Source organism: Romboutsia sp. 1001285H_161024_C4 (assembly GCF_015550185.1).
Lineage (GTDB): Bacteria > Bacillota > Clostridia > Peptostreptococcales > Peptostreptococcaceae > Romboutsia_C > Romboutsia_C hominis.
This window is the reverse complement of the sequence record NZ_JADNAJ010000005.1, coordinates 57,672-250,836: the sequence shown is the minus strand read 5'-3', so window position 1 is coordinate 250,836 and position 193,165 is coordinate 57,672. Positions and strand designations below refer to the sequence as shown.

Sequence of the window (193,165 nt, the reverse complement as noted above, 5' to 3'; positions counted from 1 at the left end):
AAAGATATAGATGAAGAAAAGTTATGGGAAAATCTTGAATACTTTATAAAAGAAATAATACCAGTAGCTGAAGAAAGCAACGTAAAAATGGCTATACATCCAGATGATCCACCATGGGGTATATTTGGACTTCCAAGAATAATAACAAATTTTGAAAATCTAGAAAGATTTGTAAATCTTTATGATAGTGAATATAATGGTATAACTTTATGTACAGGATCACTTGGATGCACAAGTACTAATGATGTAGTAAAAATGGTTGAATACTTTGGAAAAGAAAAAAATAGAATAAACTTTGCACACTTAAGAAACGTATTAATAACAGGAGAGAGTAGCTTTAATGAAGTAGCTCACTTATCTGAGTGTGGATCGCTTGATTTTTATGAAATAGTAAAAGCATATTGTGATTATGACTTTAAAGGACCATATAGACCAGACCATGGAAGAATGATATGGGGAGAAACAGGAAGACCAGGATATGGACTATATGATAGAGCTTTAGGAGCAGTTTATATAAATGGATTAATAGAGGCTATAAATAAAAATAAATAATTTGAATAAATTAGTCTAAAAAAAGAAAATTAATTCAAATATTGTTAAAAAAATTTTATGATAAAATATTTAGTATAAGTTAAATAAAGTCAAAATTTTAATTAAGTGAAATATATGGGGGTAAATATGAAAACGTTTATGGATAAAGACTTCCTATTAAATAGCGACACGGCAAAAACATTATATTATAACCACGCAGCAAAAATGCCTATATTTGACTATCACTGCCATTTACCAGCAGTAGAAATAGCAGAAGATAAAACATATGAAAATATAACTCAAATGTGGTTATACCACGATCACTATAAGTGGAGAGCTATGAGAAGCTTTGGTATAGATGAAAAGTACATCACAGGAGATGCTAGTGATTTTGAAAAGTTTAATGAATTTGCTAAGATGATGCCTTATTTAATAGGAAACCCTATATATCATTGGTCTCATTTAGAGCTTAGAAGATACTTTAACATAGAAGAAACTCTAAGTGAAAAAACTGCCGAGATTATATGGGAAAAAGCAAATCTTAGTATCAAAGAAAACAATTTAAGTGCAAGAAAGCTAATAGAAATGTCAAATGTAGTATACATAGGAACTACAGATGATCCAGCTGATGATTTAATATATCATAAAAAAATAAGAGAAGATGAAAGTTTTGAGTGTAAAGTAAGACCTACATTTAGACCAGATAAAGCACTTAAGATAAAAAACGAAGGTTTTATAGATTATATAAAAGCTTTAGGAAAATTAGAAAATGTAGAAATAAAAACATACAGTGAACTTTTAAAAGTACTTAAAAATAGATTAGACTTCTTTGTAGAAAATGGATGTAATATAACAGATCATAGTTTAGAAAGAGTTTATTTTGAAAATTCAACAATAGAGGAAGTTGAAGAAATTTTTGTTAAAGTTTTATCTGGAGAAGCTATAAGTGATAAAGAAGCTTATAAGTATATAACTTTTACATTAATAAGTTTAGGAAAGATGTATAGCGAGAAAAATCTAGTTATGCAACTTCATATAGGTGCTCTTAGAAATAATAATACAAGAATGTTTAACAAAGTAGGGGTAGATGCAGGATTTGATAGTATTGATGATGGGGAAATCGCTTATTCATTATCAAGAATATTAGATAGTCTAGATGTAGAAGATAAACTACCTAAAACTATACTATACTGTTTAAATCCAAAGGATAACGAAGTACTAGGTACTATGATAGGTAACTTCCAAGGTGGAGGCATAGCTGGGAAAATACAATTTGGTTCTGGATGGTGGTTTAATGACCAAAAAGACGGAATGGAAAGACAGTTAATGGCACTTTCACAACTTGGATTAGTTAGTAAATTTGTAGGAATGCTTACAGACTCTAGAAGTTTCTTATCTTTTACAAGACATGAATATTTTAGAAGAATACTTTGCAACTACATAGGTAACTTAGTTGAGAATGGAGAATATCCAAACGACTTAGACATACTAGGTCAAATAATTGAAGATATATGTTTTAACAACTCAAACAAATACTTCTTAGGATAAAACATTTTATATGGGGGCGCGTATGTTAGAAAATATAAAGATATCGGGATTTTCAGATGAAATAAGCAGTGATTTTGATACACAACTTCAAACAGTAACAGAACTTGGTATGGAGTATATATCAATAAGAGGGGTAAATGAAAAAAATTTTAGTGAATATAGTATAGATGAACTAAAAACTTATATAAAGCCAAAATTAGAAGAATATAAAGTAAAAGTATCTTCTATAGGATCACCTATAGGTAAAGTATTTATAGATGATGAAGAAGGTTTTAATAAGCAAGTAGATTTATTAGAAAAATTATGTGAAATGGCAAGTATACTAGAGTGTAAGTATATAAGAATGTTTAGTTTCTATATGCCAAAAGGTAAAAATCCTGATGACTATAGAGATGAAGTTATAAAAAAATTAAATATATTTACAGAAATAGCTAAAAAGCACAACATAATACTACTTCATGAAAATGAAAAAGACATATACGGAGATATATCTTCTAGATGCTTAGATATATTAAAAAGTGTAAATTCAGATAACTTTAAAGCTATATTTGACTTTGCAAACTTTGTTCAGTGTATGGAAAACACTAAAGAATGCTATGAACTATTAAAAGAATATATAGTATATTACCACATAAAAGATGCAAATAAACGTGATAATCAAAATGTAGTATGCGCAACTGGTGAAGGTAAGATAGAAGAAATACTAACAGATGCTATAAAAAATGGATATAAAGGCTTTGTAACTATGGAGCCACACTTAGTTATATTTGATTCATTAAAAGATTTAGAATTAGAAGATGTTAATGAAATAATAAAAGAAGACAAAGGTCTAGACGGAAAGAGTGCTTATGCACTTCAATATAAATCTTTAGTAAACATATTAGGAAAAATTGAGTTTAGATTAAACAAATTTGGAGGGGACGATATGAAACAAGTAAGATTTGGGATAGTTGGAATAGGTCAAATGGGTGGATCTCATGCTAGTTGGTTAGCAGAAGGAAAAGTAGCAGGAGCTAAGTTAACAGCAGTTTGTGATATAAACCCAGCTAAAAAGGAATGGGCTAATGAAAAGTTACCTAAAGATGTAAAATTCTTTGATAACTACATAGACATGTTAGATAGTAAAGAAATAGATGCTGTATTAATAGCTACACCACACTACGATCATCCAGTAATAGCTATAGAAGCATTAAACAGAGATTTACATACATTAGTTGAAAAGCCAGCAGGCGTTTATACTAAGAAAATAAGAGAAATGAATGAATTAGCAGAGTCTAAGCCACACTTAGTATTTGGTATGATGTTTAATCAAAGAACAAACCCATTATATCAAAGAATAAAAGAAATAGTAGATAACGGTGAAATAGGGGAAATAAGAAGAACTAACTGGATAATAACTACTTGGTGGAGACCACAAGCATACTATGATATGAGTGACTGGAGAGCAACTTGGTCAGGAGAAGGTGGAGGAGTATTAGCTAACCAAGCGCCTCACCAATTAGATTTATGGCAATGGATATGTGGAATGCCAACTAAAGTAAGAGCTAACTTACAATTTGGTTCTCACAGAAATATAGCTGTTGAAGATGATGTAACTGCTTTTGTTGAATACGAAAACGGAGCTACTGGAACATTTATAACTTGTACACATGACATATTAGGAACTGATAGATTTGAAATACACGGGGATAAAGGTAAGATAGTAGTTGAAGGAAGTAAGAAAGTAACAGTTAAGAGAATGAAAGAAAGCGAAAATGAATTAAACAAGAGATTAACTTTTGCTGATGTTGCAAATCTTTTCAGAGGAGAAGGTATGGGAGATTTATTCGAAGTTGAAGAATTTGAAATACCAGATCAATGGGGAGTTCAACATATAAATGTTATGATAAACTTCACTGAAGCTATATTAGAAGGTAAAAAATTATTAGCACCAGGAACAGATGGTATAAATGGAGTTATATTATCAAATGCAATGCACTTATCAAGCTGGACAGGAAAAGATATAGAATTACCATTTGATGAAGATTTATACCTAGAAGAATTAAACAAGAGAAGAGAAGCTGAAAAAGCTAACGCATAAATAAAAATAGGAGAAAGAAGGGAAAATATATGGCACTAAGAATAGGGATTATAGGTCTAGGAGATGTTTCTATGGTTCATCTTCATGCAATTAAATCAAATAAAAATGCAAAGCTAGTTGCAGTATGTGATATAGATGAAAATAAAAAAGATTTAGTAAAAGATGCTAAATTTTATACAGACTATAATGAGATGATTAAAAATGAAAACTTAGATTGTGTTCATATATGTTTACCACACTACCTTCACTATCCTGTAACTAAAGAAGTGGCTAATCTAGGAGTTAACATACTCCTAGAAAAACCACTTTGTTTAAACGCGAAAGAAGCTAATAAATTTAAAAAATTACATGACAATACAGATTCTAATATTTGTATATGTCTACAAAATAGATACAACAAAACAACAAAGCACTTATTAAATATAGTAAATTCTAAAGAATATGGAAAAGTAATTGGTATAAAGGGGATAGTTACTTGGAGTAGACCAAAAGAGTATTATGACATAAAGCCATGGAGAGGTAGTATGAAGTTAGCTGGTGGTGGAGTTATGATAAATCAGTCTATACATACATTAGATTTAATGCAATTATTAGGTGGAAAAATAGATTCTATAAAAGGTCAGGTTAGTAACTTATTAGATTATGATATAGAAGTTGAAGATACAGCTAGTGCTAGTATAAATTTCTCAAATGGGGCTAAAGGGTTATTCTTTTCAACAATAGCATATTGTGACAGCTCTAGTGTTGAGATACAGGTAATACTTGAAAAGGGTAAATTTACTATAAAAGATAGTAAATTATATAAATCAGTAGGTGGAGAAAAAGTTTTAATAGTAGAAGATGATAAACTTAGTGGAAGTAAGCATTATTATGGAGCTAGCCATAAAGAAATTATAAATGATTATTATAATTGCTTAATAAATAACACTAAAGATTATATAACTATAAATGACGCCATACCTTCTATAAAAATTATAGATAGTATAAGAACTTCATCTAAGGATAATAAACAAATATTATGGGGGTAAATAATATGACAAAACCAACAATAGGCGTTCAAATGATGATGCTTAGAGAAAAAGTACAAGAAATGGGTATAACTGAAACTTTCAAAAGAGTTAAAGAAATAGGATTTTCAACAGTAGAATTATCTCAAATACCTATGACTGAAGAAAATGTATCTGAAATAAAAAAATGTTTAGATGAGCTAGATATGAAAGTATGCGCAACTAGTGCAGCTATAAAGTCTTTAATGCCTTCTATTAAAATGGAAAACTTAAGAGATGACTTTGACAAAATAGTATCAGATACTAAAGCATTAAATTGCAAATATATAAGAGTAGGAATGATATCATTTGATTGTTTAGGATCAAAAGAAAAGATAATTGAGTATACTAAAGAATTAAATGAATTTGGTAAAAGATTAAAAGAAGAAGGTCTAGAACTTTATTATCATAATCACCATGTTGAATTTGCTAAATATGATGGTGAGTATATAATGGATATAATGGCTAAAGAAAGTGACCCAGAGTATTTAGGATTTGAGCTTGATGTTCATTGGTTACAAAGGGGAGGAGTAAATCCATTAGAGTGGATAAAGAAACTAGAAGGAAGAATAAAGATAATACATATAAAAGATTATAGAATAGCCCAAACTATAGACTTATCAGGTGGAATGGAACAAATAATGACAAATATGGCATTAATGGTTCAATTTGCTGAAATAGGAGAAGGAAACTTAGACATAAAAGCTATAATAGATTTAGCTGGAGAAACAGGGGTTGAACATATATTTATAGAGCAAGATGATACATATGGAAAAGATCCATTTGAAAGCTTAGAAATAAGTGCAAGAAATTTAAAAGCATTAGGATACGAAGATAGATTTTAATTAGTAATTTTTTTTAAAGATTGGGAAAACAATTTCAAAGATTTAATAATCGAAAGGGGAATAAAAAGTGTCTAACGTATCAAAACAACAATATAATAGTGCTAAATTATGGCAAATAGGACTTTTCGCTTTAAATAATACTGCCACAAATGTAATAATGTCTATAATGACTTACTTGGCAATATTTAGTCAAAATATACTAGGTATAGCTGCGGTAACTATAGGGGTAGTTATAACATCTATGAGAATATTTGACGGTATAACAGATCCAATAATAGGATATATGATAGACAAGACTGAAACTAAGTTTGGTAAATATAGACCATTTATGCTAGTTGGAAATATTATATTATTAATAACTGTGTATTTAATATTCGGAGTAGTACCAAACCTTAGTAAATCAATGAGATTTCCGGTACTTTTAGGAATATATGTAATATACATAATAGGATACACATTCCAAACAGCTTGTACAAAAGCAGCACAAGCGTCATTAACTAATGACCCTAAGCAAAGACCATTATTTACAATATTTGATTCAATATATAATAGTATATTATTTTCAGTATCAGCATTAGTAATAACTTCTATATTACCTCCAATGTTTGCTGATGGATATGAAAATGGTTTATTAAATCCTGAAATGTGGAAGATGGCAGCAATAATATTTGGTGGAACTTCATTTGTAATGACAATACTTGCAATTATAGGTATATCAGGGAGAGATAAAAAAGAATTTTACGGTGTCGGAAGTGCAGCAAATCAAGTTAAGTTTAAAGATTACTGGCCAATAATAAAGTCAAATAGAGCTATACAAATGCTAGTTATAGCAGCTTCAACTGATAAGTTAGCAAGCACTCTTGCTAATGCAACTAAGATGTATTTATTTGGTAACGTATTGATGAATATTAGTTTACAAGGTGAGATGAGTGTTATAACAACTCCAGTAACAATAATTATAACAATAATTGGAGTTAGATATGCATCAAAACTTGGGCAAAAGAAAGCTTTTGTTGCAGGTACTTGGTTAAGTATGGCAATGTTATTTGCAATGATTATAATACAACCATTTGATAATGTATCTATGACTAATATAAATTTAAATACTATACTATTCTTATCTATAACAATACTTCAAGGTGCATTTGCAGGGATATCAGGAAATATAGTTATACCAATGATAGCAGACTGTGCAGACTATGAAACATATAGAACTGGAAAGTTTGTTCCAGGTATGATGGGTACATTATTCTCATTTATAGATAAGTTAATATCATCATTTAGTTCAACATTACTTGGAGTAGGGCTTGCTATAATAGGTATGGCAAATGCAGTAATAGTTCCAAATACTCCAGCAGATACTAAGTTTTTCTGGTTAATAATGACGTGTATGTACATAGTACCAATATTTGGACATATAGCATCTATAATAGCTATGAAATTCTATCCATTAGATGCAGCTAAAATGGCTGAAGTTCAAAGTGGATTAAACAGTATAAAAGAGAAACAAGGTGCTTAAGGTTAAATTTTATTTGAGTGTTTTGTAAACATATTAATTTAAGTTTAAAGTAACGTATTTTAATCATAAAGAATCTCATGTAGTGATATATGAGATTCTTTGTGATTTTATTTATAATAAAAAAGAAGGTTTAGTAATAGAATTTGAAAAGTCGTTAAGTTAACCTGTAAAATAAAATTAATACTAGTATACCAATAAACCAAAATATATGATATACTAGTATTAATCTTAGGAAAATGTTTTACAAAGGGGAGATATTATGAGAAATATTATTAACATCAATGACAATTGGAAATTTGTAAAAGAAGATATTAAAGAAGCTTATATAAAAGACATTAATTTAAGCACTTGGGAAAATATAAGCATCCCCCATACTTGGAATGCTATAGATGGAATAGATGGAGGCAATGATTTTTATAAGGGAGCTTGCTGGTATAGAAAAGAGATATTTATAAATAAAGAATATGAAAATAAGAAAATATATATAGAATTAAATGGATCAAACAGTATAACAAATGTATACTTAAATGAAAAACATTTAGGAGAGCATAAAGGAGGATATTCTACTTTTAGATTTGATATAAGTGATGTAGTAGAATATGGAAAAGTCAATACAATAGCAATTAAAGTAGATAACTCTATAGTTGATGATGTATATCCTATATGGGCAGATTTTACATTCTATGGTGGTATATACAGAGATGTTAATCTAGTTGTTACAGATAAAACTCATTTTGAATTAATGAATGAAGGTTCTTTAGGAGTATATGTGTCACAAGATAATATAACTAAAGAAAGTGCAAGCATAACTGTAAAATCAATAATAAAAAATGATTGTGAAAAAGAAGAAGCTATAAAATTATGGATAGATGTATTAGATAAAGAAGGAAATATTGTAAAATACAATGCAAAAGATATATTATTAAACCCAAATGAATCTAGGGAAATATCACTACCAATAAATATAGAAAACCCTATACTATGGCATGGGGTAAAAAATCCATATTTATATAATGTAAAAGCATACATAATGAAAGATAATGATGTATTAGATGAATTAATAATACCAACAGGGTTTAGATACTATAGATTTGATGCTAAAGAAGGATTCTTCTTAAATGGAGAACATATGAAGTTAAATGGTGTTTCTAGACATCAAGATAGAAAAGATAAAGGTTGGGCACTAAGCAAAAAGGATCATGAAGAAGACATGAAACTTATAAAAGAAGTAGGTGCTAACTCAATACGTTTGGCTCATTATCAACACGATCAATACTTCTATGATTTATGTGATAGAGAAGGTATGATAATATGGGCGGAAATACCATTTATATCAGTTATGTCAAAGACTGATTTAAAAGGTGAAAATGCTAAGAGCCAATTAGTTGAATTAATACGTCAAAACTATAACCATTCAAGTATAGTTATGTGGGGAGTACAAAATGAAATACAAATAGGTGGTATAACTGACGAGCTTAGAACTCTAGTTAAAGAACTTCACCAACTAGCTAAAAAAGAAGATAGTACTCGTTTAACTACTCAAGCACAAGTTATGATGGTTGAAAATGAAGATGAGTTTCATAATTATACAGACATAATGGCTTATAACAAATATTATGGATGGTATCAAGGTGAAGTTGAAGAATTTGCTCAATGGTTAGATGATTTTAATAAGGTAAATCCAGATACTTGTATAGGTATATCAGAATATGGTGCAGAAGGAATAATTAAGTATCATACAGATAATCCACAAGTAAAGGATTATACAGAAGAGTACCATGCACTATATCATGAAAAAGTAATGAAGATATTTAATGAAAGAAAATTTGTATGGGGTACATACGTATGGAATTTCTTTGACTTTGGTTCTGATTTTAGAGATGAAGGTGGAGTTAAAGGAAGAAATAATAAAGGTTTAATAACATTTGATAGAAAAGTTAAAAAAGACGCATTTTATATGTACAAATCACTTTGGTCAGATGAAAAATTTATTCATATAAATAGTAAAAGATATATTGATAGAGAAAATAAATTTATAAATGTCAAAGTATACTCTAACTTAAATGAATTAACTTTATTTGTAAATAACGAAGAAGTAGCTACATTAAATTCAAATCATATATTTAACTTTGAAAATATAGAGTTAGTAGATGGACAAAATGAAGTAAAAGTAGTGGCAAAGAGTGAAGGCAAAGTTTACACGGATTTTGCTATATTTAATAAAGTAGATGAAAGAAATTCTATTTATGACTGTCCAGAAGATAAAGGTGGAGTAGTTACAAATTGGTTTAATGATGATAAAAACAAGTTTGATGATGTTGAAATTAAAGAACTTAATATTACAGATGATGTATATTCAACAAAATGTAAATTTAAAGAATTAATGGCCAATGAAGAAACTAAATCTATAATTGAAAAATATTTTGGACAAATGCTAGAGGGCCCAACTGCAGGTATGTTAGAAGGTATGACAATTGATCAATTAGCAGAATTAGCAGGTGGTCAGATAAGTGATAAATTTATATACGTATTAAATTCAGAATTAGTTAATATTAAAAAATAGTAATCAAATAAGGTATATAAATTTTATATACCTTATGATTATAAATCTAAAAAGACATTTATCAAAAGGGGGATTAAAATGAAAATAGATTTAAAAGCAAAACCATTTTACTTAGAAGATGAGGATATCAAGTGGGTAGAAGATACATTAGCGGGATTATCTTTAGATGAAAAGATAGGACAAGTATTTGTAGATATGCTTTGGAATAACAATGAAGAAGAGATAAAAGAGCGTATTAATAAATATGGCATGGGAGGATTTAGATATTCTAATATGTCAGCTGATAAGTTATATGAACAAAATATGACTATACAAAATACTAGTAAAATACCAGCACTAATAGCAGCTAATATAGAAGCTGGAGGAGATGGTGGTATTGGTGGTGGAACACATATAGGATACCATGTAACAATAGGGGCTACACAAGATAAAGAAAATGCATACAAATTAGGATATTATGGATGTAAGGAAGCAGCTGCTATAGGATGCAACTGGACTTATGCACCTATAGTTGATATAAATAAAAACTGGAGAAACTGTGTTGTATCTAGCCGTTGTTTCTCAAGTGATGCAGATGTTGTACTTGAAATGTCAAAAGAATATTTAAGAGGTGCAAATGATGCAGGTCTTGCTTGTTGTATGAAACATTTCCCAGGAGATGGATTAGATGAGCGTGATCAACACATAGTTACAACTAATAATATGATGAGTTGTGAAGAGTGGGATAATGAATTTGGTAAAGTATATAAGGGAATGATAGATGCAGGTGTTGAATCTGTAATGATAGGACATATAAGACTTCCAGAATACTCAAGAAAGTTAAAGCCAGGCATAAAAGATAATGAGATAATGCCAGCTACTATAGCACCTGAATTATTACAAGGATTACTTCGTGAACAATTAGGATTTAACGGATTAATACTTACTGATGCAACTCATATGGTAGGACTTACTTCTATGATAAGAAGAGAAGATATGATACCTACAACAATAGCATCAGGATGCGATATGATACTTTATTATAGAGATAAAGATGAAGATGTTGAAGCTATGAAAAAAGGACTTGAAAATGGAATATTAACTCATGAGCGTTTAGATGAAGCTGTTACTCGTGTACTTGCATTTAAAGCTATGTTAAAATTACATAAGAAAAAAGAATCAAATACATTAATGCCACCAAAAGAAAATTTATCTGTTATAGGATGTGAAAAACACTTAGAAGTAGCAAAAGATGTAGCAGATAAAGCTATAACTTTAGTTAAAAACACTAAAAATCAACTACCAATAACGCCAGAAACTCACAAAAGAATAATGCTATATACTGTAGACTCAACAGGGTTTGCATCTAAAGTATCAATGGCAGGAACAGGTAGCTTACAAGATAAAGTGAAAAATGAGTTAGAAGCACAAGGATTTGAGGTAGAAGTATTCGATCCAAATACATCTTTAAATGGAAAGCAATTATTAGCTATGACTCCAATAAAAGATTTTGTTGATAAGTTTGATGCAGTAATGCTGTTTGTAAATGTACAAGGATTCTCTCAAAGTAATGTACGTCGTATAACATGGGCTATGCCAATGGGTCCAGATATTCCTTGGTATGTTACAGAACTACCTACAGTATGTGTATCTGTAAATAATCCATTCCACTTAATAGATGTACCAATGGTACCAACATATATAAATGCATATACAGATAATGAAAATACTATACATCAAGTAATACAAAAGATAATGGGAAAATCTGAATTTAAAGGCGTAAGCTCAGTTGATGCATTCTGTGATTCTTGGGATACTCGTTTATAATTTTAATATAAATACTAAAATAAGAAATAAGCTATTTAATTAGCATAAAATATAAAAAAGCTATAAACTATAGGAATTAAAAACCAGAGTTTATAGCTTTTTTATGTATGTATTTCTTATATATAAATTAAATTAATATAAATTATAATAGATTATAAAATACATGAATAAAGTATATATAGGAAGATTTTAAAATTTTAAATATATATATAAAATCAGTTGATATAAACATCTATTATTGTTATTATAAATAACATAAAATGTAATATATTGACTAAATGAGTAAAAAGTTATAAAATATTCGATAATGATATTTATTATCAATTAAAAATGGTATAGATTAAATAAATAATATTTTGGATATAATTATAAAGATTTACATATGGAAGGAGAAATATATGAAAAAAATATTACTAGCATTATTATCAGTAATAACAATGATAAGTGCTGTAGCTTGTTCTAGTGGTAATAATACAGCTAAAGACAATGGGAAAATAAATGTTTACACAACAGTATTTCCTATATACGATTTTACAAGAAATATAGGAAAAGATAAGATAAATATAAATTATGTAGTTCCACCAGGAGTAGAACCTCATGACTATGAAATAACGCCAAAGCTTATGAAAGATATTCAAAATGCTGATTTACTTATAAAAAATGGATTAGGATTAGATAGCTTTGCAGATAAAATAAAAAGTGAAAATAAACTACAGATAGTAGATGCAAGTGAAGGTATAAAACCACTTACTTATGATGAAGAACAAAATCACGAAAAAGAGAATCATGAATCTCATAATCACGGGCAGTATGATCCTCATGTATGGTTAAATGTAGATTTAGCTATGAAAGAATGTGAAAACATAAAAAATGCTTTAATCAAAGCAGACGAAAAAAACAAAGACTATTATGAAAAAAATTATAATGAATATATAGAAAAGTTAAAAAAGCTAAAAAGTAATTATGATGAAAATTTAAAAGACAAAAAAAATAAGAGTATAATAGTATCTCATGGCGCTTATGGATATTTATGTGATGAATATAAAATAAATCAAATATCTATAACAGGAATTAGTCCAAATCAAGAACCATCTCTTAGCAAAATAAGTGAAATAGCTAACTATGCAAAAAAGAATAATATAAAATACATACTATTTGATGGTCTTGTAAATCCAAATGTAGCAAAAACTATAGCAGATGAGGCTAATATAAAAACAACAGTGCTATATTCAATAGACAATATAAGTAAAAAGGATTTTGACAATAATAAAGATTACATATCTTTAATGAATAAAAACTTAGAAACACTAAATTTAGTTTTAAAGTAGGGATAAATATGGATAAAGTAATTAAATTTAACGATGTAAGCTTTGGATATGAAGATAAAGTTATATTAGATAATATAAACTTAAATATAAATAAAGGTGATTACATAGGTATTATAGGGCAAAATGGTGTTGGTAAAAGTACTTTGCTTAAGCTTATGATAAATAAATTAAAACCAGTTAAAGGAAGTATTGACTTACTTAATAAAAATATAAATAACTTTGATGAATGGAATAAAATTGGTTATGTAGACCAAAAATCAAATTCATTTTCTAGTTCATTTCCTATAACAGTAGAAGAAGTAGTATCATTAAGTTTAGTATCTAAGGTAGGTTTGTTTAAAAGAGTAAGTAAAAAATACAAAAAAGAAGTTGATGAAGTTTTAAAATTAGTAGGAATGTATGAGTATAAAGATAGACTAATAGGAAGTTTATCCGGAGGTCAACAACAAAAAGTATTTATAGCTAGAGAACTTGTAAAATCACCTGAAATACTATTTTTAGATGAACCAACAGTTGGAATAGATGTAAACGGACAAAAAGAATTTTATAAAATACTAAAAGAGTTAAATGAAAAATTAAATTTAACTATAATAATAGTATCTCATGATTTATTTATAGTAAAAGAAGAAGTTAAAAAATTAGCATTAATAAAAAATAAAAAAATAGAATTAATAGAAAATAGCAAAAAAGATATAGATGAATCTATAATGCTTAATTTATTTAGTAGTTAAAGTGGGGAGGCAATATTTTGGAAATTTTTCAATATGATTTTATGGTAAGGGCACTTACAGCTTCCTTAATAGTTGGGCTTATATGTCCATTAATGGGAATGTTTATAGTATTTAAAAAATTATCGTTAATAGGAGATAGTCTGTCACATATAGCACTATCAGGTATAGCATCAGCTACTATAGTAGGTGTAAATCCTTTAATAGGATCTCTAGTAGCATCAAGTATAGCAGCTATAATAATAGATAGATTAAGAACTTATTTAAAGGAATATGCTGATTTGTCAATAGCTATAATAATGGCTTTAGGAGTTGGAATATCAGGTATACTTATAAGTATATCAAATACAAACTTTGATTTATTCTCATTTATGTATGGAAGTATAGCTACAGTAAGTAGTGAAGATATAAAAATAATCATTATGGTAGCAATTATAATTATTTTATTTGTAAGTTTATTATTTAAAGAATTATTATATATAACATTTGATGAGGAAAATGCAAAATTTTCTAAAATACCTGTAAAACTTATTAACACAATATTTATGATATTAGTTGCAGCAAGCATAACAATAACACTTAGAATAGTTGGGGTATTATTAGTATCATCCCTTATTTCAATACCAGTAGCTACAAGCTTAAAAGTAGCAAAAAGTTTTAAACAATCAATATTTTATTCAGTATTATTTGGTGAGATAGCTATAATAAGTGGGGTATTAATATCTTTTTATTTAGACATAGCACCAGGAGGAACTATTGTTATAATAAGTGTATTAGAGCTTTTAGGAGTAACTGTATTTTCAAAGTTAATAAATTCTAAACATAAAAAAATAGTATTAAACAAATAATAAAAGAGTAGGTTACTACTCTTTTTAATTTTTAAATTTAAAATAATTCTAAAAAAGTAGAAAAATCAACAGATATAGAAAAAAATAAAATATAATTTGAAAAAATATACAAAAAGTGTTGACGAAACAAAAAAAAACGAATATAATAATATTTGTGGTTGAGAGAAGTAAACAAAACAAATGACCCATTAGCTCAGTCGGTAGAGCACCTGACTTTTAATCAGGGTGTCCCGCGTTCGAGTCGCGGATGGGTCACCACTTTGGGATTATAGCTCAGCTGGGAGAGCACCTGCCTTACAAGCAGGGGGTCACAGGTTCGAGCCCTGTTAATCCCACCAAAACTTATAGTTATTTAGATAGTAGAGCAGATAACTTGCAATGAGTAAGTTGCTGTAAGCTTATGTTATTAAATTATATAAGACCCATTAGCTCAGTCGGTAGAGCACCTGACTTTTAATCAGGGTGTCCCGCGTTCGAGTCGCGGATGGGTCACCAGTTTTGAAACCTCATAGATATCTATGAGGTTTTTTTGTAAAAAAAATTATATTATATATATAAAATATAATTTTTGGGGTAAGAATATCTTAAGGCTATAAAAAATAATAAAACATTGAAGGGTGAATCATATGGAGAATGAACAAGACTTTATAAAACAAAAATTTAGTTATATAGAAAGAAAATTAAATAGAGAGCTTATAGGGCAAAAAAAATTTATCAAGGAAATATGTGAGTATTTTGAAGAAAAATTTATAAACAAAGAAAAAGGAATATTATTTTTAATAGGGGATAAAGAAACTGCTAAAAAAACTAGTGTAAGAAGGATATTTGAATACCTAAATAATTCAGATTTTATAGATAATACACATATACAAGAAATAGATTTAGCATCATATAATTTTAATTTAGGATATAGCGCATTTTTAACAGATTTATATGAAAAACTAAGTAGTGATTCTTCTTGTATACTATTTAAAAATAGTGAAAAAGCTAGTGAAGATATGCTAAATGTATTATCAAATGTATATCCAAATACTTGCTTAAACTTAGACAATAATTACATAATAAAAAATAAATTTTTAATACAAGCAAATGATGAAGATGAGGATACTATAAACAATATAGTTTGTCATAATAAGTTCTTAGTATATACAACTAATGATGAGAAGTTTAATATAGAAGAACACTTTACTAAGTCATTTAGCAATAACATAGATAAAGTATTATATACTAAGCCTCTTAATAAGGAGGAAAGAAATAAAATAGTAAAAAGAGAAGTTCTAGAAACTATAAAAATAAAAGAAGAAAATCACAACGTAAAAATAGTATTAGATATTAAAGAAGATGATCAAAGCGATGAATACTTTGGAATTTGCAAATACTTACAAGAAACATATAAAAAAGATTCAAATTTTGGAATTAGTGAATATGTATCTTACAAGCTATGTAAACCCTTAACAAACTTGATTTTAAAAGAAAATATTAAAGAAAATAGTACAATATTAATATATGTAGATAATGACGAAATATATTGCAACATAAAAAATGAAATATTCTCACTTAGTGATTATTCAACACCTACATTAGAAGAAGTTGAATACAAATTAAATTCTATTATAGGAATGAAAGATTTAAAAGAATTTTTAACAAGCGTTAAAAACAACTACAAAGTACAAAAAATTAGGGAAAGACTTGGACTAAAAACATCTAATATATCATTAAATATGATATTTGCAGGTAATGCAGGAACAGGTAAAACTAATGCAGCTAGAGTAACTTTTGAATATTTAAATGCACTAAATATATTATCTAAAGGTATATATAGGGAAGTTAGTAAAGCTGATTTTGTAACAGAAAACCCAGCAGAAACAGCTAAAAGAACTATAGATATAATAAATTCTGCTATGGGAGGAGTATTATTTATAGATGAAGCATACTCACTATGTGAAAGTGATGATGATAAAGTAGGAAAAGAAATAATAGATGCATTATTAAAAGGTATAGAAGATAATAGAGATGATTTAGTTGTAATACTTGCAGGATATGAAAAAGATATGGATGAATTTTTAGCATTTAATCCAGGTCTTAAATCAAGATTTTTAAACACTATACATTTTGAAGATTATACTCCGTATGAAATGTATGAGATAGCTTTAAATATTGCAAAATCAAAAGGATATAGAATAGCAAAAAACGTTAAAAATGAATTAATAGACTTATTTGCGAAAAATCAAATAAGTGGTAAAAATGATTTAGGTAATGCTAGATTTGTAAGAAATATAGTTGAAAATGCTATATTAGATGCATCTAAAAAGTATATAAATGATAAAAGTAAGGAAATAGATTTGCTAGAAAGAGACAATTTCAACTTTAAAGCAAAAGCAAAATTTAATTTAGAAGAAAGACTAAGCCAAATAGTAGGTTTAAATGAAGTTAAAAGCTTACTTAGAAACCAATATAAGCTTATAGTTGCACAAGAGAAGAGAAAAGCAGCGGGAATAGATACTAAAATAGAGCAAAACTTAAATATGGTGTTTGTAGGTAATCCAGGAACAGGTAAAACTAGTATAGCAAGATTAGTATCAGAAATGCTAAATAGCATGGGTCTTTTAAAGGTAGGTCAGATGATAGAAACGGATAGATCAAGTTTTATATCAGAGGTACCAGGTGAAACTAGTAAAAAGACTGAAGAAAAGTTTAAAGAGGCTATAGGAGGAGTTTTATTTATAGATGAGGCCTATACATTAGCTAATGATTCATTAGGTAGAGAGGCTACAGAAACACTTCTTAAGCTTATAGAAGACTATTCTAAAGAGGTTGTAGTAATACTTGCAGGATATGAAGAAGAGATGGAAGATTTCTTTGATGTTAATATAGGATTAAAATCAAGATTCCCAATTTGGACAACTTTTGAAGATTACAACCCAAATGAACTATTAGAAATGGCTATTAATTTAATAGATTCAACAGGATTCAAATTATCTAAAAATGCATATGTATCTCTTAAAAAAAGCTTTGAAGATATATATGAAGAATCAGATTCTACATCAGGAAATGGTAGAATGGTTAGAAATTATGTAGAAAATCTAATAAGAAATCAAAGCATAAGAATAGCAGAAGAAAACATAAGCACCTATGAAATGAATCTAATTACAACTAAAGATATAGAAAAAATTAAAGTATCAGAGTATGAGTTTGATTTAGAAGAAAAACTTAAATCTCTTAAAGGAAATGAAAAAGCAAAAGAATTTTTAAGAAATGAATATAAACTTATTAAAATACAAGAAAAGAGAGTAAAACTAGGCAAAAAAAATAATAGAAATAAGTATAGTAACATAGTATTTACAGGAAATGTAGGAACAGGTAAAAAATCTATTTTAAACATATTAGCAGAAATGTATTACTCAAGGGATATGATAAAGTCTAAGAATATAGTAGAAATTGATATAAGAGAAATAATAGGTGAAATAAATAGTGGCTTAAAATTAGAAGATATACTAAATAAATCTTTAGGTAAAATAGTATTAATAGATAAGGCTCACTTATTATTAGATATTAATAATTACAAAGAAATAATTTCTATACTTTTAAAATTTATAGATAACAATAAAAATAAAATAAAAATAGTTTTATCTGGCCAAAAAGATAAAATGAAAGAATTAGTTTTATTAAATGAGTCTTTAAATTATAGATTCCCTATATGGTTAGACTTTGAGGACTATACAAATATTGAATTATATGAAATATGCCTAGACATATTAACTAATAAAGGATTTATATTAAGTAAAGAATCAAAAGACAGCTTAAAAGAAGTGATCTATAGTCTTTACGAAAATGATAATTTAAAGCTTAGAAATAGTCTTATGATAAAAAATTATATAGAAAAATTAGTAAGAGTTCAAAGTGTAAGGGTATATGACAACAATATATTACAAAGAGATATAAATAATATAGAAGTAGAAGACATAATAAGTAGCAAAGAAATATTTGTAAATGAAAATACATTTATAAGTAATAATGTAGAGCCAATTGCTGATAATAATTTAAAAGAGAATTATAAAATTAATAACTCTAATGAAAATTTATCCTATGATGTAGGAAATGAATTATTAAAGATAAAAAATTTATACGACTTAGGTGTAATAGATGAAGTAGAATTTAAAATACTTAAGGGAAAAATAATAAATAATATATAATGTATGCTAAAAATGAGTATTTACTAAATTTATTTAAAATACTCATTTTGGTATAAGTATACAGTAAAATTTAAAAAGGACATTTGATAAATGTCCCTTTTTTGTGTAAAATTTAAGTACTAAAAAGAAATAGGAGAATATTATGAGCCTTAAAGAATTTGAATTTATAGACGAGTCAATTGATTTATTAAACTCCTTAGCACCTACATTAAATATGCTATCAAAAGAACTAGAGAACTATTTTGAAAATATACTTGAATCTAGTGACCAAGAATATTTAAATGTTAATTCAAGAGTAAAAACAGAATATAGTTTAAGAGAAAAAATAATAAGAAATAGATATTTAAAAAGATATGAGACACCACAAGAGCTTATACATAATCTATCAGACTTAATAGGTGTAAGACTAGAGTGTAGATTTATAGAAGAAGAGAAATTAATATATAAAGTATTAAAGTCTTATTTTGATACTACAGATGATAATATATATTTTTATAATAAAAGTAATGACAAGGTTAAGATAAGGCTAGATAAAGAGCAGCCACGAAAACAAAAAAATGGATTTGAAATATATAGAATAAATGGTTTATTTACATATGGAAAAAACAAAATAAATTTTGAAATACAGATAAAATCCATGGTAAATATATTTTGGAGTGATATAGAACATCAAGTTATATATAAAAATAATACTTATGTAATGGTAGATAAATTTTTAAGTGATGTTATGGCATCAATAAAAAATAATCTAGCAATGATAGACAACCAGCTTTTATCTGTTTATAAATCTTTTAATGAAAACACTTCAAAAGATAAAACATTAAAGCAAAAGTCTATGGAAAAGTTTTTAGCTAAAATTGCATATGATACTTTTGCTGAAAAAATGGAAAAAGATATAGGATTTATAGTAGATTTTAAAAAGCCTTGTGAAACTATTATAAACTATTCATTTAATAAGAATAAAGATGGCTTAGATATAAGTGAAGATACAACAATACAAGGTCTTATGAGGCTAAATGAGATAGCCAAGAAAGATATAGACTTTAACTCTAAAATAAAATTTGGTAAAAGCCCTGAATTTGAAGATGAATTTTGTGAAAAACTAGGTAATTTTATAATGAGTAAGCTAAACTGTGAATTTATATGGAACTTATTCTTTAGGATATTATTTGAAGTAGAACCTCTTAATAATAAAAAGGATTTTGAAAACTTTATATTATTTATAAAAGAAAAAATAGTTCCTATAAAACATCAAGGTAAGCTAGAGCTTAATTTTAAATCAGATAGTAAATATATATTACATGATATATATATGGAGGTAGCAAGTACATTAATACAAATAGATTCTATAGAGATATTATATGAACAAAGTTTAGATAGTATAAATAATGTAGTTAGAAATGAAATAAATAGCATATGTAGAAATATAGACTCTTATAATGAATACAAAATAAAACGAGATAAGTATATGGATAACATAAATAGAAAAATTAAAGATGCTATAATTGGATAAAAATAAAGAGTTGCTTTATAAGGCAGCTCTTTATTTTTATAATATAAATTAGAAATTATGTAGAAAAAAGTAATATTGTATGATATTTTATATATGGAAAGGATGATTTAAGTGAAAGCTAAGAGTAAGGATAATGTAGTTATTTCATCTTTATTATTTTCTATATTAGCTCTAGTTGCATATAAATTGTTTTATGATGTAAATATGCCACTATTTTGGGTAGCTTTTGTATGTGAAAGACTTTATAGCTTAGGAGCTAAAGAAGATTTTGACAGATGCTTAGACGATTTAGACTATGATGAAGACAATAAAAAGATTTTAATAAAAATTATAGGATTAATAGTCATTATAATAGGTATATTTATTTATATAACTTTTACAGAACCAAAAATATTAATTTACATAGCAATAGGCGAAGTTGTAGATATAATTATACAAAAACCATATAAAAAATTAATTAATAAAGATAATTAACATATAGAAAAAGAGTAAGTTAATCCTTACTCTTTTTCTATAGTTATAGTATATAAACTATTAAATGACTCTAAAGGTTTAAGTTTATTTATATAAGCTTTGTTAGTATATATTTTATCCGAATTTACACTGTCAGCTAGTCCAAACCATGGTTCAATACATACAAATGGAGCAGTAGAGTTTGTATCTTTGTAGTAAGGAGTCCATATTCCAACTAGTGGAAAATCTTTAAAATTAATGTTTATGTAATCTTTAGATTTATTAGATTTTAAGTTAATACTATCTATATTAGTATATATTAATGCATCCTTTTCAAAAATCTTAGGTTCTAATCTTAAATTATTTAAATTATAAACTTCTTTTACACTATTAAAATAAGGACCCTCTAAGTTTATTCTTTTTACTATATCTCTAGATTTAAACTCTAGGTAGTAATTGCACAAATCATCATATATATTAAATGCCGGGTGTGCTCCTATTGAAAAATACATATCTTTTGTATCTTTGTTTAAAACAATCCAATTAGTATTTATGCTATTATTAATAATAGTATATTTTATTAAAAGTTCAAAAGAATAAGGATATAGTTTTTTAGTTTCATCACTAGATATTAATCTATAAGTTATTGAGGTATTATCATTATAAATAATTTCAAAATCCATATCTCTAGCAAATCCATGTTGACTCATATTATAGAACTTATCTTCTATATAAGTTTTGTTGTCTTTTAATCTACCGACTATAGGAAATAATATAGGAGAGTGTCTTGACCAATGAGTGCTATCTCCATTCCATAGTATTTCCTTTTTTAGATCTTTAGAGTATATTCTAGTTAGTTCAGCACCACTATTTTTAGATTCTATTATAAGTTTATCATTTTCTAATATATTCATATTATCACCTCTTAGATAAGCATATTATATATAATATAATTTCGCAATATATGTAAATGTTAAATAAACTTATATTAGAGAAAATAACTTTATAAATATTGTTATGCTGTATATTTAAATGATATAATTATGAATTAACAAATACTATGTAAGTATATAATATATAGTAGTTTAACTAGAAAGGAAGTTTAACATGGAAGAAATATACAGATTAATAGAAGAGAAAATAAAAAATTCTGGATACCAAAGAAGTGTAAGTGGTGAAGAAATATATGAAGAAATATGTGATGAAATAGAAGATAAAGATAATGGTAGCTACATATTTATGTCTAAGAAAGAAGATGATGTTTTATTTGAATATAAAATAGACGTAATGGATGAAAATTTTAATTTATCTTATTTAGATATAAATTCACCAGAAGGAAAGTTTCATATAGATTTTGATGCAGAGTAATAAAAAATGTAAGTTTTTATTAAATAGAGTAAAAGAAATAGGGGATAAATAGTGATATGGCTAATTATCCCCTATTTCTTTTCAATTATTAAAATTATTAAGGGTATAAAGCTTAATTTATATAAAAAACATTTAAAAAGTAACAAAAAAATTTCAAAACGGTAACAAAAAAATTTCAATATATTAAATTTCATATAATTTAGATGTAAAGTATGCTAATATAAAATAAGCTTAAAGACGACTATTTTCGACATATAAATAAAAATAGTAGGTGGTGTGAAAATGAAAGACAAAAAAGATAAAAAAATAATGGGGATAATAATAGTTGTGTTAGTAATATTTGGTGTACATACAGCATACTCTCAGTATAATAATGGCAATATTAAAAGATTTAAAGATCATGTGGTATTTTACCCACAACATCAAGATGATGAGGTTTTATGGGGAGGAACTGCTATAGTAGATGCTATTAAAGAATGTGGAACGGACAATGTATATGTAACTTTAGTATCAGATGGGTCGGGAGTTAATGTGTTTAAAAATAACCCAAAATTTAAGGGTATAGATAGAAAAGAAAAAGAAAGACTAAGAAACAATGAGTTTAAAGCATGTCTAAATAAACTAGGAGTAAAAAAAGATAATGTAATAATACTAGCAGATGAAGCTAAAAAACCAGGAACTCATTATGATCTAATGGAAAAGACTATACTAAACTTTGAAAAAAAGTTAGGAAGCGTTACACATATAGCACATCACTATAAATATGATGATCATATAATGCACAGAAAAAATGGTCAAGTATTAAAAAAGCTTAGTGATGAACATAAAGTAGATGATGCAAGATATTTTATGAAGCCTAACTATGTATCAAATATACCTAACGATAAAAGAGATATATACAAAGTTAATAATATGAAGGACTATAATACAGTAAAGAGTGCTTTAGAAGAATATAAAAATGTAGATAATAAAAATGAAAAGTATGGAATTGGATATACTTCAGCCCATAGTTACTTTGATTATTTATTAAATGATCCTAGTTTAACATCAATTTTAAGTATATATTAAGTAAAAAATAAGTGTAGGACACGTCCTACACTTATTTTTTACAAAAAGGGTAGCTTTTAATTTTTTATAGTGATAAATTAGATTTACAAAAAATTAAACAAGGTGGATAAAATGAATATAAATATAGAAGAAATATTAAAAACATATACAGATAGAAGTAAATACAATTCTGGACATTACATATACAAAAATGGAGTAATTTTAAATAATTATGCTAAACAAAATGGCAGTAAATGTATATTTTATGGAACTGTGTTAGATGAACAAAGAAGAAGAGATTATACATCAATGATAAGTATAAATACTAAAACTAGAGAAATATCAAATGTAAGTTGTGATTGTTTTTCAGAGTCACAAAGTATAAAATCTAATAATTTATGCTCTCACATAGTAGCGATAGTACTAAAGGGTATAGAAGATTTAAATAATGATAAAGAATATGAAAGTAAAGAAGGCACAAAGTTAAATCCAAATATAACATTTAATATATTATCATCAAAAGATGGTTATATGAATGCAAGACTAGAAATAGATGGAATAAGTGAAGGTGAATATAAAAATATATATAATGCATATAAAGAAAACAATAAATTATATAGATTTAAAAGTGGAAATTACTTGGATTTAAGTGAGAAGAATTTAAAAGAATCATTAGAACTAATAGATACTTTGGGGATGTATGAAAATCTTACTTCTATGAAAATAGACAATAATAAATCACTATATCTAAAAAAATATATAGAAGATAATGATAGTTCTATTATAAAAGGAAGTCATCATATAGACAATATAGTCGAGAACTTTAAAAAAGTAGAAAATTTAAAAATTGATCAGCCTAATATAAATGCAAAACTTAGAGAGTATCAGATTAAAGGATATGAATTTTTAAAAACTTTGTCTAGATATGAGTTTGGAGGAATTTTAGCAGATGAGATGGGGTTAGGTAAAACAATACAAACAATAGCTTTTTTACAATCTAATGAAAATAAAAAAGCTATTGTATTAACACCAACATCACTTATTTATAATTGGCTTGAAGAATTTAAAAGATTTTCTCCTAATCTAAAAATAGGTCTAGCTTATAAGTCTAAAAGAGAGGATGTTATAAATCATATAGATAATTATGATGTAATACTTACAACTTATACAACCTACAAAAACGATACAGAAAAATATAAAAATATAAAATTTGATTACTGTATAATAGATGAAGCCCAGAATATAAAAAATCCAGATTCTATAATAGCTAAGTCTGTAAAAAAAATTAATGCAAAAGTTAAGTTTGCGCTAACTGGAACTCCAATAGAAAATAACTTAATAGAGTTATGGTCTATATTTGACTTTGTAATGCCAGGATATTTATATGATAAATCAAAGTTTAAAAAAATATTTTTAGACAAAGGTAATATAGACGATTTAAAAAAGCTTATAAAACCATTTTTATTAAGAAGAACAAAAAAAGAAGTTATAAATGAATTACCAGAAAAAATTGAGCAAAAGTATTATGTAGAGCTTAACAAAGAACATAAAAAGGCATACTTAGGTTTACTTAGTTTAGCTAAAAATAAAATTCAAATAAATGATAATATGTCTGTATTATCTTATTTAACTAAGCTTAGACAGTTAGCGATAGCCCCTGAATTAATGGTTAAAAACTATGAGATAAAAAACTCTAAATTAGAGGTGCTTGTAAAATTGTTAAAAGAAAATAAAGACAAAAAAATATTAGTATTTTCACAGTTTACAAAAGTATTAGAGAAAATAAAAGATAGATTAGACTATGAAAATATAAGCTATAGCTATTTAGATGGAAAAACTAACCCAAAAGATAGAGTTAATTTAGTTAAAGATTTCAATAAAAATAATGATAATGTGTTTTTAATATCGTTAAAAGCAGGAGGTACAGGTTTAAATTTAACTAGTGCATCTATAGTTATACACTTTGACCCATGGTTTAATCCTGCAGTAGAGAATCAAGCAAGTGATAGAGCTCATAGAATAGGGCAAAAAAATGTTGTTAATGTTATAAAACTAATATCTAAAGATACAGTAGAAGAAAAAATTATAAGATTACAAGAAATGAAAAAAGAATTAGTAAAAGAGCTTATAGATAGTAATACAGATAGTGGAAATTTTCTTAGTAAAATGTCAGTAGATGATATAATAGATATAATGTTTGACTAAAAAATTAGAATATAAAATCAAAAATACGAAAAACTACATATAGATGTGATTAATCATAAAAAGGCTAGGATTAAATCTTAGTCTTTTTTATATACATAAATAGTAAATAAGTACATGTATTAACTTTTAAATAATACAAAAGATATATATGTACTTGTGAAAGGAATGAATATAAGTGTATATGACAAAAGATAAATCGTTTTATAAAAGTATAATAGATATATCAATACCAATAGCTATACAAAATTTAATAACAGTATCTGTTAATATGGCAGACACTGTTATGTTAGGTAGACTAGGCGAAGTAGAGTTATCATCAGCAGCTATAGCTAATCATCTTTTTTTTTATATTGATGATATTAATGTTTGGGATTTCTGGAGGCTCTAACGTTATGTGCTCTCAATACTATGGGAAAAAAGATATAAAATCAATACACAAGGTAATTACTATTACATACTGGCTAAGTATAGCACTATCAATATTATTTGTATTAGTGGCTATGGTTATGCCAGGTGCATTTATGAAGCTATTTACAGATGATATATCAGTTATATCAATGGGGGAGAAGTATATAAGGATAGTTAGTATAAGTTATGTATTCTATTCATTAACAGTTTCTACTGTCGGTGTACTTAGGTCCATTAAAACTGTTAAAATACCTATGATCATACATAGTATATCTTTATTTATAAATATATTTTTAAATTATATATTAATATTTGGAAGGTTTGGGATAAGTCCATTAGGAATTAAAGGAGCAGCTATTGCAACTGTTATATCTAGGATAATAGAATTTTTTATAATATTTGCATATATAATTTTTAAAGAAAGTAAAATAAAATATAGGTTAAATTATATTTTGAAAATAGATAAAATAATATTTAATGATTATGTAAAAGTAACATATCCCATATTTTTTAATGAACTATGTTGGTCAGTAGGATCGTCTATGATATCTATAATAGTTGGTAGGATGGGGACTAGTGTAGTTGCAGCAAATAGCATAAATAATGTAGTAAATCAATTTGCAACTTTATTTATACAAGGATTATCTAGTGCTTCATCAGTTATAATAGGTAATGCTATAGGTAAAGGAAACTATGAAAAAGTAAAAGAATATGCAAACACTATAATCATACTAAGCATAATAGTTGGAGTTATATCAGCTTTAATGATTTATTTATGTAAAGATGTGATATTAGGATTTTATAATATATCACAAGAAACGAAATTAATATCAAAAGAAATAATGACAGCAACAGCTATAGTAGCATTGTTTAGGTCTTTATCTTCAAATCTTATGATGGGTGTTTTAAGAGGAGGAGATAATAAGTATGTATTTAAATATGAAATGATATTTATGTGGGGATTATCTATACCACTTGGATTTATAGGTGCATTTATATTTAATTTACCAATACCTATTGTATTTTTTCTATTAAAAAGTGATGAAATATTAAAAGGTATAGTTGGATTTATAAGAGTTAAAAGTGGCAATTGGATAAATGATGTAACTCGAGATAAAAAAGATATGTAAATTATATACTATAAAACATTGTATCTATAAATACTTTTGTATTTCTAAAAATGTCTATGTAAAAAATAACATAGACATTTTTAATTGTTGCTATATTCAGAAAATTTATGATTATTAAAATTAATAAATAAAAAAGACTCAAATAAATTTGAGTCTTTAAAACGTATCTATATGATTATAATATAGTTATGTTTTCAGCTTGAGGACCTCTAGCACCTTCAACTATATTAAAGCTTACTTTTTGACCTTCTTCTAAAGTTTTGAATCCATCAACTTGTATAGCTGAGAAATGAGCGAATACATCATCTCCACCTTCTACAGATATAAATCCAAATCCTTTTTCACTATTGAACCATTTTACTATTCCTTGAATCATTTTCAATTCTCCTATAAACCTACATCAAGATTATTTCTTGATTTACTGTAATTTAAGTGTAACACTTATTTAAGCAAATGTACACACTTTTTTTATTTATTTAAATAATTACCTTAAATACTAATAAATATACCTAAATTTTCTAAAAAATATAAAAAAAATGATTGTACAAAAACTAACAATATTATGGTATATTCTTATAAGAGGAGGAATATTATGTCTAAATTTTATATAAAATACTTATGTATGTTTATAGGATTGGGGTCATTTATGACTTATTTACCTGTATACTTAGAAAAAACATTAAATTTTAGTCCATCGCAAATAGGGATTATAGTATCAATACCATCTATAATTGGTATAGCACTTGTACCTATATGGGGGATTATAAGTGATATTATAAAAAAACAAAAGCTTATATTATGGATAAATGTATTAGTAGCATTTTTACTGGGATATTTATATTCAAAAACAACGTCTTTTATACCGATATTTATAGTAGCGATATTTTTTGAAATGTTTAGAAATTCATTATTGCCACTTGCAGATACTATAACAACTTCATATTGTAAAGAACAAAATAAAAATTATGGAAAAGTAAGGGTATTAGGTTCTATAGGATATGCACTATCTGCTTTTATTTGTGGTCATATAATGAATTTAACAGGAAATGATTTGGCATTTTTCTACATGTTTATGTTTAGTATGCTACTATGTTTATTTATAACTCCATATTTAAATACACCTAAAGAAATGGAGTCTAAAGAAAAGTTAAATTTAAAAGTAGATATAAAAAAATTATTTACTAATAAACAATATGTGTTAATACTTTTAGCAAGTATAAGTATTGTTGCCTTAAGTGATGGGGTAAGCGCCTACCAAGGTATACATTTATTAAACTTAGGAGCAGGCAAGGAACTTGTAGGAATGTTGACTGTGTTTATGGTAGCTCCAGAACTTTATTTTATGGTTAAGACCAAAGATCTTTTAAAAAAATATGGAAATACAAAAATGATTACTGTAAGTGCAATTGCACTTTTTATTAGATGGATAATATATACATTTACAAATAATATAGCATTATTTATATTAGCATCAGCTTCTCATGGTGTAGCAATAGCTATAATGACTATAACTGTTTTTGACTTTATAGGAAACGTAGTAGAAAAAAAATTATACACTACAGCCATGACTATATACACTTTTTGTATAGGAATTGGGTCATCAGTTATAAAACTTATATATGGAAATATAATAGACTTATATGGAATGAAAGCCATATTTATATGCTCAATAATAATTTCTATCATAAGTTTTGGAATTATATTTGCAATAAATAAATTAGAATATAAGAATATAAATAATACAAATATTATAAGCGAATAAAAAGGAAGAACATAATTATGTTCTTCCTTTTTTAGATTACCTAACTATAGTATATATCATATATACTATATATAAAGCTATTAATATAAAACCTTGTTTTTTTACAAGACAATTATCTTTTTTCATAAAGATATAAAGTAAAACTGTTATAAATGTCATAAATATTATATCTATAAGAGCAAATGTACTTATAGATATCGGACTTATAGTTGTAGCTAAACCTAAAACTAAAAGTATATTAAATACGTTTGAGCCTATTACATTACCTATAGCTATTTCAGTTTCACCCTTTTTTATAGCCATAATAGAAGTAACAAATTCAGGAAGTGAAGTACCAACTGCAACTATTGTAAGTCCAACTAAGTTTGCACTCATACCAAATGATGTTGCAATAGTCGTGGCAGAATCAACAACCATATCTCCACCAACAATAATTCCTGCTATACCAATTAAACTTAATATAATTGTTTTAAACATAGGAACATCTTCACTTACTTCAGCTTCTATAGCTATAGCACTTTCACCACCAGATAAGTCTTCTTCATTATTAGAGTTTTTAGCACTTTTTACAGTATTTATTAAGAAGTAGGCAAATACTAATAAGAAAAAAATACCTTCAAATCTATTTATATGTAAATCAAGTGAAAATAGTAACAACATAAAGCTTATACCTATTAAAAATGGAGTATCTTTTTTTATAGTATCTTTTTGAACTGGTAACTTTGCAATTATTGCAGACACACCTAACACTACAAGTATGTTAAAAAAGTTAGAGCCTACGATGTTAGCAACACTCATATCATTTTGTCCTGCTAATGAAGATGTAATACTTACTGCGGCTTCAGGTGCAGATGTACCCATAGCTACTATAGTAAGACCTATAACCATAGCTGGAACATTAAATTTTCTAGCAATTGAAGCAGCACCATCGACAAATATGTCAGCACCCTTTATAAGGAAAATAAAACCTAATATTAATATTATAAATGCCATTAATATTCCTCCAAAAATATATATTTATAAAGGACAGTATACCACTTTATGTATTCTTTTGTAAATCATTAAAATATGATGAAACTTAGTTATGCAAAGAATATAATAGATATTTATAATATTAAATTAAGTATGTAACTAATTATCTGCTCTTAATAAATTTAAGTCTTTACCACTCATTATTTTATTCATATTTCTCATAGAACACATCTTACCGCACATTGTACAGCTATCATCATGTTTAGGAGTTGACTCTTTTCTATATCTTCTAGCTTTTTGTGGGTCAATAGCAAGTTCAAACATTTTTTCCCAATCAAGTTCTTGTCTAGCTTTACTCATTTGATTATCTATATCTCTAGATTTAGGAATTTTCTTTGCGATATCTGCAGCATGAGCAGCTATTTTAGTAGCTATAATACCTTCTTTAACATCATCTAAGTTAGGTAGTCTTAAATGTTCTGCTGGGGTTACATAACATAAAAAGTCAGCTCCATAACTAGCAGCTAAGGCACCTCCAATAGCACTTGTTATATGATCATATCCAGGAGCTATATCTGTAACTATAGGACCTAGCACATAAAATGGTGCACCATGACAAAGTTTCTTTTCAAGTAACATATTAGACTCAATTTCATCTAATGACATATGTCCAGGACCTTCTATTATTACTTGAACATTTCGTTTCCACGCTCTTAGAGTAAGTTCACCTAATATCATTAATTCTTTTATTTGACAAGCATCTGAAGAGTCATTTATAGACCCAGGTCTTAGAGCATCTCCAAGGCTTAATGTTAAGTCATATTCTTCGCATATATCAAGTAATTCATCAAAGTATTCATAAAAAGGGTTCTCACGTTGGTTAAGCTCCATCCAAGCATACATTAAAGAACCGCCTCTAGATACTATATTAGTAAGTCTTTTGTTTCTTTTAAAAACAGATGCAGTTTCTTTGTTTATACCAGCATGTACAGTAACGAAGTCTACACCATCATTTGCATGATTTCTTACTACATCTAAAAATTCTTTAGCAGTTATATCTTTTAATTCTTTATCGTAAAAACCAACAGCATCGTATATAGGAACAGTTCCTATCATAGCATTAGAAGATGATATAAGTTTTTTTCTAAATTCTTTGGTTTTACCAAAAGAACTTAAATCCATTATAGCTTCGGCTTTCATATCTAATGCCAAATTAACCTTTTTCATCTCTTCATCAATATCACAACAATCTTTTGATATACCTAAATTTACATTTATTTTGGTTCTTAGATTTTCGCCTACACCTTCAGGATTTAAAGATTTATGATTTTTATTAGCAGGTATTGCTACTTTACCTTTAGATATTAGCTCTCTCAAAATATTAACATCCATATTTTCTTTTTTTGCTACTATTTCCATTTCTTTAGTAATTATCCCCTTTTTAGCAGCATCCATTTGAGTAGTATACATCATATTAAAATCCCCCTTATTATATTTTAATAAATAAAAAAAGCCTTACCATAAGGCAAAGCTTCTCAAAATATGTATTAATAAATAGACTATATTTGTTTTATAGCTATTAATAAACACAAAAGTAACTTTCCTACGGTAGTATAAACTACATCAGGTTCGAAGGGTTAATGAATTTATCATTTCTCAGCCTAAAAGGCACCCCTAGTTAGATATCTTTTCAAAAACATTGTAGTTCTTTATTTATGTATTGTAAAGAAATTTTTTTGTACTTATAAAAACGGAAAGGCACCTATCAAAAGATAAGTGCCTTTATTTGGGCTAGCGTAATACTTATATAAAATATAAGTTCCCACTTAACTTAAGAATATCATAATGAATATTATTTGTAAATAAAAAAAGCAATTATAAAAAATTATCAATGCCTTATGTGTTGAAAAAACTATATATTAAAAAGAATAAAAAAAATAAAATATAATAATAGATTAAGAATACTTTTATTGGTGTATATACAATATATAGTATTTGGTTTAAATATTATATCTATAAATGGTAGATAATGATTAGTAAAACATTAAATAAAAGGTGGGAAAAATGAACTGGATAGAACTAAATAATCAAGTCATAATAAAAAATAAAGAAGGAAAATATCAATTAGAAAAAGATAAAGAAGCATTATACAGTTATATAAATGAATATATAAAACCTAGAACAAAGGTATTTAATAGTCTTGAAGAAAGGCTATCATATTTAATAGATAATAATTACTATTCTAAAGAAGTAATAGAAAGATATGATATAGACTTTATAAAAGAAATAGAAAGAATCATAAAAAATTATGGATTTAAATTTAATTCATATATGAGTGCAAATAAGTTTTATCAAAACTATGCACTTAAGACTAATGACAATAAAGAAATATTAGAAAGCTATAATGATAAAGTTCTCATAGTATCTTTAGCACTTGGAAATGGTGATAAAGACTTAGTAAAAAAATTGGCAGAGAAACTAGTAAAACAAGAATTTCAACCAGCAACACCTACATTTTTAAATGCAGGTAGAGCTAGAGCAGGAGAAATGGTATCGTGCTTTTTGATATCTATAGAAGATAGTACAGAAGGTATATCATATGCAATTTCATCAGCAAATCATCTATCAAAAATAGGTGGCGGAGTAGCGCTTAATTTATCAAGATTAAGAGCTTCAGGAGATCCTATTAAGGATATAGAAGGTGCAGCTGGTGGTGTGGTAGGAGTTGCCAAAATGCTAGAACAGTCATTTACCTACTTTAACCAAATGGGTGCAAGACAAGGTGCAGGGGCTGTATATTTAAGTGTATTTCATCCAGATTTTGAATTACTTATGGATACCAAAAAGATAAATGCAGATGAAAAAATAAGATTAGCATCATTATCTTTAGGGGCATTAATACCAGATAAATTTATGGAATTGGCAGAGAAAAATGAGGTGGCTTATGCATTTTATCCTCATTCTGTTTATAAAAAATATAATATAAATCTTGATGAGATGGATATGGAAAAATGGTATGATATTTTAAAAAATGATGAAGATATACGAAAAAAAGAAATAAATCCTAGAAAAATGCTAACAAAGATAGCACAGATGCAACAAGAAAGTGGATACCCATATGTTGTATTTTTAGATACTGCAAATAGAGAACATATACTAAAAGACGTTGGTAAAATCAAAATGTCTAATTTATGTTGTGAAATATTTCAATACCAAACACCATCAAATATAAAAGGATATGCTGGAGAAAATATATGGGGACAAGATATAAGTTGCAATTTAGGTTCTTTAAACATTGCTAATGTAATGGATAATAAAGATATAGAAAATACGATTGATACTGCAATAAGAGCATTAACTTTTGTTTCTGATAACACTAGTATAAATGAAGTGCCAACAATCAAAAATGGAAATGATTCGTCACATGCAGTAGGTCTTGGAGCTATGAATTTACATGGATACTTAGTAAGAGAAAATATACTATATACATCAGAAGAAGCAATAGACTTTTGTAATGTATTTTTTGCAATGGTTAGACATTTTGCTATAAAGTCATCTATGAATATAGCTAAAGAGAGAAATAAAACATTTGTTGGGTTTGAAAAATCAGAATATGCAAAAGGAAAAGATAGTAATGTATTAAAAAAATATTATAAAAATTCATACTTACCTAAGACAGATAAAGTAAAAAAATTGTTTGAAGGTATACATATACCTACAACTAAAGAATGGGAAGCTTTATTAGATGAAGTAAAAGTACATGGATTATATAATGCATACTTAACAGCAATAGCACCAACTCAAAGTATTAGTTATGTTCAAAATGCAACATCAAGTATAATGCCAATTACAGAGCCGGTTGAAGTTAGAACATATGGTGATTCTACAACTATATATCCTATGCCATTTTTAACTAATGAAAACATGCTTTATTACCAATCTGCATATAGAATGGATATGAGAAAAGTTATAGATATAGTTTCAACAGTCCAAAATCATGTTGACCAAGGTATATCAACAACATTATTTGTAACAGATGATAAAACAACTAGAGATATAGCTAGATTATATATATATGCTTACAAAAAAGGACTAAAAAGTCTTTACTACACAAGAACTAAAATGACTAGAGACAACAATGAGTGTCTTATGTGTTCAGTATAAGGGGGAGTACTATGACATTTAAATTAGAAAAAATACACAAAGCAGTAAACTGGAATAAAGAAGATGATGGATTTACTCAAGCCTTTTGGGAACAAAATGTAAAACAATTTTGGTTACCAGAGGAAATATCAGTTTCAAAAGATTTAAAAGTATTTAATGAATTAAATGAAAAAGAAAAAGAATTATATAAAAAAGTATTAGGTGGACTTACATTACTAGACACTAAGCAAGGAAATGATGGGGTACCATCTATGATGAGCCTTACAGATAACCTTCAAAGAAAAGCAGTATTATCATTTATGGGAACTATGGAAGAAATACATGCTAAAAGTTACTCATCTATATTTATGACACTGCTTTCTAATGATGAAATTGAAGAATTATTTAAATGGATAGAAAGTGAAGAAACACTTCAGAAAAAGGCGGACTTAGTACTAGCCCAATATAAAAATACAAAAGATGAAGAAAGTTTATATTTATCTATGGTAACAAGTGTATTCTTAGAAAGCTTTTTATTCTACTCAGGTTTTTTCTATCCACTATATCTAGCAGGCCAAGGTAAAATGGTTGCAAGTGGAGAAATAATATCTCTTATACTTAGAGATGAATCACTACATGGAAAGTATATAGGACTTCTTTCTCAAGAAATATATGAAAAGTTTGAAGAAGCTAAAAAAGAAGAATTAAAAGATAGAATGTACAAAATACTTGAAGATTTAATGGAAAATGAAATAAACTATACAAACACTATATACAAAGATAGCGGTCTTGAAAGTGAAGTTATAAATTTCTTAAAATACAATGCTAATAGGGCATTAGAGAATTTAGGGTTTAATGAATACTATAAAGTAAGTAAAATAAACCCAATAGTACTAAATGGGCTAAGTACAGAAACCAAAAATCACGACTTTTTCTCGACTAAAGGTAATGGATATCAAAAAGGTGTATATGAAGAATTAAAAGATGAAGATTTCTTAATATAAAAAAATCACTTGGATAAAACCAAGTGATTTTTTAGTTTAATGTTTTATATTAGGTAAAAGCATTTTAATAATCTTATAAATCAAAAATACATAATAATATCATTTAAATTTGATAAAAATATATAAGAAAGTTTAAGGAGGTATTAAAATGTCTAAAAAACCAGCAATAAGTAATGCTAAACAAGCTCTAAATCAAATGAAACTAGAAATAGCAAATGAACTAGGAATATCAAATAGTCATATAGATGGATCTAATGATACATCATATAAAAATGGACATATAGGTGGAAACTTAGGTGGTGTGATGAGTAGAAGATTAGTAGAAATGGGTGAAGAACAGCTACTAAGAGAATATAATAAAAAAATAAATAATTAACAGGCATTGAGTTGAAAGTCAGTAAACAACTCAATGCTTTTTTTAGTAATTAAAACCATTTTAGTGTAAAAAGTTGACGAATTAAGTAGATGAAATTATAATGAAAGTACAAAGTATAACCACGATTAATAGGTAGGCTATATAAAGGAGATTAAGGATGAGTTCAGAGTTAGCAAGACTAAAAGAATTGTATGAAATATTTTTAGATATGGAAAAATATTCAGTATTATTACCAACAGAAAAGAGGCTTTCAGATTTCGTAAAGGTTACGTTAGACAAAGAACATGAAGTAGTGTATTTAAAAGAAGAAAAACAAGAAAGAAAGTTAAATTCAGATGGGTTTAAGATAAATTTAATTTGTATATTAGAAAGTGTAGAAGATTTTTTAGATAATTCTAATATTATTGATAGATTTAGTGAAGTTGAAGAAGGAAAACTTAGTGAAGAAGAATATATAAAGTATGCAGGTGGTATTTGCTTGGCTAGAGGTAAATATGATAAGATAATTTCAAAACTTTATGTTATATAAATATATATTATGCCTTTAAGTAGATGCTTAAGGGCTATTATTAAAAAAGACAGAATTTATTTCTGTCTTTTTTTAATAATAAACTGAAAAATAAAGCTATATAAAATTAATGACTAAGGAGCATGATTAAAGGGATAGTAATATTATTACTAAAAAAATATATTATATACATTTATGTTAAATAAGTAGTTAAATATTACAAATTTATAATAACTCTTGAAAAAATAATGACGTGTGAGTTAAGATGATTTTAAGAAAATAAAAAATAAGATTATAGATGCGGGTATAATGATTAGATTTAACTAAGGTTATAGGGATTTTGACATATAAAGATATTTATAAATAATAAATGAACAGAAGGAGCATATCATATGAGAAAATTATTTACAGAGTGGGCGATGGATATAGCCGAAGATAGTAAAGTTAGAAGTACGTGTGTTTCAAGACAAGTAGGAGCTGTAATTATAAAAGGAAAGCAAATTATAGCTACAGGTTATAATGGAAGTCCTGCTGGAACTATTCATTGTTCAGATATTGGCTATTGCGAGAGAAAAAAAAGAGGTATACCTTCAGGACAAGGTTTAGAACTATGTCGAGCTGGGCATGCTGAAGCAAATGCTATAATACAATGTGCTAAACATGGAATAAGCTGTGAAGGAGCTACATTGTATGCTACTACTCAACCTTGTGTATTTTGCTCAATATCTATTATTCAAGCAGGAATAAAAAAAGTAATATTTAAAGGAGAGTATCCTACAGGCTTAGGGCAGCAGCTATTTGAAGAAGCTGGAATAGAATACATTAAATATGAAGATGCATTAAAACAAGAGCAAGAAGAACAAGAAGCTAAACGTGAGAAAGAGAAGAAACGTGTTCAAGAATTCTTAAGTAAGCCAAGGAGCTATTAAAAGGCTAGGCTAAACAATTTAGCTTTTATAGAAAAATATATAATAATTCATTGTTTATTTATATTCAACAATGATTACTGTAAAAAGATATATTAAATATAAACAAAGCTACTTAACATATGTTAAGTAGCTTTGTTTATATTTAATAGTGTTGAGTTTAATATAATATTTTACCTTAAATACTTTCTATAGTAATATACAATCATAAAAAAAGCACCACATGAAGCATCTATTAAATCTATCATGGTATCTTTTAAACCGCCAGATTGCGTATTCATCTTAAATAAGACATCTAGTAAATATTCACATATTTCACAAATTGCTGATATGCCCATTGCAAAGAAGAAAAGAATCATACATATTAAAAGTTTATTATTTTTACTACTAATATTTTTTAGTATATTAAATCCAATTTTAACAGATATAAATCCAGACCAAAAATGAAGAAAATCATCATAAAATGGGATTATATCGTAAAGTCCATAACATGAACCTAGTAAAAAAGAAGATAATATAAAAATGTTTCCAATTATGTACAATGGGTAGTCAAGTATAGCTAAGTTTTTTAAATAAGCTTTAGTAAGCACAAAAGTAATTATAAGCGAAATTAAGCTAATTACGCTTTTTCCAAATTCTTTGTTAAATAGAAAAAATATTATAGATAAAATATAAATAATGTAAAGTAATATACTAAATTTCTTAATATCTTTATGTTTCATAGCAATTCCTACCTTCCATAATTATTATATTATTATGTGCATACGTATAAATAAAATGTAAGTTTAATTTATATAATTTAATTTAGCTGAAATATAAAAAAATAAATAGAAAAATAAATTATTTTGTTTTAAAACTTACTAATTTGGGTATATATGTATTAGAAATATTAGAAAAATAGTAAAAAATGGTATAATACAAATTAACAATAGGAGTGATGAGCATGAGTTTAGCAAAAAAAATAGAACAAAAGAAAAAAGCTAAAAAAGCAAAAGAAAGAAATAAAAAGATAAAAATAGCTACACTAGGTGTTGCAACAGGTGCTATAACAGGAATACTAGGTGGGGTTTTATTAGCTCCTAAGTCAGGAAAAGAAACTAGAGAAGATATAAAAAATACAGCTAAAGATATAAACACAAATGTAAGTGAAAAGGCTGCCAAAACAAAAGAAAAATTAACTACAAATGTAAATGAATCTAAGAGAAGAATAAAAGAGTATTTAGATAGTAAAAAGAAAGAAAATGAAGACGTAGTAGATACTAATGTTGTAGAATTATTACAAGCTCCACAAGAAGCTAAGGATAAAGAATAATTGCTATGGAGAATAACATTATGTACATAGATTTAAATGTAATATATATAATACTAGCATTATTAGGTATAGGTGCATTAATATTTTTAATAATAACTTTAAAAAATATTAATGAATTTATTAAAAATATCAATACAGTGGTATCAACAAATTCTGATGACATACATACAGTAGTAGGTAAATTACCTAATTTAGTTGATAATATCAGCGATATTAGTGAAAATGTAAAAGACGTTGCGGAAGTTGCAACAGATGTAACAGCAGATATAGTAGTGGCTAAAGAAAATGTAAAATCTAATGTTGAGATATTTACTGAAATATTAAATATATTAAAATCTGTATTTATTAATAAATAGTCATAAAAGTCATAATTAAATCATAATTTAATTATGACTTTTTTTATTTGCTAATATATCATAATAAATTAAGATGTATAAAAAATTAATATATATAATTTATAAGTAGATTTATTAGAATAATTAAAAAATAATATTGACAAAATTGTGAAAATTAACTATTATATAAATAATTAAATAATTCTTATCAAGAGTGGCGGAGGGACTGGCCCGACGAAGCCCAGCAACCAGTATTATTATACGGGTGCTAAATCCTGCAGCATAAGCTGAAAGATGAGAGTATAATTTTTGCTGTCAAAGCCTGAGTTATCTCAGGTTTTTTTTATTAAAAAATATCAGGTATATTTAAATAAATTAAAATTATACTCTTTAGAAGTTTTAATATAAAGGGAGGTATATTATGAAAGAAGAAGCAAAAAAAGGTAGTATATTAGGATTATTACCACTGGGTGTATTTTTAATAGTATTTTTAGGTAGCGGGGTAATAACTGGGGATTTTTATAAAATGCCAGCAATAGTAGCATTTATAATCGCAACTATAGTAGGATTTTCTCTTAATAGAAAAGTTAGTTTAGGAGAAAAGATAGAAGTATTTTGTAAAGGTGCAGGTAATATAGATATAATATCTATGATTATGATATTTATACTTGCAGGTTCTTTTTCAAGTGTAGCTAAGGCAATGGGAGGTGTTGACTCAACTGTTAATTTAAGTTTATCAATTCTTCCTCCTAATCTTTTAGTATCAGGGTTATTTGTAATAGGATGTTTTATATCTATATCTATGGGAACATCAATGGGAACAATAGCAGCACTTGGGCCAATAGGCATAGGAATTGCAGCTAAAACAGGAATACCAGCACCATTAGTAATAGGAGCTGTTGTAGGTGGAGCTATGTTTGGAGATAATTTATCTATGATATCAGACACTACAATAGCAGCAACCAAAACTCAAGGATGTGAATTAAAAGATAAATTTAGAGTAAATTTCTTAATAGTTTTACCAGCAGCTATTATAACTGCTATATTATTAGCTACTATAACATCAGGGTATAGTTTAGGTGGTAGCACAAGCTATAGATATGATTTTATAAAAGTTTTACCATATTTAGGAGTGTTATTAGGAGCTTTATGTGGAGTAAATGTATTTGTTTTACTTAGTTTTGGAGTAGTATTTGCAGGTGCAATAGGACTATTTACAAATTCATTTGGGTTATTTGGATTTATAGAAGCTATATCAGGTGGTATATCAGGAATGTATGAATTATGTCTACTTGTTATAATAATCGGAGGACTTGTAGAACTTATAAAATTAAATGGTGGAATAGACTTTATACTTAATTTTATAAGTAGTAAAATAAAAACTAAAAAAGGTGCAGAGTTTGGTATAGCAGCATTAGTAAGTATAGTAGATTTATGTACAGCAAACAACACTATAGCAATAGTAACAGCAGGGCCACTTGCAAAAGATATAGCTACAAAATTTGATATAGATAATAGAAAAACTGCAAGTATATTAGATATATTCTCATCTTGTTGGCAAGGCATAGTTCCATATGGTGCACAAGTATTAACAGCTGCAGGGATGGTAGGAATATCTCCTGTTGAATTAATTAAATATCTACATTATCCTTGGTTAATGTTAGCTTGTGGAATAATAGCTATAACATTTGGTATTCCAAACTTAAATAAAGTTAATAAAAGGAAAAAAGAAGTAGCTTAATGTAACTATAAAATTTTAGTTTCATATAATATAATAAAAGCAATACTGGAGGAGATTATGGCATTAGGTGACTATGATTTCTTAGTAGGAGTAGTATCGACTTTTATAATAACATCATCCTATGAAATATCAATATATACTATAAATCAAGCTCGATGTATAGTTAAATCATATAAGTATATGAAACATAATAATACTTAAAAAGTGAAGTTTTAAAACTTCACTTTTTTTACGCTTAAGGAAATTATGATATTTCAAAAATTAGTAGATAATTATTACAGTTAAGTAATACCAATCAGTTTAGCGAGTGTAAAAAATAAACTTAATATTTTTACATTCGTACAATAATAGTTAAATTAACTGAAATATCACATAAAGTTTATAATTAGCATAATTATAATAAATATTATTATGAGAAGGTGAAATATTATTTATGAATAGATACTATAGACAGATAGATTACAGCAAATTTGATAAAAATATGGAAGAGTTTGTAAATGAGAATCATATAAAAAGTGATACAGGCTATATTATAATTACATCTACTAAAGATAAACTTACCTATATATTAAAAAAAGTAGATGATAGATTTAAGGTACTGCACGTTTGGAGTAGCACTGTAGGAAAAAGCTCAACTCCTACAATAAAGGGTATATTTAAGTCAGGTATAAAGTATCCTGCTATAGGGGGAGAAAAAAGTTCAGCAAAATATGCAATGAATATAGTAGATGATTACTATTACCACTCAATACTATATGATCCTAAGGGACTTTATGTAATAGATGATAGACTTGGAGTAGCTATAAGTATGGGATGTATAAGATTAGCTACAGAAAATGCTAGATGGATGTATGATAATATACCTATTAATACTACTATAATAATAAAATAGTTATATAAAAATATAAATATCAAATAATAGTTATAAGAAATAAAAAGGAGATAATTTTATGATTAGCTTTGACCCTATTGAATGGATTGGATATTCAGCATCCTTATTTATAGTTATATCATTAACGATGACATCTATAGTAAAGCTTAGAATTATAAATTCTATAGGATGTTTTTTATTTGTAGTTTACGGATTATATGTAAAAGCATATCCTGTTGCCATATCTAATGCGCTTATAATTATTATAAATATATATAATTTATATAATATTTATAAATATAAAGAAAAAAATTAAATTACAAAATATTATTTAATAGCGTAGATATTTTATCTATGCTATTTTTTGTTAAAAGTAAATATTTTCTATATTAATAGATTAGATAAACTAAAATATTAAAAAGGTATAATATTTTAAATAACAATAGTGAGATAAAATATGTTTATTAACTAAGTAAATTGATATATTATATATAATAATAAAAATTATAATTAAAATAGAAAAGAGGACTAAATGTGAATAAAACAATAAGAGAGATTGATAAGGATATAAATAGATGTAAAAACTTAATTGAAGAAAATAACTATTTAGAAATAGTTATAGGATTAGAAGAACTAATAGATAAATATAATTCATGTATAGAAAATATAAAAAAATATGATGGTAGAGTATGGAATTACTCAAAATCTGATTTAGAAAAATTAATGAAAGAATTATTAGGATACAAAAAAGAATTAAGTATAAGAGAATATAAAAAGGAATTAACTAAATTAGTAGATTCTTCAATAGATTATATTAAAAATCATGATACACTAAATAAAAGTAAAAAAATAAATCTTATAGAAGTAATAAGAGATCTTCATAATATAAGCAATGAAGATCTAGGTAAAGAAAAGCTTTGGGAAGAGTTAAGAATATATATAAGGTTAGCAAGTGATGAAGATATAGAAGTAGGGAGTAAGTTGATATCTATTATTAACTATGTATTAGATTTTGACAAAGCTAAAAACTTAGTTCAATAATTACAAATAAATTAAACTAAGATAATATATTAAAATAAATTTATACTTTAGAATTATCTGTATATGATACATTATACAAATCATTTCTACGATGCTTTAATAAAGGTAGTTGATTTCTTATTTTTTCAACATATGAAAAGTCGATATCTGCTATAAAGTAGCCCTCTTTTTCATCTAATCTATTTAATACTTCCCCAAATGGAGAAACTAAAATAGAGTTTCCATAAGATATATAAGAAGAATTATTGTTTCGGGAAGAAGAACATCCTATTGTATAAACTTGATTATCAACAGCTCTAGATTTAAATAGTAGCTCCCAATGAATAGGTCCTGTAGTCATGTTGAATGATGCAGGAACTATTATAGCCTTAGCGCCTTTATCAACCATTATTTTGCATATCTCAAAAAATCTAAAATCATAGCAAATACAAAGACCAATTTTTCCAAATTCAGTATCAAATACTGTAACATCATTTCCAGATGATAATGTATCAGATTCTAAAAATTTTTGGCCATCTATAGAAATATCAAATAGATGTATTTTTCTATGTTTTGCTATCTTATTTCCACATCGATCAAAAACATAAGAAGTATTATATATTTTACTATTATCTTTTTCAGGAATGGATCCAGCTACCAAATATATATTATATTTTTTAGCTATATCAGATAAAATATTATAAAGATTTCCTCCTTCTACCTCACAATAAACAGGAAAATTCTTATTATCATAAGGGCAGCAAAACATTTCTGGAAGTATAACTAAATCTATTTTAGATTTATTAATGGCTAAATTTATATATCTCTCTATAGTGGATATATTCTTTAATTTATTAGAATTAACATCTATTTGTATAACTAAAGTTTTTATAAAAATCACCTCAATTTAATTAAATCTAGTATAAGATATTTATATTTTAATAGTAGTTTATCTATACAAACATTGCATTAAAAAAATGAAAATATATGAAATCAACTTATAAAGTAACAAATAAAATAATGGACACATATTATATAAAGAATGAACATTGTCATCAAGGGGGATTTAAAATGGATTGTTTACAAATAAAAGAAGGAAAATCTTTAGTTAGAGTATTTCAGGCCGCTCCACAAATCGGTAAAGTAGACATTTATATTGATGGGGCACTTGTATTTAGCGGATTAGATTTTATGGAATTTACAGAGTATTTAGAGTTAGAAGAAGGAGAACATACAGTAGGTATATACTTATCTGGAACTACTGAAAATCCAGTTATAAATCAAATGCTTGAAGTAGATGAAGGGCAAATGTATACCGTAGCAGTGACAGGGAATATAGGGGATTTATCTTTATTAGTTATAAAAGACTATTCAGAAAAACAACCATCAAGCGAATATTCTACATTTAGAGTTATACATTTATCACCAAATGCACCAGCAGTAGATATACTAGTAAATGGAGAGACATTCTTTGAAGATATCGGATTTAGAGAGGGAACTAGTTATGTAGATGTAAACCCAGGAACGTATAATGTAAAATTAGTAGTAAGTGAAAGTAAAGATGTAGTTTTTCCGTTAAGGGTTAAATTAAATCCAGATAGAATATATACTATATATGCAATTGGTCAATTAGGTAGTTTAGGTGTTATACAATCAGTTGATGGGAATACTTATTTATGTAAAGAAGCTTAATTTATATTAAACACTAAAATATAAGAGAAGCATACCTTTGAACATATTAACAGTTTAATGGTATGCTTAATTTATAATTGATAGAATAAATTTAGTAATAAAAAATATAATAAATAATATCAAAATAAAAATATAATCTACAAAAAAATAATAAATAACAATAAATTTTGACATCATATTGTAGTTAATGTAATATATTGAGAGATAATAATATAGATAAAAATTATTATGGAATAATATACAGGGGTGAAGTAAATGAAAATAATGACAGTATTTGGGACTAGGCCTGAAGCCATAAAAATGGCACCTTTAGTTAAAGAGTTGGAGTCTAGAGATAATATAGAGTCTATAGTTTGTGTAACAGCACAACATAGAGAAATGTTAGATCAAGTACTAGACGTATTTAACATAAAGGTTAATTATGATTTAAATATTATGAAGTCAAATCAATCTTTGTCTCAAATAAGCACGAATATAATGAATGGGTTAGATAAAGTTATAAAAGAAGTAAAGCCAGATATAATACTTGTACATGGAGATACAACTACAACGTTTATATCATCCTTAGTTGCTTTTTATAATCAAGTTAAAGTAGGTCATGTAGAGGCAGGTTTAAGAACCTATAATAAATATTCTCCTTTTCCAGAAGAGTTAAATAGACAGTTAACATCTGTTATAGCTGATATACACTTTGCACCAACAGAAAAATCAAAGGATAATTTGATAAAAGAAGGAAAAAATCCTGAAAAAATATATATAACTGGAAATACTGCAATAGATGCATTAAAAACCACTATAGATAAGGAATACAAAAGTGAAATAACTGACAAAATAGGAAAAAACAGAATGATACTTTTAACATGCCACAGAAGAGAAAATCTAGGTAGCAATATGAAGAATATATTTAAAGCAGTAAATAAAATATCTATGGAATTTGATGATGTAGAAATAGTGTATCCAATACATTTTAATCCTCAAATAAGAGATTTAGTTAAAGAAGAATTCAAAGGTAATAAAAAGGTACATGTAATAGAACCTTTAAGTGTAGTTGAATTTCATAATTTATTAAATAAGTCATATCTAATACTAACAGATAGTGGAGGCATACAAGAAGAAGCTCCATTTCTTGGGAAGCCAGTTCTTGTATTGAGAGAAACTACCGAAAGACCAGAAGGGATTAAGGCTAAAACTTTAAAATTAGTAGGTACAAATGAAGATAACATATATAAATACACAAAGGAATTACTAACTAACAAAAAATTATATAATGAGATGTCAAAGGCTTCAAATCCTTATGGAGATGGGCTTGCAAGCAAATACATTGTCGATATTATTGAAAAAATATATCAAAATTAAATTTAATCAGAAGAATGAATAAAAGAAAGTAGTGAAAATATGAATAGAATTTCCAAAAAGATAGATGGATATTTTTTAGGACTAATATTAGAGTTATTTATAATCACCATGTTATTTGTATTTGATATTAAATTTCAAACACAAAATTTAAGTTTTATAATGTTTTGTATAACATTTTTTACTATAATTATGACTTACACAGGGGGAATAATTATAGGGCTTATAGCAACATCAGTTTCTATATTTATATATGCAGCATATATATTTTATATAAATCTAACGAAAAATGTAGAAATAACATATATGTCTTATATATGGATGATATTTATGCCAATAATATCTTATACAACAGGAAAGTTTACAAATAGTATAAATAATCTTCAACAATCAAATCTTAAGCTAGAAAATGAATATAAAAATTTGGTTACTATACATGAGGATACAGGATTATTTAATATAAAAGCATTTTATATGAATCTAGAAAGAGAGATGAGTAAGGCTAAAAGGCATGAAACTCAATTATCTTTAATGCTTATAAACTTACCATACTATAAAGAAATAAAGAACATACTTGGGGAAGTTAAAACTAACAAACTAATGAAAGATATAAGCAATATAGTTGTAAAGTCTACAAGAATAGAAGATGAAAGATACACAATAGAAAATGATACTATAGCTATAATAATGCCAAATACAGATGAATTTGGTGCTAATATAGTAAAAGAAAGAATAAAAACAGGTATAGATGAACTTAGTCTAAGCTTGAAAAATAATAAAAATTACATAAATATAGACACAAAAATAGCAGCAGTAGAGTATAAAAAAAATATAAAGTCTCCTATTGAATATAAAACATATGTACAAGAGGAATTACAATATGATGTTTAAAAAAAAATTTATAATAGAAATAACTATTATAATTAGTATAATTTTAGCAAGTTCAAGTGGAATTTATAGTGAAAATAATAGCAATAAAAAATCTCTTATAGTTTATGAAACTAAAACTAAATTTAAGTCTAATGTTAATACAGTAAATCACCTTAATGAGCTACTATACGTATTTAATAATAAAGTGGACAATATTAATATAAATGATTATAAAAAAGGATGTTTAAACAATTATGACTATGTCTTTGTTATAAATATAAACAATAATATAGAGAATAAAATATTTTTAGAAGATATTAATAATTACAATAAACGTATATACTGGATAGGGGATAAAATTGCAAATTTACTAGAGTATAATAATAAATATTCAATAAAGTACATATATAAAAATAATAATATAACAAGATTAAACTATAAAGGAGACGATATAGTATTAGAAAATGAAAGTGATTACAACATAATACAACCAAGTAGTAAAAGTAATATTATTGCTACTATGAGTGATGGATATAACACATACCCATATATATTGCAAGATAAAAATTTGTATTATATATCTGATTGGAACATGTATGAATCTTATATATTTGAAGATACGTTAAATGATTTCTTTGAACGAACTTCTTTTGAAGAAAGTAAAATATTTGTAAAAATAGAAGATGTAAATCCTCTTAGTGACACAAAAAAATTAGAGGATTTAGCTAATTATTTATATGAAGAAAATATACCATTCATAATATCTTTAACACCTACTTATCGAGATAAGAGTATTAAAGAATTAATCACTCTAGATGAAAATTTTATAAATACTATAAAATATATGCAAGATAAAGGTGGTAGTGTTATATTAAATGGATACTATCATAATAGAAAAGAAAAATCAGATGAAGATGAGTATGAATTTTTTAATAAAGAGATATTAAATAGTAAAAGTGAAGATATAAATATATATATTAAAAATAGGTTATTAAGTGGACTAAGATTATGTATAGAAAATGATATATACCCATTGGGATTTGAAGCACAAAAATATGCTATGATTCAAGATGGGTATAAAGAAATCAAAAAATACATATCTACATATATGGGGAGATACCAAAATAATAGTGAAATTTTTAATATGAGTACATTTCCATATATAATAAAAGATAGTAAAAATTTTAATACACTAATACCGGAAAATTTAGGATATATAGCTAAAGATGACAAATTAGCGGTAGATAAAATAAAATATAATTATTATAAACTATCTATGGTAAGAGGTCATACTGGAGGATTTTTTTTCCATACTGATGTAGACACAAACTATTTAAAAGAGTGTATAGAATATCTTAAATCTAAAAATGTAAGCTTTTTAGATTTAAAAAAAGAAAACAACTATATAAATATAGATGATATAAAAATAGAATCAAATAACAAGAATATAATAACAAGTTATGATAAGTATAAATCTATAAGAAAACACAATGATTTAGTGTTTAATAAGTCTATAAATAAGTTAAATGATATAGTTGTAAAGTTTGTTGTTGTAGTATTGCTAATATTTATATTAATCTTTATAGTATTTAAGATTATAAATAGACGAAAGTTTACAAGGAGATAATTATGATAGGTTTAGTAGATTATATATTTTTAATTTCCTTATCATCTATATGGGCTATACTCTTAACAAATATAATACTAGCTATAAGTGGATATATATATTATTTAAAGAGTCTTAAATTTAAAGATGAAAAATTAAAAGAGTTCCCTTTTGTATCAATACTAATACCAGCACATAATGAAGGCAAGGTAATTGGTAAAACTGTAGAATCTTTATTACTACTAGATTATCCTATAGATAAAATGGAACTTATCGTTATAAATGATAATTCTAGTGATAATTCCAAGGAAATATTAGAAAATATAAAAAATAGATATAGAAATTATAATTTTACCATCATAAATACGGATAATATAACAGGTGGTAAAGGAAAATCAAATGCACTAAATATAGGATATCAAATATCTAAGGGAGAATATATTGCAATATATGATGCTGACAATACACCAGAAAAAACTGCACTAAGATATTTGATACAGACCATAGTTAAAGATGAAAAACTAGGGGCTGTTATAGGAAAATTTAGAACTAGAAACAAGCATAAAAACATATTAACTAAGTTTATAAATATAGAAACTCTAAGTTTTCAATGGATAGCTCAAGCAGGTAGAAAACAATTATTAGGTCTTTGTACTATACCAGGCACTAATTTTGTACTTAGAAGAAGTACTATAGAAAAATTAGGAGGATGGGACACAAAGGCAATAGCAGAGGATACAGAAATAAGTTTTAGGATTTATAAAATGGGACAAAGAATAACATATGTCCCTCAATCAGTAACCTGGGAGCAAGAACCAGAAACTGTAAATGTATGGATAAAGCAACGAACAAGATGGGTAAAGGGAAATATATATGTATTAGTTAAGTATATTACTAATTTATTTAAGGGCAAACAAAATAGAGTGCTGTTTGATATACTATACTTCTTTTCAGTATATTTTCTATTTTTAACATCTGTTGTATTATCAGATATAATATTTATTTTAGGAATATTTAAAATAGTAACTATAAATATCCCATTTGATTTTTTTACTATATGGATACTATCATATATACTATTTGTAATACAGGTATCTATAACACTTAGTATGGAAAAGGGAGAGAGTAATTTAAGCAATATATTTTTAGTTGGGCTTATGTATTTTACATATTCTCAAATGTGGCTATTTGTTGCTATAAAAGGAATGGTTGGGTATTTTTCTGACGCTATACACAAAAGAGAAGTTAAGTGGTATAAAACCGAACGATTTTAGGAGAAAATAAAATGAGATTAATAGCAATAATGATATCATTAATTATTAGTTTTACAAGCTGTGATATAGTTTTTGCACAGCAAAATGTAAAAAATTACAAATTTAAAAATGACATAACTATGAATGGGGTTATAAGTAGTACTAATAAATATTTTGAAGTTCCTAAAAATGCTTTAGTTGAAAAAACTAAGATTAACTTAGTATTTACAAAAAGTGAACTATTAGATGTGAATTATTCTACAATAACAATAATTGTAAATGATGTGCCAATCCATTCAGAACGATTAGATGGAAATAAGGAATATAAAAAAGAAATAAATATAGATATACCAAAAGATTTAATAAAGGCAGGTTATAATAAAGTAGAGATAAAAGCTTATAAAACTATTTCTGATAAGGTTTGTAGAGATGACTCAAATACAGCTAACTGGTTAGTAGTACATAAGGAATCAAATATAAGTGTATCCTATAATTATAAGCCAACATCTAATTTGATAAGCGAGTACAAAGATACTTATATAAATGAAAATGGAAGAAATGAATTAGAAACTAGTATATTAATACCAGATAATTATTCAAGTGAAGAATTAACTTCGGCTATGATACTTAGTAGTGGTTTTGGAGAAAAAATAATAAATGATAATGTTAATTTTGATATAAATCTATACTCTCAATTTAAAAACAAGGATAAAAATGTTATATATATAGGCAATAAAAGTAATACTTCAAGTGAAATACTTAATTTATTAACTGCAAAAGAAAAAGAAGATTTGGATAAAAATTGTATTATAAAAAATACAAATTCAATATTTGATAAAAATAAAAAAATGCTTATCATAATATCCAATAATGAAGAACTACTTAAAAAAGCTAGCAAACTTATAAATAGTAAAGATTTAATAAATGAATTAAACAAAGATAGCATAATTATAAATGAAGGTACGGATGTAGATGACATATATAATTATAAAAATAAAAATAGATTGAATTTTAAAGATTTAGGTTATGATAATATTACATTGAAAGGACCATTTACACAAGAATCAATAATAGATATAAGTATACCTAAAAGCAAAGAAGTTAAAGAAGGTAGTAAAATAAATTTAAATATTAGATATGGTGAGAATTTAGATTTTGAAAGATCTTTAGTAACTATATATGTAAATAATATACCTATAGGAAGCAAGAAACTAACAAAGGAAAATGCCAATAATGATACCGTAGAGCTTAACCTTCCAAAAGAAACTTTAAATCAAAATTATTATCAAATCAAAATTGTATTTAATTTAGAACTATTAGATTTAGCTTGTGTAACTAGAGATACTGATAATCCATTTGCATATATATCAAATGAATCATATATAGAATTTGATTACAATGATACCAATAATTTAACTATGAAAAATTATCCGTATCCATTTGTTAAGGATGATAAAGTTAATGATACAGTAGTTGTAGTACCCGATAAATTAGACTCAACAGCATTAACGCAAATAGGTAGTATAATATCCTATATAGGTCATAGTATTAAATATAACAATGGAGATATAAGATTTATAAAATCAAGTGATTTAAAATCAGATGATAAAAAAAGTAATTTAATAATAATAGGAACTCCAACTAATAATTTAACTATAAAAGATGTTAATAAATATCTAAATTTAAAATTTAATAAAGATTATTTAGGATTTGAAAGCAACGAAAAGATAAAATTCATAGGAGATTATTCAAAACAACTATCATCTATACAACTTACAAAATCGCCATATAATAAAGATAAGGGTATGATGGTTATTGCATCAACAGAAATGAAGGATTTAGCATTAAGTACTAGATATTTAAATGATTTAGATCTCACAAAGTCATTAAAAGGCGATACTATAGTAATTGATAGAGAAGGAAATATAAAAGATTTAAATTATAAGTTAGATGATGTAGATGAAAATAAAGAGACTAAAGAAGTAAATAAACTAGATAATAAAAGTAAACAGTTTATAATAGTTGCATCAGTATTACTTTTAATGGTTATATCAGCAACAGTTTTATTAGCTTTAAAATATAAAAAATAATATATAAATATAAAATACTAAGCTTTATAACTAATGCTTAGTATTTTATATTTAAAAAAGATAGGAGAGCTATGAGAAAAAAAATATTAATAATAATTACTTCATTAGTAATACTAAGCGTTATTTTTGCTATTAAAAGTACTAACAAAAATAATACTATAACAGAAAAGATAAAATCTGTTAACTTATCAACTGATTATGAAATAGAACAAGCTTTAAAGGATATAGATGATTTGAAAGTGAATACTGTTAATGTACCTATAGTTATAGAAATACCAGATTTAGACTCAAATAATATGAAAATAAATTCTTATAGTAAAGAAAAAGCCATAAGATTAATAAAAATACTGAAATCAAAAGGTATAAATATTATATTAGAAGCATATCCGTGGATAGCTAATGGAAGTAAATATGAAACTGATTATAACCCCGTAAATAAGGAAAAATTCTTTGAAGATTGGAAAAATATATTAAATATTTTAATTAAGGATATAGCAAATAAGTACGATGTAGATATAATGATTATAGCATCAAATTTCTCAAAGTTAGAGATGTATGAAGATAACTGGTGTGATATAGTTAATTTTGTTAAAGGGCGATTTAAGGGAGAAGTAACATATAAGACTACATGGTGGTATACAGCTAGTTGGGATAGAAAGAGTAATGAGGATTATTACAAAAAATTAAATAATAAAATATTTTCTAAAGTAGATTTTATATCTATAGCAGCTTATTTTGAACTTAGTGATAAAAAAGAAAATACAGTAAAAGAATTAGTAAATGCTTTAAACTCTACTACTATATATAATAGAAATCAAAATGTGGTCGAAGAAATATATAGATTCTATGAAAAATATAATAAGCCTATCTACTTTGCTGAATTAGGATTTCCTAAAAAAGATAATGCAGCAACACATCCATGGAATAGTGAAGTGTCCAATGTAGAAAATGGAAAAGAACAAGCTAGATGTTTTAACGCTTATAAAATTGTATTTGAAGATAAAGACTACATAAAAGGATTTTCTATATTTGCAGTAGGAAAAAAGGGAAAAGATAAAAATTTTTATCCATCAAAGGAAAGTATAGAAATTATATCTAAATGGTATTACTAATCTGAATAGAGTTTCAATAAAAAATATATTTAGATAGGAAATGAAATAAATGACAGAAAAAGAATATGAAAAATTATTAAATATAGATACTTTAGGAGAAGAATTATGGAGTGAAAAAGTAAGGCATTATCATCCATATCAAGCTACATCATATGAATGTTTAGACGAATTATTTAAAATATACAGCTTAAATGAAGATGATTTTATAGTTGATTTTGGATGTGGGAAAGGTAGGCTAAACTTTTATATAAATTATAGATTTAATTCTAATGTAGTTGGAATAGAAATGGAGGAAAAGTATTATAAAGAATGTATTAAAAATAAAGAAGCGTATGTAAGTGAACATAAGAAAGGTAAAGAAAAAATAGAATTTAAATGTTGCTATGCACAAGATTATGAAATAAAAAGTAAAGATAATAGATTTTATTTTTTTAATCCATTTTCAGTACAGATATTTAGGAAGATAGTAGAAAATATATTAGATTCAGTATATAAAAGTGAAAGGTATATTGAGTTAATATTGTATTATCCTAGTGATGATTATATATATTATATAGAAAATGAGACACCATTTATGCTAAAAGAAGAAATACAGTTAGAAAAGTTATATAAGAAAGATGTTAATGAAAGATTCTTAGTTTATAATATACCATATTATGCATAATATAATGAGATTAAAAGATACTATATAAAATAGAAATAAGTATTTGAAATGCTCATTTCTATTTTATATAGTTTTTGAAATAAAAGGAAAAAATATAAAAATTATTGAAAAATGTAAAAATTTATGATATATTAATAAATATAAGAGATAAAAATCATTGGAGAGGTGTCCGAGTGGTTTAAGGAGCTGGTCTTGAAAACCAGTGATGCTTAACGGCACCGTGGGTTCGAATCCCACCCTCTCCGCCAAATGCCCAGATAGCTCAGTCGGTAGAGCAGGGGACTGAAAATCCCCGTGTCGGTGGTTCGATTCCGCCTCTGGGCACCAGTAAGGCATCTAGAATATAGATGCTTTTTTTATAAATTTTAAATTAATTATAAATCTACTGATAGATACTTAAATTAAAAATAATGACTATGTACTTTAGATATTATATATGAAATTTTTATTGGAAATTAAAACGCATAAATCCATTAATTTGGATTTATGCGTTTTTTAATACATTTATTACTAAGCCACAATTGGTTTAAAGTATGCATTAAAAAAAACATAGGTGGAAATCTAATAAAAAGAAAAGAAAGGGATGTTTATATGAGAAAAGTAAATAACAGTAAAAGAATATTAGATGAAAATCCACAGTTAACTGATTTAGTTAATCATGCACAAACATATACAGATATAAGAAATGCTATAGAAAATGAAAATGAATCAGTTAGTAAGAAAATACATTATAAACAAAAGCCTAAAGCTTTGACATATGATGAAATGCAACCATATAATACAAAATATAAATAAAATTAAAATAAAAATAGAAAGGAGATATACTTAATAAAGTTAAGTATAAATTAGTATGGAAGAATTCGTAAAAATAATAAATGACGAAGAGTTTAACTCTAAAATAGAAAATGGATCAGGGATAGCTGTAGTAGATTTTTTTGCTACTTGGTGTGGCCCATGTAAGATGTTGGCACCAGTTTTTGAGGAAGCTGCAAAGGATGTAGGAAATAAAGCTAGCTTTAGTAAAGTAGATATAGACCAATGTTTAGAATTAGCTAGAAAATATGGTGTAAGTACTGTACCTACAGTTATGATATTTAAAGATGGAAAGCCAGTTGATAAGATGGTAGGTTTTATGCCAAAACAACAAATAATAGAAAAGATAAATTCTAATTTTTAATATTTAAATATATAAAGTAGAAGAAGTGAATAATATAGGGTTGTAACAATGTGCCAATATAAGTCATAAAATATATTAAGGGAATTCCCTTAATATATTTTATGGAGTTGAGAAGATTGGCAAATAAATTAGACAAGACTGTAAAGAAAGTAACAAAGCCAGTTGGAGATATAGGTAAAGAAGTTATAAATGGCGTAGGAAATGTTGCTAAAGAAGCTGTTGGCGGAACTTTAAATGTAGGAAAAGAAGCTATTAAAACAGGATATAATGTAGGAAAAGAAACATTAAATACTGGAAAGAATGTAGGTAAAGCATTAAAGGATAGTATAAAAAAATAGGTAGTATTTTATAATAATAAAATTTATAAATTACTAAATTAAAGTTTTAAAAATAAGTATGAATAAGAAAAGCTATAAAATATAGACTTAAATATATATTTTATAGCTTTTCTTATTATATTTAATTAAATAGTTATTATATAGTTTATGTAAAAATAAATATACAAATGATAAATGAAAATAAATATCAATAAGTATTGACTATCAATAATCAAAGTACTATTATTTAAGTATAGAAGTATGAGAGGTGAAATATTGTGAACTTAGTAATAGTTGGAGGTAATGAAAAGTTAAAAAAAGATTACATAAATTTAGCAAAAGAAAAAGGTCATAAAACTAAAGTTTACTTGAACATGTCAAGTAAGTTAAATAAATCAATCGGAAGTCCAGATGCTCTTGTAATATTCACATCAGTAGTATCTCATAAAATGATAGATGTAGTACAAAAGCATGCAAAAAAGAAAAATATACCGATAATTAGACATAAAAACAGTAGCAAATGTGCATTTTTAGAATGTTTAGAGATGGTGGATGAGTGTTTAGGAAACTGTAATGAATGTAAGTGTAATAAGCTACTAAAACAAAATAAAAGTTAGATAATTTTAATTATATATTATCAGTTAATAACTTTAAGTAATGAATAATATTAATTAAATGATAATAAATATTAAAATCAACAAAATGGGGAAAATTATGATTAGTGTGGCATTATTAGGAAATCCTAATGTTGGTAAGACTACTTTATTTAATGGATTAACAGGTCTTAAACAACGTGTAGGCAACTGGCCAGGTGTAACTATAGAAAAAAATAGGGGAATATAAATGATAATATAAAAATTGTTGACTTGCCTGGAATTTATGCAATGGATACTTTTTCTAATGAAGAGAAAATTTCAAAAGAATACTTAGAAAATGATAATGCAGGTGTAATAGTAAATATAGTACATGCATCAAATTTATCTAGAAATCTTTATTTAACAACTCAACTTATGAAATATAAAAAGCCTATAATATTAATAGTTAACATGATTGACATGGCTAAAAATATAGGAATAGAGATAGATTTATGAAAAATAGATAATATAAAGGTCGTATAAAGTATTTTATACGACCTTTTGCCGTAATAAAAGAAGCACTATAGTCTATACTAGATAATAGTATATAGTAAGGACAATAATCTATTATTGTGGTATAATACAGAAAAGTTAAAAAGTGGTTGAGGTGGAATGTATATTAAATTAGAAGATATAAAAGATGAGGTAACAATAGATGTACGATCAAAAGAAGAATTTGAAAAAATGCCATTGTTTAAATATAATGTACCTGTTATAGATGAAAAAGATCATAAACTATTAAAAAAATATATTATGATAGCTTTTCCTATAATACTAATAGGGCTTATAAAAAATAGAAAAAATATTAAAAGAGATTTACTTAGGTTATCTAATAACAAAGAAAAAACAATAGTTTTAGGATGTTCTCAGGGAAGACTTAGAAGTCCAATAGTAGCTTTTTATTCAAGGTGTTTAGGTATAGACACTAAGATATTAGAAGGGGGGATAAAACAATATTTTAAGCCAGTTAAAAAAGGAATAAAAAAATGGTTTAGCATATGATTGTATTTGACATTTATCAATTTAAATACTACTATTTAATTAAATATAAATTCTCCGATTTTGTTAACCTAAGGCTATGCTATGGTTAATAAAACGGTAGGGTATAAATAGAAATGTTTATGCCTCCTGTTGGAAAGGAGAAAAGTGTAGTAACCTTTCCTTTTTATGCGGATTTTTAGCCTATCTAAAAGTATGGTTACTTTTAGATAGGCTTTTTTGGTTACTATAAATAAAAATAGGAGGAGAAATTTATGTATGGATATAATGGAAAAGTATTAAGAGTAAATTTAAGTGAAAAGACTATTGAGGTAGAAAATTTAGATTTAAAATTAGCTAAAAAATATATAGGGGCTAGAGGTCTTGGTGTAAAAACTTTTATTGATGAAGTAGATCCTATGGTAGAACCATTAAGTTCTGAAAATAAGCTTATAATAGCTACAGGCCCATTAACAGCATCACCTATGCCTACAAGTGGAAGATATATGGTAGTAACAAAATCTCCACTTACAGGAACAATAGCTATATCAAACTCAGGTGGAAAGTGGGGAACTAAGCTTAAAAATGCAGGGTATGATATGTTAATAATAGAAGGTAAATCTGATGATAAAGTATACTTATATATAGAAGATGATAAAGTAGAGATAAAAGATGCTAGTGATTATTGGGGAATGGTATCTAGTGAAATAACTGAAAAATTATCTAAAAAGCATAATAAAGCTAATGTACTTTGCATAGGACCAGCAGGAGAAAATTTATCTCTTATATCAGCAATTATGAATGATGTAGATAGAGCTGCAGGTAGAGGTGGAGTAGGAGCTGTAATGGGTTTTAAAAATTTAAAAGCTATTGTTGTAAAAGGTAGCAAAAAGGTAAATGTAGCTAATGAAGAATTAGTTAAGAGGGTAAATGCTGAAAAGGTAAATATACTTAGAAATAATCCGGTTGCTGGAGGGGGGCTTCCAACTTATGGTACTGCAATTTTAGTTAATATAATAAATGAGAATGGAGTTCATCCAGTTAAAAACTTTCAAGAATCATACACTGATAAGGCGGATTTAATTAGTGGAGAGATAATGACTGAAAATACATTAGTTAAAAAACACGCTTGCTATAGATGTCCTATAGCTTGTGGTAGAGTAGTTAAACTTAAAAATGGTAAAGAGGTAGGAGGACCAGAGTATGAAACCCTTTGGTCTTATGGGTCAGATTGTGATGTATATGATTTACATGCTATAAATGAAGCAAATATGCTTTGTAATGAATATGGATTAGATACTATATCAGCAGGAGCAACTATCGCAACGGCTATGGAGCTTTATCAAAGAGGATATATAAAAGACGAAGAAATCAAAGATGACAAACTATCCCTTAACTGGGGTGATGTTGAAGCTGTAGTTAAGTGGACTGAAAAAATGGCTAAAAGAGAAGGATTTGGAGATTTATTAGCAGATGGTGCATATAGATTGTGTGAAAAGTATGATGCAACTCAGTATTCTATGACTGTCAAAAAACAAGAATTGCCAGCATATGACCCAAGAGGAATACAAGGTCATGGTATAACTTATGCAGTTAATAACAGAGGAGGGTGTCATATAAAAGGATATATGATAAATCCAGAGATACTAGGAGTACCTGAAAAATTAAATAAACTAGAAGTAGAAGGCAAACCAGCTTATGCAAAGGTATTTCATGATTTGACTGCTGTTATAGACTCGTTAGGACTTTGTGTATTTACTACCTTTGGACTAGGACTTGATGATTATGTAGATATGTATAATGCAGTATGTGGAGAAATATATACACCTGAAACATTACTTCAAGCAGGCGATAGAATATGGACTTTAGAAAAAATATTTAATTTAAAAGCAGGAATAGATAGTAGTCAAGATACTTTACCAGATAGGCTAATATATGATCCAATTCCAAATGGACCAACTAAAGGTCATGTTCATAGGTTAGATGAACTACTTCCTAAATATTATGAAGTTAGGGGTTGGGATGAAAATGGGATACCATTAGATGAAACATTAAAAGCACTAGGTCTTGAAGAGTATATAGGAAATATATTTGCAAAAAATTAATATATAAATTTATTAAGGGGATAGCATGAAAATAGAGATAAGGTTATTTGCAACATTTAGAGAAGGAAGAGAGAAAAAACAAGTATTAGAAATTGCAGAGGATATGAATATAATTGATATACTAAAAATTTTAAATATAGACAAAGAAGAAGTATCCATACTTTTACTAAATGGTATGGATGGAGGATTTGATAGAAAACTTAAGGACGGGGATATTTTATCTATATTCCCGCCAGTTGGTGGTGGTTGATGAATAAAAGATATGAAAGAAATATAGGAACTTTAACTAAGGTTGAAAATGATAAATTAAAAAATTTTAAAATTTGTATAGTAGGATGCGGTGGCTTAGGTGGATATGTAATAGAAATGCTATCAAGGATAGGTATAGGTTATTTAAAATTAGTAGATGAAGATTCATTTGATATAAGCAATTTAAATAGGCAAATCTTGTGTAATGAAAATAATATTGGGAAAAATAAGGCTATAGAGGCTAAAGAAAGAATAAAATTAATTAATAATAATGTAAACATAGATATAGTTAGTGAGCATTTAGATAGTAATAACTGTGAAAAGATTATAAATAATTGTCATGTAGTTATAGATGCATTAGATAATATAAGCACTAGATTTATACTTCAAAGATATTGTGAAGCCTTAAATATACCACTAATTCATGGTGCTATAAGTGGATGGTATGGTCAAGTTAGTACTATATATCCAGGAGATAATAATCTAGATTATATATATAAATATAAAAAAGAAACAGATAATAAATTAAGCAATCCTTCTTTTACCCTAGGTCTAGTGGCATCTATACAAGTTAGTGAAGCTATAAAGGTGTTACTTAATAAAGGTGAAATATTAAGAAACAAAGTACTTTTTATAGACTTATTATATGGCGAATATAATATTATAGAGATAGATAAAACATATTAGATTAAATATTTGTAAATATAAATATTAAAATTAAATAATGAAAAAGAAAATATCCTGTAAATTGAATTAAAAAATTTCATTTTATAGGATATTTTTATATAAAATATAAAAAAGTTTGACATAAAACTATTTTTTAGTATACAATTAGTTTGATGACAAACTATTTATAAATAATAAGCAATTATATTTAAATTAGTGATAATACTATAACATATGTATATAGTATAATTATATAAAACATCAAAAGGAGAAGTAAAATGGCAAATTTAGACCTTATATACAATCGTAAGAGTGTAAGAAAATTTAAAGATGAAGAAGTACCAAAAGAAGACATATTAAAAATGCTAGAAGCAGCAACAGAAGCCCCATCTCCAAAGCATCAACAAAACTGGCACTTTGTAGTACTTACTAACCGTGAAGTAATAAATGAAATGGCTGATATAGTAACTAAAAGCCATGAAAAAATAGGTGAATTAGCAAAAACTGAAAAAGATAGAAAAATACATATGAGTGTAATTAAATATTATACATGCTTTAAAAATGCTCCAGTAGTAATAATGGTATATGGATCAGAATATAAAATGATAGAATATAAAATATTAAAAGAAAATAACGCACCTCAAGAAGTGTTAGATGTTTTAGTATCTCCTCAATCAGCAGCTCAAGGAATAGGTGCAGCAGTTGAAAACTTCCTATTAGCAGCAACAGAAATGGGATATGGAACTTGCTATATGACAGGACCTACTCATGCAAAAACTGAAATAGAAAAGTTAATAGGATTTGATAAACCAGGATTTGAATTAATGTCTATGATATCTTTAGGTGTAGCTGAAGAAAATACACCTCCTAAGCCACCTCGTAAACCACTTGAAGAAGTAGTTACATTTATAGACTAATTAAAAAAGTGTCTCTTATAGAGGCACTTTTTATATATACTTATCATTTTCAATTTTAAAATTAGAACTAAGTTTTCTAAGTAATCTAAGAAATTCTTCTTTTTCTTCTTTTGTAAAGTCTTTATAAGCAGTTTCTTTAACTTGAGATGATATAAAGTTAAATTTATCTTCAATATTTTTTGCTTTTTGAGTCAAACTTATATAAGTAACGCGCTTATCCTTAGTACATTTTTCTTTTTTTACATATCCTAAATCTATAAGTTTATTTACTAAAGAAGTAACTGTTGACTTATCTTTACCAATTTTTTTTGAAATTTCTTTCATAGTGAGCTTTTTATCACTTTCATAAAGCGCAGTTAGTATATTGCCATGAGTTGGTATTAAGTCAGTTAAGTCATTTTCTTTTAATTTATTTTCTATGAATTTTATCATATTAGCTTTTGTTCTACTAATAAAATAAATAATGTATTTATCTTTCATTTTAGTTCTCCAATCTAGAGGAAATTATAATAATCTCTATTTATATATAATATCATATTTACCCATATTTTTTTATAAAACATAGAATTTTACAATATATAGTCTAAAAAATGACATAATATTTAATTCTACAGTGATATAATTAACATTAGGGGAGGGGGTAACTGATGAGAAAAATTCTATACATAAACTTAAAAAACGAAAAGGTAAAGTCAGTGCATCAGTATGACGAACACAAAATAAATTTAAGTAATAATAATTTAGTATTTGAAGCTCCATCTTTAGCAGGTTATGGTGTAGTTGGACTCAACAAACTTAAGGTATATGATAAAAATTCTTTATCTCAAACTGGAGGTCATTTTGCACATTTTATGAAATGTAATGGGTATGATTTTTTAGTGTTTGAAGGAGAAAGTGATACACCTATATATTTATATATAGATAAGGAAAGTGTAAAAATAAAAGAAGCAAGTCACCTAATAGATAAAGATTATGATAAAGTTGTTGAGTCTATAAAAGAAGAATTAAGTACTAATGAATTAGAAATCGCATCAATAGGATTGGCATCAGTTAAAAAAATAGATTTCTCTAAAATAATATTTAGAAATAATAAATCTTGTGGAAAAAATGGATTAGGAAAATTAATGGCAGATAAAAATATAAAAGCTATAGTACTAAAGAAACAAGAAAATTTAATACCATACGATATATCAACATTAAAAAAATATAATGATTCTATAGCTAGAAAAATAACTAATAAGTCAAATATTAATTGGTATGATGAGAATAATACTTGTTATGGATGTTGTCTAAATTGTAAAAATACATCTTTGAGCAAAATAAAAGGATACGGATTTAGCGAAAAAGAAGCAAGCGATATAAATAATATATCAAACTTTTATGGATTAGACAGTATAACATTAGCTAGAGGAATAGACACATACAAAAAGACTTTTGATACAGAAATAGTAGATTTAGAAAATTTTATTGAAGATATTATAAATAACTATTCGTATTATAAACCATTATTTATAAATGAAGGTAAATTTTTTAAGAAAAATAAAACATTACAAGAATGTGAAAAGCTAGGTTTTTGCAAACTTTTAATGGAAAAAGATATTTTAAATGATAAAGATAAAAAAATACTAGCAAAATCAATACTTGGAGTTAGTATTGCTATTTAATGTTATTAAAAGGGGATAGTTATGAAATTATTTGATGTAACAACAGTAGATAAAGTATTAGAAATAATGAAAAATAAATTTAAAAAAGATATAATTTCTGAGAAAGTAAGTTTAATAGATGGCTTAAATAGATATATATCAGATGATATTAAATCAAATATAAATGTACCTCACTTTAGAAAATCATTAGTAGATGGATATTCAGTATTATTTAATGATGTATTTTTAGCTAGTGAATCAAATCCTGTATGCTTAAAAAAAATAGACGAAAGTTATATGGGAAAAATTTGTAATACTTTATTAGAAGAAGAAACTTGTGTGTATACTCCAACAGGTGCTATGGTACCAAAAAATTCACAGGGAGTTGTAATGATAGAATATTGTGAAGTGTTAAATGAAAAAGATATACTCATACAAAATTCTATATCATTTAATGAAAATATAGTAGAGGTCGGAGAAGACATAAAAGAAAATGAAGTATTATATGAAAAAGGACATCTTATAAATGAAAGAGATATTGGAGTATTAGCAGGAGCTAATATAAAAGAAGTAGATGTTTATGAAAAACTTACTGTTGGTATAATATCAACGGGAGATGAAATATTAGATATAAGTGAAGATATAAAAGAAGCTAAGATAAAAGATATAAATGCATACATACTATATGGTCAATTAAAAAACATAAATTTAAATCCTATCATATACCCATCAGCAAAAGATAATCTTAATGACATAATAAATTTAATCCAAAAAGCTCTCAATGAATGTGACATAATTTTAATATCGGGAGGAAGCTCTGTAGGTAAAAAAGACGAAACATTAAAAGCAATAGAAAGCTTTGAAAATAGTGAAGTCTTAGTAGAAGGTATAGCTATAAAACCAGGAAAGCCAACTATAATAGCAAGTATATGTAATAAATTGGTAATGGGACTTCCAGGTCATCCTTTATCTTGTGCCTTTGTAATAGAGGCAATATTTAAGAAATATATAAAAAGTTTATATAATATAGATAAGGAAGAATATACACTTTGTGAATTTACATACAACTATCATAAGGCTAAAGGACGAGAAGAATATTTAGGTGTAAATATAGAGAAAAAAGACAATAGGCTAGTATGTGTACCTATATTTTCAAAATCAAGTACTATAAAGCAGTTTGCAAAGTGTGATGGATATGTAAAAATCGATAGAGAATTAGAAGGTATAAAAAATGGAGATATAGTTAAAGTATATACTTTTTAAAGATTTAATCATAGTAAATATAGGGGGAAGGATATGAAGGGATATCTATCTAATATTTCATTAGAAGAAGGATTAAAAAAATATATTAATGAAATATTAAGTCTAAAAAAAATAGATACTAAATTTATAGATGTAGATAAATGTTTAAACAAAGTTACAAGTGATGCTGTTTTTGCAAAGTTATCATCTCCATTTTATAACTGTTCTGCAATGGATGGAGTAGCAGTAAAATCAAAACTTACATTTATGGCTAATGAACAAAATATAATAACTTTAAAAGAGGATAAAGAATATATAGAAGTAGATACAGGAGATCCTATACCTAAGGAATTTGATGCAGTTATAATGGTAGAGGATTTATTAGAGAAAAAGGATGGACAAATAAAAATTTATAAACCGGCAATTCCTTGGCAGCATATAAGATGCTTAGGGGAAGATATAGTTGAAACAGAGATGATAGTTCCAAGCTTTCATAAAATAAGACCTCAAGATATAGCATCTATGATAAGTGCAAAGGTAGATAAAGTAAAAGTATTTAAAGATTTTAAGGTAGGAATTATACCAACAGGAACAGAATTAATAGATAGATATAAAACACCTGAAATCGGAGATATTATAGAATTTAACTCTAAATTATTTGAAGGGCTTATACTAGAGTATGGAGCAACACCTGTTGTTTATCCAATAGTAGAAGATAATTATTATAAAATAAAGCAAAGTGTGCTATTAGCACTAAGTGAGTGCGATATGGTACTTATAAACGCAGGCTCATCACAAGGTAGAGAAGATTATACATATGACATAATAGAAGAATTAGGAAAAGTAGTGATACATGGAATAGCTATAAAACCTGGAAAACCTGCAATACTTGGATATGGTCAAAATAAACCTATAATAGGAATACCGGGATATCCTGTATCTGGATGGGTTGTAATGGAAAACATAGTAAAAGAAGTAATATCAAAACTTACACATAAAGAGATAGAAAAAAGGAATGTTATAAGGGCAAGACTTACAAAGAGAATAATGAGTTCATTAAAGTATAAAGAATTTGTAAGAGTTAAAGTAGGAAATATAAATAATGAATATGTCGCTACGCCTATAAAAAGAGGAGCGGGAACTGTAACTAGCTTAGTACATGCTGATGGAGTTATAACAATACCTCAAAATATAGAAGGAATAGAAGAAGGTAGCTATGTAGATGTACAACTATTGAATGATATAAGCAAAATAGAAAAAACAATAGTATCTATAGGAAGTCATGATATAGTTATGGATCTAATAAATAATGAGTTGACTAAAAAAACTGAAGGAAAATTTAAGCTTAGTTCAACTCATGTTGGTAGTTTTCAAGGAATATTGTCTATAAAAAAGGATGAGTGCCATATAGCTCCAATACATTTATTTGATGTAGACTGTGAAACTTATAATAAATCTTATGTAAAGAAATATATAGATGAAGATGTATCTATAATAAAACTTGTAAATAGAACACAAGGTTTAATAGTTAAGAAAGGGAATCCACTTAATATAAAAGGAATTAAAGATTTGGTTAATATACGATATATAAATAGACAAAAAGGTTCTGGAACTAGAGTGTTATTTGATTATTTACTAAAAAAAGAAAACATAAAAAAGAGTGATATAAAAGGATATGAAAGGGAAGAATTAACTCATATGTCACTAGCCAAAGCAATACAAAATGATGATTGTGATTGTGGATTAGGTGTATATTCAGCAGCTAAAGTATTTGATTTAGATTTTATACCTATATGTGAAGAAGAATATGATTTACTTATTAAAACTGAATACCTAGAACTTGAGTTTATAAAAAATCTACTCGAAGTAATAAAAGACAATAAATTTTTAAAAAATGTTAAAAGTTTAGGCGGATATAATACTAATAATACAGGTGAAATAATAAGTTTATAAAAAATAGGTAAAAAGCAATTAATTGCTTTTTACCTATTTTTTTACTTTAAAGATTATATATTTATATTTTACTTTACATATTCATCTCCATTTATAACAATCGAGCTAGTATTGCTATTATCGAGTATTGCATCAAAAGGTTGGCTATTTTTGCCGTTTATGTGTATATCACCTTGAACATACACTCTATCTCCATTTTTATGCATAGAATTAGGGGATATATTATACTTGCTGTTTATAGATAATACACTAACTATATCTTTTTCTAGAATTTCAGAATAAGTTTTGAATTCTTTATCAGAAACAGCAATATTAGTTTGTTTATTAATTGATAAAGGTCTTCCAGTTGGACCGATCTTACCTTTTAAAAGAGTTGTATCTATAAAAAATATCAAACTAAAGAATAATACTATAGAAAGTATAATGAAAAATATTTTATTATTCTTGATAAAATTAACACTTTTTTCTTTTTTCTTTTTAAACCTAGGATAAGGAATGACTTTACCATAGACATTAGACTTATTATCAGGCTTTATATTATTGTTTTTATCATTATCTCTTTGCTTAAATGGAATGGTCTTATTAACTGTAGTTTTCACATTCATCCCCCTTTTTTTATATCCCCTCAATATAATAGTAGTACTTGGAGAAGAAATAAACAATAAAATAAAGGCAAGATAATATTACAAACATGAATAGTTTTCCTCAAATTGCAACAATGATAATCCTTAAAATTCAAATATTTTTAAAAAATACATAAAGATTAGACAAAATATAGTATTTAAATAAATTATAAAAAACAGAACAAAATATACATAGAAAAATAAAAAATAATATTAATATCAAAAAATGTATATTTGCTATTGCTAAGAACGGTTGTTTGGTATATAATCTAAAATGTAAGAAAAGTAAAGGAACGATTGTTTTAAAATTAAAATATATAAATAATTTAAAAAATAGTAATATTTAAAAAAGTTTAAAAATATAATGAGATATAAAGATTTTAAAAAGGAGTGTTACTAAGGATGATAACTACTAGAAATATAAAGGAGATAACATTATCTAATTTAAAAAATGGGGAAGTAAGTTTAAGTGAGTTAAATGAATTGTATAATAGAACAGGATTTATATTTATAGGTAGTAAGGGAAGGTTTACAAAAATTCAAAAGGAAATTAAGCATTAAAAAATAACCTAGCTTAGCTGATAACATGTCTAAGCTAGGTTTTAATATTTTATAAATAAGTGTAATTAAGGAGGCTTTGGTATGAAAATGGTAACATATAATATACATAAGGCTAGTGATTTAAATAATAAAAACACTTTAAATAAGATAACTAAATACTTAAAGAGCAAAGAATTTGATGTTATTTGCCTACAAGAAGTTTTGTATCCACAGTTTGCGAAGTTAAAACAAAACTTAAATATGGATGGAGTATTTTGTGCAAATATTATAAATCAAAATATGATGTATGGTATATGCACTTTTTCAAAATATGAAATAGACGTACACGAACACGTGTTGCTAACTAGTAAAAAAGAACAAAGAGGATTTTTATATACAAACGTATTTTCTAAAAATGGAAAGTTTAATATTATAAATACCCACTTAGGATTAGATAAAAACGAAAGGTATATTCAGATAAATGAGATATTAAATTACTCAAATAAACTACCGAATAAGATTATAATATGCGGAGATTTAAATGAGAAAAATTTAAGTATAAATACGTATAATGATGTAGCTATTTATACAGGAAATTTCCAAAAAGGAACATTTATAAAAAATGATGCTAGAATAGATTATATATTCTCAGACAAACTAATAACTATAGATGATTATTATATAGATAAGATAGACTATTCAGATCATTATCCAATAATCTGTAAATTCAGATAAAATGTAACAATAAAGTTACACATTTTATTCTAATCTTGTTTGAAAAAATTTAATCAAATATAATTTAATTACAATTTAAAATGAGGTGGAGTAATGAGTAAAGAAAAAAAGTCATCTAGGTCTTATAGACTTAAAGAGAATAAAAGAAAGACATCTATTATATCTAGTATAGGGTTAATATTTATACTTGGAATTATGATTAATTATTTTAATAAAAATTGTATTTATAATGATAAAATAGCAAAAAACATATATATAGAAAATGTAGATGTATCTAATATGACAAAAGAAGAAGCTATTAAAGTTGTAGATGAAAATATATCACCACGTGACATAAATCTTTTGTATGAAGATAAATCATATAAGATATCTCCAAATGATATAGATCTAACTTATGATACAAAAAATGTAATTGATAAAGCTTATAACTATACTAAAACTGATAGTTACATAGAAAACATAAAACGATATTTATCACTTAGAAAGGATAAAAAAGAGTTCAATATAAATTCTAATTACAATGAGGCTAAGCTTAGTGAAAAAATACAAAATATATCAAAAGATATAAATGTTGATATGATTAATGCGAAAGTTTATATATCAAATTATGGAGGAATTAGTACATCACCATCAACAATTGGTAAAGAATTAGACATAGCAAACACTAAAGATGTAATATTAAATAATATAAAGAATAAAAACTATAGTGATATAAATTTAAAGGTAAATATAAAAAAACCTCATGTTAAAACTGAAGATGCTAAAAGTGTAAATACTTTATTAGGAGAATTTACAACTAAGTTTTCTACATCTTTAACTGGGAGAGTACAAAATATAAGAGTAGCGGGAAATAAAAGTAGTGATGTACTTTTAATGCCTGGTGAAGAATACTCATATAATGAATATACAGGGGTGAGAAATAAGGCTAATGGATATAAGGATGCACCTGTTATTATAAATGGAAAGCTAGAAGATGGATTAGGTGGAGGCGTATGTCAAGTTTCTACTACTTTATATAATGCAGTTTTAGAATCTGGGCTTAAGCTAATTTCAATAACTAATCATTCCTTATTATCAACTTATGTTCCAATAGGTAGAGATGCTATGGTAAATGACGGTGGAACTGATTTTAGATTTAAAAATCAATATAACCATCCTGTATATGTGAAAACCGTAGTAGGAAATGGTACTTTAACTTGTAGGATATATGGAAATGATAGTGATAAAAAAAATATAGAAATATATGTAGAGGCATTTAAACAAAATGGTTTAGATGCATCAAAAACTTATAGAAAATATAAAGATTCAAATGGAAATGTAATAGATACAGAGTACATTCATAAAAGTGTATATAAAAAACCTAATAAATAAAAAAAGCCTATGTATTTTCATAGGCTTTTTTTTCATAAGTTAATATAAAATATCATATTATAGAAGGAATAGAAGTATATATGGTTGAAAATATTAAAACAGTTAAATTTTAATAGGGGGTAATACTTTGGTAAATATAATTATAAATGATACTAAAGTTAGTGTTAAAAAAGGAACCACAATTTTTAATGCTTGTAAAAGTATAGGAATAGAATTGCCTAACTTTTGTAATGATGAAAGATTAAATCCAAGCGGACTATGTAGAATGTGTGTAGTAGAGATTAAAGGAAGTAAAAATTTAGAAGTAGCTTGTGGAAAAATAGTAAAAGAAGGAATGGAAATATTAACAAATAGCAAGAAAGTACAAAGCGCAAGAAAAGAAATATTAGAACTTATGATATCAGACCATCCATTAGAGTGCACAACATGTGCAAGATCAGGTTCATGTAAATTACAAGACTATTCAAGTATATATCTAAATAATTTCAAACCTAAATATGACAACCAGCCTAAGAAATTGCCTATTGATGACAGTAATCCATTTTTTTATTATGACCCAAATAAATGTATTCTTTGTAAAAAATGCGTAAGAGTATGTGAAGAATTACAAGAAGTGAGTGCTATAAGTTCAGTTGATAGAGGTTATGAAACTGAAATTACTCCATTCTTTAGAGAAAATTTAAATGAATCAAGTTGTGTATCTTGTGGTAATTGTGTATCAATTTGTCCAGTAGGAGCACTAGTTCCTAAAAATGCAGATTTTTACAACACTAAAAAAGTGAAGACTACTTGTTCTTATTGTGGAGTGGGATGTCAATTAGAGTTACAAGTTAAAGATGATAAGGTAGTAGGATCTCAACCAGTATTTGGTGAAGTAAATGATGGACTACTGTGTGTTAAAGGTAAATTTGGATACAAATTTATAAATCATGAAGATAGACTTAAAAATCCACTAATAAAAGTTGGTGAAAAATTTGAAGAAGTTACTTGGGAGAAAGCATATGACTACATATTAGAAAACTTTAATAAAACGAAGAAAGTTTATGGTAGTGATGCTTTTGCAGGGCTATCTTCAGCAAGATGTAGTAATGAAGAAAACTATTTATTCCAAAAAATGATAAGAGGAGTAATGGGAACTAATAATGTAGACCATTGTGCTCGACTCTGACATTCCTCAACAGTTGCAGGTCTTGCAACTACATTAGGTAGTGGTGCTATGACAAATAGCATTGAAGAGGTAAGTAATTTAGAATCTATATTTGTAATAGGCTCTAATACAACAGAAAATCATCCTGTTATAGGAGCGAAAATAAAACAAGCAGTAAGTAAAGGAGCGAAATTAATCGTAGCAGACCCAAGAAAAATAGAGCTAGCTAAAAGAGCTGATGTATTTTTACAGATAAATCCTGGAACAAATGTAGCCTTATTAAACACTATGATGAATGTTATAATATCTGAAAATTTACAAGATGATGAATATATAAAAGAAAGAACTGAAAACTATGAAGCTTTAAAAGAATTAGTTAAAGATTATACACCTGAGGAAGGTGCTAGAATATGTGGAGTAGATAAAGATGATATTATAAAAGCTGCTAGAATATATGCAACTAATGACAGTGCAACATTTTACTCTATGGGTATAACTCAACATTCAACAGGAACCCAAAATGTAATGAGTATATCAAATTTAGCACTTTTATGCGGTAATTTAGGAAAAGAATATACTGGAGTAAATCCACTTAGAGGCCAAAACAATGTGCAAGGTGCATGTGATATGGGAGCTTTACCGAATGTATTTACAGGATATCAAAGTGTATTAAATGAAGATATTGTTAAAAAATTTGAAAATGCATGGGGAGTAAAATTGCCTAATAAGGTAGGTTTAACAGTTCCAGAGATAACTAATGCTATAGGACATGGCGATATAAGGTTTTTATATATAATGGGTGAAAATCCTATGATATCAGACCCAGATATAAATCATATAAAAAAGGCTCTAGAAAAACTAGATTTCTTGGTTGTACAAGATATATTCTTAACTGAAACAGCAGAACTTGCAGATGTAGTTTTACCTGCTGCATCTTTTGCAGAGAAAGATGGAACATTTACAAATACGGATAGAAGAGTTCAAAGAATAAGGGAAGCTATAAAGCCTGTATATAATTCAAAACCTGATTGGGTTATATTGATGGAGATCATGAATAAATTAGGATATGATAAAACCTATGAATCTCCAAAAGAAATAATGAAAGAGATTAGTGAATTAACACCATCATACGCTGGAATAACTTATGAAAGAATAGAAATGAAAGGATTACAGTGGCCATGTACCAACATTAATCATGAGGGAACTAAAATATTACATACAGATAAATTTGCAAAAGGTAAAGCAACATTTGTTCCTTGTGATTATACATTAAGTTTTGAAGGTTTAAGTGAAGAGTATCCATATACATTAGTTAATGGAAGGATATTATATCATTATCATACCAGAACAATGACAGGTAAGGTAGAGGGTCTTAATGAAAAGGCACCACATTCATATATAGAAGTAAATCCAATAACAGCCAATAAGCTAGGATTTAAAGAAAATGAAAAAATAAAGGTATCTTCAAAGCGTGGAGAAATAGAAACTTATGTAAGAATAACTGATATAGTTGATGAAGATGTATTTTTTATGCCTTTCCACTTTGCTGATGGAGCTGCAAATTATCTTACTAATACTACATTAGATAAGGTGAGTAAAGTACCAGATTTAAAGGTATGTGCTATAAAAGTAGAAAAAATAAGAAATAAAGAATTAGCACATGCTTAAAATATAGTAAATAAGGATATAAATTAATTTATATCCTTATTTTTAAAACACTACTTTAATATAAAGGTGATTAATATGGATAATCTAAATACAGCTATAATACTAGCTGGCGGAAAAAGTAGTAGAATGGGGTTTGATAAGCAATTTTTAGTAATCAATGAAAAGAGATTAATATTAGATATTGCTAAAAAGCTTAAAAAACACTTTAAAGAAATAATAATAGTGACTAATAAAAAAGAGTATTATAAAGATTTAGGGTACAAAGTTGTAGAGGATGAAATAAAGGGTATGGGACCACTGGCAGGAATAAGTGTAGGGCTTAAAAATAGTAGTAGTTTATATGCTTATATAATAGCTTGTGATATGCCTGTCTTAGATGATAATTATATAAAATACATTAAAGCAATGGTCAATAAAGACATAAAAGATAAAAAGGAATCTCATATTTATATATCTATATTAAATGATAAAATACAGCTTTTTCATGGTGCTTATAAAAAAAAATTAGGATATGAAATGAAAGATTATATATTAAACTCAAATAGAAAATCTATAATAAGCTTTTTTGAAAGAAATAATAAAAATGTGTATTATGTTAAAGAAGATGAATTTAAAAATAATAAATTTAATGAAAATATGTTTACAAACTTAAATACAAGAGAAGAACTAGATTCTTATAAAAAGGAAATATATAGCTATGGATGTGGTTAAAAAATATAAAATAAAAAGATACATAAATGGGGAATTAATAGAAGTTGATGATGATATAGTGGTAGAGTATTTATTTACTATATATATAAACGAATATGAATATATAACACTAATATGTACTCCAAGTTCATTACTACATTTAGCAGTAGGATTTTTGTATTCAGATGAGATAATAACTTCATATAATGATATTAATAGCATTAATGTATTTGAAAAAGAAGGATATGTAGATATAAAAATAGTTAATAAAAACAATATAAATAATAAGTTAAATGAAAAAAGAGCTATAACTAGTGGTTGTGGTAAAGGGAGTATATATTATAAGTCTTTAAAAAAGTTAAAAATAAAACTTGATGATACTTTAAATATAGATAAGTTAGATTATAAAAATATAAATAAGCTTATAAATAAATTTAATGAAAAATCAGAAGTATTTAAAAATACTGGTGGGGTACATAGTGTAGCTCTTAGTAATTTTAAAGAGATATTATTTTTTAAAGAAGACATAGGAAGACATAATGCATTAGACAAGGTAATAGGGAAGTGTTTAGTAGATAATATAGATATAAATAATAAATTAATACTTACAAGTGGAAGAATAACATCTGAAATAATATTAAAATGCTTTAATTTAAATTTAAAATATATAGTATCAAGATCAGCTATAACTGATATGGCTATGAAATTATCAAAAGAATTAGGTATTAAAGTAATAGGCTTTGCAAGGGGAGAAAAAATGAATATATATAATGATTAGTAACATTATTATATATGCTTTATTAATACCGTTTTTTGAAAAAATAAGTATATTGATATAATAAAGGTATTAATAATATTTTAAATTTATTGACTTAAAAAATATATATAAAAATTATAACATTATTATAACTACAGTATATGGTATAAAAATATAAAAGGTAAACTTAAAATATTTGCTGAAAATACTAGAATAAAATTTTCTAGTATTTTTTATATTTTTATAAAAAAGTTAAAACTTTTTACTAAAACCCAGAGTCTAATAAATGTAATCAGAAATGAAAGTAAGAAGGGAGTAAAAAAGTGGATGAAGTAATACTAGCCGAAAAGGCAATAAAAGGTGATAAAGAAGCTTTTGAGAAATTGATAAATATATACTCAAAAAGACTATACAAGGAAATATATATAAGGTGTAAATATGAGGAAGATGCAAAGGAAATATTTCAAGAAACAGTATATAAAGCATACAAGAATATACAAAAATTAAAAGAGCCTAAGTATTTTAAAACTTGGATAAGTAAAATACTTATAAACACAACAAATGATTATTTAAGAAAAAATGGGATGATAGATTTAGGACATAATGAAAATTCATATACAAAAGAAGTTTTAATAGATGATAAGATTGAAACAAAAATAGATTTATACAATGCTATAGATGAATTAGAAGATAAATATAAAGATGCAATTATACTTAGATATATAGAAGATTTAAAGGTAGAAGAAATATCAAATATACTAGACCGTCCTATTAATACTATAAAAACTCATCTAAGAAAAGCAATAAAAGATATGAAAAGTATATTAAAGGAGGGCTATGGGAATGAGTAAAAAAAATAAAGTTGAAGATAATTTAATTGATATAGATATAGATATAAAAGACATAGATAAAGAAATTAATGATTTTTACATAGATAAAGAAAAAATAGAGTCAATTGAAGTTCCAAGTGACTTAAATATTTTAATAAAAAATGCCATAAATAATGCAGAAAAAGATATTAAGATAAAAAAAATCAAAAGGAAATTTATGTATATAGCCGCAAGCCTAGGGATTATATTATCTGTTGGTATATATAACCCTGTGCTTGCACACAAGTTACCACCAGTTAAAAATTTCTTCCAAACTATAAATGACACTTTACAAGTAGATGAAATTGCATCTTTTATAGGAGTAGATAAATATATACCAAAAGCTAAGTTAGATGAAAATGGTAGTATAAAGTTTGAAGTAGTAGAAACTACAGAGTACAAGGTAAATAAAACAGATGAAGACTTAAATAAAGAACTTAAAATTTCAGATAAAGAAAAAAATGAAGATATAAAAGAGGAAGATAACGTACAAGTAAATAATTTATATATGCCAAATAGTGAATATCAAAGCATACAGTTTATACATGAAATGGCAAATAGTATTATAAAAGCTATAGATGATAGAAAGTATGGGATGGTAGAGATAACACCTGAAAGTGTAGATATAGCCATAACTTCTTTAGGATATATAAAAGATAATGGTGTTAAGGAATATCTAAATAGACAATTATTAAATTGGAAAAAAGGTGATTTTGATAATGCAGTAGAAGTTCATAACTATGTATGGAATATACTAGGAGGAGAGGTTGGAAAGGCAATAGCTATAAAGCATGATGAGGTAAATAAAATAAAATCTAAATATTTTAAATAGGGGGGATTTTTATGGGGGGATTAAAAAAAATACTTATATTATTAGGGGTAATTATTATGATTACATTATTGTTTGTAGGATGTAGTAATGAAAGTGAAGTAAAACAAATTATAGATAGTTTTACTAAGGATTTAAACGATAGAAAGTTTGATAAATTATATGAAAATATATCTATTAAATCCAAGAAGGAGATATCCTATGAAGAATTTACAAATAGATATGAAAAAATTTATGGCTCAATAAACGCAAGAGATATAAATATAAAAATAAAAGAGATTGATAAAGATTTAAAAATATTAGCATCTATGAGTATAAACACTATCGTAGGCAAATTAGATTATGATAATTTAAATATAAATTTAGTTAAGGAAGATGATAGATATAAAATACTATGGGATGAAAGTTTAATACTACCTAATATGAAAAAAGGAGATTTAGTAAGAGTAGAAACCAAAAAGGCCACTAGGGGAAAAATATTAGATAGAAACGACGAAGAACTAGCAATTGACTCTAATGTAAATTCAGTTTATATACATCCAGAAGTATTTAATAAAAACAAAATAGAAAATATAGACAAGGTAGCAACAATACTAGATATAAGCAAAGAATATATAGAAGATACAATAAAAGATAAGCCAAGTAGCCAGTTAGTACATTTATTAAATGTATCACCGTACGAAAATGATAGAATAAATAATTTGAAATTAATAGAAGGCATTAGTATAAAAGAAGAAGTGTCTAGAGTATATAAAAATAGTGAAGCTTTGGGAAATTTAATTGGATATATAGGAAATATAACAAAAGAAGAATTAGAAAAAAGTAAAGGATATTCACAGACTAGTAAGATTGGAAAAGCAGGATTAGAACAAATATATGAAGATAGACTAAGAGCAATTGATGGAGTAGAGGCTTATCTAAAAAGAGGAAATGAGAAAATAGAAATAGGCAAAGTAAATCAAAGAAATGGAGAAGATATAAAGTTATCTATAGACTCTAAACTTCAAGATAGTATATACAATGAATTAAAAGGAGATAAAGGAGCTTCTATAGCAATTAATCCTCTAAATGGAGAAGTATTAGCTATGGTAAGTTCTCCATCTTATAATTCTAATACACTGGTTACATACAAGACTAAAGAAATAGCTAATAAGTGGGAAAATCAAAATAATATACAGTTTGAAAATCGAGCTAATGATTCATACTCTCCAGGGTCAACTATAAAACTAATTACATCTAGTATTGGATTAGAAAGTGGAGTTATAAATCCTAACGAATACATGGATATAAAGGGGGAGAGTTGGCAAAAGGATAGTAGTTGGGGGAATTATAGCGTAACAAGAGTAAAAGATACAAAAAGACCTGTTAATCTATACGATGCAGTAAAATATTCTGATAATATATACTTTGCAGATAAGGCTATAAAATTAGGAGAAGAAGATTATATAAAAGGTCTTAAAAAATTTGGAATAGGAGAAAAAATTACTTTTGAATATCCTATGCAAAACTCTCAAATATCTAATAATGGGAAATTAGACAATGAAATTCTTTTAGGAGATACAGGATATGGTCAAGGGGAAATTTTAATGACACCACTAGATGTTGTACTTTCTTATAGTGCTTTAGTTAATGATGGAAATATAATGATACCAAGACTTGTTATAAGTGAAAACAAAGAAAGTAAAGTATATAAAAATGCTATAGATAAGAAATATATAGAAGAATTAAAAAAATGCTTTAAAGGTGCTATAAACGATGAAGATTCAACTGGATATCTTGCTAAAATAGAAGGTAAAAATATAATGGGGAAAACTGGAACTGCTGAAATTAAAAATAGTAAAGATGATAATAGCGGTATTAATAATGGATGGTTTGTTGCAGTAAATGAAGATGACCCCAAAATAGCTATATCTATGATAGTAGAGAATATAAATAAATCTACTAGTGAATATGTAGTACCTAAGGTTAAGAATATACTAAATTATTACTTAAACTAAAAGTATATATAAAATTAATTAGTTTTTTATATTAATAATTTAAACTAGATTAAGGAAAGATATTAATAATCAAAATATAAAATATTAATATGAGGGATTAGCTAATGATAAATATAATAAAAAGAGATGGAACAAAAGAGAGCTTTGATAAAAGTAAGATATATAATGCTATTTATAAATCAACTATAAATAGCAAGTTTGATGAAGATAAAGAGTTAGCTATAGATATAGCTAACAAGATAGAAAAAAGTTTAATTAATACAAATAAACCTATAAACGTAGAAGAAATACAAGATATGGTAGAGTTATATCTTATGGAATCAAATAGAAAAGATGTAGCTAAAAAGTACATATTATATAGAGAAAAAAGAGCAAATATAAGATATTCTAAGTGGAAAATGGAAGAGCTTCAAAAGTCTATATGGTCAAACAAATATCAATATAATAATGAAAGCTTTGATGAGTGGCTAGTAAGAGTATCTGGAGGAAATAAAAAAATAGAAAAGCTTATAAGAGAAAAGAAGTTTTTATTTGCAGGAAGAATACTTGCAAATAGAGGTCTTAATAAGTATGGTATAAAAGTAACCTACTCTAATTGTTATGTATTATCTAGACCAAAAGACAATATAGAGTCTATATTCGATACTGCAAAATATTTAGCTAGAACATTTAGTTATGGAGGAGGAGTAGGAATTGATATATCAAATTTAAGACCAAGAGGATCAAGGGTATATAATGCAGCAAAGACTACTACAGGGGCTGTATCATTTATGGATCTTTACTCTATGACAACTGGTCTTATAGGCCAAAGGGGAAGAAGAGGAGCTCTTATGATATCAATGGATGTTAATCATCCTGATATAGAAGAGTTTATAGATATAAAAACAAATTTAGAAAAAATTACTAAAGCAAATATATCAGTTAGAATAAATGATGAGTTTATGAGAGCTGTAGAAAATAAAGAAAAGTTTATTTGTAAATTTTTAGTAAAGGAAACTGATGAAGTTATAAATAAAGAAGTAGATGCATATAGTTTATTTATGAAACTCATACAAAATAATTGGGATTATGCAGAGCCAGGTATCTTATTTTGGGATAATATTAATAAAAATCACTTACTAAGTGAAGATAAAAATTTTAGATATGAAGGTGTAAATCCCTGTGCAGAAGAGCCATTACCAGCTGGAGGAAGCTGTTTACTAGGTTCTATAAATTTAGCTGAGTTTGTAGTTGAGCCATTTACAAAAAAAGCAGTTTTTGATTTTAATAAATTTAAGTCAACTGTACGTGATTGTGTTGTAGGATTAAATGAAGTGTTAGAAGAAGGTCTTAATCTTCATCCTCTAGATATACAAAAAGAGAGTGTAAAAAATTATAGACAAATAGGTTTAGGTGTTATGGGAATAGCGGATATGCTTATAAAGTTAAATTTAGTATATGGAAGTGAAAATTCTATAAACTTATGTGAAAGGTTATCAAAGATTATGTTAAATGAGGCCTTAAAGCAATCAGCAATTCTTTCAAGGGATTATGGAAGTTATGAAAAATATGATGAAGAAGCAGTTTTTAGTTCTAATTTCTTCAAAGAAAATGTTGATGATGATGTTAAGAATTTAATTAGGAAATATGGGCTTAGAAACTCTCAATTATTGACAATACCACCTACAGGCTCTATATCAACTATGCTTGGTATAAGTGGTGGTATAGAGCCAATATTTAACTTATCATACATAAGAAAAACAGAAAGCTTGCATGATGAGGATGTATATTACAAGGTATATACTCCTATAGTAAAAGAGTATATGGATGAATATAATATAGTAAATGAAAAAGATTTACCAAACATATTTGTAACCGCTATGAAGTTAAATCCAGAGGATAGAATAAGAATGCAAAACGCATGGCAAAAACATATAGATGCATCTATATCATCTACAATAAATCTATTTCATGAAGCTACTGTAGATGATGTGTACAATATTTATATGAGTGCTTGGAAAAATAATTTAAAAGGGATAACTATATACAGAGATGGTTGTAAGAGAAGTGGGATATTGGTTAATGAAAAGCCAAAAGATGATAAAAAAGAAAATTTATATGCAGATACAATAGAAAATGAAAAATTTATATGTCCAGAGTGTAAAAGTGAATCTATAATACCATCAGGTGGATGCGGGGTATGTTTGCAATGTGGGTATAGTAAGTGTAACTAATAAAAAGAAATTTTAGCAAATAAATATAATTATAAAATAAATAACGAGGAGATATAGGGGGAGATTCCATGTTAAAATTTATTAAAGAAATAGTAGATGGGTTTATGCGTGGGCAAATGTTGGGATATAGCAGATGAAATATAAAAAAAGAGCTATCTTTATATAAAGATAGCTCTTTTTTTGTTGTATATTTATGTATTTCTGGTTAACTATTTTAAAGAGATGAAAGTATATATTTTACACTTTGAGACTTTAACATATCTCTTAACTTTTCTCTATGGCTTAGAAATTTAAAGTACAAGTCTTCTGAAGGTTTAGGATCACCATATACTCTCCAATATTTAGTGTTATGAAACTTATAACTACCATAACCCATAAATCCTACTACATCTTTAAGTGGATATCCTAAAAATATACCTATTTCATCTGGGAAATCATCTCCCTCTAATTTGTTTATCAAGTGATTAAGGTATAAATCTGTATCTAAATTAGATGGATAACCTAAATATTTTAAAAAGTTATGGATTTTTTTATTATTTAATTGAGTAGATAAGGAGTCTTTATTTATAAATAATAGTTTAAGTCCCTTTTCTTTTTTATCTATTATTATATAATTAATTTTTTTACATAATTTAAAGTGATTTTTTATATCGTTTATTTTATTATCTTTATTTTTATCAAAACTAGGTATACTAAGTATTTCACAAGGCTTAGAACCCATAAGTACAGGACCTAGTATTTCTAATAACCATTTTATATATGATGAATTTATATTAGTTTTACATGAATAACAGTTCAAAACTATCAACTCCTAATGAAAATTATTATCAATTAATTATATTATAGAATAAATGATAATCAATTTCAATGATAAATTTTATTAATTAATAATTTTTAGTATTGAAAATATCACGTTTAGTATTAGGTATAAACATTTTATTATCGTTATATAACTTAAATTAAATGCAAATTTTATTACAATATTCTTACTAAAAGTTTGTTCAAAAATTATAAAAATAATACAGAAATATAGATTAATTTTTATGGCAATTATGGTAAAATAAGAAATTTAAAATGTTAAATTTTTTATAATAATATTTAAGATTTAGTAAATAATAGTAGAGTAAATAATTACATAAAGAAAAATTGGAGGTAAAATATGAAACTAAAAAAACTTATGACAATAGGACTTTCATTAATGTTATCACTTGGAGTAGTAGCATGTAATAACAATGGAAAAAATGCGAACGAAAATACAAAAGGTACAAAAGTAGAGACTCCAACAGGAGATAATACTTCTGTAAGAGATAATGATTATGTAACTCAGTACTCAAGATTTTATGGAGATTATATGAATGATTTAAATAATTATAAAGTTTACTTATCTCCACAAAGTGTATCTAAGTACTATGAAACAAATGAGTACCCAGGAAATGAAAAATATTTATCTAATGTAAAAGAAGCATATAAAGATGCAAGAGATAAAACTCAAGCTTTTGTAAATAATTTAAAAAATGATGTAAAAACAGATGATAAAGAATTAGATAAAATGAATAAAGATCTTATAAGAGAAGGCGAAAAAACTATAGATAATATAGATACAAAATTAAAAAATTTAGATAAAATATCAAAAGAAGATTTAAGTAAGTCAAAAGAAGACTTTATGAGAGTTGTAGATGAAGCAACAAAAACAGATAAAGGTGAAAAAAACCAATTTGAAAAATTATTAGAAGATATGAATAGATCATTAGGAATAGATACTAGTAAATATAACAATACTAATAATAACAATACTAATAATAACAACAATAATAATAACAATAACAATATTAATAAAAATGATAATGTTAAAAAGTAATTTTAATAAAAACATCTATAAATCTTTATAGATGTTTTTTTATTAATACATATAAATTTATATAATTAATTTTTCGGATAGAGTAAAAGAGTACTTCTTAGAAGTACTCTTTTTTATAAAAATCAGTATACAAAATATAGATTTAAGAGAAACTAAATCAGAAATACATTTGATAAGGAGTTTTTCATATGGTTTTTTATATATCCGTAGCAATAATTGGGTTATTTGTATTGTGGGGACTTATATCTCCAAATTCTTTAGCAAGTACAGCTACACTTGCGTTAGCTTTTACAACAGATAAATTTGGATGGATGTTTCTTATAATTACATTTTTAGTATTAGTATTTATGATTGCATTAGCCTTTAGTAAATACGGTAGACTAAGACTTGGGCATGAGGATGATAGACCTGAATTTAGCAATATAACTTGGTTTGGAATGCTATTTAGCGCAGGAATGGGTATAGGTCTTGTGTTTTGGGGAGTAGCAGAACCTTTAGATCATTATATTTATCCTTTATCAGGAATACCAAAACTTACACCTGAAGCTGCTAATGCTGCTATAACTTTTTCATTTTTTCATTGGGGACTTCATGCATGGGCTATATATTCTTTAGTAGGACTTACTATAGCTTATTTTAGATTTAGAAAGGACAAAAAGTTACTTATAAGTCAGACTCTATCTCCAATTATAGGAGGTGATTTGAATTCTCCACAATCTAAGTTTATAGATATTCTTGCAATAATAGCAACGGCATTTGGAGTTGCTACATCTTTAGGTCTTGGAGCCATGCAAATAAACGGAGGACTTAACAATTTATTTGGAATAAATATAAATATATTTAATCAGATAATAATAATAATAATATCTACTATATTATTTTTAATATCTTCAACAACTGGACTTGAAAAAGGAATTAAAATACTTAGTAATATAAATGTAGGTATAGCTGTATTACTTTTAATATTTGTATTTATACTAGGACCAACAGCAAATATACTTGAGGTATTTACTAATAATTTAGGAAATTATCTTCAAAATATTATATCTATGAGTTTGAGATTAACACCATTTGAAGAATCAAATTGGATAGCCAATTGGACATTATTTTACTGGGCATGGTGGATAGCTTGGTCACCTTTTGTTGGTGTATTTATAGCAAGGGTATCTAAAGGAAGAACCATAAGAGAATTTATAATAGGAGTATTATTAGTACCATCTTTATTTAGTTGTATATGGTTTGCTGTATTTGGAGGAACTGCATTAAGCTTAGAGATAAATACCAATCTAGCACTACTTGAAGCATTAAAAGTAGATATGAGTTCAACTTTATTTGTAATGTTAGAGAGTTTGCCATTTGGATATATTATAAGCATAATAGCAACGATACTTATACTTACTTTTTTCGTATCATCGGCAGATTCAGCAACTTTTGTATTAGGTATGTTTAGTGCTAAAGGTTCTATGGAACCAACTAATAAGGTAAAATTAGTCTGGGGAATACTTCAGGCATTAGTTGCAGTAGCACTACTTCTTAGTGGAGGACTTCAAGGACTTCAAACAATGTCAATAGTTACGGCACTTCCATTTAGTATAATATTAGTACTTATGATGCTATCTTTTATAATGGAACTTAGGAAAGAAAAAATATATAAAATACCAAAGCACCCTAAAAAGCACTAGTATTAAAATATACAAATAAGAAAAAATATAAACGATATTACTTTTAAGGAGTGACATTATGAATAATAACAAAAAATGTGAAGGAAATAACCAATGGTCAGGTTCTAATGAATGTGTAACTAATAAAGCTAATAGAAATAAAAAAGACGCTACTAATAATGAGTGGACGTCAACTTTAAAAAATGTTTCTGATAGTAGTAAAATATATAATGATAAAAAATAGCAAAAAGTACCTAGATTAATCTAGGTACTTTTTTATTTAATCTTTATACAATCTTAATGTATATAGAATTATATTAACATTCATTTTATATAAAAAATAATAGAATAATCATATACAAAAATTAGGAGGAGAAAAAATGAGTAGCATTGTAATTCAAGTAATATTTTTTATAGCAATAGTTTTATTGCTAGCAAAACCTTTGGGAATTTATATATCTAAGGTATTTAAAGGTAAAAGAGTATTTCTAAGTAAAGTAATAAAACCTATAGAAAAATGGATATATAAAGTTCTTAAAATAAATGAAAATGAAGAAATGTCAGGTAAAGAATATATTTTAAGTTTAATGGCATTTAGTGTCATTAGTTTATTATTTGTTATGTTTTTACAAATGATTCAGTATATATTACCACTAAATCCTGAAAAATTAAGTAATGTAAATTGGGATTTAGCTTTTAATACAGCAGCAAGCTTTATAACTAATACAAATTGGCAAGCATATAGTGGAGAGACTACATTAAGCTATATGTCTCAAATGTTAGGTCTAACAGTTCAAAACTTTGTATCAGCAGCAGTTGGGATAAGTGTACTTATGGTTTTAATAAGAGGATTTAAGAGAACTAAATGTTCTAAACTAGGAAACTTCTGGGTAGATTTAATAAAATCGACTTTATATGTGCTGATACCTTTATCTATGGTACTTGCAATATTCTTAACAACTCAAGGAGTAGTGCAAAACTTTAAACCTTATCAAGAAGTAAGCTTAGTAGAAGAAATAGTTTTAGATGATAAAAGTACAGTAGATACTCAGATTATTCCAGGAGGTCCTGCAGCAAGCCAAATAGCAATAAAACAATTAGGAACAAATGGAGGAGGATTCTTTGGAACGAATTCAGCACATCCACTTGAAAACCCAACATTATTATCAAATATAGCTCAAGTAGTATCAATTATATTAATACCAGCAGCATTATGCTTTACATTTGGTGACATGGTAAAAGATAAAAAACAAGGAACCACACTTTTATCTGCAATGATAGTAATATTTGTAATAGCTATGGCAACAACTATGTATTATGAATACAAGTCAACTCCAGAATTAGTAAATAATCCATATATATACAGTGAGATAGATGATAATCAGTCTGGAGGAAATATGGAAGGAAAAGAGGTTAGATTCGGAGTTACGAATTCTGCTATATGGGGGGTAACAACAACATCAGCATCTAATGGTTCTGTAAATTCTATGCATGACTCTTTCACACCAATAGGAGGAATGATTTTAACACTACTTATGCAACTAGGTGAAGTAGTATTTGGAGGAGTTGGTTGTGGACTATATGGCATGTTAGCGTTTGTAATATTAACAGTATTTATATCAGGTCTTATGGTAGGTAGAACTCCTGAGTATCTAGGAAAGAAAATAGAACCTTTTGAAATGAAGATGGCATCTATTTTAATAATAACTACTCCAGTCTTGGTTTTAGTTGGAACTGCTATGGTTTGTATGTTACCAAATGCAAGTGATTTATTAAACAATAGTGGGGCTCATGGATTTTCAGAAATATTATATGCATTAAGCTCTACAGGAAACAATAATGGTAGTGCATTCGCAGGATTTGGTGCAAATAATATATTCGTAAATTTATTAACAGGTATAGTAATGTTACTTGCTCGCTTTATACCTATAATATTAATAATAAATATAGCAGAGTCTTTAGCTAGCAAAAAAATAGTTCCACAAAGTTCGGGTACATTAGCCACTAACAATACACTATTCGTATTTTTATTGGTAGGAGTAGTACTTATGATAGGTGCATTAAGTTTCTTACCATCTTTAGCACTTGGACCAATAGCAGAACACTTGAGCATGATATTTTAATATAAGGAGATAAGATTATGGGTGATTTAAATAAGACTTTCATAAATAAAGATATTTTAAAAGGGGCTACTAAAGATTCTATAAAAAAATTAGATTTCAAGAATCAACTAAAAAATCCGGTAATGTTTATAGTTTATGTAGGTTCCATAATAACTAGTATTATAAGTGTTTTATCTATTTTTAACATAACAAATGACAATACACCATTTACTATAACAATTAGTATATTTTTATGGTCAACAGTGTTATTTGCAAATTTTGCAGAAGCAATAGCAGAAGGTAGAGGAAAAGCACAAGCAAGTAGCTTAAGAGCTGCTAAAAAGGACGTTTTAGCTAAAAAGCTCAAAGAGTGTAATATAGATAGTGAATTTGAAATGATTCCATCTAATTTACTAAAAAAAGGAGATATAGTTTTAGTAGAAGCAAATAACCAAATACCAGCAGATGGAGATGTTATAGAAGGAGTGGCATCTGTTGATGAAAGTGCCATAACAGGTGAGAGTGCACCAGTTATAAGAGAATCTGGTGGAGATAGATGCGCAGTAACCGGTGGAACAACGGTGGTATCAGACTACTTAATAGTAAAAGTTACATCAAATGCAGGTGAAAGTTTCTTAGATAAAATGATTGCTATGGTTGAAGGGGCACAAAGAAAAAAAACTCCAAATGAAATAGCTCTTCAAACTTTACTAATAGCGTTAACAGCAATATTTTTAGTAGTTACAATTACACTATATCCATTTAGTAGATTTGCTGTAAATCAAAATGGAGTAGGAAGTGTAGTTTCTATAACATCTTTAGTAGCCTTATTAGTTTGTCTAGCACCTACTACAATAGGAGCACTACTTTCCTCAATCGGTATTGCAGGAATGAGCAGATTAAATAATAAAAATGTATTAGCAACATCAGGAAGAGCTATAGAGGCAGCAGGCGATGTAGACATTTTACTTCTAGATAAAACAGGTACTATAACTTATGGAAATAGACAGGCAAGTGAATTTATACCTCTTAAAAATGTAGATATGGAGGAGTTTGTTTATTATACTGAATTAAGTTCTACACTAGATGAAACTCCAGAAGGAAGAAGTATAGTAATACTTGCAAAAAAGAAGAAGGCAATAAATGGAAACTACTTAGATGTTAAAAATCCTGAATTTGTTCCATTTTCTGCAAAAACTAGAATGAGTGGTACTAATATAGGTCAAGACAAGATAAGAAAAGGGGCAGCAAGTGCTATTAAAGAATTTGTAGAAAATATGGGAGGTAATTATCCAAAGGAATGTGATGAGATAGTAGAGTCAATATCTAAAAAGGGAGGAACTCCTTTAGTAGTTTGTAAAAATGAAAAAGTATTAGGCGTAATATATCTAAAAGATATACTAAAAAAAGGTGTATCTGAAAAATTTAACGATTTAAGAAAAATGGGAATAAAGACTATTATGATAACGGGTGATAATCCATTAACAGCAGCAGCTATTGCAGCAGAAGCTGGAGTAGATGATTTTTTAGCAGAAGCAACTCCTAAAGCTAAGCTTGATTTAATACATGAATATCAAAGAAAAGGGCATTTAGTAGCAATGACAGGAGATGGAAGTAATGATGCTCCGGCACTTGCACAAGCAGATGTTGCAGTTGCAATGAATACAGGAACTCAAGCTGCTAAAGAGGCTGGTAATATGGTAGACTTAGACTCAAGTCCAACAAAGTTAATAGAGATTGTAAAAATAGGTAAACAGCTATTAATGACTAGAGGAGCTCTTACAACTTTTAGTATAGCAAATGACATAGCAAAATATTTTGCTATAATACCACCCCTATTTATAGGTATATATCCTCAACTTGATAAATTGAATATAATGAATCTATCTAGCCCAGAAAGTGCAATAATGAGTGCTGTTATATACAATGCACTTGTAATTATAGCGTTAGTTCCTCTTGCTTTAAAGGGAGTTAAATACATAGAGCTTCCTGCTAGTAAGTTATTATCAAAAAACTTAATGATATATGGTGTCGGAGGCATTATCACACCATTTATATTTATAAAATTAATAGATATGCTTATAAGCATGATTATGTTTATATAGTTAAATAAGGAGAGTTTAATATGGAATATATAAAAAAAGCATCTTTAATATTTATAATAATGACAGTAATAACAGGAATTTTGTATCCAGTTACAGTAACAGCTTTTGCACAAATATTTGTACCGTACAAGGCAAATGGTAGTATAATAAAAGAAGATGGTAAAAGCATAGGTTCAGAAATATTAGGACAAAACTTTACTAGCCCAGATTACTTTTGGTCAAGACCATCAGCAACTTCAGACTATCCATATAATGGATTAAGTTCTGCTGGAAGTAATATGTCCCCAACAGGAGAAGATTTTGAAAAAGTAATAGATGAAAGAGTAAAATTATATAAAAAGTATGAAGAAAATAGTGATAAGAAAATACCTGTTGATTTAGTTACAGCATCAGGAAGTGGATTAGACCCACATATATCATTAAAAGGAGCAATATATCAAGTAGATCGTATAGCAAAATATAGTAAAGTTTCGAAAGAAAAATTATTAGAATTAATAGATAACAATACAGAAAAGAAATTTATGGGTATATTTGGAGAAGATAAAGTTAATGTATTAAATCTTAACTTAGATTTAGAAAAAATCAAATAGTTAATGGGGGAAATATGAATAGACCAGATCCAGAAAGTTTATTATCAAAATTAAATAGTGAAGAAGAAAAGTCAAAAAGAGGTAAATTGAAAATATTCTTTGGGTATGCAGCAGGAGTAGGTAAAACCTACTCCATGCTTGAATCTGCACATACTCTAAAAGAAAATGGAGTAGATGTAGTAGTAGGATATGTAGAACAACATTCAAGAAAAGAAACTCTGGCTTTAATAGATGGACTAGAGGTTTTAGACATAAAAGAAGTAAAGTATAAAAATATAGTTTTAAAGGAATTTAATTTAGATTTAGCTCTTAAAAGAAACCCAGAAGTAATATTAGTAGATGAGTTGGCACATACAAACGCTAAAGGATGCAGACATGCTAAAAGATGGCAAGATATAGAGGAACTTCTAATGGCAGGAATTGATGTATATACTACAGTAAATGTACAGCACTTAGAAAGTTTAAATGATATAATTGAAATTGTTACCAATGTATGTGTAAAAGAAACTATCCCAGATAAAATAATAGATTTATCATCACAACTTGAGTTAATAGATGTAGAACCGGATGTGTTGTTAGAGAGATTTAATCAAGGTAAAATATACAAAAAAGAACAAGCAATAAGGGCACAAGAAAATTTTTTTACTAAAGATAATTTAATAGCACTAAGAGAATTGGCACTTAGAAAAACAGCACAAAAGGTAAATAAAGAGGTTGAAATAACTAGACTATCAAAAGGAAAAGAAATAGTAATCCCAACCTCAGAAACAATACTTGCATGTGTTTCACCATCGCCATCATCTCAAAAAATACTTAGAACTGCATCTAGAATATCACAAGCATCGTTATCAAAATTAATAGCTATACATATAAAAAATCCAAGCCAGAAAGAAATGTCAAAAGAAGCAAAAAAACAGTTAGAAAATAACCTAGAACTTGCAAAAAAACTAGGTGCTGAGATTGTGCTTTTACATGGCGATAATATGGTGGAAGATATTTTAAGATTTGCAAAAATGAGAAATGTAACCAAAATTATAATAGGTAGAAATCATAGAACTCATAGTATATTTTCTAAATTTGTTAAAAAAGATATAGTAGATAAATTAATAGATGAAGCTGACTACATAGATATACATGTAATACCTTATAAAGGAAGAAGCAGTAATAGATATATAACTAAAAATGAAAGTAGTTTAATATCAAAGATTAAAGTAAGTAGTCTTGATATAATAAAATTATTATGCATAACAATAGTAGTTACGGTAATATCTTCTGTATTAAAATATATGGGATTTATACAAGAAAATATATATTTAATTTATATACTAGGTGTTGCTTTAGTATCTGTTATTACAAAAGGATATACAGCGGGAATAATAAGCTCAGTTATAAATGTAATCCTTTTAAATTACTTATTTACAGAACCTTTTTATACTTTAGATATTGATGATCCAAATCATATAATAACACTAGTTGTATTTTGTATAGTAGGTATAATAACATCAACACTTACATCAATAATACAACAGCAAGTTGAAATATATTCAAAAAGAGAACAAAATACTCATATGTTATATGAAATAAATAGAAGCTTCTTGAGATTATCGAATAAAGAAGAAATTATAAAAAAAGGATTAGAATTACTTTCGGTAGGTCTTGATAAAAATGTAGTATGTTATATAAAGGATAAGAAGCAAAAAGAATTAAAATTATATAAGAATATAAAAAATAAAGAAAATGAAGAGATTTTTATATCAGAGTCTGAAAAGGCAGTAGCTAAATGGGTATTTAACAATAGTACTATTGCCGGAAATGGTACAGCTACATTACCAGGATCTAGAGGTTTTTATATGCCTATAATTGGTATGAATGAGACTTTAGGTGTTATAGGTATTTCTTCTTTAGGTAAAAAGATAGATAATGAGGATATATGCCTAATAGAAGCGGTAATAGCACAAATGGCTATATCTATAGACAGAGAGATATTAGCAGAAGTGCAAAAAGAAGCTAGCCTTGAAATTGAAAGTGAAAGATTAAGAAGTAGCCTATTAAGAGCAATATCCCACGATTTAAGAACACCACTTGCAGGAATAAGTGGTGCAGTTAGTACTATCATAAAAAATAAAGATGCAATAAATGAAAGTATAATAGATGAGTTGTTACATGGAGTATTTGAAGATACTCAATGGTTAATAAGGTTAGTTGAAAACCTACTTAGTATGACAAGGATAGATGAAGGAAAGCTTGAAGTTAAGAAAAATCCAGAAATGATAGAAGAAGTTATATCAGAGGCTTTATCCCATATAAAAAAGAGGATACAATATATAAAACTTAAGATAGATATACCAAATGAAATACTGTTTGTTCCTATGGATGCTAAACTTATAGAACAAGTATTAATAAATTTAATAGATAATGCTATAAAATATTCTAAAGAGGAGTGTGAAATAAATATAAAGGTTTATGAGGAGGGAGAATATATTGCTTTTGAGGTAAAAGACAATGGACCGGGTGTTTGTGAAAATGTTATAGATAATATTTTTGATAGATTTTTTACTGGTGAAATAAAATACAGCGATTCTAGAAAAGGAGTTGGGCTAGGTCTTTCCATATGTAAGTCTATAATAAATGCCCATAAAGGTGATATAAGTGTAAAAAATAATAAAGACAAAGGAGCAACATTTAAATTCATACTTCCAAAAGAAGACTAGACAGAGGGGAAATAAAATGAGTAAATATCTTATATTAATTATAGAAGATGACAGTACAATAAGAAAATTTATAAATGCATCACTAACAACACAAGACTATATGGTTAAAGAAGCAACAACTGGTAAAGAAGGTATATCTCTTTGTATGTCTTACTCTCCAGATGTCATATTACTAGATTTAGGTCTTGAAGATATAGATGGTATAGAGGTCATAAAAAATATAAGAAATTTGAGTGATGTACCTATAATAGTAGTATCAGCAAGAGAACAAGATAGAGAAAAAGTAGAAGCTTTTGATATGGGAGCAGATGATTATATAACAAAGCCATTTTCTGTAGCTGAACTATTAGCTAGGGTTAGAGTAGCTATTAGACATTCGCAAAAAAATAAGCCTAAGGCTATAATTAAAAATAATTTTGATTATAAAGATTTATATATAGATTTTGACAAAAGGAAGGTAACAATTAAAAATGAAGAAATACATCTAACTCCTATTGAATATGATATATTATCTTTACTTGTAAGATATCATGGTAAAGTTCTTACACACAAGTTTATTGCAAAAGAAATATGGGGAAGTACGCTTGGAGGTGAAATAAAATCATTAAGAGTATTTATGGCAACGATAAGAAGAAAAATTGAAAAAGAACCAGCAAATCCAGAATATATAATAACTGAAATAGGTATAGGATATAAGTTAAATGATGAATTATAAAAAGAATAATAAAAAAGAGTACTTAGTCTAAATAGAATAGTACTCTTTTTTTATAGTAAAATTAAATGTATCTAATATAGATATTAAATTTATTCAATTTGATACATACTAATCATATGACATTAAAATATATAAAAAACAAGGAGGTATAATATTTGAATAAAGATTTTTTTAATAAAGATGGTATAGAAGTGGCTAAAGGTATATTAGGTAAATATTTAATAAGAAAATACAACAATGAAACCATAGTAACAAAAATCGTAGAAACTGAAAGCTACATGGGAAAAGATGATAAAGCATCACATGTATATAATGATAAAAAAAGCAATAGAACAGCACCTCTTTATTTAGAAGGCGGTCATATATATGTATACTTAATATATGGTATGTACAATTGTTTAAATATATCTGCAAACAAGGAAAATATACCAGAATGTGTACTTATAAGAGCAGTAGAACCTATTAAAGAAATAGATGAGATATCTTTTAATAGATATAAAAAACATTATAAAGACTTAAATTCATATCAGAAAAAAAATATAACTAATGGACCAGGGAAGCTTTGTATGGCACTTAATATAGGTAGAGATTTAAATAGTAAAAGTATACTAGGTGAAGAACTTTTTATAAGTGATTTTTATTATGAAGGAAATAAGAAAATATATAGTAGTAATGATTTTGAAATAATAAATAGTAAAAGAGTTAATATAGATTACGCTAAAGAAGCTAAAGATTATTTATGGAGATTTTATATAAAAGACAATAAATTCGTCTCTGTTAAATAAATGTGAGTTTATGGTACAATTATATAAATAACAAATTAATAAAGGGGATATTATGAGGAAAAATACAAAAATATTAGTGGTTGAAGATGATATAAGCATAAATAAGCTCTTATGTGATATGCTAAGGCAAAATGGATATGATATAATATCTGCCTTTTCAGGTACAGAGGCTATTATAAATATAAAGTATGGAAATATATCTATGGTACTTTTAGATATAATGCTACCAGGAAAAAATGGAGAAGATGTACTTTCTTATATAAGAAAAGAAATGGATATACCTACAATAGTTATATCTGCTAGAGAGGAGATAGATTTAAAGGTAAAAATGCTAAAAATGGGAGCGGATGATTATATAACAAAGCCTTTTGATATAGATGAGGTGCTAGCTAGAATAGAAACGAATTTAAGACGATATAAAATAGGTAAAAATACTATAAATGAAGATGTAATAAGCTTTAAAGATATAAAAATGAATAATATACAAAGAGAAGTAACCGTTAATGATAAATTAATAGAATTTACTAATATAGAATATAAAATTTTAAATATATTTATAAAAAATCCAAATAAGGTATTTACAAAAGCTAATTTATTTGAAAGTGTTTGGGAAGATGAATTTTTAGGAGATGACAATACTATAACAGTACATATTAGTAATATTAGAAATAAACTATCTAAATATGGAATACATAAAGAATACATACAAACTGTATGGGGAATAGGATATAAGCTAATAGATAAAAATTAATACTTTCTTAATAATTTCTTTATGCTTTATTAGAACTTAAATCTTAATATATAGGTATAAAGGAAGGAGAAGGGGCCATGAAAGAATATATACTAAAAACTTACAATATAAGTAAGAAATATAAGAAAAACTTAGTCGTAGATAATGTAAGTATATCTGTAAAAAGAGGGGATATATATGGATTTATCGGTCAAAATGGAGCTGGTAAAACTACTATAATGAAAATAATAACGGGATTAGTCAATCCTAGCGAAGGATATATAGAAATATTTAAAGAAGTAGAGAAAAATAAAATAAATAAAGAAAGAAAAAGATTAGGAGCACTTATAGAAACACCAGCTTTATATTTAGATATGAGTGCTAGTGAAAATTTAGAAGTATTAAGAATACAAAAAGGAATACCAGGAAGTAGTTGTGTAAATGAAAAGTTAAAGATGGTAGGATTAGAAAATACAGGCAAAAAGAAAGTTAAGCAGTTTTCATTAGGAATGAAACAAAGACTAGGAATAGCTATGGCATTACTATCTGATCCTGAAATTTTAATACTTGATGAACCTGTAAATGGACTAGATCCTAAGGGAATAGTTGAAATAAGAGATTTATTAAAAAAATTAAATAAAGAAAAGAATATGACAATAATTATATCGAGTCATTTATTAAGCGAGTTAAATCAAGTAGCAACTTGCTATGGGATAATAAATAATGGAAAATTAATAGAAGAAATAAGCCAAAAGGAGTTATATGATAAATGTAAAAAGGCTCTTAGAATAAAGGTAGATGATATAAACAAAGCTGTAGTTTGTTTAGAATCTGTATTAAAAACTACTAATTTTAAAGTATTAAAAAATAATACTATAAAATTATATGATTATATAGATAACCAAATAGAAGTATCTAAAGCTCTTATTAGTTCTAATGTAATAACTGAAGAAATTGTATCTATTGGAGATGATTTAGAAGATTACTTTATGAACTTAATAGGAGGTAGATTATAATGGAAAATTTAATTAAGTCAGAACTGTACAAGCTAAGAAAAAGTAAAGTTTTTATAAAAATGCTACTAATAACTCTAATTCCATTATTATTAGGATTAGGTCTTCACATATTTAAGCCTCAAGGAGATGAAATTCTTAGCTTAATAGTAACTTTTATAAATAACAGAAAATATGGATTTACTATGAATGATTTTAGCAATATAAAAAATTTAAGTGCTCAAGATTTTTTATTCTCAGCAATAGGATTTACAGCTGTTACATATATGATTTTAGTATATTTTGTAGGAAATATACTTGTAGATGAATACGTAGATAAAACTATAATGCATAAGATAAACTATGGATATAGCAGAACGAGTATATATATATCAAAGTTAATAGTTTCATTTATAGGGGTAAGTATTATAGCTTTATTTCCAATAATACTCAATACATTAATAGGCGGATTAATGTATGAATTTGGAAATTTTGATATTTTAAAAATATCAAAGTTTTTAACTTTATATATGCTACTATTATACGCATCTACAAGTTTTTATGTACTTTTAGCTAGTATAATGAAGATAAAATCAGAACTTATGGGATTTGGAGTATTAATCCTACTTTTACCAGCATTTTTGACAGAAAAAAATGTATTGTATTTAACTAAATATATTCCATATGGTGGATTACTTGATATTTGTGGAAAATATCCAAGTAATGAGGTTATGGTAAGTTTAGGATTAAATGCTATAATAGTTATAATAATAACATCTACACTTGGATGTATATTAATAAATAAACAAGATATTAAATAAATTTATGATAGAAAAGGAGAATGAGTAAATTATGATAGCAATATTCTTTGGAGTAATTATTATAATATTACTCATCTATTTATTTTCTATAAAAAAGGAAATAAGAAACATTACAAAACAGCTGAAATACTATAATGAAAATAAAACTAATAAAAAGATAGATATAAAGTTAATAGATAAAGATCTAGAAATGTTGGCTTATAATATCAATAATCAAATAGATATAATAGAAGCTACAAATATAAATAAAAAACTAAGAGAAGAAAATTTAAAGCAGTCAATAGCAAGTATATCTCATGATTTGAGAACACCTTTAACATCTATACTTGGGTATGTTCAAATGCTAAAGAGTGATAAAGTAAATGAGGAAAGTAAGAATGAATATATAAATACGATTCAAGAACGTTCAAAGCGACTTGAAATATTACTTGATGAGTTTTTTAAACTATCACTTATAGAACTGGATAGTTATAAATTGAATATAAAAAAGGATAATTTAAATAATATTATATATAATATAATAGCTAGTTTCTATGAAGATTTTACAAATAAAAATATAAAGCCAAATATATATGTAGAAGAAAAAGACATAATTGTAAGTATAGATAGTAATGCTTTTACTAGAGTTATAGAAAATGTAATATCTAATAGTCTTAAGTATTCTAAGTCAGATATAGATATAATAATAAAAAAAGAAAAAGAGTTTGCTATAGTTAAGTTTATAGAATATAATACTAATCTTAATAGTGAAGATATAGATAACATGTTTAATAGATTTTACAAAAAAGATAAAACAAGAAATAATGATAGTACAGGTCTAGGACTTTATATAGCCAAAAGTTTAATGCAAAAAATGAATGGTGATATAAATGCTACTCTTAGAAATTATGATTTAGTAATAAGCTGTAAGTTAAATTTAAATACTAAAAAACATGATAAAGATTAAGCAAATATTAATTTAGAAGTATATCTTTAAAAATTTAAATATAACCTAACTTATTTAAAACAACGAAAAAGAGTACATTCATAGATTAAAATTAAAATCTATGAATGTACTCTTTTCATATAAAAACACATTAATTTAAGCAATTTTAAAATATTTTTTATTCATTAAATCTTCATATATGTGAAGGTCTTTTTTATTTATTCTAAGAGTCTTAGATATACTACCATAGTATAGTGTAAGATCTACATATTTAGAACCAGCCACTAAATAACCAAACTTATAACCAGTAAGTTCATCCCAAGAATGTAAAACTCCATCATTAAATATTATGCCTTCATCAAATACTTTATTTTTAGTATTATTATGTTCAAGTATAGACACAAATAAAAGTAGTAAAGATATTAATATAAAAGTTAACAAACTTAAAAATATAAATTGTTGCTTAAAAGAAACATTAAAAAAGTTATATAATGTACTAAATCTAAAATCATTTAATGCAGGTAGTATATAAAATATAAGTAAAAGTGCTAAAAAAGAATAATCTGTAATTTCTTTACAGTCAACATTTATTATATGAGTAACTTGTTTTTTAGAATGATTTCTATTAATAGGCACTTTTATAGAATAATATATAGCAAATAGATTAACACAAATTATTGGAATTATAAAAATAGTTATATTCTGTATCATTATAGATGATATGAAAAATATGAATAAGAATATAAATAATCGTCTAAATATTTTAGTCAAAATAGACACCTCCACAAAATTATCATAAGCATATTATACCACTAAAAATTATAAAAACATAATTTGAAAACTAATAAATAGGGATGTATAAAATTTTTAAAATAAATATAAGAAATTTTTTTGACTTTATTGTAAAGTAGGAGTATTATGTATAAGGATGAAATTTATTGGAGGGAAAAACAGAATATGTCGCCAAAGTTATTTACAATGTTTAAGCAAAATGAATTAAGTGGTGAGCAAGTGAGAAAAGATATAGTAGCAGGATTTATAGTAGCAATTATAGCATTACCATTATCAATAGCTCTTGCTATATCTTCAGGTGTATCACCAGAAAAAGGTCTTATTACTGCAATATTTGCAGGATTTATCATATCTTTCCTTGGAGGAAGTAAAGTTCAAATTGGAGGGCCAACAGGAGCCTTTGTTGTAATAGTCTATGGTATTGTGAAAATGTACGGTATGGATGGTCTTATAACAGCAACTATTATGGCAGGTATACTTCTTGTAATAATGGGTCTTTTAAAATTTGGAAATCTTATAGAATATGTTCCTCATACTGTTACAGTAGGATTTACTAGTGGTATAGCAGTAACTTTACTTATAACTCAAATCAAAGATTTACTAGGTCTTAAAATAAATGATGTTCCAGCAGAAGCTATAGGAAAAATAGAAAGCTACATACATAATATAAATACATTTGATATGATGACTTTCATAGTGGGTATAGCATGTATATTAATTATGATATACTGGCCAAAAATAAATAAAACTGTACCAGCATCTATAATAGCATTAATACTTTCAACAGTAGTTGTAAATGTTTTTAGCTTAAATGTAGACACTATAGGAAGTGTATATACTAACATATCAGCAAACATACCAATGCCAAGTGTGCCAAGTTTTAGTATAGATAAAATAGTATCCTTAATACAACCAGCTATAACTATAGCAGTATTAGCTGGGATAGAATCACTTCTTTCTTGTGTAGTATCAGATAATATGATAAATGACAAACATGATTCTAATATGGAGCTTGTAGCACAAGGACTTGGAAACATAGCATCAGCACTATTTGGTGGGATACCAGCAACTGGAGCAATAGCAAGAACAGCAGCGAATGTAAAAAATGGTGGGAAAAGTCCTATATCAGGTATGGTACATGCAATAACTCTTCTTTTAATAATGGTAGTTTTAATGCCACTTGCAAAAATGATACCTATGACAGTTTTATCTGCGATATTAATAATAGTATCTTATAATATGGGTGAGTGGAAAGAAATGAAAGAAATGATGAGCTTACCTAAAAAAGATGTAGTAGTTCTTTTAGCTACATTTATATTAACTATAGTATTTGACTTAGTTATCGCTATAGCAGTTGGAATGACTATACATATAGTAGCTAACATAGTACTTAAGAATAAAGTTGATAGTGAGATAGAAGATGTAGCATAAATTATAAAAAATACTACCTAATTAGGTAGTATTTTTGTTTACTAAGAGATTAAATATTTTTAAAATCGTGAGTTTAACTTAGTTTGTTAGATAGATATACCTATGTTATAATTAGATGTAAAACGTATTCAGGGAGGTAGAATATGAATGTTATAGAAATAAAAGACCTAAGGATGAATTACGGTCAAAAAGAAGTTTTAAAGGGGATCAATCTAAATATAGATAGGGGAAATATTATAGGGTATATAGGATCAAATGGAGCAGGTAAAAGTACTACTATAAAAATACTACTGGGATTAGTTAAGGGATATAGCGGTAGCGTATATATATTTGGGAATGATATAGAAGATATTAATAATAAATATAAAAATAAAATAGGTTATGTTCCTGAAGTAGCCAAAGTCTATGAAAGTTTAACAGCTAGAGAATACTTAACTTTTATTGGCCAAGTGTATGGGCTAAGTTATGAAAAGAGTGATAAAAAAGCTAGAAGGCTTATGGAAATACTTAAAATAGAACATGCTTATGAGTCTAGACTATCATCATTTTCAAAAGGAATGAAGCAAAAGGTAGTTATAATAAGTTCAATGCTTCACAATCCAGACATATTATTTTTAGATGAACCATTAAGTGGACTTGATGCTAATAGTGTACTTTTAATAAAAGAAATACTACACAAATTAAAGCAAGAAGGAAAGACTATATTTTACTCATCTCACATAATGGAAGTTGTTGAAAAAATAAGCGATAGAATAATACTTCTAGATAAAGGAAATATTGTAGCAGATGGTAACTTTGAACAAATAAAAAATACTAATTTTGAAGGTTCTTTAGAAGAGATATTTAACCAGCTAACAGGATTTGAGGAACATTCAAATTTGTCTGATGAATTTATAAAAGTATTAAAAGAGGTGTAGCATGAAAGACTCTTTTATTTTAAAAATACTAGATATATTTAAATATTTATATACTAAAGCTGGTGTAAATTATAGTTTAATGCGACTTATAGTTAAGCATAAACTTATAATGGATGGTAGACGTGGGCAACGCAATATAAGTAGCAATGAAGAAGGTAAAGATAAAAATAACTTTTATATAAGCTTAATAATATATGCAATTGTTGGGTTAGCATCAGCACCTATTATAACACTAGATATTAACCCTATTGTAAAAATGAGTTTATATTTTAGTTTTTTTATGGTTATGATCTTAAGTGTATTTGTATCAGATTTTTCAAGTGTAATACTTGATATAAATGATAAAGATATATTAGAAACTAAAGGCGTAGATGTAAAAACTCTAAATGCAGCTAAATTTACACATATATTCATATATATGACATTACTTAGCTTATCAATAAGTATAGCAGCTATACTTTGTAGTATTAGATATGGTATTAAGTTTATATTATTATTTATACTAAATATATTTTTAATAAATGTATTTATGATTATAGTTACTGCCATAATGTATTTTGTCATATTAAAGTTATTTAGCGGAGAAAGGCTAAAGGATGCCTTAAATGCTTTTCAAGCTTTATTTATATTGGTATTTATACTAGGATATCAAGTTGTGGCAAGAGCATTTACCTTTGTAGATTTACAATTTGTATATGAACCAAAGTTTTGGAATTTACTACTTCCTCCTATGTGGTTTGGTTCAAGCTTTAATCTTTTATATAATATAGATGTAAATAATTTAATTATAATCATGAGTGGATTAGCTATTGTAGTTCCTATAGTATCTATATTCGTATATGTAAAGCTAATACCAAGATTTGAATATAACCTTCAAAAATTAAATGATAATACTTATGTCAATAAAAAATTTAAAGAAAAATTAAGTATAAAAGTTAGCAAACTAATATGTAAAGATAAAGAAGAAAGAGCATTCTTTAACTTTGTATATGATGTTCTTAAAAAAGATAGAGAGTTTAAAACAAAAGTATATCCATCATTAGTTATGGGGGCATTTATGCCATTTTTAATGATGATTAGTAGCTTTAGGAGTGATAATAATTTTTTAACAGAACTAAGATCTGAGCCAGTATATCTATTAATGTACTTTTTTGTGCTTATGAGCCAAAGTATATTAACAACTCTGAAATTTTCTAAAGAATATGAAGCTAGTTGGATATATGATATACTTCCGATAAATAATAAGAAAAATATATATACAGCAGCTTTTAAAGCTAGTATATATCTTTTAGTACTTCCTTTATTTATATTAATGAGTATAGGATTTATAATAATATTATCACCAAAAGTTATAGTAGATTTAGCAATAGGATTTGTAGCTACTGTATTATCATCAATGATTACTTTTAACTTAAATGAAAAGCATATGCCATTTACTTGTGAATATCAAAATACTAATACAGCATCAAACATAGGAACTATGATAAAATCCATGGTGTTTGTTGGTGTAATAGCATTAGGCCATTTCTTACTTAGTAGTAGCATATTTTTAAAAATAACTTATTTAATAGGCTTAGTAATTTTAGTTAGGTTAATATGGAATAAAGTATTTGAAGTATAAATAATTATATAAAAAGAGTAATCTTAATAAATTAAGATTACTCTTTTTGTTTTTAGGCTTTTTTATATTCATTAAAGTAGTTATCTAGTACTTTTTTAAGAGAGTGACCTATTTCAGAATAGGCATCATCAAATAGATTAGCAAGTGATATTCTTATAGACCACTTAGGTCCAGCAAATCCACCTCCACCTAGTAAAACTATTGATGATTCCTCTGCTAAATCAAATAATATATCCACAGGATTGTAATTAATCTCTAAGTAATAAGAAAAATCTTCTCCATAGTAGTCTTTAGCTAAATCTAATACATCAAATTGAGTATAGTATGATGCATCATTTTTATCAAATTCTAAATCCATACCAAGACTATCAAATAATAACTTTTTACGAGTTCTACATATGTCTATTGTAAGGTTTTTATATGAATCGTCATTATCCATAAGAGATACTAATGATAAAAATGCCATTTGAACTTGTTGCGGAGTAGAAAGACCAGCAGTATGGTTTAGTGCAACTTGTCTACTATCTGCGACTAATCTATCTATAAATGGCACTTTTTCTGGATTAGTATTCATATCAGCATATCTTTTATTAGTTCTTTTTCTTATAGAGTATGGAAGTTCATTTATAAGTTTATCAAATACATTGTTGTGATGCAGTGCTAAAGTACCTAATCTCCAACCTGTTACACCAAAATATTTAGAATATGAATAAGCACCTATTGTATTGTATGGTAATTCCGACATTAAAGACTTAAATCCATGGACAAAAGTTCCATAAACATCATCAGATATAATCATTAAATCAGGATTATAATTTTTAACTATATTTACTATTTTACTAGTACTTTCAGGAGATATAGCCATTGATGGTGGATTACTAGGATTTACAACAAATAGAGCTTTTATATCTTTATCACAAAGCTTTTCAAGTTCTTTATCAGTGCATTGCCATGTATGTTTTCCATCAGGCGTTTTCTCATCTGCATTTATATATACAACATCAAATTCATATCTTGGTAGATGAGGTATTTCTAAATATGGAGTAAATACTGGTGTCATTATAGCTATTTTATCTCCTTTTAAAAGTAGATTATTAGCTATTAATGAGTCAAATACATAACACATTGCAGCAGTAGCACCCTCAACAGCAAAAATGTCAAAATCTCCACCTTTTAAAGTATCGTATTTAAGCTCTTTAGTTAAATAAGCCTTAACTATTTTTTCTATATGAATAAGCATTCTATCTGGAAATGGGTAGTTATCCCCAATTATTGCATCAGTTATTTCATGTAAAAAATCATCAGAATTAAATCCTAATTCGTATACGCAAAACTCAACCATTTTACGTAGAAAATCTACTTCTGGAAGATTAGGGTTATTATCTAGATATGTAAAAAATCTTTTAGATATATCTTTTTTTCTTGGCATACCAGATAAAGGTCCATTATTCCAAGTGTGTTTACTTTCTTCAATAGCAAAATGCCCAAAAGTGAAAAATGCGTTACGAGGAGCATGTGCTATCCAGTTAGGATTACCTCTTCCCGCATCAAGTAATGTACGTGTACTTTTCTTAGAAGGATTAGTTGCTAATTCTAAAAGTTTGTTTTTAAATTCAAATGGACTGATTTTTCCATAGATGTTTTCTAGTTCTTGTCTCTTAATATTAATCGGTTCCATGATAGTATCTCCTTAATTTAATTATATGACATTTATCTCTTTTTTATAGCACATTAGAAATTATAATCATTTTAAAGTTTAGATTAGATAAAATCTTTGTACATGCACTTTTAGAAAGTTTTCATTTATAAAATATAAAATTTTAAAAAAGGCTTTCTTATTTAAGATAATTATAATAAAATTGCTTTAAAAAGACAATATAATACATATAAACTGCTTAAAATATAAATAAAAAGTATGTATATACTAAAAATATTAAAGTTTATAAATGGTTTTATTAATATAATATCTTATTTAATTAATTAATATAACTAAATAAATGAAATGCGAAAAATCTGAAAAGTCATAAAATTGTCTAAATTGTTGACTAAGTTAAATAAATAATTATAATAAGAAGTTAAGTGTTATAGGAGCTATAAGTTTAGCAAATATTATAAATACTATTATAACTAGTATTATATCTAGAAAAAGAGAAATAGGTATACTTTAAGCTATAGGCATGAGTGATAAATAATTACTTAAAATGCTAAAGTTAGAAGGGTCATTTTACACATTTATTACTCTAATTTTATCATTTAGTGTAGGGATTGTTATTGGATATATAGTATATAAAGTTATGAAAAATAGTGGGGTGTACTATGTAGTTTATAAATTCCTGTAATAGCAATGTTTTAGTTCATTTATAGGAAAATTTATAAATAAGTTATTTAACAAAGAGTCATTAATAGATAGAGTAAGATATAGTGAATAGAAGAATAAATTATAATACAAAAAAGGTATCAGATTCTAATCTGATACCTTTTAATTTATAGACATTTTTTAATTAATTTTACTGTGCAGGGGGTATCTCTGCGTTTGAACTATCATTTTGGTTTGTATTTTGTGATGGCATTTCAGTAGAGTTATTCTCACTATTTGTAGTATCTTGTGAATTATTATTTTCTTCATTTGATACTGGTATATCTTTACCTTCATTAGTAGTATTTTCTACATTTGAACTGCCATCATTTGTAGTTGTTGTATTATTTGGCGTTGATTCTTTAGTTGGAGCTTTTTCATCAGATGTAAATAATCCTGTAAGCCAGTTCCATACTTTAGCAAAGAATCCTTCAACTTCTTCACTAGATGGTAAATTAACAGCTTTATCATCTGTAGCATTTATAGTAGCATTTTCACCTAACATTTGGTCATTAGTATTTTCAAGTATACCTAGATCCTTATTTTGATCTTTACTGAATAAATTACCAAACCAATCTCCAATACCTTCAAACCATCCTTTTATAGTATCAAGTATTCCAGAGTTTTGTATACTTTCACCAAGATCTTTTAAGTTATTTTCAACAACATTAGATACATTTTCTAAAGTATCTTTCATGTCATTGTAATTGTAGTCTTGGCTAGCTATCTTTGACATTAAAGATTCTATTTGTTTAAATTGCTCATCAGATAGATTAACATTATAGTTATTAGTTATATTGTTTATAGTATCAGCAATTTGAACTGTATCCTTAGTGTTATTTTTTATGATTTCTGTTTTTATATCATTTATAACACCAGTAGCTTTATCCTGACCTATTGAATCACCTAAATCACCAGTTGTAACTAACTCTTCTGTAGCTAATTCCTTTTTTTCTTCTGAAAGTGACTTACCTGTAGCATCCTCAAATGCCTTCATAACACCTGTTAATGCACCAGTACCAGATACAGGGAATGGAGCTGCTGCTATTACGTTAGCATTTTCTATTCCTGCAGTAGATAAAGTAGTGGCTATCATTGCACTAGTTACCCAAGTTAAGTTTGCAGTTTTAACATTTATTCCATTTCCTTTTTTAGTTGGCTCAACATAAGAACAAGACATAGTAACTTTACCTAATTGTTCTTCAGTTGCAACTCCTTGTAAGTATTCTCTTTCTTCCTTGTTGTTAACTTCTATTATAACTGCCTGATTTTCATTAACACCAAAGTATTTTAACATTTGTTCTCTTTGAGAAGGGTTTAAGTTAGCACCTAGTGTAACAACACGTGAACCATCAGCAAATGCTACTCCTAAGTTTGCTATTGTTAAGCAAAGTGCAAGAGACAAACCTATAGCCTTTTTCTTAAAATTCTTAAATCCTTTATTCATAAATTTCATTCCTTTCAACTTTTAAAGTTAACCATAATACATTTCCAATATAGTATACTATAAACTATTTTTAGTATAAAGTGGATTACAAGATTGTAATAAAATCTTAATAAATAGTATGATTTCTGTTTGATAAAAATTTAGTATATAAATTAAGCAAAATAAAAAGGTAGTCATTTTTTATGACTACCTTTTTATTTGATTTATTATTTTCCGATAAACATTTGTGTCCAGTAAAGTTGTCCATTACTAGCTTTGGCAATACCAACACCTATATGAGTAAAGTTAGGACTTAATATATTTTTTCTGTGGCCATCTGAGTTCATCCATGAATTCATAACATCTTGTGGATCTTTTTGTCCCATAGCGATGTTTTCTCCAGCAGCTTTGTAGCTTATACCAAATTGCTTCATCATATCAAATGGAGAACCGTAAGTTGGTGAATTATGATCAAAATATCCTCTATTTATCATATCTTGTGATTTTTTAGTAGCAACATTTGATAATGAGCTATCAAGTGTAAGTGGAGCTAAACCTCTTTTACTTCTTTCAGCATTTACTATATTTACAATTTCTCTTTGATAAGATGAGAAATTACCACTTTGAGCAGTTGAGTTGTCAGGAGTAGAAGGTTTATTATCTACATTAGTGTTATTGCTAGGAGTAGAAGGTTTATTATCTACATTAGTGTTATTGCTAGGAGTAGAAGGTTTATTATCTACATTAGTGTTATTATTAGGAGTAGAAGGTTTATTATCTACATTAGTACTATTGTTAGGAGTAGAAGGTTTATTATCTACATTAGTATTATTGTTAGAAGTAGAAGGTTTTTTACATGCTTCAGAATTTTTATCAGGATTTAAAGCTGTTACAGAGTTATTTTTTAAATCAAATGAAAATTTAGGTACATTTGCTTTTATAGGACATAGTACGTCTAATGGAAGTTTAAAGTCAACTCCATTTATACATACATATATAGATTTTTTCTCACAATTAGATTTAATAGTATCTTTAGATAAAGCATTAACTGGGATCATTGAAGATGCAGTTGTAACACTTATTACACCTAAAGCTAATAAAGTTTTTATCTTTTTATTTAATTTCATAAAATAATACACCTCTTTGATTGAATATTTTTAAAATGTTACTGATTTGTAACCTTTAGATTAGGGGGGATCCCCTCGTGAATAATAATAACATACAAAATAACAAAAAATATACTGTAAAGATATGTAAATGATTATCTAAAAATGTCGAAATATAGATAAAATCTTGAAGGAAAGACATTATAAATTTATAATGTAAGTGAAATTTTAGCTATTAAAGATTGAAAAATAAACAAATGTGGTATACTATAAAAAGGTAAAGTTTTACTATAAAAGCTTTAATAAGAAAGGAGATATTAACATGTCAAAACAATTAGTAAAAGAAAGAGTTATAAAATATTTAATGGAAGATTTATTAGTTCCACATGATATGATAGATACAGATGTACCTTTAGCTGAATTTGAAGAAGGAGCAGAAGGAACATTAGATATAGTAGTTAACGTTAAAGATGAAGAAGATTACTATGCACCAGTTATGATAGTAACTTGTATGGATGAAGATATAGAACTAGAAGGTGAAGTAGTTCAAAAGCAAATAGATTTCTTAGAAGATGTTGACAATATGACTATGGCAGGAAGATTAGTATTAACTAATGGAGATTCTATGATGTATGCTGATTGGACTGGAGAAGAGTATGATACAGAAGCTTCACTTCCAACATATGAACAAATGGTTAAAGAATTCTTTGAAATGGAAGAAATAGCTAAAAAACATGAAGAGGCTCATAATCACGAAGGATGCGGTTGTTCTCATGAAGAAGGTCATGAATGTGGCTGTGGAGATGATTGTGGTTGCAAACACTAATAAACATACATATATAAGTACAAAAAATCCTCTTACTTAAGAGGATTTTTTATTACAAATATATTAAGCTAATAAAACTAAAAACTTATTAAATAAAACTCTTTAAGTAAGTAGAATGTATATTTGCTTGACTAGATTTTTTAATGATGGTATTATTAAATAGTTAAAAAATAACTATAAAACCGCAAGTGTTGGGGCAAACGCTAAGGATTTATTAATAGGGGACTTATTAAAGTCGTTCGGGAAAAAAAGATTGCTATAAAGCAGTCTTTTTTTTCTTTTTGAAATAAATTTTTATAATAATTATTTAACTTTACTTTGAATAAGAACTAAAGCTTTACTTAATTTAAAATCATATATACATTTTAGATAGCTTAGTAATTTATTTGATATATTCAAAAAAATTAAAAAAAAATAAAAAAAAGAAGGAAATTTGGTAAGTAAGAGAGAATAGTAGAATAATAAATCTATTGACTAAAAGATATAAACATGTCTTTTATCAAATATAATTAAAGGAGGATTCTTTTAAAGTACATGGATAAAATTATATATTAAATTATTTAAAGAATTATAATTTTTTATGTGCTATAAAAGTATCTTAAAAGGAATTTTTTAATATTAGTAATCATATTATAAAATTAGGTAAAGGTAATTTAATATATTAATTACTGAACTATATGCAAAAGGGGTTAGATTATGGGGGCTAAAACTGAAAACACTTACGAAAATTATATTTATTCAGACTCATCAGGTGGATCAAATGCAATGAAAATGTACTTAAAGGAAATAGAGGAGTACAAAATGCTATCTGCAGGTGAAGAAGTAGAACTTGCTAAGGAAATAACTAACTCTTCATTAGAAGCTAAGGAAAAATTTATTAATGCAAATTACAGATTAGTTGTTAGTATAGCAAAAAAATATAGAAAAGAAAATGTAGATATGCTAGACCTAATTCAAGCTGGAAATATTGGTTTAATTAAAGCTGTTGAAAAATATGACTATACAAAGGGATATAAATTTAGTACTTATGCTACTTGGTGGATCAAGCAAAGTATAACAAGGTACATAGATGACTGTGAAAATACTATTAGAATACCGGTACATCTTCATCAAAGAATAAATTTTGTAAAAAGAAAAAAGCAAGAACTTGCAAACATATTACAAAGAGATCCAAAAATTGAAGAATTGGCAGAAATATGTGAGTTAGAAGTAGAAAAAGTGATAGATATACTAAAAAGGGATAAAAATGTAGTATCATTAGATACACCTATAAAAGAAGATGAAGATAGTAGTTTAGTTGAATTTATACCATCGGATGCTAATTTTGGTGATGTAGTTATGCATGAGGTTGAAAAAAATAACCTAAGAGAAAAGATAGAAGAACTATTAACAGGTCTTACTGAACAAGAACAAAGGGTACTTAGAATGAGATTTGGTCTTGATGATGATATCCCAAAAACTTTAGAAGAAATAGGTAAAGTTTTTGGTGTAACTAGAGAAAGAATTAGACAAATCGAAGCTAAGGCCATAAGAAAGTTAAGACACCCAAGTAGAATTAAACAACTGAAATATTTTTATTAGTATAAGTAGGAGATACCTCCTACTTATTTTTTTAGATAATATATAACTTAAATAAATAACAAAGGTCTATATTTTCTTTTATAATCAAAGTTAGTTTACTTACTTAAATCATAGCACAAAATAATCAATAAAACATCTAAATATTGATAATATTTAGGAAAAAATGCAGATATAAATTAGTGATTTAAAGTATTGCCACTATTTATTGCATTTCTTTCATTAATTAAATTGTTTATTAAAGTATTTAATGACCAGGAAATATTGTCTTCTGTAACTACAGCCATTAAAGGTCTATTTATTTTAAATTTTCTTAAGTTATCAGAAAATCCACTTATCTTAGTATGTGCTATATTATTAAATATAACAGCCCTTTGATTTATACCTTGGACACAAGTGTCATCTATATTACCTTTTATTATGTCCTCTATTTTAGAGTTTGCATTATCTTTATTTAAAGTGCAAACATCTTTTATTCCTAATAATTTTAATATGTTTTTAATCATTAAAGTATCTTTTGCATTAAAGTTATAAACTATAACAAAACTTCTCTCATTATTTGTAGTGCATAAGCTGTTTATTCTTTTAAAACTCATAAAATCCTCCTATATTTTAATTATAGTAATTATTATTACCCATTGTCATTAACATTTAAATATATTTTAAAAATAATTATCAAATAATAAAATTAACTTGCTATTTAGTATAAAATGTATTACCATTTTTAAAAAATAGGTTAGTTACTATATTAACTAACCATTTAGGTAAGGAGGTTGCATGAAGCTTACACTAAATGAAGAAGAACCAATATTTATTCAAATAGCAAAAGCTATAGAAGATGAAATACTAATAGATGAAATAAAAGAACATGAACAAATACCATCAACTACTGAAATATCAAAGCTTTATAAAATCAACCCAGCAACAGTATTAAAGGGGATAAATACGTTGGTAGATAAAGATGTAGTTTATAAAAAACGAGGAATTGGTATGTTTGTAAATGAGGGTGCTAAAGAAATTATAAGAAATTTTAGAAAAGAAAACTTTAAGAATATCTTTATAAGGGAATTATTGATAGAAGCTAAAAAACTTCAAATAGAAAAACAAGAATTAATAGATATGATTAAATGTTACAAAGAGGTGGAGTAAATGAATATAGGGGTTAAAGTAGAGAATTTAAGTTATAGTTTCAAAAATCAAAAAATATTAGACGATATAAATATAGATTTTCATGAAAATAAAATATATGGTCTTTTAGGTAAAAATGGGGCAGGGAAAACTACACTTTTAAATATAATAACTAATCAACTATTATCAAAAGAGGGTAAAATATATATAAAGGGGGTAGAGGCAAGAAAAAATCCAAGTATATTAGAAAATATATGTATAGTTAGAGAAAAAGAATATTTAAATGAAGATGCCAAGATAAAAGACATATTTGATATATATTTTTATTTTTACAAAAACTACGATAAAAAACTTCAACATAAGCTTTGTAAAAAATTTAATATAGATACAAAAAAGAGGTACAAAAATCTGTCAAGAGGATTAAAAACATTAGTATTTAATATAATCGGAATATGTTCTAATGCCGATATAGTAATATTTGATGAACCAACTATAGGCCTTGATGCATTAAATAGAGTAGAGTTTTATGATTTATTACTAGATAATTATATAAATTACCCTAAAACTATAATAATAGCAACACATTTAATAGATGAAGTTGAAAATCTATTGGAAGAGGTAGTAATAATAAATAATAAAAAAGTAGTTTTTAATGATAGTATAGAAAATTTAAAGGAGAACTCAGTATATATTAGTGGAAACAAAGAAGATCTAAATAAGTTAGACATAGTTAAAAATAAAAAGCCTATTAAAACCTTTAGAAATAATGAAACTTATGCATATTATGAAAAGTTAAGTAAAGAGGAATTAAACAAAATTAAAGAGTTAAGTTTAGATATAGAGGCAATGAGCCTTCAGGATATGTTTATAAGTATTTCTAAAGAGGAGATAAAATAATGAAAGAATTAAAACCATACTTAAAGATGTTAAATAAAAATACATATATATATATACTTATTCTTTTACTATTAATTATTAGCATAGATGGAATGAATTTAATAGGTGTCATATATACTAAAAATTATACAATAGAAGAGAATTTTCTAATATTTAAAAGTGAAATTTATTATATATTAGGACTTATGATGTTTGTATATTCAGTTTGTATTTCACAAAAGGACTTTAGTATTGCTATAAGTATAAAAGGTGATAGAAAAAGTTATTTAAAAAGTATGATTTTATATATCCTTTGCTTGTGCTTTGTATCTACTATAATTGGTGTTGGTGTAGAGTTTCTACAAAAGATTATATTAGAAGGAATTAGTGGATATGAGGTATCAATATATAATAGGTCTATATTTTGGGAGGTAAGCGAGGTATTAAATAAAATACATGAAAATATAACAGGATCTAAGTTGTTTACAAAACTATCATTTGTAATTCAAGATGACACATTATTATCTATATTAGATATGATTATAAATACATTTATAAACAATTTTATATTTAGCGCTCTAGGTCTTTTTATAGGAGCATTAGTTTATAGGCTAAAAAAAATAACCACTGTATTTTTATTTTCAGGAATACCTTTACTCTATGTTATATATTTGTTAGTAGAGTTTTCTAAAGATAAATATGATTTTGTAGAAAAGTATATATGGACTTATTGGTCAAATTTAGGTCATATAATATCTACTTGTCAAAATATATTCATAAAAGTATTAATAGCAACAATATTTATAATTGGTGCTATATTATTACTAATAAAAGCACCGATAAAAGAATATGCTCATGATTTAATATAGAATTTTAACACCAATTTAAATTAAATTAATATTATACAAATACATAAAGTCATATATATAAGTATATAGATGTTAATTTAAAGAGGTGATTAAATGGAAAATTGCTTGTATATATCTAAAATTAATATAAGTAGGGATAGTGAATTTTTTATATATGATATAAATTATCCTATTATAAAACTTAAAGAAGAATGTATTTGTCAAGAAAAATTTGACTTATATATAATAAACGAAATAAACAATAAGATATATAAAGATGTATTAGATTTTAAAAATAATACAAAACTAGAGGCGAAAGAGTATAAGAAACTGTATGATACTAAGATAAGTAAAGAATGTAAGGAATGTGTAAAGTATAAATATGAAGTATATATTAACTACGAAGCAACTTATGATAGAAATAGAATAATAAGTATACCTATGACTAAATATAAATTTAGTGGTGGAGCACATGGAATGACTTACTTAGAAAGCTACAATTATGATTTATTAACAGGTAAAATTTTAAAGCTTAAAGATTTATTTGGAGAAGGTATAGATTATAAAAAGCTTATAAATGATTTTATAAGAGAAGAAATTATGAAAGAACCTGAAAAATATTTTAAAGATGATTATGGATTTAAAGGTATAAGTGAAGATCAAAGTTTTTATATAGATGAAGATGGAATAGTTATATATTTCCCACTTTATGAAATATCACCATATTATGTAGGTATACCAAAGTTTAAATTGAAATTTAAAGATTATAAAAAATACTTAAAGTACAAATAAAAAATCTAGCCTAATTTAGGGCTAGATTTTTTATATTAATCTCTGCATTTTTTACACTCACATTTACAGTGACAATCATGATCATGATGATGATTATCGTCATCTGAATTTCTTCTACAATTTTCTCTAAAACAGTCTACTGTATCATCAAAAGCATCTTCTAAATCTTCTATTAAGTCTGCTATATCATCTTGATCATCTAAAGCTTTTAAAACATTTTTTATACCTTTAACTTGATTAGGTATAGCTTCATCATTAAATTCGTCTACAACATCACCTAAATTATCTATTATATCCATTAAGCAGTTAGTCAATTTATCAAGCTGACATTTTGCGTTAGCTACATCATCTCTTAATGCTAATAAATTAACATTATCAAAATTATCTAAGGCATTTTCTAAGTTATCTATAGCTTCTTCATTTTTATTATCTATTTGATCTATCAAGTTGTTAGTTCTTCTTATTTCATCTTGGCAAACCTTTGGTCTAGAACCTCCTCCATTATTACATCCGCAAATATGGTTTGGATTTGTCCAATGATGATTGCAATTATTATTCGTGCAATTACAATTACATCTATTATTACAGTTATTACATCTATTAAATTTTTTACAAATCATAATCAAAACACCAACCTTTTAAATTTAGTAAGAGTAAACCCCTTTAATCTTATATATGAAATAAAAGAAAATTTTGTGCTAAAAATTAAATTATTATGTAAAAAAATATACAAAAATAAAACATGTACTTTATGGTAAATGTATGTGCTATAATCATATTAATTATATTGAGGAAAATATAAAATTAGGAGTGAATAGATATGAAGGTATATGATTTAACTCAAAAATTACATGATGATATGTTAGTATATTCGAAAGGAATATGTCCAAATATAAAAAAAGTAGCAAATATAGAGAAGGATGGATATGAAGAAACTTTAATAAGTATGTATTCTCATAATGGAACTCATATAGATGCACCTAAGCATATGGATAGCAAGGGAAAAAGTTTAGATGAGATGGAAATAAATAATTTCCTAGGAAATGCTTTGCTTATAGATGTAAATAATATGAAAAAAATAGAACTAGATTATATTAAAAATTTTGAAAAAGATATATTAGAAAGTGATTTTATAATATTTAAATCAGGATGGAGTAAATATTTTAATAAAGATTTATATTATAAAAACTATCCTACACTAACTAAAGAGTGTGCAATTTATTTAGCAAATACATCTATAAAAGGTATAGGGATAGACATGCTATCAGTAGATACTTATGAATCAAATGATTTTGAAATTCACACTATACTATTTGAAAAAAGTAAAGTAATAGTAGAAAATTTAACTAATTTAGAAAGTTTACCAGAAAAATTTCTATTTATAGCTGCACCTTTAAAATATGATAATGCAGATGGTTCACAGGTAAGAGCTATAGGTATAGTTAATTATTAAAAAATAAGAAGTATTATAACTATAAAGTAAATCAAAAAAGTGAAAAATCAAAGGAAAATTAAAAGGATGTGAAAAATTGAAGATCTTTAAGAAAAGAAGTATATTGGTAGCATTAATAATAATCATAATACCAATATTATTATTAGTAGGGCTAATAAATAAATCACAAAATAATAAAAAAATAAATATAAAGCCACAAAATATAGAAGAAGATATTAAAAGTAATAAGAATATAAATATAGCATTATTTGGATTAGATAGAAGAAAAGATAATGAACCAGCTCGTTCTGATTCTATTATAATAGCAAGTATTGATTTAAAAAACAAAGAAGTTAATTTAGTATCGCTTTTAAGAGATACCTTAGTAGATATAAAAGGTCACAAAAAAGATAAATTAAATCATGCTTATGCATATGGAGGTGCAAAACTTGCACTTGATACTATAAATAAAAACTTTGATTTAGATATAGATAAGTACTTGGCCGTGGATTTTTATAGCCTAGCTAAGGTTATAGATATTATAGGTGGAGTTGATATAGATTTAAAAGATTATGAAGTTGAAGAGATAAATAAAAATCTAGTAGAATTAAATAAAATAGAAGAACTAGATAAAAAAGCTGATTACATAAAAGGAAGTGGAATTAAGACTTTAAATGGTCGCCAAGCTGTAGCCTATTCTCGAATAAGAAAAAAAGGTAATGGAGATTATGAAAGAACTGAAAGACAAAGAAATGTGTTAAAAGGACTTTTAAAAAAGTATGAAGAAAAAGAAAAGGATGAGCAATTTGAAATGGCTATGGCAATTATAGGAAAAGTTAGTACTAATATACCTATAAATGATATTAAAAAGCTTAAAAGTATTATTAATGAAAATATAAACTTCAAAGTAAGTCAGAATATGATTCCTTATGAGGGTAGCTTTAAGAGTACTACTTATAAAGGAATGTGGTGTATAGAAGCTAATATGGAGGATAATATAAAAGCTTTACATGAATATATTAAGTAAAAAGACCCTACGTCTGAAAAATTGACGTAGGGTTTTTTATAAATATATATTATATACTTACAATTAGCATAAATATTGGAATATAAATAAAAAATAACATACCGGTTAACATATAAGAAGATTTAGGGGTTAGACAAAAATAGTTAGATTGTATAAAATATAAAAATAAGAAGTAATATATAAAACAAAGTGTATTCTTATTATATATCTTAAAATTTACAACAAAGGAAGAAAAACAAATGAAAAGATTTTTAAGTTTGTGTGTTGCTGGAAGTTATAGCATCTTAATAGGAGCGTGTGTTGGAGCTATCACATGGTTATTTTTAACTTTAATATTTAGTGGAATAAACTTGATATGGTATGACTTTATATTTAAGATTAATAATAACTACTTAGTTTTATTTGTATGTATTTTAGGTGGCATTATGGTAGGATTATGTCAAAAATATTTTGGGAAATATCCAAAAACAATGCCAATTGTTTTAAAGGAGTTTAAAGAAACCAAAAGAGTTGAGTATAAATCGTTGCATAAGTCAATAATATCAGCATTGATTATTCTTTGGTTTGGAGCGAGTCTTGGGCCAGAGGCAGCATTAAGTGGAATTGTAGGAGGATTAGTTACTTTATCCGGTGATTTACTTAAATATGGATTTAAAAGAAAAGAAATTGAAAATGATCTAAATGAAATTTTAATTGAATCAAGTATAGAATCAACTATAGGTATCATATTTGCTGCTCCATTATATGGTTTTTATAGTTTAATAAGTAATAAAGATAAAATAAAAAAAGCTAAGACAATAGTATATGTATTAACTATATCCTCAGGTTTTTATGTATTTGATTTATTATCAAAACTTGATAATCGAGCATCATTTATAACAAGATTTTCAAAGGCTAATATAGGCAAAAGGGAACTATTATTTTTTATACCTCTTTTAATAGTAGGATTGCTTTTAACATTGTATTATAAAAAAATGGGAAGTGTATTAAATAAGATACTAAAACCTTTAGATGATTATAAAGTAATAAAAGCAGTTTTAGGAGGGGGATTATTAGCAATATTAGGTATAACAATACCTTATATATTTTTCTCTGGAGAACATGAGTTAAAAGATATAATATTAAATTGGAAAAGTCTAGGATTAGCATGGCTTCTTATAATATGCTTTTTCAAGCTTTTAGCAACAGAGTTATGTATTTCAACAGGATGGATTGGAGGGCATCTTTTCCCTATAATGTTTTCTGGAATTACTATGGGGTTTGCTATCTCGATTATATTTGGAGTAGACCCAGTATTCTCAGCATGCGTAGTTGCTACTACTTTTTTAAGTGCGATAATGGAAAATTATATTGTAGCAATATTTTTACTTGTGTTATTTTTCCCAATAAATCTTGCTATTTTTATAATAATATCGGCAATATTAGGTGTTGAACTTATAAAAAAGTACAATTCAACACAAAATAATTTATTGAACTAATGACATAATGAAAGAATTATTAATGTAAATTAATATGTGTATAGTTTATTTAATTAAATATTTTATACATAATCTTATTTATAAATATATATAAAGGACAGAATAATTTTAAAAATTAAACTGTCCTTTTTTATATATTTGTAATTTGAATATCTAAAATAATTTAATTTAAAGTTTTAAAATATAATACACTTTGAATAGGATTTTTACTTATAAAAATGGTTCATCAAGAAGGCAAAAATAATTAAATAACTTAGTGTCTTAAAGTGTATATAAATTTTACACTATTTTAAGATTTATTTATGTAGCTTTTAGGATTTAAAGGATAACTTACTACTTTTAGTTCATAATGATTTTTTTCTCTATTATCTTTTTTAAAGTGAATTTCAGAAATTTCCATACCATTATAATTTTCATCCAATGCAGATATAAATTTACTCAAAAAGTTAGTTAAAGAATTAGTATCATTAACTAGACTTTTATCAAATGATAGAGCATCTATATTAAAAACTGACATGTTAGAATGATGCACAAAATGTTTATTAAACATGCAGTTACTACAAGTAGAAAAATTATCACAATTTATAACAGATTTAAAAGAGCATAGTAGTTTATCCACAAGCATCCCTCCTTTATATATATTTAGTTTATCATTTTAATTAAAACTCATACATAATAATATTTTTATAAAAAAAAGCTAGTCAATTGACTAGCTTTTAGTAATTACTATAATTTAAAACCTAAGTATATCTCAAATATAGCAGATATTATAAAATAAATTCCTATTATAAATGGAGTATAAAGTAATATCTGTATAGGATTTATAAATATTAATAAACCTAATATTACAAGACATATATTGTATAAAGTATTTGCATTAAACCCAAAAGTTTTTCTTTTAAATGATACTATAAATAGGTAAAGTCCTCTTACAAGTGCCCATATACCATATACAAATATTAATGAACTTGTAGTAGATATAGGGAATAACCATAATATAAGACCAAATAATACGTTTATAATACCACTAAAAATATAGTGAGATTTGTCTGTTGACTTAAATGCTCTAATTAATGTAAATATACCTGATACAATTAACATTATTCCAGCAATAGTTGTGAAATTAAAGTATGATTGTATTGGATTAGTAAAGAATAATACACCAATTATTCCAAGTAATATACCTTCTATAATAAGAAGAGCTTCAAGTTTTTTCATAAAGTACACCATCCTCTTATAGTATTATTCTTTTATTAAATTATTATAAATAATTATTTATACTTAATAAAAAAATTATACTTATATTGTTTGGGCTTTATATATATGGATCCATAGTTATAATATAAAAGTCCTTTTTTATATTATAACACAGAAAATTGTAAATATTTGTAAATGTAATATTCTAAATAATTAGAATTGTTATTAATGTAAATTTTTAAATTTAAAAATGATTGAAAGGACCTCTTTTATATAAATATTTAAGTTATATTATGGATTTTATCCTTAATTATATATATAATTAAAGATAAAATTAGGGAAAAGTTTTAAGTGGGAGTAATATATGATGGAAATTAAAAATGATTAGATTAATAATACATAAGGAGAAAATTATATGAAACAATTAAAACTATTAACAGAAATTCATTCTTTCGAAAACTTCAAAGAGTTTGTGGATGAATTTAAATTAGAAAAGAAGGATTTAATATTAACTCGTAGTTCTATATATAATGGATTTATAAAGGATTTAAACTTAGATTGTAATTTGGTTTTGCAAAATGAATATGGCAATGGAGAACCAAATGATGAAATGATAAATGGCATAATAAAAGATATAAAAGATTTAGATTATAAAAGAGTTATAGCTATAGGTGGTGGAACTGTTATAGATATAGCTAAATTGCTAATATTTAAAGATGTTGATGATTGTGTAGACTTATTTGAAAGAAAAGTAGAACTTGTAAAAGAAAAAGAACTTATAATAATACCAACAACTTGTGGAACTGGAAGTGAAGTTACAAATATATCTATAGCAGAAATAAAATCTAAAAACACTAAGCTAGGTTTAGCATGTGATGAATTAATTCCAGATTATGCAGTTTTAATACCAGAATTAATGAAGAACTTGCCTTTTAATGTATTTATGTCGAGTTCAGTAGATGCATTAATACATGCTATAGAATCTTTTGTTTCACCAAAATCAAATTCATTTACAGAGTTATTTGCTATAAAAGCAATTGAGATAATCATTAAAGGATACAAAGAAATTGTTGAAAATGGAAAAGAGTATAGAAAAAATTTATTAAAAGAATTTTTATTGGCTAGTAACTATGCAGGAATAGCATTTGGTAATACTGGAGTGGGAGCAGTTCATGCTATGAGTTACCCATTAGGTGGAGTTTATCATGTTCCTCATGGAGAGGCTAACTACCATATGTTTACAGAAGTATTTAAGCTTTATAATGAAAAAAATCCAAATGGAAAGATAAAAGAAGTAAATAAGGTATTAGCTCAAACCTTAGGATTAGATGATGAAAAAAATGTTTATTTTGAAATAGAAAAATTATTGAATAATTTATTAACTAAAAAACCACTTAGAGAATTTGGAATGAAGGAAGAAGAAATAAGTATATTTGCTCAAAGTGTTATAAATACACAACAAAGACTATTACAAAACAATTATGTAAAGATAAGTGAAGAAGAAATGAAAAACATATATATTAAATTATATTAATCAAAATATAATTAAAAGTCTCCTAAAAATAATTGGATTAATTTAATATTTGCAAAAAAGCTTATAGCAATTTATAATATTGAAGGTATACAATCAAATTAAGGAGACATACATGGGTAAATTTTATTATTTTTTTAGGACATCTACAGAACAAAATAATTTTGTTAACTTTGGAATTATACACATAATATTATTATTGATAGCTTTTTTTGGTAGTTTACTTATTATAAAATCAAAAAAGGAAAGTAGATTATTTGAAGTTTTTACTGGTAGTATATTATTAGTTCAACAATTAACATTATATCTTTGGTACTTTGTTGGAAACTATAATTTTATCAGAGAAGGTCTACCATTATTTCATTGTAGGATAGCAATACTTATGTTGGCAATAGGATTGATTTTTAAGAAAGATTTCATTTGCAAAATGGGATCTTATTGGGGAATGTTTGGTTCAATATCAGCATTAATATTTTTAGGGCTAGATCCTTTTTCATTCCCTCATATAACTCAATTCTCATATTTTATAGGTCATATACTATTACTTTGGGGGTCTGTTTATTTACTATTTGTAAAGAAAATAGGTATGAGTAAAGATGATTTTAAGAAAATACTTATTACAACAAATTTATATCATATAGTAATATTTTTTGTTGATAGAACGATAAATGCTAACTATGCATATATGAAATCATCACCTATTGGTATAGGCAATAATTTAAACCCATTTTTATATGGATTTATAGTTATGATGATTTTTAATATAGTTTTAAGTATAGAATATATAATTATAAATAAAAAAGAAGATAGCTCTGTAGAAGAATTTTATGAGGTTGCATAAATATTTTAAACAAAAGTACTGGGAATTAAAAATTTCCAGTACTTTTTTATTAATAAAATAGTATTTGATTTAATTAAATAATGTTTTAATATAAAAACATTATAAATGATTATGATATATTGAAAGTACCTTATTTATATGAGATAATAAAATGTATTAAGGAAGGAGAGGATTTTTTTGAAAAAAAATAAATATTTTGAGAGTGTGTGTGAGCTTCTTGATAAATAAGGAGCAATAATAAAAGTCCTTATTTATCAAGAAGCCTTTTAAGAATAAAAGCTGATAAATAAAGGAGATAAAAATGAACACACAAACATATGAAAAATTACAATTAAACGAAGTTAAAGAGTTAGTTAAAATATATTGCGTAAGCTCACTTGGAAAAGAACTTATAGATAAATTAATGCCAAGTAGTAGCTATAAAGTAGTTAAAAGAAGGTTAAATGAAAATAATGAAGCTAGAAAAATAATAGAAAATAGCAATCATATACCTTTAGAAGGACTTTTTAATATAATGCCGATTATAGAAAAAGTAGAAAAAGGAATGATACTAGAGCCTACAGAACTTATACGTATTGAAGATTTTTTAAGAGGATGTAAAAAGATAAAATCTTTTATGATAGATAAAGAATTTTATTCCCCTGCATTAAGTTCTTATGCACTTAATATAACAGAGTGTAAAAGTATAGAGGAAGAAATTAAGTATTGTATAAAAGGAAATAAAGTAGATTCTAATGCTAGTAAAGAATTAAAAAAAATTAGAAGAAATATTGAAGTTGCTGAAGGAAAAATAAGAGAAAGATTAAACAAGTTTTTAACAGCATCAGGAAACAAAAAATATATACAAGAATTTATAATAAGTAAAAGAGATGAAAGGTATGTAATACCTATTAAAGCATCATATAAAAATGAGGTAGATGGTGTAGTATTAGATACATCATCAAAAGGAAATACAGTTTTTGTAGAACCTAATAGTGTCTCAAAATTTAGTATAGAGCTTATAACTTTAAAATCAGAAGAATCTATAGAAGAATACAAGGTACTTTCTTATTTAACAGACCTTATTTATGAAAAAATACAAAATATAAAAATAAATATAGAAATAATTGCAGAATATGATATGGTATTTGCAAAAGCTAAATATAGCGATTCTATAAAAGGAATAACACCTAAACTAAATAACTATGGATATATAAATATAATAAATGGAAAACATCCACTACTTAAAGGTGATGTGGTTCCTCTTAATTTTGTAATAGGTAAGGATTATAGAAGTTTAGTTATAACAGGACCTAATGCAGGAGGGAAAACTGTAGCTTTAAAAACAGTTGGAATTTTAACTCTTATGACTCAATGTGGATTTGATATATGTGCAGATAAAAATACTGAAATAAGCGTATTTGAGAAGATATTTGTTGATATAGGAGATAATCAAAGCATAGAGAATTCTTTAAGTACATTTTCATCTCACATACAAAATATAGCAAACATTATAAATGCGTCAAATAAGTCAACATTAGTATTATTTGATGAAATTGGGTCAGGAACTGAGCCTAATGAAGGTGCGGGTCTTGCAATATCAATACTTGAAGAGTTATATAAAATGGGATCTATAATTGTAGCATCAACTCATTATGCAGAGATTAAACATTTTGCAACAATGCATCCAGAGTTTGAAAATGCAGGAATGATGTTTGATAAAAATACATTAGAACCATTATATAAACTTACTATAGGTAAATCAGAGGATAGTAATGCTTTATTTATATCAAAGAAAATGGGTATAAGAAATAAAGTACTAAGTAGAGCGAAAAGATATATAGAAAGTAAGAATTACAACCTTGACTTAGTAGATAGAAATAAAATTAATAAAACAGAAGAAGCATTAGAAGTATTAAAAGGTATACCTAATTATGAAATGGGAGATAGAGTAAAATTACTAGATGAAGATGAATTTGCTATAGTATATGAAGGTGTAGATAAGTTTAACAACGTCAAGGTATTGTATAATGAAGAGATAATAGATGTAAATATAAAAAGAATTAGCTTAAATCTAAAAGCTATTGATTTATACCCTAGAGATTATGATTTAAATTCTTTATTTGTAAGTTACAAGGAAAGAAAATTAGAGAAAGATATAAAAAGAGGCTCTAAAAAAGCTTTAAAGAAGATACAAAAAGATATAAAAAATAATAGGTTATAACAAAAACTCCCTAGAAATAGGGAGTTTTTTATTATAAAAGTAACTATGAAGATAGTTTGATATATAAAGAATAATTAAATAAAAATGTAAAATATGACAAAATTTAAAAATATGATAAAATATAAACTGTAAGAAGTTTAGGAATATCTATACAAAAAAGAAAGGATATATTTTGGGGGGAGTAAAAATAAGAAAAATAATATATATAATCATAGCTATTGCTACATGTATATCATTATCATATGGGGCACATAAACAAAATATAAAAAATGAGATTATGCAAATAGAAAGTAAAATTAAAAAAAATACATATGATAAACAATATAATAAAGCAATAGATATCTTAAAAAATGAATTTTCAAAAATAAAGCCTAAAGATTACAACATAGTATGTGAATATATAATTCAAATGACTGATTATATTAGAAATACAGAAAGAGGATTAAAAGAAGTTATAAACATACTAACTACAATGGAACAAAGTAAGCATTTATCAATAAATTCTAAATTTATAGTATCCAGTAAACTTCAAAGTGCGTATTTACTAGAACAAAACTATGCAAAAGCATCTAGATATATATTAAACACGCTAATATTATCTAAAAAAATGAATGATAAATTTAATGAAGCTAAATGCTTAGTAGATCTAGGTGTATTGTTTTCGGAGATAGAAGGTGAAAGCACCGGAATAAAGAGTATAAAAGATGGACTTGATATAAAAATTAATGATGAATATAAAAATAAATTTATACAAGTGTATGGAAATTTAAACATAGCTGAAATATATTTAAAAAACAATGAGTATAGTAATGCAAAAAAATACATAGAAGAGGTAGAAAAATATAGTAATTATATAGATGTAAATGAATATTATGATTTAAATATATTGATATATACTATAAAATCTTCAATTTATTTATCAGAAAATAATTCAAAACAAGCAAAGATATATTTAGATAAATCTAAAGAACTGTTAAATAATGAAAAGTTAATGGTGGGAAATAGAAAAACTATATATCAACTTGCTACGGGTAAATATTATGAGGCTATTGGAGATATTGATAGTGCTGTATATACATATAAAGAAGTACTTAAAGAAGATGAATATGAAAAAAATAGAGAACAGGACATAAGGTATGCCTTAACAAGATTAATAAAATTATTAGAAGAACAAAAAAAATATAATGAAGCGAATTTATATACAGATAAGTTACTTGAGGTAATAAAAGAATCTGAAGACAATAAATACAAAGATTATTCATATTATATAATAGAACAAGCTAGTAAAGAGTACAAGTTAGAGAAGGAAAATAATATGATAAAGTTTCTATTTATAATAATACTATTTGGAAGTATTATATTTGTCGTAATACATAGGTATAATAAAAATAGGTTAATAAGTATGAAACATTTAACATTACAAGATAAACTGACAAATACATACAATAGAGCTTATTTTGATAGTAAATATGAGGAGCTATTGGATAAAAATATAAAATTCTCTATAGTAATGATAGATATAGATAATTTTAAATATATAAATGATACTTATGGGCATCAATTTGGAGATGAAGTTTTAAAAGTTATAACTAATACCATAAAAAAATTATTGCAAGAACACACTTATTTATGTAGGTATGGTGGAGAAGAATTTGTAATAATATCCTGTTATAAAATAAAAGAAGAAGTATTACTTTTAGCTGAAATGATTAGGTCTTCAGTAGAAGGTATAAGTTGGAGCAAGGATATAAAAACAACTGTAAGTATAGGAGTGGCTTTTTCAAATATACATTATGAAAATACCTTAAAAAAATCAGATGAAAATATGTATAAAGCTAAAAATACAGGAAAAAATAAAGTTGTTGTGGATAACGATAAGAAATAATAATTTAAATTAAAAAGCATGTTAGTTGATATTACCTAACATGCTTTTTAATTTATTCGCTTAAAGTACTAACTTCATTTTCATCATAACTTATCCAGTCACTAAAACTTCCAGGATATACTTTATGGCATATACCAACTTCACTAAGAGCTAAACTATTAGGACAAGCTGTTATACCAGAACCACAATAAACTATAATTTCCTTATAATCATTTAACTTTTCAAAGTGTCTTTTTAAATCATCTAAACATTTTAAGTTTATAAACTCATTGTCCTTATTTAATACATCCATCCAAAAATAGTTCTTGGCACTAGGTATATGTCCAGCTTTTTTATCTACTGGCTCAAATTCACCTAAGTATCTTTTATATTCTCTGGAATCTATGATAGCAATATCCTTATTATATAATCTCTCTTTTACATAATTCATATCAACTCTCATATTATTGTTTACAGTAGCTTTAAAGTTACCTATTTTAGTTTTTGGTATTTCATTAGTAATTTCTCCACCAATGCTTTTAAATTCATTTATACCTCCGTTTAAAACATAAACTTTATCATGACCTAGATACTTTAATATCCACCATAATCTAGAAGGCCCTGCTAAATCACCCTCATCATATGCTACAACTATAGAATTATTATCTATCCCTATACTTTTAAAGGTATTTACTAGGTCATCTACACTAGGAAGAGGATGTCTACCACCATGGATTTTAACCTCACTAGATAGCTGATTTTCTATATCAACTCTTACTGCATTTTTTATATGGCTCTCATTGTAGCTTTTTTTACCGTATTCTTTGTCCATTAAGTCAAACCTACAATCCACTATAACTAAGTCTTTATTATCCATATTTTCTTTTAACCAATTAGGGCTAACTAAATTTGTCATAAATATTCCTCCTAGTACTAATATAAAATTATTAAGTTAAATACTACACTTACATTTATAAATATATACATATAGACAATAAAATTCAATATATTACTAAATTTACTTAATATATTGAAAATAATTACTTTTGGGTAAATATGTAAAAACATTAAAAAAAAATTATATTTATGTTAGAATATAGATGAAACGTTAATTAGATATCAAAAATAAAATAACTGACAATGAATCATTAGGAGGCAAACGTTATGAATATTTCTTCAAGAATAAAATCAGTACCAGCTTCTACTATAATGGAATTATTAACTTATTCAGCAGAAGCCAAGAAAAAAGGAAAAAAGGTTTATCATCTTAATATAGGTCAACCCGATATAATAACACCTAAAAGTTTCTTTGAAGCTATTTCAAGTAACAAAGAAGATGTATTAGAGTATGCTTTATCAGAAGGGTTAGACGAACTTAGAGAAGCTATAAAAAGATACTATAATGAATATAATATAGATTTTGAAAAGGAAGATATACTTATATTAAATGGTGGTAGTGAAGCATTATTTTTCTGCATGATAGCTTTATGTAATGAAGGAGACAATATATTAATACCAGAACCATTTTACTCAAACTACAATAGTTTTGCAAATTCAGTAGGTGTTGAGATCAAGCCAATAACTACACTTGCAGAAAATGGTTTCCACTTACCTAAAAAGGAAGAAATAGTAGAAAAGATAGACTCAAAAACTCGTGCTATATTATTCTCAAACCCAGGCAATCCAACAGGAGTAGTTTACTCTAAGGAAGAAATAAAAATGATTAGTGATATAGCTAAAGAACATGATTTATGGATAATAGCAGACGAAGTTTATAGAGAGTTTGTATATGATGGAGAATATACTAGTTTAGGAAGTGTTAAAGAAGTAGAAGATAGAGTTATAATAGTTGACAGTGTATCTAAAAGATATAGTGCTTGTGGAGCTAGAATAGGATCACTAGCATCTAAAAATAAAGAATTTATGGCACAAATATTAAAATTATGTCAAGCTAGGCTATCAGTACCTACTTTAGAGCAAATAGGAGCTGTAGAACTTTATAAAACTGATAAATCTTATCTACAAGATGTGAATAAAGAATATAAGGAAAGAAGAGACGTATTATATAATGAACTTGTAAAAGTACCTGGAGTTATATGTAAAAAACCAACTGGTGCATTTTATATAGTTGCTAAATTACCAGTTAAAAGTGCTGATGATTTTGTAAAATGGTTATTGAAAGATTTTGATATAGATGGAGAAACAGTTATGCCTTGTCCTGCTGAAGGATTTTATGCAACAGAAGGTCTTGGAAAAGATGAGATAAGACTTGCATATATATTAAATAAAGAAGATTTAGCTAAGGCATCTAAAATTTTAAAAGAAGGATTAGAAGCATATTTAGAACTTGATAAATAAATAAATAAAAAGGGTTTATATAGATTAATATATAAGCTCTTTTTTATTTAAAATAAAGTTATACATTTAAATTTAGGTAAGTAGCTTGTATATAAACAATAGTAATATTTTATTTTAAGTTAATGATAAATAATATTAATTTAAAATTGATATCTAATGATATAATATAAAGGGAAGTATTAAAATGTAAAAATCATATATGAACTAGGAGACATTTTATGAGGAGAAAGAGTGATATAAAAATAATAGATTTTATATTAATACAAGTAATATCATTTTTAATAGTACTAACCTTTAATTATAAGTATATAGGTATTCTTATGAATCTATCTATATATGATGATAGAAATAAGGTATTTATTATTTGTACTCAGGTAATATCTATAATAATTTTATTATTATATTTAGGGATATCAATAGATGATATAAAAAAATCTTACATAGATTTCAAAGAAAAATTAGACATAAAAGAAATAATAGGACGATATATAAACTCCATTATGTTAAGCTTAGGAGTTACATTGCTATTAATATCTATAGCTATGTTAACTTATAAACCATATGAAAATAGCTTATTAACATCATCAGGTGATCCAATATATACAGGAAATATTATTATAATGATAGTAAGTGTAGCAATAATAGGACCAATATTAGAAGAAATAATATTTAGGAAAGTATTATTTATCAGTATATCTAAAAAATATAATTATAAAATTGGTATATTAATATCATCTATTTTATTCGGAATAGGTCATAGCATAGATAAATCTATACTTGCAAGTTTGTTTGGAGGGGTGCTTTGTATATTATATATAAAATATGAAAATATCTTAATTCCAATTTTTTTACATATTATAAATAACTCAATGTCTATAGTTTTAAAGTTACCACAAGAATCTAAGATAAATAAAAATATAGATATGACTACATCAACAATACATATGTACTTGATTTTAGGATTGGTCATAACGACACTTTCTGTATACTACTACATAAGATTTATAAATCTAAATAAAAAATATATTAAATAATAATAGTGCTAATATATATGAAGATTATAAAATATCTTTAGAAAAAGACTATATAAAAAGGAGATTATCTAATGTAGAAAAAGGGAATAAATAACGTATATATTTTATAAGGAGTGATAAGTTTGATAAAAAAGGCAACTTTTGCAGGTGGATGTTTTTGGTGTATGGTAAAACCTTTTGATAAATATGATGGAGTACTTAAAGTTGTATCAGGATATACTGGAGGACACACGAAAAATCCTACATATGAAGAAGTTTGTAGTGATAAAACAGGCCACATAGAGGCTATAGAAGTTACTTATGATGATGAAGTAATAAGTTATGATGAACTTTTAGATATATATTGGAAACAAATAGACCCAACAGATAGTTATGGTCAATTTAATGATAGAGGAGAAAAATATAAAACTGTAATATTTTATCATGATAAAGAGCAAAAAGAGATTGCTACTAGATCAAAGAAAAAACTAGAAAATAGTAAGGTATTTGATTCTGAAATAGTTACAGAGATAAGAGAAGCTACTAAATTTTACGAAGCGGAAGACTATCATCAAGATTATTATAAGAAAAATCCAAATCATTACTATATGTATTATGTAGGATCAGGTAGATATAAGTTTATAAAGGAAAATTGGGATAAAAATAATTTTAATAGAGAAGAACTAAAAAAGAAACTAACTCCAATTCAATTTGAAGTAACACAAAATGATAAGACTGAACCTGCATTTAAAAATAAGTATTTTGATAATAAAGAAGAAGGTATATATGTAGATATAGTAAGTGATGAAGTTTTATTTTCATCAAAAGATAAATTTGATTCAGGATGTGGATGGCCAAGTTTTACAAAGCCAGTAAATAAAAATTCTATAATGGAAAAAAGTGATTTTTCTCATGGTATGTTCAAAACAGAAGTTAGAAGTAGCAAGGCCAATTCTCACTTAGGTCATGTATTTGATGATGGCCCTAAAGAAAAAGGTGGTCTTAGATACTGCATAAATTCAGCATCCTTAAACTTTATACCTAAAGAGAAAATGAAAGAAGAAGGATATGAAGACTATTTAAGCTTGTTTGAATAAGAGTCTTAGGTAATAAGGATTTTAAATTACAACAAAATTAAATATTAACTAAACTTTTTATAAACAAGAAATTTTATAAAGACATAAGACTAATATAAAAAATACCCTAGTAAGCTAGGGTATTTTTTACCATTTTTTAGACCAATCGCAGTAATGGTATTCATCTTTCCATATAAAATCAGTTGTTATTTTAAAATTACCATAATATTCAAATGAATTATAATAGATGTTAACAACGCTAAATTTAGTAGATAAATCCTTATCAATTATTACATTATACCCATCTACTTTAAATATATTATCATTTTCTTTTGCCTCATCCAGAGCCAAGTCAAATATAGGTCCATGTCATGCAATTTCTTTTAAATAAAGTCTTATATTTTTTAAATCAACATTATACTCTATAAATAAATTATCTAACGCATTTTTTGCTAAATCGGTTATATTTATAATCATAAGCCCTCCTAAAATTAATTTATTATGAATTATTATATCTTAGTTAATATAATATTATTGTTTTTATCGTCATATTTTATAGTATAATGACTTAATATTATAAGTATTTGATGTAAACCTACACTAGAAATTATACCCATAGAATTTAAGAATGAAACGTTTCCTATTTCAGATATTATTGGTGCAAAACCTATAAATCCTAAAAATGCCGAATCATCTATATTATTTTCTAGGGTATATTTGCATCTGTTTCGTTGTGCATGCGTTATATTAATATTGTTAAGCAACTTTAAAGAATTTACAATTTTAAAATTACTAACTACAATTTTATTTTCGCTATCGTTAAGGGCTATATCTAGATCTTTTTTTGATGAAACTATTTTCATAAAGCACAATCCTTTCTAAAAGTTTATAATTATTATATAATGTTGTATAAGTGATATACAATAAATTTACAAAATATATGGCAAGGAGTAAAGGGTATGATAAAATTAATCGGTTCAGATATGGATGGGACACTACTTGACTCAAATAAATGTGTTGATAAAGAATTTTATGAAGTTTTAGAACAACTTAATTCTAATAACATACTATTTGCAGCAGTAAGTGGTAGGGAAATACAGTCTTTAACTAATATATTTAAGAAAGAAATAATAGATAATATAATACTTGCACCTAACAATGGAAATTTAGTTGTCTATAAGGGCGAAGTTTTATATGAAAATTATATAGATAAGAAAAAATTAAAAAGTATATCAAACATTATAAGAAAATATGCTAATCATAATACTATATTTTGTGGAAAAGAAAAAACATATAGTGAAAGTTTAAAGGTTAAGATAGCTTGTAAAGCATGGAATACAGATGTTGAGGTTGTAGAAGATATAACCAAGATAAATGATAGTATAATGAAGGTTAGTGTTTTTGCAGATGAAAATATAATAAAAGACGTGTTAACAAATATTAAAGATTATAAGAAAGATTTAAGTATATCTATGTCTGGGCCTAATAGTCTAGATATATGTGAATCTAATGGAAATAAAAAGCAAGCTATAAAAGTAATACAAAAAAAATTTAATATATCATATGAAGAAACTATGGTATTTGGAGATCATATGAATGATTTAGAGATGATGGAATCGGCTTACTATAGTTTTGCAATGGGAAACGCAGAGGATAAAATAAAAGAAAAAGCAAGGTTTGTAACAAAAACCAATGATGAAAATGGAGTTATAGAAGCTATAAAAGAATTAGCTATAGGAAATGAAGCTTTTGCTTAATATTTAAATTTAAAGGTCATTCTAAAAAATATTTAGAATGACTTTTTTTATTAAAAATAGTAAATATATTTTAAGTTAAATAAAATCGAACTTACTTTTTAAATGGAAAATAAACGTTAGTATATATAACGAATTTTATTGTCTAGAATGGCTAAAATGTGGTATAATTAATCAAAACTAATACAAATTGGGGAGGAAATATGTTTACACTTACAGACATTGTTCAACCGACAACAATAGAAGAAGCATATGCCATATTAATGAAAAGAAAAAATAATCAGATAATAGGTGGAAGTGCTTTTTTAAGGATGGGTAAAAAAAGAATAGGCACAGGAATAGAGTTATCTAATTTAAATCTAGATTATATAAAAGAAGATGAAGATTATGTTGAAATAGGTGCTATGACAACATTTAGAGAATTAGAAACTAGTGATATAATAAAAAATAACTTTGGTGATATTTTAAACCACAGTGTAAGAGATATAATAGGAGTTCAATTTAGAAGTGTTGTAACTGTAGGTGCTACAGTATTTTCTAAGTATGGATTTTCTGATTTAATAATAGCTCTACTTTGTTTAGATACTGAAATAGAGACTTTTAGTAAAGGAAGAATGACTTTAGATAAATTTTTAGATAAAGGTTATGAAAAAGATTTATTAACTAAGATATACATAAAAAAGAATAATAAAAAAGCATCATATAAATCTTTAAGAAATGCTAAAAGTGACTATCCAATAGTAAATGTAGCAGTATCAAAATTAGATAATACATTTAAAATATGTATAGGAGCTAGACCTCAAGTTGCAAAAGAAGCAAAAAATGCAAGTGAGTTTTTATCGAACAATAATATAACTGATGAAAATATAGATAAGGCTGTACAAATAGCAGTTGATGAATTATCTTTTGGAACTAATATGAAAGCATCTAAAGAATATAGATATGCTATGGCTAGGGTACTTATAAAAAGAGCTATAATGGAGGTTATATAATGTTAGTAGAACTTAAAGTAAATGGTAAAAAAAGAAAAGTTGACATAGAATGTGAAGAGTATTTAGTAGACACTTTAAGAAAATTAGGGAACTTAAGTGTAAAAAGAGGCTGTGATACAGGATGCTGTGGCTTATGTTCTATATGGATAGATAAAAAGCCAGTACTATCTTGTGCAACTTTAACAGTTAGAGCTATAAATAAAGAGATAACAACAATAGAAGGATTAGAAAAGGAAGCTAGTGACTTTGCTAAGATATTAGTTAGTGAAGGTTCTGAACAATGTGGATTTTGTTCACCAGGATTTATAATGACAGTAATAGCAATGAAAGAAGAATTAAACAATCCTACAGAAGCGGATATAATACACTACTTAACTGGAAATCTATGTAGATGTACAGGGTATATGGGACAGCTAAGAGCAGTTAAAACTTATCTGGGGGTAAATTAAATGAAGATAATAGGTAAAAGTATAGGTAAAATAGACGGAATGGCAATAGCTACAGGAAAACCAGTATATACAGACGATTTAGCATCAAAAGATGCTTTAGTTGTAAAAATACTAAGAAGCCCGTATGCATATGCGAAAATAAAAAATATAGACACTAAAAGAGCTTTATTAGTAGATGGAGTGGAATGTGTACTTACATATAAAGATGTACCAGATACTAGGTTTACACTAGCAGGTCAATCTTACCCAGAGCCATCGCCATATGATAGATTAATACTTGAAGATACTGTTAGATATGTAGGAGATGAAGTTGCAATAGTTGCTGCTAAGGATGAAAAAACAGCAGTTAAAGCTATGAATATGATAAAAGTAGAATATGAAGTACTAGAACCAGTACTTGATTTTGAAAAGGCAACTGAAACTAATATATTAGTTCATGATGAAGAGAGACATTGCAACTTTGATATAGGTATGATTAGAGAGAAAAATATAGTATCAACTCATAATTATACTAAAGGAGATGTAGAAAAAACTTTAAATGAATGTGACGTAGTTATAGAAGAAACATATTATACTCAATCACAACTTCATTCTATGATGGAAACTTATAGATCTTATAATTACCTAGATCATATGGGAAGATTGGTAGTAGTAAGTTCTACACAAATACCATTTCATGTTAGGCGACATCTATCGAGAGCTTTAAACATACCATCTAGTAAGATAAGAGTTATAAAACCAAGAATAGGTGGTGGTTTTGGAGGTAAGCAAACTGCTTGTGTTGAAATATTTAGTGCAATAGTTACACTTAAAACTGGAAAACCAGCCAAAATACTTTATGACAGAAAAGAAACTCAAAATTGTTCAACTAGTAGACATGCTATGAAATTAAATGTTAAAATAGGTGCCACTAAAGATGGAATAATAAAAGTTATAGATATAGATGCATTATCTGATACTGGTGCTTATGGAGAACATGCATCAACTACATTTGGATTAGTAGGTGAAAAAACTATGCCAATGTACAATAAATTAGAAGCATCTAGATTTAAAGGGCATGTAGTATATACTAATAAAATGCCAGCAGGAGCATTTAGAGGATATGGTGCTACTCAAGGATGTTTTGCAGTAGAGTCTACTATAAATAAATTAGCAAAAGAGATAAATATGGACCCAACTGAACTTAGGCTTAAAAATATAGTAAATGAAGGAGAAATTTCATTTGCATATGATAAGACTTTAAATTCAGTAGATCTAAAAGAGTGTATAGAAAAAGGGAAAAATCTTATAAAATGGAATGAAAAATACCCATCTAAAGACTTAGGAAATGGAAAAGTTAGAAGTGTTGGTATGGCACTTACTATGCAAGGTTCTGGAATTGCAGGGATAGATACAGCAAGTGCTGAAATAAGATTAAACGATGACGGAAATTATACATTACTAGTAGGCTCAACGGATATGGGTACGGGAAGTGACACTATACTTTCTCAAATGGCTTGTGAAATACTTGAAACTACCATGGATAAAATAACTGTAATAGCAGCAGATACAGATGTAGTTCCATATGATCCAGGTTCATATGCATCATCTACAACATATGTAACAGGTATGGCAGTAGTAAAAGCTGCTAATGAACTTAGAAATAAAATAATGAGTTTAGGAGCAACTAGACTTGGTGTAGATAAAGAAGATGTAGAGTTTGATGGGGAAAAAGTATTTACAGAAAATAAGTCTATATTAGTATTTGATATAGCTGTTGACTGTACCGTAGGGCCTGAAAAAAATCAATTAGTGGGATGTGCATCTCATGGTAGCCCTGTTTCACCTCCTCCATTTATAGCAGGATTTGTAGAAACTGAAATAGATAAAGAAACCGGTAAAGTTGATGTAATAGATTATGTAGCAGTAGTAGACTGTGGAACTGTTATAAATAAAAATCTTGCTAAAGTTCAAGTTGAAGGTGGAATAGTACAAGGTATAGGACTTGGATTATTTGAAGAAATAAGATATACGGATAAAGGTAAAATGGATACTAATACATTTATGCAATATAAAATACCAGCTAGATGCGATGTAGGTAATATAATAGTTGATTTTGTAGAAACTCATGAACCAACAGGTCCATTTGGAGCTAAGTCTGTTGGAGAGGTTGTTGTAAATACTCCAGCACCGGCTATACAAGATGCTATATACAATGGTGTAGGTGTTAGAATAAATGATTTACCAATGACTCCAGAAAAAATATTTATGGCTATGAATAAATAATTGTAAATATGAATAAATATTATAAAAAGGTATGAAATACAACTTGTATTTCATACCTTTTATAATATTTAAAAGTTATTTACTTAAATAAAAATGAAAAATATGTAATTTATAAAATGCTATCATTAAATAATAAGTGCCTAAAATTATATTATTTTGTAAAGTAAGCAATACCTATACTTCCAGGTCCAACATGAACACCTACAATAGGCCCTATAGATTGTATTTTAACAGGAATATTTAACTTAGCTTCTAAAGCTTTAGCAAGCTCTAATCCATCTTCCTCACAGTTTATATGATGGACTATAACATCTCCAAGTCCGTTTTTTTCGATATCTTCAAACACGGTATTAGCAATAGTATTAATTGCTTTTTTTCTAGTTCTAACTTTAGTATATACTCCAGTTATACCATCTCTAACAGTAAGAATTGGTTTTATTTGAAGTAAAGTACCTAAAAGGGCAGAAGCTGAACCTATTCTACCGCCTTTTTTTAAATACTCCAGTGTTTCTGGTGTAAATAAGAAATTGCTTTTATCAAGTGTATGATTTACTATATCAACTATTTCGTCTTTTGATTTTCCTTCTAAAGATGCTTTAGCACCTTCAATAGCTGCAAATCCCATTTGCATACAAGTAGTCTTAGAGTCGATTATTGTAATATCGGCATCTGGATAATTTTCAATTGTCATATTCTTTATTAAGTTAGCATTTGAAAAAGTTCCGCTTAGTTTAGAAGATAAGAATATTCCTACAATAGAATCTCCATTTTTTACTATTTTCTCAAATGTATCTAACATTTCTTCGGGAAATGGTTGAGATGATTTAGGGATTTCCTCACATTTTTCCATATCATCATAAAAGACTTTGTTATCTACATCTAGCTCACGTATACTGTTATTATCCATAACTACATTTAATGAGACGATAGATATGTCATATTTTTGTATATACTCATTAGGTATATAAGAAGTACTATCGGTAACTATTTTTACAGCCATATATATATATCTCTCCTTTTTTATATGAACAATATTATAATAAATATATTATAACTTGGTAATAGAATATTAAATAATTACTCTATAATAGAATTATATACTAAATTGGCAACTAAGTAAAATATATAGTTTTTGAGTTTAATTATGTAAAATAATATTAATTTGATTTCGAATATAATTTGAAGTATAATCAATAAAGTAGAGGAATAATTACAAGTATTAGGAGTTTTAATTATGTCTAAAGTATTTGAAAAAATATATGAAGTAACGTATAGAGATACGAATATAAGAGGCGAATGTAATTTTTCGTCATATATGGATTTTATGTCAGATGCAGCATTTAGCCAGGATATTAGCTTAGGAGCATCATTTACTGATTTTAAAGAAAGTGATTATACTTGGGTTATATTTAATTATGATATAAAAGTACATGGTAAAGCTAATTATAAAGAAAAGCTTAAAATTGTAACATATGTAAAAGCATTTAGAAAGTTTTATGCACTTAGAAACTTTAAAATATATAATGAAAAAGAAGAATTAATATTAAGTGGAGACACTTTAGCATTTTATATAGATATAAAAAAAGCTAAGCCTTGCAGTATACCAAGTAGCTATTATGAGAGATATGAAGTAAAAGAGGATAGAAGTGTTAAGATAAATAAGTTAAAAATGAGAAGACCATCTAGAATAGATATATCTAAGAATTTTGATATAAGATACTCTGATATAGATATAAATATACATGTAGGTAATTCTCATTATATAATGTGGATAATAGATTCAATGCCTTTTGAAGTACTTAAAAACTATAGAATAAGTGAACTTTTAGTAGCTTATGAAAAGCAGCTTAAATATAATAATGAAGTAGTGGTAGAAAGTCAGATAGAATATGAAGACGATTATATAATAGCAATACATCAAATAGTTGATGAAAATAAAAATGAAATATCCCTTCTTGAAAGTAAATGGGTAAAAATAGTCTAAGTTTTATACAAACTTAGACTATTTTTATATATGAAATTAGAATCCTTTAGTAGTTGCTAGTATTTTATTTAAATATATGAAAATAATAGATATATAAATATTGATGATAATAGCTAGTTACATAAAATTTAAAATTTAAAAAAAATACTAAAGACGAGGTGATTTTATGATAAGAGAGAGAAGGGTTAAAGAACCTATAGTTTCAATAACTAAGGCAATGACAGAATCTAAATCATTAGAAAAAGCTTTAGATTTATTGCCAATAGATAAAATTATAAAAAAAGGAGACGTAGTAGTTATAAATCCTAACTGGGTAAAAGATAGCAAACCAAAAGATGCAGGAATTGTAGGTCCTAAAACTTTAAAAACACTTATACAGTATATAAAAGAAAAAGAACCTAGCAAAATATATATAGCAACAGGATCTGGAAGTAAAAAGACTACAGAGGTTATGAAAAATGTAGGGTATGACAAAATAATAGAAGAAGAAAAAATAGAATTTGTTGATATGAATTATGGTCCATATATAGATTTAAAGCTAAAGCATGACATAATAAAATCAACTCCTATAAATGAAATAGTAAATAAAGCAGATGTAATAATATCATTTACTCAGTTAAAGCATCATGAAGAAGCAACAATAACAAGTGCGATAAAAAATATAGCAATGGGATGGCCGCCAGCAGAAATCCATGGGTATCCAAAAAAAAATACAGGGATTCATAAGGACTTGCATGGATTCATAAGAGCTATGGCAAATGAAATACCTATAGACTTAAGTATAATAAGCTGTGATAAAGCTATGGTAGGTACAGGACCTCATAATGGAATGGCAGTAGATACACCAGGACTTATTATAGCATCAACAGATCCACTAGCAGCAGATTGCATAGGAGCAAGACTTCTAGGCTTTTTACCACAAGCAGTATGTTATCTCTATGGATTAGATAAAGATAACATAGGAGAATCTGACCCTAAGAATATGGAAATAAAAGGATTAAGCTTAGAAGAAGCAGAAAAGATATTTAGCAAGTGTGCATATGGTGATAGTGAAGTAAGGGTTGATAAAGAAAAGCTTAAAGATATACATGGTAGATAGATATATAAATTGGTAATGTTTTATAAGAATTTTAAATTATAGAAGTGAAATAATATATATAGAAATAAAACCAAAGGATGTGGCAACATGACTAACCAAAAAAAACATAGCACTAGAAGAATGCAAGATTATGAAAATGAAAAAATAGAAATAGCACATGAATTAGGTATAAATGGAGCTAATGAAACTGAAGTAAATGCTAAGATGGCATCAGAAAATGAAGCTATCTATAGCAGCAAAACTAGAACTAAAAATAGTAATTTAAATAATGATCAAAAAACAGCAAGAGAAAAAAATTACTATAGAGAGTAATGTTAAATAAAAAGGCTATAATGCATAAATTATAGCCTTTTTATTTTTTGTCACTATATTTTTTTATGTATTTTTTCTTAATTTTTTTTACTTTTTTTCTTGAGGTATTTCTTAAAAATACTTCATTAATTTCATCAACTTCTGCTTCATCATTTAAATTTTCTAATTCTTTATTGACTTCTCTACATACTATTCTACTTTCAGAGACTAAAGATAACTGTTCTCCTAAAACTATAAAAAATGTACCAAGAAGTGCTAATTCTTCATCGTTTTCTATTTCTTGACCTATGATTGCTGCCAATATAGTAACTAGTATAAGATTTTGATTAGAAAATGAATTACAATTATTGACTAGTAAATTACAGTTATTAAGACCTTTATTTCTAGGCATAAAACCTCCAATTATACATATTAATATTTATGATATGCATCTTGATAAAAATTGTTACACAAAATTTATATATAAATAAATTTTTGTAAAATATAAATTATGTATAGAAAAAATCAATATATGTAGTTATTGGTATATAAAATTACAATATATATATTTATAAGAATTTTGCACTGTTTATGCTAAAATATTTAAGAATGACTTTAAAAATTTAAATATTATTATGAATTATATTATAAATGGTCATAATGTCATAAAAAATATATAAATAGGACATAGTAGGTGATAAAAATAGATAATAAATTAAAAAATATATCAGTAAAAATAGGTGTATCGTTATTAGTAATAGGTATATATTTATTTATACCGCAGATAAATAAAGGTATAAATCAGATGATATTTTATTTAAGTATGCTAAACATAGATGCTATAAAAGAATATATATTATCTTTTGGTATATTAGCACCTATAATATCTTTTTTACTTATGATACTTCAATCAGTGGCAGCACCACTTCCAGCATTTTTAATAACTTTTGCTAATGCGGCTTTATTTGGGTGGGTAAAAGGAGCAATGCTTTCATGGACTAGTTCAATGGTAGGAGCAGCATTATGCTTTTATATAGCAAGATTTTTAGGTAGAGATGTAGTTATAAAGCTTACAAGCAAATATGCATTAGATAACATAGATAACTTCTTTGACAAGTACGGAAAACATACAATATTAATAGCTAGATTACTACCATTTATATCTTTTGACCTTGTTAGCTACGCAGCAGGTCTTACTTCAATGAAGTTTAGTTCATTTTTTATAGCAACAGGCATAGGACAGCTTCCTGCAACTATAATATATTCTTATGTTGGAGATATGTTAACAGGTTCCTTAAAATTTGTAGTAACAGGCCTTATGATATTATTTGCATTAAGTATACTTGGATATATGCTTAAAAAGATTTACAATGAAAAAAATAGTAATTTAAATAAATCTTTAAAAGAAAAATAATGTGGATTGGCTAAGCCAATCCATATTGTTTTGTAAATTATATAAAAAATTATTTTAAAATAAGTTTAAGGAAGGTGATAAAATGAGTAAACTACCATATAAAATACATCAAATTAGCAGCAATAATAAATTATTTAGAAAAACTTTTATAGATGAAGATGCTGATGTATTATTTATGCCAGGGTGTAGTTTGAGTGGGTATGATGAAAAAATTATACTAAATATATATAATTATTTAAGAGGTCATATAAAAAATATAGGAATAACTTTTTCTTGTTGTTATAAACCAAGTATAATGATAAAAGATTATAAATCATTTGAAAAATACTATAAAAATTTAGATGAAACTCTAAATACTAACAATGTTAAAAAGGTTATAACGTCATGTCCTAATTGTTATAAAAGTTTAAGTGAAAATAGTAAAAATATAGAAGTATATTTTTTATTAGATGTCATAAGAGAATTTGGATTAGATAATAGGTTAATTGGATATTATAGTGATCTAAATATAGAATTTGCAATACATGATTCTTGTGCAATAAGAGGCGTTGAATCTATATATATAAGTGCAAGAGATATACTTAAAAGCTTAGGAATTAAATACAGTGAATTTGAAAAAAATAGAAGTAGTTCTATGTGTTGTGGAGCTATATTTACAGACAATGAAAATAAGAAAAAACAACTTGAAAAAAGATGTTCTCAAACAAAAAGTGATTATACTATATGTTACTGTGAAACATGTGTTAAGTTTATGATAAATGGAGGGAAAAATTCAATTCATATATTAGACTTAATTTTTAATGAAGAATATTTAAACAAAGATAAGTTTACACAATATAATAAATCTAGTATAAATTCATGGATAAATAGATATAAACTAAATAATAGGAGAAAATATGAATAATAAGTTAAAAAAAATACTAGTCACAATAGGGATATTAGCTTTTGTAGTAATTACAAATAAATATATAGGTAATAATGTTGATATATATACAATAAAAGAATATGTAAAAACATTTGGTGTATTAGCTCCATTTATATATATAGTGATGTTTTCATTAGTACCTCTAACATTTTTTCCAGATTCAGTACTTGCAATATCAGCAGGTCTAATATTTGGATTTAGTAAGGGGTATATATATACAACAATAGGAGCTTTAATAGGTGCAAGTATAGCATTTTTTATAGCTAGGTATTTAGGAAAAGAAATAATTAAAAGAAAGTCAAGCGATAAGTTAGAAAAAATAGAAAGATTAATAGAAAAAAATGGATTTTATATAATATTTCTATTAAGGTTAATACCACTATTTCCATTTGATGTAATAAGCTATGGAGCAGGTATTACAAATGTAAAATATAAGGATTTTATACTAGCTACACTATTTGGAACTATTCCTGGTATAGCAGTATTTACAAATATAGGGGCTACTTCTTTAAATATAAAAAGTACTAGCTTTTATATTTCAATAGCTCTTTTAGTATTATTATTTACTGTATCAATATTTTTAAAAAATAAATTTCTAAAAGATAAATTAGAAGAAAAACATTAAATAGAAGGGAAATAATATGTTAGACACACATGCTAGAAAATATGTAAATCCATTTATAGAATTTGGAGCAAATATATTTATAAAAAGAAAAATTAGCGCAAACACTGTAACTACACTAGCTCTTATACTGGGGGTATTATCAGCAGTATTATTATATTTAGATAAAAATATACTAGCTGTAATGCTACTTTGGATATCTGGATACTTAGATGCAGTAGATGGAAGTATAGCTAGAAAAACAGACTCATCATCTAGTTTTGGAACAGTGTTAGATGTTACGTTTGATAGGATAGTAGAAATAGGTATAATATTTGTAAGTGCACTAAAATTTGAAGAGATAAGATTAAATATTATTGTATTATTAGCTTGTATATTAATATCAATGGTAATATTTTTAACAGTTGGTGCAGTTAGTGAAAAAAGCGGAATAAAATCATTTTATTATCAAGCAGGAGTAGCTGAAAGAAGTGAAGGATTTATAATGTTATCTCTTATGATGATTTTTGAAAGTTATTTAGGTATAGTAGTTAATATATTTTCGTTTATAGTTATAATAACAGCACTTCAAAGAATGATTGAAGCTAAAAACATATTAAAGTAATATTAAAATATTTGAAATAAAAAAATATATATTATATAATATCGTAAGTAACCTTAAAAAGACAGTTCGAAAGCCTCCTGTCTATAAAAAAAACTACGGTTAAAATAGGCATTTAATTAACTGCCATTAAAACTGTAGAATTTCTACGGTTTTTATTTTTTCCAAGTAGATTAGGCTATAAATAATAAGCACTTAGGAGAAAAAAGATGAGAAACAACACTAAAAAGATAGTTAAAACTGGAGTAGTAGCAGGTGTTTATGCAGCAGTTACTTTAGCTTTTGGTTTTATAAGTTATGGAACAATACAATTTAGAATAGCTGAGGTTATGACACTACTACCACTTATAAGTAAGGAATACATATTAGCTTTGACAATAGGATGTTTTTTAGCTAATGTAATAGGTCCTTATGGTGTTCCTGATATTATATTTGGAACTTTGGCAACATTTATAAGTGTATACTTAGTTTACCTAACAGGTAAAACAATGAAAGGAAAAAAAGGTTATGTACTAATCGCATCATTATGGCCAACAATAGTAAATGCTATAATAATAGGTATTATGCTAAATAAATTATTTGGTGTGCCTCTTATACTTTCAATGCTACAAGTAGGTTTTGGACAATTTGTAGTAATAACTATAATTGGTGTTCCATTATTTAAGATATTAGAAAATAAATATCTTAAACTATTAAAGTAATCTGATTAAGGAGATATTATGAATATAGAAGAAAAATTAGAAAAAGCTAAAATAATAGGTATAGGAAATGATGGAATAAATACATTAAATTCTATTAAATTTAAATTAGAAAATAATATGGATATAGAAGAAATATCTATAAATCAAGATGTAGATAAGGATTATGTTAGAGAATTATTAGATGGAGTAGACTTATTATTTTTAACTTATAATAGTGAAGATAAAAAGGCATTACAGATAGTCAATGCAATAGGATATATGGCAGATGAAAGAAGAATATTAAGTATAGGAATAGATTCTTCTAATAAAGAAAATAAAGACGAAGTAAATATAAATAGAGAATTTAAAGTAGATGAAGCTTCAATGGATAAATTTATAAATTTAGTAAATATGTTAGTTGAATCTATATCATATCAATGCATGATAAACTTAGACTTAACAGATTTAAAAGAAACTTTATGTACAGATGGTGGAATAAAATATTCTTATAAAGAGTTTGGTAAAGACATATCTAAAGAAGACATGGTAAGAAATTTACTAGAAAATGTAAGTGGATCACATAATGAACTTTTAAATAAAAAGCAAATAATATTTATTGAAATGGGATCTAATTATTGCAAAGAAGATGAAATGATATTTGTTGTAAATGATATATTAACTATTATAAAAGAAAAAAGCGAAAATTCTTGTGATAGCATTTTCTCATTGTATGTAAAAGAACAAACAAAAGATAAAATAAAAATAGGATTAGTATGTAATTAATCTGTATAAATCCATAGAATAATGTTATAATTATTCTATGGATTCTTTATTTTACATTAAAAAAATATTAAATAAAAGTTTATAAATATATAAAGTTAGGGTAGATATGAATTTAAAAGAAGCATTAAACTTAAGAGAACAAGAGATTATAACAGTAATAGGAGCTGGAGGAAAAACCTCACTTATAAATAAGTTGGCATCTAGCATTAATAGCAAAAAAATACTTATAAGCACAACAACAAAAATATATGTACCGCCAAAAGAATTATATGACAATATGTACATATTAGATAGTGCAAAATATAAAAAATGTGAAAAAGAAAGAGTCGTTATTGTTGGATCATATATAAATTTAGATAATAAGATAATAGGGCTAGATTTTTATGATTTAGATAAGATCAAAGGTGATTTTGATGTTCTTTTAATAGAAGGTGATGGTTCTAAGAGAAAAAAGCTTAAAGGATGGAATATAAACGAGCCGGTAGTATATCCTAAAACCACGAAAGTTATAGGGGTATTAGATATAACTTCTTATGATATGTGTATAAACGATAAAAATATACATAGACTTAAAGAATTTGAAAAATTAACAAACACTAAAAATAAAGTAACTATAGAAAATATGGTTGATATAGTAATAAATAAAAATGGTATGTTTAAAAATATCAATTGTGAAAAAATATTATTAATTAATAAAGTAGAAACAAAAAAGCATTTAGATATAGCAAAAAATCTTATTAACAGTATTAATAAACATGAACATAATATAAAAATAATATATGGAAGTATATTAAATGATTTATTTTATTGTGTATAGAATATAAGATTTATTTTAATATCATAAATAATTAGTGTTTTATATTTGTATAAAAATAAACTTTTTAATAAATTAATAAGGATATAAAAAATGATAACAGCGATTATAATGGCATCAGGGCTATCAAAAAGAATGGGAGAAAATAAGCTCTTACTAAAATACAAAGATAAAACTATAATAGAATATGTATTTGATGAAATATCAAAAGTTGAATTTAAAGAAGTTATAGTTGTTAGTTCATATGATGAAATAAAGGATATTTCAAAAAAATACAACTATAAATATATAGAAAATAAAAAAAATTATATAGGTCAAAGTGAATCTATAAGATTAGGTATAAATAATAGCAAGCAATCCTTTGGATATATGTTTTTTGTAGGAGATCAACCTTTAATTGATAGCAAATATATAAATAAAATGATAGAAGAATTTAATGAAAATAAAGATTTTATAATAATTCCAAGATATAAAGATAGAAAAGGAAATCCTGTAATATTTCCAGAGTATAAAAGAGAGGAATTATTAAGTTTAAAAGAAGATGAAAAAGGTAAAAAAGTTATAACTAATTCATGTAAAATAAAATATGTAGATGTCAGTGAGTATATGTTATTTGATATTGACACAAAAAAAGACTATATACAATTAGGGGGAATATATGAAAAAGATTAAAACAGTAGATGCTATAGGACATATACTTTGTCATGATATAACAAAGATAATTCCAGGTGAGTTTAAAGGGGTTGCTTTTAAAAAAGGTCATATAGTAAAAAAAGAAGATATAGAAGTTTTACTATCATTAGGTAAAGATCATCTATATGTTTGGGAAAAAAATGAAGATATGGTTCATGAAAATGATGGAGCTATATTCTTAAAAGATTTAACAGCAGGAGAAAATTTAGATTTTAGTGATATAAAAGAAGGTAAAATAGATTTTATATCAAATAAATATGGACTTTTAAAAATAGACGTAGATACATTATTAGAACTTAATATGATAGATGATATAATGTTATCTACCCTACATAATAATTTTATAGTAAATAAAGGAACTAAAGTAGCAGGAACAAGAGTGATTCCTTTACTAATAGATAAAAATAAGCTAACCGAAGCAAAAAATATAGTAGGTAATAAAAAAATCGTAAATGTAGTAGAGTTTAAACCTAAGAAGGTTGGTATAGTTACAACTGGAAATGAAGTATTTTATAAAAGAATAGTAGATAAATTTGGACCTGTTATAAAAGAAAAGGTTGAAAAGTTTGGGTGTGAAGTTATAGGTCAAGCTATATGTAAAGATGATACTATTATGATAAAAAATGCTATAGAAGATTTTATAAATCAAGGTGCAGAACTTATATGTTGCACAGGTGGTATGAGTGTAGATCCAGATGATGTAACACCTACTGCTATAAAAGAAAGTGGAGCAAGTATAATAACCTATGGTTCACCAATACTTCCTGGGGCAATGTTTTTATTAGCATATAAAGGTGATATACCTATAATGGGGATACCAGGATGTGCAATGTATAATAAAACAACAGTATTTGATGTTATTTTACCAAGAGTACTAGTAGATGAAAAATTAACTAAAAAAGATATAGCAATGTATGGGCATGGTGGACTTTGTATGAATTGCGATATTTGCACATATCCAGCCTGTAATTTTGCTAAGGTGTAGTACTCATCAGTTGACTAAATTAAATATTTATTATATTATAAAAATGTTATGTAATTTACGAAAATTAAAGAAAGAAAGAAAGGAATACACATTAATGTTACAAGTTACAAATGTTGGACTTAGATTTGGTGATAAAGAGTTATTCAAAGATGTTAACTTAAAATTCACTAAAGGAAATTGTTACGGGATAATAGGAGCTAATGGTGCAGGAAAATCAACTTTCCTTAAAATATTAGCTGGTGATATAGAGCCAAACACAGGAAGTGTTTCAATAACTGAAAAAGAAAGAATGTCAGTACTTAGACAGGACCACTTCAAATATGAAGAAGATACAGTTTTAGATGTAGTTATAATGGGACACGAAAGACTATATTCTATAATGAAAGAAAAAGATGCATTATACATGAAGCCTGATTTCACTGAAGAAGATGGTATAAAAGCTGCTGAACTTGAAGGTGAATTTGCCGAACTTGATGGATGGGATGCAGAGACTAATGCAGAGAGACTTTTAATGGGTCTTGGTATACCTAAAGAGGTACATTATAAGCAAATGAAAGAATTAACAGGTGGAGAAAAGGTTAAAGTATTACTTGCTCAAGCATTATTTGGTAAGCCTGAGATACTAATAATGGACGAACCTACAAACCACTTAGACTTCCAATCTATAAACTGGTTAAATGAGTTTATAATGGGACTTGAAGATTCTATCGTTATAGTTGTATCACATGATAGACACTTCTTAAATCAAATATGTACAAATATAGTTGACGTTGATTTTGGTAAGATACAAATGTATGTTGGTAACTACGATTTCTGGTATGAGTCAAGCCAATTAGCATTACAACTTGCTAAGGATCAAAATAAAAAGGCTGAAGAAAAAATAGCTCAACTTAAAGAGTTCATCGCAAGATTCAGTTCAAATGCTTCTAAAGCAAAGCAAGCAACATCTAGAAAAAAACAATTAGAAAAAATACAAGTTGAAGAAATACAACCATCAAGAAGAAGATATCCATATGTAGGATTTACACCTGAGAGAGAAATAGGAAATGAGGTTTTAGAAGTTGAAGGATTAACTAAAACTGTAGATGGTGTTAAAGTACTTGATAATGTATCATTTAGACTTGATAAAGATGATAAAGTAGCATTTATGGGTGACGAAATAGCTATAACTACATTATTCAATATAATAATGGGTGAAGATACTGCTGATAGTGGAACATTTAAGTGGGGAGTTACAACTTCTCAAAGTTACTTACCTAAAAATCACAATCAATACTTTGATGGTGTAGAATACTCATTAGTTGATTGGTTAAGACAATATTCTGAAGAAAAGAGTGAAAGTTTTATAAGAGGATTCTTAGGTAGAATGTTATTTAGTGGAGAAGAAGCTCTAAAGCAAGCTCAAGTTTTATCAGGAGGAGAAAAAGTTAGATGTATGTTATCAAAACTTATGTTAAGTAACGCTAACGTATTAGTTTTAGATGACCCAACTAACCACTTAGACCTTGAAAGTATAACTTCTGTAAACAAAGGTTTAGAAAAGTTCCCAGGAGTATTAATATTTAATTCTCATGACCACGAAATGATACAAACTCTAGCAAATAGAATAATAGAAATAACTCCAGGTGGTGTTATGGATAGAAAAACTACGCTAGATGAATACTTAGAAAATAAAGACATACAAGCTCAATTAAAAACTATGTATGGTAAATAAATTAATACCCTCTAAGCACAGAGTATTTTATACTTTGTGCAAGGAGGTATTTTTAATATCCAAAAAGGAGAAATATATGAAAAAAGTAGATATAACTAATAAAGCCATAATGCTTTTAACCGCACTAAGTGTTATATACGCTATATTAGAAGGAAATATACTGTTTTTATCACCGATAGTCACAATAGCTATTCCATATAGACTAGCTAGATATAAAGAAGATTATAACTATGACAAAAATAAAAATAAGTTAACTACACTATTTTTATTTAATATAGCATCTTTTATTTTAGTAGCAATAATTAGTGATAGTATGACACAAGAATTACTAGATAATGTAATAAATATTTTTGTTGCATTTATGTACTTTAAGATAATGTTTATATTAGAGAGAAAAAGTGAGCAAAATAATAATCCTAGGGCTGTATATGAGAAATTACAAAAGACTGTATATGTACTTGAAGCTATGAGTACTAAAATGGAAGATGAAATAAGAAATGCAAAAAGTGAAAAAACTAAAAAGAATATACAGCTTAAAAAAGAAAAAATAGAAATACAATTAGTAGCATATAAAAGTCAATTAGAAATATTAAAAATGAAAATAGATTCAGAGAAAAATAATTAAAAGTAGACTAAAATTAGTCTACTTTTAATTATTTAACACTATTTCTTATTAAAGCATCTATTACTTTATCTAAATTTAAATTATCAGTATCTATATCCTCAATTTCAACGATATAGTCTTCAAGTTCTACCTCAACATAAGAACTATGATTACCATTATCTTTTATATAATCAACAATTTTATAATCTTGTATCTCATCTTTGAAATATTCTTTTAATTCTTCATATTCATCATTACTTATTTTTGATTTATTGCACTTGCAGTTTGGACAAGACATGACGTACCTCCTCATTTTATGAAAATTAACTTTTATATTATAACCTTTATTATAAACTAAAAGTCAAAAATATAAAATAATATTGTATATATAAGTTAAATTGATTAAGTTTGGCATAAAAAATTTGATAAAAAATAAACTTTTAATAAAAGTATTGACTTGATACAGTATATTGTATACAATATCCTAAGTAGAAAACATAAAGGGGGAGTTAAAAATGGCAATGATAAATAAATTAGCAAAAACATTAAAAGGAATAAGCAACTACTTATTAGTAAGTGAAAGAATAAATAGTCAAAAATGCTTAGCTAAAGATTTAGATACAACAAAAACTATAATAGATAATAAGTAGAAATTAATATATAAATGTAAATGTTTAAAGTACTACCATATGGTAGTACTTTTTTATTAATAAATATAAATGCAAATTATCGCAAAGAAAAAATAAATATTTACATAAAAATAAATTTAATATATTATAGAATAATAAAAAATATTCTTTAAATTTATAATTTTAAGTTTAAAAGACACAGATAATAATTACATAGGGGATGATTTGTATGCAAAATACTACAACTAAAAGGAAAGTCAGGTCGGTAAATCTAGAGACATTTGTATTTTTAGCTATCTTATTAGGCGGATTTACCTATGTAGCAAGTATCATGGGAGCAGGTATAATGTTTAAAGTCATAATGAACACTGCTCACGATTTATTATTAAATACTGTATTTTTAATAATGGCAATGGCTGTTTTAGCAGGGGCACTAAGTGCATTATTATCAGAATTTGGAGTAATATCACTACTTAATAAAATATTTGCTATTTTTATGAAGCCTTTATATGGACTTCCAGGAGCTAGTATAGCAGGAGCTGTAACTACTTATTTATCTGATAATCCAGCAATCATATCATTTAGCAAGGATAAATCTTTTACTAGGTATTTTAAAAAGTACCAAGTACCAGCACTTTGTAATTTGGGTACATCTTTTGGAATGGGTCTTATAGTTACAACATTTATGATATCTCAGGGTGAAAAATATGTACTTCCGGCGTTAGTAGGAAATATAGGTGCCATAATAGGTAGTATAATTAGTGTTAGAATAATGTTGCACTTTACAAAAAAATACTATAAAGATGAGATAGATAATACTAGTTTAGAAATAGAAAATTCTAAGATAGAAGAGTATAGAGAAATAAGAGATGGAAATATATTCCAAAGAGTCCTAGATGCAATACTTGAAGGTGGAAAATCAGGTGTAGAATTAGGATTAGCTATAATACCAGGTGTTTTAATAGTATGTACATTAGTAATGTTACTTACATTTGGCCCAAGTATAGATCCAAATACCGGTAAAGAAGTATATACAGGGGCAGCATATGAAGGTATAGCTCTTTTACCTGTAATAGGAAAGAAGCTAAACTTTATATTAGAACCATTGTTTGGATTTACATCAGCACAAGCTATAGCATTTCCTATAACATCATTAGGTGCAGTTGGTGCAGCTATGAGTTTAGTACCACAGTTTATCAAAGATAATGTTATAACTCCTAATGATATAGCCGTATTTACGGCCATGGGAATGTGTTGGAGTGGATACTTAAGTACTCATGTAGGTATGATGGATGCATTAAATGCAAGAGGACTAACTAGTAAAGCAATAATTTCACATACGATAGGTGGAATATGTGCAGGTGTATCTTCTCATTTTATATTTATGCTAATTTCATAAAATTTATAGAAAATAGACTTAGATGATATCTAAGTCTATTTTTATTTGTATTAGGATATTTAAAATTATATTGATTAGTAATCCTGCACCATAAAAATTTTATATTTTAGATTACTTCTTTCCAGGCTTTATAGGTCTAGATGTATTTTGACTAACAGAACCAGTTTTGCTAGGTCTTAATCTTGGTGATATATTAAGTTCTTCAGCTATTTCTAGACTTGAACTTGCAACATTTTTACTTTGTTGAGGGGCTTTACAAGCTTTTTTTCTAGTCATATAGTCCTCCTTAAATAATTTATTAAACAATAATAATTTAACCTAAAAATATAATTACTATTCTAATCAATAAAATGTAGCTTTAGAAATTAGAGTGAATTATTAAATGGAAAAAGGAGAAAAATATATATAGAATGATGTTTAACCAAAGGAGGAATTAATTTGGAGATACTAATAAGTCTTATAGGAGGACTAGGACTTTTTTTATATGGTATGACATTAATGGGTAATGGACTTCAAAAAGCAGCTGGGGAAAAACTAAAGAAAATAGTAGAGCTTTTAACAAGTAATGTTTTACTTGGAGTATTAGTTGGAGCAGGAGTAACTGCGATAATACAAAGCTCTAGTGCTACTACTGTTATGGTAGTTGGTTTTGTAAATGCAGGTATAATGACGTTATCTCAAGCTATAGGAGTTATAATGGGAGCAAATATAGGTACAACTATAACTGCTCAATTAGTAAGTTTTAATTTAGAGGGGCTTGCTCCTATAACTTTAGGTATAGGTATAGCACTTTATCTATTTTCATCAAAAAGTAAAACTAAAAATATAGCAGAGATATTGCTTGGATTTGGTATATTATTTACGGGTATGGAGTTTATGAAAGATGCTGTCAGCCCTCTTGCTGAATATAAAGGATTCACAGATGCACTTGTTAATTTTGGTCATAGACCACTACTTGGTGTACTGTTAGGTCTTATAATAACAGGAGTAGTTCAAAGTTCAAGTGCATCAATGGGGATGCTTATAGCATTAGCATCACAAGGAATTATACCACTTCAATCTGCACTTCCTATACTTTATGGAGATAATATAGGTACTTGTGTTACATCATTATTGTCTAGTATAGGTGCTAACAAAAATGCAAAAAGAGCAGCAATTATGCATTTATTATTTAATATTTTGGGTACACTAATGTTTTTATTAATATTAAACAAGCCAATAGTTGCAGTAGTAACAAGAATTAATCCAACAGATGTAGCAAGACAAATAGCAAATGCACATACATTATTTAATATAGTAACAGTTATAATACTTTTACCATTTTCTAAGTATATTGTAAAATTAGCTATGAAGATAGTTCCTCAAACTGAAGAAGAAAAGGAAGTTAAAACTTATTTAGATGAGCGAATGTTAGAAACACCATCAATAGCATTTGCAAATACATTAAAAGAAACTAATAAAATGGCTAAAGTAACAAATATATGCTTAAATTCATCTATGAGTGCATTTTTAAATAAATCTAAAAAAGATGTAGAAGAAACATTTAAAATTGAAAAAGATATAAATGATTATCAAAGAAATATATTAAACTATTTATTAAAATTGTCTAAGACATCTTTAACTGGTAACTCAGTAGAAGAGGTAGATAATTTATTTAACACTATAAATGATTTGGAAAGAATAGGAGATCATTCTGAAAATATAGCTGAACTTGCTGAGATAGCAATTGATAAAGATGTAAGCATATCCAATGATGGTCAAAAAGAAATTGAAGAAATGTTTGAAAAAGTCAAAAAAAATTATGAAGATGCTTTAATTCTTATAAATAAAAAAGACAAAAAAATAGCTGAAAGAATAATTAAAACAGAAGAAGAAGTAGACAATATAGAAAAATCAATAAGAGCAAATCATATATACAGATTAAACAATAATACATGTGAGATAGACTCTGGGATATTATATCTAGATTTAGTATCAAACTTAGAAAGAATTTCAGATCATTGCTCAAATATAGCTATAAGAGTATTAAATTATTAGCACACTAAATAAGTGTGCTTTTTTACTTATTAATGTAATATATTTACTTGAAAGTTGTGGATAATCTATGAATTAAAGTTATAGTAACATATTTAGAAAAAGTAAAGATATCCGCATATACAGTAGCTCAAAAATAATTTTTAAGCAACGAACGAAGTCGTTGGAGACATGAGCGAAGCGAATTTTTTATGTATATATATAAATATCAACTTAAAAAACTTATAAATTTTGGCTACATATAAATATCTAAAAAAGCATAAAACTTAATAATAGATAAACAGAAAATATGGGGGATTTAACATGAATAGATTATTTTCATTAGGTATAGATATTGGCTCAACTACAGTCAAAGTTGTGGTATTTGATGATGATAATAATATTGTATATAAAAATTATAAAAGACATTTGTCAAGTATAAAAAATACAGTTTTAGATACATTATTAGACGTGCAAAGTATACTAGAAGGTAGAGAAATAACTGTAGCAATAACAGGGTCATGTGGAATCGATATGGCTAAGAGACTAAAAATAGATTTTATACAGGAAGTAATAGCATCTACAGAAGCTATAAAGTATTTTTATCCAGAAACTGATGTGGTTATTGAATTGGGAGGAGAAGATGCAAAGGTAACTTATTTAACAGATGGAATAGATCAAAGGATGAATGGTATATGTGCAGGAGGAACAGGTGCATTTATAGACCAAATGGCATATCTTTTACAGACCGACTCTAGTGGATTAAATGAACTTGCAAAAAATTATGATACGATTTACAAGATAGCATCAAGATGTGGTGTATTTGCAAAAACAGATATACAACCTCTTTTAAATGATGGAGCTAAAAAAGAAAACATTGCAATGAGTATATTTAATGCAGTTGCTATACAAACTGTTAGTGCATTAGCTTGTGGGAGAGAGATAAAAGGTAAGGTTGCTTTTTTAGGAGGACCATTATATTTTTTATCAGAACTAAGATATGCTTTTAAGAGGGTGTTAAATTTAGATGAAGAAGATATAATATTTCCTAAGGATGCCCAACTTTATGTATGTATGGGAGCTAGTTTAATATCAAAAAAAGGTAGCAAAGTTAACCTTGAATCATTGATAGATAAAATTAAGAATTTGGATAAAGAAGGTATAAATAAAATAAGTAAATTAGAGCCACTATTTAAAGATAAAAATGAATATGAAATATTTTTAAAAAGGCATAACAAAAAAGATATAGGATATAAAGATATAGAAAAAGTAGTAGGGAATTGTTATTTAGGTATAGACGCAGGGTCAACTACAACAAAAGTAGTTTTAATAGATGAAGAAAAAAATATATTATATAGTCACTATAGTAGTAATAATGGAAGACCTTTAGATACAGTCAAAGAAGTTTTAATTGATATATATAGCAAATTACCTAAAAAAGCTAATATATGTTACTCAACAGTAACAGGTTATGGTGAAGGTCTTATAAAGAAGGCATTAGGTATAGATTTTGGGGAAATAGAAACTATAGCACATTATAAAGGAGCAAAGTATTTTAATGATAAAGTTGACTTCATATTAGATATAGGTGGGCAAGATATGAAGTGTTTAAAAATTAAAGATGGTGTAATTGATAATATAATATTAAATGAAGCATGCTCATCTGGATGTGGTTCATTTTTAGAAAATTTTTCAGAATCATTGTCTATAGACATAAAAGAATTCGCAAAAATAGGAACATTATCTAAATTACCAGTAGATTTAGGTTCAAGATGTACTGTATTTATGAATTCAAAGGTAAAGCAAGCACAAAAAGAAGGTGCTAGCATAGCAGACATATCAGCTGGTCTTTCCTATTCCATAATAAAAAACGCATTATATAAGGTTATTAAAGAAAATAATTTTGATAATTTAGGGAGTAATATAGTTGTCCAAGGAGGTACATTTAATAATGACTCAGTACTTAGAAGTTTTGAAAAGATAATAAACAAAGAGGTAATAAGACCATCTATAGCTGGGTTAATGGGGGCTTTTGGATGTGCTTTAATATCAATGGATATGCATAATGGTAGCAATAAAAGCACCTTACTTAATTTAGACAAAGTAAAAAACATAGAAGTTAGTTCAAAAACTTCAAGATGTGGTGGATGCTCAAATAATTGTTTATTAACAATAAATAAATTTTATGATGAATTATTCATATCAGGAAATAGATGCGAGAGGGGAGAAGCTTTATATAATGATAATAAAATAAAAGAAAATAAGATAAATCTTTATAAATATAAATATAATCGAATATTTAACTACAAGCCATTAGAAAAATCTAAAGCATTTAGAGGTGAAATAGGTATTCCAAGAGTATTAAATATATATGAAAACTATCCATTTTGGCATACTTTTTTTACAAATATGGGATTTAGAGTAGTTTTATCTAAACGTTCATCAAAAGATTTATATGAAAAAGGAATATCATCTATAACATCAGACACAATTTGCTACCCAGCTAAGATGGTACATGGGCACATAAAAGATTTAATAGAAAAAGATATAAAATATATTTTTTATCCTTGTGTAGTTAATGAAAAAAAAGAAGATGAACGATGTGACAACAACTATAATTGCCCAATAGTTATATCTTACTCAGAAGTTATAAAAAATAATATAGATGAAATAAAAAATATAAATTATATTAATCCTTTTATAAGTCTAAATAATCGTGAGAAACTTATTAAAAACTTATATGAAGAACTATTTAAGTACTTTAATATATCTAAGACTGAGGTAGAAAAGTCTCTAGATAAGGCATATATAGAACAAGAGAGATACAGAAAAGATATAGAAATTGAGGGAGAAAAAGCCTTAAAAGAGATTTATGATAAAAATGAAAAAGGTATAGTTTTATGTGGAAGGCCATACCATATAGATCCGGAGATAAATCATGGAATACCAGAACTTATAAACTCTTTAGGAATAAATGTATTAAGTGAAGATTCTATATGTCACTTATCTAAAATAAATAAATCACTTAGAGTAGTTGATCAGTGGGTATATCACCATAGAATGTATAAAGCAGCAAGTTTTGTAAAAGAAAGTTCTAATTTAGAACTTGTTCAACTAAATTCATTTGGATGTGGTATAGATGCTATTACAATAGATCAAGTCAAAGAAATCTTAAATGAGAAATCTAAAATTCATACAGTTATAAAAATTGATGAGGGAAATAATCTAGGTGCAGCTAAGATAAGGATAAGGTCATTAAAAGCTGCAATAGAAGAAAGAAAAAATAATAAATATATAGAAAATGATCATATCGAATATAAAAAAGGTAGAATAAATAAAAAACATACTATATTAGTACCTCAAATGTCACCTATACATTTTCAATTTTTTAAAGAAACAGTAAATTTAAGTGGGTATAATTTGGTTATTTTAGAAAATATAAAAAGAGAAATAATAGATGAAGGATTAAAATATGTAAGTAACGATGCATGTTACCCTGCAATAATAGTTATAGGTCAAATTATAGAAGCGTTAAAAACTGGTAAGTATGACTTAAATAATACTTCTGTAGCTATAACACAAACTGGTGGAGGATGTAGAGCTACTAATTATATAGGATTTTTAAGAAAAGCCCTTTATGATTCTGGATACAAAGATATACCTGTAATATCCTTAAGTGTAAATGGAATAGAGAAAAACGGATTATCAAAACATATTACACTTAGTATGGCTAATAGATTGTTAATGTCTTGTATATATGGAGATTTATTGATGAAAGTTTTATATAGAACAAGACCTTATGAAAAATATATAAACAGTGCTAATAAATTGTATAATAAATGGGTTTGCATATGCAAAGAATCATTAAAAAAAGCTAGTATATTAGAGTTTAAGAGAAATATAAAAAGTATAATATATGATTTTGATAATTTAGAGTTAATAGATACAAAAAAGCCTAAGGTTGGATTGGTAGGAGAAATATTAGTAAAATTTCACCCTCTTGCAAACAATTATTTAGTTGATATTATAGAATCTGAAGGTGGAGAAGCAGTAGTACCTGAGCTATCTAACTTTTTACTTAGTTGTTGTTTAAATGCAGAATATAAATTTAAATATTTAGAGGGAAAATGGATAAATAAAGAATTAGGAAATTTATTTATAAATACAATGAATATTTATCAAAGCACTTATAATAAAGAATTAATGAAAAGCAAAAGGTTTATTCCTCCAAAAAATATAAGAACTATATCTAAGTATACTGAAAATGTAATATCATTAGGAAATCAAACAGGAGAAGGTTGGTTATTGACAGGAGAAATGTTAGAGTTATTAGAAGATGATATTAAAAATATTATATGCATGCAACCTTTTGGGTGCCTTCCAAATCATATAACAGGAAAAGGTCAAATAAAGAAAATAAAAGAAATGTATAAAGATGCAAATATAATAGCTATTGATTATGATTCATCAGCAAGTGAAATAAATCAAATAAATAGAATTAAATTAATGTTATCAACAGCATTAAAAAATAATTTTTAAAGTATGAATTAAGCCCCTTAAAATAGATAGAATGTAAAGTTATTAGATAACACTACTTTAAGGGGAATCTTTATGTAAGGAAATAATTCAAATATGTGTTTAAAAGAAGAGATTGAAAATGCTATAATATTATATAAAATCAATTTAAGTTAAAATGAAAAAGATAATTAGTATAATAGATAGTTATATACATTGATATAACAACGATTAATTTAAATCTTAGCTAAAGTTTATTATTTATGATATAATCAAGAAGTACTGCATGGAAGGAGGAAAACATTATGAAAGAAATAAACAGTGCTATATCTTCAGAATACTTAAGATACAAAATAGATGAAGATATAATCATATATCAAGGTAGATTTTGTATTTATTTAGATAAAAAATATAAATGTAGCGGAATAGTGTATTATAAAATGACTCCTCCAGTATCTATAAACTTTAAAGCACAAATACTTTCTGCATATGATGAAGATATAGACTTAGATTTAGATTATGATAATGCAATACTTGAAATTTATGGATATAAGCCAATTTCGATAAGTATAAATTCGATAAATGATTTTAATATAGAAGGATATACAAATGATAGCTATATAAAGTCAAAAAATGCATATGTAGATTATATAGATTTTCATATAATAAACTTAGATAAATTTCCGGGAACACTTATAAAACACGTGGATAAGTTGTTCGCAGGTAGAATTCAATTTGAAATTAATGACTTTGTAGTTACAATAGATAAAAGGTATGATTATAGAAAAGAATTAAATGAAAAACTAAAATCTAAATCTGGTAGTATAATAACTCATATAGGGAGAGTTCAAAGAAAAGATAAAAAACAATTTAAAACTAATAATATAATAGATTTTTTAGATAGGATATCAATAGCACTTAGCTTTATGTGTGGAAGGCATATTGGAATATGCTTAGCTAAAGGGTATCAAGGAAATAACAATGTCTATAGGTTATGGAGAGAAAACATAGTAACTCCATTTAAGTTTGTACCAACTTGGACAGATACTATATCAAATCACCATAATATAGAAAAGTATATGTCTTTAATGTGCAAAAAACTAGAAGATGGATATTGTGGACAAGTTATAAAAAATGTAATAGATTGGTATATAGAATCATTAGGTGAGATAACAATAGAAAATAATATAATATCAATTCAAATTGCATTAGAAGCACTATCTTATATGATACTTGTAGAGCAAGAACAAATACTTAATGATGATGAATTTGACTTAAATAGTGCAGCTAAAAATATAAAAATGGTACTAGATATATGTAAAATCCCATATGGAATGGAAGAATTAGATCTATTTGATGATTGGACTAAAACAAGATTTGATGATGGGGTAGATCTAGTAATATACTTTAGAAATAAAATAGTGCATCCAAGCAGAAGAGATAATAGAGCAAATCTTAGTGTTGAGGATATGTGGAATATAATACAAATAGGGACAAAGTATTTAGAACTAATAGTATTATCTTTTATAGGATATAAAGGAGAATTTTCTAATAGACTAAATGAAAGATGGTTTGGGGAAGTAGAAGTAGTTCCATGGAATAAGTTTGATTAAAAGTATAGCTGTTGGGTAAATATAAAATAAAATGTTAACTAAAAGGGTGAGACAAATGATAAAATTATATGGATATTCAAAATGATCGACTGTAAGAAAAGCCAAGGCTTGGCTTAAGGAAAATAACTTAGAATTTGAGGATATTGAAATAGTTAAAAATCCTCCAACTAAAGAAGAATTAAAAAAAATGTATGAACTAAGTGGATATGAATTAAAAAAATTCTTTAATACTAGTGGTGTAAAATATAGAGAGCTAGGGCTTAAAGATGTAGTTAAAACTGAGAATGATGATAAATTACTAGATATATTATCTAGCGATGGAATGCTTATAAAAAGGCCTATAGCATTTGATGGAAAACATGTTGTGGTAGGTTTTAAAGAAGAGGAATGGAAAGAAAAATTACTATAAAACAAAAGCTGTGTTGTATAATTTATAACACGGCTTTTTGTATTAAAAATAATGTCAAATTATATACCTAAATCATATAATGTATAGGGCTATTTACTATAGCTTAAGTACTATAAAAGGAGAATTAATTATGGTAAAAAAGGTATATATAGATCCAGGTCATGGTGGAAATGATAGTGGAGCTATTGGTATTAATAATCTATATGAAAAAAATATAAATATAGAAGTATCTAAAAAGGTAGAGAAATTATTAAAGAAACAAGGAATAGAAGTAAGGTTAAGTAGGTCTGAAGATAAAACAATATCTTTAGAAGATAGAGTTAGTGATGCAAATAGTTGGGGTGCAGACTGTTTTGTATCTATTCATTGTAATTCATTTAATGGCACAGCTAACGGTATAGAGACGTACTCTCATACATCATCAACTAAGGATTTAGCAAATTATATACATGAAGAATTGCTAAAAAACAAAGCATATACTAAAAATAGAGGAGTAAAGACTGCTAATTTTTATGTAATAAGAAATACTAATATGAGAGCATGTCTTATAGAGCTTGCTTTTATAGATAATCAGGAAGATTACAAAATTCTTACTCAAAAGCAAGAAGCATTAGCAGATGGGATAGCAAGAGGCATATGTAGATATTTAAATATAACGTATACTCCAGTTGACAATGATGTTAATAAACCTATAACACCTATAGATAATAGGGATACTTTATATAGGGTAGTATGTGGCTCATATAATAATAGATTGAATGCTGAAAAAAGAATAGAAGAGTTAAAAGAAAAAGGATTTAATGATGCTTTTATAGTTATATACAAGAAGGAATAAGTAATAGATTAATTAATAAAATCCCAGAGAAATATTACTCTGGGATAAATTAATTATATTCTAGTTTTCTTTTACATATATTTTAGGAATATATATAGTTAAATTATCTAAATTAATAATACTTTCGTAAATTACTTTAGCATTAAGTTTCATGTCGCTATTTTGTAACTCTAAAGAAAGTATAGTGTTATTATAGTTACATATATCTAATGTTTTTTTATCCTCTTTAAATTTTAACTTTATGTTTTTGTTACATCTAAGAAAATTTTGTAAGATGTCATAATAATTCATAATAGTCATCCCTCCCCCTTTACTATTTTAATATTACAATAAATATATAAAAAACTCAATTTTAAAGTAAAGAGAAATTAAAGTTTGCTTTATATTATAACATTATATATAATTAATTTATTAAATAAGGGAGAGGTGTATTTGTGGAATTAAATGATAAGCTAGAAAAATTAAAAAATATATTAGCTAAATTAGACAATGTAGCTATAGCTTATTCTGGAGGAGTAGATAGTAATTTTTTACTTAAAGTAGCTAAAGATGTATTAGGTGAAAAAGTAGTGGCTATAACTTTAAATGCTATGATGCATAGTGAAAAGGAAATAAACGAAGCAAAAAAGTACGCAAATGAATTTGGTGTTAAGCACCTAGTTATAGATATAGATAATTTAGAATTAGATGAGTTTATCGAAAATAAAAAAGATAGATGCTATCATTGTAAAAAATATGTGTTTAATACTATTAAAAAGATAGCAAAAGATAATAATATAGAGTATGTACTAGATGGAACAAATATAGATGATTTAGGTGATTATAGGCCAGGGCTAAAAGCACTAGAGGAATTAAATATTATAAGTCCATTAAAAGAGTGCAATTTAACTAAAAAAGATATAAGAGTATTATCGAAAGAAATGGGACTAAAAACATATAATAAGCCGGCTTTTGCATGTCTTGCAACTAGAGTCCCATACAATACAAGAATTACTAAAGAACTTCTTACAAAAATAGAAATGAGCGAGCAATATTTAGCAGATTTAGGATTTAATCAGTTTAGAGTAAGAATACATGAAAATATTGCTAGAATTGAAGTTGGATTTGATGAGATAGATAAGTTTTTTATTAAAGAAGTACTTAAAAACACTAGTAATAAATTTAAAGAATTTGGATTTGAATATGTTACCCTAGATATGAATGGATATGAAATGGGTAGTATGAATAAAGATATAAGCAACTAAGGAGGACGTATGAAAAGTTATACATTAGTATCACCATGCTTTTTTGGTATGGAAAAAATGCTAGCAAGAGAAATAAAAGAACTAGGTTTTGAAATAGTAAAAACAGAAGATGGTAGAGTAACTTATAAAACTGGAGAAGATGGTATCGCTAAAGCTAATATGTGGTTAAGATGTGCAGAAAGAGTACACCTTAAAATTGCTGAATTTGAAGCTAAAACTTTTGACGAATTATTTGAAAATACTAAGAGAATAGATTGGTCAAGATACATTCCTTATGAAGCTGAATTTCCAGTATCAAAAGCATCATCTATAAAGTCAAAGTTATATAGTACTACACATATACAATCAATAGTAAAAAAAGCTATAGTAGATAGTTTAAAAGCTAAGTATATGGAAAGAGGACTACTAAAAGAATGTAAAGAAAAATATCCTATATATGTATTTATACATAAAGATATAGTAACTCTTTACATAGATACAACAGGAGATGCTCTTCATAAAAGAGGATATAGAGAAAGAGCTAACAAAGCACCTATAAGAGAAACTTTAGCTGCTGGTATAGTTGATTTAACACCTTGGAAACCAGGTAGAATATTGGTTGATCCTATGTGTGGTTCGGGGACTATGCTTATAGAAGCAGCTATGAAAGCTATAAATATGGCACCAGGTATGAATCGTGAGTTTATATCTGAAAAGTGGAGAACTATAGATAAAAAAATATGGTGGGATGTTAGAAAAGATGCCTATGAGAAAATAAATGAAGATGTAGATTTTAAAATATATGGATATGATATAGATGAAGAAACTATAGAAATAGCTAAAGAAAATGCAGAAATAGCTGGAGTTGATAAATATATAGAATTTAATGTTTTAGATGCAACTAAATTTAAAAGTGATGAAGAGTATGGGTTTATAATAACAAATCCACCTTATGGAGAAAGACTTGAAGACAAAGAAAGTGTCCAAATGCTATATAGAAATTTAGGAAAGGCCTTCTTTAGACTTAGAAATTGGTCATATTATTTAATAACTTCTTATGATGAATTTGAAAAAGAGTTTGGAAAACAAGCTGATAAAAAGAGAAAGTTATACAATGGAATGTTAAAAACAAACTTATATCAATATATAGGTCCAAAACCACCTAGAAAATAGTAATATTTAACCCTCTAATATACTATATATAATATAAAGAGTATTTTAGGGGGTGTATTTATGTTTAGAGTTAATAGTAAAAATCGAAAAAAATCACCTAAAGAAAAAACAATTAAGGCACCTAAATATGAAGAGGATTTAAATGAAGTCATACTTAATGATTTCCTTACTGAAGAAAGAAAAAATAATGATGAGTTAGAAAAAGATGTTAAGTCAAAAAAATCAAATAAGTTAAAGGTAAATTTAGGCCTAGGAAGCAAAAAATCTAAACCAAAAAACTCTAAGAAACATCAAGAAGAAAAAGATTTAGCACAGGTAGAGGAAAAAAATAGTAAACAAGTAGAAGAAAAGAGCAAAAATAGCAATAATCCTAGCAAAAAGAGTAAAAATCAAAAAAGTAATAAGTCAGCAACTAAGAAACCTTCTAAAAATAATAAGATAAAACCAAAAGAAGAAGTTAGCCATAAAAAAGTCAAAAGTAAAAAGTCTTCAAATCAAAAAGGAAAAAAAGTAAAACCTTTAAGTGATGAAAGTAATATATATGTAGATGAAAATCAACTTAGTAATGAAATTAATTCTGACGGATATTATGAAATTGAAGCAGATGATTCAGTAGGATTTAGAACTATACAAGAAGAGCCATCTAATGAAGATAATGTAGTGGAAAGTGAAGAAAGCAGCAATAAATTTGAAAATATAGTTTGGTCAGAAGAAAAGTTTCCAAAAAAATAAAGCTGTTAAAATCATATATAAATAAAAAAAAATAAATAGTGATAAAATAAAAAAGCTTAGTTATTCTAAGCTTTTTTTATATATTAAGGTATTATAAAGATGTTTGCCAACACGTTGCTTAGGCGAAGTGAATTTTTTATTTAAAAAATAAGGAGAAAAAATATGACTAGTAAAGAGATATTTAATAAGGTAGATGAAATATTACTTAAAAGTAATAAACCTTCTAAAGATATAAGAAGGTTAATTGAAAATGGAGAATTTGATAAAGAGCCATTTGAAATGATAAAAAATTTAGAGAAGGTAGAACAAAATCTAAAATATCATCCAGAAGGAAATGTATTAAATCATATACTATTAGTAGTTGATAAAGCTAGTGAAGTAAAAAAACTTTCAGAAAATGAAAGAGTATTTATGTGGTCAGCTTTACTTCATGATCTAGGAAAACTTACAACGACAAAAATTAGAAGGGGCAAAATAACATCCTATAATCATGATATAGAAGGAGAAAAAATTGGTAAAAATTTTTTAGATATGGTAAGTAATGACAAAAAATTTAATGAAAGTGTATCTAAAATGATAAGATATCACATGCAACCATTATTTTATGATAAAAATCTTCCTTTTTTTAATCCACAAAATATGATAAATGATGTAAAATATAAAGAGATAGCATTATTATCTTTTTGTGATAGATTAGGAAGAGGAAATTTAAGTTTAGAGACTATAAATAATGAAAAGGAAAGAATAGAAAAGTTTAAACAATATTTTAAAACATACAAAGGATAGGAGGTTTTAGATGAAATTTTTTAAGTTATTAATTGGGGCTAGCTTAATTGTATTTTTAACAACTGGATGTAGTATAACTTCAGAATCTCCTGAAGAGCTTATTAAAGATAAGCCTTTATATAATCAAAATGAATCAGATTTATATAAAGGTATAAAAAAATTACTAACAAAACAAACATCTTTGTTACAGCCAAACAATTCAAAAGAAGCAGCAAAAATAAATGAGGTAGATTTAGATAATGATGGAGAAAAGGAATTAGTAGTATTTCAAAAGAAAGAAAGCCAAGATGATAAAAAAGATGAAGTAGGATTTATTGTATTAACTAAGAATCCTGATGGTACATATACAAATAAAGAAAAAGCTTATTCACTTCAAGAAGGTGAAGAAATACAATATGCTAATTTTTATGATTTAAATAATGATGGAAAAAAAGAAATAGTACTTCTTATAAAATCAGAGGGAAAAACTAATATGTATATATATAATTTTATTGATGATGAAGTAAAAAAAGTATACACATTAGATCCTACATGGTTAGAAGATAGTAAAAATCTTTTAGATATGAAAGTAAAAATTGGATATATTGATGGAGATGATAAGTTAGATATATTAATGCTACATTTTAATCAAAAGACTAATAAAGCATATGCAAGTTTAGCTAACTTTGATAAAGGCCTTAAGCTTGTTAACTATGTTGAGTTTGATAATATAAAAAGTCTGAATAATTCATATATAACATTAGGCACTATATCAACTGAAAATAAAAAGGGTAAAACAATTGAACATAAAGGCATAGTACTTGATATGCCTATACTTAAAAATGATAACTATATAACACAGATATTGTACTTAAAAGATGGTAAATTAAAAAAAGCATTTAAAGATGACGATAAAAGTATAATGAAGCCATACTACATACCAGTAGAGGATATAAACAATGATAAGGTTATAGATATACCTATAGTAAATGGAAGTGGAAATATATATACTTCAAAAACCTCAGCAACTATAAGCTGGTATAGATGGAATGGAAAAGAAAATCTAGAAGATTCATCATTATTATTTACAATTCAGATATATTATAATTATCAATATAAATTTAGCCTTTTAATACCTAATGAACTAGTAAACAAGTTCTATATAGAACAAGATTATCAAGAGCAAAGTAGTGATGTATTATTTAAATTCTATTATTATGATATACTAGAAACAAAACCTAAAGAATTATTTACAATAGCTGTTGTTAATAAAAATATAATTGATGAAAATAAAAAGAATGTCAATCAATCGTCAATAACACTTGGTGAAAATAACGATTATACTTTTACATTATATATAAACAACTTAGAACAATTAAAAAAATTAAAAATAAATGAAGAGGCATTGAAAGAGTATTTCTCACTTATATATTAATTATTGGGAGGTTTAATATGAAGGAAAAAATATTAATATTAGAAGATGAAATAGGAATAAGAAGTTTTGTTAGTATAAACCTAAAAAGGGAAGGATATGAAATAATAGAAGCAGGAACAGGACAAGAAGCATTAGAAAAAATAAGCAAAGAACCAGATATAAAGCTAGCTCTTTTAGATGTTATGCTTCCAGATATAAGTGGTATAGAAGTATGTAAGTTTATTAGACAAAACTTTGATCAGGTAGGTGTAATAATGCTTACAGCTAAAGCGCAGGAAGATGATAAAATCGAAGGATTTATATCAGGTGCAGATGATTACATGGTGAAGCCTTTTAGTATAAAAGAACTATTAGTAAGAGTATCAGCACTTTTAAGAAGAGTTAAAAAAGACGAAAATTTATCAAAGGGAAATGAGATAGTATCAGATTCATTTGTATTAAATTTAGATAAAAGAAAATTATTCAAAGATAATGAAGAAATAGAACTTACACCTACTGAATTTTCAATAGTTAAATACTTAATGAAAAATTCAAATCAATCATTAAGTAGAGATCAAATACTTAATGAAGTGTGGGGAACTAATTATTTATATGATTTTAAAATTGTAGATGTAAACATAAGAAGAATAAGAAATAAAATAGAAGAAGACCCATCTAAGCCTAAATATATACAAACAGTTTGGGGTTATGGATACTGTTTTAGAAAGGAAGAATGATATTGTTACATTTTGAAGGCTTAAGAAAGAAGATAATAAAAAATTATTTTACCATAATAATTATAACTGTTATATTATTTGAAGGTCTTTTTATGTTTTATGTACAAAACTACTATTATGATTATGTAAGTCAAATTTTAAAAAGTGAAGCAAATAATATAAATAGACAATATAATAATAACATAGTAAATGAAGCTGATAGCTTTGAAAATAAAGTAAATGCTATACTACAAAAAGAAAACAAAATAAATGCTATATTACAAAAAGAGCACTCAAGTAGTGATTCAAAATTTGCTATTTCAATTATAGATAAAAACTCAAAGATGATTATAGATCAATATGGATTTAAAACTAACGTAGATGTAAATGGAGAAGATATAAGTAGAGCTTTAAAAGATGAGAATAATTTGACTCCATATGTATATAAAATTCCTGAAACGGGGGAGCATGTTATGAGTATATCTGTTCCTCTTAAGACTAACAATATAATAGAAGGTGTAGTAAGATATACTATTTCTTTAGAAGAGATAGATTCAACTATATTTAGAGTAATACTTGGATTAGTATTAGCAGGAATTTGCATATTGCTAATAGCGATATCTTTAAGTCTTAGATTTGCAGAAACTCTTATACAGCCTCTTAGAGAATTAAAACAATTTGCAAATGAACTAGCACATGGAAACTACAGTATAAAACTTAAAAATGTTAATATATCAGATGATGAAATAGGTGATTTAGCAGAAACTTTCATACATATGGCAGAGGAAATAGACAAAAGTGAAAAGTTAAAAGAAGAATTTATATCATCTATATCTCATGAACTTAGAACTCCTCTTACATCTATAAAAGGATGGAGTGAGACACTTTCTTATGAAGGTATAGGCAAAGAAGAGTTAGATCTAGGTTTAGGTATTATACAAGATGAAACAGAAAGACTTATAAAGTTAGTTACAGAATTACTTGATTTTTCTCGCCTTGCATCTGATAGAATAAAATTAAAAATAGATTTAGTAGATATAAGGAAATTATCAGTAGGTGTTGTTAATCAGTTGAAAGTTAAATCCAGTGAAAAAAATATAGATTTATCTGTAGAATTTATAGGAGATTATTTTGAACCTATACAAGGAGATAAAGATAGACTAAGACAAGTTTTAATAAATTTAATACAAAATTCTATCAAGTTTACAGATAACAATGGATTTGTAAAGCTTATAGTATCTCAAAATGAGGAGTATACAACAATAAAAGTTACCGATAATGGTTGTGGTATAGAAACAGAAAATTTAGATAAAGTACTAGATAAATTCTTCCAAGAAGATTATAACAAAGCAGGTAGTGGTTTAGGGCTTGCAATAAGTAATGAAATTGTAAAACTTCATGGTGGGTATATGAATCTAGATAGTGAAAAAGGTGTTGGAACAACTATGACGATAGTTGTAAAAAATAAACTTTTAGAATCTATAGATTATTAAATAGTATTAAATATCATAAAAATAGGATATACTTAGATAAAGTATATCCTATTTTTATATAATTAAGGATTATAAATTAATGAAAAGAGGAACAAAATGAGAAATATAAAAATGACAATAAAATATGATGGCTCAAGATATAAGGGGTTTCAAAGATTAAAAGATAATGATATGACAATACAAGGAAAGATAGAAGATGTTCTTAGTAAAATGACTAACGAACATATAGAAATAATAGGATCTGGAAGAACTGATATGGGAGTTCATGCAAGAGGACAGGTTGCTAATTTTAAGACAAATTCTGAGTTAAGTTTAAAAAAAATGCAAGATTATCTATATAATTATCTACCGGAAGATATAGTTATAACTGAACTAGAAGAAGTTGAAGAAAGATTTCATAGTAGATATAATGTTAAGTCAAAAACTTATTTATATAAAATAGATAATAATAAATATCATGACCCATTTACTAGAAGATATACTACTCATATAGAAAAAAAACTAAATATAGATTTAATGAGAGAGGCAAGTGAATATTTAGTTGGGGAGCATGATTTTACTAGTTTTGCTTCTTCTAAATCTAAGAAAAAATCAAATGTTAGAGAAATACATTCAATAGTAATAAATGAAAATAATAATATGATTGATATATATGTTCAAGGTAATGGATTTTTATATAATATGGTAAGGATAATAGCGGGAGCATTAATAGATGTTGGGTCTAAAAGAAAAACTCCACAAGACATAAAAATAATGCTAGAAAATAAAGACAGATCTAAATCATCTGATACGGCACCAGCTAAAGGACTTTGCTTATATAAAGTTACATATTAATACTAAAATAGATGGGAGAAATCCCATCTATTAGAATATATGATTTAAGTCAAACTGTTCATTTTCTATTATATTATGTAATGCATTTTTTATTCTTTGTATCTGTTCAAGTGACATACCTTTATCTTTAGCACAAATAGAACCTTGAAGAATATCTAAATATAAAGATACTTCTCCAAAATACTCATGATTAAATACTTTATACCAAGAATCCTTACTTTCATTAAAGCTTGTGTCATATTCATCTAAAGCTTTTTTAGCACTATCCCAATCACCATCCTTTATATGAAGTTCTATTGATTCAGCTTTTTCAGTGTATAATTTAGCAAAATCATCAAATTTATCAAGAGAATAAAAACTAAATAATAAAAATAAAACTGTCCAAATAAGTGAACATATTAAAGCCTTCAATAAATTTCACCTCATATCTATCAATTTATCTTGTTTGTATAAATACCTTATCATTTTCATCAATACTTAATAATAAGATATCTTTTTTATTTTTTATATTTTTTTTACTTAATATTTCATATAGCCATTTTTTATCTTTTCCAATAATTCTAAGATTTTTATCTATAATATAACCATCTATTATAAGAGACATAGGAAGATGTTCAAAGCATTTTGTAGGGATATCTTTGTATGATGGTGAAGGTAATATACTTAAATTGCCATCTGTTTCAAGTATTGCATATTGAACATCACAAACCTTAAAATACCCTTCAATTCTAAGTTGTTCAAGAAGTTCATCTATTGTAACTCTTTGTTTTTCTAATTCCTTATAATCTATTTTGCCTTTATTTATTAAAATAGATGGAGCCCCGCATAAAAAAGTTCTAACTTTTCTATTTTTTAAAGTTATATAAGAAACAACTATTTGAATAAGCGTAAGGCCTGTAACAGAAGCTATACCATTAATTAAAGGTATATTATTGTTTTCCATAGGCAATGCAGCAACTTCTGCTATTAAAAGAGTTATTACTAAATCAAATGTATTCATTTCTGCTATTTCGCCTTTTCCCATAATTCTCAAAGATATTAAAACAACCATATAAAGTAAAATACTTCTTACCAATACTAACACCATAATTATTTTCCTTTCACATTATATGATAAGTTATTTTACCCTTATTTATAAATTATGATACATAAAACTTAAATTTAATATCTTTAAAATAATTTATAAATTTGATATAATATGGTTTAGTAAATTTGTTTGAAAATAAATAAATATTAATATAAATGTGTAGTTTATTTAAAATTACTGAGGAGATGAAATAGATGAGCAAAAGAAAACAAATAGAAGTTCCTATAGAAAAAATAAAAGAACAAGATAAGTTTATAGATGCAATAAAAGAACAAAACACTAGATATTATGCAATACATCAAGCAAAACCTAGATATTTGATACAAACATTTGGATGTCAAATGAATGAACATGATTCTGAAAAACTATGTGCTATGCTTGAAGCTATGGGGTATGAAAAAGGATTGACTGCTGGAGAATGTGATTTAATAATATACAATACTTGTGCGGTTAGAGAAAATGCAGAATTAAAGGTATATGGTAATTTAGGTCAGTTAAAAGGTCAAAAAAGAAAAAATCCTAATTTAAAAATAGCAGTTTGTGGATGTATGATGCAACAACCTCATGTTGTTAAAGAATTAAAGTCAAAATATAGACATGTTGATTTAGTATTTGGAACACATAATCTATACAAATTCCCTGAATTATTAGTTAAGTCAATGGATGAAAATACTATGTTAGTTGATGTATGGGATGTTGATGGTGAAGTTGTAGAAGGTTTAAGAAGCAATAGAAAATTTGAACTTAAAGCTTTTGTAAATATAATGTATGGTTGCAATAACTTCTGTACTTACTGTATAGTACCATACACTAGAGGTAGAGAAAGAAGTAGAAAGCCTGAAGATATAATATCTGAAATAAAAGAATTGGTAGCTAATGGGACAAAAGAGGTTACATTACTTGGGCAAAATGTTGATTCATATGGAAAAACACTAGAAGAACCAATAAGCTTTGATAAGTTGCTTAGAATGGTAAATGAAATAGAGGGAATAGAAAGAATCAGATTTATGACTTCTCATCCTAAAGATATATCTGATGAAGTTATATATGCTATAAGAGATTGTGACAAAGTATGTGAATTTTTACACTTACCAGTTCAATGTGGAAGTTCAACTTTACTTAAAAAGATGAATAGACACTATACTAAGGAATATTATTTAGAAATTATAGAAAAAGCTAAAAAAGAAATACCAGATATAGCATTTTCTACTGATTTAATGATAGGATTCCCAGGTGAAACAGAAGAAGATGTATTAGATACTATAGATGTAGTTGAAAAAGTAAGATATGACTCAGCATTTACATTTATATATTCAAAGAGAGAAGGAACTCCAGCAGCTAAGATGGAAGATCAAATACCAGAAGATGTAAAACACGAAAGATTTAATAGAGTACTAGACAAAGTTAATGAAATAGTTGCTCAAATAAATAAAAGTTATGTAGGTAAAACTGTTGAAGTTTTAGTTGAAGGAAAAAGTAAAACTGATGATAATAAGTTTACAGGAAGAACAAGACAAAATAAGTTAGTAAACTTTGAAGCTAAAGAGGATGAAGATTTAATAGGAAAGTTAGTAATGGTTGATATAACTAGTGCTACTAACTTCTCATTAGTAGGAAAAATAAAATAAATAAAAAAGGTATCTCTTGTGTAATTTCAAGAGATACCTTTTTATTTAAAATATAGAATATTAACTAGATGTATATAAGAATTAATAAAATTTTTAATTATTAAGGAAGTAATTAACACTTCTAATTAGATATTATAGATAAAAAGTTTTCTAGTATTTTTGCTGTTATACCCCAAATTGTATAATTTTTATAAGAATAAAATAAAACAGAATAATTACCTGTATCAAATTTATAATTTTCTTTATTAGGAATTTTATCAAATGGAAAATCTGAACTTGGTATAGTTTTAACATCGCTATTATAAATATTTGGTACACTTTCTAGTAAATATGATATAGGAACTAAGAATATGTGATCTACCTCAGAAGTATTTATACTAAAATTATCTATATCATTTATATATCCTAAAAATGGATGTATTATTAAGTTTGATGGAGTAACTAGTAAATCTAATTCACAAATAATATCAATATTATTATAAGTTGTTCCAAGCTCTTCACATGTCTCCCTTATAGCCGTATCTATAGGTAATTCCCCAAGCTCTATTTTACCACCAGGGAAACATATTTCATTAGGTTGTGTTTTTAAATTTTTAGATCTAACTTCAAATAAGATATAGTGCTTATTATCTTTTTTTACTATTGGAATTAACACAGATGCTTTTTTCATATTTTCATGTCCGTTTATATATGCCTTATAGTTTTTAAATTTTTCTTTAAAATTGTAAATCATAAAGTCCTCCTTGTTAATGTCATAATACTATTATAATATGAATTATAAAAAATTATAGCAAAATACAATTTAAATAATAGCTAATTAGTAAAATAATAGAAACATCAACTAAAAATATATGCTTATATAAGCTAGTTAATTTTTAAATTTAAAAACTAACTATAAGATAAAATTCATGTTATAATTATATATGACTTTAAACTATAATTAGTAAGGAGATTAAAATGTTAGAAGACATCACAAGAAATGACATAAATATATATGTAAAAGAAGATGAAAGATACATAAGCATACCAAAAGATATAATAAATAATAATACACATCTATTAGGTGATTATATAAAAATACAGTCAAGTATAAATAACTTAAAATCTGATATAAATAGATATCTATTTGATAAAAATAGTGCTAAAAACGATACACAGATATTAAATGATATTATAAAATTAAAAAGTGAAGAAAAATTAGAAGATGTACTTGCTTATACTGACATAGATTTAAGTAATATAGAAGATAAATTAAAAAAGCTTTGTGCATGTTTTTCTATAAGTGTAGATGATATAAATTCTATCAAAGATGAATTAGCAAGTAATTATGTAAATAATTCACACGATATGGGTGTAGTAGACAAGTTATACATAAATGAAATAATTAAACATATAGAGGATTCCCATATGTATTCCCTTAGAGATAGATCTAGATATGGGACTATATCTAATGAATATAAGGTAAAAAGTAGAGATGAGATAATAGATTTAAATGAACATGAAATAGGTGGACAATATGCTCCAATACTTGTTATATATAGACCTGCAAAGTATGTAAGAGGTGAATATATACTAGAAGAGAAATCTTATGTATATATAAAAAGGCAACCATTAAATGCCCTTATAAATCAAGAAAGATTAGAAGAAAAAGGTATTGATTCTATGGGAGCTATAATTTATAAAAAGTTAAAGGCAGATCTTACCAATGAAAATCTTCAAGAAATACTAGCCGAACTTTATGTATATTCACAACAAAACTCTTTAAAATTTGAAAATATAAGACTAGCAGATATAACTTCCAATAAAGTATGGATGACAGCAGATAAATTAAAAAAAGAATTCAAAGAACTTAGATATTACAATAAAAACCTTACACAAAAAGTTAAAGAAATATATGATTCTGCTAATAATTATTACACTCAAATAGGAGGAAAGTACATATTTAACACAAGAGAATTTATGCACTCATACAAAACATTTAAAGGTAAGGATATTAGTAAATAAAAATAAAGTCTACATATATTGTAGGCTTTATTTTTGTAAATTTACTTTTGAGTTGATACATAAAATGACTTTTTATATAATTAATATATAGTGTCATAAAAAATCAGATAAAAGGAGAACGTGTATGGGAGAGAAATTTGTAATGTCATTTAGCGGGGGAAAAGATAGTACTCTAGCATTATATAGAATGATAAAAAGAGGTTATGAGCCCGTGGGTTTACTTGTAACCTTTAAAAAAGGCAAAGATAGTTCATTTACACATAGTATAAAAAAAGATTTATTATATAAAGTAAGTAAGTCTTTAGATATACCATTATTAATAGTAGAATGTGACATGAATAATTATGAAAAAGAATTTACAAAAACACTTTTAAAAGCCAAGGATATGGGAGCTAAAATTTGTGTATTTGGGGATATAGATATAGTAGATCACAGAAAATGGTGTGAAGATAGATGCAGTGAAGCTAATATAAAGTGTGAACTTCCACTTTGGCAAGAAGACAGAGAAGCTTTAGTTTATGAATTTATAAACGAAGGATTTGAAACTGTTATAAAAATAGTTAACTTAAAATATTTACCAATTGATTTATTAGGACAAACTTTAAATAAAGATGTAGTTAAAAGAATAAAGGATTTAGGAAGTGATCCTTGTGGAGAAAATGGAGAGTATCATACTTTTGTAGTTGATGGACCTATATTTAAAAATAAAATAAAGTACATACAAAATGAGAATTTCGTAGATAATAACTATGGTATATTAGATATATCATTAGTATAATTATATTTTGTACAAGTAAAAAGATATAGTTTTTAACTATATCTTTTTATGATTATTTAAATATAAAAAATATTTAAAAAGTTAAAGAAATGTAAAAAATTTAACATAAAATTAACAAAACATGTCGAAAATTCTGATAAGATAAAGAGGTGACAAAAAAGTAAGAAAAATAACCATAATTTTCTGAGGAGGAATAGACAGTGAGCATATTCATAAACCTTATTGGAGGTTTAGGACTTTTCTTATATGGAATGAACTTAATGGGAGAAGGTCTTCAAAAATCTACTGGACCTAAGCTTGAAAAAGCTATCGAACTTTTAACTAGTAATGTAGTAATGGGTGTTTTAGTTGGTGCCGTTGTTACAGGAATTATACAAAGTAGTGGAGCTACTACTGTAATGGTAGTTGGTTTTGTAAATGCAGGTATAATGAGTTTATACCAAGCAATAGGTGTTATAATGGGTGCAAATATAGGTACTACAGTAACAGCTCAGTTAGTATCATTTGATGCAAGTATAATATCATCATTAGCCCTTGGGGTAGGAATTATATTATATATGATAGGATCTAAATCAAAGCCAAATCTAAAAAATATATCAGAAATATTAATAGGTTTTGCTATATTATTTATAGGTATGGAATTTATGAAAGAGGCTGTGGCACCTTTATCTAAAATTGAAGCATTTAGAAATATGCTGCAAGGTCTTGCAAGTCATCCAGTAATAGCTTTACTTGCTGGTTTTGCTATGACAACTTGTTTACAAAGTTCAAGTGCATCAATGGGAATATTAATAGCGTTAGCATCACAAGGATTAATGCCACTTTCTGGAGCATTACCAATATTATACGGAGATAATATAGGAAGTTGTACAACATCTTTAATATCAAGTATAGGAACTAACAAAAATGCAAAAAGAGCTGCAGTTATGCACTTAACATTTAATGTAATAGGAACAATATTATTTATGATAGTACTTAACAAACCAATAAGTATGATAGTTACACATTTAGATCCAACAGATATATCAAGACAAATAGCAAACTCTCATACTTTATTTAATATAATAAATGTAATAATATTATTACCATTTTCTAAGTACATAGTTAAGATAGTGATGAAGCTTATACCTGATAATGGTGATGAAGAATATGATGAAAGAGCAACTAAGTTTTTAGATGAGCGAATGCTAGAAACTCCATCAATAGCATTAGGAAATGTTGTAAAAGAAACCTTAAGAATGGGAAGAAAAGCCAATGAAACATTAGAGTGTTCAATAAAAGCTATTAGAGAAAATTCACAAGAAGATATTCAAAAAACTTTTGATAAAGAAGACATAGTAAATCAATTACAAAAGAAGCTTATAGATTATTTAGTGAAATTATCTAAGAAATCTTTAGATGATAAATTAATAGAGCAAGTTGACTTTTTATTTAATACAGTAAATGATATAGAAAGAGTTAGTGATCATTCTGAAAATATGGCTGAACTAGCACAAGATCTTATAAATTCAAATGCTAATTTATCAAAAGAAGCAAAAGATGAAATAGCATATATTTATGAAAAAGTTACAAAAGTATATACATTATCTCTTCAAGCTATGAAAGAAGATAATAAAGAACTAGCAAAAGAGGTACTAGGCTTAGAAGAAGAAGTTGATTGTATGGAGAAATCATTTAGATCAAGTCACATGGAAAGATTAAATAAAAATCTATGCAAAATAGACTCTGGTATAGTTTACTTAGATTTATTAAGTAATTTAGAAAGAATAGCAGATCATTCAACTAATATAGCTAAAAGAGTTATACATTCAAAATAATTAAAAAAACAACCCTAAAAAATAGGGTTGTTTTTTTATGATTTATATTACTATTTTGTATTAAAAATTTAAGATATAGATTTTTACAATACAAAATAGTAATATATACATATATGGTAGAAATAATAAGGAGACGATATGAAAGAGTTACTTGATTTATTTAAAACTTTTGCAAGGATCGGTGGATTAACATTTGGAGGTGGTTATGCAATGCTTCCTATGTTAGAAAAAGAAATAGTAGATAATAAAAATTGGGTTACAAATGAAGAACTATTAGATTACTACGCAGTAGGGCAAGCTACACCAGGTGTAATAGCAATAAATGTTGCAACATTTGTAGGATATAAAACAAAAGGTATATTAGGAGCAGCTTTTGCTACAATAGGAATGGTATTCCCATCACTAGTTATAATTATATTAATAGCATCAACTCTTAAGAATTTTTCTAATTATAAAATTGTACAGCATGCATTAGGTGGCATAAGGGTAGCAGTAAGTGTTTTGATATTTAATGCAGTTTGTAAGCTGTATAAAAACTCAGTTAAAGATAATATAGGAACTATAATATTTTTATCAACCGTTATACTAGGTGCATTTTTCTATGTTTCTCCTATTTATATAGTAGTAGGGGCGGCAGTATTTGGTATAGCCTTTAAATATAGGAGAGATGAAAAATGATTACATATATACAGTTATTCTTTGAATTTTTTAAAACTGGACTATTTGCAGTAGGTGGTGGACTTGCAACACTCCCGTTTTTAAGTGATATAGCAAGTAAATATAATTGGTTTGATAAATCAATGTTAGCTGACATGGTGGCAGTTAGCCAATCAACACCAGGGCCTATGGGAATAAATATGGCAACATTTGCTGGATATAATGCTAAAGGTATTATAGGTTCTTTAGTTGCAACAACAGGACTTGTACTTCCATCATTTATAATAATAATTATAATAGCTAACTTTTTAAATAAATTTAAAGAAAATACTATAGTTACATCTATATTTTATGGATTAAGACCCGCAGTAACTGGACTTATAGCAGTAGCTTTATTTGAAATATTAAAGTTATCTATAATAACTGTAAGTAATTTTGTTGAAAGTAAAAATATATTATATATATTTGACTACAAAGCTTTAATATTAGCTATAGGTATATTTATATTATCTAGAAAATCTAAAAAACACCCGGCTATATTTATTTTAATAGGAGCAGTAGCCGGAATAATATTAGGGCTTTAAAAGATTAGTCAATTTGACTAATCTTTTTTATGATAAAGCAATAACTGTAGAGTTAAAATAGATTTAATAAAAAAGAACTGACATAAATTTTGCTAGTTCTTTTTTATTATTAACTTAATAACAATTTTCAGTTATGGTATAATAAATAATTAGATTAAAGTTAAAGATTAAATATTTAAACTTACGAAGTCTTAAAATAAACATTAGCATAAAACATAAGGAGGCAAATATGAATATAGACAGAAATAAACTAACTCCTATGATGAAACAATATTTTGAAGTTAAAGATAGATATCCTGATTGTATATTGTTTTTTAGATTAGGAGATTTTTATGAAATGTTCTTTGAAGATGCAATAGTTGCTTCAAAAACACTTGAAATTGCACTAACAGGAAAATCTTGCGGATTAGAAGAAAGAGCACCAATGTGTGGGGTACCTTTCCATTCTGCAAATGCATATATATCAAAGTTAGTAGAAAATGGATATAAAGTAGCTATAGGTGAGCAATTAGAAGACCCAGCTAGCGTTAAGGGAATAGTTAAAAGAGATGTTATAAGAGTAGTAACGCCAGGGACAGTACTTGATGGAAGCTTACTTGAAAATAAGAAAAATAACTACTTAATGAGTTTATATAAAAACAATGATAATATAGGTCTTACTTATGTTGATATAAGTACAGGTGAAGTAAATGCCACTTTCTTAAAAGAAGAGAAAGTTATAGAAGAAATAGCAAAAGTTCACCCAACTGAAATTATATTAAATGATTTAGATTTTATAGAGAAACTAAAAAACATAGCAACAGTTAGTAATATATATATAAATGAAAACTTTGATAATAACTACCTAGATGCTGAAATACTTAAAGAATACTTCACAGAGGCATACCTTCAAAGATTAAACTTTGATGATAATGGACTTATAAAGTCTTCTTTATCAATATTACTTAACTATATATACAACACTCAAAAGCAAGTAACATCAAATATTAATAATATAAACATATATAATAGTAGTGAATATATGGTATTAGACATGTTTACAAGAGTAAACTTAGAACTTACTCAAACTATAAGAGCAAATAAGAAAAAAGGTTCACTTTTACATGTATTAGACAAAACATCTACTGCTATGGGAGGGAGACTTCTTAGAAAATATGTAGAAGAACCATTAGTTAATAAAGAGCGTATAAAGAGAAGACTTGATGTTATAGAAGAAATCAAAGAAGATTTTATGTTAAGAGAAGATTTAAATGAAATACTTAAAACTGTATACGATATAGAAAGAATATGTGGGAAAATTGCCTTTGAAAGAGTTACTCCAAAGGAACTAATACACCTTAAAAATTCTATAGAAAATCTTCCAAAGCTTAGAGAAACTATAAATGATTCTAGTGCAAGTATACTTAAAAAATATATAGCTAATATGGATATATTAGATGATATATATAACCTTATAGAAGAAGCTATAAAAGAAGACCCAGGTATAAATTTAAAAGAAGGAAACATAATAAAATCTGAGTTTAATGATGAATTAAAAGAGCTTCGTGATATATCTAAAAATGGAGCATTTTTAATAAAAGAAATTGAAAATAGAGAAAAAGAAAAGCTTGGTGTTAAATCACTTAAAATTGGATTTAACAAGGTATTTGGATATTTTATAGAAATAACTAAAGCTAGCTTAGCTACTGCTAATATAGATGAGAGCTATATAAGAAAGCAAACTTTAAGTAATGCAGAAAGATTTATAACTCCAGAACTTAAAGAAATAGAAGATAAGATATTAAATGCTGAAGAAAAGATAAAGTCTTTAGAGTATGAGATATTTGTAAATATAAGAAATAACATATATGAAAATATAGATAGAATACAAAAAACTGCTAAAACAATAGCAAATATAGACGTATTTGTGTCACTTGCTACTGTGGCATATATTAACAACTACGTTAAGCCAACTATAAGTGACAACAATAAACTAGATATAAAAAATGGTCGTCACCCTGTAGTTGAAAACTTAGTAGGAGAAGAAAACTTCGTACCAAATGATACTTATTTAAATACTGGTGAAAATATAATAAATATAATAACAGGGCCAAATATGGCAGGTAAGTCTACATATATGAGACAAACTGCAATAATAGCTTTAATGGCACATATTGGTTCATTTGTACCAGCAGAGTTTGCTGAAATTCCTATAATGGATAGAATATTTACTAGAGTTGGTGCTAGTGATGATTTAAGTCAAGGGCAATCTACATTTATGGTAGAAATGAGTGAAGTATCTCATATACTTAAAAATGCTACAGAAAAAAGTTTAGTTATACTTGATGAAATAGGAAGAGGAACAAGTACTTATGACGGTATAAGTTTAGCTTGGTCAATAGTTGAATACATTCAAAATAATATAAAATGTAAAACACTATTTGCAACACATTATCATGAATTAACAGATTTAGAAAATGAGTTTAGTGATGTCAAGAATTATTCTATAGCTGTTAAAGAAGATAATGACAATATAATATTTTTAAGAAAAATAGTACCACAAGGCGCTGATAAGAGTTATGGGATATATGTTGCTGAACTTGCAAAGTTACCAGATTTAGTTATAGCTAGAGCTAAAGAAATACTTAGTGATTTAGAAAAAAATCATATGTATGAAAGTGTAACTATAAACAATGAAAAGAATTTAGTTTTAAGTGATAGTATTGATATAGGTAGATTAGAAGACAAATACAATATATTAAAGTATAAATATGAAGAGCTAAATAGGGACTATATATCTTTACAAAATAGTTATAATAATCTAGATAAAGAAAACGAAGAATTAAATAGAAAAATAAATAGTAGTAACATGATAAAAGAAGTTGCAATATCTCAAGAATTAGAGAATGCTTTAAGTAAAGCAGAGGTTAATATAGATTCTTCAAAAGAGTTAGAACTTGAATCATTAAGAACTGAGGTAAATAAATTAGAAGACGAATATAATATATTAAAGTATAAATATGAAGAGTTAGATAGAGACCATATATCTTTACAAAATAGTTATAATAATCTAGATAAGGAAAATGAAGAATTAAATAGAAAAATAAATAGTAATAACAGGGTAAAAGAAGTTGCAATATCTCAGGTATCATTTGATAATCTGGGGCAAACATCTTTACTAGATGAAATAGCAAATATAGACATATTAAATATGACTCCACTAGATGCTATGAATACTATATATATGCTCCAAAGAAAAGCTAAGGATTCACTTAAATAATTACCTTACTAAACTAAAGGTTTGATAAGGGAGGAATAAATATGAATAGAATTAACATCTTAGACGATTTAACTATAAATAAAATAGCAGCAGGAGAAGTGGTTGAAAGACCATCTTCTGTTGTTAAGGAATTAGTTGAAAATAGTATAGATGCAGGAAGTACTAAAGTAATAGTTGAGATTATTGACGGTGGTAAAAAGTTAATAAGAATAACTGATAATGGTTGTGGTATAGCCTCTAGTGAAGTTGATAAGTCATTTTTAAGACATGCAACAAGCAAAATTGAGAAAATTGATGATTTATATGACTTATATTCCCTAGGTTTTAGAGGAGAGGCACTAGCATCTATAAGTGCGGTAAGTAAGCTTGAAATGATAACAAAAACTAAGGAAGAATCAATAGGAACCAAGGTTATAGTTGAGGGTGGAAAGATTATATCTAAGGAACCAGTAGGATGTTCTAATGGAACTACTATCATAATAAAAGATATATTCTTTAATACTCCAGCTAGACAAAAGTTCTTAAAATCAAATCATGCTGAAACTATAAATATAAGTGATTTAATAAACAAATTAGCTATAGGAAATCCTAATATTCAATTTAAATATATAAATAACAACAAACCTATGTTAAATACACCTGGAGATAATAGATTAATTAGCGCCATAAGAAGTATATATGGAAAAGATGTATGTGAAAATTTAGTTAAGCTTAAATATAAAAGTGATAACTTTGAAATAAAAGGTTATGTTGGAGATAATAATGTGTATCGTTCAAATAAAAACCTTCAGCATATATATATAAACAATAGATTTGTTAAAAGTAAAATTATATTAGATGCTATAAATGAAGCTTATAAAGGTATAATACCTATAAATAAACATGCTGTATGCTTTTTAGATATAAAAATTAATCCAGGTAGTATAGATGTTAATATACATCCAACAAAACTTGAGGCAAAGTTTGAAAATGAAAAAGAAGTATATATAGAACTTAGAGATTTAATAAGAAGAACATTACTTAACAATCATTTAATAGGAAAATATGAAGCTAGCGATAGTATAAATAATTTAGACAAAATTAATGCAGTAGATAATAAAAGTAGTATACTAAATAAAAAAGAAGGCAAAGTTAATTTAGATGATATAGCTATGGATAAGATAGAGGTAGTAGAATTAGACAGTCAAAAACCTATAGATAATTTTTTAGGATTAGATGATGTATTAAAAAGTAAAACATCAAACGACAAAAATATAAATGTTTCACATGAAAACAAAAATATTTTATACAACGAAGAAAGTACTAAAGAGGATGTTATAAAAGAAAATACACCTAAAATCTATATAGATGACGATATTAAATTAACTAAGGATTCAAATAATGAATTTTTAATAGAAGGAAAGATAAATTTAGACAAAACATTTTCTATAGAGGAAATAAGTAAGTTAGATGAAGATAAAAATGATAGCTTACAAAAAAGTTTAGAAAACAATATATTAAACACTATTAATATAAATGATTTATCTATAACAAGTGATAGTGAAAGTATTCAAGAAGGATTTTTTAAAGAGGAAAAAAGTAAATTCTCTTTAAGTGAATACAAAGTATTAGGAACTATATTTGATACTTATATAGTAATGTCCAAAGGAAATTCTATGTATTTGCTAGATCAACATGCAGCACATGAAAAGGTCTTATACGAAAGGTATATGGACAAGTTTTATAAAAGTGATATAAGTATGCAAATGTTACTAGATCCAATAATATTAGAGTTATCAAATGTAGATATGCTTCAGGTAGAGAAAAACTTGGAATTATTTATGAAATTTGGGTTTGAAATTGAAATCTTTGGTAATAATCATATAATGATAAGATGTGTACCAACTGTATTTGGAGTCCCTGAAAGTGAGAAATTTATACTACAAATAATAGACAATATAGAAGATATAAATAATAACTATGAACTAAAAGGAGAAAAGTTTGCATCAATGGCTTGTAGATCAGCTATAAAAGCTAATGATAAGATAAAAAATGTAGAAATAAATAGCTTATTTAGTCAGATGGAAGCTTGTGAAAATCCTTTTACTTGTCCTCATGGTAGACCAGTATTAGTAGAGATTTCTAAAAAAGAAATAGAAAAAATGTTCAAAAGAATTATGTAGATAGGAAGGTAATTATGAAAAAGATTCCACTTATAATACTTACAGGACCAACAGCTGTTGGTAAAACAGAATTATCAATAAATTTAGCAAAGTCCTTAGATGCTGATATTATTTCAGCAGATTCTATGCAAATATATGAGTATATGGATATAGGAAGTGCGAAGGTAACTAAAGAGGAAATGAACGGTGTAACTCATTATTTGATAGATGAAGTAAAACCTAACTATGCTTTTTCGGTGTCGGAATTTCAAAGTCGAGCAAACAAATATATAGAAAAAATACATCAAGAAGGTAAAAATATTTTAGTAACTGGTGGTACGGGATTATATCTAAACTCATTAATATACAATATGGATTTTGCAAAATCTGATGCAAACAACGAATTAAGAGATAAATTACAGCAAGAATTAAAAGAAAATGGAATAGATTATATGCATCAAAAACTAAAAGAACTAGATAGTGATGCGGCGGATAGAATACACAAAAATAATACAAAAAGAGTTATAAGAGCATTAGAAGTATGTCTTAGCGGAGAAAAAATGAATGATTTTTCTAATGACTTAAGATTTAATGAAAAATATGAACCGATAATAATAGTTCTAAATAGAGAAAGAGAACATTTATATGAAAGAATAAACAAAAGAGTAGATATAATGATGGATTGTGGACTTATAGATGAGGTTAAAAATCTTTTATCTATGGGATATACTAAGGATATGATATCTATGCAAGGAATTGGTTACAAAGAGATAATAAAGTATTTAGATGGAGAGTACACTCTTGACGAAGCAGTAGAAATTATAAAAAGAGATTCTAGAAGATATGCAAAACGTCAATTAACATGGTTTAGAAGGTATAAAGATGCGAAATGGTTTAATCTAGATGAATATAGTGATAAAAAAGAATTGGAAAAAGAAGTAAATAACTATATTGAAAAAAGATTACAACTTGTATAAAATAGAGTATAGAGGAATAGTATAAAATAAATTAAAATATATTAATCTTTAAAATTTAATTAAGATCTCGGGAGGATATATACAAATGAAAAATGCCGTATTAAATTTACAGGATATGTTTTTAAATAATGCTAGAAAAGATAAAACACCTGTAACTATATTTTTAATGAATGGAGTTCAAGTAAAAGGTTTAGTTAAGGGGTTTGATAGTTATATAATATTATTAGAAGGCGAGAACAAGCAACAAAATATGATATATAAGCATGCGGTATCAACTATAATACCTGCAAGACCTATTAATTTACAGAATCCAAATATGCAAAAATAAACTTAGATAGATAAAAGGCTAACATGTGTTAGCCTTTTTTATTTAATTATAAATAAAAAATATTTTTGAAGATATTAGTGAATTTACTTTTTAATTTGCATTAAAAAATTCAATATGATAAAATTTGATTGTTAAAATAAATAAGACAGGTGGAAAATATGCTAAAGGAAACAAAAGAATTATTACAAAGTTTCTACGGATTAGATGATGAAACATTCAACTTATCTGAAGAAGTTATAAAAGAGATAGAACCAAGATTTGAAGAAATAAAAAAAATAAGAGAATATAATCAATATAAAGTATTAAAAGCAATGCAGGAAGCCAACTTAAGTGATAATCACTTTAACTGGACAACTGGGTATGGATACAATGATATTGGACGTGAAAAAATAGAAGAAATATATGCAAGTGTATTTAATGCAGAAGATGCAATAGTTAGACCTATAATAGTTAATGGAACTCATGCACTAACTCTTTGCTTACAAGGTATAGTTAGACCAGGTGATGAGATATTATCAGTTACTGGGAAACCATATGATACATTAGAAGGTGTGATAGGTATAAGAGAAGAAAAAGGTTCTTTAAAAGAGTTTGGAGTAACTTATAACCAAGTAGATTTCTTAGAAGATGGAAATGTTGACTTAGAAGGAATTAAAGAAAAGGTAAATGATAAAACTAAACTTGTAATGATACAAAGGTCTAAAGGATATTCTTGGAGAAAATCTTTAACAATAGAAGATATAAAAGAGATAATAGATACTGTAAGAAGTGTAAAGCCTGAAGTAATAGTTATGGTTGATAACTGTTATGGGGAATTTATAGAAACTAAAGAGCCAACAGATGTAGGTGCTGATATAATGGCAGGATCACTTATAAAAAATCCAGGTGGTGGACTTGCTCTAACAGGTGGATATATAGTAGGAAGAAAAGACTTAGTAGAACTTATATCATATAGATTAACTTCTCCTGGTATAGGTAAAGAATGTGGATTAACATTTGGTACTAGTAGAACTGTACTTCAAGGATTCTTTATGGCTCCATATGTAGTTAGCCAAGCTGTTATGGGTGCAATATACTGTGCTAGAATGTTTGAAAAGTTAGGATATGAAGTTCTTCCAAAGTATGATGATCCAAGAAGTGATATAATACAAATAGTTAGACTTAAAAATGCTGATGAGGTTATAGCATTCTGTCAAGGAATACAAGCAGCGGCACCAGTTGATTCATATGTTAAGCCAGTACCTTGGGCAATGCCAGGATATGATAGCGATGTTATAATGGCAGCAGGTGCATTTATACAAGGTTCTTCTATAGAATTAAGTGCAGATGCTCCTATAAAGCCTCCATATAATGTATATTTCCAAGGTGGACTTACATTTGACCATTCTAAGATGGGTACATTAAAGGCTATAGAATACATGAAAAAAAATAGTTAATATAAATACTCTATGTTATAGATAATAAGTCTATAATGTAGGGTATTTTTTTAATAAAAAGAAAACTAATATGAATAATATAAAGATATCACTAAGAAACTTAGTTGGATTTATAATGAGGCGAGGAAGTATAGATAATAGATAGTTAGGTTGAGAAAAAGCAATAGAAGGAATTAGAGGGAACAAAAGGGTTAAAAAATTATATGGCGAAAACTATACACCAGAAGTACCTATAAAGCATGCTTTTATATATGAAGGTTTAGACATAATAGTAGAAGGTAGAATAGATGAAAATACAAATCCACTATATTTAGAGCAAGCAAAGAATTATGGATTATATGACTAAGGTACTTCAAGGAGCTAGAAGATGTATAAGAACTAATAGAGATAAATGAGTAATACTTCTCTTAGACAATAGGTATTAGCAAAGAAGGTATCAAAGTTTATTTTCATCTGATTGGAGAGATAATATTAGAGTTAGAAAAAGTGAAGACGTTAAGAATTGTTGTGATAAGTTCTGGAGATAAATAAAGGATATAAAATATAATGATAAGATATATAATTTGTTTTAAGGAATATTAAATTGATACATAGGGGTAAATACTAGAGGTGAAAAATGAAAGAAGAATTAGAAATACTAGAAAAATACCTTAAAAAGAAAAATTTAAAATACAATGAATTTAATGAATTAATAGGAAATTATTTTGTTAAAGAATATGAAGAATTAGATGATGATTACTATTTAATAAAGATAGTAAGACCAAATGGTTTAAAAGGAGAAGTATACACAGATTATATAAAGGTTATAAATTAGTTTTTTTTATCGTAAAATAAGAAAAGGTTAATTACTATTTGAACAAGCATTTATTCACGCTTAAAAATAAGATGAGGATAAACTTATAGTAAACATTTAGAGGTATATAAAAATTGGGTATAATATATAACAAAATATAATTTAGGGCGTGAGCTAATGGCAAAAGAAAGAAGACGTATAATAATAGACTTTGAAGTACTATCTAAAGCAGGGTTTTGGATGTGCTGTATGAAAGATTATAAAACGCAAAAAGAACATATTATAATAAATAATAGAGAAGAACTTTTAAGAGTATTTAACAAAAATAAAGAATCAGTATGGGTAGGATATAATATAAGAGGATACGATCAGTGGATATTAAAGTCAATAATAGCAGGCATAGATCCTTGTGATGTATCGTATAAGCTTGTTGAACGAAAAGTGTCAGGATGGAAAATAGATAGAAACTTACACAAGATACCTTTATATATATTTGAGATAAGTGACAGTTATAGAAGTTTAAAAGAGCTTGAATTATTTATGGGAGAAGATATAAGAGAAAGTAGTGTATCTTTTGATTTAGATAGATATCCAACAAAAAAAGAAATAGATGAGTTAACATCTTATTGTTTACATGATGTAAGAATGACTTATAAAGTATTTGAACAGATTTATTATAAATATGAAGCACAGTTAGGGCTTATAGAATACTTTAATTTAGATAAAGATATGTTTAATAAAACAGAAGCTCAACTAAGTGCATATATACTAGGTGCAAAAAAGCCTAATTACGATAGGAATGATACTAATGAATTTGATATAGTCAATACTTTAAAGCTTAGTAAATATAATCATATAAAAGATTGGTATGAAAATTATAATAATAGAGATTTAAAAAAATATCTAAGAACTAATGTATATGGAATTGAAACTGATTTTGGTTGGGGAGGACTTCACTCTGCTAGAAAAAAATATGAAGGGGAAGACTTTATAGTAAACTCAGATGTAAGCTCTTTTTATCCTTCTATAATGATAGAATATGATTTACTTAGTAGAAATGTAAAAAAAACTTCTAAGTACAAAGAAATAAGGGATACTAGAATTAAATTTAAAAAAGAAAGTAATCCTATAGAAAAATCTCTTAAACTAGTATTAAATAGCACTTATGGTGCCTGTATGGATATTAATAATGAACTTTATGACCCTAGACAAGGAATATCTATATGCGTAAATGGACAACTTTTACTATTAGACCTTATAGAAAAGGTAGAGTTGGAGTTTGGAAGCAGTGCAGAATTTATACAAGGCAATACTGATGGAGTTATGTTTAAGTTTAGTTCTAAGGAAGATGTAGATAAATACTTAGATATTTGTAGCAAATGGTGCAAAAGAACTAGGATGGATTTAGAACATGATTTTATAAAGAAGATTATACAAAAAGATGTTAATAATTATATTTATATAAAAGAGGATGGTAATATTAAAAGTAAAGGTGCTTATGTAAAGAAATTAAGCTTAATAGATAATGATTTACCTATAGTTAATAAAGCTTTAAAAGAAAAATTAATTAATGGTGTAGATATAGAAACTACTATAAATAAATCTAATAAGCTTATAGATTTTCAAAAATGCATTAAGGTAACTGGTAAATATAGTCATGTCGTATATGGAAGTGAAGAGATAAAATTAAAGGTCCTTCGGGTATTTGCCAGTAAGTCGAATTTAGATTTTGCTGTTATGAAAATGAAGCCAGGCAATAAGTTAGAGAAGATAAGTTATACTCCTGATAGAGTATTTATAGATAATAGTAATATTATAAATAAAGATATACCAGATAAGCTTGATAAGGATTGGTATATATCTTTGGCTAAGGATAGACTAGGTAGCTTTGTTAGTGAAGATAAATTTACTTTATTTGATTACTTAGATATATTAAATAAAAAGTAATAAATGATATTTTGATCAACTTACAAAGACATTGGCGACATGAACGAAACGAATTTTATATAATAAGGGGTAAAATATAATATGGCTAAAATATCTAGGCGTGGATTTGATGAAAATGATAAAAGATGGTTTTCTAATAAAGAATTGATGAAACTAAAAAAAGCTAAAGAAGAAGTAGAATGGTTGATAAATAGAGATTATAAAATAGAACCGGTAGTAAATTTTGTTTCAAATAAATATCAATTCTCAATAAGACAAAGGGATGCTATAAAAAGATCTGTATGTTCTTATAAAAAGAAAATGATAAGAGAATCTAAAAAACTTTCAATAGATAAGATAAATGAAGGGTCTATATATATAGATGGGTTCAATTTGATAATAACACTAGAAGTTGCATTATCTAAAGGAACATTAATCATAGGAACTGATGAAAATATTAGGGATCTAGCAGGACTTAGAGGAACTTATAAAATCATAGATAAAACAGAAGAAGCATTAAATTTAATTGGAAGGTTTTTTAATGAATATAATGCTAGCAAAGTTATATTTTATTTAGATTCTACAGTTTCTAATTCTGGCAACTTAAAATATAAAATATTAGATTGTACAAAAAATTGGAGATTTAATACTGATGTTGTATTAGTTAACAATGCAGATATAATACTAGATAAGTTAGATAGAGTAGTTAGTAGCGATGCAGCTATAATTGATAAATGTATAAGTTATTTTAATATAGCAAAAGAGATAATAGATAAGTATATACAAGAAGCAAATATTATAGATCTGAACACATAGATATAAGGTTAATTTATAAATAATAAATAAAAAAGTAGCAAATGAAAATAATATATAAAAATAGAATATATAAAAATTAATATAAGATAAATTAAATATAAAAAATAGATAGGAGAAAAAATGACTAATAAGAACGAAACTAAAAAAATAGGATGGAATTTAGATAATAGCTATATTACTTTACCCAAAACATTTTTTAGTAAGATTGATTTAAATAAAGTAAGTTCACCAAAATTAGTTATTCTAAATTATCCACTAGCAGAATCTTTAGGGCTTAATAGCGATGCTCTTAAAAGTGATGAAGGAGTATCAATACTTGCAGGTAACAAAAAAATAGAAGAAGGCGCTTTTATTGCACAGGCTTATGCAGGACATCAATTTGGGTATTTTACAATGCTGGGAGATGGAAGAGCATTATTAATCGGTGAACAAATAACACCAAGTGGTGAAAGATATGATATTCAACTTAAAGGCTCTGGTAAAACACCATACTCTCGCCGAGGAGATGGGAGGGCAGTACTTGGCCCTATGCTTCGTGAATATATAATAAGTGAAGCTATGTATGGTTTAGGTATTCCAACTACCCGCAGCTTGGCAGTAATTAAAACTGGTGAATCTGTAATTCGAGAAGATATAAAACAAGGAGCAATACTTACTCGTATTGCATCTAGTCATATTAGATTTGGAACATTTGAGTATGCAGCAAATTTTGGAAGTACAAGTGATATTAAGGCTTTAGCAGATTATTCATTAAAAAGACACTTTCCACATATAGCTGATGATGAAGATAAATACATTAATTTACTAAAGGAAGTTATAAAAGTACATGCAAGCTTAGTTAGTAAATGGCAAAGCGTTGGATTTATACATGGTGTTATGAACACTGATAATATGACTATTAGTGGAGAAACTATTGACTATGGTCCTTGTGCATTTATGGACACATATAACCCTAATACTGTATTTAGTTCTATAGATACTCAGGGTCGTTATGCATATAAAAATCAACCAATTATGGCCGAGTGGAATTTATGTAGACTTGCAGAAGCATTATTACCATTATTACATGAAGATCAAAAAGAAGCTATAAAAATAGCTCAAGATGCTGTTTCTGAATTTTCAAATTTATATTATATAAATTGGCTATCAATAATGAGATCAAAGCTTGGAATATTTAATAAAGAGGAACAAGATAAAGCTATAATTGAAGATTTACTTAGTATTATGGAAAAGTATAATGAAGATTATACTAACACTTTTATAGAGCTAACATTTAATAAAAATAGCAAAAAAGGTATGTTTAGTAGTGAAGAATTTAAAAATTGGTATAATATTTGGAAGGAAAGACTCAAGAGACAGTCTAGTTCAGAAGAGGAAATACTTAAATTAATGAAGAAATCTAATCCAGCAGTAATTCCAAGAAATTATAGAGTAGAAGAAGCTTTAGAAGCTGCTGATAAAGGCAACTTTGAAGTTATGATAAATCTTATCAATGCTATTTCAAAACCATATGAGCATTCAAAAGAGCAAGAAGAGTATTCAAAGTTACCTAAACCATCGAACTGCTCTTATAGAACTTATTGTGGAACATAAAAAATTAATAAAAATGAGAGAGGCTTTTATATAAAAGCCTCTTTTTAAACTTAAGAAAATTATGATACTTCAAAAATTGTGGGCGACATAAAGTGTTTCACTGACACGTCGCTTAGGCGAAGTAAATTTTTTATTACTAATATATTGAATTAGCTAAAATATTATTAATAATCTTACCTTACAAATTTGTAATCTTTATGAAAGATAAATCGATATGTAGATTATAGGTTTTATAATAATATAATCATATATAAAAATAAAAGGAGAATTATTTATGAAGCTTAGCAAAAGAATAATAGTAGGATTAATTTCAGCTGCAGTAATTTTAATAGGAGGGAAATTTGTATATGATAATTTTATAGACGATGATTTTACTTATCCATTAACTTATATATCAATAGAAGGAAATAAAAGAGAAAAAGATCAAATTGATACAATAGAGAAAAGCTTAGAAAGTAATAAATGTAAATTTGAAGAAATAAACTTTGAAATGCTTAAAGTTGATGATAAGAATAATATGGTTATTAAAGAGTCTGAATATAATAAATTAGCCAATAAATTAGATTTAGAGAAGGTAAAGGTAAATGATAAAGAAGCTGCAATAATACCAAGATATGATGGTATAAAAAACTTTAAGTATATGAATGAGTTAAAAGAATTAACTAATTATAAAGTAGAAAATAACAATTTAAAAGTAGTAGGTGTAGTAGATAAAAAAATATTAATTACAGGTCTATTCAAAAGTCAAATTATTATAAGTGATAATTTGTATAATAAATTAGAAAAAGACAGTGAAAATAAGATAGTTACAGTTAAAGGATATGAATTTAAAGAAAATTCAAAGTCAGATAAAGCTATATTGCAGATAAAAGAGAATAAATCATTCTCAAATAATAATGAAAATGATTTATTCTATCTTTTTTCTAAATAAATAGTAAAATTTAGAAAAAGATAAAAAATTATCTTTGTTAAGAAAGGATGAATATGAATACCTTATTGTTTACTAGTATAATCATAATTTTAGCAGGTACAATTTTATTTATAGTAGAAAAAAGAAGCTTTCTAACAGGGCTTATATTAATAATTGGATTTTTAGGAATAACTTTTTATACATTAGCAACTTTATCAGATAAAAGTAATATTGCTAACACTTTAATACTTTTAATAGTCTATGGGTTAATACCTATATTAGTAGTAATATGTGCATTTTTATTTATTAAAAATGGAAGAAGTATGATAAAAAAAGAGGGAAAAAAGTTAGCAAATCTTCTTTCGTTAATTATAGGTATATATATATTTATTATGATATTTCTTAGTTACGTATTGATATATCATGGTAATAAATTAAATATGTTTACTTATATGGTTATTATATCAATAATCGTAATGTCAGTATATTTAGGATTTATGTTTATAAGCTATTTAATTTATTCATATATATACCAAGTGATACCAGTAAGAAAGAATATAAATTATATAATAGTTCTTGGTTCTGGATTGATTGGAGATAGAGTACCACCTCTTTTAAAAAGTAGATTAGATAAAGGAATTGATATATATAAAGATCAAAAAGACAGAGGGAATTTACCTAAGATAATTGTATCTGGAGGTCAAGGTCCAGATGAGTTAGTTTCAGAAGCATATGCTATGAAAAAATACTTAATATCACAAGGTATAAATAATGAAGATATTATTGCTGAGGATAAATCCACAACAACGTATGAGAACATGAAGTTTTCTAAGGCAATTATGGATAAATCAGGTAATTATAAATGTATTTTTGTAACTAATAATTATCATGTATTCCGTGCATCAATATTTGCTCGTAAGGTTGGATTAAAGGCAAATGGTGTAGGAGCTCCTACAGCTTTTTATTTTCTCCCAAGCGCGCTGATTCGAGAGTTTATAGCTATATTGTTCATATATAAATGGTTAAATATCATTATTATACTTTTATATTTAGTCTTAGTTATTAATTCATTATTACCAATCAATTTTTAGTTTTAAATAACATCAATAATCTATTTATTGAATAAGTATAAGTATATATAAATAGATGGAGGGACTACATATGAAGGTAAATTTACCACAATCTGCAATAGATTTATTAAAAAGTATAATAGAAAAAAATAAAGATAAACCGAGCACAATAAGAATATATTTTGCAGGATTTGGATGCAGTGGGTGTAATTAATATTATCAAATTTATATATTAAATAGGAAAATATATATTTATAATTATGGACTAAATGCAAGTTTAATATAGATATTTTATACTATTTTCATATAGATAAGCAACCTTTATTAAGATATAATAAAAATAACATGTATATGAAAAGAGGTATTAAAATGACAGGTTCAGATAGAAGAGATAAGATATTAAATCTACTAAAAAATAAAAATAAAGCTGTGAGTGGATCAAAACTATCAAGTGAACTTAATGTAAGTAGACAAGTTATAGTAGGAGATGTTGCTCTTCTTAGAGCTAGTGGCATCCATATTATATCTACTCCAAGAGGATATATATTAAATGATAATAAAGAAGACAATTATATAATAAAAACTATAGCTTGCAAGCATGATAAAGAAGATATAGAAGATGAATTAAATACTATAGTTGATGAAGGTGGTATAGTTGAAGATGTAATAGTAGAACATAGTATATATGGTCAAATTATTGGCAATTTACACTTAGAATGTAGAAGAGATGTAAAAGAATTTATAGAAAAGTTAAATTCAAAAGAAACAAGTCCTCTATCTCATTTAACAGATGGCGTACATCTTCATACGATAAAGTGCAAAGATGAAAAAACTTATAAGCAAGTTATAACCTCTTTAACTGAAAAAGGGTATTTATATTAGTCTAAATTGTATTTTATAAATAAGACAAAACTATATAATTTTAATAAAAAGTAAGGAGGAACGATTCGTTCCTCCTTACTTTTTATTAAGATATATAAATTAATATCCAATGCTTTTTAAATATTGTTTTAGTATATTATTTGAATGTTTAAACTTAGTCTTCTCTTCTTCAGTCATATCAATTTCTATAACTTTTTCAGCTCCATTTATACCTATTATAGTTGGGACTCCTGTATACACATCTGTCTCTCCATATTCACCTTCAAGTAAAGCTGAAACTGGTAAAATTCTTCTTTCATTACTAAATATTGATTTTATGATTCCAACAACTGCTGAAGCTATACCATAGTAAGTAGTACCTTTTCTATTATATACTTCCCAACCAGCTTTAGCAGTTTTTTCTACTAAATAATCTAAATCTATTTCTTTTTTTAGTTTTTCATTTTCTTCAATTAGGGTTAGAAGAGGTTTACCTGCAATGCTAACATTTGACCAAGGAACTATCTGAGAATCTCCATGTTCACCCATAGAATATGCATGTATAGATCTTGTGTCTACGTCATCTAAATATTTAGATAAGAAGTTTTTTAATCTTGATGAATCTATGGTAGTTCCTGTTCCTATTATTCTGTTTTTAGGAAGTCCAGATAACTTCCATATATGATATGAAATTATATCAACTGGATTTGAAGCAACTACAAAGAAACCATCAAATCCTGATTTCATTATTTCCTTAATTACTGAGTTACATATAGAAGCACTAACTTCTAAAGTATCAAGTCTAGATTGACCTTGTTTAGGTGCTGGTCCTGCAGTAAATATAACAATATCAGCATCACTACAATCTGCAAATGTTGCTTGTCTTATTTTAGTTCTTTGAGACATAAATTCTACTCCGTGAGTTAAATCCCAAGCTTCGCCTTTAGCTTTTTCTTCATTTATATCAATCATTAAAAGTTCATCACATACACATTGATTAACTAGTGCAAATCCACAGCTAGACCCAACTAGTCCCGTACCTACTATTGCTATTTTTCTTAATTTTAAACACATAAGTCATCCTCCTAAAGTTGTCTTTTGTAAAGTGTTTTGAAATGAATTTATTTGTATGGCTTAAGAAATAAGATAAGTAACCTATAAATTTTATTAGTTAAGTCTATATTGGTTATAAAATTATTATTATATATTTATTTTATAAAAAATTATAAATTGATGTATTTGGCATTATTATACTGCTTAATCTTTATAAAGTAAAGAATGAATTGGTAGTAAAAGAATAGAAAATCCTTAGATTATATAAAATTAAAGTAGCTTTTGTGCTATATTTTACTTAAAAATTTGATTATAGATTCATATATAGATAGCTAGTATTTAAAATAAAGTTATTATACAATATATAACTAGTAAAAGTGATGTTATATAGTTAGCAATTTTAACATTAAATTTAAAGTAAGATAAGTATGTTATTAACTTTGGTTTTAAGTATTTATTAAATATTGAATATATAAAAATAAGTGAAAATCCACTCAGAGTATATGAAGAAATATTATGTATAAATTGTGGTAAATGAAATATATTAACTGTGATAACAAGCATAAGCAAAGTAAATGTAGTTGAGAGTATATTAGAGTATTCTTCAGGTTTTAATATATATTCATTAAAATAGTTTTTATCATCAAAATTTATAATTTCACTTAATATCTTGTCTATTGATATAAAATCGTAGTCATTGGTATAAACTCCAACATCAACTAAGTAAAGTGTTATTTCTTCATATCTATGAATGATTTTTTCTTCAAAAATTTTTCTTATCTTAAATATGTCTTTTTCTAATACGTTATATATTTCAGTTTTTATTATATCCTCAATATCCCTATTAGAATCTAATCTAGTTTTTATATAAAAGCTTCCATCACAAAGTAAAAACTTATCATTTTGATTTCTTATGATTATTCCAATATATTCATTCATAATATCACCACTCATTGAAAATTTATGTAAATTATAGCATATTAGTTGATATTATCAATATTAAAAAATTATAAATATGAATAAATTAATTTTATATATGTAAGCAAGCTTAAATGAATAAACATAAAAAAGTATTTGACAATTATAAATTTAGTCACTAAACTGTAAATATATATGTAAAGACACATGTAATATGAATTAAATATACTAAATTAAAAAATATATTTGGAGGAGAGATATGAGAACTAAAAATATTGTATTATCAGCACTTTTATGTGCAATGGGAATTATTATACCAATGTTTTCACCAATTAAAATAATATTAGAACCGGCATCTTTTACATTAGCTAGTCATATACCAATATTTATAGCTATGTTTATATCATCAAAGACTGCTCTATTTGTAACACTTGGAACTACAATAGGTTTTTTATTTGGTGGTTTCCCATTACCAATTGTAATTAGAGCACTAAGTCATTTATTATTTGTTAGTATTGGGTGTATTTACTTAAACAAAAATAGGGATCTTATAAAGAGTATAAAAAGTTCTTTAGGATATTCATTTGTTATAGGATTAATTCATGCTATTGGAGAAGTTTTAGTAATTATACCTTTTTATTTTTCATCAAACCTTTCGGAAGGATTTTATAATCAAGGTTTTTTAGTATCTGTTATAGGATTAATAGGAGTTGGAACTATAATACATAGTATGTTAGATTTCTCTTTAGCAGTTTATGTATGGAATATTCTACCTAAAGAGGTTAGAAATAAATATGTAGTAAAAACTCAAAACTAGACAAAATTTTATAGAATATAGTAATTTGGAATAATCAATAATTAAGCAAAAACGGTAAGTTATAGTATAAAATATTTTATGAACATATACATATAAATATATATATAAATTAATTTATTAAATTATAATTTCGATAATTATAATATATAATACTTATTAAATAATAAAAATAAGTAGAAAGTCTTTTATTAAGAATGGTGGAGGGACTGGCCCTATGAAGCCTGGCAACAGCTAACTTAGTTAGAATTGTGCTAAATCCTGCAGGAGTTTTCCTGAGAGATAAAAGGCATATTGATTTGTTGCGTTAATAAAAGGCTTCCTAGATAAAAGGGGGCTTTTTTTATGAAAAATTATAACAAGTAAACTTTATGTGTAAGAGGGGGATATAAACCAAATGTTGGGGAGCCTATGGTGTATCCTTTGGTTCAAAGTACAACCTTCAAATATGAAGATCCAGACTTAGTGGCAGATATATTTGATTTAAAAGCAGATGGCCATATGTATAGTAGAATAAGCAATCCAACAGTAGCAAATTTTGAAGAAAAAATAGCATATCTTGAAGGTGGCGTCGGAGCAGTTGCAGTTAGTTCAGGACAATCGGCGGTGCTTTTAGCTATTTTAAATATATGCAAAAGTGGAGACAATATAATATCAGTATCATCACTATATGGTGGAACTTATAATTTATTTAATATAACTCTTAGAAGTTTTGGAATAGAAACAAAATTTGTATCCAATAATGATGATAAAGAATATATACTATCCTTAGTAGATGAAAATACTAAAGCTATATATGGAGAAACTATAGGAAATCCAGGACTAGATATATTAGATTTTAAGAAATTAAGTGAAATAGCTAAAAAGGGGGATATTCCTTTTATAGTTGACAATACAGTAGCAAGCCCGTATTTATGTAATCCTATAAATTTTGGTGCAAATATAGTTATACATTCTACATCAAAATATATAGATGGTCATGCAGTGGCACTTGGAGGAATAGTTATTGATTGTGGTAATTTTAATTGGGATAATGGGAAATATCCATTATTAAGTGATGGAGATGTTAGTTGTCATGATATTAAATATGTTGAAGAATTTAGGAAAAGTGCATATATAACAAAGTTAAGAGCATCACTGCTTAGAGATTTAGGTAGCACAATGAGCCCTTTTAATCCATTTTTAAGTAATCTAGGATTGGAAACACTTCATCTTAGAATGAAAAAACATAGTCAAAATGCTTTAGTATTAGCAAAGTATTTAGAAAATCATGAAAAAGTAAGTTGGGTAAACTATCCATACTTAGAAAGTAGAGAAGATTATAAGAAAGTAAAAACTTACTTAAAAGGTGGAAGTGGAATATTAACATTTGGTATAAAAGGTGGAATAAATGAAGCTAAGACTTTTATAAAATCTTTAAAATTAGTAGATTTGGCAATACATCTTGGATTTAATAAAACATCAGTACTTCATCCTGCTAG

General features: G+C 26.3%; 178 protein-coding genes, 5 tRNA genes, 2 pseudogenes and 4 riboswitches (1 of these 189 running past the window's edge). Of the genes and pseudogenes, 155 read left to right on the top strand and 30 right to left on the bottom strand.

Annotation, left to right across the window (positions count from 1 at the left end; translation table 11 throughout):
- The 17 genes from uxuA to I1959_RS10640 form a co-directional block, all read left to right on the top strand.
- Positions 1-552, top strand: a 552-nt coding sequence (gene uxuA, locus I1959_RS10725) for a mannonate dehydratase (RefSeq protein WP_195237883.1), incomplete at its 5' end; no start/stop codon positions are given.
- Positions 553-678: 126 nt separating this feature from the next.
- Positions 679-2,079: a glucuronate isomerase gene (gene uxaC, locus I1959_RS10720; protein ID WP_195238277.1), complete on the top strand. Its 1,401-nt coding sequence runs from the start codon at positions 679-681 to the stop codon at positions 2,077-2,079.
- Between the two features lie 22 nt (positions 2,080-2,101).
- The gene (locus I1959_RS15800) at positions 2,102-4,159 is read left to right on the top strand and encodes a Gfo/Idh/MocA family protein (protein ID WP_330405512.1); all 2,058 of its coding nucleotides are present in this window, start codon (positions 2,102-2,104) and stop codon (positions 4,157-4,159) included.
- A 29-nt stretch (positions 4,160-4,188) separates the two neighbouring features.
- A complete protein-coding gene (locus tag I1959_RS10705; RefSeq protein WP_092925138.1) occupies positions 4,189-5,187 on the top strand; it encodes a Gfo/Idh/MocA family protein in 999 nt (332 codons plus the stop codon).
- Between the two features lie 5 nt (positions 5,188-5,192).
- A complete protein-coding gene (locus tag I1959_RS10700; RefSeq protein ID WP_092925140.1) occupies positions 5,193-6,050 on the top strand; it encodes a sugar phosphate isomerase/epimerase family protein in 858 nt (285 codons plus the stop codon).
- 67 nt (positions 6,051-6,117) lie between these two features.
- The gene (locus tag I1959_RS10695; protein ID WP_092925142.1) at positions 6,118-7,569 is read left to right on the top strand and encodes an MFS transporter; all 1,452 of its coding nucleotides are present in this window, start codon (positions 6,118-6,120) and stop codon (positions 7,567-7,569) included.
- 259 nt (positions 7,570-7,828) lie between these two features.
- Positions 7,829-10,132, top strand: coding sequence for a glycoside hydrolase family 2 protein (locus I1959_RS10690; RefSeq protein WP_195238274.1), 2,304 nt, complete (start codon positions 7,829-7,831; stop codon positions 10,130-10,132).
- A gap of 78 nt (positions 10,133-10,210) precedes the next feature.
- A complete protein-coding gene (locus tag I1959_RS10685) occupies positions 10,211-11,938 on the top strand; it encodes a glycoside hydrolase family 3 protein (RefSeq protein ID WP_092925146.1) in 1,728 nt (575 codons plus the stop codon).
- 398 nt (positions 11,939-12,336) lie between these two features.
- The gene (locus tag I1959_RS10680) at positions 12,337-13,266 is read left to right on the top strand and encodes a metal ABC transporter solute-binding protein, Zn/Mn family (protein WP_166505645.1); all 930 of its coding nucleotides are present in this window, start codon (positions 12,337-12,339) and stop codon (positions 13,264-13,266) included.
- An 8-nt stretch (positions 13,267-13,274) separates the two neighbouring features.
- Complete coding sequence (locus I1959_RS10675) at positions 13,275-13,997, top strand: metal ABC transporter ATP-binding protein (RefSeq protein WP_195238272.1); 723 nt, start codon at positions 13,275-13,277, stop codon at positions 13,995-13,997.
- Between the two features lie 17 nt (positions 13,998-14,014).
- Entirely contained in the window at positions 14,015-14,842 is an 828-nt protein-coding gene (locus I1959_RS10670) for a metal ABC transporter permease (RefSeq protein WP_092925153.1), read from the top strand.
- A gap of 182 nt (positions 14,843-15,024) precedes the next feature.
- Positions 15,025-15,100: transfer RNA gene (locus tag I1959_RS10665), tRNA-Lys, on the top strand.
- Positions 15,101-15,104: 4 nt separating this feature from the next.
- Positions 15,105-15,180, top strand: a tRNA-Val gene (locus I1959_RS10660).
- Positions 15,181-15,261: 81 nt separating this feature from the next.
- A tRNA-Lys gene (locus I1959_RS10655) sits at positions 15,262-15,337 on the top strand.
- Between the two features lie 131 nt (positions 15,338-15,468).
- The gene (locus I1959_RS10650; protein ID WP_195238270.1) at positions 15,469-19,035 is read left to right on the top strand and encodes an AAA family ATPase; all 3,567 of its coding nucleotides are present in this window, start codon (positions 15,469-15,471) and stop codon (positions 19,033-19,035) included.
- 142 nt (positions 19,036-19,177) lie between these two features.
- Positions 19,178-20,548 carry a GTP pyrophosphokinase gene (locus I1959_RS10645; RefSeq protein ID WP_195238265.1) on the top strand — a complete coding sequence of 457 codons (1,371 nt, stop codon included), beginning with the start codon at positions 19,178-19,180 and terminating at the stop codon, positions 20,546-20,548.
- A gap of 111 nt (positions 20,549-20,659) precedes the next feature.
- A complete protein-coding gene (locus I1959_RS10640; protein ID WP_092925159.1) occupies positions 20,660-21,022 on the top strand; it encodes a hypothetical protein in 363 nt (120 codons plus the stop codon).
- 26 nt (positions 21,023-21,048) lie between these two features.
- On the opposite strand, the gene I1959_RS10635 is transcribed toward I1959_RS10640, so the two are convergent.
- Positions 21,049-21,915, bottom strand: coding sequence for an aldose 1-epimerase family protein (locus tag I1959_RS10635; RefSeq protein ID WP_092925161.1), 867 nt, complete (start codon positions 21,913-21,915; stop codon positions 21,049-21,051).
- Between the two features lie 193 nt (positions 21,916-22,108).
- Between I1959_RS10635 and I1959_RS10630 the strand changes: the two genes are divergently transcribed.
- The 5 genes from I1959_RS10630 to I1959_RS10615 all read left to right on the top strand — a co-directional run bounded on the left by I1959_RS10630 (position 22,109) and on the right by I1959_RS10615 (position 27,159).
- Positions 22,109-22,369: a hypothetical protein gene (locus tag I1959_RS10630; RefSeq protein ID WP_092925163.1), complete on the top strand. Its 261-nt coding sequence runs from the start codon at positions 22,109-22,111 to the stop codon at positions 22,367-22,369.
- 282 nt (positions 22,370-22,651) lie between these two features.
- Positions 22,652-23,437 (top strand): PIG-L family deacetylase, encoded by a 786-nt coding sequence (locus I1959_RS10625; protein ID WP_166505640.1) that lies wholly within the window; start codon positions 22,652-22,654, stop codon positions 23,435-23,437.
- Between the two features lie 111 nt (positions 23,438-23,548).
- Positions 23,549-25,621 (top strand): DEAD/DEAH box helicase, encoded by a 2,073-nt coding sequence (locus I1959_RS10620; RefSeq protein WP_166505639.1) that lies wholly within the window; start codon positions 23,549-23,551, stop codon positions 25,619-25,621.
- A 181-nt stretch (positions 25,622-25,802) separates the two neighbouring features.
- Complete coding sequence (locus I1959_RS15525) at positions 25,803-26,009, top strand: MATE family efflux transporter (protein WP_243240035.1); 207 nt, start codon at positions 25,803-25,805, stop codon at positions 26,007-26,009.
- Positions 26,010-26,013: 4 nt separating this feature from the next.
- Positions 26,014-27,159, top strand: a complete 1,146-nt coding sequence (locus I1959_RS10615) for an MATE family efflux transporter (RefSeq protein WP_243240034.1) — start codon at positions 26,014-26,016, stop codon at positions 27,157-27,159.
- Between the two features lie 175 nt (positions 27,160-27,334).
- Here I1959_RS10615 and I1959_RS10610 read toward each other — a convergent pair whose 3' ends face one another.
- Positions 27,335-27,535, bottom strand: coding sequence for a cold-shock protein (locus I1959_RS10610; RefSeq protein ID WP_092925171.1), 201 nt, complete (start codon positions 27,533-27,535; stop codon positions 27,335-27,337).
- Between the two features lie 216 nt (positions 27,536-27,751).
- On the opposite strand from I1959_RS10610, the gene I1959_RS10605 reads away from it, so the two are divergent.
- Positions 27,752-28,921, top strand: coding sequence for an MFS transporter (locus tag I1959_RS10605; RefSeq protein WP_166505637.1), 1,170 nt, complete (start codon positions 27,752-27,754; stop codon positions 28,919-28,921).
- A gap of 36 nt (positions 28,922-28,957) precedes the next feature.
- Here I1959_RS10605 and I1959_RS10600 read toward each other — a convergent pair whose 3' ends face one another.
- Positions 28,958-29,914: a calcium/sodium antiporter gene (locus I1959_RS10600; RefSeq protein ID WP_092925175.1), complete on the bottom strand. Its 957-nt coding sequence runs from the start codon at positions 29,912-29,914 to the stop codon at positions 28,958-28,960.
- Between the two features lie 138 nt (positions 29,915-30,052).
- Complete coding sequence (gene thiC, locus I1959_RS10595; protein WP_092925177.1) at positions 30,053-31,366, bottom strand: phosphomethylpyrimidine synthase ThiC; 1,314 nt, start codon at positions 31,364-31,366, stop codon at positions 30,053-30,055.
- Positions 31,367-31,476: 110 nt separating this feature from the next.
- Positions 31,477-31,579: riboswitch (TPP riboswitch) on the bottom strand.
- A 378-nt stretch (positions 31,580-31,957) separates the two neighbouring features.
- On the opposite strand from thiC, the gene nrdE reads away from it, so the two are divergent.
- From nrdE to I1959_RS10570, 5 genes are all read left to right on the top strand, one after another.
- Positions 31,958-34,057 (top strand): class 1b ribonucleoside-diphosphate reductase subunit alpha, encoded by a 2,100-nt coding sequence (gene nrdE, locus I1959_RS10590; protein WP_195238263.1) that lies wholly within the window; start codon positions 31,958-31,960, stop codon positions 34,055-34,057.
- Between the two features lie 11 nt (positions 34,058-34,068).
- On the top strand, positions 34,069-35,040 hold the full coding sequence (nrdF, locus tag I1959_RS10585) for a class 1b ribonucleoside-diphosphate reductase subunit beta (RefSeq protein ID WP_195238262.1): 972 nt from the start codon (positions 34,069-34,071) through the stop codon (positions 35,038-35,040).
- A gap of 148 nt (positions 35,041-35,188) precedes the next feature.
- A complete protein-coding gene (locus I1959_RS10580; RefSeq protein ID WP_195238261.1) occupies positions 35,189-35,416 on the top strand; it encodes an alpha/beta-type small acid-soluble spore protein in 228 nt (75 codons plus the stop codon).
- 157 nt (positions 35,417-35,573) lie between these two features.
- Positions 35,574-35,945, top strand: coding sequence for a hypothetical protein (locus tag I1959_RS10575; RefSeq protein ID WP_092925186.1), 372 nt, complete (start codon positions 35,574-35,576; stop codon positions 35,943-35,945).
- Positions 35,946-36,316: 371 nt separating this feature from the next.
- Positions 36,317-36,853: a deoxycytidylate deaminase gene (locus tag I1959_RS10570; RefSeq protein ID WP_092925188.1), complete on the top strand. Its 537-nt coding sequence runs from the start codon at positions 36,317-36,319 to the stop codon at positions 36,851-36,853.
- A gap of 170 nt (positions 36,854-37,023) precedes the next feature.
- Here the strand turns inward: I1959_RS10570 and I1959_RS10565 are convergent, their stop codons facing one another.
- Complete coding sequence (locus I1959_RS10565; protein WP_195928653.1) at positions 37,024-37,572, bottom strand: hypothetical protein; 549 nt, start codon at positions 37,570-37,572, stop codon at positions 37,024-37,026.
- Positions 37,573-37,793: 221 nt separating this feature from the next.
- On the opposite strand from I1959_RS10565, the gene I1959_RS10560 reads away from it, so the two are divergent.
- The 7 genes from I1959_RS10560 (at position 37,794) to I1959_RS10530 (ending at position 42,150) form a co-directional block, all read left to right on the top strand.
- Positions 37,794-38,162: a YtxH domain-containing protein gene (locus I1959_RS10560; RefSeq protein ID WP_240275736.1), complete on the top strand. Its 369-nt coding sequence runs from the start codon at positions 37,794-37,796 to the stop codon at positions 38,160-38,162.
- Positions 38,163-38,182: 20 nt separating this feature from the next.
- Positions 38,183-38,518 carry a hypothetical protein gene (locus I1959_RS10555; RefSeq protein ID WP_092925194.1) on the top strand — a complete coding sequence of 112 codons (336 nt, stop codon included), beginning with the start codon at positions 38,183-38,185 and terminating at the stop codon, positions 38,516-38,518.
- Between the two features lie 181 nt (positions 38,519-38,699).
- Positions 38,700-38,798, top strand: a riboswitch (SAM riboswitch).
- 120 nt (positions 38,799-38,918) lie between these two features.
- Positions 38,919-40,238 carry a Na+/H+ antiporter NhaC family protein gene (locus tag I1959_RS10550; protein ID WP_092925196.1) on the top strand — a complete coding sequence of 440 codons (1,320 nt, stop codon included), beginning with the start codon at positions 38,919-38,921 and terminating at the stop codon, positions 40,236-40,238.
- Positions 40,239-40,295: 57 nt separating this feature from the next.
- Positions 40,296-40,439 (top strand): hypothetical protein, encoded by a 144-nt coding sequence (locus I1959_RS10545; RefSeq protein ID WP_166505632.1) that lies wholly within the window; start codon positions 40,296-40,298, stop codon positions 40,437-40,439.
- Positions 40,440-40,671: 232 nt separating this feature from the next.
- Positions 40,672-41,130, top strand: a complete 459-nt coding sequence (locus tag I1959_RS10540; RefSeq protein WP_195238259.1) for a L,D-transpeptidase family protein — start codon at positions 40,672-40,674, stop codon at positions 41,128-41,130.
- Positions 41,131-41,188: 58 nt separating this feature from the next.
- Positions 41,189-41,425 carry a YgjV family protein gene (locus I1959_RS10535; protein ID WP_166505631.1) on the top strand — a complete coding sequence of 79 codons (237 nt, stop codon included), beginning with the start codon at positions 41,189-41,191 and terminating at the stop codon, positions 41,423-41,425.
- Positions 41,426-41,643: 218 nt separating this feature from the next.
- The gene (locus I1959_RS10530; RefSeq protein ID WP_195238258.1) at positions 41,644-42,150 is read left to right on the top strand and encodes a hypothetical protein; all 507 of its coding nucleotides are present in this window, start codon (positions 41,644-41,646) and stop codon (positions 42,148-42,150) included.
- A 40-nt stretch (positions 42,151-42,190) separates the two neighbouring features.
- Here I1959_RS10530 and I1959_RS10525 read toward each other — a convergent pair whose 3' ends face one another.
- Positions 42,191-43,030 (bottom strand): carbon-nitrogen hydrolase family protein, encoded by an 840-nt coding sequence (locus I1959_RS10525; protein ID WP_195238257.1) that lies wholly within the window; start codon positions 43,028-43,030, stop codon positions 42,191-42,193.
- 170 nt (positions 43,031-43,200) lie between these two features.
- Here I1959_RS10525 and I1959_RS10520 point away from each other — a divergent pair, with 170 nt between their 5' ends.
- From I1959_RS10520 to I1959_RS10425, 21 genes are all read left to right on the top strand, one after another.
- The gene (locus I1959_RS10520) at positions 43,201-43,821 is read left to right on the top strand and encodes a DUF4397 domain-containing protein (RefSeq protein WP_195238256.1); all 621 of its coding nucleotides are present in this window, start codon (positions 43,201-43,203) and stop codon (positions 43,819-43,821) included.
- A 255-nt stretch (positions 43,822-44,076) separates the two neighbouring features.
- The gene (wecB, locus tag I1959_RS10515; protein ID WP_195238254.1) at positions 44,077-45,177 is read left to right on the top strand and encodes a non-hydrolyzing UDP-N-acetylglucosamine 2-epimerase; all 1,101 of its coding nucleotides are present in this window, start codon (positions 44,077-44,079) and stop codon (positions 45,175-45,177) included.
- 39 nt (positions 45,178-45,216) lie between these two features.
- Entirely contained in the window at positions 45,217-46,065 is an 849-nt protein-coding gene (locus tag I1959_RS10510; protein ID WP_092925208.1) for a diguanylate cyclase domain-containing protein, read from the top strand.
- Positions 46,055-47,671, top strand: coding sequence for a DUF2334 domain-containing protein (locus tag I1959_RS10505; RefSeq protein ID WP_176698668.1), 1,617 nt, complete (start codon positions 46,055-46,057; stop codon positions 47,669-47,671). Before I1959_RS10510 ends, I1959_RS10505 begins: the two co-directional genes overlap by 11 nt.
- Positions 47,672-47,673: 2 nt before the next feature.
- The gene (locus I1959_RS10500; protein WP_195238251.1) at positions 47,674-48,924 is read left to right on the top strand and encodes a glycosyltransferase; all 1,251 of its coding nucleotides are present in this window, start codon (positions 47,674-47,676) and stop codon (positions 48,922-48,924) included.
- Between the two features lie 11 nt (positions 48,925-48,935).
- Complete coding sequence (locus tag I1959_RS10495; protein WP_195238249.1) at positions 48,936-50,993, top strand: cellulose biosynthesis cyclic di-GMP-binding regulatory protein BcsB; 2,058 nt, start codon at positions 48,936-48,938, stop codon at positions 50,991-50,993.
- 71 nt (positions 50,994-51,064) lie between these two features.
- Complete coding sequence (locus tag I1959_RS10490) at positions 51,065-52,105, top strand: glycoside hydrolase family 113 (RefSeq protein WP_092925216.1); 1,041 nt, start codon at positions 51,065-51,067, stop codon at positions 52,103-52,105.
- Positions 52,106-52,154: 49 nt separating this feature from the next.
- Complete coding sequence (locus I1959_RS10485; RefSeq protein ID WP_092925218.1) at positions 52,155-52,769, top strand: methyltransferase; 615 nt, start codon at positions 52,155-52,157, stop codon at positions 52,767-52,769.
- A 159-nt stretch (positions 52,770-52,928) separates the two neighbouring features.
- A tRNA-Ser gene (locus tag I1959_RS10480) sits at positions 52,929-53,017 on the top strand.
- A 3-nt stretch (positions 53,018-53,020) separates the two neighbouring features.
- A tRNA-Phe gene (locus tag I1959_RS10475) sits at positions 53,021-53,096 on the top strand.
- Between the two features lie 264 nt (positions 53,097-53,360).
- Positions 53,361-53,564 carry a hypothetical protein gene (locus tag I1959_RS10470; protein ID WP_092925220.1) on the top strand — a complete coding sequence of 68 codons (204 nt, stop codon included), beginning with the start codon at positions 53,361-53,363 and terminating at the stop codon, positions 53,562-53,564.
- 55 nt (positions 53,565-53,619) lie between these two features.
- Positions 53,620-53,946: a thioredoxin gene (trxA, locus tag I1959_RS10465; RefSeq protein WP_195238244.1), complete on the top strand. Its 327-nt coding sequence runs from the start codon at positions 53,620-53,622 to the stop codon at positions 53,944-53,946.
- Between the two features lie 101 nt (positions 53,947-54,047).
- Positions 54,048-54,284: a hypothetical protein gene (locus I1959_RS10460; protein WP_092925224.1), complete on the top strand. Its 237-nt coding sequence runs from the start codon at positions 54,048-54,050 to the stop codon at positions 54,282-54,284.
- Between the two features lie 257 nt (positions 54,285-54,541).
- Positions 54,542-54,880 carry a DUF2325 domain-containing protein gene (locus I1959_RS10455; protein ID WP_092925226.1) on the top strand — a complete coding sequence of 113 codons (339 nt, stop codon included), beginning with the start codon at positions 54,542-54,544 and terminating at the stop codon, positions 54,878-54,880.
- A 97-nt stretch (positions 54,881-54,977) separates the two neighbouring features.
- A complete protein-coding gene (locus I1959_RS15795; RefSeq protein ID WP_330383726.1) occupies positions 54,978-55,106 on the top strand; it encodes a FeoB small GTPase domain-containing protein in 129 nt (42 codons plus the stop codon).
- Between the two features lie 23 nt (positions 55,107-55,129).
- Positions 55,130-55,354, top strand: a complete 225-nt coding sequence (locus I1959_RS10450; RefSeq protein WP_334298506.1) for a FeoB small GTPase domain-containing protein — start codon at positions 55,130-55,132, stop codon at positions 55,352-55,354.
- Between the two features lie 156 nt (positions 55,355-55,510).
- Positions 55,511-55,900 (top strand): rhodanese-like domain-containing protein, encoded by a 390-nt coding sequence (locus I1959_RS10445; protein WP_092925228.1) that lies wholly within the window; start codon positions 55,511-55,513, stop codon positions 55,898-55,900.
- 40 nt (positions 55,901-55,940) lie between these two features.
- Positions 55,941-56,056, top strand: a riboswitch (molybdenum cofactor riboswitch).
- Positions 56,057-56,151: 95 nt separating this feature from the next.
- Entirely contained in the window at positions 56,152-57,981 is a 1,830-nt protein-coding gene (locus I1959_RS10440) for an aldehyde ferredoxin oxidoreductase family protein (protein ID WP_195238243.1), read from the top strand.
- 25 nt (positions 57,982-58,006) lie between these two features.
- Complete coding sequence (locus I1959_RS10435) at positions 58,007-58,231, top strand: MoaD/ThiS family protein (protein WP_166505623.1); 225 nt, start codon at positions 58,007-58,009, stop codon at positions 58,229-58,231.
- Positions 58,231-58,917 (top strand): HesA/MoeB/ThiF family protein, encoded by a 687-nt coding sequence (locus I1959_RS10430; RefSeq protein WP_195238242.1) that lies wholly within the window; start codon positions 58,231-58,233, stop codon positions 58,915-58,917. The genes I1959_RS10435 and I1959_RS10430 overlap by 1 nt, the downstream gene beginning before the upstream one ends.
- 257 nt (positions 58,918-59,174) lie before the next feature.
- Entirely contained in the window at positions 59,175-59,813 is a 639-nt protein-coding gene (locus I1959_RS10425) for a nitroreductase family protein (protein WP_092925236.1), read from the top strand.
- 30 nt (positions 59,814-59,843) lie between these two features.
- On the opposite strand, the gene I1959_RS10420 is transcribed toward I1959_RS10425, so the two are convergent.
- The gene (locus I1959_RS10420; RefSeq protein ID WP_092925238.1) at positions 59,844-60,293 is read right to left on the bottom strand and encodes a MarR family winged helix-turn-helix transcriptional regulator; all 450 of its coding nucleotides are present in this window, start codon (positions 60,291-60,293) and stop codon (positions 59,844-59,846) included.
- Positions 60,294-60,460: 167 nt separating this feature from the next.
- On the opposite strand from I1959_RS10420, the gene I1959_RS10415 reads away from it, so the two are divergent.
- Genes I1959_RS10415 through I1959_RS10405 form a run of 3 tightly spaced genes read left to right on the top strand, consistent with a single transcriptional unit; the run spans position 60,461 to position 64,651 of the window.
- Positions 60,461-61,477 (top strand): aldehyde ferredoxin oxidoreductase N-terminal domain-containing protein, encoded by a 1,017-nt coding sequence (locus tag I1959_RS10415; protein WP_195238241.1) that lies wholly within the window; start codon positions 60,461-60,463, stop codon positions 61,475-61,477.
- A 21-nt stretch (positions 61,478-61,498) separates the two neighbouring features.
- Positions 61,499-62,719: a molybdopterin molybdotransferase MoeA gene (locus I1959_RS10410; RefSeq protein ID WP_195238240.1), complete on the top strand. Its 1,221-nt coding sequence runs from the start codon at positions 61,499-61,501 to the stop codon at positions 62,717-62,719.
- Between the two features lie 33 nt (positions 62,720-62,752).
- Positions 62,753-64,651: a molybdopterin biosynthesis protein gene (locus tag I1959_RS10405; RefSeq protein WP_195238238.1), complete on the top strand. Its 1,899-nt coding sequence runs from the start codon at positions 62,753-62,755 to the stop codon at positions 64,649-64,651.
- A 68-nt stretch (positions 64,652-64,719) separates the two neighbouring features.
- On the opposite strand, the gene I1959_RS10400 is transcribed toward I1959_RS10405, so the two are convergent.
- Positions 64,720-65,250: a hypothetical protein gene (locus I1959_RS10400; protein WP_092925246.1), complete on the bottom strand. Its 531-nt coding sequence runs from the start codon at positions 65,248-65,250 to the stop codon at positions 64,720-64,722.
- 426 nt (positions 65,251-65,676) lie between these two features.
- Between I1959_RS10400 and I1959_RS10395 the strand changes: the two genes are divergently transcribed.
- From I1959_RS10395 to I1959_RS10350, 10 genes are all read left to right on the top strand, one after another.
- On the top strand, positions 65,677-65,835 hold the full coding sequence (locus tag I1959_RS10395; protein WP_092925248.1) for a hypothetical protein: 159 nt from the start codon (positions 65,677-65,679) through the stop codon (positions 65,833-65,835).
- An 81-nt stretch (positions 65,836-65,916) separates the two neighbouring features.
- The gene (locus tag I1959_RS10390; protein ID WP_195238236.1) at positions 65,917-66,549 is read left to right on the top strand and encodes an endonuclease/exonuclease/phosphatase family protein; all 633 of its coding nucleotides are present in this window, start codon (positions 65,917-65,919) and stop codon (positions 66,547-66,549) included.
- A 93-nt stretch (positions 66,550-66,642) separates the two neighbouring features.
- A complete protein-coding gene (locus tag I1959_RS10385) occupies positions 66,643-67,920 on the top strand; it encodes a VanW family protein (RefSeq protein WP_195238234.1) in 1,278 nt (425 codons plus the stop codon).
- Between the two features lie 127 nt (positions 67,921-68,047).
- Positions 68,048-70,735 (top strand): formate dehydrogenase subunit alpha, encoded by a 2,688-nt coding sequence (gene fdhF, locus I1959_RS10380; RefSeq protein ID WP_166505618.1) that lies wholly within the window; start codon positions 68,048-68,050, stop codon positions 70,733-70,735.
- A 75-nt stretch (positions 70,736-70,810) separates the two neighbouring features.
- Positions 70,811-71,446 (top strand): molybdenum cofactor guanylyltransferase, encoded by a 636-nt coding sequence (locus I1959_RS10375; protein WP_166505617.1) that lies wholly within the window; start codon positions 70,811-70,813, stop codon positions 71,444-71,446.
- Entirely contained in the window at positions 71,433-72,203 is a 771-nt protein-coding gene (gene fdhD / locus I1959_RS10370; protein WP_092925258.1) for a formate dehydrogenase accessory sulfurtransferase FdhD, read from the top strand. The genes I1959_RS10375 and fdhD overlap by 14 nt, the downstream gene beginning before the upstream one ends.
- 302 nt (positions 72,204-72,505) lie before the next feature.
- Positions 72,506-73,033, top strand: coding sequence for a sigma-70 family RNA polymerase sigma factor (locus I1959_RS10365; RefSeq protein WP_092925260.1), 528 nt, complete (start codon positions 72,506-72,508; stop codon positions 73,031-73,033).
- On the top strand, positions 73,026-73,883 hold the full coding sequence (locus tag I1959_RS10360; protein WP_195238232.1) for a DUF6241 domain-containing protein: 858 nt from the start codon (positions 73,026-73,028) through the stop codon (positions 73,881-73,883). Before I1959_RS10365 ends, I1959_RS10360 begins: the two co-directional genes overlap by 8 nt.
- A gap of 11 nt (positions 73,884-73,894) precedes the next feature.
- The gene (locus tag I1959_RS10355; protein ID WP_195238230.1) at positions 73,895-75,877 is read left to right on the top strand and encodes a penicillin-binding transpeptidase domain-containing protein; all 1,983 of its coding nucleotides are present in this window, start codon (positions 73,895-73,897) and stop codon (positions 75,875-75,877) included.
- A 104-nt stretch (positions 75,878-75,981) separates the two neighbouring features.
- A complete protein-coding gene (locus I1959_RS10350; protein WP_195238228.1) occupies positions 75,982-78,090 on the top strand; it encodes an adenosylcobalamin-dependent ribonucleoside-diphosphate reductase in 2,109 nt (702 codons plus the stop codon).
- Between the two features lie 214 nt (positions 78,091-78,304).
- On the opposite strand, the gene I1959_RS10345 is transcribed toward I1959_RS10350, so the two are convergent.
- Complete coding sequence (locus I1959_RS10345; protein WP_243240033.1) at positions 78,305-78,889, bottom strand: DUF3793 family protein; 585 nt, start codon at positions 78,887-78,889, stop codon at positions 78,305-78,307.
- A gap of 360 nt (positions 78,890-79,249) precedes the next feature.
- Here I1959_RS10345 and I1959_RS10340 point away from each other — a divergent pair, with 360 nt between their 5' ends.
- From I1959_RS10340 to I1959_RS10280, 13 genes are all read left to right on the top strand, one after another.
- Complete coding sequence (locus I1959_RS10340) at positions 79,250-79,948, top strand: hypothetical protein (protein WP_195238218.1); 699 nt, start codon at positions 79,250-79,252, stop codon at positions 79,946-79,948.
- A 188-nt stretch (positions 79,949-80,136) separates the two neighbouring features.
- Complete coding sequence (locus tag I1959_RS10335; RefSeq protein WP_092925270.1) at positions 80,137-81,630, top strand: glycine betaine uptake BCCT transporter; 1,494 nt, start codon at positions 80,137-80,139, stop codon at positions 81,628-81,630.
- 58 nt (positions 81,631-81,688) lie between these two features.
- On the top strand, positions 81,689-81,853 hold the full coding sequence (locus I1959_RS10330) for a hypothetical protein (protein WP_166505610.1): 165 nt from the start codon (positions 81,689-81,691) through the stop codon (positions 81,851-81,853).
- A 136-nt stretch (positions 81,854-81,989) separates the two neighbouring features.
- Positions 81,990-83,732, top strand: coding sequence for a potassium-transporting ATPase subunit KdpA (gene kdpA, locus I1959_RS10325; RefSeq protein WP_166505609.1), 1,743 nt, complete (start codon positions 81,990-81,992; stop codon positions 83,730-83,732).
- 17 nt (positions 83,733-83,749) lie between these two features.
- Complete coding sequence (kdpB, locus tag I1959_RS10320; protein WP_166505608.1) at positions 83,750-85,816, top strand: potassium-transporting ATPase subunit KdpB; 2,067 nt, start codon at positions 83,750-83,752, stop codon at positions 85,814-85,816.
- Positions 85,817-85,836: 20 nt separating this feature from the next.
- Positions 85,837-86,406 (top strand): potassium-transporting ATPase subunit KdpC, encoded by a 570-nt coding sequence (kdpC, locus tag I1959_RS10315; protein WP_195238216.1) that lies wholly within the window; start codon positions 85,837-85,839, stop codon positions 86,404-86,406.
- Positions 86,407-86,420: 14 nt separating this feature from the next.
- Entirely contained in the window at positions 86,421-89,117 is a 2,697-nt protein-coding gene (locus I1959_RS10310) for a sensor histidine kinase (protein WP_195238214.1), read from the top strand.
- Between the two features lie 16 nt (positions 89,118-89,133).
- Positions 89,134-89,832: a response regulator gene (locus I1959_RS10305; RefSeq protein ID WP_092925280.1), complete on the top strand. Its 699-nt coding sequence runs from the start codon at positions 89,134-89,136 to the stop codon at positions 89,830-89,832.
- A 155-nt stretch (positions 89,833-89,987) separates the two neighbouring features.
- A complete protein-coding gene (locus tag I1959_RS10300; protein WP_092925282.1) occupies positions 89,988-90,617 on the top strand; it encodes a DNA-3-methyladenine glycosylase in 630 nt (209 codons plus the stop codon).
- A gap of 52 nt (positions 90,618-90,669) precedes the next feature.
- Complete coding sequence (locus I1959_RS10295; protein WP_195238212.1) at positions 90,670-91,368, top strand: response regulator transcription factor; 699 nt, start codon at positions 90,670-90,672, stop codon at positions 91,366-91,368.
- 77 nt (positions 91,369-91,445) lie between these two features.
- Positions 91,446-92,363 carry an ATP-binding cassette domain-containing protein gene (locus I1959_RS10290; RefSeq protein WP_166505604.1) on the top strand — a complete coding sequence of 306 codons (918 nt, stop codon included), beginning with the start codon at positions 91,446-91,448 and terminating at the stop codon, positions 92,361-92,363.
- Complete coding sequence (locus I1959_RS10285; RefSeq protein ID WP_195238210.1) at positions 92,363-93,160, top strand: hypothetical protein; 798 nt, start codon at positions 92,363-92,365, stop codon at positions 93,158-93,160. Before I1959_RS10290 ends, I1959_RS10285 begins: the two co-directional genes overlap by 1 nt.
- 31 nt (positions 93,161-93,191) lie before the next feature.
- On the top strand, positions 93,192-94,106 hold the full coding sequence (locus I1959_RS10280) for a sensor histidine kinase (protein WP_092925290.1): 915 nt from the start codon (positions 93,192-93,194) through the stop codon (positions 94,104-94,106).
- 135 nt (positions 94,107-94,241) lie between these two features.
- On the opposite strand, the gene I1959_RS10275 is transcribed toward I1959_RS10280, so the two are convergent.
- Positions 94,242-94,856 (bottom strand): hypothetical protein, encoded by a 615-nt coding sequence (locus tag I1959_RS10275; RefSeq protein ID WP_092925292.1) that lies wholly within the window; start codon positions 94,854-94,856, stop codon positions 94,242-94,244.
- A gap of 186 nt (positions 94,857-95,042) precedes the next feature.
- Here I1959_RS10275 and I1959_RS10270 point away from each other — a divergent pair, with 186 nt between their 5' ends.
- The 3 genes from I1959_RS10270 to I1959_RS10260 all read left to right on the top strand — a co-directional run bounded on the left by I1959_RS10270 (position 95,043) and on the right by I1959_RS10260 (position 98,846).
- A complete protein-coding gene (locus tag I1959_RS10270) occupies positions 95,043-96,308 on the top strand; it encodes a SulP family inorganic anion transporter (RefSeq protein ID WP_330615179.1) in 1,266 nt (421 codons plus the stop codon).
- 143 nt (positions 96,309-96,451) lie between these two features.
- On the top strand, positions 96,452-97,225 hold the full coding sequence (locus I1959_RS10265; protein ID WP_092925294.1) for an ABC transporter ATP-binding protein: 774 nt from the start codon (positions 96,452-96,454) through the stop codon (positions 97,223-97,225).
- Position 97,226: 1 nt separating this feature from the next.
- On the top strand, positions 97,227-98,846 hold the full coding sequence (locus tag I1959_RS10260; RefSeq protein ID WP_195238208.1) for a hypothetical protein: 1,620 nt from the start codon (positions 97,227-97,229) through the stop codon (positions 98,844-98,846).
- Between the two features lie 52 nt (positions 98,847-98,898).
- On the opposite strand, the gene aspD is transcribed toward I1959_RS10260, so the two are convergent.
- From aspD to I1959_RS10245, 3 genes are all read right to left on the bottom strand, one after another.
- A complete protein-coding gene (aspD, locus tag I1959_RS10255) occupies positions 98,899-100,524 on the bottom strand; it encodes an aspartate 4-decarboxylase (protein WP_195238206.1) in 1,626 nt (541 codons plus the stop codon).
- 829 nt (positions 100,525-101,353) lie between these two features.
- Positions 101,354-102,658 (bottom strand): DUF1002 domain-containing protein, encoded by a 1,305-nt coding sequence (locus I1959_RS10250; protein WP_243240032.1) that lies wholly within the window; start codon positions 102,656-102,658, stop codon positions 101,354-101,356.
- A 197-nt stretch (positions 102,659-102,855) separates the two neighbouring features.
- Positions 102,856-103,755 carry a CAP domain-containing protein gene (locus I1959_RS10245; RefSeq protein WP_195238204.1) on the bottom strand — a complete coding sequence of 300 codons (900 nt, stop codon included), beginning with the start codon at positions 103,753-103,755 and terminating at the stop codon, positions 102,856-102,858.
- A gap of 301 nt (positions 103,756-104,056) precedes the next feature.
- Here I1959_RS10245 and I1959_RS10240 point away from each other — a divergent pair, with 301 nt between their 5' ends.
- Together I1959_RS10240 and I1959_RS10235 are read left to right on the top strand one after the other, a co-directional pair.
- The gene (locus tag I1959_RS10240; RefSeq protein WP_092925304.1) at positions 104,057-104,560 is read left to right on the top strand and encodes a type I restriction enzyme HsdR N-terminal domain-containing protein; all 504 of its coding nucleotides are present in this window, start codon (positions 104,057-104,059) and stop codon (positions 104,558-104,560) included.
- Between the two features lie 696 nt (positions 104,561-105,256).
- Positions 105,257-106,141: a sigma-70 family RNA polymerase sigma factor gene (locus tag I1959_RS10235; RefSeq protein WP_092925306.1), complete on the top strand. Its 885-nt coding sequence runs from the start codon at positions 105,257-105,259 to the stop codon at positions 106,139-106,141.
- 176 nt (positions 106,142-106,317) lie between these two features.
- On the opposite strand, the gene I1959_RS10230 is transcribed toward I1959_RS10235, so the two are convergent.
- Complete coding sequence (locus I1959_RS10230; RefSeq protein ID WP_195238202.1) at positions 106,318-106,734, bottom strand: DUF3783 domain-containing protein; 417 nt, start codon at positions 106,732-106,734, stop codon at positions 106,318-106,320.
- A 181-nt stretch (positions 106,735-106,915) separates the two neighbouring features.
- Between I1959_RS10230 and I1959_RS10225 the strand changes: the two genes are divergently transcribed.
- The 4 genes from I1959_RS10225 to I1959_RS10210 all read left to right on the top strand — a co-directional run bounded on the left by I1959_RS10225 (position 106,916) and on the right by I1959_RS10210 (position 109,782).
- The gene (locus tag I1959_RS10225) at positions 106,916-107,287 is read left to right on the top strand and encodes a GntR family transcriptional regulator (RefSeq protein WP_092925310.1); all 372 of its coding nucleotides are present in this window, start codon (positions 106,916-106,918) and stop codon (positions 107,285-107,287) included.
- Complete coding sequence (locus I1959_RS10220; protein ID WP_092925312.1) at positions 107,288-108,163, top strand: ATP-binding cassette domain-containing protein; 876 nt, start codon at positions 107,288-107,290, stop codon at positions 108,161-108,163.
- Positions 108,163-109,011 (top strand): hypothetical protein, encoded by an 849-nt coding sequence (locus I1959_RS10215; RefSeq protein WP_195238201.1) that lies wholly within the window; start codon positions 108,163-108,165, stop codon positions 109,009-109,011. The genes I1959_RS10220 and I1959_RS10215 overlap by 1 nt, the downstream gene beginning before the upstream one ends.
- A 93-nt stretch (positions 109,012-109,104) precedes the next feature.
- On the top strand, positions 109,105-109,782 hold the full coding sequence (locus tag I1959_RS10210; RefSeq protein WP_195238200.1) for a DUF3298 and DUF4163 domain-containing protein: 678 nt from the start codon (positions 109,105-109,107) through the stop codon (positions 109,780-109,782).
- Between the two features lie 35 nt (positions 109,783-109,817).
- Here I1959_RS10210 and grpE read toward each other — a convergent pair whose 3' ends face one another.
- Positions 109,818-110,402, bottom strand: a complete 585-nt coding sequence (grpE, locus tag I1959_RS10205; RefSeq protein ID WP_195238199.1) for a nucleotide exchange factor GrpE — start codon at positions 110,400-110,402, stop codon at positions 109,818-109,820.
- Between the two features lie 200 nt (positions 110,403-110,602).
- Here grpE and I1959_RS10200 point away from each other — a divergent pair, with 200 nt between their 5' ends.
- The 3 genes from I1959_RS10200 (at position 110,603) to I1959_RS10190 (ending at position 113,719) form a co-directional block, all read left to right on the top strand.
- Positions 110,603-111,235, top strand: a complete 633-nt coding sequence (locus I1959_RS10200) for a cyclase family protein (protein WP_195238198.1) — start codon at positions 110,603-110,605, stop codon at positions 111,233-111,235.
- A 76-nt stretch (positions 111,236-111,311) separates the two neighbouring features.
- Positions 111,312-112,241, top strand: coding sequence for an LCP family protein (locus I1959_RS10195; protein WP_195238197.1), 930 nt, complete (start codon positions 111,312-111,314; stop codon positions 112,239-112,241).
- Positions 112,242-112,480: 239 nt separating this feature from the next.
- A complete protein-coding gene (locus I1959_RS10190) occupies positions 112,481-113,719 on the top strand; it encodes a chloride channel protein (protein WP_195238196.1) in 1,239 nt (412 codons plus the stop codon).
- A 289-nt stretch (positions 113,720-114,008) separates the two neighbouring features.
- On the opposite strand, the gene I1959_RS10185 is transcribed toward I1959_RS10190, so the two are convergent.
- Both I1959_RS10185 and I1959_RS10180 read right to left on the bottom strand, forming a co-directional pair.
- On the bottom strand, positions 114,009-114,338 hold the full coding sequence (locus I1959_RS10185; protein ID WP_166505590.1) for a hypothetical protein: 330 nt from the start codon (positions 114,336-114,338) through the stop codon (positions 114,009-114,011).
- 107 nt (positions 114,339-114,445) lie between these two features.
- Entirely contained in the window at positions 114,446-114,937 is a 492-nt protein-coding gene (locus I1959_RS10180) for an HdeD family acid-resistance protein (RefSeq protein ID WP_166505589.1), read from the bottom strand.
- A 394-nt stretch (positions 114,938-115,331) separates the two neighbouring features.
- On the opposite strand from I1959_RS10180, the gene I1959_RS10175 reads away from it, so the two are divergent.
- The 4 genes from I1959_RS10175 (at position 115,332) to I1959_RS10160 (ending at position 121,376) form a co-directional block, all read left to right on the top strand.
- Positions 115,332-116,450, top strand: a complete 1,119-nt coding sequence (locus I1959_RS10175) for a 4-hydroxybutyrate dehydrogenase (protein WP_166505588.1) — start codon at positions 115,332-115,334, stop codon at positions 116,448-116,450.
- Positions 116,451-116,562: 112 nt separating this feature from the next.
- Positions 116,563-117,288 carry a YwaF family protein gene (locus tag I1959_RS10170; RefSeq protein ID WP_092925334.1) on the top strand — a complete coding sequence of 242 codons (726 nt, stop codon included), beginning with the start codon at positions 116,563-116,565 and terminating at the stop codon, positions 117,286-117,288.
- 301 nt (positions 117,289-117,589) lie between these two features.
- Complete coding sequence (locus tag I1959_RS10165; RefSeq protein ID WP_166505587.1) at positions 117,590-119,491, top strand: endonuclease MutS2; 1,902 nt, start codon at positions 117,590-117,592, stop codon at positions 119,489-119,491.
- Positions 119,492-119,663: 172 nt separating this feature from the next.
- Positions 119,664-121,376: a GGDEF domain-containing protein gene (locus tag I1959_RS10160; protein WP_166505586.1), complete on the top strand. Its 1,713-nt coding sequence runs from the start codon at positions 119,664-119,666 to the stop codon at positions 121,374-121,376.
- 52 nt (positions 121,377-121,428) lie between these two features.
- On the opposite strand, the gene I1959_RS10155 is transcribed toward I1959_RS10160, so the two are convergent.
- A complete protein-coding gene (locus tag I1959_RS10155) occupies positions 121,429-122,271 on the bottom strand; it encodes a sulfurtransferase (protein ID WP_166505585.1) in 843 nt (280 codons plus the stop codon).
- A 248-nt stretch (positions 122,272-122,519) separates the two neighbouring features.
- Between I1959_RS10155 and I1959_RS10150 the strand changes: the two genes are divergently transcribed.
- The 3 genes from I1959_RS10150 (at position 122,520) to msrA (ending at position 125,823) form a co-directional block, all read left to right on the top strand.
- A complete protein-coding gene (locus I1959_RS10150) occupies positions 122,520-123,713 on the top strand; it encodes a pyridoxal phosphate-dependent aminotransferase (RefSeq protein ID WP_092925342.1) in 1,194 nt (397 codons plus the stop codon).
- Positions 123,714-123,931: 218 nt separating this feature from the next.
- Positions 123,932-124,747, top strand: coding sequence for a CPBP family intramembrane glutamic endopeptidase (locus I1959_RS10145; RefSeq protein WP_092925344.1), 816 nt, complete (start codon positions 123,932-123,934; stop codon positions 124,745-124,747).
- Positions 124,748-124,869: 122 nt separating this feature from the next.
- The gene (msrA, locus tag I1959_RS10140; protein WP_195238194.1) at positions 124,870-125,823 is read left to right on the top strand and encodes a peptide-methionine (S)-S-oxide reductase MsrA; all 954 of its coding nucleotides are present in this window, start codon (positions 124,870-124,872) and stop codon (positions 125,821-125,823) included.
- 126 nt (positions 125,824-125,949) lie between these two features.
- On the opposite strand, the gene I1959_RS10135 is transcribed toward msrA, so the two are convergent.
- Both I1959_RS10135 and I1959_RS10130 read right to left on the bottom strand, forming a co-directional pair.
- On the bottom strand, positions 125,950-126,153 hold the full coding sequence (locus tag I1959_RS10135) for a hypothetical protein (RefSeq protein WP_092925346.1): 204 nt from the start codon (positions 126,151-126,153) through the stop codon (positions 125,950-125,952).
- Between the two features lie 158 nt (positions 126,154-126,311).
- Complete coding sequence (locus I1959_RS10130; protein WP_166505583.1) at positions 126,312-126,665, bottom strand: hypothetical protein; 354 nt, start codon at positions 126,663-126,665, stop codon at positions 126,312-126,314.
- A 96-nt stretch (positions 126,666-126,761) separates the two neighbouring features.
- On the opposite strand from I1959_RS10130, the gene I1959_RS10125 reads away from it, so the two are divergent.
- The 4 genes from I1959_RS10125 (at position 126,762) to I1959_RS10110 (ending at position 131,262) form a co-directional block, all read left to right on the top strand.
- Positions 126,762-127,559: an HAD family hydrolase gene (locus I1959_RS10125; RefSeq protein WP_092925350.1), complete on the top strand. Its 798-nt coding sequence runs from the start codon at positions 126,762-126,764 to the stop codon at positions 127,557-127,559.
- 200 nt (positions 127,560-127,759) lie between these two features.
- Positions 127,760-128,548, top strand: coding sequence for an FAD binding domain-containing protein (locus tag I1959_RS10120; RefSeq protein WP_092925352.1), 789 nt, complete (start codon positions 127,760-127,762; stop codon positions 128,546-128,548).
- Positions 128,548-128,997 (top strand): (2Fe-2S)-binding protein, encoded by a 450-nt coding sequence (locus tag I1959_RS10115; protein ID WP_195238192.1) that lies wholly within the window; start codon positions 128,548-128,550, stop codon positions 128,995-128,997. The genes I1959_RS10120 and I1959_RS10115 overlap by 1 nt, the downstream gene beginning before the upstream one ends.
- Positions 128,998-131,262 (top strand): xanthine dehydrogenase family protein molybdopterin-binding subunit, encoded by a 2,265-nt coding sequence (locus I1959_RS10110; RefSeq protein WP_195238190.1) that lies wholly within the window; start codon positions 128,998-129,000, stop codon positions 131,260-131,262.
- A 151-nt stretch (positions 131,263-131,413) separates the two neighbouring features.
- On the opposite strand, the gene I1959_RS10105 is transcribed toward I1959_RS10110, so the two are convergent.
- A complete protein-coding gene (locus I1959_RS10105; protein ID WP_166505580.1) occupies positions 131,414-132,262 on the bottom strand; it encodes a DegV family protein in 849 nt (282 codons plus the stop codon).
- A gap of 234 nt (positions 132,263-132,496) precedes the next feature.
- Between I1959_RS10105 and I1959_RS10100 the strand changes: the two genes are divergently transcribed.
- The 3 genes from I1959_RS10100 to I1959_RS10090 all read left to right on the top strand — a co-directional run bounded on the left by I1959_RS10100 (position 132,497) and on the right by I1959_RS10090 (position 134,657).
- The gene (locus tag I1959_RS10100) at positions 132,497-133,246 is read left to right on the top strand and encodes an acyl-[acyl-carrier-protein] thioesterase (protein ID WP_092925360.1); all 750 of its coding nucleotides are present in this window, start codon (positions 132,497-132,499) and stop codon (positions 133,244-133,246) included.
- Between the two features lie 166 nt (positions 133,247-133,412).
- Positions 133,413-134,345 (top strand): DUF362 domain-containing protein, encoded by a 933-nt coding sequence (locus tag I1959_RS10095; RefSeq protein ID WP_092925362.1) that lies wholly within the window; start codon positions 133,413-133,415, stop codon positions 134,343-134,345.
- 87 nt (positions 134,346-134,432) lie between these two features.
- A complete protein-coding gene (locus I1959_RS10090) occupies positions 134,433-134,657 on the top strand; it encodes a hypothetical protein (protein WP_092925364.1) in 225 nt (74 codons plus the stop codon).
- Between the two features lie 40 nt (positions 134,658-134,697).
- Here I1959_RS10090 and I1959_RS10085 read toward each other — a convergent pair whose 3' ends face one another.
- Positions 134,698-135,048 (bottom strand): hypothetical protein, encoded by a 351-nt coding sequence (locus I1959_RS10085; protein WP_092925366.1) that lies wholly within the window; start codon positions 135,046-135,048, stop codon positions 134,698-134,700.
- Positions 135,049-135,330: 282 nt separating this feature from the next.
- Here I1959_RS10085 and I1959_RS10080 point away from each other — a divergent pair, with 282 nt between their 5' ends.
- From I1959_RS10080 to I1959_RS10030, 11 genes are all read left to right on the top strand, one after another.
- Positions 135,331-136,050 (top strand): TVP38/TMEM64 family protein, encoded by a 720-nt coding sequence (locus tag I1959_RS10080; protein ID WP_330405509.1) that lies wholly within the window; start codon positions 135,331-135,333, stop codon positions 136,048-136,050.
- A gap of 82 nt (positions 136,051-136,132) precedes the next feature.
- Entirely contained in the window at positions 136,133-136,954 is an 822-nt protein-coding gene (locus I1959_RS10075) for a (Fe-S)-binding protein (protein ID WP_166505577.1), read from the top strand.
- Positions 136,947-137,600, top strand: coding sequence for a TVP38/TMEM64 family protein (locus tag I1959_RS10070; RefSeq protein ID WP_195238188.1), 654 nt, complete (start codon positions 136,947-136,949; stop codon positions 137,598-137,600). Before I1959_RS10075 ends, I1959_RS10070 begins: the two co-directional genes overlap by 8 nt.
- A gap of 16 nt (positions 137,601-137,616) precedes the next feature.
- Entirely contained in the window at positions 137,617-138,201 is a 585-nt protein-coding gene (locus I1959_RS10065; RefSeq protein WP_092925370.1) for a CDP-alcohol phosphatidyltransferase family protein, read from the top strand.
- Between the two features lie 206 nt (positions 138,202-138,407).
- Positions 138,408-138,899, top strand: a complete 492-nt coding sequence (locus I1959_RS10060; protein WP_092925372.1) for a QueT transporter family protein — start codon at positions 138,408-138,410, stop codon at positions 138,897-138,899.
- Positions 138,900-138,917: 18 nt separating this feature from the next.
- Positions 138,918-139,661 carry a cell division protein gene (locus tag I1959_RS10055; RefSeq protein WP_207733574.1) on the top strand — a complete coding sequence of 248 codons (744 nt, stop codon included), beginning with the start codon at positions 138,918-138,920 and terminating at the stop codon, positions 139,659-139,661.
- Between the two features lie 106 nt (positions 139,662-139,767).
- Complete coding sequence (gene yqeC, locus I1959_RS10050) at positions 139,768-140,478, top strand: selenium cofactor biosynthesis protein YqeC (protein WP_092925374.1); 711 nt, start codon at positions 139,768-139,770, stop codon at positions 140,476-140,478.
- A gap of 90 nt (positions 140,479-140,568) precedes the next feature.
- Complete coding sequence (mocA, locus tag I1959_RS10045; protein ID WP_092925376.1) at positions 140,569-141,147, top strand: molybdenum cofactor cytidylyltransferase; 579 nt, start codon at positions 140,569-140,571, stop codon at positions 141,145-141,147.
- A complete protein-coding gene (locus tag I1959_RS10040; protein ID WP_092925378.1) occupies positions 141,134-142,153 on the top strand; it encodes a molybdopterin-binding protein in 1,020 nt (339 codons plus the stop codon). The genes mocA and I1959_RS10040 overlap by 14 nt, the downstream gene beginning before the upstream one ends.
- Before the next feature lie 94 nt (positions 142,154-142,247).
- Positions 142,248-143,867 carry an ABC-F family ATP-binding cassette domain-containing protein gene (locus tag I1959_RS10035; protein WP_166505574.1) on the top strand — a complete coding sequence of 540 codons (1,620 nt, stop codon included), beginning with the start codon at positions 142,248-142,250 and terminating at the stop codon, positions 143,865-143,867.
- A 76-nt stretch (positions 143,868-143,943) separates the two neighbouring features.
- On the top strand, positions 143,944-144,492 hold the full coding sequence (locus I1959_RS10030; RefSeq protein ID WP_195238187.1) for a hypothetical protein: 549 nt from the start codon (positions 143,944-143,946) through the stop codon (positions 144,490-144,492).
- A 28-nt stretch (positions 144,493-144,520) separates the two neighbouring features.
- Here I1959_RS10030 and I1959_RS10025 read toward each other — a convergent pair whose 3' ends face one another.
- The gene (locus I1959_RS10025) at positions 144,521-144,769 is read right to left on the bottom strand and encodes a hypothetical protein (protein WP_092925384.1); all 249 of its coding nucleotides are present in this window, start codon (positions 144,767-144,769) and stop codon (positions 144,521-144,523) included.
- Between the two features lie 217 nt (positions 144,770-144,986).
- On the opposite strand from I1959_RS10025, the gene I1959_RS15660 reads away from it, so the two are divergent.
- A complete protein-coding gene (locus I1959_RS15660; protein ID WP_271893476.1) occupies positions 144,987-145,121 on the top strand; it encodes a hypothetical protein in 135 nt (44 codons plus the stop codon).
- Positions 145,122-145,329: 208 nt separating this feature from the next.
- Positions 145,330-146,499, top strand: coding sequence for a CD0519/CD1768 family membrane protein (locus I1959_RS10020; RefSeq protein WP_195238186.1), 1,170 nt, complete (start codon positions 145,330-145,332; stop codon positions 146,497-146,499).
- Between the two features lie 111 nt (positions 146,500-146,610).
- On the opposite strand, the gene I1959_RS10015 is transcribed toward I1959_RS10020, so the two are convergent.
- Complete coding sequence (locus I1959_RS10015; protein WP_195238185.1) at positions 146,611-146,775, bottom strand: hypothetical protein; 165 nt, start codon at positions 146,773-146,775, stop codon at positions 146,611-146,613.
- 162 nt (positions 146,776-146,937) lie between these two features.
- Between I1959_RS10015 and I1959_RS10010 the strand changes: the two genes are divergently transcribed.
- The 5 genes and pseudogenes from I1959_RS10010 to I1959_RS09990 all read left to right on the top strand — a co-directional run bounded on the left by I1959_RS10010 (position 146,938) and on the right by I1959_RS09990 (position 155,884).
- On the top strand, positions 146,938-148,536 hold the full coding sequence (locus I1959_RS10010; RefSeq protein ID WP_166505571.1) for a Na/Pi cotransporter family protein: 1,599 nt from the start codon (positions 146,938-146,940) through the stop codon (positions 148,534-148,536).
- A gap of 300 nt (positions 148,537-148,836) precedes the next feature.
- On the top strand, positions 148,837-153,051 hold the full coding sequence (locus I1959_RS10005) for a 2-hydroxyacyl-CoA dehydratase (protein WP_195238184.1): 4,215 nt from the start codon (positions 148,837-148,839) through the stop codon (positions 153,049-153,051).
- Positions 153,052-153,332: 281 nt separating this feature from the next.
- Positions 153,333-154,640, top strand: coding sequence for a hypothetical protein (locus I1959_RS10000; protein ID WP_092925391.1), 1,308 nt, complete (start codon positions 153,333-153,335; stop codon positions 154,638-154,640).
- Between the two features lie 97 nt (positions 154,641-154,737).
- Positions 154,738-155,049, top strand: a pseudogene (locus I1959_RS09995) (Spx/MgsR family RNA polymerase-binding regulatory protein); the annotation flags it as partial.
- 130 nt (positions 155,050-155,179) lie between these two features.
- A complete protein-coding gene (locus I1959_RS09990; RefSeq protein WP_195238183.1) occupies positions 155,180-155,884 on the top strand; it encodes an N-acetylmuramoyl-L-alanine amidase in 705 nt (234 codons plus the stop codon).
- A gap of 60 nt (positions 155,885-155,944) precedes the next feature.
- On the opposite strand, the gene I1959_RS09985 is transcribed toward I1959_RS09990, so the two are convergent.
- A complete protein-coding gene (locus I1959_RS09985) occupies positions 155,945-156,175 on the bottom strand; it encodes a hypothetical protein (protein ID WP_166505568.1) in 231 nt (76 codons plus the stop codon).
- 143 nt (positions 156,176-156,318) lie between these two features.
- Here I1959_RS09985 and larE point away from each other — a divergent pair, with 143 nt between their 5' ends.
- The 8 genes from larE to truA all read left to right on the top strand — a co-directional run bounded on the left by larE (position 156,319) and on the right by truA (position 164,234).
- On the top strand, positions 156,319-157,128 hold the full coding sequence (larE, locus tag I1959_RS09980) for an ATP-dependent sacrificial sulfur transferase LarE (RefSeq protein WP_195238182.1): 810 nt from the start codon (positions 156,319-156,321) through the stop codon (positions 157,126-157,128).
- Between the two features lie 9 nt (positions 157,129-157,137).
- Positions 157,138-158,280 (top strand): THUMP domain-containing class I SAM-dependent RNA methyltransferase, encoded by a 1,143-nt coding sequence (locus I1959_RS09975; RefSeq protein ID WP_092925400.1) that lies wholly within the window; start codon positions 157,138-157,140, stop codon positions 158,278-158,280.
- Between the two features lie 60 nt (positions 158,281-158,340).
- Positions 158,341-159,012 (top strand): hypothetical protein, encoded by a 672-nt coding sequence (locus tag I1959_RS09970; RefSeq protein WP_195238174.1) that lies wholly within the window; start codon positions 158,341-158,343, stop codon positions 159,010-159,012.
- Between the two features lie 162 nt (positions 159,013-159,174).
- Positions 159,175-159,798 (top strand): HDIG domain-containing metalloprotein, encoded by a 624-nt coding sequence (locus tag I1959_RS09965; RefSeq protein ID WP_166505565.1) that lies wholly within the window; start codon positions 159,175-159,177, stop codon positions 159,796-159,798.
- A 10-nt stretch (positions 159,799-159,808) separates the two neighbouring features.
- Positions 159,809-161,212, top strand: a complete 1,404-nt coding sequence (locus I1959_RS09960; protein WP_195238172.1) for an FG-GAP repeat domain-containing protein — start codon at positions 159,809-159,811, stop codon at positions 161,210-161,212.
- A gap of 17 nt (positions 161,213-161,229) precedes the next feature.
- Positions 161,230-161,928 (top strand): cell wall metabolism DNA-binding response regulator WalR, encoded by a 699-nt coding sequence (gene walR / locus I1959_RS09955; protein WP_092925408.1) that lies wholly within the window; start codon positions 161,230-161,232, stop codon positions 161,926-161,928.
- A gap of 2 nt (positions 161,929-161,930) precedes the next feature.
- A complete protein-coding gene (locus I1959_RS09950) occupies positions 161,931-163,400 on the top strand; it encodes a sensor histidine kinase (protein ID WP_092925410.1) in 1,470 nt (489 codons plus the stop codon).
- 96 nt (positions 163,401-163,496) lie between these two features.
- Positions 163,497-164,234, top strand: a complete 738-nt coding sequence (truA, locus tag I1959_RS09945; RefSeq protein WP_092925412.1) for a tRNA pseudouridine(38-40) synthase TruA — start codon at positions 163,497-163,499, stop codon at positions 164,232-164,234.
- 30 nt (positions 164,235-164,264) lie between these two features.
- On the opposite strand, the gene I1959_RS09940 is transcribed toward truA, so the two are convergent.
- Positions 164,265-164,645: a DUF4363 family protein gene (locus tag I1959_RS09940; RefSeq protein ID WP_092925414.1), complete on the bottom strand. Its 381-nt coding sequence runs from the start codon at positions 164,643-164,645 to the stop codon at positions 164,265-164,267.
- Between the two features lie 25 nt (positions 164,646-164,670).
- Positions 164,671-165,321, bottom strand: coding sequence for a DUF421 domain-containing protein (locus tag I1959_RS09935; RefSeq protein ID WP_092925416.1), 651 nt, complete (start codon positions 165,319-165,321; stop codon positions 164,671-164,673).
- Between the two features lie 194 nt (positions 165,322-165,515).
- Here I1959_RS09935 and miaB point away from each other — a divergent pair, with 194 nt between their 5' ends.
- Positions 165,516-166,949 carry a tRNA (N6-isopentenyl adenosine(37)-C2)-methylthiotransferase MiaB gene (gene miaB, locus I1959_RS09930; RefSeq protein WP_092925418.1) on the top strand — a complete coding sequence of 478 codons (1,434 nt, stop codon included), beginning with the start codon at positions 165,516-165,518 and terminating at the stop codon, positions 166,947-166,949.
- Positions 166,950-167,070: 121 nt separating this feature from the next.
- Here the strand turns inward: miaB and I1959_RS09925 are convergent, their stop codons facing one another.
- A complete protein-coding gene (locus I1959_RS09925; RefSeq protein ID WP_166505561.1) occupies positions 167,071-167,682 on the bottom strand; it encodes an NUDIX hydrolase in 612 nt (203 codons plus the stop codon).
- A gap of 224 nt (positions 167,683-167,906) precedes the next feature.
- Between I1959_RS09925 and I1959_RS09920 the strand changes: the two genes are divergently transcribed.
- From I1959_RS09920 to I1959_RS09840, 18 genes are all read left to right on the top strand, one after another.
- Positions 167,907-168,953, top strand: a complete 1,047-nt coding sequence (locus tag I1959_RS09920) for a hypothetical protein (protein WP_092925422.1) — start codon at positions 167,907-167,909, stop codon at positions 168,951-168,953.
- A gap of 124 nt (positions 168,954-169,077) precedes the next feature.
- On the top strand, positions 169,078-169,731 hold the full coding sequence (locus I1959_RS09915; RefSeq protein WP_195238170.1) for a diphthine--ammonia ligase: 654 nt from the start codon (positions 169,078-169,080) through the stop codon (positions 169,729-169,731).
- Positions 169,732-169,931: 200 nt separating this feature from the next.
- Complete coding sequence (locus I1959_RS09910; protein ID WP_092925426.1) at positions 169,932-171,548, top strand: Na/Pi cotransporter family protein; 1,617 nt, start codon at positions 169,932-169,934, stop codon at positions 171,546-171,548.
- Positions 171,549-171,686: 138 nt separating this feature from the next.
- Positions 171,687-172,226 carry a chromate transporter gene (locus I1959_RS09905; RefSeq protein ID WP_092925428.1) on the top strand — a complete coding sequence of 180 codons (540 nt, stop codon included), beginning with the start codon at positions 171,687-171,689 and terminating at the stop codon, positions 172,224-172,226.
- Complete coding sequence (locus I1959_RS09900) at positions 172,223-172,789, top strand: chromate transporter (RefSeq protein ID WP_207733573.1); 567 nt, start codon at positions 172,223-172,225, stop codon at positions 172,787-172,789. The genes I1959_RS09905 and I1959_RS09900 overlap by 4 nt, the downstream gene beginning before the upstream one ends.
- Before the next feature lie 229 nt (positions 172,790-173,018).
- The gene (gene mutS / locus I1959_RS09895) at positions 173,019-176,048 is read left to right on the top strand and encodes a DNA mismatch repair protein MutS (RefSeq protein WP_195238168.1); all 3,030 of its coding nucleotides are present in this window, start codon (positions 173,019-173,021) and stop codon (positions 176,046-176,048) included.
- A gap of 41 nt (positions 176,049-176,089) precedes the next feature.
- Positions 176,090-178,210 (top strand): DNA mismatch repair endonuclease MutL, encoded by a 2,121-nt coding sequence (gene mutL / locus I1959_RS09890; RefSeq protein ID WP_195238166.1) that lies wholly within the window; start codon positions 176,090-176,092, stop codon positions 178,208-178,210.
- 14 nt (positions 178,211-178,224) lie between these two features.
- Positions 178,225-179,166 carry a tRNA (adenosine(37)-N6)-dimethylallyltransferase MiaA gene (miaA, locus tag I1959_RS09885; protein ID WP_195238164.1) on the top strand — a complete coding sequence of 314 codons (942 nt, stop codon included), beginning with the start codon at positions 178,225-178,227 and terminating at the stop codon, positions 179,164-179,166.
- An 85-nt stretch (positions 179,167-179,251) separates the two neighbouring features.
- Positions 179,252-179,494, top strand: coding sequence for an RNA chaperone Hfq (gene hfq, locus I1959_RS09880; protein WP_092925437.1), 243 nt, complete (start codon positions 179,252-179,254; stop codon positions 179,492-179,494).
- Positions 179,495-179,652: 158 nt separating this feature from the next.
- A complete protein-coding gene (locus I1959_RS09875) occupies positions 179,653-180,930 on the top strand; it encodes a methionine gamma-lyase family protein (protein ID WP_092925439.1) in 1,278 nt (425 codons plus the stop codon).
- Positions 180,931-181,546: 616 nt separating this feature from the next.
- On the top strand, positions 181,547-181,744 hold the full coding sequence (locus tag I1959_RS09870; RefSeq protein WP_092925443.1) for a hypothetical protein: 198 nt from the start codon (positions 181,547-181,549) through the stop codon (positions 181,742-181,744).
- A gap of 156 nt (positions 181,745-181,900) precedes the next feature.
- Positions 181,901-183,670, top strand: coding sequence for a hypothetical protein (locus tag I1959_RS09865; RefSeq protein WP_243240031.1), 1,770 nt, complete (start codon positions 181,901-181,903; stop codon positions 183,668-183,670).
- A gap of 81 nt (positions 183,671-183,751) precedes the next feature.
- A complete protein-coding gene (locus I1959_RS09860) occupies positions 183,752-184,465 on the top strand; it encodes a DUF434 domain-containing protein (RefSeq protein WP_195238163.1) in 714 nt (237 codons plus the stop codon).
- 120 nt (positions 184,466-184,585) lie between these two features.
- Positions 184,586-186,058, top strand: a complete 1,473-nt coding sequence (locus tag I1959_RS09855) for a protein adenylyltransferase SelO (protein WP_195238162.1) — start codon at positions 184,586-184,588, stop codon at positions 186,056-186,058.
- 274 nt (positions 186,059-186,332) lie between these two features.
- Positions 186,333-186,989, top strand: coding sequence for a hypothetical protein (locus I1959_RS09850; protein WP_195238161.1), 657 nt, complete (start codon positions 186,333-186,335; stop codon positions 186,987-186,989).
- Positions 186,990-187,042: 53 nt separating this feature from the next.
- A complete protein-coding gene (locus I1959_RS09845) occupies positions 187,043-188,059 on the top strand; it encodes a YdcF family protein (protein WP_195238160.1) in 1,017 nt (338 codons plus the stop codon).
- A 70-nt stretch (positions 188,060-188,129) separates the two neighbouring features.
- A complete protein-coding gene (locus tag I1959_RS15655) occupies positions 188,130-188,252 on the top strand; it encodes a hypothetical protein (RefSeq protein WP_271893499.1) in 123 nt (40 codons plus the stop codon).
- 137 nt (positions 188,253-188,389) lie between these two features.
- Positions 188,390-188,920, top strand: a complete 531-nt coding sequence (locus I1959_RS09840; protein WP_242871313.1) for a transcription repressor NadR — start codon at positions 188,390-188,392, stop codon at positions 188,918-188,920.
- Positions 188,921-189,019: 99 nt separating this feature from the next.
- Here I1959_RS09840 and I1959_RS09835 read toward each other — a convergent pair whose 3' ends face one another.
- Together I1959_RS09835 and I1959_RS09830 are read right to left on the bottom strand one after the other, a co-directional pair.
- Positions 189,020-189,973: an L-lactate dehydrogenase gene (locus I1959_RS09835; RefSeq protein ID WP_195238159.1), complete on the bottom strand. Its 954-nt coding sequence runs from the start codon at positions 189,971-189,973 to the stop codon at positions 189,020-189,022.
- Between the two features lie 318 nt (positions 189,974-190,291).
- Positions 190,292-190,891: a hypothetical protein gene (locus tag I1959_RS09830; protein ID WP_195238157.1), complete on the bottom strand. Its 600-nt coding sequence runs from the start codon at positions 190,889-190,891 to the stop codon at positions 190,292-190,294.
- Between the two features lie 238 nt (positions 190,892-191,129).
- Between I1959_RS09830 and I1959_RS09825 the strand changes: the two genes are divergently transcribed.
- Positions 191,130-191,687, top strand: a complete 558-nt coding sequence (locus tag I1959_RS09825) for a hypothetical protein (RefSeq protein ID WP_092925465.1) — start codon at positions 191,130-191,132, stop codon at positions 191,685-191,687.
- 182 nt (positions 191,688-191,869) lie between these two features.
- A riboswitch (SAM riboswitch) is annotated at positions 191,870-191,973 on the top strand.
- Between the two features lie 89 nt (positions 191,974-192,062).
- Positions 192,063-193,165 (top strand): annotated as a pseudogene (locus I1959_RS09820) (O-acetylhomoserine aminocarboxypropyltransferase/cysteine synthase family protein) (its annotated part continues 136 nt past the right edge of the window); the annotation flags it as partial.

Excerpts from the sequence above, each read along its gene's own strand:
- uxaC (WP_195238277.1), top strand. The coding sequence starts at position 679 with ATGAAAACGTTTATGGATAAAGACTTCCTATTAAATAGCGACACGGCA.
- I1959_RS15800 (WP_330405512.1), top strand. The coding sequence starts at position 2,102 with ATGTTAGAAAATATAAAGATATCGGGATTTTCAGATGAAATAAGCAGT.
- I1959_RS10705 (WP_092925138.1), top strand. The coding sequence starts at position 4,189 with ATGGCACTAAGAATAGGGATTATAGGTCTAGGAGATGTTTCTATGGTT.
- I1959_RS10700 (WP_092925140.1), top strand. The coding sequence starts at position 5,193 with ATGACAAAACCAACAATAGGCGTTCAAATGATGATGCTTAGAGAAAAA.
- I1959_RS10690 (WP_195238274.1), top strand. The coding sequence starts at position 7,829 with ATGAGAAATATTATTAACATCAATGACAATTGGAAATTTGTAAAAGAA.
- I1959_RS10685 (WP_092925146.1), top strand. The coding sequence starts at position 10,211 with ATGAAAATAGATTTAAAAGCAAAACCATTTTACTTAGAAGATGAGGAT.
- I1959_RS10680 (WP_166505645.1), top strand. The coding sequence starts at position 12,337 with ATGAAAAAAATATTACTAGCATTATTATCAGTAATAACAATGATAAGT.
- I1959_RS10675 (WP_195238272.1), top strand. The coding sequence starts at position 13,275 with ATGGATAAAGTAATTAAATTTAACGATGTAAGCTTTGGATATGAAGAT.
- I1959_RS10650 (WP_195238270.1), top strand. The coding sequence starts at position 15,469 with ATGGAGAATGAACAAGACTTTATAAAACAAAAATTTAGTTATATAGAA.
- I1959_RS10645 (WP_195238265.1), top strand. The coding sequence starts at position 19,178 with ATGAGCCTTAAAGAATTTGAATTTATAGACGAGTCAATTGATTTATTA.
- I1959_RS10635 (WP_092925161.1), bottom strand. The coding sequence starts at position 21,915 with ATGAATATATTAGAAAATGATAAACTTATAATAGAATCTAAAAATAGT.
- I1959_RS10630 (WP_092925163.1), top strand. The coding sequence starts at position 22,109 with ATGGAAGAAATATACAGATTAATAGAAGAGAAAATAAAAAATTCTGGA.
- I1959_RS10625 (WP_166505640.1), top strand. The coding sequence starts at position 22,652 with ATGAAAGACAAAAAAGATAAAAAAATAATGGGGATAATAATAGTTGTG.
- I1959_RS10620 (WP_166505639.1), top strand. The coding sequence starts at position 23,549 with ATGAATATAAATATAGAAGAAATATTAAAAACATATACAGATAGAAGT.
- I1959_RS15525 (WP_243240035.1), top strand. The coding sequence starts at position 25,803 with ATGACAAAAGATAAATCGTTTTATAAAAGTATAATAGATATATCAATA.
- I1959_RS10615 (WP_243240034.1), top strand. The coding sequence starts at position 26,014 with ATGTGCTCTCAATACTATGGGAAAAAAGATATAAAATCAATACACAAG.
- I1959_RS10610 (WP_092925171.1), bottom strand. The coding sequence starts at position 27,535 with ATGATTCAAGGAATAGTAAAATGGTTCAATAGTGAAAAAGGATTTGGA.
- I1959_RS10605 (WP_166505637.1), top strand. The coding sequence starts at position 27,752 with ATGTCTAAATTTTATATAAAATACTTATGTATGTTTATAGGATTGGGG.
- I1959_RS10600 (WP_092925175.1), bottom strand. The coding sequence starts at position 29,914 with ATGGCATTTATAATATTAATATTAGGTTTTATTTTCCTTATAAAGGGT.
- thiC (WP_092925177.1), bottom strand. The coding sequence starts at position 31,366 with ATGATGTATACTACTCAAATGGATGCTGCTAAAAAGGGGATAATTACT.
- nrdE (WP_195238263.1), top strand. The coding sequence starts at position 31,958 with ATGAACTGGATAGAACTAAATAATCAAGTCATAATAAAAAATAAAGAA.
- nrdF (WP_195238262.1), top strand. The coding sequence starts at position 34,069 with ATGACATTTAAATTAGAAAAAATACACAAAGCAGTAAACTGGAATAAA.
- I1959_RS10580 (WP_195238261.1), top strand. The coding sequence starts at position 35,189 with ATGTCTAAAAAACCAGCAATAAGTAATGCTAAACAAGCTCTAAATCAA.
- I1959_RS10575 (WP_092925186.1), top strand. The coding sequence starts at position 35,574 with ATGAGTTCAGAGTTAGCAAGACTAAAAGAATTGTATGAAATATTTTTA.
- I1959_RS10570 (WP_092925188.1), top strand. The coding sequence starts at position 36,317 with ATGAGAAAATTATTTACAGAGTGGGCGATGGATATAGCCGAAGATAGT.
- I1959_RS10565 (WP_195928653.1), bottom strand. The coding sequence starts at position 37,572 with ATGAAACATAAAGATATTAAGAAATTTAGTATATTACTTTACATTATT.
- I1959_RS10560 (WP_240275736.1), top strand. The coding sequence starts at position 37,794 with ATGAGTTTAGCAAAAAAAATAGAACAAAAGAAAAAAGCTAAAAAAGCA.
- I1959_RS10555 (WP_092925194.1), top strand. The coding sequence starts at position 38,183 with ATGTACATAGATTTAAATGTAATATATATAATACTAGCATTATTAGGT.
- I1959_RS10550 (WP_092925196.1), top strand. The coding sequence starts at position 38,919 with ATGAAAGAAGAAGCAAAAAAAGGTAGTATATTAGGATTATTACCACTG.
- I1959_RS10545 (WP_166505632.1), top strand. The coding sequence starts at position 40,296 with ATGGCATTAGGTGACTATGATTTCTTAGTAGGAGTAGTATCGACTTTT.
- I1959_RS10540 (WP_195238259.1), top strand. The coding sequence starts at position 40,672 with ATGAATAGATACTATAGACAGATAGATTACAGCAAATTTGATAAAAAT.
- I1959_RS10535 (WP_166505631.1), top strand. The coding sequence starts at position 41,189 with ATGATTAGCTTTGACCCTATTGAATGGATTGGATATTCAGCATCCTTA.
- I1959_RS10520 (WP_195238256.1), top strand. The coding sequence starts at position 43,201 with ATGGATTGTTTACAAATAAAAGAAGGAAAATCTTTAGTTAGAGTATTT.
- wecB (WP_195238254.1), top strand. The coding sequence starts at position 44,077 with ATGAAAATAATGACAGTATTTGGGACTAGGCCTGAAGCCATAAAAATG.
- I1959_RS10510 (WP_092925208.1), top strand. The coding sequence starts at position 45,217 with ATGAATAGAATTTCCAAAAAGATAGATGGATATTTTTTAGGACTAATA.
- I1959_RS10505 (WP_176698668.1), top strand. The coding sequence starts at position 46,055 with ATGATGTTTAAAAAAAAATTTATAATAGAAATAACTATTATAATTAGT.
- I1959_RS10500 (WP_195238251.1), top strand. The coding sequence starts at position 47,674 with ATGATAGGTTTAGTAGATTATATATTTTTAATTTCCTTATCATCTATA.
- I1959_RS10495 (WP_195238249.1), top strand. The coding sequence starts at position 48,936 with ATGAGATTAATAGCAATAATGATATCATTAATTATTAGTTTTACAAGC.
- I1959_RS10490 (WP_092925216.1), top strand. The coding sequence starts at position 51,065 with ATGAGAAAAAAAATATTAATAATAATTACTTCATTAGTAATACTAAGC.
- I1959_RS10485 (WP_092925218.1), top strand. The coding sequence starts at position 52,155 with ATGACAGAAAAAGAATATGAAAAATTATTAAATATAGATACTTTAGGA.
- I1959_RS10470 (WP_092925220.1), top strand. The coding sequence starts at position 53,361 with ATGAGAAAAGTAAATAACAGTAAAAGAATATTAGATGAAAATCCACAG.
- trxA (WP_195238244.1), top strand. The coding sequence starts at position 53,620 with ATGGAAGAATTCGTAAAAATAATAAATGACGAAGAGTTTAACTCTAAA.
- I1959_RS10460 (WP_092925224.1), top strand. The coding sequence starts at position 54,048 with ATGGAGTTGAGAAGATTGGCAAATAAATTAGACAAGACTGTAAAGAAA.
- I1959_RS15795 (WP_330383726.1), top strand. The coding sequence starts at position 54,978 with ATGATTAGTGTGGCATTATTAGGAAATCCTAATGTTGGTAAGACTACT.
- I1959_RS10445 (WP_092925228.1), top strand. The coding sequence starts at position 55,511 with ATGTATATTAAATTAGAAGATATAAAAGATGAGGTAACAATAGATGTA.
- I1959_RS10440 (WP_195238243.1), top strand. The coding sequence starts at position 56,152 with ATGTATGGATATAATGGAAAAGTATTAAGAGTAAATTTAAGTGAAAAG.
- I1959_RS10435 (WP_166505623.1), top strand. The coding sequence starts at position 58,007 with ATGAAAATAGAGATAAGGTTATTTGCAACATTTAGAGAAGGAAGAGAG.
- I1959_RS10430 (WP_195238242.1), top strand. The coding sequence starts at position 58,231 with ATGAATAAAAGATATGAAAGAAATATAGGAACTTTAACTAAGGTTGAA.
- I1959_RS10425 (WP_092925236.1), top strand. The coding sequence starts at position 59,175 with ATGGCAAATTTAGACCTTATATACAATCGTAAGAGTGTAAGAAAATTT.
- I1959_RS10420 (WP_092925238.1), bottom strand. The coding sequence starts at position 60,293 with ATGAAAGATAAATACATTATTTATTTTATTAGTAGAACAAAAGCTAAT.
- I1959_RS10415 (WP_195238241.1), top strand. The coding sequence starts at position 60,461 with ATGAGAAAAATTCTATACATAAACTTAAAAAACGAAAAGGTAAAGTCA.
- I1959_RS10410 (WP_195238240.1), top strand. The coding sequence starts at position 61,499 with ATGAAATTATTTGATGTAACAACAGTAGATAAAGTATTAGAAATAATG.
- I1959_RS10405 (WP_195238238.1), top strand. The coding sequence starts at position 62,753 with ATGAAGGGATATCTATCTAATATTTCATTAGAAGAAGGATTAAAAAAA.
- I1959_RS10395 (WP_092925248.1), top strand. The coding sequence starts at position 65,677 with ATGATAACTACTAGAAATATAAAGGAGATAACATTATCTAATTTAAAA.
- I1959_RS10390 (WP_195238236.1), top strand. The coding sequence starts at position 65,917 with ATGAAAATGGTAACATATAATATACATAAGGCTAGTGATTTAAATAAT.
- I1959_RS10385 (WP_195238234.1), top strand. The coding sequence starts at position 66,643 with ATGAGTAAAGAAAAAAAGTCATCTAGGTCTTATAGACTTAAAGAGAAT.
- I1959_RS10375 (WP_166505617.1), top strand. The coding sequence starts at position 70,811 with ATGGATAATCTAAATACAGCTATAATACTAGCTGGCGGAAAAAGTAGT.
- fdhD (WP_092925258.1), top strand. The coding sequence starts at position 71,433 with ATGGATGTGGTTAAAAAATATAAAATAAAAAGATACATAAATGGGGAA.
- I1959_RS10360 (WP_195238232.1), top strand. The coding sequence starts at position 73,026 with ATGAGTAAAAAAAATAAAGTTGAAGATAATTTAATTGATATAGATATA.
- I1959_RS10355 (WP_195238230.1), top strand. The coding sequence starts at position 73,895 with ATGGGGGGATTAAAAAAAATACTTATATTATTAGGGGTAATTATTATG.
- I1959_RS10350 (WP_195238228.1), top strand. The coding sequence starts at position 75,982 with ATGATAAATATAATAAAAAGAGATGGAACAAAAGAGAGCTTTGATAAA.
- I1959_RS10340 (WP_195238218.1), top strand. The coding sequence starts at position 79,250 with ATGAAACTAAAAAAACTTATGACAATAGGACTTTCATTAATGTTATCA.
- I1959_RS10335 (WP_092925270.1), top strand. The coding sequence starts at position 80,137 with ATGGTTTTTTATATATCCGTAGCAATAATTGGGTTATTTGTATTGTGG.
- I1959_RS10330 (WP_166505610.1), top strand. The coding sequence starts at position 81,689 with ATGAATAATAACAAAAAATGTGAAGGAAATAACCAATGGTCAGGTTCT.
- kdpA (WP_166505609.1), top strand. The coding sequence starts at position 81,990 with ATGAGTAGCATTGTAATTCAAGTAATATTTTTTATAGCAATAGTTTTA.
- kdpB (WP_166505608.1), top strand. The coding sequence starts at position 83,750 with ATGGGTGATTTAAATAAGACTTTCATAAATAAAGATATTTTAAAAGGG.
- kdpC (WP_195238216.1), top strand. The coding sequence starts at position 85,837 with ATGGAATATATAAAAAAAGCATCTTTAATATTTATAATAATGACAGTA.
- I1959_RS10310 (WP_195238214.1), top strand. The coding sequence starts at position 86,421 with ATGAATAGACCAGATCCAGAAAGTTTATTATCAAAATTAAATAGTGAA.
- I1959_RS10305 (WP_092925280.1), top strand. The coding sequence starts at position 89,134 with ATGAGTAAATATCTTATATTAATTATAGAAGATGACAGTACAATAAGA.
- I1959_RS10295 (WP_195238212.1), top strand. The coding sequence starts at position 90,670 with ATGAGGAAAAATACAAAAATATTAGTGGTTGAAGATGATATAAGCATA.
- I1959_RS10290 (WP_166505604.1), top strand. The coding sequence starts at position 91,446 with ATGAAAGAATATATACTAAAAACTTACAATATAAGTAAGAAATATAAG.
- I1959_RS10285 (WP_195238210.1), top strand. The coding sequence starts at position 92,363 with ATGGAAAATTTAATTAAGTCAGAACTGTACAAGCTAAGAAAAAGTAAA.
- I1959_RS10280 (WP_092925290.1), top strand. The coding sequence starts at position 93,192 with ATGATAGCAATATTCTTTGGAGTAATTATTATAATATTACTCATCTAT.
- I1959_RS10270 (WP_330615179.1), top strand. The coding sequence starts at position 95,043 with ATGTCGCCAAAGTTATTTACAATGTTTAAGCAAAATGAATTAAGTGGT.
- I1959_RS10265 (WP_092925294.1), top strand. The coding sequence starts at position 96,452 with ATGAATGTTATAGAAATAAAAGACCTAAGGATGAATTACGGTCAAAAA.
- I1959_RS10260 (WP_195238208.1), top strand. The coding sequence starts at position 97,227 with ATGAAAGACTCTTTTATTTTAAAAATACTAGATATATTTAAATATTTA.
- aspD (WP_195238206.1), bottom strand. The coding sequence starts at position 100,524 with ATGGAACCGATTAATATTAAGAGACAAGAACTAGAAAACATCTATGGA.
- I1959_RS10250 (WP_243240032.1), bottom strand. The coding sequence starts at position 102,658 with ATGAAATTTATGAATAAAGGATTTAAGAATTTTAAGAAAAAGGCTATA.
- I1959_RS10245 (WP_195238204.1), bottom strand. The coding sequence starts at position 103,755 with ATGAAATTAAATAAAAAGATAAAAACTTTATTAGCTTTAGGTGTAATA.
- I1959_RS10240 (WP_092925304.1), top strand. The coding sequence starts at position 104,057 with ATGTCAAAACAATTAGTAAAAGAAAGAGTTATAAAATATTTAATGGAA.
- I1959_RS10235 (WP_092925306.1), top strand. The coding sequence starts at position 105,257 with ATGGGGGCTAAAACTGAAAACACTTACGAAAATTATATTTATTCAGAC.
- I1959_RS10230 (WP_195238202.1), bottom strand. The coding sequence starts at position 106,734 with ATGAGTTTTAAAAGAATAAACAGCTTATGCACTACAAATAATGAGAGA.
- I1959_RS10225 (WP_092925310.1), top strand. The coding sequence starts at position 106,916 with ATGAAGCTTACACTAAATGAAGAAGAACCAATATTTATTCAAATAGCA.
- I1959_RS10220 (WP_092925312.1), top strand. The coding sequence starts at position 107,288 with ATGAATATAGGGGTTAAAGTAGAGAATTTAAGTTATAGTTTCAAAAAT.
- I1959_RS10215 (WP_195238201.1), top strand. The coding sequence starts at position 108,163 with ATGAAAGAATTAAAACCATACTTAAAGATGTTAAATAAAAATACATAT.
- I1959_RS10210 (WP_195238200.1), top strand. The coding sequence starts at position 109,105 with ATGGAAAATTGCTTGTATATATCTAAAATTAATATAAGTAGGGATAGT.
- grpE (WP_195238199.1), bottom strand. The coding sequence starts at position 110,402 with ATGATTTGTAAAAAATTTAATAGATGTAATAACTGTAATAATAGATGT.
- I1959_RS10200 (WP_195238198.1), top strand. The coding sequence starts at position 110,603 with ATGAAGGTATATGATTTAACTCAAAAATTACATGATGATATGTTAGTA.
- I1959_RS10190 (WP_195238196.1), top strand. The coding sequence starts at position 112,481 with ATGAAAAGATTTTTAAGTTTGTGTGTTGCTGGAAGTTATAGCATCTTA.
- I1959_RS10180 (WP_166505589.1), bottom strand. The coding sequence starts at position 114,937 with ATGAAAAAACTTGAAGCTCTTCTTATTATAGAAGGTATATTACTTGGA.
- I1959_RS10175 (WP_166505588.1), top strand. The coding sequence starts at position 115,332 with ATGAAACAATTAAAACTATTAACAGAAATTCATTCTTTCGAAAACTTC.
- I1959_RS10170 (WP_092925334.1), top strand. The coding sequence starts at position 116,563 with ATGGGTAAATTTTATTATTTTTTTAGGACATCTACAGAACAAAATAAT.
- I1959_RS10165 (WP_166505587.1), top strand. The coding sequence starts at position 117,590 with ATGAACACACAAACATATGAAAAATTACAATTAAACGAAGTTAAAGAG.
- I1959_RS10155 (WP_166505585.1), bottom strand. The coding sequence starts at position 122,271 with ATGACAAATTTAGTTAGCCCTAATTGGTTAAAAGAAAATATGGATAAT.
- I1959_RS10150 (WP_092925342.1), top strand. The coding sequence starts at position 122,520 with ATGAATATTTCTTCAAGAATAAAATCAGTACCAGCTTCTACTATAATG.
- I1959_RS10145 (WP_092925344.1), top strand. The coding sequence starts at position 123,932 with ATGAGGAGAAAGAGTGATATAAAAATAATAGATTTTATATTAATACAA.
- I1959_RS10130 (WP_166505583.1), bottom strand. The coding sequence starts at position 126,665 with ATGAAAATAGTTTCATCAAAAAAAGATCTAGATATAGCCCTTAACGAT.
- I1959_RS10125 (WP_092925350.1), top strand. The coding sequence starts at position 126,762 with ATGATAAAATTAATCGGTTCAGATATGGATGGGACACTACTTGACTCA.
- I1959_RS10120 (WP_092925352.1), top strand. The coding sequence starts at position 127,760 with ATGTTTACACTTACAGACATTGTTCAACCGACAACAATAGAAGAAGCA.
- I1959_RS10115 (WP_195238192.1), top strand. The coding sequence starts at position 128,548 with ATGTTAGTAGAACTTAAAGTAAATGGTAAAAAAAGAAAAGTTGACATA.
- I1959_RS10110 (WP_195238190.1), top strand. The coding sequence starts at position 128,998 with ATGAAGATAATAGGTAAAAGTATAGGTAAAATAGACGGAATGGCAATA.
- I1959_RS10105 (WP_166505580.1), bottom strand. The coding sequence starts at position 132,262 with ATGGCTGTAAAAATAGTTACCGATAGTACTTCTTATATACCTAATGAG.
- I1959_RS10100 (WP_092925360.1), top strand. The coding sequence starts at position 132,497 with ATGTCTAAAGTATTTGAAAAAATATATGAAGTAACGTATAGAGATACG.
- I1959_RS10095 (WP_092925362.1), top strand. The coding sequence starts at position 133,413 with ATGATAAGAGAGAGAAGGGTTAAAGAACCTATAGTTTCAATAACTAAG.
- I1959_RS10090 (WP_092925364.1), top strand. The coding sequence starts at position 134,433 with ATGACTAACCAAAAAAAACATAGCACTAGAAGAATGCAAGATTATGAA.
- I1959_RS10085 (WP_092925366.1), bottom strand. The coding sequence starts at position 135,048 with ATGCCTAGAAATAAAGGTCTTAATAACTGTAATTTACTAGTCAATAAT.
- I1959_RS10075 (WP_166505577.1), top strand. The coding sequence starts at position 136,133 with ATGAGTAAACTACCATATAAAATACATCAAATTAGCAGCAATAATAAA.
- I1959_RS10070 (WP_195238188.1), top strand. The coding sequence starts at position 136,947 with ATGAATAATAAGTTAAAAAAAATACTAGTCACAATAGGGATATTAGCT.
- I1959_RS10065 (WP_092925370.1), top strand. The coding sequence starts at position 137,617 with ATGTTAGACACACATGCTAGAAAATATGTAAATCCATTTATAGAATTT.
- I1959_RS10060 (WP_092925372.1), top strand. The coding sequence starts at position 138,408 with ATGAGAAACAACACTAAAAAGATAGTTAAAACTGGAGTAGTAGCAGGT.
- I1959_RS10055 (WP_207733574.1), top strand. The coding sequence starts at position 138,918 with ATGAATATAGAAGAAAAATTAGAAAAAGCTAAAATAATAGGTATAGGA.
- yqeC (WP_092925374.1), top strand. The coding sequence starts at position 139,768 with ATGAATTTAAAAGAAGCATTAAACTTAAGAGAACAAGAGATTATAACA.
- mocA (WP_092925376.1), top strand. The coding sequence starts at position 140,569 with ATGATAACAGCGATTATAATGGCATCAGGGCTATCAAAAAGAATGGGA.
- I1959_RS10040 (WP_092925378.1), top strand. The coding sequence starts at position 141,134 with ATGAAAAAGATTAAAACAGTAGATGCTATAGGACATATACTTTGTCAT.
- I1959_RS10035 (WP_166505574.1), top strand. The coding sequence starts at position 142,248 with ATGTTACAAGTTACAAATGTTGGACTTAGATTTGGTGATAAAGAGTTA.
- I1959_RS10030 (WP_195238187.1), top strand. The coding sequence starts at position 143,944 with ATGAAAAAAGTAGATATAACTAATAAAGCCATAATGCTTTTAACCGCA.
- I1959_RS10025 (WP_092925384.1), bottom strand. The coding sequence starts at position 144,769 with ATGTCTTGTCCAAACTGCAAGTGCAATAAATCAAAAATAAGTAATGAT.
- I1959_RS15660 (WP_271893476.1), top strand. The coding sequence starts at position 144,987 with ATGGCAATGATAAATAAATTAGCAAAAACATTAAAAGGAATAAGCAAC.
- I1959_RS10020 (WP_195238186.1), top strand. The coding sequence starts at position 145,330 with ATGCAAAATACTACAACTAAAAGGAAAGTCAGGTCGGTAAATCTAGAG.
- I1959_RS10015 (WP_195238185.1), bottom strand. The coding sequence starts at position 146,775 with ATGACTAGAAAAAAAGCTTGTAAAGCCCCTCAACAAAGTAAAAATGTT.
- I1959_RS10005 (WP_195238184.1), top strand. The coding sequence starts at position 148,837 with ATGAATAGATTATTTTCATTAGGTATAGATATTGGCTCAACTACAGTC.
- I1959_RS10000 (WP_092925391.1), top strand. The coding sequence starts at position 153,333 with ATGAAAGAAATAAACAGTGCTATATCTTCAGAATACTTAAGATACAAA.
- I1959_RS09990 (WP_195238183.1), top strand. The coding sequence starts at position 155,180 with ATGGTAAAAAAGGTATATATAGATCCAGGTCATGGTGGAAATGATAGT.
- I1959_RS09985 (WP_166505568.1), bottom strand. The coding sequence starts at position 156,175 with ATGAATTATTATGACATCTTACAAAATTTTCTTAGATGTAACAAAAAC.
- I1959_RS09975 (WP_092925400.1), top strand. The coding sequence starts at position 157,138 with ATGAAAAGTTATACATTAGTATCACCATGCTTTTTTGGTATGGAAAAA.
- I1959_RS09970 (WP_195238174.1), top strand. The coding sequence starts at position 158,341 with ATGTTTAGAGTTAATAGTAAAAATCGAAAAAAATCACCTAAAGAAAAA.
- I1959_RS09965 (WP_166505565.1), top strand. The coding sequence starts at position 159,175 with ATGACTAGTAAAGAGATATTTAATAAGGTAGATGAAATATTACTTAAA.
- I1959_RS09960 (WP_195238172.1), top strand. The coding sequence starts at position 159,809 with ATGAAATTTTTTAAGTTATTAATTGGGGCTAGCTTAATTGTATTTTTA.
- walR (WP_092925408.1), top strand. The coding sequence starts at position 161,230 with ATGAAGGAAAAAATATTAATATTAGAAGATGAAATAGGAATAAGAAGT.
- truA (WP_092925412.1), top strand. The coding sequence starts at position 163,497 with ATGAGAAATATAAAAATGACAATAAAATATGATGGCTCAAGATATAAG.
- I1959_RS09935 (WP_092925416.1), bottom strand. The coding sequence starts at position 165,321 with ATGGTGTTAGTATTGGTAAGAAGTATTTTACTTTATATGGTTGTTTTA.
- miaB (WP_092925418.1), top strand. The coding sequence starts at position 165,516 with ATGAGCAAAAGAAAACAAATAGAAGTTCCTATAGAAAAAATAAAAGAA.
- I1959_RS09925 (WP_166505561.1), bottom strand. The coding sequence starts at position 167,682 with ATGATTTACAATTTTAAAGAAAAATTTAAAAACTATAAGGCATATATA.
- I1959_RS09920 (WP_092925422.1), top strand. The coding sequence starts at position 167,907 with ATGTTAGAAGACATCACAAGAAATGACATAAATATATATGTAAAAGAA.
- I1959_RS09915 (WP_195238170.1), top strand. The coding sequence starts at position 169,078 with ATGGGAGAGAAATTTGTAATGTCATTTAGCGGGGGAAAAGATAGTACT.
- I1959_RS09905 (WP_092925428.1), top strand. The coding sequence starts at position 171,687 with ATGAAAGAGTTACTTGATTTATTTAAAACTTTTGCAAGGATCGGTGGA.
- I1959_RS09900 (WP_207733573.1), top strand. The coding sequence starts at position 172,223 with ATGATTACATATATACAGTTATTCTTTGAATTTTTTAAAACTGGACTA.
- mutS (WP_195238168.1), top strand. The coding sequence starts at position 173,019 with ATGAATATAGACAGAAATAAACTAACTCCTATGATGAAACAATATTTT.
- mutL (WP_195238166.1), top strand. The coding sequence starts at position 176,090 with ATGAATAGAATTAACATCTTAGACGATTTAACTATAAATAAAATAGCA.
- miaA (WP_195238164.1), top strand. The coding sequence starts at position 178,225 with ATGAAAAAGATTCCACTTATAATACTTACAGGACCAACAGCTGTTGGT.
- hfq (WP_092925437.1), top strand. The coding sequence starts at position 179,252 with ATGAAAAATGCCGTATTAAATTTACAGGATATGTTTTTAAATAATGCT.
- I1959_RS09875 (WP_092925439.1), top strand. The coding sequence starts at position 179,653 with ATGCTAAAGGAAACAAAAGAATTATTACAAAGTTTCTACGGATTAGAT.
- I1959_RS09870 (WP_092925443.1), top strand. The coding sequence starts at position 181,547 with ATGAAAGAAGAATTAGAAATACTAGAAAAATACCTTAAAAAGAAAAAT.
- I1959_RS09865 (WP_243240031.1), top strand. The coding sequence starts at position 181,901 with ATGGCAAAAGAAAGAAGACGTATAATAATAGACTTTGAAGTACTATCT.
- I1959_RS09860 (WP_195238163.1), top strand. The coding sequence starts at position 183,752 with ATGGCTAAAATATCTAGGCGTGGATTTGATGAAAATGATAAAAGATGG.
- I1959_RS09855 (WP_195238162.1), top strand. The coding sequence starts at position 184,586 with ATGACTAATAAGAACGAAACTAAAAAAATAGGATGGAATTTAGATAAT.
- I1959_RS09850 (WP_195238161.1), top strand. The coding sequence starts at position 186,333 with ATGAAGCTTAGCAAAAGAATAATAGTAGGATTAATTTCAGCTGCAGTA.
- I1959_RS09845 (WP_195238160.1), top strand. The coding sequence starts at position 187,043 with ATGAATACCTTATTGTTTACTAGTATAATCATAATTTTAGCAGGTACA.
- I1959_RS15655 (WP_271893499.1), top strand. The coding sequence starts at position 188,130 with ATGAAGGTAAATTTACCACAATCTGCAATAGATTTATTAAAAAGTATA.
- I1959_RS09840 (WP_242871313.1), top strand. The coding sequence starts at position 188,390 with ATGAAAAGAGGTATTAAAATGACAGGTTCAGATAGAAGAGATAAGATA.
- I1959_RS09835 (WP_195238159.1), bottom strand. The coding sequence starts at position 189,973 with ATGTGTTTAAAATTAAGAAAAATAGCAATAGTAGGTACGGGACTAGTT.
- I1959_RS09830 (WP_195238157.1), bottom strand. The coding sequence starts at position 190,891 with ATGAATGAATATATTGGAATAATCATAAGAAATCAAAATGATAAGTTT.
- I1959_RS09825 (WP_092925465.1), top strand. The coding sequence starts at position 191,130 with ATGAGAACTAAAAATATTGTATTATCAGCACTTTTATGTGCAATGGGA.